The sequence below is a fragment of the Shewanella pneumatophori genome, from assembly GCF_023283895.1.
Classification (GTDB): domain Bacteria; phylum Pseudomonadota; class Gammaproteobacteria; order Enterobacterales; family Shewanellaceae; genus Shewanella; species Shewanella pneumatophori.
In genome coordinates, this window is sequence record NZ_JAKILB010000005.1 from 115,344 (window position 1) to 346,029 (window position 230,686).

Consider the following 230,686-nt stretch of genomic DNA (forward strand, 5'->3'; position numbering starts at 1 on the left):
AATAAGCCACTCTGGCGATCAATGTCTCATTTATGTGAATTGTGAGGCATTGATCGTTGCTGCGTTTTCCTTTAGATGCTTGATTGCTAATATTTTTTTAAGCTGTTGATTTTAATGTTTTATATTTCTTGTATTGCATGAGCTAAGAAGGGACATAAGCAATAGGAGGTATTTGCTCAGGTTAATGGCTTCAACTAGAATGCGCGCGCTCAAATTAACTTAATTTAATAATGTGCCTTTTTAAAAGGTGCATTTGTTAGTGAATACTTCCTGTAGGGGAACTCAATGTCTACACAACTAGCTAATCCTGCTCCACTTGGTCTAATGGGTTTCGGTATGACTACCGTGCTATTAAACATCCATAACGCAGGCTTTTTCCCAATCGATTCAATGATTTTAGCGATGGGTATTTTCTACGGCGGTCTAGCTCAAGTTATCGTTGGTATCATGTGCTTCAAGCGCGGCGATACTTTCGGTACTACAGCATTTACATCTTACGGTTTGTTCTGGTTAACCCTAGTTGGTTTACTAGTAATGCCAAAAATGGGCTTTGCGGCTAGTCCTGCAGCATTCATGGGTTGGTACCTACTATTATGGGGCATGTTCACTGCAGCACTGTTTGTAGGTTCACTACGTTACCCACGTGCTAAGCAAGTTGTATTCGCTTCACTAACTATTTTATTCTTCCTACTTGCAGCTCGTGATTTCACTGGTAGCGAGTTAATCGGCACTATCGCTGGTTACGAAGGTATTTTCTGTGGTCTAAGTGCAATTTACTTTGCAATGGCTCAAGTATTAAATGCTGAGTTTGGCCGCGTTATTTTACCAGTAGGTCCAGTTGCCGTTGCTGCATACGAGCCAGCTACAGAGAAACAAGCCGCTTAAGCTAACCACCAATTATCACTTATCTCCGATAATGCATAGTTAAAAGCGATAAAAAAAGCTGACCAATAGGTCAGCTTTTTTGTATCTGCGGTTTAGTGCTTTTTATCACTTACATAGCGATTAACGCTGTTGTAGCTTGAATAACCACTTACCGTATAAGTAAATTCCTACCGCCGAGATAGTACCAATAGCAGCAATAATGTACCAAGCCATACCAATATTGTGGCTGTTGTATAGCAGGGTCGTTAGCTCTTGAGCTGGTTCACCGGTAAAGGCGACTAATGTGGTAAAGGCCTCACCTTGTGGAATGGCACTAATTTCACTTGCACTCATGCCACGCTCAGCAAGTAGTTCTAACGAGAAGATCTCTTTAGAGGCATACATTTCATAGAGTTTAGGACCAAAGTAACCTTCTAATGTCCAGCCGATCCCTTGCGGTAGCATGACAAAGCCTAGGTACATGGCCTTTTTACCTTCAGGCGCAATATTACCCATAAACTCATTCTTCTTCGGGCTGATCATCATCTCACCGAATGAGAACATGGCAATTGCTAATACAATCATCCACGCAGCATTAGTCGCGCCAATTAATACGAATGCAAAAATACTTAATAAACAGCCGCCTAGCATAGCTGTGGTAATACGGTATTTAGCCGTTAACGCAGCCACTAAGAAACAGGTGGTCATAATCATACCTGCGTTAAGGTTAAGCATGCCCTCTGGCATTACCTTAGTACCGGTATTATCAAGACCAAGCCAGAACTGGAATATACCGTTTGAGGTGCCTTCTGGACCAAATAGTGAAGTCACAATAACGCTGGTATCTACCCATTCAGCAATGTGGATGGGTAATACGTCAAATAGAGAGTTGAATAGGAACCAGAAACCCGCAAACACCAGCATGTAGTAGATAACCACAGGCTTTTTAAGCTCATGCCATGCATCCCTCCACAGGGCTTCTTGATGTATTTCACCGGCTTTAATTTTACGGTTACGCTCCATGCGCTCTTCTTTACCGGGCTCTTTATAAGCAAGTAAGAACAGGAAGTTTAAAGAAATAATAGCCGCACATGCGTAAAACACGTTGTCCCATGAAAGCTGGCGCATATGTACCGCAACCAGCGGACCTAAGAAACCACCGATGTTGACCACTTGATAGAAAATACCCCACGCCATCGAGGTATTTTGTCTACCCGTTGATAGTACTAAGGTGCCTTGAATACCAGGCTTAAAAATTCCCGTACCACCGGCAAGCAAGATCGCACCGATTAAGAAACCGTAAAAACTTGGAAAAAATGCCATGACTAGATAGCCGGCAATTTTGATTATGGTAGATGCGAAGATGGTTTCTTTATAACCGACTCGATCTGAGACCCCGCCGGTAAAGACTGGAATAAAGGTCTGCATAAATGCCCAGATCGCGATAATAATACCGTAATCGCTGAGGCTAATACCTAGGCCTCCTTCAGAGGTTGGAGCTTTTGCATAAAGGCCTGCACTGGCTTTTACGCCGTAGTAAGCAATTCGCTCTACGAGCTCCATGCCACCGACAATCCAAAATATATAACTTAAGCTGGCAATAGAGGCCCACATACCAAGCTGTTTAACTTCCCGCAGGTCGTTATCTGCATAAGTATCTTTCGAATCACTCATAACTTTCCTTCGATTTTTGTAATTATTTATAGTTATTTTGTATGTTTTTATTGTGTTGGTTTTGAGTATGTCGAACGTGTGACTCTTTACCAAAACGCTGCAAGCTTGTAATTGCAGCAGACACTTTACCTAATTTGTTGTTAAACGCAAAAGTGTTAATTTTCACTTTAGTGAGCTTTAAGCTGCTTTTAATTCGTTTAATTGACATAAAACAGCGGAAATTCGGCAATTATTGGCTGTATTTCAAGACAATGGCAGAGGATTTGAACAGACTAACAAAAAGGAGGGCTTTCTATGTGTGGGGGAAGGTGAATCGTAACTGCCTATTCAACTTTCTAGCGTCTAATACTTATTAACCGTGGCAAACGCAAAAGAGAAGCGGGGATAGGAAAAATGGAGCAAAGCTTCAGCTAGAACGCTGGCACTAGCCGTAGCGATGAAATGACTTATGAATAGGAGCGATAATGGTGTGCGTACTTAACTGATAGTGGAATCAATGAAGTAGCGCAGCAAATAGTGGTGCGGTGAGTACCATTGCAATACCGGTAAAAATCATGGTTAGGCTAGCGATAACACCTTCTTGGCGGCCAATCTCACTAGCTTTAGCTGCGCCAGCGCCATGAGCAGAAGCCCCTAATGCAACGCCTTTGGCAATCGCGCTTTTAATGTTAGCGACTTTAAATAATGGCTCACAGATCAACATGCCAATCACACCTGTGAGTAACACCAACATTGCTGTGAGTTCAGGTATGCCACCAAATGAGCCTGTTGCTTCAATAGCAAATGGAGTCGATACCGAGCGCACCATCAAGCTGTGGGATAACTCTGGCGGCAGATTGGTTAGCTTTACCAGTAACCAAGATGAGCCCAGCCCAAGTAATAAGCCACAGATAACACCTAAACTAAGTGTTAGTGGATACTGCTTAATCAGTTCGCGCTCACGATAAATCGGGAGTGCAAATGCGATAGTCGCCGGAGCTAACATCGCTGCCAAGTAGTGGGTATAACTAAAGTAATCACTGACATCGATTTTCAGGCTTACCACAGTTATCAATATAGCCATGGGCGCTATGATAATAGGTGCTAGCCAGACTTTGCGTTGACGTTTATACAAAGCTTTACTGGCAAAGTAGCCTATCAAAGTGAGTACTAAACAAAATAAACCTACGATTGAATGGCTCATGCTGCTTGGCGCTCCTCGGTTGCTTTTGGCGCTAAATCAGTTGGTGATGTCTTGGGTAACGTCAATACTTTTTCTGCAACCGCCATAGTTTGGTCCACATGTTGAACGGTTTTAGCTGCTTGGCGTTTTAAGTGCATTTTGTGCTCAAATTTAAATAACTTATCTACAGTGAATGCGGTGCCAACAAGCACGCAGGTACTCGCTGCGAGCATGGCGCCTATTAATACTGCACCAAAATGCTCTAGCAAGGCTTGATACTTAATGACAGCTACAACAGGTGGAATGAAAAACAGCAGTAACTCCCCAATTAACCATTTTGAAGCAAGGCTTACGCTGCGTTCTGGGATCAATTTTAACGATAGTAATAACAGCAATATAGTTAAGCCGATAACACTGCCTGGAATGGGGGAGTTGATGTAAATAGCTAAGGTTTGACACAGCCAAGCAAAGCCACAAAAACCGGTAACTTGCAGGGCAACAAGTAAGCAATGTTTGATATTTTTACGATTAATCTTGGCGAAGGTAGCCATGATCATTTCCAGAACGGTAAAGGTAACGAATGCGTGTTAGTTTACGCTTGCTTATTTAATAGAAAAAATGAATATTAAGAATGCTATCTATAAATGTTGGTTATCTAAATGGATCTCAAAGCACTGCAATACTTTACCCAAGTGGTCGATGCTGGTGGTTTTGCTAAGGCGAGTCATGTGGCATGCCTGACACAACCAGCCCTGTCTAAAGCAATAAGAATGTTAGAAGAAGAGTTAGATATGGTGTTGCTTGAGCGAGGAAAACGCGGCACCCAGATAAAACTCACTGCGGCAGGGGAAGTTGTATATCAGCACGCCCAGCAATTACTCTCTGGGCGTCAGGCACTGCTGCATGAACTTGACGCGCTACGTAACTTAAGCGGCGGCAGCTTAAAATTAGGTTTAGCACCGCTGGGCAGCGCTGAACTGTTTGCTCCGGTGATTGCTAAGTTTAGGCAGTTGTATCCAAAAATCGATATGCAGCTGTTAGTGCGCGGTGGTATTGAGCAAACACTTGCACTACAGAAAAACGAGATTGAATTAGCAACAGGCATTATCGCCTTTGATGGTGAGTTTGATGGCTTAAGGATCCGCAACGATCCTATGGTGGTAGTGGTACCTAAAACTCACGAGTTAGCAAGTTTTAAAGAGCTGCAATTAACCGATTTACATGCATTAGCACAGGTGATGTTTGAGCCGGAATATGCACTCTATGAGTTGATTTTAGATGCCTGTAATAAGGCCGGCTTTGTACCTGCAGAAATCACGCGTGTGAGTCATGCTGATTTTGGTATTGCACTGGTAGCCGCTGGTACAGGTATTATGGTGTTACCGCAAATTATAGCTGAGCGCTATCGGGTCGATGCGGTAGTTAACGTGCCATTAGCTAGTCAAGATTTACGATGGGAGTTATCGCTATTTTGGCGCAAACAACAAAGCTTATCTTTTGCTGCTAAGGCGATGATAGAACTGGTGAAACAGCAGCTTGAGCAAGCATCAGCAGAGTAGCTATTGCGCTAGCCATAAAAAAGCCTAACTCTTAGTTAGGCTTGGTGTTTTCATGTGGATTAGTATGACCCTATTTAGTCACCACCCATAGCGCATGCAATAAGCCTGGAATAAAGAATAACAAGCACAGAATAATATTAATCAGCAGATCTTTACCTACACCGCTTTTTAAAAATACTGCTACTGGAGGTAATAAAATCGCGATGATTATGAGTAACAGTTTATTGGTATCCATATAGTCATGTCCTTTAGCCAGTTAGTTGATTTTTATGTCTGGTTTACTTCGTTAATGCTGTTTAAAACTTAATCTATATTTCTAGGCTTGTAAATGTTGCAGCTATTGAAATAAAAGCCAACTTAGCTCTTGTTGAGCTTAGCTGGCTTATCGTGATGAATAACCTTTAGTACAAATTTTTATCTATAGTGGCCAAGGTGACTTGCCATCAATGGCAACCGCTTGTAGATCTAGGCTTTTACAGTATTCGCCGGGCGCATAAACATAAATCTGCTTAGCGATGCTGGTAAAACCAAACGAGCTAACTTGATCTTTTGCTGCCTGAGTGGTTGCTAAGCCCCACATTTGATAAATTTGGCGATAATCCAGCTGCGCTGAATAGCTCATGGCAATCATTAGAAAATCATTGTTTGAGATAGTTTTGGCTGTCTCTAAATTAAATTGATTGAACCCAAGTTGAGCCCGCTTTTGTAGCCAGATTTCATCTGAAGCCTTAGCTCGTTCAAATTCCTGCAGTAAAATATGTAGCCGAGCAAGTAGGTGCCAGCCATTGTCCAACTTGCCATAATCTTGAGCCGCTACCATCATTTGCAGCATGGTAGCCATACCATTGGACCAACTACTAAGGTTGGCAGCTTGCATATAAGCAAATGGGTCAGCTTGATTTACACTGGCTTGTAGTACGGTAAATTCATCGTCAATATCCAACCCTTGGCATGATGGCAGCTTACCAAGTTCTGTATATGCTCGGGATTTAGTGTAATAAGAGTATGGATTAGTTGATGCGTGACCATCGTGGCCATCAAAACGTAAGCGAGCTTTTTCGAGGCCATGACCTAGTTCATGAATGTCACCATGGCCGGTTGGGCTAAATGACCAATATGCATCGTAAGGATTCCCTGAGCAGCCATAACCACAAGTTGCTTGGTCGGCATTCATATGCTTTACAGTGTCTATGGTATCAATCTGCCAGCCTTGGCTGCTGGCAAACTCAGTAACTTCGGCCACATCATCGATAAATGGGCCTTTAAAGCCAGCTAATAAATGCGGATAGTTATGTACCTGAGTCATTATCGCATCAGCCATTTTTTCTGGTGTATCCCAAAGTGGCTCATGCTCCATAGTTTGCTGCATTTTATCGAGCTTAGAGTGTACTTCAAAATGCTCGGTTGCAAGTTCAGCCCAATCATACTGCTCTGCAACCAAGTCTTGCATAAACTTGTTGTCATCCATTCCCTTGCGCCAATATGGGTGTAATCCAATTTGTTGAAAGTCGAATTGTGTGGGCAAATCGCCTTGGTCAAAGCTAATTTGCATCGGTCCGCCATAAGGGCTGGTAAACTTAATTGTTTCGCCAGCTTTAACTTCAATGTGGGTTGACTGCAGTAATTTAGGGCGGCTGTAGCCATTAGTGGCAAACTCATGGGTTGAGCCTGAACGTAAACTGTTTATAAATATCCAAGTACGCACAGGACTATTGTCATTGCGGGTTACGCTTACTGTTTGACCCGGCAACGCATAAACACCAGCAGATCGAAAGCCTTTCTTACTGCCAAGGTTAATGGTTTTATCCGCTGCTGTTATATGACTAAAATCAACCCGGCTAAAATTGCCTAAGTCTTTAGGCACTGGATTAATATCGCGATAGTTATAAACGCTATGATCAGCGTAATAAGCTTTTAAATAACTTAAGCTGTCGGTTGTGGCGACATCCATTGGGTATTGAATATCTTGGCGATAAATATCACCTAATAGAATAAGCAACTTGTAAAGTGAGTAATCAGCTTGGTTAAAAATATCCAGTTTACTGGTATCTAACGCTTTGATGCTGTTTCTAATATTACTCAATGCTGGGCGATAGTTATCGTTAAAGTTAGCATCACAGTTAGTTGCACAATTAGCGAGGTTAAAATCGGTTTGCTGGGTATCGAATAGCGATAACCACATTTGTTCACTATCAAGCGCATTGTAGTGACTAAGCATATTCGCGGCCGACTGCCAATCGGCCTTATCTTGGGAAAAATAATTGCCCGGTCCACCAACACCTTGCATGCTAAAGCCCATAGGATTAAGCACGGTTTGGGTTAGTGGTACACTGTTCCAGCTATGCAGATGCATATATAAAAGTGGTTGTTTGTCAGATTGAATTTGTGCGATAAGCGGCTTAACTTGCTCGATAGTAAAGAGCTCGGAAGATCCTGTGATCACTAACTGAGCATCAGATAAACAGCTACTTAATTCAGCCGCTTCACTACAAGTTTGCACTTGCCAGTTTGGATAGTGTTGATTTATCCAGCTGGTAATTCGGTTTACAGTATTACCACTCATTAGAAACAGTCGAACTTGCTGCTCTTGTGCTATTTCGTTTGTGTCTTGGTTTAACAGCCAAGTTAGCAGACGTTTAAAGCTCACTTCAAATTCAAGGTTATTGCCTTGCTGCATACTCGAAATGATATCAGTACCAAAAGCAGCATTGCGCTGACCAGCTTTATCATTAACAGCGGCAAAAGTGAGTCCTTTGTTGCCGGTCACTATGCTGTAGGCTTTACTCTCTGGATATGCGTGTTCAGCGCCTGATAGTTGGATCATTTGTGAGTGACGACCTTGATCATATATTATAGGATCACCTTGATAGATATTCTCAAGTAAGGTTTTGCCGTCTAAACGATATTGCTTAATATGCGATAGAGCACGTTTTACGATATGTATTGACTGCGTGGCAGCAATGCTGGCATCACCCGTGCGCATAGCTGCTGAAATTCTATCGTTTAATTGCAGGTTAATTTCAGCTGTCGCGGTTTGGTTTTGGCTATCGGTGACACTTAAGCTAAGTGTAATGCTGGCATCTTGAGTTAATTGGCTTGCATCTATTGTGACACCGCTAATACTAGCGTTTGATAAAGAGACCTCGGGGCCAGACTCTTGCTGCCACTGAAAAGCAGAGTTACCAGATGCGTAGATTGTGACCTCGGCATTTAACTGTAGGCTTTGATCATTCCAAGCTGTTATATCTTCGCTAAGTGTAACAGCAGGTGGTTGGGCTGACGGGACAAGGTTTCCGTTGTCTGTTGCTGTTGAATCATCTGATCCCCCACAACCAAATAGACCGATTAAGATACAACCCGATAAAAACCAATGCTTCATATTGTTAACACTCTGTTTAATTTGTGTCTATCTTGAGTGTTTTTACTGTTTTGATCAAATTTAATTAAAATTTATTTATATAAAACAATGGTTAAGTCGGTTTTTTGACTTTGTCATCAAATTGACTTTTTACCGAACATAGTTAAGTAGCAGTGCTCAAATAACATAGTTCGGTATCACCTTATTACAGTATGATTGAGGCTCCCAATTACAATTAACGCGAAAAGTAGCCTGCTTTGTTGATGAGTAATAAATGCTCGTTGTCGACATTAGTCATTGTCATCGAGTAAAACTTGATATAAGGGTGTGATCTCTATCAATAATCTAAGCGCTTTTCTTATCTTTGTGTATCAAATTGGAACCAAATCTCTATGCTGCTTGCCGGTATGTTTTGAAGATACAAAACCGATACTTCATTTCTCTTTGATTTTTAAAATTTCAATAGCTTACGCAGGAAACGAGAATTAGCATGTCTGTATTAATCGAGCAATTAGGGCAAGATGAACTTCGTCGCCCAAGTCAGTCTCAATCTAGCTTTATGTCACTTATCAAATCAGTTCGCTATCAGCTCAAATTTATTGTTTTTTTAACTGTAATTTCGTTTGTATTTCTTGGGTATAAGGGCATATCTGGAATGCAAGATGCTGGGGAATCGATAGGACAGCTGCATGCCCAGGGCATGCAGCTAAGTATTAATGCAGGTCAAACGTTAACTGAACTAGCCACTGCTCGCAGTGAGTTACTCTTGGCATTTCAGCATGATCCAACCAGTCAGTTTTCAGAAATGCATAACCATCCGTTGTCTTTGCACATAGGTCAGGCTCAAGCGTCAATAAGTGCCTTAAAAGATATTGTTGAAAATCAAATATTGAGTGCCGATCTAGCCGTTGATGAACGCCGTCAGGCTAATGAGCTTAAAAGCTTGTTAGATCGTGTTGTTATGGTTGGCTTTAATCCAACCATTGCAGCATTACAGCAACAGCAATATGAAGAGGCTAATCAGATTTTACTTAGCGAGATCAACCCGCTATTTAAAACGATTACTGCCGAAGCGAAAGAGTTTTTAGAGCTGCAAATCGCTGAGGGTGAACACACTTTTAAGCAGTTTAATAACAATATGCAGGTTTATATTGTGTTAGTCGCGCTGTTTTCTAGTATCAGTATGCTAGTGATTACTATTAGTTTAACGCTAATTCGACGTCGAATTGCTAAGTCGGTGGTTGAGCTGGAACTGACGGCGATTAATATTGCTAGCGGCGATTTAACTAAACGTATTGAAATTGGTGGTGATGATGAGTTTGCCCATATTGCAGATTACGTTAATCAAATTGCATCTCGCTTTCAACATGTAGTGCAGAACACTCACGAGTCTACGGCGCGATTAGCCAGTGCTGCAGAAGAAAACTCAGTGGTTTCAACTCAGACTCAGCGCAATGTGATTGAGCAGCAGCAACAGACCCAGCAAATAGCTGCAGCAATTCATCAGTTTACTTCAACCGTAAGAGAAGTTGCGCAAAGCGCTGAAGCTGCGGCAGTAACATCGGCTGAAGCGAATAGTGCTGCGCACCAAGGGCAAGCAGTTGTTAATGAGAGCATAGCTGTTATTGAAACTCTATCGATTGAGATGGACGGGGCGACAGAAGCGATGCAAGTGCTCTCTAAGTCATCTGATGAAATTGGTTCAGTTGTGGATGTTATTCAAGGTATTTCAGAGCAAACTAATTTGCTTGCACTTAATGCTGCTATTGAAGCTGCACGTGCCGGCGAGCAAGGAAGAGGTTTTGCGGTCGTCGCAGACGAGGTGCGCTCGCTGGCTAAGCGTACTCAGGATTCGACTGAAGAGATCCAAAAGATGATCCAGCGTTTACAGCAAGGAGCTCGTGATTCGATGCTAATGATGCAAAAGGGCACTGAGCAAGCAAAGTTGAGCGTGAGTAAATCACTGCAAGCGGGTGAAGCCTTACAGCAAATTATGGCGAGCATTGAACAAATTAATGCGTTGAATACTCAAATTGCGACGGCGTCAGAAGAGCAAAGCTTAGTGACCGAGGAGATTAACCGAAACATTACCAATATTAGTGATATTTCGGATCAAACCGCTGCTGGTGCTGAGCAAACTCAAGCATCGACTCATGAGCTTGCTAGCCTTGCTGAGTCAATGCAACAAGAAATTGCTTACTATCGAGTGTAGTTGGCGAACGCTATAAAATTGAGATAACAAAAAGGGCTGTCAGTGACAGCCCTTTCTTATGAGCTAACGCTCGAGGAGAGAGTTAGCTTTTCTTGCTTAGCCTTCTAGCTTTGCAAGCTCAGCTTTCTGCTCAGTAAGCTTGTCCATGTCGCGTTGGTATTCAGCTTGCTTAGCTCGTTCTTTTTCAATAACGGCAGCAGGTGCTTTAGCAACGAAACCTTGGTTAGATAGCTTGCCCTCAATACGTGCAAACTCAGCTTGTGCTTTTTCTAGTAGCTTGTCGATACGCGCCACTTCTTTAGCCACATCGATTAGGCCAGCCATTGGGATTAATAGCTCCATGTTACCCACTAACTGTGTAGTCGACATAGGTGCCGTTTCACCATCTGCTAGAATAGTCATAGACTCAAGCTTAGCTAGGGTCTTGAAGAAGGTTTGGTTAGCTTCTAGGCGAGCCTTATCTTGCTCACTCACACCACGTAATAGTGCGTTTAGTGGCTTAGATGGCGCAATGTTTAGCTCAGCACGGATATTACGTACCGCAACAATTACTTGCTTAACCCATTCCAAATCTTCCATCGCAATAGCATCAACTTTTTCTGCTTGGTACTCAGGGAACTGAGCAAGCATCAATGTATCGCCTTCAACACCAGCAAGCGGCTTAACACGCTGCCAGATAGTTTCAGTTAGGTATGGCATGATTGGGTGCATTAGACGCTGCATTTGCTCCAATACGTTAACCAAAGTATGGCGAGTACCACGAAGTTGAGCTTCAGTGCCACTTTGCATCACAGGCTTAGTTAGCTCTAAGTACCAGTCACAGAATTGGTTCCAAGTGAACTCGTAAATAGTGTTAGCTGCTAAGTCGAAGCGGTAGTTAGCCATGTGCTCGTCATAGGCTTTAACTGTTTCGTTGAACAAACCGATAATCCAGCGATCAGCAAGAGATAACTCCATTTCGCCGCCATTTTGCCCGCAGTCTAGTGCTTCACCAATTGCATCATCGCTTGCATCATCCGCTTGTACTTCAGTGTTCATTAACACGTAACGTGATGCGTTCCAGATCTTGTTACAGAAGCTACGGTAACCGTCTAGGCGCTTCATGTCCCAGTTGATGTCACGACCTGTAGATGCCATAGACGCAAGAGTAAAGCGCAGCGCGTCAGTACCATGTGCTTCAATACCGTCAGCAAACTCTTTACGAGTGCTCTTTTCAATCTTAGCGGCAAGCTGTGGCTGCATCATGTTGCCAGTGCGCTTTTCAACTAGAGACTCAAGATCGATACCGTCAATCATGTCTAATGGGTCAAGTACGTTACCCTTAGACTTAGACATCTTGTTACCGGCTTCATCACGGATAAGACCGGTAACATAAACCGTTTTAAATGGTACTTGTGGCTTGCCGTTTTCATCTTTGATGAAGTGCATGGTCATCATGATCATACGGGCAACCCAGAAGAAAATGATGTCAAAGCCAGTAACCAACACATCTGTTGGGTGGAAAGCTTTAAGCTCAGCGGTATCTTCTGGCCAGCCTAGGGTTGAGAATGTCCATAATGCAGAGCTGAACCAAGTATCTAGTACGTCAGCGTCTTGGCGTAGAGTGACTGAATCGTCAAGCTGGTGCTTCGCACGAACTTCAGCTTCATCGCGGCCAACATATACTTTACCCGCTTCGTCGTACCATGCTGGAATACGGTGACCCCACCATAGCTGACGTGAAATACACCAGTCTTGAATATCACGCATCCAAGAGTTGTACATGTTTTCGTATTGTTGTGGTACAAACTTGATATCGCCGTTTTCAACCGCTTCCATGGCAGTTTTTGCCATAGGTGCAACAGCAACATACCACTGGTCTGTTAGTAGTGGCTCGATCACAACGCCAGAGCGGTCACCGTAAGGTACCTTCAATGCGTGTGGATCGATTTTGCCAAGCAGGCCTAATGTTTCAAACTCTTCAACGATAGCAGTACGCGCTTTGAAGCGATCAAGACCTGCGTAACGCTCTGGAAGGCTATTATCTAGGTCGTTGTTAGCTGTACCGTCAGTATTTACAACTTCCGCGCTTGAACGAATTGCCGCATCAATCGTTAGAATGTTGTACATCGGCAGCGCGTGACGCTTACCAACTTCATAGTCGTTAAAGTCGTGTGCAGGAGTGATCTTTACACAACCAGTACCGAACTCCATATCCACATAATCGTCAGCAACGATTGGGATAAGACGGTTTACGATTGGTAGTAGAATAAACTTACCAATAAGAGATTGGTAACGCTCGTCTTCTGGGTGAACCGCAACCGCGCTGTCACCAAGCATAGTTTCAGGACGAGTGGTTGCCACTTCTAGGTAATCTTTACCGTCAGCAGTTAACGCGCCATCAGCAAGCGGGTAGCGGAAGTGCCACATGCTGCCTTGCTTTTCTTTGTTCTCAACTTCAAGATCTGAAATCGCAGTATGTAAGGTTGGATCCCAGTTTACTAGGCGCTTACCACGGTAAATTAGGTCATCTTCGTATAGACGTACAAACACTTCTTGTACGGCATCAGACATGCCTTCATCCATAGTGAAACGTTCACGGTCCCAATCTACAGAAGCGCCAAGACGGCGTAACTGTTTAGTGATGGTACCGCCAGACTGTTCTTTCCAGTCCCAAATACGGTCGATGAAGTTTTCACGGCCAAGATCGTGACGGCTTAAACCTTCTTCAGCAGCAACTTTACGCTCAACCAACATTTGTGTTGCGATACCAGCGTGGTCAGTACCGACCTGCCAAAGGGTGTTTTTACCCTTCATACGTTGGTAACGAGTCAAGGTGTCCATGATGGTATCTTGGAAGGCGTGACCCATGTGCAAGCTGCCCGTCACGTTTGGTGGCGGGATCATGATGCAATAGTTGCCTTGAGACTCATCGCCGTGTGGCTTGAAGTAACCTTTCTCTTCCCAGTTTTGGTAAAGAGACTGTTCTATAGACTGCGGGTTATATGTTTTTTCCATGGGGCGTGTTTATCTCAAACTAAAAATTAATTGGTTGTGCTGCTAAATCTTGGGTCGTTAAAGCTATCCCAAGGCTGCGATACTGCCGATAGCGATCACGAGCAATCGCTTTATGGCTATCGTCATTGGCAACGAAATCGATAATCTGTTCAAAGTTTACCGCAAATTGCGGTACTTGGTCTGCAAGATTAACCAGAAGATGACGTTTTTTGTTGGCGCCAAGCCTGTCAAAGCCTATTTCTACCGGAGCACCGCCTAATGGACCTTCACCTTTAAGGTTATGTGGTACAAATGATTGCGGCTCAAATTGCCAAAGTAGCTCATCAATCGCATAAGCTTGCTGTTGATCTTGGCAATGAATGTAAACCAACTCCTGAGCAGAAAAAGCTCTCTCGGCCAATTGGCAAGCAACAAGATACACTTGCTCTAGCGCTGATCTTGATTGATGAGATGCCTGTCCGGCACCTTTAGGCATCAGATAAAACAGAGCTTGCGACTGGCTAGAAGACACACTAGATGACATAGTTGTTTATTAGCTTGGCTTTTTGGCTGACGAAAGAGACGATTTTACACTAAAAGTCGCTCAGAGATCAGCCTCTAATCTTGGATTTATTTCACGCTTATTTGAGTTTGTTGTTGAGCTAATAAATAACCTGGGTCTTCCCCTCTATTTCATGCTTAGATAGCGGGTTAATTTTACTAATCGCAGCGCTGTGGTTACACTCCATGCAACTGTTGTAAATAGCCCATATTATGAATTTTTCCGACCTAAATTTAAGCGCTCAAATCCTATCAAAACTGCCGAGTAAGTTAGCTATTGCGACTGAAATCCAAAGACTTGCGATTCCAGAAATATTAGCGGGTAACGACGTGTTAGCACTAGCGCAAACTGGCAGTGGTAAAACTTATGCTTTTGGCCTGCCGTTAATAGAAGCTATTACATCAACTAAGGCCGATGGCTGTGAAGCTAAAGATCTAGTTAAAGCACTTATATTGGTACCCACTCGTGAATTAGCTTTGCAAGTGGCTGAAGCGCTTGATGTTGTGTCGTTGGACACCGAGATAATCGTACTGTGTGGCGGAATTGATAAGGCACTGCAAATCACTGTATTGCAGCAAGCAAATCAGCAGTATAAGTCGCAACTGGTTGTGGCAACGCCAGGAAGGTTACTCGACTTGTTGCGTGAGCAGCATGTATCGCTGAGTGGATTAAAGCAGCTTGTTCTTGATGAAGCAGACAGATTGTTGGAGATGGGCTTTTGGCCAGATTTGGAGCGTATTCTTGAGTTTATGCCAAGCAAGCGCCAAAGCTTGTTGTTTTCGGCAACTCTTGCGCCTGAGTTAAACGAAAAAGCGCTGCAATTACTCAATCGACCTAAAAAGGTTGTTGCGCAAGCGGTTAATAGCGTTACTGCCGATATTAATGAATCACTTTATTTAATTAATAAAGGTGATAAAGCGAAGGCATTAGCGGCGTTAATTGATAAACACCGATGGCCACAAGTGTTGGTATTTATTAATGCTAAAGACGATGCGGATAAGTTGGTAAAAAGGTTGGTTAAAGCTGGCCTTAATGCTGCTGCATTGCATGGTGATAAAGAGCATCAACAGCGGTTACAAACTCTAACCACTTTTAAATCTAATGAGCTACAGGTGCTGGTGACAACTGATCTGTTATCTCGTGGCATTCATGTTGATGCACTACCTGTAGTGATAAATTTCGACTTACCAACCAGCGCGCCAGTTTATGTGCACCGTATAGGCCGCACCGCAAGAGCGGGAGCCAATGGTTTAGCTATTTCATTAGTCTGCCATGGTGAGACTGAGTATTTAAAAGCGATTGAGTTATTTACTGAGCGCAAACTTAACCTTAAAGAGCTTGATGGTTTTGCGGTAACAGATAAACCGTCAACAGGAGCAAATAAACGTGCCCCTCGAGATAAAAAGGCTAATCGCCGTAGTCAAAATAAACGCAGTGCTAAAGATTTTGCCAGTAAAAAGCCAAGGCAGGCAAAATAGTCGATAGTTAGGCTACGTTTCATACGTAGCTGCATGCGGGTAAGTTTAGGCAAAGCAAATTAAATTAGTGTGTTTGATATAAAGAACATCAGGGGCTTTAGTTAATAATTGATAAAAAATTAATCGCTCACATTGTCTAATTTATTAGCTGGTGCGTTTTTAGCATTGCGGATATACTCCGCGCTCGCGCAAATACTGATCGATATTATACTTATATTCACGGCTAGAAACTTGGCTGCCAGTAAGCAAATATTGTCAGGTAAAGTATAGAGATAGGTGTGTTTTTTAGTTTTAGAATAGGTGCTAAATGAGCTTCTTTGATAATGCTGTAATTGTATTACTCCTGATTGGAGTCAGTTGTTTTTTTTCGATGTCGGAAATTGCGCTCGCGGCCGCCCGTAAAATTCGCTTACGCCAATTATCGACAGAAGGTGATATTCGCGCTGATAAAGTTCTGCTACTACAAGAGCAACCGGGTAACTTTTTTACTGTGGTGCAAATTGGTTTAAACGCTGTTGCTATCATGGGTGGTATTGTCGGTGAATCAGCCTTTACCCCACATATTCATGCATTTTTATCTTCTTGGTTAACAGGACCTTGGTTAGACAAAACCAGCTTTTTATTATCATTTGTGCTGGTTACAAGTTTATTCATTTTAATTGCCGACCTTATTCCAAAGCGCTTAGCGATGGCATTTCCTGAGAAAGTCGCGATGACTTTTGTGGGACCAATGATGGTCTGTATTGTGGTTTTAAAGCCGCTAGTATGGTTTTTCAACGGCTCGGCAAACTTGGTCTTTCGTGTGTTTCAAGTACAAACTGCACGTAATGATGCAGTCACCTCTGATGATATCTATGCAGTTATGGATGCCGGCGCCGAAGCGGGGGTGCTAGATAAAGGTGACCAGCTGATGATGGAAAAAGTGTTTGAGATGCAAACTATTCCTGTCACCGCCGCTATGACAGCGCGTGAAAGTTTAGCTTACTTTCTACTGCAAGATAATGAGCAAGAAATTAGACGTAAAATTGCCGAAGATCCGCATTCAAACTTTTTAGTCTGTGATGAGCAGTTAGATACAGTTGTGGGCATAGTTAACGCTAAAAAGTTACTGATTTATCTGATTAACGGTGAAAAAATTAGCCTCACTGATAAGAGTTTAGTGACTAACTGTTTTATTATTCCTGATACGCTAACCTTGTCAGAATCTATGGATTATTTTAAGAATAGTCGTGCCGATTTTGCAGTAGTCATGAATGAATACTCTTTAGTTGTGGGGGTTGTTACCGCTAAAGATCTGCAAGACGCAGTAATGGGCGCCTGGTCATTACCTGAAAGCGAAGAGCAGATCATTGCCCGTGATGAGCGCTCATGGTTGATGGATGGTGTTACCCCAATAACAGATGTAATGCGTGCGCTAGATATCGAGGAGTTTCCGCAAAATCATAATTATGAAACCATCGCCGGTTTTATGATGTTTATGCTACGGAAAATTCCTAAGTGCACAGACTCTGTGAATCATGCAGGCTTTAAGTTTGAAGTTGTTGATGTTGATAGCTACAAGGTTGACCAACTATTGGTAACTCGAATTGATGATTTAGTTGTGACTGAAATGGTTGAACCAAAAGTCTAGTTTTAAGTGAGTTTAACGTTAATAGGCTGCTAAGCACGTTAGCAGCCTATATGTATTGGTTATTTCAGTTTTCCTATTGAGCCAACAGTTTCAGCTTTACGCCTGTAACTTCGATACCTTTGCACACTGTAGAGGGGGCCTGGCATGCAAGTCACTATTGTAAGCTAAAGTGAATTTCTCAAACTCATACTCTTCTGCTGGTCGATGAAAGTAGTAGCCTTGATAATGATAGCAGCCTATCTGGTTTAATACCTCCTGCTGTGCTTTTTGTTCCACCCCTTCAGCAATAACGTCCAAATCTAAACATGTGGCTAAGTTAACGATAGTTTTCGAGATCGCTATGTCATTGTCGTCATTGAGCAGGTCTTTTATAAACGACTTATCAATTTTTAGCTGAGTTAACGGTAGTGACTTTAAATAACAAAGAGATGAGAAGCCAGTACCGAAATCATCAAGAGAAAACAAAACCCCGCAATTGGCTAAATCATTCATAATTGCGATTGTCGCATCGATATTTTCAATCAAAATACTTTCGGTTATTTCTAGTTTTAACTTTCCTGCTGATATTTGATAAGTGCTAAGTAACTGTTTTACATAGTCGGTAAAGTCTTCGTGTAATAACTGCATAGCGCTAACATTAATCGATAAGGTTAGTTGTTTAAACTCTTGCTGTTTCGACCATTGTTGCAGCTTTTTACAGCCATCAAGCAACACCTTGTTACCAACGGGAATGAGTAGGCCGGTTTCTTCTAGCTGAGGAATAAAGTCATTGGGGTAAACCAAGCCCCTTTTGGGGTGAAACCAACGTAGCAAGGTTTCCGCGCCAATGACTCCTTGCTCAGACGATACTTGAGCTTGAAAAAATATTTGAAACTCCTCGTTGAGGATGGCTTGTTCGAGGTCTTTTTCGGTTTGTTTACGTTGTACAATTTTGGCTTGCATTTCCGGGTCGTAAAAACTGATGTTATTACGGCCTGATGCTTTCACTTTATACATAGCCAGTTCTGCTTGTTTAATTAAGTCCTCAATATTGGTTGCACTTTCACCAAATAAGGTAATGCCTATGCTTGCCGACAATTTAAAACTCTTTGAGTCGATATTGAGTGGCTTTTGAATATTGTGCAGTAACTTGCGTGCGACTGATTTTGTTTGGGTGATAGCTTGAAACTTTTGTGCTGATGCATGAGGGATGAACACAATAAATTTGTCACCGCCTAGCCGACAAATAGTAAATTCAGCGTCCAAGCTTTGAGTGATTCGATTGGCGAAGCTAATCAATACTTGGTCACCGACACTATGATTGTTTATATCATTGACTTCTTTGAAGTGGTCTAAATCAATAAACAGCAGAGCGCTGTATGATTTCAAGCGGCGATTTAACACCAATGATTGGCTGATCCTATCTTTTAGCAGTTGGCGATTTGGCAGTTTAGTTAGCTGGTCAAAATGTGCCAACTCATAGATTTTTGATTCGCTTAACTTCTTTTGAGTGATATCGATGTTGGAGCCTACCATACGAATAGGCACGTTATTGCTATCGGTAATCACCTTTGCTGAAGCTTGTATGCTCCTTATCTCACCGTCGCCTCTAACTATCCTAAATTCACTATCAAAGTTCTTGCCGGTGTTTATTGATCTATGAAAGTCGCTTAGCGCTTGTTGTATGTCTTCGGGATGCACTGCTTTTTCCCAAATAGTATAAGCAGCCTGGGTCTCTTTTGGGCAAATTCCATAAATACGATACATCCATGAATCCCAAACTAATGACTGTGTTTTTAGGTCAAAATCCCAAATGCCGATTTTGGCTGCATCAGCGGCAATAGCCAAACGTTGTTGGCTGTTAAGTAATTCTTGCTTGGCTTCTAGCTCATCGTGACGCACAAGAAAGTAATTACGATTATTGATTTGAATTTTATTCGCAGAGAGTTGGAAATAATGACGGCTGCCGTGGTTGTCATAGCTATATTCGATCTGAATATCGTTAAGCTGTTGCTTTAGTGCTTGTTGCAGACTTTGTATGACGTGATCTGGTGCGACGACGTCATGTGAACTAATGTTTGGGGCTGCTGTTGTGTGCATACTGTCTTGAGCTTGGCTGGTTTTAAAATGCAGTGCTAAATAGTTTTCACCAATCCAATTGTCGATATTAAACTGATCAAAACATGCAAATTGCTCCCAGCTGCTGTTAACCAATTGGATCACTCCTGAGTCATCGATAATTGCGATTGGGCTCGGCAATAAACTGAATGCATTTGCATATTGTTCAGCGGCTTCTGTTTGGAGACATACACTATTCACAACATACTATTCCTTCAGTCTATGTGAGTAACACGGGGCTTATCGAGTGTTAGACAACAAGTATCCTTCTGATGTTGTTAGAAAAACGATTGCAGCACAAATTAAGGTTAGCTTATAAGTATCATTTACGCCGATTTTTATAGTGATTTTAACGGTGTTTTAGTTGATTAATGATTGTAAGTAAGCCGTTAGATTGACTGGAGAACGGTAGGAATAAGCTTTATAAAGCCTATGGTATGGCAATTAGAATTGGATGTTAGCTATTCGGATAAGCTTTCAGCTCAAATTAGGCGTAATAAGCGCTAAATTGGTATTTAAGCTGGATTTATTCGCTAATAGGGGCTTGCTAGCTGCTCTTTTATGACCTTGAGTTGCCAGTCGTTGTGCCACTGATTTAAGCGCTCTGCAGGCATAGGTGCTGCAATAAAGTAGCCCTGGGCTAAGTGACAATCAAGCTGCTGTAGGTGACGCCAAAGAGCTATGGTTTCAACGCCTTCAGCGACTGATTTAAGCTGTAAACGTTGACTGAGTAATAAACATGCTTCAACTATCGCGGCCGCAGTCTTGCTGCTTTCCATTGGTCTGATAAAGCTCATATCAATTTTCAATGAATCAAAAGGCAGCGTATCTAGCAGCGAGAGTGACGAGTAGCCAGTACCAAAATCATCAATCGATAGATTAAAACCGTGCATAGCTAAACGAGAAGCCGATTCGAGGGCGCGCCCTGTATTTTCTAAGGCGTCCGACTCGGTAATTTCAAAGTAAACCTTTTGGCTTAAATTTGGGTGGCTTTCTGCAATATTAAGCAGTTTATCAACAAAATGGCTATGCATTAATGTTGTGGGAGTAATATTAACTGCTACAGGTCTGCCCAAGAATGCCGGTTGCTGGCTAAGAATGTATTCAATACTGAGCAGCGCAAGCTCGGCATCTTTTTGCATTTTGCTTAATAAAGGCAGAAAGCTTGCTGGTGGCAAAACGCCAAGCACAGGATGAATAAAGCGGATCAAAGCTTCGCAACTACGCCATTCGCCATTGTCGAGATCCACAAGTGGCTGAAAATAGGGTTTAATCCAGCCTTGATCTAAAGCGTGAACCAGCTCTTTCTCAGTAAAATCTTTATTTTTAAGCGTATTATTAACAATAAATGCAGTGTTACTTTGCTGCTCTAGGTAGGCTAACTGTAGTAGCTCTTTGAGTACCGTAATTTTAACTGGCTTACTTATCGCACCTATAACTTTTAGATGATAGCTCAAACACATTTTTTGGACTGTATTCAGTACTATGTGGTTACTGGCACTAGTAATAATAATTGAGCCGTTAAACGAGAGCTCACTTAGATAGCCAAGAAAAGTAATGCCGTCCATTTCAGGCATTTTTAAGTCGCAAAGCAATACGTCAGGCTTAAAGCTGGTCATCAGATCTAATGCTGCTCTACCCGAAGAGGCGGTTTTAATTTCGCTAATCACCGGTAGCTCAATGAGTGCGAGTTGCATCAGCATCGCTTCGCGTTGAAATTCATGATCTTCAATAACCAAAATTTTCATTACAATTGCTCCACGACTTCGGTTATTTGCTTCATTGTCAGCTCAAGTTTAGTCAATAGCAGCTGGCAATGGTTTAGATCATGGGCAACTGCAGTCGCTTCTAGCTCTTTGGCTAATTGTGCTAAAGCTTTTGATTCAATCACGCCTGCAGCGCCCTTGAATCTGTGAGCAATACTTCCGATTGCATCAAAATCAGCGTTAACGACAGCCTGTTGCAGTGAGGGTAAGTCTTGCTGAGAGGTGGCAAGAAACTTATTGAGCAGACTAATACAAATCGCCATATCCCCAAAGTTGCCGACGAGAGCATCAAGATCAATGACTGGCGTTAAAGTCTCTGCAACAGGTGTTGGCGTCAGCTCACTTAGCACGCCGTCAGCTTCTACCTGTAGTGCCTCTGGAGAAACGTTTTCAGCAGTTTCATCTGCGTAAGTCGCGGGCTCATCACTTAAATGGGTTTGTAGTACTTGACTCAGTTGGTTTAAGCTAATTGGTTTAATTAAATAATCATCGAAACCTAGGTGCTGACAGCGCTCTTTTTCGCTCGACATAGCATTAGCGGTAAGCGCAACGATTGGCAAACGTGCTAGTTGCAATGATCGCTCATTTTCACGAATAGCATTGACCAGCCCATAGCCGTCAAGCTCCGGCATATGGCAATCTGTTAGCAGTAAGTTGTACTTTTGCTGGTGGTAGGCTGTTAGTGCTTGCTGACCATCAGCAAAGATATCGCCAACATAGCCGAGTTTACTTAGCTGCATTCGAATAACATCTTGGTTTATCGGATGATCTTCTGCCACTAAAATGAGTTTATTTTGCTTAATAGCTTGCTCACGACTAAGACTTTGCTGTTTTGAAGCTTGTGTTGCAGCGTACTTACTTTCGAAATACTCTGGTTTAGTGATTAAATGCAGCAAGTGTTCTGGAATTAGAGGGTTGACCGATAGTGCCCAGCCAAGTTTTGCAGGTGTTGGTGACAGCATACTTTGGGTTTTCAGAACAATAATCTGCACGCCAGCTAAGCTGTGTTTTAACCAGCTTGGGCTAATGCCTTGCTGCTCACACCACTGATTCTCAAGTATTAAAATATCGAGTTTATTGATGATAGCCCAAGAGGCAAGTGATACCTTATTGTCTAACTCAGATAGGTCAAATGTACTGCAATGCCAGTTTTTCAGATAATCAGAGAGCAGATCGTAACTACTTGCATCACTGGCAATCACGCCGCAACGTTTTTGTACACGTATCGGAACCTCTACTGCCACAAGAGGGACATTCAGATTGAATTTAAATGTACTACCTTGGCCGCGGCAGCTATTAACAGATATTTCTCCGCCCATCAATTTGACTAACTGTTGGCAAATTGAGAGCCCTAAACCTGTACCACTAAAGCGTCGTTCACTGCTTAGGTCGACCTGTTCAAACGGTAAGAACAGTTTGTCTAAGTCGCCTTCTGAAATGCCCATACCGGTATCAGTAACAGCAAAGCTAATGGTTTGCTGCGTGTCTGTTGATGACAAGAGTTCTACAGACAACCAGATCTCGCCTTCACAGGTAAATTTAGAGGCATTATTGAGTAAGTTATTAAGTACTTGCTTTAAGCGTAAGTCGTCAAGTTTTACCGAATAAGCTAAATCTGGATCTAGCCATAACTTAAATTTAAGCCCTTTGCGCTCAACGTGCGCAATATGCGGCTGCACTAACTCACAGATAAATGTACTTAATTGGCAATCTGTTGGGCTAAGGCTAAGTTTACCCGCTTCGATTTTAGAGAAGTCGAGTACATCGTTAACTATGTTAAGCAGGTTATTGCCTGAGTGGGTAAGGTTTTTATGGATCCCGTATAGTTCTTTGCTGTTTAAATGAGGAGCCATCAGCTCTAAAAGGCTTAACACCCCGCTAATTGGAGTGCGGATCTCGTGACTCATCATGGCTAAAAAGCGCGATTTTGCTTCGGCTGCTGATTCTGCTTGTTGGCGAGCTTCATTTAGTTCAGCCTGTTTTTGCTTGATTAACGATATATCGACCAGAGTATAGGTCCAGTGACGGTTTTTACTAACTAAGGTGCAGACACCGGTCACTTGGAACCAAGATGATTGGCCGTTAATATTTAATTTCAACGTGGTATAAAGTGAATCGGAAAAGCGCGATTCATTAATGTCGTTTAAGAAATCATGCTCTTCTGCATGCTCACTTAAAAACTGCATTAATAAGTGCGGGGTTTTATAAAGTTGCTCTGGGGTAATACCTAGGTATTTTTCGATATTACCGCTGACATAGCTCCAGGAAATATCATCAATGTCATCGCCATAGCGAACTAACTGCGCAACAATACCGCCAAAGTTACTGTTAACTAATCTAAGCTCTTTTTCGACACTATGTCTTTGAGCTATTTCAGCTTTTAGCTTTCTATTTGAGTAAACAAAAACCAGCAAGCTTGCACAAATGCCAGCTAACACTAACAGCATCCAACTAGGTATTTTGGTAAATGAGAACTCACTATTAATCTTTACGTCGTTCCACTTATGATTAATTGTTTCTAACTCTTCCTCGGAAATAGAAGTGCGTGCTTTATTCAGAATTGATAGTAAAATCGGCGCGCTTTTATTTACGCCAAAGCTGACTGCGCGAGTATGTTTACCAATAGGGTCATGGATCACCTTAAGTTGACCAAAGTATCTTGGGCCAATAAGGCTGTTAGCTTTAGATAAAGGTAAAATGGCAACATTAACTTTGTTGTCAAGAACTGCGTTCAACATGTGTTTAGTAGAACTAAAACCATGCACTTGGGCACTAGGAAAATGTGGTTCGATGTTGTTTAGTTTTTGGTGGCCATTAAGTACCCCCAGTGTGCTGGTTTTGCTTAAATTCAGTGTATTTGATTTTTCCGAGGCTACAGCGATCCATGGATCTCGCATATACGCAGAAGTACAGCTGATATAAGGAATATCCTGCTCTTTACAGGTGTAAGCAAGTATAAGATCAAATTCCCCCTCTACTAATTCTGATTCAATGTTATTACCTGAATAGGCCGTTGGCTCAATATTCAGGTTGAGCTTTTTTGCCATCATTTTCAAAATGTCAGCACTCATACCATCCATATCGCCATCCTCATTAGTAAAGGCAAATGGATGATTGTTTGAGGAGTAAAGCACCTTTATGTTGCGCTTGTCGCGAATGGCATTGATCTCATCATCAGTAAGGTTTAGCTCGTGTTGTTGGTAGATATATCGGCTTTGAGACTTGGTCAACCAAACTTCGTATAGCTCGTTGAATGTCTTATTGGAGATCAACTTAAGACCAATGTTTAACTCATCGATTAGTTTTTGATTTTTATATAGGCCCGCAAAATGCAAATGATCAAACGGCATATCTTGCAATAGACTGATATTAAGCTCATCTGGTGCATTTTGATGTGTGTACAGATGGTCTAAGGTAATTGCATTGCCGACATAAGCATCAACGTAGCCTTTTACCACCGCAGAATATGCGTCTTCGCTGCCGGGGTAGTTACTTAACTCTATTTGGCTGCCTGTTGCACGCAGCAATACTTCATTGATTGCAAAGCCTGCTTCGGTTGCAATATGTTGCTCTTTTAATTCAAGCAGACTATTGATATTAGGCTCATGGGTAATCACCGCATTAGGGACTAACATGATAGGGGCGCTGAAGCTTAACCATGTCACCCTTTCTGGGGTTTTAGAGGCACCCATAATGATATCGACTTCACCATGACGTAGTGCTTGATTAACTTCTGCGTAGCTAGGGTAGGTTAGCACTTCAATTTGATAGCCACTATTTTTGGCAATTTCTTGAAATATTGCTGGTAATAAACCTATGACCTTTTTGTCTTTACTTACATAGGTAAAAGGTTGCCAATCAAATGCAGGATAGCCCACTTTAATAATATGTTCTGAACCTTGGTCTTCAGTTTCTTGAGCAAAAACATTGAACGAGGCCAAAAGGAAAAAAAGTATGAGTAATGCCCGATGCATTTTGTCACCTTAAATGGAGTTACAGCTATGAAGTAAATTGGTTTGGTGCACTGAGCTGCGTGTATTGATGGTGATGAGTGCTCATCAAGATCGTTGGAATTTTGCGGCTGGTGTCGGTATCTTTTTATACTGGGTAAGAATAATAGAAGTTAGTGTAATTAGTCTAAACAGTAAAAATTGTGCGTATTGTAAAGGTTAAATTTTTACTGTCGATATTAAGCGACAAATATATTGCCAGTTAGATCGCAAATCTGAAGTTTTTTTCAGCAATCTGGATGTGTATTAGCTAGCGGCTCTATTTAAATAAGCTAAAAAAGAGTATCTGACTAAAAAAGTATTCAAGCGTAGCGTAATACAGTGAAATCCCATAAAGGCGAGCTATCAAAAAGGTACAAAAAAGGCCAAACCTATAAAGGTTTGGCCTAATATCAATGACTCAGTAGATGGCTAAAGCCTATTCACCTTGTTCAACACCTGCGCGGTTAATTAGGAACTGAGTTAGCAAAGGTACTGGACGACCAGTTGAGCCCTTGTTTGCACCGCTGTTCCAAGCTGTACCTGCCACATCTAAATGTGCCCAATTGTACTTTTTAGCGAAGCGCGAAAGGAAGCATGCTGCAGTAATTGAACCCGCAGCACGGCCGCCTAGGTTGGTCATATCTGCGAATGGGCTTTCCAAATGCTCTTGGTATTCATCCCATAAAGGCATGCGCCAAGCGCGGTCACCACTTTGCTCACCCGCATTTAATAGCTCGTGTGCAAGCGGATTGTGGCCAGAGAATAGTCCTGATGCATGTTTGCCTAGAGCAATAACACAAGCACCGGTTAAGGTCGCTGTATCTACAACTAACTCTGGGTCAAAGCGTTCTACGTAGGTTAACACGTCACACAATACTAGACGGCCTTCGGCATCAGTATTAAGCACTTCTACAGTTTGACCTGACATAGTCGTTAGGATGTCGCCCGGGCGATATGCATTACTAGATGGCATGTTTTCACAGCCAGCCAAAATACCAATAACGTTGATTGGTAGTTGCATTTCACACAAGGCTTTCATTGCGCCGATAACGCCTGCAGCACCGCCCATGTCATACTTCATTTCATCCATGGCTTCGCCAGGCTTTAGTGAAATACCACCAGAGTCGAATGTTAGGCCTTTACCAATAAGCACAATAGGCTTTTCAGTATTATCAATTGCACCCTTGTATTCCATAATGGTCATTACTGACTCATTGTGGCTACCACGGCCAACCGCAAGGTAAGAGTTCATCCCTAAGGCTTCCATTTGCTCTTCGCCAACAGTTGTTACCGTGAGGTTTTCGGTATTTTCAGCGATTTGACGAGCTTGAGAAGCAAGGTAAGCAGGATTACAGATATTTGGTGGCATATTGGCCACGTCACGACACAGATGCATGCCCGAAGATACGGCCATACCGTGCTCAATTGCACGTTCGCCAACAGTGAGTTCGCGGCGTGTTGGTACATTAAATACCAGTTTGCGTAATGGACGACGAGTTTCGCCTTTACGAGTTTTTAGCGCATCGAAGCTGTATAGGCTGTTTTGCGTAGTTTCAACCGCTTCACGAACTTTCCAGTATGTGTCGCGACCTTTAACATGTAACTCGGTAAGGAAACAAACAGCTTCCATTGAACCGGTTTCATTAAGGGTGTTGATTGTTTTAGTGATGATTTGCTTGTATTGACGTTCATCAAGTTCACGCTCTTTACCACAACCGACCAGCAATACTCGCTCGCTAAGTACATTCGGTACATGGTGTAACAACAACATTTGTCCTGGCTTTCCTTCCAAATCACCACGACGAAGTAAATTGCTGATATAGCCTTCACTGATTTTGTCTAGCTGTTCGGCGATACCAGACAAGCGTCTTGGTTCGTATACACCTACAACGATACAAGCTGAGCGTTGTTTTTCTGGACTACCGCTCTTTACGCTAAACTCCATGAGCTCTCCTAGATTCTTAAAGACAAATTTTATTATTTATTAGATAATGTCTGCTTGTGCCCAAAAAGGGCTTGAATATGGCGCACCCTATAATATTCTTTTCAGGTGTTTTCCCTGGCCATGTTATGTAATTGTTGGTTACAAAACTACTAAAAGTAGACAGTCTACATGAAAGTTGTATTGATACCAGCATAAATGAACGTTTGGAGACCGGATCCTCACTGTGATTGTATTTAGATACCTGATTCGAGAAGTTTTAAAAGCACAAATAGCAGTACTTTTAGTCCTGTTAGCTATTTTTATTAGCCAACACTTTGTGCGTGTGCTTGCTGATGCCTCTGATGGCGAATTTCCAGCCTCTCTTGTTATGACCTTGCTCGGTCTTAACATGCCATTTCTTACCGTCTTGGTTTTACCATTAAGTCTATTTTTAGGCATTTTGCTGGCCCATGGGCGTATGTATGCTGAAAATGAGATGGTTATTTTTCATGGTGTTGGTATTAGTGAATGGTATATCACTCGAGTAACTCTGTTACTTGCGATTACTAATATGCTATTTACTGGCTTCCTGTCAGTGTATGTTGCGCCTTGGGCTGAAGAACAGCAAAACCAAGTACTCGAAAGTGCAAAGTCTGAAGCGGGTCTTGCTGCATTAACTCAAGGGCGTTTCCAAACTAGCCCCAATGGTAGAGCGGTACTTTTTGTTGAGCGTATTGATCGTGATAACAAGCTTGATAAGGTATTTGTTGCCCAGTTACCCGATCCTAACGATGAAACCGGTGTTGCAAACGTAGTGGTTGCGCGCTCAGGAAAAGTAGTTGAAGACGGCACAGGTGGTCAACGCTTGCAGCTTGAAGATGGGGTGCAGTATCAAGGTAACCCGAAGCGAGTTGACTACCAAGTGGTTGAGTTTGGTGGCTACCAAATGCAGATTAAAGAGCAAGCTGTTGATGAGCGTCGCCGTAAGTTATCAGCCATGCCTATTGATGAGTTAATGAAAATTGATAGTCCTGAAGCTACAGCAGAGTTTCATTGGCGCTTGGCAATCCCGCTCGCGATTCCTTTGATGACCTTAATCGCAGTGCCTATGGCGCGAGTGAATAACCGTCAAGGTAAGTTTGCTAAAATGTTCCCTGCGATTTTGTTATACCTTGGCTACTTTGGTTTGATGGTGGCTGGGCGTAAGTCACTAGAAGATGGGGTTATTCCACAGTATTTAGGTATGTGGTGGATCCATGCCTCCGCCTTAATGATAGGGATATTGCTCTTGGGTAAAGAGCGTCCAATCGGTGCTAAGGTTTCTGGCCTGTTCAAGCGTAAAAAGGCGGCTAAAGCATGAGAATTTTAGACCTATATATTGCTCGAGTGTTGATTAGTACATCGTCTTTAGCGTTGCTAATTTTGACTGGATTATCTGGCATTATTAAGTGGGTGGATCAATTACGTGTTGTAGGCCGTGGTACCTATACTATGATGGATGCGGCTGTTTACGTGTTATTTTTGATCCCGCGCGATATTGAACTGTTCTTTCCTATGGCGGTGCTGCTTGGTGCGCTAGTGGGGATGGGCATGTTGGCATCAAATTCTGAGCTGGTAGTGATGCAGTCTTCTGGATTATCACGCTTACAGATCACCATGTCTGCGATGAAAACCGCCATTCCATTGATGATTTTGGTGATGATGCTAACCGAGTGGGTAGCACCTGTTGCCGAACTTCGTGCTAAAGAAATTAAACGAACCAATGTATCTGGTGGCAGTTTAATTGATTCTAGCCGTGGTATTTGGGCTAAAGATGGCGCGCTGTTCGTCAATATTGGCGGCGCTGCAGATATTAACAATTTGCGTGATATCACTTTATATGAGTTTGATGATACAACGAATTTAACCAGTACTGTGCATGCCGATTCAGCTGAATTTAAAGATGAATATTGGCTATTAAAAGATGTGCGTCGAACCACCCTTAAAAATGAGCAGGTGGTATTAGTTAATCTTGATGAAGATAAATGGATCTCCTCGCTTACGCCTGAAAAGCTCAGTGTAGTATCGGTAAAACCAGAGGCACTTTCGATAGAAGGGCTGCTGGATTATCTCGACTATTTAGAAAGTAATAACCAAGCCTCTGAGCGCTATGAGTTGGCATTATGGCGTAAGCTAATGCAGCCGGTTACGGTGGCGGTAATGATGCTGGTGGCACTGTCATTTGTATTTGGTCCGCTTAGAACAGTCACCATGGGCGCACGAGTGTTGCTGGGGGTTGTGGCTGGATTTAGCTTCTATATTTGTAGTGAAATATTTGGACCTCTGAGTATCGTATATGGCTTACCAGCCTTTATTAGTGCGGGGATGCCAGCATTGATATTTAGTATCGGTGCGCTGTACTTTATTCGTAAGTAGCAATGTTTAAGCAATTGCCTAAGTACTAGTCTTAAGTAATAGCAATTAAAAAAATTGAATAATAAAAAAGCCAATAAACATAAGTTTATTGGCTTTTTTATTGGAAGGCATTAGCCCAAATGAGCTAGCATACAGTTTTATAATAATTGGTATTACACAGCTTAGGTTACCCTAGGTTGATACGGTGTTACTCAATAATAGCGTTATTCAATAACAGTGTTACACGCCGCGCCAGTTACGCATTTGGTTCGCTTCTTTTGATAGTTCAACGACTTCTGAACGCGTCATCATATCTTGTAGCGCAAGCTTATTGCCGTTTATTAAAATCCATAAATTACCTATACCAAGTAACGACCAAACTAATCGTGCTGCGGCAGTAACCATACTTAGGTTTTGACCATTTGGATGTTGGACTTTAAGGCGCCATGCTCGCATCCCTAGAGTTTGACCGCCATAACTCCAAAAACTGATATAAAAAAGACCGACACACAATGCTATCCAGAATTGATAAATACCTTTATAAAGCGGCGTGTTGTTAAGCAAGTCTGATACATGCTCATAGCCTGTAGTATCAATTAATCCACTGGATGTTAAACCGATAAAAATGCCGAACCCAAGTGCGCCAGCAACCATGTATACGGCTACCGCGAGGAAAAGGTCATAAACCATCGCGCCACAGCGTTTAAAAAAGCCTGCGCGTGGAAAGTTAGCATGTTCGTTATTGGGCAAATATGAAGTCGTCATTTATATCACTTTTTATTAGGGTTATTGGATGGTGATAACTGCTACTGGCTCAAACCTTATGGCTTTTTAGGTTCATCTTTATGGTAGTAGATGTCGCTAAAGCCAAAGCGCGCAAACTCTTTGGCGCGAAAATCTTTAACAGCAGATGAGCCTTTTGATGTCATGGCGATTTGCTGTTCCATCATTAGGTATCTTGTTAAATCAACACCTTCAGCAGCGGCAACTGCTTCGTATATGTCGTGGTATTTGTCGTAAGCAAAGTTAATCTCTTTTGCTTGGTTCTTAAATTTGTAAGTAATTCTGGTTGCCATTTTTAGCGTCTCTAATGAAAGTCTGTCTATGATAGCAAATCTCGGCTACAAGGTATAAACCATATAACGTGCATCTTCAGGATAGGCTGATAGATCTTTGTTAATTTGCTTAGCGATAAAACCTTGTTTACCCCAGTATAGGTGTGCGCCCTGCACTGCGACCAATGAGATACTGGGGTAATTATTAGTGTTTGCAAAGCCTATTAATTTAGTTAAGGCTTGCTTGCCCGCTCCCTTGCCTTGAGCTTTAGTTGATAGCGCAATATCGTGCAGGTAGAGAGTATTCGCATGGTCAATTCTCGCGAGCTGCTGCTCAAGTGATGGCGGGTTATCTAGATGCCAAGGGTGAGCTAGGCAATAACCGATTATGCTGTTATCTGCTTCAATGATAAAGCAGCTCTCAGGTGAGGCGAGCCACTTACTTTGCAATACTGCAAGTGATTCAGGTTCAATTTGCGGATAGCATTCAAGTTGAATATCAAGGATATAAGACCAATCAGCTTGAGTAATAGGGCGTAAATTCATGTTGTTTGCAATCCTAATACGGCAATGTTGATATAACAGTGGCTCCGATACATGTTTATAGCCGGAGCTACTGTTATTAACTATTCTTTATAGATAATGGTTTTCAAGATGGCGCTTAAAATGGGCCGGGTTAAGTGTTTCGCCAGTTGCTTGGCGCATTAGATCATCAATCTCCAATAGGCTGCCTTTTGACCAAACATTGCTTTGTAGCCAAGCCATAACATCTGCAAGCTTACCAGCCGCTATCGCATTTTCTACACTGCCAATCTGGTTTTCCATTGCATATTTAAACTGCGCTGCGTACATAGCACCTAGTGTATAGCTTGGAAAATAACCGAGTTCACCAACAGCCCAATGTATGTCTTGCATACAACCATTTTTGTAATCACCATCAGTGTTAATACCTAATAGGCTTTGCATCTGCGTTGACCAAAAGTCAGGTAAATCGGCTACTGCTAATTCGCCAGAAACCAATGCTTTTTCAGCTTCAAAGCGCAGTAAAATGTGACAAGGGTAGGTGACCTCATCAGCGTCTACTCGGATATGACCCGGCGTTACGCGAGTGTAGATATTGGTTAACTGCTCATGGCTTAATGGGCATGCAAGTAACTGCTTTAGATGCGGTTGAATCAGCTTTAAAAAGCCTGGACCACGACCGACCTGCATTTCACAAAATAGACTTTGGCTTTCATGGAGCGCCATTGAACGAGCAAGCCCCGCTGGTTGCCCACGCCAAGCAAGCGGTAAGCCTTGTTCGTATTTGGCATGGCCAGTCTCATGGATAATACCCATTAAACCACTGGTAAAGTCTGCTTCATCATAGCGAGTGGTTAAGCGCACATCACTTGCTACGCCACCGCAAAATGGATGGCTACTGATATCGAGTCGGCCGTGGTTAAAGTCAAAACCCAATACTTGCATCACTTCACGACCTAGTAGCGCTTGATTGGCAGCACTTGCGCTTGGAATATCAAAGCGTGGTTCAGAGGCTTGCTTATGCTGAACTTGCTGGATAAGTTCTGGCAACCAGCTTTTTAATTGGCCGAAAATATTGTCGATACTAGCAGTTGTCATTCCCGGTTCAAATTTATCTAACAGGGCGTCATAAGGGCTGACTCTTAGCGCTTGAGCGCGAATAGAGGCTTCTTCCTTTACTAGTGACATTAGGTTTTCTAGGTTAGGTTTAAATCCTTGCCAGTCGTTATTCTTGCGTTGATCTCGCCACGCTTGCTCGCAGTGGTAAGCGGCTTTAGTTTTGGCTTCGACTAAGTCACCAGGTACAGCATTTGCCTGTAAGTATTGGTAGTTGATTTCGCGTAGGTTGGCATTTTGTTCAAGCGTCAATGATTCTTGTTGGGCCTGAGCAATGGTATCAGCCAACATTGGCGCAGTTTTTAGGCTGTGGATATGCTTTGCAAGCTCGGCCATTGCAGCACCTCTGGCTTCACCACCGCCTATAGGCATCATGGTCGCTTGGTCCCAATCACCTAAAGCACTAAGGTGCTCAAAGTGGCTAATGCTCTGAAAATGCTTAGTTAAGGTTTGATAGTTTGGGGCTTTATCTGCGCTCATATTGCTACTGCTTATATTGGTGTGATATCTGCTAATGCTAGCACGGCGCGGCATACACGCTAAGCCTTAACTGTGAAACTCTTATTAAGCTCGTTAAGCGTCATCGCAATTGGTCTCTATTTACACTCTTGTTATCAAAACATACTGTGTTAACATACTGTTAAGTTTGAGTCTTGCTATTGAGCGGCAAGGGACATTCAATAGGTTGCATGGGATGCAACCTGCTAAACATCATGGAGGATAAATGGTTGCATTTATGCTGAGCCAAGAAAACTTGCCTTATGCTATTTCGCTAAGTTTGGTGCTGCTATTCGGTTTGCTAGAAAGTTTGTCATTAGTAGTTGGTGCAAGTTTAGTTAGCTTATTGCAAAGTCCTGAGCAAAACGAAAGTTCGCCATTCAATCCAGAGTTAAAGCAAGCATCATATACTCAAGCTCATATTAACCCGTCTCGGCCGCTGCTTCGCTTTGCTAGTTGGCTGTGTATCCACCGTTTACCTGTGTTAATTTGGTTCTCACTTGCACTGTCTAGCTTTGCTATAGCAGGGTTTGTTGTCAACCTAGTATCCTTGGGCCTACTCATGGACCTACAACCACAATACATCAGTTTACCCGTTGCGTTATTGGCGATGATATTGTCATGTCACTTTTTTGGAAAACTCATTGCAGATCGCTTAAGCACTACAATTTCTAACGTGGTGTCGATTGAAGATCTTAATGGTTGTATTGCCAAAATAGGCTTTGCTCGAGCGCAGCAAGGCTTCCCTGGTGCTGCCATCGTGGTTGATAAGCACCGACAAGAGCATCAGGTATTTGTTGAGCCTATAACAGCTGGTACTGAGTTTTTGGAGGGCACATCTGTAGTGTTAGTAAACAGGCGCGGTAGAGTGTGGCAAGCATTGCCTATTGAAGCGGATTGCTTGGCTAAGGTCAGTTAGCACTAGATAGCAAAATGGCCTGCAATGCAGGCCATTTTTTAGATTTAGCTTATGTTAGTTTGTATCTAACATAAGCTGTCTACTTGCTGTTTTATGCTTCTAGCGGTAGCAAAATAGTCAGTGCTGGCTGTAAGTTTTTAGGCCAAATTTGGTACGCCTTGTGGTGCTTAATCAAAGAGGCTTTCTTGTTACCGGGGCTTAGCAGCAAATCATGTTGGTAAGCGATTTTAGCAAAAAGCATTTCATCTGCGCGTACAAAAACCGTGATAGGTTTAATTAACTCATCACCGACGATACGCTGGGTAAATTGATCGTCTGAGATGATTAAGCTATTACAGCCATCACTATCAAGTTTAAGCTTTTTAGTTACTTCTTGATCGGTAATAACTAGCCACTTTTGTGACTCAAGCTCAGCAATCATGTTATTTATTGAAGCGCCTAAGCCTGCTTGCTTATCGCTGATATAGCTATATTGCGCTTTGATTTTTTCAAGCAATGTCTTTAGTTCTGCCCCCGCACCCATGCTGCGGCCTTGGCGGATCCATAGAGTTAAATCGTCAGCGACGAGCTTAGAAAAAGTACGTTGCTTTAAAGCTGTTACCATCCAACTACAAAGAAAGTGGCTCTCTGCTGCTGGAGTTCTTACACTGCTGCTCTTAGCACTTGCTTCAGTTAGTGCTGCTAAACCTGCAGTGGCGAATTCTAAAACAGCTTGGTTATAGGTGATATCTGACATTGGCTCTCCGCCGTATGGAAGTGATAAAAGATGACGGCGAAGTGATTATACCTAATGTACGGCAAGTACCAAATTAACTTAGCCCGTAAACGCGTTTTTAGTCGTTTACGGGCAGTTTTTTACTGTTTAATTAAGCTTGCTGCAGTCATGATGAGCTCTGGTGCAGGGCGCACCCTAAAGTTGGGATTTACATATTGAAAATGCACTAAGCCATTGCCATCAGCGATGTATACAGCAGGTACTGGCAAGACTAAGCGCTGCTCGCCTTCTGGTGTTTGCCAAAGCTTGTTTTTTAGTTTCATTTTACTTAGGTAGCGATTGGTGACTTTTTCACTGGTAAAGTAGGCCAAACCGAATGCTTTACTGACATCAAGGTTAGCGTCAGATAATAAGGTGTAAGAGAGGTCTTGCTCTGTCATCGACTCTTTTAGTTTTGCTGGAGTATCTGGTGATATGCCGATGAGCTGAAAGCCCATTTCAATAAGCTTCGGCTCGATCGCTTTAAGTTGTCCCATTTGTGAATTGCAAAATGGGCACCAGCCACCACGGTAGAAAAAGATCACGCTAGGTTTGCCTTGGGTGATTTTGGCAATATCAATGGTGCGATCGTTAAGATCTTTTAAGCTTGCTGATGGGATCGTTTGGCCGTTCATTAATGGCATAACGCTGAGCTCATCAGTAGCAATGGGTTTCGCATTAACACTATGGCTTAACGTTACGCTACTGATAATTAAGGCCAGAGCGGCAAAGGTATTTCTTAGCATTATTATTCCTTTTTAAAGCAAAATGGGCTTGTGTTTGACAAGACCGTATAAGCCACAAATTGCTTTCATTGCATAAGGAATAATCGTCATGAACAAAAAAGGCACCAAAAGGTGCCTTTTTTGTTCATAAAATAATTCGGTGTCCGTGCAGCGATTATTTTATCTTCTTAATCTTTGCAGGTGACGCATTTTTAACTTTAACGCGGCGACCTTGCATATTCTTCTCAGCAATTACCTGTGCACCAGCATTGTCTACACGCTGCTGTTTCTTGGCAAAGCTACGGCGTTTTTGTAGCTGTTTGATCAATAGATCGCGGCTACCCACTTCATAGCCAGGAATGCTAATACGGCGCAATTGCTGGCCGATTAGTTTTTCGATGTCAGCAAGAGTGCGCTCTTCTTCACGGCTTACAAATGAGATTGCGACGCCTGACTTACCAGCACGGCCAGTACGACCAATACGGTGTACATAATCTTCAGCTAAGAAAGGTAGGTCGTAGTTAACGACGTATTCCAAGCCTTGAATATCAAGACCGCGCGCAGCCACTTCAGTCGCCACAAGTACGCGCATTTTACCTTCTTTAAACTCCCGTAGTGCACGGCGACGGCTACCTTGAGCTTTTTCACCATGAACAACGGCAGTCGGGATACCATCTAGGTTTAGCTCTTTTTCAAGCTTGTCTGCAGCATCGCGAGTAGCGGTAAACACTAGCACTTGGCGCCAGTTTTTCTTACCGATTAACTCTGACAGTAGCTCGCGCTTACGGCGTTGCTCTACAGGGTAAACCACTTGGCTAACAGTAATCGCGGTAGTGTTTTGCTTGTCTGCTGCAATCACACTTGGTTTTACCATCATCTCGTTAGCAAGTTGCTTAACTGCCGATGAGAAGGTTGCCGAGAACAATAGGTTCTGACGCTTTTTATTTACTGCTTGTAAAATCTTTTGGATATCAGCGCTAAAGCCCATATCTAACATACGGTCAGCTTCGTCTAATACCAGAAAATCTACGTTCGATAGACTTAGGTTGCAGGCAGTAAGGTGCTCTAGCAAACGGCCTGGCGTGGCGATAATAATATCTGCGCCGCGCTTTAGCTTAGTTGCCTGGCTATCCATTTTAACGCCGCCAAAAATAGTAACGACTTTCATATCTAAGTACTTAGCGTAGTCATTTACGTTGTCGGCAATTTGCGCCGCCAATTCTCGGGTCGGCGTTAAGATTAACGCGCGCGCGTTTGAGCGGCCGGTTGTGCTTGGGTTATCAAGCATCTTTTGCAAAATAGGCAGTGCAAATGCAGCTGTTTTACCTGTACCTGTTTGTGCGCTAGCAAGTACATCTTGGCCGCGACGAACGGCTGGAATCGCTTGCTGCTGAATTGGTGTCATTTTTTCATAACCACATTCAGAGATTGCACGCAAAATCTCAGGAGCAAAACTAAATGATTCAAATCTCATGATTGAGGAGTCCTATGTTCAACAATTCAATTACTAACAGGTAGGCTAGCATTTTTTAAGCCATAAAATGGCGGCCGCGGAGTATAGCAAACTTTTCTACTGACGGGTATTAGATTAAAACCTGTACTTATACAATAATTAGTACGAAGCTAAATAAAAAAGCAGCGCTTGAGCGCTGCTATGATTTACTGCCAATCGTAAAGTGGGCGCTGGTAAATTAAATCGCCGCCGTCACTTTATTCAGCCAGTCTAAATCTTCACCTTGCATAAACGGCGTTAGTTTGTCTTTAACTTGCTGATGATATTGGTTAAACCAATTAACTTCTGACTCGGTTAGATACTGTTTATCGATTAAACGAGCATCCATTGGGATAAAGGTCAATGCCTCAAACTCAAACATTTCACGTTCGATATTAGCCAGCGCTTCACATGGGCGTACGGCAATTAAGTTTTCTAGGCGAATACCAAACTCTTCAGCGCGGTAGTAGCCAGGCTCGTTAGACAACACCATGCCATCTAACAAAGGTACATTTGAGCGGCCTTTGGCGATACCTTGTGGGCCTTCATGCACGCTGAGGTAATGACCGACACCGTGGCCTGTGCCATGGTCAAAATCATAACCGTGTTGCCATAGGTATTGGCGGGCAAATGCATCGAGCTGCATACCGCTAGTGCCTTTAGGGAATTTAGCTTGGTCGATAGCAATATGGCCTTTTAATACTAAGGTGACCATTTTTCTCTGCTCGGCAGTGACATCACCAATAGCGATAGTGCGAGTAACATCGGTTGTGCCGTCTAAATACTGCGCGCCAGAATCGACAAGGTAGATGCTGTTCATCTGCATTTGTGCTGGAGTGCCATTATTGTGGTTGTAGTGACACATAGCCGCGTTGCCGCCAGTTGCAGAAATAGTATCGAAGCTAGGCTCTTGATACATTGGGTCGCTTAAACGGAAGCTTTCAAGCTTCTCGGCAAGTACAGCTTCATCGTAAAGGCGGTTTGCTGCGACTTCGCGATCTAGCCAAGCAAGGAAACGACTGACTGCCACACCATCACGAATATGACAGGCTTTCATACCGGCAAGTTCAGCTGCATTTTTCTGGGCTTTTGGCAGTGCTACCGGATCATTGCCTGCGATTAACTGTGCGCCAGCCGCTTTAGCGGTAAGTTGAAGCCATGCGTTGCAGCTCTCAGGGCTAGCAAGCACTTTTTGGCCTTCTAATTTGGCAAGCTCTGCAGCTAAATCTGCTTCACTTTTAAAACTAACGCCGGTACCAACATGGTCGTTAATATTTTCAGGCAGTTTATTGGTGTCAGTAAATAGCACCATATCGCCATTGGCATGTAATAAAGCGGTGCCAAGTACCACAGGTAAGCATGGGATATCTTTACCGCGAATATTCAGTAGCCAGCAAAATGAATCTAATGCAGAAATAATCGCAACATCAGCCCCTTGAGCTCTGACGTCTGCACCAATTGCGGTGCGTTTATCTAGGCTGCTTCTGCCCGCACTTTGTTCGCTAAACAGCATGATTGGATCTGATGTGGGTGCAGGTCTGTCACTCCAGTTCACATCAACGGGATTATGAGCAACTTGAGTGAGGTTGATTTGTGCTTTAGCTAGATCAGCTTGAGTTTGAGTAAACCAAGCTAAAGTATGTAAGCGAGCATCAAAGCCAACATTTGCATTGGCAGCCAGATTGTCAATTAACCACTGCGCTTGTGGGGTGTCATATAGGCTTAAGTATTCAAATAAGCTGCCATCAACTTGCTGACGCACTTGTACTGTGTAACGACCATCAACAAAAATAGCGGCGCTTTGCTTTAACACGATAATGTTACCAGCAGATCCTGTAAATCCACTTGCCCAAAGCATGCGTTCATTGTGCTCAGGCACATACTCACCTAGATATTCATCAGCGCGAGGAATAATAAATGCGTCTAGGTTTAATTTGGCCATTTCACTGCGAATGGCATTTAGGCGTTCTGCAATTGTATTTGACATTCAAACTCCATTATTAGCGCACAAGCTAGGATATTCACTGAGCTTAAAGCTATTTATTTTTGTACGAATTTAGGGCGGAGATTAGCATAAATGGTCACTTCATGGCAGCTACCGCAAAGGATTAACACCAGAGTTAGTTAGTTTTTAGCTGTCGGTTAATCGATTTGTTTACAGTTTTGCGCAATTTTGGCTGAGTTAATATTTAGGCAAGTATATGGTGTAAGTCTCTATTATGTTAGTATTTTGTTTGTCGTTAGGATGCGATTAGTCGTGGTGTAACCATGCTCATGGGAGTGCTAAGTGCAAACATTAACAATCGATATCAGTGGTTCAAAAGCCTTATTCGAAATAGAAACACAAGGGCGAGTAGAGCAATATAAAATAGCGATAACAGACGGATTTAATATTAACAGTTTAAATACGCAAATCGCTGAGTTAGAACAAGACTACGGCCTAGATGATTACGGGTTAGGCATAGCGGTACCGGGGCTAGTACAGGCGCAGCAGTTGGTTTCGTGTCAGTCTTTACCAGGCCTTAAAGGCTTGAGTGCCGATGATCTATTTACAAAAGCTAAACGGGTTATCATTGCTAATGACAGTGATGCCGGTTTACAAGCGTTAATGGACAATAAGCAAGACTGTGAACTACTGGTTATGTGCGATATGGGGATCGGTATGTCTATTGCCGTAAACGGCATGCCTTTTACTGGCGCATCGGGTATGGCGGGCGAGCTAGGTCATTGCCGTATGATGACTGAATCTGGTGAGTTTAGCCTTGAACAACTCGCCAGTGGCGCTGCGATAAAGCGTCGTAACTGGACTCGCAGTGAAGATATTGCTCGAGCAGGTAGTTACATAGGTCAAAGCTTAGCTTGGGTAGTTAATCTGTTTAACCCATCACATATATACTTAGCTGGTAGTTTGATGGATAACCCGCATTATTACCAAGCGTGCGTTGCTGCAATTAAAGAGATGGCGCTACCTATTCCGGTGGCAAAGGTAAAGATTAACCGTGTCGATGACCGTGAAACCATGGTGTGTCGCGGCCTTAAAGTAATGCTAAATAAGTAATTTTTGGCGTTAGCTTTATTCCATTTAAAGAGCAAGCTTCATTGAGAATATTGCTCTTTTTTAATTTCCGCGCTAGTAAAATCACAGTTTATGCTCAGGCTTCATTCTATAGTTCATTTGCTAATTTATCGCCTGTAGAATCCTCTTTTTGCTCAGCTCTTTCTCATATCTGAACGACAATTATTTGCACTTTGCCTGATTAGTTACTGACTGATTGTATATTTTATGCTAGAAAGTGTGGCATACCATGAGCCATTACAAATATGGCGCTTACTGCCACGATCTTTTCGTTGCGCAGCATGACAATATAAATAATCAAATTTGAAAGGTACAGATATGACCATAGGTGTTGGCGGTTCAACCGCAGAGCTGGAATTAGCAAAATTAACTGACATGACTCAAGGTGCAGATCCAATTAGTCGTGAAGAGTACCAAGCTCGAATCGCCAAGGCACAAGCCATTATGAGTGAGCAAGGGATTGCTGCGATTTACCTTAATGCGGGCACCAACCTTTACTATTACACTGGCACGCGCTGGTATGCTAGCGAGCGCATGGTTGGTGCAATTTTACCTGCCACAGGCGATGTTGAATATATCGCACCAGCGTTTGAGGTAGATACACTTAATGGTTACATGGTTATTGGCGGTAAAGTTAATACTTGGCAAGAAGATGAAAGTCCATTCGCGCTATTTGGCAATGTATTAGCCAATATGGGAATTGTATCGGGTGATATCGGCATCGATGAATCTGCTGCTTTCTTTATCTTTGATGGTGTGCGTCAAGCGCATCCACAATATAACTACGTTAACGCTAAGCCTGTGACCGCTGGTTGCCGCATGATTAAGTCTGCAGTAGAGCTAAGTTTATTACAACGCGCTAAAGATATGACGATGGAAGTGCATAAAGCGGTAGCGCGTATTTTGCGTGAAGGTATCACGACTAGCGAAGTTGAAGCCTTTATCAATGCTGCTCATATTAAAGTGGGCATTCCTGCTGGCTCATATTTTTGTATCGTTCTTTTTGGTGAAGACAGTGCGTACCCGCACGGGGTTAAGTCACCAAAAGCGTTAGAACTAAATGACACGGTATTGATTGATACGGGTTGTCAGTTACACGGTTATAACTCAGATATTACCCGTACCTATGTATTTGGCGAACCAAGCCCACGTCAACGTGAGTTATGGCAATTTGAGCAAGCATCGCAAATAGCAGGTTTTGAAGCGGCTCAAATTGGCGCTACGTGTGCCAGTGTTGATCGCGCAGCTCGCGATGTGCTTGAAGCTGCTGGTTTCGGCCCTGGTTATGATGTACCAGGTCTGCCGCATCGTACAGGTCATGGTGTCGGCCTTGATATCCACGAATGGCCATACTTAGTTTTGAACGATCACACGCCATTAGAAGCGGGTATGTGTTTTAGTAACGAGCCAATGCTGTGTGTACCAGGCGAGTTTGGTGTACGCCATGAAGATCATTTCTATATGACTGAAACAGGCCCTGTGTGGTTTACTAAGCCAGCGCACTCAATCGATGATCCATTTGGTTACGAAGCTTAGCTAAAGTGCGATGCCTTGTATTAAGTCACGAGGCATCAATTGCTGTGTGTACCAGGCGAGTTTGGTGTACGCCATGAAGATCATTTCTATATGACTGAAACAGGCCCTGTGTGGTTCACTAAGCCAGCGCACTCAATCGATGATCCATTTGGTTACGAAGCGTAATCAAAATGAATAGTTGTTTGCCTCGTTATTAGTAACGAGGCTGAACTAGATAAATGTTTGTTGCATACAACAAAAAAGCCCGAATGATTATTCATTTGGGCTTTTTTTTTAAAGGGGAAATAACCAATTGGTGTTAGTCGATACTGATTAACTCGACATCAAAAATTAGCGTTGAGCCGCCACCGATCTTTCCAGCACTGCGGTTGCCGTATGCAAGCTCGCTTGGAATAAAGAAACGAGTTTTCTCACCAACAACCATGAGTTGTACACCTTCAGTCCAGCCTTTAATTACCCGATTAAGCGGAAATGCAATTGGCTCGCCGCGCTCTACTGAGCTGTCAAATACAGTGCCATCAATTAGCGTGCCGTGGTAATGAACCGTTACAGTGTCGCTTGCTTTAGGATGCACAGTGCCAGTACCCGCTTCTAGCACTTGGTATTGCAGGCCTGATGCAGTGGTCATCACACCTTGTTTCTGTTTGTTCTCCGCTAAAAAAACGCGGCCAATTTCAATATTTTCTTTGGCTGCTTTTTGGTTGTTCATCGAAGTAAAGAAGTAAAAAATAACACATGCGATGACGACAACAGCTAAAATCATTTTCATTTTAAAATCACTTTATTTTGATTAGGCCGCCAATCATAACCAATCCCTCTCAAGAGGTAAATCTAGGTTAAAATGCCGGCCAGTTAGTTGTCGCTTGCACGACATAGTTGAGTATGTAGCGTTCAATAAGGTAAATCAGCCCTAAATTACCTATGATTGCGAACCACAGGACTAGTTTAAATCGTCCCTTTGCTGATTTATGCCTTAGCCATTGCTGAGCGTATAAAGCACCAGGCCAGCCACCGAGTAAACTAAAAAGCTGCAGCTTGGCTTCACTCACGCGCCAATGTTGCAGCCTTGCAGCACGCTTGTCCCACGCATAAGTTAAAAAGGTAATTACACTCATGCTGGCGAAATAAACCAGTGGCCAGAGCGGTAAAATCTGGTGTAGATAACCGATAGCGAGCAAACCAATAAATGCTGTGGCAAATAGCAATGGCGCAGGATTAGATTTAGTGTTTATTTTCTGAGACTTTTTGGCTGACATCTTGCGTGTCGCGCGGCTTTTTGCAGAACTTGTTTGCTGAAGCTTTGGGCTTGCAGCAGACTTTATCAGCCGAGCCTTATCTGCACGCAGTTTACCTTGTTTGTCGGTAGTTAATTCAAACTCAATATGACTGCCAATTTGTGGCCTATTGTTTTTACTTGTAAGCGCCGATATATGCAGAAAGATGCGCGACTTTTGACTATCACAGTGAATAAAGCCAAACCCTTTCGCATCGTCCCACGATTCTATAAGGCCTATATTCTTTGCCATAGTGTTGTTCTGCTTAACGTTAATGTGATTTTGGGAACACAGGCTATTTTGCTAGTTAGTGACGATAAAAGTGCTTAGCAAGATTCTTCTGCGCAGCACTCTTCTTGTAAAAACTGAATAAGCCCATCTAAGCAGTCAAATTGCGGAATGCAATGCAATACTCGCCCTTCACGCTCCTGCTTAACGAGGCCGGCAGACATTAGGCTTGATAAGTGATGTGACAATGTTGAATTTGGGATCTGCAAGCTCTCTTGCAAATGCCCTACAGGCAAGCCTTTACGGCCAGCCTTAACTAGGCATCTAAACAAAGTTAGGCGAGTAGGGTGGCCTAATTCCTTTAAGGCTTTTGCTGCAATTTCAGTGTTCATATGCTTACTCATAAAATGTTTCGGTATTATTCGAAATAATAGCAGGAATCCGTCAGCCGACAAGTGTTATTTGCATCAGCTGGCGTATTCTACCTCAAAGCATTTACTGTTTGCTGGGCTTTTCTGAGATCCACAGTTTAATTGTACCTTGTACCACGATAACGCCATTGGTGTCATAGGCTGTAACGGGGACGAGCATATCTCCCGGTGCCCATTGTTCGGGCTTAACCTCGGCAATGCAGGTAATATCACTTCCTGCTTTTGCGGTGTAGTCGACACTCATGCCTTTTGGGATCCAGCGTAAATGATGCGGAATAGAAGCTTCAGCCATTACACCCATAGCCATTTCAAGACCATTACAGATGGCAATAACATGAACCGTTTGAATGTGGTTGTGTACCGCTTTGCGTTTTTTTATTTGGCAAACACAGCGGTTCACATTTAATTCACTAATGATAGGTTTAACTGTACCGAAGTAAGGCGCCATTCGGCTGACCATTACAGAAAAGATTTTATTACCAAAGGGCAGGCGGCTAACACGATTATAGAGTGACATGACTTTGGTGGGCTTATTATTAGTATTGTTATGGCTCATCGCTACTTGTCCTTATGTATTTGCGTTATATGTGCTTGATCTCGGTTATGGCTTTGAGTTTATGTCGTGCTAACAACTAGATTAATGATAAATACTTCAACTGGTCGGATGAGGTTAACATTGAATTAACATTAATTGCTAGTGTCGATTAATCTGTGTACAGAAAATTAAACTGCATTTCATTTCGTTTTACGGTGAGTGGCACGTATAATTTCGGCCGTTAAAAAACATCTCAGTAAATTAAGGATTAAAGTGAATTATTTAAAGACCTACCTCAAGGGGATGGCGATGGGAGCTGCAGATGTGGTCCCAGGTGTATCTGGCGGTACTATTGCATTTATTACCGGGATTTTAGACCCACTACTTGAGAGCATTAAAAAGATTAATCCTTCTTTATTTGGGGTGATTAAAGAAAAAGGCATTAAAGCTGCCTTTATGCACATCAATGGTCCATTTTTAGTATGTGTATTTGGTGGCATCTTGACCAGTATTCTGACGCTTGCCAAGTTAATCACTTATTTGCTCGACACGCATCCAATTCCTGTTTGGTCGTTCTTTTTTGGCTTAATCGTAATATCAGTTATCCATATGCTGAAACAGGTAAAGGGTATAACCTTTGCTCGACTAGTCTTGTTTGCACTAGGCGTAATCTTTGCTTGGGGCATTACTATGCTTAACCCAATTGCGGTTGAGATGACCTATCTAAATGTATTCTTAGGTGGCTGTATTGCGATTACAGCAATGATCTTACCAGGCATTTCAGGTAGTTTTATATTGCTATTACTTGGCTTATATACCCCAGTTATTGGTGCGGTGAAAAACTTTGAGCTTGGTATTATGGCAACCTTTGCAGCTGGTGCCGCTATCGGTATTTTATGTTTTAGCCATATACTTTCTGCGCTACTGAGAAAATACCACGATGCAACGTTAGTCTTTTTAACTGGTCTAATGTTGGGCACCTTAGGCAAAATTTGGCCTTGGAAAGAAGTGCTGACTTTCCGTGAAAATTCAAAAGGTGAAATGGTGCCGCTAGATGAGCGCGTGCTGTCGCCAATGCAGTATGAGCAGATCACTGGTCAACCGTCGTTACTGCTCTATGCGGTTATTGCTATGTTTGCTGGTATTTTACTAGTGTGGGGCTTAGAGCGATTCGCTAATAAAAGTCGCTAGTAGTTAAAATACTCCTACTTAAAAACGCCAGCTATTTAGCTGGCGTTTTTTGTTTAAATTTACAGCGACAAAATAGATATTAAAGATTAAATTAAAACTTGTACAAAAAAGTGATCCTTGTACAAGTATGCGGCGTAATGAACAGTCAAATAGGGAGTATGACTATGAGCCAATTTAATCCAGAAAAAATCCAAATCGGAATAAGTGCATGTTTATTAGGTGAAAAAGTTCGCTTTGATGGCGGGCATAAAGCATCTAGTTATTGTCGTAAAGAAATTGCACCACACTTCGATTACGTGCCTGTATGTCCTGAAATGGCTATTGGTATGGGCGCACCGCGTAAATCTATTCGCTTAGAAAAAGATGGCGATATTATCTTTGTCAAAAGTGCTGATGGCTCTGTTGATGTTACCGAAAAGCTTAATGATTTTAGTGACAAAAAAGTAGAGCAACTAGACTTTTTAGGCGGCTACATTCTTTGTGCTAAATCGCCGACTTGCGGTATGGAGCGGGTAACTGAATACAAGTATGGTACCAACAATGGCTGGAAGTCTGGTATTGGGGTTTATGCGAGAAAGTTGATGGAGCGTTATCCGCTGCTTCCCGTTGAAGAAGAGGGGCGCTTACACGATTTGCCGATCCGTGAGAACTTCTTTACTCGTGTATATGCATACCACGACTGGCACATGCTAAAAGCGTCTGGTTTTACCAAGAGTAACATCTTGGATTTCCATGCTCGCTACAAATACATGCTGATGGCTCACAACCCTAAATTATATCGCGAATTAGGTCCTTTGCTAGCGGACATGAGCGGCGACTTAGAAAAGATTGCAGAAAGCTACTTTACCGGCTTTATGCAGATCTTAAAGATAAAAGCGACCCGCAAAAATCACACCAGTGCACTGCAGCACATTCAAGGGTATTTCAAAAAGCACCTATCAAGTCCGCAAAAAGCAGAACTTGCTGAATCAATCCTTAAATACAACCAAGGGTTGCAACCAATTTTGGTGCCTATGACCTTGATTAATCATTACCTGCGCGAGTTCCCAACGCCTTATATTGAGAACCAAGTGTACCTTAACCCGCATCCTCAGGAGCTCAAGCTGCGTTATGCCTATTAACAGTGATGATGGCTCGAGGTTGAAGCCATTTTGATGAAGTTGGGCTGGATAGGTTTACATATAGGAGGAGTGGCAAATGGCTGATGAAAAAACATTGACTCCAGAAGCTTGGGTTTCTATCGGTGAAGCGGCGCAGCGTACAGGCGTGAATCCGGTAACACTGCGAGCTTGGCAAAGACGCTTTGGCCTTGTCACTCCCAAACGAACGCCTAAAGGTCATCGACTATATGGCAGTAGCCATTTAGCGCAAATTGAGGAGATCCTTTATTGGTTAAATCAAGGTGTGGCGATCAGCAAGATTAAACCGTTACTGGGCAACGAGTCAGTTGATGGAGTGAAAAACAACTCTGTAGCAGATGCAAATGCAACTCAATCTGATCAACAGCAAGCAAGCGTTTGGCAACAGCATATAAGTAAACTTAATCAGTTGACGCTTGAGCTAAATGCTAAGGGCTTAAATGACAGTCTAAATCAGCTTAGTAGTTTGTATCCGTTTTCAGTGTTGAAGAGCAGCCTATATTGGCCATGGTTACGCGGATTAGAAGCTTTGTTAGTTGAACGGTTTGATGGACCCGTGATTGAGGCGTGGTTGCTTGATGAGCTCAGTGCTTTTTTTGCTAGAAAGCGCCTGACAGATAAAGTGAGTTCTATTCAAAACACGAGTAAAAGTGTTAACAAAAGCGCGAATAATTCTGTAGTGCCAAAGCCCATATTATTGGTGGCTCTTGCCCGTACAGATAAATGGTCGCCATTAATGATTTCTGCAGAGCTAAGTGCACATGGTGTTAGTCATCGATTAATTAGAGTATTCGAGATAAACCAATTACATTTTTTGGTGCAAAGACTAAAGGTGGAGCAGGTATTTATTGTGCCTCATGTGCAATCTGGTATTGCAGATATTCGTGAGTTTCAGGCATTACTGCAGCAGTTTGTAAACCAGGATAGTGCAGCAGGGGAAGTTGCAGAGATAGCGTCTGAAGCGGTAAATATCGCCTTTGCTGGCATATATGCTAAAGCCGTTAATCAGACACTTGGGCGAGAGCACTATTCAGTTTCAGAATTATTACTCAATACAAGTAAGCAGGCTTCAACTGCAGGATTCAAAGGAGATGACAATGGCTGAGTATTCGCAGCAAGTTAACAATAGCCTAATGTGGTTTCGCCAAGACTTGCGCCTTCAAGATAATCAGGCGTTAGCTGCCGCCTGTGAGCATGCACGCCGCTCATCGGTGTCTTTCAGCAAGTCTTTAAATGAGCCTTCAAATGCATCATCAGATTTGTCGCAGGTTCATTCTCAGCAGTCTGCTGGTTCAGTTAGGGCAGTCTATTTTGCTGTACCGAAACAATGGCAAGCCCATGACGTTGCGCCGATCCAATTGGATTTTATTGAAAGGCAGCTAAATGTTATCGCCAGTGAATTGGCCAAGCTTGGGATCCCGCTCGATGTTATTCATGTGGCGAGCTTTGAAGAGATCGGCGATGTATTAGCTCAGTACCTAGATTATTGGCAGATAAACAAGGTGTTCGCTAGCAGTGAGCCTGAGAGTAATGAGAGGCTGCGCGACGAAAATATTGCTGCTCAAGGGATCGAGTTAGCGCTTTTTGATCAGCATTGTTATTTAGCGCCGTTATCTGTTCGTAATCTATCAGGCGATATGTACAAGGTGTTTACTCCTTTTGCGAAAAAATGGCGTGAAATAGCCAAGCAAAACCAAGTTGAAACGTTAGCTAAACCTGCAGCTATCGCCGCGCCATTAGCGCAGCCAAGTGAGATTAACTTACGTTGTAACAAGCGCTGCAGCAATGAGTGGCAGGTTGGTGAAGAGGCTGCACATCAAAAGCTGCGTCAGTTTGCAAAGGATAAAATGCATGATTATCAAGCCTCGCGAGATTTTCCTGCGATTGAGGGCACGAGCCGGATCTCTGCCTATTTAGCTATCGGTATATTGAGTCCGGCGCAGTGCTTGCAAACACTTTTAGCATATTTTCCTGACGCACTGGTAAATGATGATAGCCCCGGGCGTTGTTGGCTAAACGAGATCATTTGGCGGGAGTTTTATCGTCATTTGCTGGTGGCTTTTCCAAGGTTATCTAAAAACGGTAACTTTAACCTTTTAGCTAATAATATTGATTGGCGCAATAACCCACAAGAGTTTCAAGCTTGGTGTGAAGGGCGTACTGGTTATCCATTGGTTGATGCGGCCATGCGACAACTTAACCAGACTGGCTGGATGCACAATCGATTACGTATGGTAACCGCCAGCTTTTTAACTAAACATTTGTTAATCGATTGGCGTTGGGGTGAGCGCTATTTCAAGCAAAAGCTTATCGATGGTGACTTAGCTGCTAACAATGGCGGTTGGCAATGGTCGGCCGGAACTGGTTGCGACGCCCAGCCTTATTTTCGAGTGTTTAATCCAATTTCGCAGTGTGAAAAATTTGATCCCACTGGTGCATTTATCCGTAAGTATTTACCAGAGCTTGATGGTGTAGATTTGAAGTTAATTCATAAACTTAAAATACCTAATCAGGCACAACTTTTCGACAATGAGTGCTATTTTTCGCCTATAGTTGATCATAAGTTTGCCCGTACTAGAGCCATCAGCCAATTGTCAGTAATGAAACGCGGCTCAGCTAATACGCACCAAGCAGTTGCTGCCCAATCCACAAGTTCTGCAAAGTTTACAAAATTGACTGATACAGAATTGGATTTAGATAAGGAGATTTTTGGATGACAGCGAATGTTGATGTGTTAACAGCTGAAATGCCAGTCTACGGCGATGCTTTAGCGGCAGAGCAAGCGTTGATTGAGCGTTTTGTTGGTTTATACCAGCAACTGAATAAAGATAATTTACATCTTTTAGGGCAAGTTTACAGTGATGATATTGAGTTTAGCGATCCATTGCATCAGGTATATGGGCTCAGCGCGCTGACAAATTACTTCGCCAATCTTTACGCGAATGTTGGCTCAATCAATTTCGATATTCACCAGGTTATCCATGCCCAAGGTGCGGCGACATTAAAATGGACTATGACCTTCACTCACGCAAAGCTTAACGGCGCACAGCCCATTAGTCTTGATGGTGTCAGCGTATTGTCGCTTGGTGACAAAATCTATCAGCATCAAGACTTTTTTGACCTTGGCAGCATGTTGTATGAACACATTCCATTAGTAGGCCGTCTAGTTAAGTTAATTAAAGCTAGGGCCTCATAATGACTACAAGTATCAAGAAAGTACTCGTCACTGGTGCGAGCTCAGGAATTGGCTTGCAACTGGCCAAGGACTACCTTGCTGAAGGTTGGCTGGTTTATGCCTGTGGTCGTAATCAGCAGGCTTTGTCGCAAATCAGCGGTGCTAAGGCTTTGGTGTTTGATATTACGGACAATGCAGCAGTAAAAGCGCAAGCTCAATCATTAATTGCTCGTGGTTTTGATGGATTCGATTTGGTGATCTTAAATGCTGGAAGCTGCGAGTACATAGACGATGCACATCAATTTGATGCTGAACTATTTGAGCGAGTTATCCGCACTAACCTCATTGCCATGGGCTATTGCTTAGGCGCCTTTATACCGCTGATCAAGTCCGGCGGTCGTTTAGGGTTAATGGGCTCAAGTGCAGTTTATTTACCATTTTCTAGAGCCGAAGCTTATGGCGCCTCGAAAGCGGGAGTGCAATATCTAGCAAGTAGTTTGGCTATCGACCTTAAGCCGCACAATATTGGTGTCAGTGTTATTTGCCCTGGTTTTGTGAAAACGCCGCTCACTGACAAAAACGATTTTGCTATGCCGATGCAGCAAACCAGCGAGCAGGCATCAGTCGCCATTCGCCACGGGTTATCAAAAGGTGTTAGAGAGATCCACTTTCCTAAACGTTTTACTTTGCTACTTAAGTTTATCTCACTACTACCTCGCAGTTTGTGGGAGCGGATAAACCAAACAACCCCAGCTGATACAGCTGCCGATTTACCAGTGCACAGCGATAACAAAGCAAGTCCACCAACTGTAGAAACTACAGATAATCATCTAAAAAATAAGCCAGAAGAAGCTAAGAAGGTGTCTCAATGAATATCGTCGAAAACAACAAACAATCTAAACGAATTGCAATTGTAGGCACAGGGATCTCAGGGCTGACTTGTGGGCATATTTTGTCGCAAAAGCACGACGTCACGGTGTTTGAAGCAAACGACTATATCGGCGGACATACTGCTACTGTAGATGTTGAAGTTGATGGTAAAGACTATGCCATTGATACCGGCTTTATTGTATTTAATGACCGAACTTATCCACGATTTGAGCAGTTACTGGCGCGGCTTAATGTTAAATCATTAGCTACAGAGATGAGCTTTAGTGTGCACAATGCCAACACGGGGCTTGAATACAATGGCAATACCGTATCTAGCTTGTTTGCACAAAAGCGTAATATTTTTAGACCCAAGTTTTGGTCATTTATCTTAGAGATTTTGCGCTTTAATAAGATGTGTAAACAAGCTTTTGCCGATGACAACTACCAGTTTCAAACCTTAGGTGAACTACTCGACCGCAAAGGTTTTAGTGACTTTTTTAGCCAGCACTACATCTTGCCTATGGGGGCTGCTATTTGGTCTTCAAGTATCGATGATATGCGCGCTTTTTCTTTACGCTTCTTTATTCAGTTTTTCCAAAACCACGGCCTGTTAAATATTGCTGATAGGCCACAGTGGTACGTGTTACAAGGTGGCTCTCGCAGCTACATTCCCGATTTAATAGCGCCTTTTAAAGATGCTATTCAATTAAATAGCCCGGTGACTGCAATCAAGCGCGAAAACGATGCTGTGCAACTGCAAGTGAATGGCGGTGAGTGGCAAGAGTTCGATGAAGTGGTACTAGCTTGCCATAGCGACCAAGCGCTTGCGATGTTGCAAGATTCATCAGCAAAAGAGCAACAGGTACTGAGTAAACTGGCTTATCAAAATAATGAAGTTGTATTACACACAGATGAGAACTTGATGCCCAAGCGCCAAGCTGCATGGGCTAGCTGGAATTATCGCTTAGATGGTGACACTAAAAAGCAAGCTTCAGTTACCTACAACATGAATATTTTGCAGCGCTTGCCTGAGGGAGCTCCAACATTTTGTGTGACATTAAATCAATCTGAGTTGATCTCATCTAGCAAAGTATTACGTACTTTTAATTATGCGCATCCGGTTTTTAATGAAGACAGTATGCTGGCTCAGTCGCAGCGCGATTTAATTTCAGGTGTAAACCATACCCATTTTGCTGGCGCTTATTGGTACAACGGCTTTCATGAAGATGGTGTGCACAGTGCTTTTGACGTTTGTGAAGCATTTGGAATGCGCTTATGAGTAGCCATTCATTAATTAATGATGAGTTTGTTAGCGGTGTTTATATCGGCAACGTAGCACACAAACGGTATCAGCCTAGCCAGCATGCTTTTAACTATTCCATGGCGATGTTAGGCATAGATTTAGATGAGTTAGAAAGGCTAGAAAGTGTAAGCCGAGTGTTTTCATCTAAGCGGGTGGCGCCGCTAAGATTCAAGCAAACGGACTACTTATCTAAGCAGACAGGTATTGACCCACTAAAGGATGACTTGAAAGCGCGGGTATTAGCTAAGGCGCAGCAGTTAGGCGCCAAAACAACTTGTAATCGCGTGGTGTTTGTCGGTCAAGTTCGCCATTTTGGGATCTATTTTAGCCCGATAAATTGTTTTTTTTGTTACCAAGACGACGATGCAAAATACCTGCTTGCTGAGGTGAGTAATACGCCATGGAATGAGCGTCATTATTACTTAATCGATCTTGAAAACACTCAGCCAACGGATAAGGCGTTTCATGTTTCACCCTTTATGGACTTGAATATGAAATATATCTGGCGAGTCATGCCTCCTGCAGACAAGGTCAGAGTGGGTATTGAAAATCGCAGCGAGAAAAAGCTGTTCGACGCTAATTTGTGTCTCGATAAACAACAAATGAGTGCTAAAAATTTGCGAGCCATGTTAATCAGTTTTCCTTTTATGACGTTAAGAATTGTCCAAGGAATTTATTGGCAAGCATTAAAGCTATTTATCAAACGCGTGCCCTTTATTGGGCACCCTGGAAAGCCAGCGGAGAAAATATAATGGAAGATATAACCACAAAACATAATCTGGCTGCTGAGCGTTTGCCTGATAGCCTAGCAAGAAAGCTGTTATTAGGTGTGCTGCCAGGGTTAACGGAAGGGCATTTATGCTTGATTGATGGCGACAAAAGCTATGAGTTTGGCCACAAAACCTCAGACTTACATGCAACGATAATGGTGCTTAATCCGCGTTTTTATCGTCAGGTTTTATTGTCTGGCTCCATTGGTGCCGGCGAAGCATTTATTCAGGCTCACTGGTCAAGCCCTGACTTAACCAAAGTGGTGCAGCTGTTTGCGAGAAACTTACCACTACTGGATAAACTGGAGCAAAAACTGTCTTGGATAACGGCGCCATTTGCCAGGCTTTCGCACTTATTCAATCGCAACACTGAGGCTGGTTCCAAGCGTAATATTTTAGCCCACTATGATTTGGGCAATAAAATGTATGAGCAGTTTTTAGATAAAGAAATGCTTTATTCAAGTGCGCTGTATCCTCATAGTGGCGCAACCCTTGATGAAGCCCAGCAACACAAACTAAAAACCATTTGTGAGCGATTAGATTTAACCCCAGGTCAAAGCCTTTTAGAGGTCGGTACGGGCTGGGGAGCATTGGCGATATACGCGGCTAAGCATTACGGAGTAAAGGTTACTACCACCACTATCTCTGATGCTCAGTATGAATACGCCAAAAAGCGGGTTGAGCAAGAAGGCTTGCAAGACTCGGTCACGCTGCTGAAAGACGATTATCGTATCTTAAGCGGAGAGTATGACCGCGTGGTATCGATTGAAATGATTGAAGCGGTGGGTCACGAATATCTGCCGGGATTCTTTAAAAAGCTGCAAAGTGTGCTTAAGCCTAATGGTCGCTTACTAATTCAAGCGATTACCATCGCAGATCAGCGCTATGACAGTTATCGCAAAGGGGCAGACTTTATTCAGCGCTACATTTTCCCTGGTGGCTGTTTACCGTCGGTGACGCGTATGACAAATGAGCTAACTAAGCATACCGATTTTGTGACATGGTCGATTGATGATATGGGGTTAGATTACGCTAAAACCCTTAAAGATTGGCACGACAATTTTGATGCCGCATTACCGCAAATTAAACGCTTAGGTTATGGCGACGACTTTATCCGTATGTGGAAGTTTTACTTAAGTTACTGTGAGGGCGGTTTTTTAGAAAGAACCACCAGTACCGTACATCTAGTCGCGGTTAGACCACAATATCGTGTAGCGGCTAATACGAGTCTTTAGTCTGTATTTATTTCGCATAGATTAAAGGGCATTTGATATGTTGATGAGCTCCACTGCTAAGCTTAAGCCACTGCACCTAAACATGATTAATCTCGTCATGTTTCAAGGCGTGTGGTGGTTATCTATCTTGTATCAAAACTCTGCCCTTTGGTTAACCGTGCCGTTGCTGCTATTGCACTTTTATTTATCAGCAAACCCTTTGCAAGATCTAAAGCTAATGCTCAAAGTCGCAGGCTTTGGTTTCGTATTTGATTGTGCTTTGACGCTTACTGGTGTGTTTCAGTTTCAGCAGTTCCCAATTTGGCTACTGTTGATCTGGTGTCACTTTGCCATTTCATTACGCTATAGCTTGATGTTCACCCAAAAGTTAAATTGGCAACTTAACGCGTTACTAGGTGGCGTATTCGGCTGTTTAAGTTATTTAGCAGGAGCGCGTCTTGAGGCGATGATTTTGCCACTAGAATTATTCTATAGCGCGCTGATCCTGTTTTCTGTTTGGCTCGTAATGTTCCCTATGTTTGTTAATGTCAGTCGGCCACAACCATAAGCTAACTGAGATAGGGATTAAATTATGCGTGTTATATCCGTTGTTGGTTGGCACTGTTTCAGTGCGGCAAAAAACATAATCTGGGCTTGGGCTATTCTGCTTATGTTTGCCAGCTCAGCTCAAGCTAAAATTGTGCAGCAGTTAATTGATGAATCGCTGCAAATCAATGCTTCTAGCACTGATACAGAAGCACAAGCTGCTCATTCTACAAAGACTGACGCTCAAGATATCTTAAGCCAGATAAATCTAACACCTTTGCATAAGAGTGATGACTTTAAAGAGGTTGGTCGCGGTGAGATGCAGTGGTGGTGGTTTTCGCTTTACCGAGCCAAATTGCTCACTCTTGACGGTAACTACAGCCAAGGCGAATTGCCGCTGGTGTTAGACATTGAATATTATCAAGAGATCCCAAGTGAGCGCCTGGTGGAAGCGACCTTAGACCAGTGGCAACATTTAGGCTTAAGTAAGCAACGCCAGCAAAAATGGCTCGCTGAAATCAAGGCGGTTTGGCCTGATGTGGTAGAAGGTGACAAGTTGACTTTGCGCGTACTTGATTCTGGAGTTAGTCAATTTTACTTCAACGATGAGCCGTTAGCCAAAGCTATGCCTAAGGGCTTTAGTGATGACTTTCTCGCGATATGGTTATCAGAGCAAACCAGCAGGCCAGAACTCAGAAAACAACTATTAGGAGAGCTCGGATGCGATTGTTAAGTAAGGTTAAGCAGTCAATAGCTGTGTTCGTGCTGCTGTTACTTGCAGCCTGCTCAAGTTCAGATATCTCTGACTACCAAGGCACCACACCCAATTTAGATTTAAAGAAATTCTTTGACGGCAAACTTACCGCTCACGGCACAGTTCAAGATTTTAGCGGCAAGGTTACGCGGCGATTTACTGTTGAGATGCTGGCTAGTTGGCAGGGGGATAAAGGCGAGATCAAAGAGTGGTTTATTTATGATGACGGCGAAAAGCAGATCCGAATCTGGAACATTACAGATCTTGGCGACGGTAAGTACTCAGGTACCGCAAATGACATTTTAGGCGAAGCCCAAGGTCAGGCTGTGGGGATGGCACTGCAATGGCAATATGAAATGTTATTGCCAGTCGATGATACTGAATATCAAGTGACTTTCGATGATTGGATATTTTTAGTGGATGAAAACACCATCATTAACCGCAGCGATATCATTAAGTTTGGCATCACTATGGCTGAAGTCACCTTAGTGATTAGCAAAGTCAAAGCGTAAGGTGCTAGCTTCAAGCAGCATATAATAAGTAACAGTGAATTAGAGGAGCGAGTTCAACTTCTAATCTTGTCTTACTTATTTAATAAGCGAGCTTAAAAGTTTACCTAAACACCGATAGAAGCGTGTAGGAACTTGATGCTCGCAGGCGTTGCTTTATTTGTCTTACTGAATGCGGTGCTAATGCTAGTTATCATATTGCAGCAAGTTCAGATGAGGATATGTTGTCACCGAGGCAAACCGCTATGACAGCGGAAACGCCCCACTACCAGTGATGAGGTAGCCAACAAGCAGCAAGAGGCAAAGCCGTTAGAGTAACAACTACAATTTTAGGCCTACGAGCTCTTAACCCTGAGTTAACTAGGCTGATTAAGAAACTTTCTTGCTGTTATCAACCTGCTTTTTGTCATAATACTCAAACGGAAATACATTTCTAATGCGCTGAGCTATGCCGTCACTGACGTTAGCTGATATATGCAAGCGCACCCCATTAAGTTTTTCAGCTCTAACAGTGCACGTTAGCTTATTTGACTTGGCGATTGCACGGCACTCTTTAGCAAATTTCTCAGGAATTTTTCCTTTGTGAGAATCTAGCCGTCCCTCTTTAAAGTGCATTTCAAATAACGTTAAGCCTTTTTTACCGCTAAAAAGAAGTTTGTAAATAATAAATACCGCAACTGCAATAAACACTATTTTAAGTAGGGTTGGGGTCATGCGCTTTCCTTTTCGATTAATCACTTCTCGACCTAAAGTTAACATACTCCTGAGCGTTGATATTTAAAAGGGGCTAGGTCACTAGATTGGAATTTTTGTGTGTTTCGCGCTAGGTTAAACACGATAGCAAAATGGATGAGCATTAATAAGTTAAGGAAAACACTATGTCGATTTCTAATGCCGAACGCTGGCTAGAGCTATGTGAAAAACAAGCACAATTGGTTGAAGGCCTGTCGAAAACATTTCCCCAACGTTGTCAGCAGCACCATTCACTTAGTAGCAGTTGGCGCGAGTTAGCCGATAAAATTGCCCGTGATAACAAAGAATTTGGCGATTAAAACTTAATTCAGCAAGGTGAATAAATCGGTGTTGTTTATCTTTGTTTATGTATAAGTGTTGGCTAATGACGCAATAAACTTGTGAGTCTAAACGCTGCGGTTAAAAGAGGGATAAGGCATACTGCATGGCTAACCTTATTCTAAATAGCAGTAGGTAAAACATGGCTCATTTTGTCGGCAAATATGAAGTTGAGTTTAAATATCGTTTGCAATCTAAAGCAGAGTTTTTAAACCGTCTCAAGCAGCTTCCAATACAAGTAAGGCTTGAAGATAACGCTGAGTATGATTGCTATTATGACCTAGCAGATCACAAGCTAAAACAACAAGGTAAAAGTGTTTGTATTCGAGAGATGCAGCCTTCAGGTATTAAGCTGTGGATTGTGAAAGGCCCCGAAGCAGACCGCTGTGAAGCTGTTGATATTAATGACACTGAACGAGCTAAAAGTATGCTGCAGAATATGGGTTATCAATTGGTGCTAGAGTTACGCAAAACCCGCAGTATTTATTTTGTCGGTGAATTTCATGTCACAGTTGATAACCTAGCTGGTATCGGTGACTTTGCCGAGCTTGCGATTATGACCGATGATGAGTCTGCACTTACGCGCTATAAAACAGAGTTACTTGAGTTGGCTCTAGAGTTAGGCTTAACGCCAGAGATGCAAGAGCATCAATCTTATCGCCAATTACAACAAGCCATGCAGGCTAATGGTCATTAGTATCATTGCCTAAGGTTTAAGTAATAGACTTTCTGCACTTGGTTTTAAGTTCTTGATTTTAAATCCTTGATTTTAAACCGTTGACTTTAAGATCGAGAACTTAGCCATTAGCTCTTAACTTGAAATCACTTCTGATAATTAGTATTGACTGGCTAGTGATATAAATAATTTTATTTATGCTGGAATCGAGCTTAGCAGTGCTTGCAACCAAAGGTAAGAGCTGTGGTCAAATGCTGAGTTATTGCGGTTAGATCAACAATGCAGATATGTGTAACAAGCACCTAGACTATACAGACCTTGTTTATATGTATGCTGCTGGCCCAAATTTAGAAATAAAACTGAGTCAGTGAACTTAGTCTAAGGAGTACTTGTGCAATTAAATGATGCCAGCTTGCTACGGCAGCAATGTTATATTAATGGCGAATGGGTTGATGCAGATAGTGGTGAAAGCATAGCAATTCAGAACCCTGCAACAGCGGCTATTATTGGCCAAGTACCGGTTATGAGCACACATGAGACTCAAGCGGCAATTATCGCAGCTGAGGCTGCTTTACCTGCTTGGCGTGCTTTAACAGCCAAAGAGCGCTCACATAAGTTAAAACGCTGGTTTGAGTTGTTAGTTGAACATCAAGATGATTTAGCACTGTTGATGACAACGGAGCAAGGAAAACCACTAAGCGAAGCCAAAGGCGAGGTGGCTTATGCTGCCTCCTTTATCGAATGGTTTAGCGAAGAAGCCAAGCGAGTCTACGGTGAGACGATTCCGGGCCACCAAGCTGATAAACGCCTTATGGTGATTAAGCAAAGTGTTGGTGTGACTGCGGCGATTACACCGTGGAACTTTCCTGCGGCAATGATTACTCGTAAAGCTGCTCCTGCGTTAGCAGCAGGATGCACTATGGTTGTGAAGCCTGCTCCGCAAACCCCGTTTACCGCATTAGCATTAGCAGAGTTAGCAGAGCGAGCGGGGATCCCCAAAGGTGTGTTTAATGTCATTACCGGTGACGCCATTGCCATAGGTAATGAACTTTGTGCTAATCCTGTGGTGAGAAAGTTGTCTTTTACTGGTTCGACGCCAGTGGGAATTAAACTTATGCAGCAATGCGCTCCTAGCCTGAAAAAGCTATCGTTAGAGCTTGGTGGCAATGCGCCTTTTATCGTGTTTAACGACGCCGATATTGATGCCGCTGTTGCAGGAGCTATGATTGCCAAATATCGAAATGCAGGGCAAACCTGTGTTTGTGCTAATCGAATTTATGTGCAAGCTGAAGTGTACGATGAGTTTGCCAAAAAGCTCGCACTCGCGGTCAGTGAGTTAACCTTGGGCGTTGGCACAGAGGCGGGTGTCACTACAGGGCCATTAATCAATGTAGATGCACTAGAAAAAGTAGAGCATCACCTAGCCGATGCGATATCAAAAGGCGCCAAAGTGATTGCTGGTGGTAAACGCTCAGATCTAGGTGGCAATTTCTTTGAGCCGACGATAATTACTCATGCCGATAAAAGCATGTTAGTTGCTAAAGAAGAAACCTTTGGACCGTTAGCACCTTTATTTAAATTTAATGATGTTGAAGAGGTAATCAAGCAAGCTAATGACACCGAGTTTGGTTTAGCTGCGTACTTCTATGGTCGAGATATTTCGCTGGTTTGGAAAGTGTCAGAAGCGTTAGAGTACGGCATGGTGGGGGTTAATACCGGCCTTATCTCAACCGAGGTCGCCCCTTTTGGCGGCATAAAGTCGTCTGGGCTTGGCCGAGAAGGCGGTAAGTCCGGTATTGAAGAATATTTAGAGATGAAATACATCTGCATGTCTGTTTAAAGCTAAATAATACCTTTTATCAGACTTTAGCAGTGGAGTGAGTCTTCACTGCTATTTTATAACTAACTTACAAATAAGCTATTTTACGACTAATACTGGGCAATAGGCTTTATTGACTATTTTCTCTGCCGTATTCGTATTTAAAAAATGATTTAGCCCAGTTCGTCCATGGCTGGCGATGACTATCATTCCGGCATTCATCTGTTTAGCGCTGGCTAATATGGTGGGCACTACCTCTCCGTGACAGATCATACTCTCTATCGGCAAGTTGGCATCTAAAGTTTCAATATACTCTTGCATTTGCTCTGCTGCCTGCTTTTCCATTCTTTCAATTAATTCATCAGGAGTTTCTGCAAACACTCGGGTGTGTTTATCACCAAATGGCTTATTAACTACATGCAGCAGCTGTACTTTTACATGATAAAACTCAGCCATTTCCACTGCATAAGTAATGGCATGAGAAGCCGTTGGTGAAAAGTCGGTCGGGCAAAGAATAGATTGATTACGCATAACATCCCCCTGTTAATACCGATTATTTAAAGCCTGTGTACCTACACGAATTTTCAAGCCTATAGAGTGAATCGCCGCTACTTTAAATATAGGTGTTAGGGCGCAGGGAGCAAGGTGCTAATGGATAATAACCAGTGGTTGTATGGCAGGGAATGAGTAAGAAAAAAGCCTGCTATGCAGACTTTTAAAGTTATTGATTTTCAGCCATTAAACTTGGGAAGGCTTTGCTTAGCACGCCTTGCAGTCGATTAAGGCTGAGCCCAAGTATAACTACGCTGCATTCAACAATCGCAATTCCCAGTAGTAATGAAAAAAGAGCGGGCGCATGTCTAATAAAATCCATAGAAGACCTCTAATCAATATGTGATACAAGCTGATACGTTCTAATAAATATCCCACACATTTTTAGATTTAATTTTGATTAAGCTCACAAAAAAATGAGCCTTAATTATTGTTAATCTTAGCTTTATTAAAAACATTACTTTAGCTCTTAGTAATGAATATGCCGGTTTATTTAAGTATTGGTGTTCAGTAACTGAATAAAAGTTGAACTCTTTTTGAGTACACCACGTAGTAATTAATTCGTTTAATAATTGTGCAAATTGTGGCAATTCAAAGAATACAGACTAGTTTCAATAAGGTGCACAAGAAGATAAGAGACTGCTTATGAACCGACTACTGCTACTAATCCTCATTACCTTTTGGTCTTTGACAACATCTGCTGATTACGAGCCTAGTTTTAAAATTGGAAAAGAAAAGGCCAAGGTATGCATGACCTGTCACGGCAAAGACGGGATCTCCAGCATAGATCCCTATCCAAATTTGCGAGGTCAAAAGATGGGGTATTTGATTTCCTCATTAAAAGACTATCAGTCTCGGCAACGAACAAGTGGTTTAGCTATTTTGATGCAGCAACAGGCGGACGCACTGAGTGAGCAAGATATAAAGGATATTTCTTACTATTACTCAGTTCTGGGCACCGACAAAGAAGAGGAGTAGGGCATGCACGCAAGCACTGAGCTCTATGATGTAAAAGTTGTCCGTTATTTTATTATTGCTGCATTGATATGGTCGATTGCAGGCATGTTCATTGGCGTTGTGCTCGCAGCGCAACTTTATTGGCCGGCTCTTAATTTTGATTCGGAATACATACAATTTGGACGACTGCGTCCGCTACACACCTCCGGAGTTATTTATGGCTTTGTGGTGAATATTTTAATGGGTACCTCGCTCTATATTGTGCAACGAACCGGACAAACCAAGCTCTTCAACCTAAGCTTGTCATGGATGGTATTTTGGGGCTGGCAATTAGTTCTGATCCTCGCGCTTATCACCTTGCCTCTAGGTTATACCACCAGTAAAGAGTATGCGGAGCTTGAGTGGCCGATAGATATTCTAATTGTGATTGTTTGGGTGCTGTATGCGGTGCTGTTCTTTGGCACCATAGCTAAGCGGAAAGTGCACCATATCTTTGTGGCCAACTGGTTCTTTGGTGCTTTTATTATTGTCATCGCGCTGATTTTTATTCTGAATAATTTAGCTCTGCCGGCATCTTTTATGAAGTCATACTCGGTGTTTGCTGGTGCGCAAGATGCGATAGTGCAGTGGTGGTGGGGCCATAATGCGGTAGGGTTTCTTCTCACTGCGGGTATTATCGGTATGAACTATTACTTTATACCTAAGCTCGCCGAACGCCCGATCTATTCCTACCGCCTCTCTATCATCCATTTTTGGGGGCTTGTCGGTTTTTACACCTGGGCCGGGACCCACCACCTTGTTTATTCTTCAGTGCCGGTTTGGGTGCAAAACATCGGTATCGTAATGTCGTTAATTTTATGGTTACCGTCTTGGGCGGGAGCGTTCAACAGTGCAATGACCTTACTGCAAAATAAAGCCAAACTGAAAACGGATTACATTATGTGGTTCTTTATGTCGGCAATTTTGTATTACTGCTTGGCGACATTTGAAGGACCCTTGTTAGCAATACGTTGGTTCAACATGATTGCGCACAATACCGAGTGGATTATTGGGCATGTGCACTCTGCTGCGCTCGGTTGGGTGGGGATGTCTGGTATTGCTGTGTTCTATTATTTCATTCCGCGGCTATGGGGCAAAAATGGACTTTGGTCGCCTAAGCTACTTAAGTGGCATTTCTGGTTAGCGCATCTCGGTATCGCACTATATGCCATTGCCTTATGGGTCGCCGGTATAGGCGAGGGCTATATGTGGCTCGCGCAGCAAGAGAATGGATCGCTCGCATATAGCTTTGTTGAAGCAATGGATTTTAAAGCCCCTTGGTTGTTTGTGCGATTCTTTGGTGGCGCTTGTTTTGTGTTAGGCCTATTGCTGATGGCATTTAACCTCTACAAAACAGTGACGGTAAACTTGGAGGTAAGTGAAGATGCTAAGTAAAGACTTTACCCAATCTTTGGTGATCCTCATTGTTGCTACTGTGCTGGTGGCAAGCTTCTCAATTGTAGTGTTAATTGTACCTAATCTTGTTCGTACTGATGAAATCCGTGAGCAGTCGTTAGCAAAGCCATTAACTGCAATTCAAGTCGCAGGTCGCGATGTGTATATCAGTGAAGGCTGCCATGTTTGTCATACCCAGATGGTGCGTAACATTGACCCTGAGGTTAAACGAGATGGCAGGGCCAACAAAGAAGCGGATGACATTTATGAGTTTCCAAATTTGTGGGGCTCAAAACGTACCGGACCAGATCTAACCAATTTAGGGCGAAAATACTCTGAGCAGTGGCAGCGCATCCACCTTATTAATCCGAGACAAGTGGTGCCAACCTCATTGATGCCAGCTTACCCTTGGTTGTTTGAACAAGTACTAACCGGTGATGACATTGAAGCTAAAATGCGCGCGTTACAGACGTTGGGCGTACCTTACAGCGATAGCGAAATTGATAAGGCGCGCTTAGCGGTTAAAGGCGTGACAAAAGGGGAGGCTTTGGTTCAATACTTACAAAGCTTAGGACAAGACACTGCCAGCGATCAGGAGCGTTAATATGACTGTTTTCTGGAATATATGGGTCATAGGATTCATTGTTATCTTTCTAGCCTTTATGGCGCTTGTCATCGTTAAGTATTGGCGTGATAACCACAGTGCCGACAAAGATAAAACTATCGATACATTTGACGGTATTGATGAAAACGATGCGCCACCACCTCGGATTCTGTTTTTATCGTATTTAGTCGCCTTTGGTATTTCAGCAATTTTCTTAGTCTTGTATCCAGGCCTAGGTAACTGGAAAGGCATGATGGGCTGGCAACAAGAAGATGATGCGCTGAGTTCACCTGTCACTGACCTAGAAATAGAGATGGCACCGCTGAATGACAAAAGCTTAATGACGCTCGCAAATAATAAAACGATTACCGCAAGTGGTGAGGCATTATTTGCAAACCATTGTGCAGCATGTCATAGCCGCAATGCGCAGGGGCAAAAGCATTTTCCCAATCTTATTGATAATGAGTGGCTTTATGGTGGCAGTGAAGCTGAAATTTTACATTCAATAGAAAAGGGGCGTCATGGCGCAATGCCAGGATGGAAAGGAATTTTATCAGATGATCAAATTACCAAAATGGCTTATTACATTGCCTCATTGCAGCGACGTAATTTAAATGCGCCACAAGTTAAGATTGACCTAGGTAAAGATATTTTTACTCAGTACTGTGCAAGTTGCCATGGTGATGGCACTGTGGCGAATACCCAAATTGGTGCACCATTGCTAAATGATGCTATTTGGCTTCATGGTGGCAGCATTGAGGAGATAAAGCACACGATTGAAGCCGGTCTCAACAATTTAATGCCAGGATTTGAAGAGCAATTATCTGAAAATGAAATCTTAGCTGTTGGAGCTTACATTACAGAGCAAAGGCTGTTATATGACGCCAAACTAGCAGCGCTAGATCCAGAATCGGTTAAGCGAGGCGAGTATCTGATTAATGCCGGTGACTGTGTTGCTTGCCATAGCTCAGAGGGGGGAGAGCGTTTTGCTGGTGGTCTGCCGTTTAAAACCCCTTTTGGTACTGTGTATTCTACCAATATAACGCCCCATGTATCTGAAGGTATTGGTAGTGATGACTACGCTGACTTTAGAGCTGCTTTGTTTGACGGCAAAGGAAAGAATGGCTACCTCTATCCCGCGATGCCTTACACCTCTTATCAATACTTAACTGAGCAAGACACTCAAGACTTATGGAGCTACTTGCAATCGATAACGGCAGTGGCACGGCAAAATGATCACAACCAGATGATTTTCCCCTCAAACATTCGTACTGGACTCTTGGGCTGGAACTTAGTGTTTATGAATACTGCGCCGCTTTCCTATGAGGCGCCAGATCATGTTGAGCTAAATGAGCAAGAGTTAAAAGAGTGGCAACGAGGCAAGTATTGGGTAATGGGGTTAGGTCATTGTAGTGAGTGCCATACGCCGCGTAATCTTGCTCAAGCCTTGATCCCAGAGAAAATATTTCAAGGCAACTTAATTGATGGCTGGAACGCGCCAGATATTAGCGCCAAAGAGCTATACCAAGACAGGTGGGATATAGAATCGCTCACAGACTTCCTGCATACAGGTCATTCGTCAAAAGGCTCAGCGTTTGCGGGCATGGCTGATGTGGTAAAAAATAGCACTAGCTTAATGACCCGAGAAGACATTCAAACAATGTCTCGCTATTTACTGGTTGGTGATAAGTACAACACCATTCCAGAAGACACTAAACAGCTAAATCCAAGCGGTTTCACTCAAGAAGCCTATGCCGACAAGCAGTTTAATGCTTACGCACTCTACGCTGAAACCTGTGGCGCCTGTCATGGTGAAGACGGTAAAGGGCGAGACCCCATTGCGCCAACACTGCTCAATAACGGCATCATTATGCACAGCGATCCGTTTAATACGATTGCAGTTACTATTCGAGGATTAGCACCGACATACTTGGATGAAGAACGTAACTTTATGCCGATGACGAGTTTTCAAAACGTATTGACGGATACTGAATTGGCTAACCTTATCAGCTTTGTTCGTTACTATTTAGGTGACAGGAAAGAGCCTGTAACTGCGGAGCAGGTAAAAGCGGTGCGCAAGCAGTTAGAAAAAGCAGGCTTTGCCGGAAACTTACATACAACACCAGATATGTACGACCATAGAGATAGTGATATCAGCGTAGATTAACTCCTAAATAGCGCTATGAAACTATGAAAAAATGCTTGTTAAATATTGCAGGCATTTTTATTTGATAGGGTTAATTGCTATTTCATACAGGGCTTAACCTATAGAGAAGCAGACAGTTAAAACTAAATGACAGACATGAAAAAGCCGCTTAAATTTCTTTAAGCGGCTTATCAAAATTGGTGGCCCCTCACGGACTTGAACCGTGGACCTGACGATTATGAGTCGTATGCTCTAACCAACTGAGCTAAGGGGCCGACTTAAGATAGTCGTCACTATCGAAAGCGGAAAGAAGTATACGAGGTTTAATTACGCTTGTCACCAGAGATTTTACTAGAAATGCGCGGATAAATGCGCAACTGGCTATCTGTTAATCAATATTTCTATATTTTGCTCGATACACTTGGTTAACTTCTATCTTTTTACCAATATTCAGGATGATGGCGTATTTATTATTAGTGCGGGTAAGTCCAAGTTGCCGCAGTGGTTCTTTTATTCAAAGCATAAAAAAAGCTGCCCTTAGGCAGCTTTTTTGAGAGTCAATCGCTAACTAGACTACTCGTCCAGGAACGACTTTAAGATCTCTGAGCGAGAAGGGTGACGCAACTTACGTAGCGCTTTAGCTTCAATCTGACGAATACGTTCACGTGTTACGTCAAACTGCTTGCCCACTTCTTCTAGCGTGTGGTCAGTATTCATGTCGATACCGAAACGCATACGCAGTACTTTAGCTTCACGAGCTGTTAGGCCAGCTAGTACTTCGTGAGTTGCGTTCTTCAAGCTTTCGCCTGTCGCTGAGTCTAGTGGTAGCTCAAGCGTCGTATCTTCAATAAAGTCACCTAAGTGCGAATCTTCATCGTCACCAATAGGTGTTTCCATTGAGATTGGCTCTTTAGCGATTTTAAGTACCTTACGGATCTTATCTTCAGGCATTAACATACGCTCTGCCAACTCTTCAGGAGAAGGTTCACGACCCATCTCTTGCAGCATTTGACGAGAGATACGGTTAAGCTTGTTGATAGTTTCAATCATGTGTACTGGAATACGGATCGTTCTTGCTTGGTCAGCAATAGAGCGAGTGATCGCCTGACGGATCCACCAAGTAGCATAAGTTGAGAACTTGTAACCACGACGGTATTCAAACTTATCTACCGCTTTCATCAGACCAATGTTACCTTCTTGAATTAGATCCAAGAATTGTAGACCACGGTTGGTGTACTTTTTCGCGATAGAGATTACTAGACGTAAGTTCGCTTCAACCATCTCTTTCTTCGCACGACGAGCTTTCGCTTCACCGATTGACATACGACGGTTGATATCTTTGATTGCACCGATCGCTAGACCAGTTTCAGTTTCAATAGCGTCTAGTTTTGCACGACAGCGCTGTACGTCAAACTCAACCATTTGTAGACCTTCTACATATGGCTTGCCTGATGCTAGTTCGTCATTGAACCATTCAATGCTGCTTTCGTTGCTTGTATATACTTTGACGAAGTTTTTCTTCGGCATTTTGGCTTGTTCAACACAAAGTTTCATGATCAAACGTTCTTGAACACGTACTTTGTCCATCATAGAGCGCATGTTTTTAACTAAGCGGTCGAACTGCTTAGGCATCAAACGGAACTCTTTGAAGATCTCGCCAATTTCAAATAATGCTACTGTTGACTCTGGGTGACCACGACCTTTTTCTGCAATAATTCTTAGTGCATTTTCGTGAGCAGCGCGAAGTATAGTGAACTTCTCTTTAGCTTCTTCAGGATCTGGACCTTTTGGACCATCCTCTTCGCCTTCGCTGTCATCGTCATCGTCATCATCGTCGTCGTCATCATCTTCGTCATCTAAATCATCATCAGATAACTCTGAACCAACGTGAGTCGCTGTTGGAGCAACATCTTCTGCATTTGGGTCAACAAATCCAGAAATAATGTCAGAAAGTCTAACTTCTTCAGCTTCGTATCGATCGTATTGCTCAAGGATCATTGCAATTGCTTGCGGGTATTCCGCAACAGATGCTTGAACCGTGTTGATGCCTTCTTCAATACGCTTAGCGATAACAATCTCGCCTTCACGGGTTAGAAGTTCAACGGTACCCATTTCACGCATATACATGCGCACTGGGTCAGTAGTACGACCTAATTCAGCTTCTACTGTTGCAAGTGCAGCAGCAGCCTCTTCTGCAGCATCATCATCGGTGCTGTCTTCAGACATCATGATTTCATCAGCATCCGGAGCCTGTTCATAGACTCGAATACCCATGTCATTGATCATCTGGATAATATCTTCAATCTGGTCAGAATCGACCATGTCTGCAGGTAAGTGATCGTTCACTTCTGCATAGGTTAAATAACCTTGCTCTTTACCTTTGGCGAGCAACAATTTTAGTTGCGACTGCGGAGTATGATCCATAGATATCATCCAAGTTGGGAAACAGTTAAAACGACGGGCAAAAAACAGCCACGCAAGTCGTCAATTATAGCCTTCGGCGCTTGTCTGTGCTAGTCCAAGTGTTTACTTTTGAGGCTGAAATATTAACTAAGCCTTGTTTTTAATCACTGAAATAAGCTTACTAAGCTGTAACCGCTCTTCTTTCGTTAGGTTCTGCTTCATACTCAGTTCTTGGTAGCGTTGCTCAAGATACTGGTTGTTTAACCAAACGAGTGTTTCTTTTAACTTTTGAAGCAAGTTTTCATCCGCCACTTGATGATCCCATTGGGTCAGTTTTTTTAGAGTGCTGAATTGGTTATCGCCTCTAAACTGTTCAAGTAGTTGTGCGCTGCTTATCACTTGTCCGCGAGTTAAATCTAATACAAGGGTCAGCAAATCAATGCCGGCCATCTGTATATGTTTTAGCGCTGGTTGCTCAGGCAGTTTTTCACCTAAGTGTGGGTGCTGTACGAGCAATGCGACGGCTAATCGCAAAGGTGTACCGCGCCCCTTTAGCGCTTTGTGCTGATTAGGTTTATCGGCCGACTTAGTCGAAAAGTTAAATTTTCGCTTAAGTTCATCAGCACCATTCATTCTTAGCTTATGAGCTAAATCGTCGAGTAGCAGGCTCTGTAATACAGTGTCCTGTACTTTTTCAATGAGTTTGATGGCATTTTTTGCCAACACACTTTTGTCTTCGTTGCCGTAAGTCTTGGCTAAGTTTTCAAATAAAAACTCAGGTAACGCCATTGCGTTATCGACTTGGCTTTCAAATTCTTGTTTGCCAATCTGTCTGATTAGGGTGTCTGGATCTTCGCCCTCGGGCAAAAACATAAACCGTACCTGATTGCCAGGTTTTAACAGTGGCAATGCAGTTTCTAATGCACGCCAAGCGGCTTCTTTACCTGCATTATCACCGTCATAGCAGCAGATGACTTCTTTTGCACTACGTAGCAATAGCTGAAATTGATCAGCAGTGGTTGAGGTACCTAATGAGGCTACTGCGTAATCAACATCAAATTGAGCAAGTGCAACAACGTCCATATAACCTTCCACAATCAACACTCGTTGTGGATCGCGGTGACGCTGTTTTAACTCATAAAGGCCATAAAGTTCATTACCCTTATGAAATATGGGCGTTTCTGGAGAATTCAAGTACTTTGGGGTACCTTCTCCTAAAACTCGACCACCAAAGCCTATTACACGTCCGCGTCTATCGCGGATTGGAAACATGAGGCGATCGCGAAACCTGTCATAGCGCTTACCGCTGTCATTTTCAATGACCATACCAGCAGTAAGTAATTTGTCTTGTGAATCTTGGTTTTGACGATATCGGCTAAGTAAACCATCCCAACCATCGGGAGCAAAACCAATGTTGAAGTGTTCTACCACTTCTTTAGAAAGACCTCGATGTGCTAAGTAATCAAGGACTTTTTGTTTGTCTGTATGTTGTCTTAATTGACTTTGAAAGAAGTTACTGGCTTCTTCCATGAGCTGGTATAAATCACGACTAAGTTCTTGGTCGCGAGGTTTACCTGTACCTTGTTCTCTTGGAACTTCTAGTCCCAGTTGTCCGGCGAGTTCTTCTATCGCATCAACAAAATCGAGTCGGTCGTACTCCATGACAAAGTCGATAACATTGCCATGTGCGCCGCAGCCAAAGCAATGGTAAAACTGCTTATCTCTGCTAACGGTAAAAGAGGGAGATTTTTCGCTATGAAAAGGACAACAGGCAGAGTGGTTTTTACCCGCCTTTTTCAGGGGCACTTTCGGGTCGATTAGATCGACTATGTCAGTGCGAGCAACTAGCTCATTAATAAAATCACGTGGTATCGCCATTAGTGTTGTTAAATGCCGCCTTTATTACGTGAGATCAAAAGTAACCTGAAATCAGAAACTTCAAGTATGTAAATCTTGAAAACAAACAAGCCGCGCAGAAGCACGGCTCATTCATGCAATAAAACTAAAGTTACTTAAGTTTTGCACGGATCATAGCGCCAATTGCCGCCATGTCAGCTCTACCCATAACTTTTGGTTTTAAAGCTCCCATTACTTTACCCATATCCGCCATGGTGGATGCGCCCATCTCAACGATGCTTGCATCAACTAGCGCAACTACTTCCTCTTCGGAAAGAGGCTGAGGCAGAAACTTTTCTAATACTAGAATCTCTTCTGCTTCTACTTGTGCTAGCTCATCACGACCTGCTGCTTCATATTGAGCAATAGAATCGCGACGCTGTTTTACCATTTTGGTTAAGACCGCTATAGCTTGGTCGTTAGTCAGAGTTTCGCGGGTATCCACTTCCACTTGCTTAACGGCGGCTAGTGCCATACGAATAGTCCCCAAACGCAGCTTTTCTTTAGCGCGCATGGCTTCCTTCATTTGGTCTTTTAGCTGATCAACTAGGCTCATAATGAGATTAGTATAAACGTACGCGACGTGCGTTTTCGCGAGAAAGCTTCTTAGCTAGACGCTTAACTGCAGCGGCTTTAGCACGCTTACGTGCAGTTGTTGGCTTCTCGTAGAATTCACGAGCGCGAACATCAGCTAAGATACCAGCTTTTTCACAAGAGCGCTTGAAACGACGTAGAGCTACGTCGAATGGTTCGTTTTCACGTACTTTAATAATTGGCATACGCCATCACCCCTTAGGTGTAGGTTGTGTGAGACAATTACTTGACTCAGATAATTTAAAAATGGTGCGAAATTCTATACCGACTTAGGTCCTCTTGTAAACCCCTTATCGCGATCAGAATGAGTCATAATTGGAGATATTATCTTCAGACTGTGTCAGCACTATGGAGTAATTAAAGCACAACAGGTAGAATTGGCGGTAATTATGTCAACTGAAGACGAGAAAAAATGCGGGTTTTAGGTATAGAAACATCCTGTGATGAAACAGGAATTGCGGTTTATGACGATGAAAAAGGACTGTTATCACACACTCTTTATAGTCAGGTTAAATTGCATGCAGACTATGGTGGAGTTGTGCCTGAATTGGCGTCTCGTGACCATGTTCGCAAAATTGTGCCTTTAATTCGTCAAGCGCTAGCTGATGCGGGCATGACTATTGATGATCTTGACGGTATTGCTTACACCAAAGGGCCAGGGCTAATTGGTGCATTATTGGTTGGTGCTTGTGTTGGCCGTGCGTTGGCTTTTTCATGGGATAAACCTGCAATCGGTGTGCACCATATGGAAGGTCATTTATTAGCGCCAATGCTAGAAGATGATGTACCTGAATTTCCGTTTTTAGCTTTGCTGGTTTCTGGCGGACACTCAATGATTGTTGGCGTTGAAGGTATCGGCCGCTATACGGTACTTGGTGAATCAGTTGATGATGCTGCCGGTGAAGCATTTGATAAAACAGCCAAATTAATGGGACTGGATTATCCTGGTGGACCAAGGCTTTCAAAACTTGCCGCTAAAGGTGTACCAAATAGTTATAAATTCCCACGCCCGATGACAGACAAGCCAGGCTTGAACATGAGCTTCTCTGGTCTTAAAACGTTTACTGCTAATACTATTGCTGCAGAGCCAAAAGATGAGCAGACCCGCGCTAATATCGCATGTGCTTTTGAAGAGGCTGTTGTTGATACATTAGCAATTAAGTGTAAACGTGCACTTAAACAAACAGGCTATAAGAATCTGGTTATTGCTGGCGGTGTGAGTGCTAACACTCGCTTACGTTCATCGTTAGCAGAAATGATGCAAAGCTTAGGTGGTAAGGTTTACTACCCGCGCGGAGAGTTTTGTACCGACAACGGTGCAATGATCGCTTATGCTGGCTTGCAACGCTTAAAGGCTGGTCAAATTGAAGACTTGGCCGTTAAGGGCCAACCAAGATGGCCGCTTGATACATTAGAGCCAGTAAATTAAGACTTGAATAAATAGCAAAAACGGCGCTCATTGAGCGCCGTTTTTATTGCCGAGATTTATGCAACTAAAAGCCGTGGTTGGCGTTGCTGACGCGAAACCAACCCGCAATGCTGTAGCGGTTAACACTTGTTGGTAGCACTTCGTGGGGGAAGCGTTCGCTTAAAAATACCACCCATTTGCCAAACTCAGGTGCGATGGTTGCTAGCTTGTTGTCATTATCATCGTAAACAACAAGTTCACCCGCGTGTTCTGGCTGCCAGTCATGATTTAAGAATAATACCGAAGTTAAAATTCGGTTTCTGGTACCTTGTAATACGTCAGAATGCTTTTGATAGAAGGCGCCAGGCTCGTAAATAGCGTAGTGACTTTCAAAATCAAATAACCCCATAAACAGCCGCCTATTCATACCTTCACGGAGTTGGGTCATAAGATCTAAATACTGTTTATCTGCAGGACGTTGCTCTGACAGCCAACGAATTTGATCGCTGCGAATACTATCGACTTGCTGCTGTTCACCACCACGACCAATTGCCGCTGGGCGAAAATCATCCCAAGTTGCGCTTTTTGAGCTTTGTAATAACTGCTCACAAACAGACGCTGGTAGGGTGTCAGACAGAACGATATAGCCGGTTTCAACCAATGCATCAGCAATGGTATCCATCACAGCTTCACTTAATTGTGGAACCATAGAAAGGTGTACTCAAAACAAGAAAACACGATAGCTTTACTGGCAGGCTCAAAGGGATTGAACGCTGTATTCGAGGTAGTGTCAGAACAGGAAGCTTATAGGGAAAAACCAGCTACCCAGTCAAAAATCGGCGCAATTATAAGGTGCATTAATTAAAAAGCAATTGAAGAAAGTAACCACAATTTGATTAACGCTTATCAGAGTGAATGCGTTAAACGTTAATCATTAATAAATACATGTGGTTATTTTGGGGGGGGCGATTGGATTGACTGAAGCCAATTACCTTTAACTCTGACGAGGTTTTTTACGAGAAACCTTAGATTCCTCGCCTTTTAGCAGGCGTTTTATATTATCTTTGTGGCGGATAACAATTAGCGTAGAGAGCATAGCCACCGGGATGGTAAACCTATCATCAAGCCACCAAGTATAAACTGGGGCAAGCAGGGCGGTACAAATTGCAGCAAATGACGAATAGCGAGTGATGAGCACTAACACTATCCAAGAGCCCATTAAGCAAAGTGCTAGGTCGTGACCAATTGGCGCCATGGCACCAAACGCAGTTGCAACGCCTTTACCGCCTTTAAAGTGAAAGAAGATTGGGAATATATGCCCAAGACAAGCAGCAATGGCAATGATACCCAGGGCGATTGGATCTACACCTAATCTGAAAGCTAGATAAGCAGGCGCAGCACCTTTTAACATATCGAAAAAAAGCACTAATGCAGCCGAACTTGCGCCGCCAATGCGCAAAACATTGGTTGCTCCCGGGTTGCCTGACCCTTGAGTTCGTGGATCTGGCAGTCCACGTAATTTACATACCAGAACAGCACTGGATATTGAGCCGGCTAAATATGCGCTCAAGATCATGACTATTGTAAGTACTGTTAGGCTCAAATTGGTTTCCTTATCCGTCTTAGGGTATTATCGCGCCACATAAAAAACTGTGCCCGTGTGTTTTGTTCAGAGCTATTGAAATAAACACGTAAAGACCAGATTAAATACTGCCGAATATACTTTGTTAGCAACCTTGCTTTAAAGCGACAGTGATTAATTAAATCTTTATGCAGCGAGACTTATCCTACTTTGCTTTGGTCTCGTTAGAAAGAGCGTTAGCGTAATATTTCAGCATTGCAGCGGATTATATCTCGTTTGTCCGTTTTAGCTTATCAGACCTCAGTGTCATGGATTAGAGTTTTGGAGATATCATGGATAAAGTACTGATTAGAGAACTAAGAATTGAAACTGTTATTGGGATTTATGAATGGGAAAAGCAGATCCATCAAAGCTTACTCATCGATCTTGATATGGCATGGGATAACCGACCAGCAGCGGCAAGTGATGATTATCAACACGCACTTTGCTATGAGACGGTTTCTAATAAATTAACGGCATTGATTACTGAAAAGCCAATTGAGCTAATTGAAACCGTGGCTGAAATGATCGCGCACTGCGTGATGACAGAGTTCAATGTACCTTGGGTTAAAGTCAAAGTAATGAAGCCTGGAGCTGTACCCACTGCGTCGGCAGTTGGGGTTGAAATCGAGCGAGGTCATGCATAAATGGCTAAGATTTTTATCAGTCTTGGTAGCAATATTGAGCCTGAACGTCATCTTAAGGCTGCATTAATCGACCTTGACTATCATTTTGACGAGCTTGAGTTGTCATCAGTGTTTGAAAGCGAAGCCGTTGGATTTGATGGTACTAACTTCCTGAATATGGTGGTTGCAGCGCAAACCGAAATGAGTATTGAGCAAGTTGTTAGCTGTTTTAAGCAAATAGAGCAAGATCATGGACGTGTTAAAGGGGCGAAGAAATTTGCGCCGCGAACTTTAGATATAGATCTATTGCTGTATGACGATGTGGTTAGCACATTGCCAATCGAGCTACCTAGAGCTGAAATTCTTTATAATGCCTTTGTATTGTGGCCATTAGCTGAAATAGCTCCTTCTTTGAATCACCCCGTTGTTCAGCAGTCGTATCAAACTCTTTGGGACAACTACGACAAACAACAGCAATCATTATGGCCAATTGAATTTAATTGGTCTGTGTAAACCCCACATTAATTTAGGATAGTTATGGATACCTTTCAGGTGATTATTTTGGCTCTAATTCAGGGCCTTACCGAGTTTTTGCCAATTTCTAGCTCTGCACACCTTATTTTACCGGCACAATTATTAGGCTGGGAAGATCAAGGCTTGTCATTTGATGTGGCTGTCAATACTGGCTCACTGATGGCGGTTGTAATGTATTTTCGCCGTGAGCTATTTTCTATGTTTACCGCATGGACTGGTAGTATTACCAGCCGTAAACAAACAGAAGAAAGTAAGCTAGCTTGGTGGATTATCTTAGCGACAATTCCAGCTGTTATTGTTGGATTTACCGCTAAAGATTTTATTGCAACTCATTTACGTAATATTGAAGTGATTGCAGCAACCACCATTATTTTTGGTTTATTACTTTGGTGGGCAGACAGAATGCAGCGCCAAGGGTTTAACGAATTTCAAGTGGGTTGGAAAAAGGCGTTAATCATAGGTATAGCACAGGCTATGGCACTGATCCCTGGTACATCTCGCTCTGGTGCAACTATCACTGCAGCCTTGATGCTAGGTTTAAGTCGTGAAGCTGCGGCACGTTTTTCTTTTTTAATGTCAGTACCTGTTAGCTTAGGTGCGGCCATTTTAGTGACTAAAGATTTACTCGAAAGTGGTCAGGTAATCGATTATCAAGCGCTGGGTTTGGGCATAGTGGTGTCGTTTATTGCCGCTTATCTTTGTATTCACTATTTCTTAAAGATTATTAGCAAAATGGGCATGACTCCATTTGTAATGTATCGCTTAGCGCTAGGTGCAGTGCTTTGTGGTGTGATCTTTCTATAAGCTTTGATTGTTTTACTAACATGTAAGTATCAGCTTTTAATTATGAGCGTTAAATGAACAGTATTTATCTTTGCCCGGTATGCCAGTCGCCATTCAAGATCCACCAAGAATCAAAAGGCCTGCATTGTGAAAACAAGCACCATTTTGATAAGAACGTAAATGGTTACTGGCTATTTAGTCAACCTAAAAAGCCTAAGGCAGATTCCCGCGCAGTAATGCGTGCAAAACGCTATGTGCTAGAGTCGGGCATTTATGTGCCACTGGCAGAACGTATGGCAAAAGTGATTGCTGAATTACCGCAAATTACTTCTGCACAGGCGCTGTCGCAGCTTGATTATGATTGTGGTGATGGTTACTTTTTGCGAACGTTAAACACGATACTTACTGATATAAAGCCCGAGTTGTCATTGGAGCAAACCGGTATATGTGAAGCTGAAAATGCGATATTTGCCGCGGCTAAAGCAGAAGCTAGCCCAACTTATATTGTCTCAACGCTAAAACGTCTACCATTTGTAAGTGAAAGCTTTGATTTAGTGACAGTGATTGATAAACAGTTAAAGGGCAAAGAGCTGACGCGAGTACTTAAACAAGGCGGAGTATTACTGCAAGTTGCCGCAGGCCCACGTCATTTATGGCAAATTCGCGAATTTATCTATCCTGATTTATCTGAAAAACCAGTCAGTGAAAACTTACCGAAAGAGCTAGATTTACAACATAGTGAGCGAATTTCATTGTCTGTAAGTGTATCGGGTGAGCAGGCTATTGCGTTACTTGAGATGACGCCTTATGCCTGGCGAGCAAACGATAAGGTTCGCAATGAGATCCAGCGAACACAGTTTGATACATTAGAAATCGACTTTGTTATTAATGTGATGACTAGAAAATAATTGGCGCACGGGTTAACCTTTGCTTACTTAACTTAATGGAAATCGACTACTGATGATGCGTACTTTGCTGTTGTTCATCTTGGCATTTTTGCCATTGGCTGCATTTGCTAATGTTTACTCTATTCCACAAAATGGCGGCAGGCTTGTTGGCGAGTTGCAAGAGCATGTGGTGCAAAAGGGCGATTATTTTCAGACGATTTCCAAGCAATATAACATTGGTATATTGGAATTAATGGCATCGAACCCAGGGGTTGATCCATTTTTACCAACACCCGGAACGCGGTTGCTGATCCCGACCCAGATGTTATTGCCTGATGTGCCGCATAAAGGTGTTGTGATAAACCTAGCTGAGCTGCGTCTATATTACTTCCCTAAAGATGGTAAAAACGTGCACGTTTTCCCTGTGGGGATCGGGCGCGTTGGTCGTGAAACACCAGAGATGGTGACAAAAATCAAATCGCGCATTCCAAATCCAAGTTGGACACCGCCTGCAAGTATTCGTAAAGAACACTTAGAGGAGCGCGGTGAAGTTTTACCACGTGTTGTACCTGCAGGCCCTGATAATCCACTTGGCAAGTTTGCGATTCAATTGTCTTATGGTGATGGTAGCTACCTAATTCACGGCACCAATAAGGATTTTGGTATCGGCATGCGTGTGAGTGCTGGTTGTATCCGCTTAAACCCTGACGATATTGAATGGTTATTTGATAAAGTTCGTTATGGCGAGCAAGTCACTATTATCAACGAGACAGTTAAAACCTCTACAGAGCCTGACGGTCGACAGTTAATAGAAGTGCATTCACCTTTATCAACTGCAAATGGTGGTGATAATACAGTGAGAGAGTTAAAACGCGGGGTTGTTGACTTTATCGGTCAAGATGAAGTGGATTACACTAAAGCTAATGATGCTTTATTGACCCAAGCGGGTATTCCAGTAAACATTCAAAGTTAATTGTTTTTTAGTATTATGACTTTGCTTGAAAGGCGTCCTTAACGGGCGCTTTTTTGTATCTGAAGGGTACTTATTTAGCTTAGCGTTGAGAAAGTGACTATTGATGTAACAGGAGCTGATTGCAGATAAATTTAAGGCTTGGTCAAGTGCAATACTTGAAACCAAGCCTTGGGAGATAGCAGTAATTAAATACGGCTAAGTCCTAAACGTAATTACTTCTTGTAAGAAGAAGCTACGTTGTCGATACGGTCGTTAGCACGCTGAGCTTCAGCTTGAGCGTCCATAGCAGCTGCTTTAGCATCGTTGATGTCTGCAGATAGCTTGCCGTGATCTGATTTTAGAGAGCTAACTTCAGCAGAAAGCTGGTCAACTTTGTTACCTAGGTTTGCAACGCTTTCTTCAAGAGCAGTAGTGTTTGCACAGCCACCTAGAAGGGCAGTCATTGCTACACCAGCAATCATAAGTACTTTTTTATTCATCGGGAATTCCCTTTATATAGGTTGGTTTAAATAAGCACAGCTGCACATTACAACTGAACTAGTTAATTATGTCACAGAGAAAAAATTTTGCTATGCCTTTTAACGCTAAGCTCTGAATAACTTAGTGAAAATTTGAGCAATTGCAAGTTAAGTGCAAATAAACCGTGAACAAGTTATGTATAATCTTAGTTCATAAATGTGAACTTATTATGTTTTTTATTCAGATTTACTGCCTTGTAAGTCTTTAATCTTCTGGACTGCGGCAATCCTTTCAATAGCCAGCTGCCCACGGATCTCTGCTCCCTTAAAGCCTTTTTCAATAATTGATTGCACTGCGATATTAGATGCTGCTGTAAAACAAGCTTTTAAATAATCAGCTTGCGGATATGGCTTTTGCTCTAAACCTGTACGACCTTTACTGTCGGCTTCGCAGGCAATTAATAGCTGTTCAAGACGTTGAGGTTTGCGCCAAAAGTCTGCTTTATCGAATATTTTTACTACGGTTTCAGCTCTTAACTCGGTCACGTTATGAATATTCTGATGTTGATCGCTGACCAGCAGCGCCAAATCACGATATTCGTTTGGAATACGATAGCGTGTGCATAAGTTTTTGATCAGTGGTAAGCCTTTTTGCCCATGACCGTGATGTTTAGGTAAGTGCTCCTTGGGGCTAAGTGCCTTGCCTAAGTCATGCACCAATGCAGCAAACCTAACGGCATTATCGTCACTTAGTTTTGCTGTTTGCTCTAGCACCATTAAGGTGTGAATCCCGGTATCTATTTCTGGGTGCCACTTTTCTGGTTGCGGAACGCCAAATAGCGCGTCAATCTCAGGAAATAAGACTTTGAGTGCGCCACATTGTTTCAAAATTTGAAAAAATACCTGTGGGCTGGCGGTCGATAGTGCTTTATCTAGTTCGACGTAAACCCTCTCTGCAGTTAAGGCTTCAAGCTCGCCACTTTGGCTCAACTTGCTCATTAGCTCCAGGGTCTCTGGTGCAATAGTAAAACCAAGCGAGTGGAAACGTGCTGCAAAACGAGCAACGCGTAATACTCGCAGTGGATCTTCGACAAAAGCGTCTGAAACGTGCCTTAAGGTACGGTTCTCTATATCGCGAATACCATTATATGGGTCGTAGAGGTTACCTTGATCATCTTGTGCAATGGCATTTACGGTTAAATCGCGGCGCAATAGATCTTGTTCAAGAGTAACATGAGGGGCGGCATCGACACTGAATCCACCATAGCCTGCTGCGGTTTTACGTTCAGTGCGTGCTAATGCGTACTCTTGGCTGGTTTTAGGGTGTAAAAATACCGGGAAATCTTTGCCTACTTGAGTAAACCCTTTGGCTAGCATTTGCTCGGGCGTTGCCCCCACAACCATATAGTCATGATCTTTTACATCAAGATTAAGTAACTTATCGCGGACAGCACCGCCAACTAGATAGATTTTCACTGGATTTCTCACTTAATAACAGTCTGCTGAGTGTAACATGGCTTAGTGTTATATTCGTGGCTAAGTCGATGCAATTAGCGCAGATAAAATGCCAATAAGAGGCAATAAATCTGGCGTAATTTGATATTATGTCGAGTTTAGCAGATTAAGTTACGGCAAATTTTGACAAGCTAAGAATAGGGCTTTAACGTGAGCCTATTATTGTCGATAGCGGCATTTAACTGGGGATAGTCGTAGGTTTTAAAGCCGCCCTGTAATGATATTCACTGGCATCTAAAAATTCCGAGCGCTTTACAGTCGGAACCCATGGTTTTAAAAGGATAAAAGCTCGCATGTATAAGGCTTTCTTTGGCTTAAATGATAATCCGTTTTCTATTGCACCGAATCCTCATTACCTATTTTTGAGTGATCGTCATAGAGAAGCATTAGCACATCTAACATATGGGCTAGGTGAAACCGGTGGTTTTGTATTGTTAACCGGAGAAGTGGGTACAGGTAAAACCACAGTATCGCGCTGCCTATTAAAGCAACTGCCAGAAAATACCGATACAGCGTTTATCTTAAATCCTTCTTTGACTGAGTCAGAGCTGTTAGCAACATTGTGTGATGAACTGGGTATTGTTTATGGTGACGATCCAAGCCTGAAACAGCTCACCGATCTTATCAGTAAATTCTTACTCGAAAATCACAGTAAAAATCGCAATACCGTATTGATTATTGATGAGGCTCAGCATTTGAGAGCTGAAGTACTTGAGCAGCTAAGATTACTGACTAACTTAGAAACCGATACCAAGAAATTACTGCAGGTGATTTTAATTGGCCAGCCAGAACTACAGCAATTACTGAAGCGCCAAGAACTTCGTCAATTAGCCCAGCGTATTACTGCCCGTTACCATTTGCTGCCACTTACTGTCGAAGAAGTCGCTCTATATGTACAACACCGCTTGCAGGTCGCAGGTCGCCACGAGCCGTTATTCCATAAAAGTGCCATTAAAGCGTTGCATAAATATAGCGGCGGCATTCCACGCTTAATTAACTTGTTATGTGAACGTGCACTGATGGCAAGTTATGCCCAATCTAAAGTGCCGATTGACAATAAAATGGTGCGATTGGCCTCGGTGGAGGTATTAGGCGAAGAGCCTAAGCAGAACAATATGTTAAAGCCGGCGGCAATTGCTGCGTCGTTAGTTGTCACCTTTGGCGTTGCTTTGTACGCGTTTATGCCTAACAACAATCCAGCGGCAAGTGCAGCGAATACAACAGAGCAAAGTCAGCCAGCTCCGCAATTAAATCAGCAGGAACAGCTATCAAAGCAAGCGTTAAGTAGTAGCCAGCGAGTGCTCAATAGCGCTATTGAGCAAAGCCGAGAAATAGCCAGCGCTTATGCCAGCATTTTAGGTTTATGGGATAAGGTGCCATATATTGGTTTATCCGCCTGTCAGTCCGCTAAGCAACAAGGTTTAGCTTGTTTTCAGCAGCAGGGTAACTGGCACTCATTAGTTCGTTTAAATTATCCGGCAGTGGTTTATCTTGCCGACGATAATAACCAAGCGTTTTACGGCACCATTGTTTCAAGGCAGGGTGAACAAGTATTATTGCAATTAAATGAGCAACAATTGTGGGTGAGCCGAGATTGGTTTAATCGCCACTTTACCGGCACCTTTGAAATACTGTGGCAGGCACCAACGAATCAACCTAAAGAGATTGGGCAATCAGCAAATCCGGCGCAAATTCAATGGCTGGAAAATAGTTTAGCGCGAGTGACCGGTACTTCGCCGAGATTGGTTAATCGTTTTGATGCTGAGCTTGAGCAGAAACTGAAAGATTTTCAACGTCAACATGGCTTAATTGCCGATGGCATTGCTGGTAGCCAAACATTAGTGCAGCTTAATTTGTATTTAAGTGATGCAGGTCCGCGCCTAGGACAAAGTAAGAGGTTGTATTAATGTCGATTTTACTCGATGCGGTGACTCGAGATAAGCAACAATCTCAAGTCAATAATCACGATGTAGTACTCAGTCCGCGCGCAGCTTATAAAGCCAAACAGCAGGGTGGTTATAACATCAAGGCGCTGATTATTTATGGTTTGTCGTTACTGTTTATGGTGTTAGCAGCTTGGTTATTAAGCCTTGCGCTTTACCCTAGCGATAAAAACACCACAAATAACAAGCAGACTCAAACGTCGATAAGCACCGCTGCTGACAGTGTGCAAAAACGTGAGCAAGCAATTAGCTCTGCGCAACCGACTGATGAAGTTCGTTTGGCAGGTAAAGTGGCATTGCCAATGGCGCAAACTCTAACGCCACAAGCGCGTAATCAAGGGAGATTGATTGAGAGTGATAACCAAGTAGCTGTCAGCTCAAATGATTCATTGAGAAATGCTTTATTGGCAGCAGAAGCCTCGGTTACCAGTGCTGTAAATACAGATACAAGCGGTAACGATAGTTCAGTGAGTAACTCAATGTCTGAGGATGGTGTAAGCGAGCCTATCATTCTTGGGGCAAACAGTAACAAGCGAGGCGATGAGTTACTTGAGTCACTTAAGTATCAAGTAGAGTATGCCGCCAATGATGTTGGCTTAGAGACCACAGAGCCTAGTGACCATAATAATTTATTGGCAGCATTTGAAGCTGCACTAAAAGAGGTTGAGCGAGAAAATGCGGTAGAAACACCAGTGACGGAAGCGAAATTGGATCCTATTCCTACAACGCCAAAGTCTGATGATATTCCTAAGTATGGTCAATTGCCTGCAGGATTACAGCTACAGGTGCCAGAGTTCAATATTAATGCCCATGTTTACTCAAGTGTGGCCGATAACCGTTGGTTAAATGTTGATGGCGCAGAGTTGCAAGAGGGAGATAGCATTCAAGGTAAACTGACTATTGTTGAGATAAGACCAAGAGATGTGGTGTTAGCGATACAAGGAACAGAGTTTAAAGTGCCGGCTATATAAGCTACTTTTGAGAGTACAAAATAAAGGCCTAACTCATGTTAGGCCTTTTAGGTTTTAGCGTTTGATAATATTAATTATATAAGTGATACGCTAGAAATAGTGTTAAACCATAACCGACTGTGTAGCAAAGGCTAAGGGCGGGCACATATTTAAGGTAACTGACAAAAGTGAGCTCTTTTACCTTACTCATAGCAATAATACCCGCAGCTGAACCAATCACTAATAAAGAACCGCCCACACCTACCGCATAAGTGAGCCCTAACCATTCAGGTGTGTTGAGTACAGGTTCAGCTTTCAACAATGCAGCCGTTAGTGGCACGTTATCTAATAACGCTGAGCCAATACCTGCAATAAAGTTAGAGATATTTGGGTCGTATTGGGCATAAACTTGAGCGAGCAAATCAAGGGTACCAATCTCTTTAAGCATGCCGACCAGTAGTAAAATCCCTAAGAAAAATAGCAAAGTGTCATATTCAACTTGGCGAATATACTCAAGGATCTGCAGCTCTTCTTTATCACTTCTCGTTGTGTGTCCCACTAAAAACATCACTGAAAGACCAGTTAAGAAGGTTAAAACTGGCGGAATACCAAATAGGATATTCAGTGCCATAGTCATGACAATAGTACTAAAGAAAATCACCGCAATTAGCACATCGACCGCACCTACTTGCTGGGTAATAGGGCTGGTACTGACTTCGCCTTCAGCCTTTAATGAAAACAATACAGCTAATAGCATGACACTGATAGCTGCTGGTACAAATAGCATTAATAGCTCAGACATGCCTACATGGCCGCCAAGAAAGATCATTAAGGTGGTGACATCTCCTGTGATTAACGCGACACCACCAGAGTTAACGGCAAAGATAATTAGCACGGCCATACGCCTGCGGATCTGTTTGTCTAATTTAAAGCTGGTGAGTAAACCAAGTGAGACTAAAGTTGCGGTAACATTGTCACAAATTGCGGAGAGCACTAAGGAAAACAGCGCAACTTGGAGCATTAGCATGCGCACGGAGACTCGCTGCGGGAAAAGCTTTTGTACTAAGATTTGGATCATGCCTTTGGCATTGAGGTAGGCTACAAATGTCATTGTCGACATTAAAAATAGCCAAAGAGTAGCAATTTCTAACAGATTTTCATTAAGTTGATGTTCAACTATTTTTTCATGACTTGGATCGCCAGCAGCCATAAATAACGTGATCCAAGAGATACAGCCAAAGAACAGGGTGGTTTTTGCTTTATTAAGGTGGGTGATCTCTTCAAACACAATACTTAATAGAGCCAGTACCGCGAGTGAAATTAAAAATGCGTACAACATAGGCTTACTCACAAAGGTAATGTTATGGCAAACCGAATCTGAACTTAGCTGCCAATTTAAGTTTATTTTAAGGTTGAACGGCGAGATCAAACCACAGTGATGCTGTGATAACAACTGTTAACCAGATCTGATTTTGTGAATAAGTGTGATTCAAGACTGTTTTGAGGTATGTTTTATGGAGTTTTAAACTGAATCGGTCAGCTTTGTTAGTTATAAATTCTATCGTGGTTAAGCTGTTGCTAATTTTATAGCACTTACTAACGAAATGAGTATAAAACGGAAAATAATTAAGGGAGAAAGATTCGTTTGCGGTTGTTTGGCGAAATTAGCTATGACGCTTTTGAGGGCAGCGGATATAAAAAAGGAACACTAATAAGTGTTCCTTTGATGTTTTAGCTATTAGGTTTTTAGGCTCTCAACCTCAACCTAATTAAGCCTTTGCAAGCTTAGCAAATACGCGGTCCGCTGCAGCAAGAGTTGCTTCAAGTTCTGCTTCGCCATGAGCCAGTGATAAGAAACCAGCTTCATAAGCACTAGGTGCAAGATAAACCCCTTCATCAAGCATCATGTGATAGAACTCAGCAAATAATGCTGTATCACACTTAGTCACTTGAGCGAAGTTAGTTACCGTCTCTTCGCTAGTGAAGAAGAAACCGAACATGCCACCAACGTAGTTGATTGCCATTGGAATGCCGTGCTTGTTAGCAGCCGCTTTAAAGCCTTCTGCAATGTACTGAGTCTTAGCTGCTAGTTGCTCGTAAACACCTTCTTCACAAAGGGCTTCCATTTGTGCAAGGCCCGCAGACATCGCAATTGGGTTACCAGATAACGTACCTGCTTGATAAACCGGACCCGTTGGTGCGATAAATTGCATTACGTCTTTACGGCCACCGAAAGCACCAACTGGCATACCACCACCGATAACTTTACCTAAGGTTGTTAGATCAGGTGTGACGCCGTAGTGACCTTGTGCACCGCTCTTAGATACGCGGAAACCTGTCATAACTTCGTCGATAATCATGAGTGCGCCGTACTGATCACAGATAGCACGTAGACCTTGTAAGAAACCATCGATTGGAGGAATACAGTTCATGTTGCCAGCAACTGGCTCGATGATGATACAAGAGATCTCTTCTGGGTATTGTTCGAAGATAGCTTTAACAGAGTCAAGGTCGTTGTAAGTTGCAGTTAGGGTGTGCTTAGCAAAATCTTCAGGAATACCTGGAGAGCTTGGTTGACCAAGAGTAAGTGCACCAGAACCTGCTTTTACTAGTAGACAGTCAGCGTGGCCGTGATAACAGCCTTCAAACTTAAGGATTTTGTCACGGTTAGTGAAACCACGAGCCAAACGAATTGCGCTCATTGTTGCTTCAGTACCAGAGCTCACCATACGAACTTGCTCCATTGAAGGAACCATTTCGATTACTTTCTCAGCCATAGTGACTTCAAGTTCAGTTGGTGCGCCAAAAGATAGACCGTTTTCAACCGCTTTTAATACCGCTTCACGGATCTTAGGATGGTTGTGGCCTAAAATCATTGGGCCCCAAGAACCTACGTAGTCGATGTATTTTTTGCCATCAGCGTCAAAAATATAAGCACCGTCTGCTTTTTCGATAAAACGAGGTGAACCGCCTACACCAGAAAATGCACGTACTGGAGAGTTAACGCCACCTGGGATGGTCTTTTTAGCTTGTTCGAATAGTTCGTCAGAACGAGTCATTTTTAATCCTTAAATTTGTAGCCGACTTAGCAATCAGCTTTTCGTGAATACCAGTTAACAGGGCGTTCGTACTGCTCAAGTTGAGCATCAACGCCTAATGTTAGTGCAAACAGCGCCATGCGGATCAGCAAGCCATTATCAGCTTGTCTAAAGATAGCTAGATTTGGGTGATCGTTTAGATCATTGTCCAATTCATTTGCTTGCTCACGAGAGTCTCGTGGCAGCGGGTGCATGATCACAGTGTTTGACTTGCAATGCTGTGTATAAATACTTTGGTTTAAACGGAACTTACCACGGTATTTGTTCGCTTCTTCTTGAGAAGGGAAGCGTTCTTCTTGAATACGCGTCAGATAGAGTATATCAGCACGGTCTAAATTTCCTTCAAGCTGATCTGTTATTGTGATCTTATGACCAGCATTTTCAATGTCACTGATCACAGAGTCAGGCATTGCTAACTCTTTTGGTGATACGAGTGTGAAGTTGACATCTTTATACATGCATAACAAGCGGGAAAGAGAGTGAACAGTGCGGCCAAACTTCAAGTCGCCAACCATAGCGATATGCATGCCGCTAATGTCACGACCACCAGCAGCCAACTCTTTTTGAATGGTGAATAGGTCTAAAAGTGCTTGAGTTGGATGTTCGTTGGCACCATCACCACCATTGATCACTGGTACGCGGCTGCCTTTGGCAAAATCACGTACAGAGAAAGAGTCAGGGTGACGCATAGCAATCACATCAGAGTAGCTAGAAAGTACACGGGCGGTATCGTATAGCGATTCACCTTTTGAAAGTGACGAAGACGCCATACCTACAGTTTCATTAACTCTGCCGCCAAGCAAACTAAAGGCGCTGGCAAAGCTGACACGGGTACGGGTGCTAGGCTCGAAAAACAGGTTGCCTAAAACAGCGCCATCTAAAACTGTGGTGCGTTTTTGTCTTAAAGCATAAGGGGTCATGCGGGTAGCAACAGAAAAAACTTTTTCAACGGCTTCCAAATCTAATTGGTTTACCGAAAGGATATGCGAACCTTGAAACTGAGTCATCAGCCTATATTTCCAATTTCTGAGGGGCGTTAATAGCAAAGCTATTGCCCGAATTTATGTAGGGTGGCTGAGGCGGCACTATAGCAGAATCTAATGGCTAGATAAATAATACAAGCACAGAACATTGGATTAAATCATGCCGATTTTAGACTTATATACGTAGGCAGAAACATTCTGTTGCCGCTAATTTTGCGAAAACCTTGCCAAAGAGTGTGTTGACGGGTAAAACTGCGCATGACTTATCATATTTTCGATGCACAACAATACATTTGGAAGGCTTAGTTTGGACCATTTTATTTGGAATATCGATCCCGTAGCGATTAGCGTTATGGGGTTAACTGTACACTGGTACGGCATCTTATTTGCGTTGGCAATTGCCTCTGGTTTTCAAGTGATGAAACGCATTTATATTAAAGAAAGTCTACCGGTTGAATCATTAGACAACCTGTTAATGTATTGCGTTGTGGGCATTATTGTTGGTGCGCGTTTAGCCCATTGCTTGTTTTATGACCCAGCTTACTATCTAAGTAACCCAATAAAAATACTCGCTATTTGGGAAGGTGGCTTAGCCAGTCACGGCGGTGGTTTAGGGGCGATTTTAGCTCTGTACTATTACCAGCGTCAGGTGAAGTTACCGTTTTTATTCCTGTTAGACAGACTAGCAATTGCCACGGCGATATTTGGCTTCTTTGTGCGCATGGCTAATTTTGTCAATTCAGAAATCCTCGGCCTACCTAGTAATGTGCCTTGGGCAATTGTGTTTGAGCGGGTAGATATGTTGCCGCGTCATCCGGCGCAGTTATATGAAGCCATTGCTTACTTGTCGATTTTTGCCTTGTTGTGGGCTATCTATAAACTGACTGATATGAAGCAAAAGCATGGCGCTATTTTTGGTTTATTCCTAGTGCTAGTGTTTAGTTCTCGCTTCTTAATTGAAATGGTGAAAGTGAAGCAAGCGGTGTACGCCGATACGTGGACATTCAGTGCAGGCCAGTTACTGAGTATTCCATTCTTAGTTGTGGGAATAGTACTGCTTATTTTGCCTTATGCGAGAAAGGCGAAAGCATAACGTTTACAAAGATCAATTAATACAAAGCCGTTAGCGTGTGCTAACGGCTTTTTTATTGGTTAGTTTTTAATTCTATATGATAACAGGGTTAGAACGGCAAGCTAAAACCTACTGTTGCCGTGCGCCCCATGCCTTTAAAATAGCGGGTATCTTTGCCTACAGTCTGCGAGTAATAAGTGTAATAGTCTTCATTTAATAGATTTTGTATTCCGATACTTAATGTGCCGCTGTATACCGGAATGGCAATTGATGCATCAACTGTGGTGTAACCATCAAAGTTTGCGTATACATTGTTATTCTCGTCTTTAAAGTCTTTATCCATATAGAAATTAGCTTGAATACGAGTCGAAATATCGTTGTCGAAATTGTGGTTCCAGAATAGGTTAATACGATTTGGAGAGATATTGGCGCCGTCGAGATCTGTATCTACACTCTGGTCACCATTGGAGTCGTATTCACCATTTTGAATGGCAAGGTTGACTCCAACATCATCATTATCACCAATATAGGCTGTAACGCTGGCTTCTATTCCTTCAATTAAGCTTTTCTCACGTTTAATTACAAATGAACCGCTACCATCTCCTTTGTCGACCATACGTGCACCATAGTCACTTGAGGAGCGGTAATAAGCTATCTTAGAGGTAAAATACTCTCCTTGATAGTCTGCGCCAAATTCAATGTTGTCAGTAACAATAGGATCGAGTGCGAGGGTATCTTCAATGCTTGGATTCGGTCCTTGGAAGTTATCGCCATCGCGCAGGACTCGTCCTACATCTGGCATACCAAAGCCTTGATTAAAGCTAGTATAAACCCGCAGTGCAGGGGTTATTTTGTAAGACGCACCAATATTAAAGAGTGTTTCATTAAAATCGGGGCTACCGCCTTCAACATATTTGTTCCCGTAACCATACATGGTTTTGTAGTCATCGACATTAAGCTTGGCATACTCATAACGCACACCACCAGAAAGGGTTAGGTTTTCAATGAGATCATAATCTAGTTGCGCAAATGGTGCGATATTGTCATAGGTGCTTTCCGGTACCCAAGATACGCCGCTCATCACCATATCTTGCTCAGTCGTGTCGCGAAACACATCTAAACCATAGGCAATACTAACGCCAGAATCAGCGATATTATTTGCCATCAGAGAGGCCTTCATGCCCCATTTTACAGACTTGTTTCGTGATTGCTCATAGTAAAGAGATTCACCGTTGGTGCCGGTTCCACATACGGTAACTTGATCACTGCCTTCCATGCTTGGGTCATAAAAGTCAGACCAACAACCGCCACCATAGACAGCTTCAAAGTTTTGATTAAAAAACTGTAAGTTAAGCTGTTGGCCAGCAACATCTTCATGGGTATAAGTTAAACTCGTTGTCGTGACTTGATTATTTGCAGCGTCCCAAGGTTGTTCTTGTTTGATGGCGCCAGTCGGGATGTCATTTTCTTTATCGCCTGTCACGGCCATATAGTCGCCATTGTTTTCCATGTTGTAATGGTTAACCATTAACTCAAGGCGTGAGTTGTCAAAGTTATGTCCAAGCTTGATGAAGAAGTCCATACTTTGGCTATCCATTGATTCGCCTTGGGTGGTATCGACACCAATCATGTCATCATTTGCATCGTAATAAACACCGTTATTACGATAGCTTACCGCGCCTATCATATCTAAGTGCTCTGATTCACCCGAGAAGCTATAGCTGGTACCAAAACTCACGCCATCAGACTCAAGGTTGTTGGGTACCGTGACATCAAAACTGACATGGTGCTCACTATCACCACTGGGCTTTTTAGTTATGTAGTTAATAATACCGCCTTGAGCACCAAGTCCGTGCATCGCATTGGCGCCGTGTATGATTTCAATACGTTCTATCATGGCTGGATCAATGGTTTGCCCTGAGCGGCCACCACTTCTAAGAGGGTTTGATTGGGGAACACCATCAATCATAATTAGCGGCGTCCTACCGCGTAAAGTCTCACCAGTATTACTCATTTTCTGGCGGCTAGGCGAAAAGCTTGGCGCCAGATTACCGATAATAGTTGAGAGGTCTTGAGTGGTTCTAAGTTGTTCATTTAACTGCTCTTGGTCGATAATCGTTACCGTGTTCGGTATCGCGCTGACCGGCTTATCCATTCGACTTGCAGTGACAGTGATGACTTCGATATCGCTGTCTTGTGCGACAACTAAGTTTGGAGTAATCGCGGCTGTGATTGATAGCGCAATAATGGAGTTCTTAAACTGCATGAAAGATCCCGTTTAAGTGGAAACACTGTTATGTTTTATGTTTCCTTCCATTGGAAATTGGTTCCTAGCGTGTTTACCCACAAATGTAAATGATAATGATTAGTGTTTTTCAGGGTAAAGCTGGGGATAAGTGATGTCCATGCTAAGTGCAAACATTGTACTGCAGATCTTTTGAAGTGTGAGATAGGTCTCTATGTATGTAACCCTCGTGTTGCAGTTAAGGTTTTATTAAGCCTTTATTATCTATTTAGTTACATTTGATGCAGTATTGCTGAGTTTTTACCCTGTAGCCCTAGTTTGCAAGTAATAAAAAGTAAGGTATTTAACTGTTTAATTAAATACCTTATGTGAATGCTGCTGTTACTTAGTCAGGTCTAGGGATTAAATGCAGCGGCGCAGCGTCACTTAAATAAGCTTCATCGACTTGATCTAGCTTGTTGTAGCTAATCATCTGCCGTATGCCATCAATATAGGCTTGGCCGCGTTCAGAGTACTTATCTAAGGTGCCAGCGAGTTCCATGCCTGTTATTGGCTTATTTTCTGCTCGCAGTTTTGCGCGTAACTCTCGAAGCTTTTTATAGGCGTTATTGGTATTAAGGTTAAGCATGTAGCCCTCAACAGAGGCGAGGGGCGTGTCAAAGCGGGCTAAGCCGTAGTTGCCCAGCTCTTTACGTTGTTGTTTGGGGATCATGCCTTTGCCGCTAAAGTCCCACTGACCGAAAAATGCGTTCCCCTCAACGGTAAAGCGCGACGTTGCCCAGCCACTTTCTTCTGCTGCTTGAGCCAGCACCAGCGATGGCGGCATGATATCCACTTCCTCTAACAAGGCTTGCCGTTGTTGCTCTGTCAGCGCTGTGTTGTCGTCTTTGGTTATTTTGTATTTAAAGGCAATTTTTTGCAAAATTGCGTCGTTTAATGGCGCTTCGGCGATAAGTTTACGCTCTAACAAAATGTTCTCGTTGGCAACCAGAATCAGCGGCGCGAGTAAGCGGAAAAACACCATTTTCTTTTGCTGTACTGGGATTTGGTTTGATGTCTTTTGCCAGCGCTCGCTAACCGATTCAAAGGTGAGACGAGGGACTTCTCGGTTACCCTCTTGCCAGCTTTTAGTATTGTAATTGAGAGAATCAAATAGCGTCATTAGCTCGTCGAGGGAGTTGACGCGAATATCTTTGGCGGCTTTGGTTGGGCGCTCGTCTGACACCTTAGTAAAGCTGTTTTGTGTGGCCTCTGAACCTGCTGGTGTAGCAAGATCTTTAGCTGCTACTTTCTCGGTATTGCTATTGCTGCTGTGTTTCGTAGTGATTTTATCTTGTTCGTTATCAGACGGTTTTTGCTCATTATAGACGACTCTATTGCCGCCGCCTTCTGGATTAAATTGTGAATTAGCGGCATATAAAATGAGCGTTAGGCTAAGCGCTGCAAGGGCAATCAGTGTCTGGGGCTTTTTAAGCATAAACCGTCCTAAAATTTAGGGTATCTTGTTTAAACTTAGCCTAATTTACACTGTTCTTCATTAACAGTTTGGTTTAACGGTATTTGGCTTTTAGTGATGTAGAAAGTAAAAAGCCTAAATGCATATCGGCATTTAGGCTTTTATGAATAGCTGAATTAACAAGTGTTTTGATAGTTTACTTGCTTAGGTCCGACGCAGTTTGCGTTGAATAATAATAAGCAACATCTTTCATTTCTGTTTCAGACAGCATTCCCGCTTGGGCTTGCATTAGCGGATCGCTACGATCACCACGCTTAAACTCAACTAGCTGCTTAAACAAATAAGCGGCTTTTTGCCCTTTGATGTCCGGGTAAGTGGTCATCATTTTTAGCATTGCATCACCATGACAGGCAATACAACGTTGGTTAGCGAGTGCTTCACCTTTGCTTGCATCTGCTTGGTAGTTTAATGTGCTGGCGTCAAGTTTAAGGCCCTTAACTGCAAGGGTGTCTTTAAAAGACGTATCAACATTAGCCATAACAACGCCGACAGATGTAGCCCAGATCAAGCTGGTTGCTAAGACTTGCTTAATAAAACGATTATGCATCTTAACCTTCCTCGCCTGGCATTGGTGGCATTTGCTCGCTATCCAAAGGCTTACGTCTAAAGATCTTCATGTCGATACCTGTCTCATTATAATAAGTTGATAGGTAATCAAGCACAGGATCCCAAGTGTCAGACAAGTCCCACAGGCCTTGGGTATCGACCATCCATTGAATCGTATCGCGCCAAACTTCGCGGTTACCTTTGTTTTGCGGAATAATCAATGAAGTATGGCAAGCATTACATTGATAGTTCACCATCTCCCAGCCCGGTGCCATAATCAGGCCTGACTCAGGATCGACAGGGTAGCTCTTGGCTGTTTCTGCAGCCATAACTGGTGAAAGGCAACTTAAGACAAGCAAGCTTGCCGTAAATAGAGTCTTTGTCATTATACGACCCTTACTGCCACTCGGTGACAGCCATTAAATAGGTAACCTTTCGGGTTCCATTGTGGTTGAACCATTGGCTGAGAGTCGCCTTTGGTATCTGTGGCACGAGCCCAAATCTCGTAGTAACCAGCTTGTGGTAACTTAAGATCGACTTTCCACTGCTGCCACGCGGTTGGGTTCACTGGTTTAGTCAGTGACGCGGTTTGCCAAGTGGTACCGTAGTCGTAACTCACTTCTACTTTGGCTACATCGCGCATACCAGCCCATGCATGACCGCTGACTGAAAGCGTCTTGCCCAACTTCATTTCGCTACCGGTTTGTGGCGAAGTGATTAACGACTTAACAATCATCTCTTCGATAATCTTAAAGTCTTTATTTGCGACTTTCTCACCTGGAGCAACTGGGAATTTTGGCACTTGGTAAGCAGGGGCTTCCATTTTCTTGCCATCGTGTACGCGGTCACGAACACCCATACCTGTTGCACATTTTTGAGAAACAGAGCCTGGACGGCCACCAAATACGATACGTAGCGGGTAACCGTGCATGTATGGAATGTCTTCGCCGTTCATGCCCCAAGCAATCATGCCGTTTTCATTCATGGCAGCATCGATTGGCACACCGCGCGAAATTGCAGCGCCTTTACCACTAATGTGCTTATCTGCACCATAGTGAGCGGTATATACCGCATCGCTTTTCACGCCACAGTCAGCTAGTACGTCTTTAATCAGTACGCCGGTCCATTCCGCGCAGAATACCGCAGTATTACTCCACTGGTTACCCTTGGCATTTGGATAGAAGTTCTCACGGCTATTACCACCACATTCAAGTACTAACTGTTGAGTGTGGGTTTTGAATTTCTTTTTCAGTTCAGCAATGGTGTAGGTTTTTGGGGTTTCGATTGATTCACCGTCAACGGTAAATTCCCAAGTATCAGGATCGATTTTGTCGAATTCTGGCATTTGACCATTCCAGCGGATAAAGGCTACATCAGCTGGGGTTTTAACTGGGGCAAGTAAATGCTCAGGTGGGAAGGCATTTAGCGGGCTTGAGTTTAATACTTTAAAGTGACTTGGTAAGTCATCAACGTTTTTCCATTTAACCGCAGATACGTCCATTGGTTCAATACCGTCTGGGCGGTTTGATGCAAAGGCCCAGTTAAGCGGCAGCATGGCTGTTACAGAGGTCGCCGCAGCGCCCTTTAAAAATTTACGTCTATCGATAGCCATTAGTCTTGCTCCTTCCCGGTATTGAAATAAACTGCCATTGCTTGCATTTGCTCTTGTGTTAGCAATTTAGCAACTTTACTCATCGTTTGGTCTTGGCGTTTATCTGCTTTAAAGTTTTTTAGTTGTCCAACCATGTACTGCACGTTTTGCCCCTTCAAATTAGGGATTGAGTCGAATTCATTGCTCCCATCAACTCCATGACATGCGATACACATGTTGAGCAGCTTTTGATAGTCCTCTGCGAATGCTTGGCTGCAAAACCCAACCATTGATGCAGATATCACGACTAGTGCTGCTATTTTATTTTTTAATACACTCATTAGGTGCCCTTATCGGGTAATGTTATTTACGTTTGGCCAGTAGCGACTTCAAAAGAACTCGCCTTATCTGTGCATAGAGCTTGATAGTGCGTTTACCAAGTCACGACCCTGCAACGTTTTTTTATCAAGGCCAACAGATGCATCTTTTCGTTTTGTCGCAAAAGAAGGCGATTGAGTTCGTAAAACTACAGAAAAGTGTGACCGTTAGCCTGTAAAAAATTCTAAAAAGTTGTGAAACAACCTAATTTTTAGAACGATTTTTTGCGAATCTAGTGTTTAACAAACTAATTATTGGTGTTGATGAATTTGTGGTGTGATTGTTGTTTGATTATTGGGCTATGGTATTGAATATGCTGGATTTAGGTTGTACTGCTATGTTTGGCTGATAATTTAGCCACCATGTTTATTTGTTGAACACCTATCTTGTTAAGCTTTTGCAGTGGTAGGCTGGTGGACTAAGTCACCTTGATTTTAATAATATGTTTAATCTTGGCGTTTTTTAAAGCAGGCACACTGAACATTAACAACCAAGGCGAGAAGTTAAATCATGCCTGAACTGATCTTCATTTCGAAAATACTCGTGTCTATTTTTATACTTGGCCTGAACGGATCTCTTTCTGCAGCGTCATCCAGTTAATCACTCCTACGATATTTTTTGGTGATTGCTGATAGATATACACCTCGCCGCGGCGCTCTTTGGCTAGCAATAGGTACACTTCGTTTAAGGTTGCTGTATCAGCTAGCCCCTGCACCGGATGCCTTGTCAGTGTGCTGTCTTCATCGCGGGTTTGTAATTGCAGTTGCAACATCTCAATTTCACCACTACCGTTACGCACCAACACTGAACGTCCCTCTGCGCGCTTAAGCACTTCTAACAGTAGCTGGTCGTTATCATTAACTATCACAAAGCGTTTATCCATTAGGTGGCGAACCCCGACCTTTTGTAGGCCAAGATTGACCGGGGCGACTTTATAGCCTAAGCCCATAATTTCTAATTGTTTGAAGAAAATCGACTTAGTTTTAAACCCTTGATGGGAAATCAAAAATGCCGGGATAACCACAAACATTGAGGGTAGGATGATCGAGGCGTTATTGGTGAGTTCAATTAACGCCACAAGAGCCGCGAGAGGCGCACTTAAGCAAACGCCCATCATCCCAGTCATGCCTATGATGGTATAAAGGCCGATATAGGGCGCAATACTTGGAAAAAATATTGCGCTGATCAAAGCCAATATTGTGCCGAGTAATGCGCCAATGCCATATAGTGGGCCGATTAATCCGCCGGGGATCCCAAGGCCTATGGCTGCAATTGTCGCAATTACTTTGCCAATTAATATGGCGAATAAAAATAAAATACTCGGATGCTGATTGATGGTTTCTGCAATGGCAAGTTCACCACTACCAATAGCTTGTGGCAACACTAAACCGACTAAGGTTGTTATCGCTCCGGCTAATAGCAGCCGGTTAAGCAAAGGCCATTTTTGGCCTATTGCAGTTACTTTAAGCAAACTAGTATTAAAGAAAGCGGCAACACAACCCAGTATTACTCCAAAAATAGCCAGTAGCGGATATTGGCTTAGGGGAATGACTTCAGCGCCAATTTGCTCAAATTCGTGCACGTCACCAAATACCATCTGACTGGTTAAGGCACCGCAAATAGCCGACAGCATAATAGGGAAGAAGTAGTGGATCTTGTATTCGCGCAGCACGACTTCAAAGACAAAGATAACCGCTGCAAGTGGAGCGTTAAAAATGGCTGCGATACCTGCGGCGATACCACTGGCACACATTACTCGCACGCTATTATCGGGCAAGCGAAATTTCTCGGCTAATACGCTGGCGCTGACTGCGCCTAAATGAATCGCTGGACCTTCTCGACCTACCGAGAAGTTGGTAGCCAGTGCAAACAAGGCTTGAAAGAATTGACCGGGAGCAGATTGCAGTGGGATTTTGCCGTAATGCAGCTTCATTCTGTGGATCACATAAGCTATACCCATACGTTTATAGCGCTGAGATCCCATTTTTGCGACACCCCAGATTAAAAATGAACCTAAAAGCGGTAATAATACTCGCCAGTCATCGATGATATCCGTAAAATTCAGCTCTTGGGTTTTGGTGAAGGTGTCGCACCAAACCAGAAGTAAACGGAAAAGAAGAATGACACCAGATGCAAATAGCGCAAACAGCAGCGCAAGCAAACACAACTGCACACTCACCTTAGATTGAGACAGTATGTCTTTAAGGTCGCTGTGAAAGTACTTTTGAAATTGCGCTCGCTTGTTAACAATTGCTTGGTGCACAGAAATTTCCAAAATTTTGTTTGTCACATTGGTGGACAATGTAAGCTTTTTTATTAAGGGACTGTTACTTAATGTCAAATTATCATCGTTGGGTCGATCGCATGCAAGTGGTTGAACGACAAATTAGACCCTCAAGTGTTTATTTATTGTTTTTAGTCCTGGTAGCGTTTGTTTTAGGTGGTTTAAGTTACGATCTTGCAAAGCAACATTATTTACCGAAAGCGGCAGTTAAGCTTGATAAATCTGAACAATATATCGCGCAATTACAGGAACAAGCGCAGACGCTAGCGGCGCGCAATATTGAGCTGGCGGTTGAGCGAGAAGCTAACGGCAACATGCAAGCTATGTTTGTTGAACAAAATGCTAAGAATAATGAATTAGCCCGAGAATTGGCCTTTTACCGCAGTGTGATGGCACCAGAAAATAGTGCTGATGGTGTGGCGATTAATGGCCTAGAACTAGCACCAAGTATTGAGCCGCGTCAGTATCGTATCAAGTTAGTACTGACTCAGTTAGAGAAGCGTAAGCGTTCACTAGCAGGGCGCGGTGAAATTACATTAGTGGGTTTACAAGACGGCAAAACCGTTAACCTTAAACTGGCAGATTTGACTGACGACTCGTTTAAATTCAAATTTAGGTATTTTCAGATCTTAGATGGCGAATTTACATTGCCAGAAGGCTTTAGCTTATCTAGAGTGAAGGCCAAAGTGATTGTTCCTGCCAGCCGTTGGACCAAGGGCTCACAAACCGAACAGGAATATAGCGCACAAGATTTACTTGTGGATGAAAAAGAGCAGGGCATATTACTTGAACAAAATGGTCAGGTATTAGATAATTCTGCACAGCAAACAGATGTAAGAGGTAGTAATGACTGAACAAGCTGAAGATGCTTTGCCAATCCGTTTTACTGATGCGGCGGCTTCAAAAGTAAAAACCTTGCTCGATGAGGAAGAAAATGACGCACTTAAGCTACGTGTATACGTAACAGGTGGCGGTTGCTCAGGTTTCCAATATGGCTTTACGTTCGATGAGAAAGTAAACGAAGGCGACTTCACGGTAGAGAAGCAAGGTGTTCAGTTGGTCGTTGACCCAATGAGCTTACAATACCTTGTTGGCGGCGAAGTAGATTATACGTCTGGCCTTGAAGGTTCGCGTTTCTTCGTTAAGAACCCTAATGCAACAACAACTTGTGGTTGTGGTGCAAGTTTCTCTGTTTAATTGATATTGATTAAGCACTAAAAAAGCCGTCTTATGACGGCTTTTTTGTGCAATAAACTCAGGTATCGATGTTTAACGCATGATATTAAGGTTTATTGCGCGGCTAAAGTAGCGGCTCACCTTAGGGGTAAAGGCTATCCAAACTTGTACAAATGATATGATGATAAGTACGCCAAATACAAACCAATCAGGTAGTTGCATACTAAAGCTACCAATGGCATAGCTAGATGGCTCAGAAGGCACCATGTTATCTGGATCTTGCAGCACTATGGGCAAGGCACTCGCGATGGCTAATTGCAGAGAGGTATAAACTCTTAGCATTAGCAAGCCAGCTTTTTGTTTACCGATAATTGCTAGCACCATAAACAGAGTTAAGATACAAAATAGCACGCCTTGTTTAGCCATTAAGCCACTAATAGAAATCACCACTAAAAAGATGAGCAGGGCGATAAGACGCTTGGGCATGTTGATTTTTTCAGTTGGGGCTTCTGCGGTGCTATTAGAGGTTTGAGTATCGTGGGAGCTATTGCTAGTTGCAGACTTTTCGGGGATGACAGGCTTTTCACTATCCACTTTTTTATTCTCTTTTTAGTTTTATTAGCAGATAAAAAGACCAAGATGGCAAGCGAATATGGCCTGCCATCAAAGGGTCTTGATAATTAGTGGCGCTTTTTAGGAGCTAAACGTTCTTCTAGCTCATAAGGTGGGATCACTACACCTAGATCATCTTGTACTGGGAATACTGCAACGAATAAATCATCATCTTGCATGCCTGGAACCCAACGCTCTAACCATTCATCAACAGGAATCGCTAAAGTTTGGCAATCAGCCCAGTCGTCCACAGCCCATGAAGCAGCAGCTTCTTCAGTTGGCCACATAGGAATACAATCTTCCTCTTCTGTGGTCAACATAACACAACCGTCTAAATCCTGTAATGACCACAATGTTTTGTGTTCTTTCACTTGTTCAACTAGGTAGTCGTAACGAGCTTCTGGCGTCATTTCAGTAACTTGCTTAAGTGTTTTGCTTTTGTTGCTCATGGTTTACATCTCTTAATAGTAAATGAGGCGAGCCTAGAAATAATCAAAGCGCGCCGATTGAGACGGATAATAACATCTAGGTGACTATTGAAAAAGAAAACAGAGCTTAATTAAGCTCTGTTATTTTGCTTGTGACCTATTCTTTAGCATCAAAGATTTTGTAAATACCGCCGGCGATAATGGCGCCGATTATGGGAGCAACCCAAAATAGCCATAGTTGCGAGGTAGCCCAATCTCCAACAAAAAGAGCGGGGCCTGTGCTACGGGCTGGATTGACCGAAGTATTAGTCACTGGAATACTGATCAAGTGAATTAGGGTTAAGCCAAGGCCAATAGCAATTGGCGCAAAACCTTTAGGTGCCCGTGAATCGGTTGCACCAAGAATGATGATTAAGAAAAACATCGTCATTACGATTTCACAAATTAGCGCCGCAGTTAAACTGTAGCCTCCTGGCGAGTGATCACCATAGCCGTTTGATGCAAACCCAGCAGATAAACTAAAGCCATCTTGCCCTGATGCGATAAGGTATAGAATGCCTGCACCGGCGATGCCTCCGGTAACTTGAGCAATAATATAAGGCAGTAATTCTGACGCTGGGAAGCGACCACCGGCCCACAAACCGATAGAAACCGCAGGGTTGAGATGACAACCCGAAATATGGCCAATAGCGAAGGCCATAGTCAGTACCGTTAAGCCAAATGCGAAAGCAACACCGAGCAAGCCGATGCCGACTTCTGGAAATGCTGCAGCTAAGACGGCACTACCACAACCACCTAATACTAGCCAAAGTGTGCCGATAAACTCGGCAGTCATTTTTTGCGTCATATTCATATAACAGTTCCTTGTGCTTTAAATTAGCGGCTTAGTTATTGTTGCGCGCTAACATTAAAATAAGACATTGTTACTTCTTTTGTAGCTAGATAAGTCGTTAGCTAAATATACTCTAAACTCAATGGATTGCTAAATAAGTAGCCGTTTAAGTTAATCTTTATCTGCACAGTTAGTAAAGTGAACTTTTAGTTTACTGGCTTGATAGTTACTCGGATTAGAACGAAGAAGTCTGCTTATAGCCCTCGTCTTGTACCATTTGAATCAAGGTTGCCGCGATTTCGGTATTGTCTTTATGCCCTCTAAAGTACAGTGCACCTTTGCCGTAGGCGTAAACGGGTACGTCGATTGCGTCATGACCTCCGGTTGTCCATCCAGTATAGGTCAATTTATCAATAGCTTGCTTTAGGTCGTCGGTGATGTGTTGCTCTGCTTTATGCTGAGTGAGACGTGAATTTAATTTCCAACGCAAACTATCGAGTTTTTTATCTTCGATATCGATACTGATATGTGGACGTAAAAAAGTGCTAAATGTATTTAAATCATTTAGTACATCAGGTGTGTTAATAATCAGTTTGGAAATGGTACGAGGTAAGCTGTGTACCTGATGCAGTAATTGGCCTTGCCATTGATATGTGCCATCTCTGCCAAGGGTTAGGCCGCCTGTTGAATGGTCGGCGGTTGCAACTAATAGCGTATCTGGATTGGCATCGACATAACGCTTGGCGAGTTCAAGTGTTTTGCTAAAGTCGTGCATTTCAGTCATAGCGCAGGTGATATCGTTACTGTGGCCGCACCAATCAATTTGACTTGCTTCAACCATTACAATAAACGGCGCATCTTGTTTGCTTAATAAATCTAGCGCTTTAGCTGTCATCGTCGTCAGCCTTAAAGGATCATCGCTTTCTATGGCTGAAGCTAGGCCTTTAGGGGCGAATAATCCAAGAGCGGGCAAGTTATCAATACTGTTCAACTCGCTGAGTTTACTGACATATTGGTAACCTAAGTCTTGAAAATCTTGAGTTAAGTTCTTATCTTCTCGAACAAAATACTGCGTACCTCCACCTAACATAAGATCCGCGACTGGACGTTGCTGGATAAGGTTAGTTAAATAACTATCTGCTATTTGGTCGTAGTTACGACGGCTTTCATTGTGAGCTAGAAAACTTGCCGGTGTCGCGTGATTGATTTGTGAGGTCACGACAATAGCGGTGTTTTTGCCTTGAGCTTTAGCTATTTCAAATATGGTTGGAAAAGAGCCGTGCTGGTGATCAACTGCAATCGCGCCATTATAAGTTTTATAGCTGGTGGCAAGTGCGGTTGCCGCAGCAGCGGAATCGGTGACATAAGTGTCATCATCAGGGTAAGTGCTCGACATACCTACAAGCAGTTGATCGAAAATGGTTTTCTCAACTCTGTTAGTTTGAGGGTTATCACTGTAATAGCGGTATGCTGTTGTGTAGGCTGGCCCCATACCATCACCAATTAAATAGATGATATTTTTAGGCAGATACTCAGCAGCGATTACGGGAGAGAATGGGTCTGTATCTGTTTGGGTATGCACTTGTGAGTCGATGAGCGAATTAACGTCTTGGTTTTGCGCGATGGCAATATTTGCTAACAAGCCTGAAATAAGGCCGCATGATAATAGTGCCGAACAAACCGTCTTTATTGGAAAAGAATTTGCCGAGTTTGTCATAGGTGTAGACTCCTATTTCTATGTAATTGTTTTTAGACATTGCAATCACCACTGTTTCTCGATCACTTTTATATGTAGCAGTGGCTCCGCTCTAGATAAGGTGTTGTAAATTGATGAGGCAGTGGCAACTTGGATTAAGTCGCCACTGCTTTTAGCGTGATCGCTTGGATCTGTTCACGATTAATGAAACGTCACTTGAGCTTCATTTAGACCTGGTTGGCCAAAGGCACTATCGCTTTTACCCAATGTTGGCTGTTTAAGGTGTTGCTCAAGCCAGCTTTCTTGCTCCCAGAGCATATGCATAATTGACTCTTTAGCCTTGTAGCTGTGGCTTTCATAGGGGAATGTCACTAGCCGAGCTTGGCCACCTAAGCCACGTATTGCTTTAAACAATCTAGCCGATTGCATTGGGTAGGTTCCTGAGTTCGAGTCCATTTCGCCGTGCATAAGCAGTAAAGGCTCATCGATTTTATCAGCATGAGTAAATGGTGATATTTGCTGGTACAGACTTGGGGCCTCCCAGTAATTGCGTTTTTCATGCTGGAATCCAAAAGGAGTCAGTGAGCGGTTATAGGCGCCACTACGGGCAATACCTGCAGCAAAAAGGTCGGAATGCGCAAGTAGATTTGCGACCATAAATGCACCGTATGAGTGGCCGCCGATAGCAACTCGCTTCCTGTCGGCTACGCCCATATCGACTAAGGTATCGATGGCGGCACTGGCGTTGGCAACGAGTTGATCTCTAAAGCTATCATTCGGCTTTTCGTTGCCCTCACCAATAATTGGCATCGCGACTTTATCAAAAATAGCGTAGCCGTTAGCCACAAATGGAACTGGGCCCTTAGTACTAATATTTTGATATTGGTTGGCTGAATAGTTTACTTGGCTAGCAACCTCTGCATTTTTGTATTCTCGTGGGTAAGCCCACATAAGAACAGGTAAGCGGCCATCACTTTTCTTATAACCAGCAGGCAAATATAAGATCCCAGATAAAGGCTGGCCATCTTTACGAGTGTAGTTAACCAACTGCCTTGTCATCCCCTTGTAGGCATTGAGATTTTGTTTGTTCTCATACAAGTCACGCTCTTGGCCTGATTCGATATTAACCATGACTAATCGAGGCGGGGTATCAGCGGTCTGTCTGCTAATAATTGCGGTTAATGGCTTAAGGTTAACTATGTACTTAATGCTTTCGAGCTGCTTATTCGATGATGACCATAAAGTCTGACTCTCGTTAACCAAAGCGGTATTTTTACTAATAGGCAAGGCTTTTAGAAAAGGCTTGAATCCTTGCGGTGATGCGCCTAAGCCATAGTGTAAAAATGCATTGTTATGTTGCTTTACGACACGCCCGAGTTGCTGGCCATTGACCTTGGCTGGTTGCCTATATAGACGGCCGGGATCTTTATAGCTGTCGCGGATTGCTTTTTGATACCAAAGTGAGAGTTGCTGGTTACTCTTTTCAGTTGTATCTAATAAGCTAACACGCATCTGCTTTTTATCAGATTGGCGTTCGGTTATCACAGCAGTATTCTGCTCTGCCCATTGAATGCTTCTTATCCGCCAAGGCGTTTTTGTCAGCGGCGTTGGCTGTTGATTAAAAGGGGCATTAAGTTGTAATAGCTGATCTCTGTAGGCAACTTTTAGGCGGCTATCACCTTTATCTAGTGCTTGTACAAACGCTATAGTGCTAGGTTTATCTGCGCGCCAGTGGATCATTCGCGGACCTTTTCTTACCGAGTCACTCCCTGGGGCGCGATACTCACTACTCTCAAGGTTGGCGAGGTTTTTTAGCTTAGTTCCATCGCTACTAAATAACTCAACGGTTTGAGCAAAATCATAGTATTTAACCATGTAAGAAAATGGCGGCTTTACGCGTTTGACTAATAAGTATTTATCATCTGGCGATAAACTGTAGCTGATATTAATGGCTGGTTGGCCAATAGCGCTAACATTACCATCTAAATTAATGAAGCTCAGTTGGCTGGTGGTAAGGGCGGAAAACTCAGCCTCATCTTGCGAGTTTTTTAATAAATCTTGATAGGTGCGACGCGGCGCTTTTTTACCTGAGGTTTGGCTGATATTGGGGCTAAAGGTTAATTGAGTATTTGGTTCGATATTTGTTGTTAGCGCGAGGTTGGTAAATATACCTTGGCTATCATTACTCCAGATATATTTAAGCCCTAATGTGGCGTTTAATCGGCTTGGGTTGAGCTTGGTTGTTTGATTCTTTTCGATATCATAAATATAAAGGTCAGCGCTATTTTTATTTAAGCCTACATAGCTTAAGTAGCGGCTATTGGGTGAAAAGTTAACATTTGCAACCTGCATTCCCGTGCGTAGAGGTACATTAATGGTTGCCGTAGTAGCGTCATGCAAATTAACTAACTCTATGGCTAAATAGGTATATTTAATTCGGCTTGGGGTGAGAGAGTCTGTCGATACTCTAAGGCCGGCTAACTTACGTTCGTTGCTTGCTAAGTTCTCAATCGTCAAGTGGCTTCTGGGAGTTAGTACTGCGAGCCATTGTTTATCTTGTGATAAGCGAGTGCTAACATTTTTTGTTTGCTCAACGACATTTTGCAGTGGTTGGCTAGGTAATTGATAGGTGCTGCTTATTGCATTGCTAGTTAATAACTGGCTGCAAATAGCTATCAGGGCAAACTTTAAGAGCGAGCTTCGAGACATTCTTATCTCCTGACATAGAGCTAACTGTAAAAAAAGCGCCCAGAGATGGGCGCTAAGCTTCTGGTGGTGATTGGAGGTTTACACCAGATTAGAACTTTTGTGAGTAGCCAACAAAGAAACTACGACCAGTATTTGAATAGCTACTGTTGTCATCTTCGTAGAAAGGCCAGTCATTATGCTTGTCGTTACGAACGTCATATAAAGGTGGCATTTCATCGGTTAGGTTTTTAACACCTGCGGTGAATTTACCATCCCAGGGTGCATAATATGCCAAGGTAATGTTGACTACTTGATATGCATCTAATGTGTCGGTGTAATCATCTTCTTCATACTCGTCACCATCACTATCTATGAGAGTAAAGGTATCCGTTCCTTTTGCTTCTCCGGTGTAGAAGTAAGCAACGGTTGCACGGAAATCTTGATAGCTCCAGCTTAAGCTGGCGTTACCTTTCCATTTAGGGAAGTAATCGGTTTCAGTCTGCTCTTCAATTTTGCTATCAACACGCTCTTGGTACTCTTTCTTGATTAAGTATGAGGCGGCAACTTTAAACTTAAAATCACCTACAGCAGTTTCTGGGAACTGGTAGTTAAAGCTAGTATCGATACCTTCAGATGCTTCATAAGCGCTGTTAATAGGGCCTTTACGCATACAGGCAATATTTTCAATGCCATCATCATCAAGTTCAGTTAAATAGCCGACAATGTCCATTTCATCGCAGTTATTGTAGTTACCAGTTTGCTTGTACTTAGCTTCATCATCTAACATTTCGTCAGTAGAAATCGTTTTAACTGCACCTTCAAGTTCGATGTTCCACCAGTCAACTGAGATATCTGCATTATCAGTAATGTTTGCCACAAGACCTAAGTTCCAGAACTCACCTTTTTCTTCTTCAAGGTTTATGTTGCCAGAGCTTATACTGCTGTAATTATCTTCATACACTTCATCAGGGATGGTTGGATGTGGATATGAAGTTGAACCGTATGCTCGAGTCAGGCCTGCATATAAGCGGTGCATATCAGGGGCTCTAAAGCTCTTTCCCCAGTTAGCTCTTATCATGACTTCTTCAATAGGGCGGTATGAAAGACCTACTTGTGGTGTAGTTGCGCCATCAACATTTGAATCATCTAAATACTGGTCGTAACGCAGTGCCGCAGATAAATCTAATGATTTAACGCCAGTCATATTAGCTAGAATAGGCACTTGGATTTCACCAGCAACGGCCACGCGGTCGCGATCCCCCTTACCGCCGGTGCCACCCATACCGATTAAACCACCGCTCATGGTAACCTCGTCTAAGGTGTCTTCATAGCTTTCACGCGCCCATTCCGCAGTAGTCGCGAAACCAGCAGTGCCTGCTGGCAGTTCCATTAAATCACCGGTGAATACTGCTTGGAATTGATGCATGCTCGAATCTGAGTTCTTGGTTGAATCAGCGATCAGCATATTAGCTTGTTCTGCTGTCATTTGGCGATTTGGATACCATTTAGAAGGATCGGCATCGTTTGGATCAAAGGTGACAATATCAAGTAGGGCATCAGCTTTAACCATGTGATGGTTTTGCTTCTCATACTTGTTGTAGCTGCTTGACCAAGATAGATCTAATTCATAATCACCTATAGTGCCATCTGCGCCAAATGAGATAGCCGCTTTAGTATTTTGGGTATCATAAGTACGTGGTCCTGGATACTCCTCCATTCTACGAGCCAGGTAGAAGCGGTTGTCATCTTCAAATTCATATTTGTCGTAACTTAGTGCGCCGGTAGCTTCATCTTGGTAAATACTCCTACCAAAACCTTTTTCATCTTTATACTTAGTCGACTCTTTGTAAGAAGCGTTGATCATACCGTAGATCTGCCAGTCATCATTCAAATCATAGGTTGAGTTTAGTACTAGGTTTACCCGATCGTAAGCCGACTTGAGGCCGCGGTCAGCGTACTTATCGTAGTAACAACCGTATTTGTAATCTGGTCGATATATGCCTTTATCTCCAAATAGTTCGCTACATTGTTGCTCATCTAAGTTGACGTATTTCTCGTCGTGATAAACCTTGCTGTAATCGGTAATTCTTGAAGACCAACTTGAAGGCGAAGCATCACCATAAGGGCCCGCGCCCCAGGTAAGTTCTCCATCTTCATTTTCATAGTAAGCAGGGCTATACAGATCATCACGTTGGTAAGTTTGGATCGATTCAACTTTTTTGTATTCAAGCATTAATAAAGTTTGGCTTCGGTCGGTATTAAAACCTTGTAGGTAAGACAGGTCTAGCTGCTCACCACCGCCTTGAGTTGGGTCGGTATACTTAGCAGCGACTTTAGCACCTTCATACCGCTGCTTTAGAATTATATTAACTACACCACCAACCGCATCTGAACCGTAAATGGCTGAGGCGCCACCAGTAAGAATTTCAATACGGTCAACAGCAGCTGTTGGAATATCTGATACATCGACAAAGTTTGAAGTGCCGCCTGCTGCACTAGGGAATGAGGCTTGACGACGGCCGTTAATTAAAACCAAGGTGCGGTTAGCGCCCATACCACGTAGGTTTACTGAGCTAGCACTATCAGTGAAACCATCGCTCTCACCATTAAGTGAGCCACCGGTATTAGCAACTGATGACTGCAGTACTTCTGAAATTGAATTAAGGCCACTATTGGCAATATCATCGGCGGTGATAACGGTAACTGGAGCAACACCTTCAAAGTCGGCGCGCTTAATGCGTGATCCGGTAACTTCGATTTTTTCGATTTCTTCTTTGGCATGTGATTTGTCTGCTGCTTCTGCCGCAAACAAAGTTGTGGGGGTCAGCGCCGCCATGCTGATGGCTAAGCTTATCGCTGAAAGGTTCATGTTAGGTTTCATTTGATTACTGTCCTTTTTTATAATTTTGTTAACGCCTAATCTTGTTTGCGCACGACATCTTCAGATTTAAGCGGATCATTCCAGGGGCAGAAACTGTCGATTTTCCAAATACAATGCAGCTGGTTGTCAACTGAGGTTAGTTGTAAGTAATTTGTTATTTGCGGGCAATGTGCGCAGGGTCGTTTATATGTTGTTTATTTGTCTATTTAATATCTATTGTTTTAATTATCATCTTGTTAGTGTATGTTTTTAGTTGTTGGTATAGCCTTTATCTATGTTGAATAGATGTAATTTCTAGGTAGGCGTTGCAGTGAAGAGTGGAGTTTCAATGGTAGAAATTAGGAAAGAGGCGGTGTTTCGCTTAGGGCTCTGTGAAGTCAATCCAAGTGATAATAGCTTGAACTTTTATCAAGTTGACGATGAAAATCATGCCGCCGAAAAGGTTTCTATTCAGCCCAAATTCATTGAGGTTCTCAGTTACCTTGCGCGGCAGTATCCAAATGTGGTGACTCGCGAAGAGTTGATAGAAAACATTTGGGAGGGCAATAGCTATGTAGGCAGCAAGGCGCTCACAAATGCAATATGGCACCTACGTAAACAACTTAATAGAGGAAATGATAGCGAGCAGGCTGTCGAGACAGTGCGGAAAATGGGTTACCGTTTGCTGATAGAGCCGCAATTCAATCAAGCAGATTTAGTTGATGATCTTGATCTGTTTCAACAGGCGGAACTTAAAATTTCAAGCTTAACTGCACTTAACCGCAAGCTGCAATTAGGTGGGGTAATCGCGTTACTTGCAGTGGTCGCTGCGTGGGGTTATCACTTATATCAAGACAGTATTCGTTACGTGCCAACACTTAAACAGAATTTGACTACAGCTGCTGGCTCTGAGCTTTATCCTGCTGTATCACCAGATGGTCGCTGGTTAGTTTATGGCAGCCGTGGTAGTAATCGTTATTCAAGCCTTTATCTTAAAGATCTACAAAACCCTAGCGAAACACCAAAGCGGTTAACTTCGACAAAAACCTCAGAGATAAGAGCAGTTTGGAGCCCAGATGGCGGCGCATTGTATTATGGCTCCGAGCATCGTAGTGAAGGCCGCTGCTATTTAACTAAGCTAAGTTTAGACAGTAACGAAGCCAGTAAATTGGCCGAATGCTATAACTATAGCTCTGCTATCGATATCTCCCCTGATAGCAGTCGCTTAGTGTATATCTGGGACGGTTCTGAGGGCGCTGGATCAGGTCTTTATGAGTTATCACTCGAGCAAGAAAACCCCACGCCTAAACGCCTTTCTTGCGTTGAGGGTTGTAGTTATCGCGATAGAGATGTTGCTTTCAGTCCTGATGGTGAGTGGCTCGCTATCGCACGGCGGTTCGGTAATATTTCTGAAGATATCTTCATTGTGCATGTGGATACTGGTGAAGAGCGACGTTTAACCTCAGGTCTTGAGGATATAAGAGGTCTTAGTTGGCACCAAGATAGTGAGCGGCTGATATTTAGCACCGAAAACTCAGGCGTACGTAACGGCTATATTGTTGGTATCGATGATGTTCAAATTATGCCATTAGAGGTCGAGGGTATGAGTTATCCGCGCTCTATCCCTAATAGCGATGAGTTGGTTTATTCAAATTATATGCGTGATTACAGTGTCGCGTCATTTGCGCTTGAGCAGTCTATTCCCACTGCGACCTTTCCGCTATTACAAGTTGAGTACAGTTATCGCAACCCTGATTACTCTGAACAGACTCAGCGAATAGTTTATGTGTCTAATGAAACGGGTTTTAACGAGATTTGGAGTAGTGATATAGAAGGTGAGCAGCGCCGCCAGCATACAGATTTGAAGCGCCGCGTGGCTTATCCTAGCTGGTCTCATGACGGTACCAAAGTCGCTTTTCTCGCTCCAGATGATAAAAACGAAGGCAATAAGATTCATGTACTGGATATGAAAACCGCCAATATAAGTATTCTGGCAACGCCTTATTTAGACCATAACCGACCAAGCTGGGGCTGGAACGATGAAATGGTGTTAGCTCGCAGCCAAGACGGTATAACCGAGTTTTACCTTGATAACCGTTTACCCAAAGTGATTAGTCCAATTAATATGCGCTTAGGGAAGATGATTAGCCAAGATAAGTTAGTGTTTACTCAGCTTGGAAAAGGTGGCTTGTGGGTATTGTCGTTATCTCAACCTGAACAGGTGAAAGAGCTGATAAGTGATAGTCATTTTGGTGAAGGCTATAATTGGGCGACTAATGATAAGGGCGTGTATTTCAGGCAAAACCGCCAAGGTTATCAGCTGGTTAATTTTTGGCGTTTTAACACAGGATTGATTACGCCTATTTTAAAACTTCCTTCAGGCAGTATTCCGCGCTCTGGTGCAATGACTTATATCGCTAATCGTAATAGTTTGCTGATGACTTTATCGCAAAACTATAAACGTGATGTGATAAAGCTCCAGCACAAGCTGCTGTATTAGAATGCTTGTGCTGGAGCTTCTGTACTCGGTCTTCTGTTTTAGTGCTGATGCAGCATAAGCTGCTTTAGTTAGCTGGATAGAATGAGCCAAGCACCGCTTCTCTAGATGCTCCGGTCACTGCTGGTAGGTTGCCAGGCAAACCTAAGTGATGGCGCATTGCAAGCCAAGCAAATGCAATGCCCTCAACCCATTGTGGATCCATGCCAAGCTCAGAAGTGGTCACCACTTTATAATTTGGCAGTAGCTTGCGTAGCCTATGCATTAATTCTTTGTTGTATGCACCACCGCCACAAACATACATCTCGCCATTGTCTGATAGCTTAAGTGCATCATTGGCAATACTGTAGCAAGTCAAATCCAATAAGGTGGACTGAATATCTGCTTCATTGAGATAACCGTATTCTGACAATTGCTGCTCAGCCCAAGCTTGGTTAAATAGCTCTCGGCCAGTGCTTTTAGGTGCTGCTAGGGCAAAGTACGGGTGCGATAATAAATGTTGTAGCATTTTTTGATCTGTTGTGCCGGATTTTGCCCATTCACCATCTTTATCAAACGCTTGCCCGAGTTGATGCTGGATCCATGCATCACTTAAGCCGTTACCCGGCCCTGTATCAAAACCGGTTACAGCTTCGCTATTACCCGGTAGATAAGTGATATTGGCTATTCCGCCAATATTTAAGATGATCCGTTGATGGTTGGGGTTGGCAAAAACATGTTGATGAAACGCAGGTACCAAAGGTGCGCCTTGGCCGCCAAGGGCAACATCTTTGCGTCTAAAGTCGGCAATTACGTTGATCCCGGTTTCTACCGCTATGGTATTAGGGTCACCAATTTGCAGAGTAAAGCCCATCTCAAGGTTTGGCATATGACGCACTGTTTGGCCGTGGCTGCCAATCGCGATGACCTGAGATTTATCGACATTAGCCTTTGCAAGCAATGTATTGGTGGCTTTGCCAAATAAAATGCCCATGCTTCTATCTAAATGACCTAGGCGATTAATTTCATCGTTACCCGGTAGACAAAGCTTTTGTAGGCTTGCAAGTAATGCTTTAGGTAATGCTTCTGTATGGGATGCAACAAGTGTCGGTGTATCACCGTTAAAGCTGACTAATACGGCATCAACACCATCCATGCTGGTGCCAGACATCAAGCCAACGTAATAACTGTTTTGCATAGTATCAGACCTATTAAGTGAGTCTTGTCATGGATAAAAGATGAGTAAGATTAGCTAAGAGCTTGCAGCGCTAATGCGCTGCAATTTGTACCTGCTTGTGGTGTGCTAATTCAGCCATCATTGTCTTACTGAGCTGAGCAAACTGGGCTTTTTCTTTCTTCGCAATTGGATCAGACTTTGGCAGTTTTATGGTGCGTGGGTTTCTGTGAACACCATTTACAATGAATTCATAGTGTAAATGCGGTCCGGTTACACGGCCTGTTGAGCCTAACGTACCAATAATTTGCCCCTGTTTAACTGACTGACCGGTTTTGACGTTACGTTTAGTTAGGTGCAAATATTTGGTTGTATAGGTGTCGTTGTGCTTAATAAACACATAGTTACCGTTATATTGGTTATAGCTTGATTTAATGACTCGGCCATTACCAGCGGCTTTAATTGGCGTACCAACAGCTGCCACATAGTCTACACCTCTATGGGCTCTAACTTGGCCTGTAACAGGGTGTAAACGACGTGGGTTGAAGCTTGAGCTGACATATTTAAAGTCGACTGGCGAGCGTAAAAAGGCTTTACGCATGCTGCGGCCATCTTCTGAATAATAAGTGCCGTCTTTGTAGCGTACAGCAGTATAACGGTCGCCTTGGTTAATAAACTCAGCTGCGAGAATATTACCGTTTTTTAGAAACTCACCATCGGCAAACTCTTCTTCAAAGATCATTGAAAATTGATCGCCTTTACGCAAATCTAAGGCAAAATCGACATCCCAGCCAAAAATGGTGGCCAGCTGCATGATTTGATTCGGCGTAAGCCCGGCATTTACACCAGCATTCCAAAAGTTATTTTCAATGGTAGCGCTGGCAAATTTTGAACGTGCCTCAACGGTTTTCTTAACGATTGACTCTTTATAGCCATCAGCGCCGTTATCAACAATAAGCGTGGTGATTTTATCGAGGTGATACCTTAGCTGGACGAGTTTGCCCTGTTCATTTTTGGCGATAACTAAGTTATCCCCTGGCATGATTTTAAGTAGGTTCTTCTTCGCTTTAGGTAGCTGAGTGACGTCATAAACATCTTTTGCTGTTAATCCAGCGCGCTCAAATAGTGCAGCTAACGTATCGCCGCTTTTTACCTGAAAACGTTTTTCGTTAAGCTTGGGCGCTGGTGGCTGAGCTTCAACTTTTTCTTCTGTGGCGGTAACACTCTCTTTAGCTGCGCTTGGCACGAGTGGCTGCTTGCGATTACGCTCTGCGGGTGTTGATTCACTTAATGTTGCTGATGGGGGAGTCGGCTCTCTAAAAGCTAATGGCACACTGTAACGTGTATTAACGTCATATTCGCCATTTGATGAAGGGGTTTGTTTTGATGCCTGCACATCTTCTGATGGCATAAAGATAATAATTAACGTGACAAAAACTAAACCGCATAAGAGCATTTGATGTAATTTTGGCAGTAATTTAAATAAAGTTATAACCTTTCCCATTGACCTTGATACCAAATTAACTCTTTCTTAGTGATCCCTTTAGTGTACACACTTTCATTTGTGCTTGCTAACAAGTAACATGAGTGCCCATATTTTTTTGATTAGGCTCCCAGGAGTAAGCGCCAATATGGCTGATTTAGAGCAAGCATTAGCAGAAATAAAACGTGGCACCGACGAGATATTACTCGAGGCGGACTTGCTGGAGAAGTTGAAAGAAGGTCGCCCGTTAAAAATTAAACTCGGCGCTGACCCAACCGCTCCTGATATTCACCTTGGTCATACTGTGATTTTGAACAAGATGCGTACCTTCCAAGAGCTAGGTCATGAAGTGATCTTCTTGATTGGTGACTTCACTGGTATGGTCGGTGACCCAAGTGGTAAAAACAGCACGCGTCCACCATTGACTCGTGAACAGGTTTTAGCAAACGCTGAAACTTATAAAGAGCAAGTGTTTAAAATTTTAGACCCAGCTAAAACGCGTATCGAGTTTAACTCTACTTGGTTAGAGCCATTAGGCGCTGCTGGTATGATCCGTCTTGCATCACAGCAAACGGTTGCGCGTATGATGGAACGTGACGACTTTAAAAAGCGTTATGGTTCAGGTCAGGCAATTGCTATCCATGAATTTATGTACCCATTACTGCAAGGTTATGACTCAGTAGCACTGGAGTCTGATGTTGAGTTAGGTGGTACAGATCAGAAGTTCAACCTATTAATGGGCCGTGAATTACAAAAGTCTGCAGGCCAAAAGCCGCAAACAGTAATCATGATGCCATTGCTTGAAGGCTTAGATGGCGTTAAGAAGATGTCTAAGTCTGCACACAACTATATTGGTGTGAGCGAGCCTGCTGGCGAAATGTTCGGTAAAATCATGTCTATCTCGGACGTGTTGATGTGGCGTTACTTTGAGCTACTATCTTTCCGTCCATTGAGCGAAATTGAGCAGTTTAAAGCTGACGTTGAAGCGGGTGCTAACCCACGTGATGTTAAAATTGCACTAGCAAAAGAGATCATCGCACGTTTCCACGATGAAGCTGCTGCAGAAGCTGCGCATCAAGAGTTTATTAGTCGCTTCCAAAAAGGCAATATCCCTGACGATATCCAAGAGTTAGAGATTGCTGCTGGCGAAGGTATTGCGATTGCAAACTTGCTAAAAGAAGCAGGACTTGTGAGCTCGACATCTGATGCAATGCGTATGATTAAGCAAGGCGCGGCTAAGATTGATGGCGATAAGATTGAAGACACTCGTCTACAATTGACTGCGGGTACTTCGGCAGTATTCCAAGTGGGTAAGCGTAAGTTCGCAAAAATCACTTTGGTTTAATTTACCTAGAAGCTAGCAATAACCTGCTAGCTTTGCCATTGACTACAACATGCTTGTTAGTGGCTAATTGAACAACGGTCAGTACTAAAATGCTGGCCGTTTTTGCATTTCCAAGTCAACCTAGCCCCATCTAACTTCCAGTTATTTTGTTGCTTTTGCAGCGAAAGTATTAATAGCATCTTTGGATGTTCTGCATCAGCAGCACTTACATTATAAGTCAGCACCTTACCTTGAAATTGTTTTATTTTGGCGACTTTAAAGTTAGCGCCAGCATAATGGGCTGAAATCGTTTCTGGTTGTTTGCTCCAGCCTCTGTGCTGCAGCTGCGCTTGTTTCAGTTGTTGATTAAAGGTATTGATGGGCTGATCAGCAAAAGACACCACGATAGGCTGCTCAATTGCAAATACTGAGTTACAAACTAGTGGGGATAACAGCAAAATGGTGCGGATAACATTGAGCACTCTCATAACAACCTACAGCTTACAAAGTTCCTACTACTTTGACAGATGAATACTAAAAAGTTTCCTGCGCTGAGGTTGAAATGTGATCTATTGCTAATTGCTATTCACGTTTTACGACATGGATTGGCTATTGTACTGCTAGCTGATCGGCCATGGTTTGGTAGTCCATCAAGTCTTGATGTTCTTTGATACGCTCATGGGTCATATCTAACTTAAGTGTTGTCACACCCGGGATCGCGATATCAATAATGCGTCCAGGCTTGCCAAACAGTTCACCTGGACCTTTGTAACGATAATTTCCGATTAGCACGACTAGAGAGCCTGAGTTAAACATGTGCTCAATATTAAAGTTGTATTCCAGCACACCGCGGTGAGCACGCTTTAAAAACTGTAGGATATGGCGTTTGCCAATGTATTTACGTCCAGCTGTTCTATCGTTAAAAATACTTTCACGATTATAAAAGTGGCTCAAGCCTGAGTAATCTTGATGAGTGAGCGCTTGAATATATTTTATCGCAAGTTGCTGCTCTTTTGGCATATCGCCAATGTTAGCAAAAGCCGGAAAGCTGAAAAGCAAAAACAGTAAACTAAAAAGTCCTAATCTCATTATCGCGGTGTCTTTAAATCAAAAGCTGGTAGGGAAAGGTGCCAACGAATTGCAGCTAATCTAATCACGAGAGCGGTAGTCATTGCAAATAATAAGGCAAACATATCGGCAGCGCCCCAATAGAGGCTAATGGTGTAGGATATTCCACCGACAATGGATGCGGTTGCATAGATCTCGGTTCGAAGCACCATAGGTACTTGCTGGCAAAGCAGATCTCGAATAATACCACCACCAACGCCGGTAATTAATCCCATCACTACCGCAGTCATACCATCTAAACCGACGCTTAAAGCTTTTTCTGCACCAATAACGGTAAAAAGTGCCAAACCTAAGGCATCGGCAACAGGCAGAATATAACGTGGTACACGCTTAGGTTTACGCACAAAAATAAAGGTGACTATAACGGTGGCCAAAATTACCGTTATATAGTTGGGATCTTGGATCCAAAAAACCGGTGTTGTACCGAGCAACGCATCGCGAATACTGCCGCCGCCAATTGCGGTAACTGAAGCCAGTACCAATACGCCAAATGGATCCATTTTATGACGACCAGCGGCAAGCGCCCCCGAAAGAGCGAATACGGCGGTACCACATAAGTCAAAAAAATAGATCCAGTCGATCATTTATCCATCTCTTCAAGATGGATGTTTAGTGCATCAACTGAAATACGAATTTCGATAACAGAAAGCAGTAGTGAATAAAGTAGTAGCAGTAAGCTACAACCAAAAATAAACGAACCAGTTTTATTAAAACCAATATAGATAAAAATCATACATAGCACACATAAAGCAAAGCTTAATACGCCAGATTCTTGCATGCGCCGAATGATACTGATGCGTTGGCGAAGATTTTTTAATTGGTCAGTATGGATTGGTTTGCCGTCAGCGCTGAGATTGCGAATGAGCGCTGCTAACGAAAAGAAACGGTTGGTATAGGCTAATAGCAACAATGAAATTGCTGGGAAGAGTAACGCAGGTGTTGTTAGCGAAACATGAATATTATCGAACAAAGGAATCAGCCTTAAAACGAGATAACATAGTGTGTAAGGAATGATACCAATGCCAACAATTTATACAAGATGGTGACATTCTACTGAGCAAATAAGCGCCGAGAATTAAGCAAACTTAACTAATATTCACAATAATGATAAGCAAAACTTTGGATTAACCGATATTGCTCACAGTACGGGTCCACTTTTAACCAGGGTAGTTTTTAACTTGGCTCTAGTTTAAAGCGATTGGTTTAAAGGAATTAGCTTTAAATGGAATTAGACATGAAGCGAATAGGCGTAGCGCTACTCGTTTTGAACGTTAGCCTTGCAGAATGCGCAGCGCAGCCCAAATTCCTGGTAAAACGATAATTGCGAGCGCCCATAAGCTAAAAGCAATTGAATTAAGCTTTACTGCACTTTTAACATCATCTTCGTTAGGGTGACGACCGTAGCAAACCTTAGGCATATCGACTCTAACATTGTTAAATTTAACCGGTCCACCCAGTTCAATGTTAAGCGCACAAGCTACCACTGCAGATGTTTGGTACTCATTCATCGGCACACCGTTAACCTTGGGGTTAAATAAGGTAGCCAAGCTTTGCGGACCACCTTGAATGGCTAGGCTGAGTGTCCACAGTTTTGCAGGAATAAAGTGAATCAGGGTACTTAAGGCGTAAACCGGCATGCCAAAGTAACGGTACTGCGGATTATAGATTGGCCAGCAAAACTCAAGTTGTTTTAGCATCCTCGCCACAATGAGCAAAGGCACACCGCCAACGGTGTAAAACAAAATTGCAGAAACAGTGCCGTAAATTGAGGTAGTTGATAGTCGTTCAATAGTCGCTTTACATAAGCCAACGTTTGAGAGCGATTGGGTACTGCGATTAAGCCAAGGCTCTAATAAACTGCGAGCGCGCACTTTGTTATCACGTTTAATTGATATAACCACTTCATTGGCAATATAGCGAAAGTGATCATCTTGCAGGCAAAGGTAAATCGTGACAGCTTCAAAAAACCACGGAAACTCTGCAAGTTCGATAAAAAAGCTAATCACAGCCCAAAAAGGAACAATTAACAGCAACATAGCCAATGTGCCAGCAATTAACTGCTGTGAATTAGCGCGGCCAGTGTGATTGACTTTTAAGCTGAGGTTTTTGGCCACTTGAGATAGCCACTCAAGTGGTTGCAGACTGCGTGGCAATGGCGCAATACGTGCCAGTAAAATAGACACTAAAAGCACTAAGGCTCCAGTGTAAAGCTGACTATCTTGAGAGAAGATTTTAGTAAACTCTGGAACCATATTGCCGCGCTATCCTTGTACTATCTACTTTTTAACGACTAAAGCAGTATTGCTTAAAGCTGTTCAAGTAGAGCGATAACCATCAATGCTGAGTGGTGACCCGCTTTAACAATGTACTCGTCGAAATCAACTGGTGAGTCGTTGTTAGCATTGTCAGACAGTGAACGGATAACCACAAACGGTACGTTAAACTGGTGACATACTTGTGCAATAGCAGCCCCTTCCATTTCACATGCTGCCATAGTTGGGAAGTTTTCAAGCATGGTCTTAGTGCGTACAGGATCGCAAATAAAGCTATCGCCAGTACAGATAAGGCCTTCAATGGTTTTTACTTCACCAAGGCTCGCTACAGCTTTTTGTGCTGCAGCAACTAATTTGGCATCAGGAATAAACGCTGCTGGCTGCTGCGCCATTTGGCCAATTTCATAACCAAAAGCTGTCACGTCAACATCGTGGTGGCGTACTTCAGATGAAATAACGATATCGCCAATAGCTAGGTCGTTAACAAACCCGCCTGCAGAGCCTGTGTTAATGATGGCATCTGGAGCATACTTTTCGATAAGCAGTGTCGTTGCGATACTTGCAGTAACTTTACCGATACCAGAGCGAGTAACAATAACGTCTTTACCTGCTAATTGACCAGCAACAAACTCGATACCAGCGATGGTAGTAGAGCTTGGGTTTGTCATTGACGCAACTAAATGCGCAACTTCTGGCTCCATAGCGCCAATAATACCGATTTTCATGAAATGACCTTTTTAACAACCTAAATGAATATGGGCGCTAATATACCACGGCGTTTAGCGTTAGTGAAAAAGGCTTATAGATAAGATGAGAAGTTGGGCATTTGTATCCTATTCTAAAGAAATTAAACACGGTGAATATTAAGGGCGTTATACCAATGCCGTTTATTGAGCGAACGCAAAAAACTGTTACTCGGTCCATACTGCAAGTTTACCGATAAGGCTTAGCTTTTTGTAACGAGTTTGCTTGGGGAGCTGTTATTCTCAACACTTAGTCTTTTCGATACATAGCTTTTAATAAAGAGTCATCAATGCAAAATCAAATCAAACAGAAAATTGGTAGTATTGCTTTAGTTGTTGAAAATTATGACGATGCAATCGCTTTTTATACTCAAAAATTACGCTTTGAACTAATTGAAGATACCGATTTAGGTGATGGTAAGCGTTGGGTACTGATCTCTCCACCTAATGGCAATGGCACAAACTTACTGTTGGCGCAGGCAAGTAGTGCAGAACAAACACTTGCTGTAGGCAATCAAACCGGTGGCAGGGTGTTTTTATTTTTACACACCAATGACTTTTGGCGCGACTATGAGGATATGCAGTTGCGAGGTGTTGAGTTTGCTGAAAAGCCAAGAGTAGAGGAGTACGGTACAGTTGCAGTCTTTAGCGATCTCTATGGTACTAAATGGGATTTACTGCAGTTAAACTAATGCTAAATTAAGGATGATTTTAATAAGGAAAGATATGCAGATTAAATTGGGTGAGCTTGAGCATCCACAGGTATTGTCATTACTTGCTGAGCACCATCAAGACATGGCACAACATTCACCACCAGAAAGCGTACATGCACTAGATGTCTCTGGTCTTGCGGCCGAGGGCGTCACTTTTTGGAGCTTGTGGATTGAAGAACTGCATCAAGAAAATGCGCAAGCTATGCAACTTGCTGGGTGTGGAGCATTAAAGCAGCTCGATTTGACTCATGGTGAAATAAAATCGATGCGCACCGCTAGCCTCTATTTGCGTCAAGGCGTGGCACAAGCATTGTTAGCTCATATTATTGCCGAGGCGAAGCAACGCGGTTACACAAAGCTAAGTTTAGAAACTGGCTCGATGGCTGCATTTTTACCTGCTAAAAAACTATATCAGCGATTTGGTTTTAAGGAGTGTGCTCCTTTTGCTGATTATCAACTTGATCCTTACAGTGCCTTTATGACGTTAGATTTATTCTAGTTTATTAGGAGTTATCAATCACTTATTGATAACTGCTAAGCCGGTATTTTGATCGTCAGCCTTTGCGCTAATTTCCTGCCTACTTCAAGCCTCCTCTTCTTTACATACGTAAATTTTTACTTTGCTGTTTGAGCAAAATTATTACCCGTGATAACTTGATTGAGAATTATTCTCATTTAGGTTTTGTTCGTATTGATATGAGCTTTTGAATAGGCATTGTTAATAGCATTGAGCTGTCGCGATTACGCTAGTCGTTATCTTGGCTCAATTAAACATATTGCTCCTTATGATTTAACTGGCGCTATTACCATGTCTTTTAACTCGCACTCTTAATTTAATTTGGTGATGAAATGGAAAACTGGCAACAACTTATGACTTCAGGTAATCAACACTTTAAAGAAGCATCTTGGATGGATGCTCAATATTGTTATCAGCAAGCTGTCGCTATGATTGAAAACCAATGGTCGCATCAAGTAAGTGATAGAGAGTTGTTATTTGCTTGGGTAGCGGGGATGCACAATTTGGCACATTTAAATGAGTGTCAGGATAAAACAGAAGTTGCACTGTATTATTTAAAAAATGCTCACCAAGAGGTGCAAAGCCTATCGAATAATGAGTCAGTAGCAGATGAGGTGCGAAGTTGTGCGTTTCAAAGTTTGAGTTTGACCATCCCGCCATTACTAGAGTTTGCCAAACGTCATCCTATTTGTGATGACTGCATTTCAGCGCTTGAACAAACTGCGGAGCAAATAGGTATGAAACAAACACCGCTGCACTAGCGCTTGGCTTAAAACAGCTCGATTGATGGTTAGAAGATTTAGTGTAGTCAAAGCCTCTATGTAGAGCGGCTTTGATAAAGGATTATTTTCTATTAAAGGAATAGGTATGTTTAAACAATTAATGTTAACCGCGGGTGCGAGTGCTGCGTATGTCAATTCAACAGTCGCTATGGCTCATCCTGGACATGACCACAGTGCAGAGTCGGCAAATTTAATCCATATACTCTGGGCTGCGCCTATTGTTATTGCGGCAGTTTTGGTTGTTAAGCTACTCAAAGCCAAGCAAGCTAAAACTCAGTTGGATAGCAGCAAAGTCAATGAAACTCAATCGACATTCAATCAGCACTAGGAGTCATTATGTTAGCTAAAATCCTCAGTCAAATTGACCGTCGAGCACCATTTGCAACAGTGGCTGCTCATTGTGATATTCCATGTAAGATTTACGATCCGATTACCGCACAGCTTGCGGTGTTGACTATGATACGAATGGTGGACTTACTGGAAGAACTGCCAGCTTTTGAAAGCATGAGTAGTAATCAGCAAGCGCAGTTTATTCGGCTTATTGCTGAAAAAGAGCAGCATGGCCATAAAGTAAAAGACGAGATACGAGTCATTTGGGGCGACTATATAAAGCAACCGCAACTTGATAGCTATCCAGAGCTACATGAATTGGTGCATAGCATCATGTTATTGGCCTCAAAAGCGAAACAGCATATTGATAGGACTATAACGATAGAGCTGTTAGAGAAAGTGAATCGTTTTGCTGAGATTTTTTGGCTTAGCAAAGGAATAGCGGTTTATGTAGCAACTAGCCCTTATCCACCAACTGAAAAGTTGGTTTACCCAAAGCTTGAGTCATAAAGGCTTTATATGTTTGGGATCAGTTTTAATAAAGTCACAGGGGACAGTATGTTCCCTCGACTTAAAAACGGGAATTTTGTACTGCTTACTGAGCATTTTGACAGGCAAAGTCTAAAGGCTGGTGACATGTTGAAGTTATTACATCCACGCTATGGTTACATGGTAAAAACTTTAGTTGGCATTGACCATGGTGGCTGGTTTTGGTTTAAGGGGGAAAATAAGAAAAGTGTGTCGATTAATGATATTGGTCCAATCGCTCCGCAACAGATTAAGAGTAAAGTGATTTTTGTATGTTAATGGCTCGATAAAAATACAGCTCGATAAAATACAGTAAGGTAAAATGATTGGGTAAAAAAAAGCGCCTCTTTCGAAGCGCAATTCACAAGCAACTTTTTACAACCGCTTTATCAGTCTTCTAAGTAATTTAGAATACCCATTGCAGCGTCACGCCCTTCTGCAATCGCGGTTACAACTAAGTCTGAACCTCGTACCATATCACCACCTGCAAACACTTTTGGGTTAGTGGTTTGGAATGGATTATCGGCAACCTTTGGTGCGTTAACTAAACCCCAATCATTGAGTTCGATATTGTAGTCACTGAGCCATTTAGCTGGGCTAGGTTGAAAACCAAATGCAATAATAATGGCGTCAGCATCTAATACTTGCTCGCTACCCGCAATAGGTTGGGGACGGCGACGACCACTTTCGTCAGCTTCGCCTAGCTGAGTTTCGATGCACTCGATACCAACAACTTTGCCGTCTTGGGTTTTAATCTCACTTGGCTGGCGATTAAATAGAAATTCAACGCCTTCTTCACGAGCATTTTGTACTTCACGGCGTGAACCCGGCATGTTTTCTTCATCACGTCGATAAACACAGCTTACTTGAGTTGCGCCTTGACGCACTGCTGTGCGAACGCAATCCATTGCTGTGTCGCCACCGCCAAGCACCACAACGCGCTTACCTTCAAGACTCAGGTATGGATTTTCACTACACTGAGTACCCATAACATTATGAGTATTGCCGATCAGATAAGGCAGAGCTTGATGAACGCCAGTTGCATCTTCACCTGGCAGGTTAGCCTTCATTGCAGTGTAAGTACCCATCCCTAAGAACACGGCATCATACTGTTCAATCAAATCTTTAAAGTCGATATCTTTACCAACGGTGACGCCTAACTTAAATTCAATGCCCATGCCTTCAAGCACGTTACGGCGAATTTGCATCACTTCTTTGTCGAGTTTGAATGACGGAATACCGTAAGTAAGAAGTCCACCTATCTGTACGTTTTTATCAAACACCACAGCATTGACACCGTTACGAGCTAAAATGTCAGCACAGCCGAGACCAGCAGGGCCAGCACCTACGATAGCAACTCGCTCTTTACGCGGCGTGACCTTTGACATATCAGGGCGCCAGCCTTGAGAGATAGCTGTATCGGTAATGTACTTTTCAACATTACCAATGGTGACAGCGCCGAACTCTTCGTTAAGTGTGCAGGCACCTTCACACAATCTGTCTTGTGGACAAACACGGCCGCAGATCTCGGGCAGAGTATTGGTTTCATGCACCAAATCAGCCGCTTCCATAATACGGCCTTGCTTGGCTAATTGAAGCCAATTTGGAATATAGTTGTGCAGTGGACATTTCCACTCACAATATGGATTACCGCAGTCTAAGCAGCGGTCAGCTTGTTCTTTTACCTGTGGCTGGGCAAAAGGCTGGTAAATCTCAATAAACTGAGTTGCACGTTGTTTTGCTGCATGCTTAGTTGGGTCTTTGCGGCCAACTTCTATAAACTGAAAATCATTGCTCATCTTTAATTACCCCGCTCTGACTGCTAGTGCAGGTTCTGATTGTTCTAATTTTAATAGGTCGCTAAGCTCAACATTTTTAGGCTTAACCAGTACAAAGCAATCTATCCAGTTTTCAAAATCGCTTAAGATCATCTTGCCGTGTTCGCTGTTGGTTTCCTTTACGTGTTGCTCTATGAGTCCGCGTAAATGCTGTTGCTGAATAGGCGACTGTACTTTATGAGTGTCAACCATTTCAGTATTGACTCGACGGTTAAAGCGGCTGTATTGATCAAATACATAGGCAAAGCCGCCTGTCATCCCGGCGCCGAAGTTAACTCCGGTTTTACCCAGTACCACGACTATGCCGCCAGTCATATATTCACAACCGTTATCACCTAAGCCTTCAACGACCGCGATTGCGCCAGAGTTACGTACTGCAAAACGCTCACCGGCTTGCCCGGAAGCGAATAGCTTGCCGCCAGAGGCACCATATAAACAGGTATTACCTAAAATGGTTGAGCGCTCTGACTTAAATGGACTACCTAGCTGCGGGTAAACACAGATCTTACCGCCTGACATGCCTTTACCTACGTAGTCGTTGGCATCACCGCATAACATAAGCTCAAGACCGGGAGAGTTCCAAACACCAAAGCTCTGACCTGCACTGCCGTTAAACTTCAGGGTGATTGGCGCTTTAGCACCGTCTCGACCAACATGGGTTGCAATAAAGCCTGATAAGCTTGCTCCAACAGAGCGGTCAGTATTGTTGATGCTGAACATTTCACAAATAGGTACACCAGCAAGTACTGCTTCTTGGCAATCAGCAACCAGACGTTGGTTTAATTGGCCAAGATCTGATGGCGGATTGGTTTCACGCCAAGTGACTGCAGAGGTTGTAGGTACTGTTGGGCGATATAGAATCGGTGCTAAATCCAATGCTTGCTGCTTAGCAGTCTCACCTTCAATAGCCGCTAACCAATCGCTTCGACCTACTAGTTGCTCGAATTCGGTAACACCTAGGTCGGCCATATATTCGCGGATCTCTTGAGCGACAAACTCAAAGTAAGTCATTACACGTTCTGGCAGACCATGATAATGCTCGTTACGCAGTTTCTGGTTTTGGGTTGCAACACCTGTTGCACAGTTATTTAGGTGGCAAATACGTAAGTACTTACAGCCAAGCGCAATCATTGGTACTGTGCCAAAGCCAAAGCTTTCTGCACCCAGTAATGCCGCTTTAATGACGTCTTTACCAGTTTTTAGGCCGCCATCAACTTGCAAACGGATTTTATGACGTAGTCCATTTTCAACCAGCGATTGATGTACTTCAGCAAGGCCGAGTTCCCATGGGCTACCTGCGTACTTAACTGAAGTGATAGGGCTTGCACCAGTACCACCGTCATAACCAGATATGGTGATCATATCGGCATAGGCTTTAGCCACACCTGTGGCAATCGTGCCAACACCTGGTTCTGATACGAGCTTAACTGAAACCAACGCTTTAGGATTAATCTGTTTTAAATCAAAGATAAGCTGAGCTAAATCCTCAATTGAGTAGATATCATGATGCGGCGGTGGTGAAATAAGGGTGACACCAGGGCGAGCATTACGTAGTGCTGCAATTTCAACACTGACTTTATCCCCTGGTAGCTGACCGCCTTCACCTGGTTTTGCCCCTTGGGCTACTTTAATCTGCAGTACTTCGGCATTAACTAAGTAATGTGCGGTTACACCAAAGCGACCTGATGCGATTTGTTTAATCGCAGAGTTGCCTTCGCTATTAAAGCGGCGTGGATCTTCTCCACCTTCACCAGAATTTGAGCGGCCACCTAAGCGGTTCATCGCAACGGCTAGAGCTTCATGTGCTTCAGGGCTCAGTGCGCCAATACTCATTGCTGCGCTGTCAAAGCGAGGATACAAGGTCTTTGCCGTTTCCACTTTGCTTAGGTCAACAGGAGCGAGCTCGCCTTTAACTTCAATTAAGTCACGAAGCGTTGCCACAGGGCGATTATCCACAAGCTCAGTAAAGCGTTTATAACTTGGGTAATCTTGGTCACGTAAACTGGCTTGTAGCGTATTAACTACATCAGGGTTAAAGCAGTGGTATTCACCGCCTTCAACATACTTTAATAGCCCACCTTGTGATAATGGCTGGTGTGCTCTAAAGGCATGTTTATGTAGTAACTGCTGATCTTGCTCAATAAGGTCAAAAGTTGCACCTTGGATACGGCTAATAACACCGTTAAAGCATAACTCGACCACTTCATCGGCTAACCCTACAGCTTCAAATTGTTGACTACAACGGTAAGAGGCAACGGTACTAATGCCCATTTTAGACATGATCTTACGCAGACCTTTGTCGATACCTTGGCGGAAGTTAAGCATTAAATCACGAGTGTTGCTTACGCCATTGCGCTCTGCAAGATCTGAAATGCATTCATAAACCAAGTAAGGGTAAATGGCGGTCGCACCAAACCCTAATAGCACCGCAAAATGGTGTGGATCACGAGCTGAAGCCGTTTCGACAATAATGTTAGTGTCGCAGCGTAGGCTATTGTTCACAAGCACTTGCTGAACAGCACCTACAGCCATTGCCGCTGGAATAACCTGCTTAGACTTTGCTGTTGCACGGTCTGATAACACAAGCAATGTTGTACCTGAGCGCGCTAGACGTTCTGCTTCATCGCAAATACGTTTAACTGCAGCCTCTAAGCCTTCGTTTAGGTCATAGTTTAAATCAACAGTATTAGCGCGATAGTAAGTGCTATCGAGAGCCATTAGTTGGTTAAAGTCGCTAAATAGTAACACTGGCGAGTTAAACATTACTCGGTAGGCATGACCGGTAGTTTCATTAAATAAGTTTTGCTCACGACCTGCACAGGTAGTAAGTGACATTACGTGTTTTTCACGTAATGGGTCGATAGGCGGGTTAGTTACCTGAGCAAACTTTTGACGGAAGTAGTCGTAGATTGTGCGCGACTTTTTCGATAATACTGCCATTGGCGTATCATCGCCCATAGAACCTGTAGCTTCCTCGCCTTTTTGCGCGAGTACCCAAATAACTTGCTCAAGCTCTTCGCGGGAATAGCCAAAGTGTTTTTGATATTGCAGCAGCTGTGCACTATCAAATTCCCGCTTGCCTTGCTCAGTTGGGCCAAACTCTTCAGCTGGTGTTAGTACTTTACTGTGCTTTGCCATCCACTGCTTATAAGGGTGGCGACGTTTTAAGTCATTATCAATCTCAAATGATGAATATAACTGACCATTTAGCGTATCAAGCACTAAAAGCTCACCGGGACCTACACGACCTTTTTCAATGACTTCATCGGCAGCGTAATCCCAAATACCAACCTCTGAAGCCAAGGTTAAGATGCGGTCTTTAGTGATGATATAACGTGATGGGCGCAGACCATTACGGTCAACGGCGCAGGCAGCGTGGCGACCATTGGTCATTACAATACCGGCAGGGCCATCCCACGGCTCCATATGCATGGAGTTAAAATCGTAAAATGCTTTTAGCTCAGGGTCCATTTCTGGATTACTTTGCCATGCTGGTGGAATAAGCAAACGCATAGCTCTATAGAGATCCATGCCGCCAGCGAGTAACATTTCTAACATGTTATCTAGCGATGATGAATCTGAGCCTGTCTCATTCACAAAAGGCGCTGCTTGTTGTAAGTCTGGCAGCAACGGGGCGTGAAATTTATAGGCACGGGCTCTTGCCCATTGACGGTTACAAGTAATGGTGTTGATTTCACCGTTATGGGCTAAATATCTAAACGGTTGCGCCAGCGGCCACTTAGGTGATGTATTAGTTGAGAAGCGCTGGTGGAATAAGCAGATGGCGCTTTGCAAACGGATATCGGCCAAATCACTGTAAAATGCAGGCAGATCTGCTGGCATCATTAAGCCTTTATAAACGATGACCTGACCAGAGAGACTCGCCACATAAAAATCTTTGTCGTGAGTCAGTTGCTGCTCAACGCGGCGTCTTGCCATATATAAGCGGCGCTCAAGATCTTTTTCACGCCAACCAATAGGGGCGTTAATGAGTACTTGAACAATTTGCGGCTGACTTGCCTTACCGATTTCCCCGAGTACATCATTATTAACTGGGACATCACGCCAACCTGCAACACTCAAGGTTTCTTTTTGCAGTTCTTGTTCTAGTAGTTGTTTTGTTTGGGCTGCTAAGATGGCGTCTTGGCTAAGAAAAAGCATTCCCACTGCAAAACGACGACTTAAATGCCAGTCATTTTCTTCAGCGATTGCTTTAAAGAAATTAATCGGTAACTGCATTAACAGTCCGCAGCCATCACCAGTGCGCCCATCTGCTGCTATTCCGCCACGATGTTTCATTCGGTCTAGGCCGTGAATCGCGGTACGTACAATACGGTGGCTAGGCTCACCGTCCATCTGGGCTATTAAGCCAAACCCACAATTGTCCCGCTCGAAACTTGGATGATATAAGCTCATTACTACACTCCCTAACCTCAACTGATACAACTCGGGAGATAAAGCAAAAAATCTCTATAGATATGCACCCGAATCAATCAAATTAACCCTAAGCTGATTAAAGGTCAAACCAAATTATTGCATAAAAAATAACTAAAAAGTGGCGTTTCATACACTTGCAAACACCTCTTTACCTTAACGTAAACTGTAAATTGTTGTGTATAACCTTATGAATAAAAAGAATTTTAAAAATTACATTTAATTCGGTTTGTGAGTTTGTAACAAAAATGTTGATTATACCGGTTTTGCGTAAAGTGATTTTTATTGCATATACAGTGAAATGATAATCACTTTTTATTGTGACTAGTTATGCATAAGTAGATCTTAATGTAGATATGATGCAAGCAGATGACAGTAAAATCTTGGTCCTGATATAGCGAGTCTTTGCGGTTATTTGAGCTAGCGCTAATTAATGTATTGAGGAACTGGTTAAAATAGCGCAAATTTTTAAGCTGGGTAGATAGAAGAGTTGGGACTGGATAGTTACGTTAATACCTTTGGTAGTGTATGCAAGCAAAAATACGGTGAACGGATCCGTAAGTTGACCATTGATGCTAAGTTCACTTGCCCGAACCGTGATGGCACATTAGGTAAGGGCGGTTGCACATATTGCAATGTTGCCTCATTCAGCCATGAGCATAGAACTGAACTGTCTATCCAAGAGCAACTCGCTCAAGGTCGCGAACGTTTATCATCTAAATCATCTAAATATATTGCTTACTTTCAAGCTTATACCAGTACTTATGATGAGTACTTAGTGCTGAAGCAAAAGTACGATGAGGCTATCCAAGATAGTGACATAGTTGGTCTTTGTGTTGGTACTCGCCCTGACTGCGTGCCTGATGAAGTGCTTGAGTTATTAGTCGGTTATCAAAACGATGGCGTAGATGTGTGGCTTGAACTGGGATTACAGTCAGCAAATGATAATACCCTTAAAAAGATCAACCGAGGCCATACGTTTGCTGCGTATGAAGATACGGTAAAACGTGCTCGCCGCTTAGGGATTAAAGTATGTACTCACTTAATTCTAGGTTTGCCTGGTGAAGAACATGCCGATTACCTTGAAACCTTAAATAAGGTACTAGCGGTTGGGGTTGATGGGCTCAAAGTACATCCTTTACACATCGTTGACGGTAGCACTATGGCTAAAGCTTGGCGCAATGGCAAAATGACCTTGTTGGAGCTTGATGCCTATGCTTATAGTGTTGGTGAAATCATTCGTTATACTCCGAAAGAAATTATTTTTCATAGAGTTACCGCTTATGCTAAAAAGCCAATGCTTTTAGGACCAGACTGGTGTGCTTATCGCTGGAACGGCCTAGTGGCGATCGTTGATGATCTTAAAGAAAAAGGTGGTCAGGGCGAGTATTTGAAAAATACCCCTTGATTTGATAGGGGTAATAGTTTGAATAGTAAGATAATATCGCAAATGAAGCTTTATATAGGCAACCTTGGTTGCGCTAAAGTTGTTAAATGGTTAAATTTACGCGAATTTTAACCTCATGTGACACTAGTTGTTGCACCTAAGAATTTAGCGGGTATTATGTGGTAAAATCATCTTTTGTATACACTCGGCAATATTTTGAGAGGTGCCTAAATGGCAACAGCTGAATTAGAATCAATTTTGGATCTTAATACACTGGAGCAATACTGCAGTGCAATTGGTGCTGGCACGCTACTTAAAAGCGTTGTCTTATTTGAACAGTTAATGCCTGAATATATTGGCAACTTAGTTAGTGCTCATGAAGCAAATGACAAAGATACTCTTTGTAGTGAAGCGCACAAGTTCAAAGGTGCAGCAGGTTCAGTTGGTTTAAAACGCATTCAGCAGTTTGCTCAATTATTGCAACACGGCGAAGAAGCTGCTTGGGAACAAGAGCACGGCGTGTGGTTGAACGAAATTGTTGAATACGGTTCAAAAGACCTACAACAGTTGAAAGAATACCTAGAGTCTAAAGCTTAATATAAGCCGACTTTAGAAATAGCGCAGTTTGGACTTATCCGCTGCGCTATTTTTTTATCTGCTGTTCCCTGAAAATGCGGATAGAAACTAATAGTAATCAATATAAACATGCAATTTTGATTCAGTTCACAAACTATCAGTGGTAAATCGCAGTTATGTTAGTGATCTATGATAGAGTTAGATTGAACGATTAGATAAATTCTGTCATTGGTAATCTATTTTATGAAACATCTACCTAGTCTAAAAAATCTGTTTTATCTGGTGAATTTACACCAAGAGCAGAACTTCAACAGAGCGGCCAAGATCTGTCATGTTAGCCAGTCAACTTTATCAAGCGGCATTCAAAACCTTGAAGAGCAGTTAGGACATCAGTTAATAGAGCGCGATCATAAGTCGTTCATCTTCACCGCGATTGGCGAAGAAGTGGTTATGCGCTCGCGCAAACTGCTAACGGATGTTGATGACTTGGTTGAGTTAGTAAAACATCAGGGAGAGCCGATGACGGGTGAGATCCGTTTAGGTTGTATTCCAACGATTGCACCGTTTTTATTGAGTAATGTGGTGCAGCATTGTAAACAGGTATACCCTGATTTAACTTTGTTCTTAAAAGAGGACACCACTGACCGTTTAATCGATGCGTTAGGTAAGGGAGAGCTAGATCTATTACTGCTAGCGCTTCCGGTTGATACCAGTGGCTTTCATAGCATGAAAGTGGGTATTGACCCATTTAAGATGGTAGTTCATAAAGATCTGACTGATGAGATCCATGAGCCTATTGATTATCAAGATTTGCCTGATGAAAGTATCTTTTTGCTACAGGCTGAGCACTGCATTACCGGTCATGCAATCACGGCATGTCAGCTAGGCGAAAGTGAAAAGATTAACCCATTTGCAGCGACCAGCTTGCATACACTAGTACAAATGGTTAATTGCAAATTGGGTACAACCTTTTTGCCGCAAATGGCAATTGATGCAGGCATTTTGAATAACACCGATTTAACTACAATGGCACCACCAGGCGATACACCTTATCGTGATATTGGTTTGGTTTGGCGTCAAACTTCTAGCCGTATTCTAACTTTTAGAACCTTAGGCTTAGAGATCCAGAAGTTGCTTGATCAAGAAGATGAGCGTTAAGCGTTAAAATGCAGTAAAGCCGATAACGGTTATCGGCTACTGTGAACCTTTTGGCGATACGCCAAATACTTCAATTGAATGCTGTTTACCCTTTAACTTAATCGGGCCTAAGCTATTTAGTTGATATTGCGAATCACTATACTCAAGACGTGACTGTAATGAGCCTGAAATCAACATACGTTGACCGAGCGGATTGCACTGATCTTGCAATCTAGCCAATGTGTTTAGCACATCACTAAAGAAACTAATCTCTTGCTTTTGCACACCAACTACAGCCGCTACCACTTGGCCGCAATGAGCCGCAGCTTTAAATTTAGGTACAAAGCCGTACTGCTCTTCAAAATACTGTCTTTGCCAACTTAGCTGCTGGCTAAACTCGTGGTAGATATTAAAGCAACGATCTTCTTTAATACCGTCTTTTAGCGGCCAATGGATAAGCACTGCATCACCCATATAGCGGTAAATTTCCGCTTCGTTATTGGTCACTGTATCTGCCAGTAAGCTAAAGCTATCCTGGATCAGGCGGCTAAAACGGTAATCACCTAAGGATTCAGCATGGGTCGTAGAGGCAACCATATCTAAATATAGGAATAAGCGTTGCTCGTATCTTGGCTTGTGATATTTACCTAACCCTATGTTAAGTAACACTCTTGGGCCAACAAGTAACGCCATCTGCTCGATGAATGCTAGCCCGACACGCACGACAACTAAGTAAACAATCAATGCTTGGAACGAAGGACTGTAAAGAATGTGTGCAGTCAGCATTTGGCGCAAGGTGGTCATATGGTTTTCAATAGCCCACATATTGAGGTATTGAGTAATATAGGCCAGCGTGGTTGCGCCAAGTAATAGGAATAGACCTTTAAAAACAACGGAGAAAACATAAGGTAAACGATTGATTGCGCTAAAGTCTGCAATCAAGTTCGACATCCAATGTAGGCTACCGAAAATTATTCCCATATAAATTGAAAGCGTCGCTAAATCAGCGGAACCAATGGCCCACTGTGGAAGTTCCGGAGTTTGCGCGTATCGAAAGAATACGAAAGCCGCCATGGCCGAAGTCCAAGCGAATATAGCAAAGGTTAATTTCTTCGCCTGTATACGTGCTTTCACTATTAAAGGGGTATCCAAATGCTACTTGTTTTTAGGAGGCGCTAGTTTATAGAAAATCCCCCTACTTTTACCAGTAGTATTTGTGATCTAAGTCAAATGAGTGTGACTTTTGGTACAAAAATAACTCAAAGTAGCTGAGAAAGTATTCTTTGGGTAAATTGTGTCTTCAAATAGAAGCCTCTTGGGTTAGTTTGAGTCAGTTGACCATCTTTGCCAATACTGTCGGTGAGCACCTGACTATTGGCTGCTTTTGGCCTAAGTTGTAAAACTTCGCCATGACGAGCTGTGACTTTGTTAACTTGTCCCATAGAGATAAATTCCATTATCTCCTCCCAGTCTTGTTGCAGTAGGTAACTTTCTTCTGCTGACGGACGCCATAAGATCGGTGAACCTATTTGGCGATGGGCTAGCGGTATATCTCTGTCGCCTTGCACCGGGATCCACAATACTTGTTGTAACTTATGGCAAACTACGCTGTTTTGCCAAGTAAGGCCTTGGATATCTGTTAGTGGAGCAACTGTTACATAAGTGGTTTCAAGTACTTTACCTGTACGACTAACTGGGATTGTTTTTAGCTCTACACCTAAGTGAACAAAATCTTGCTCTGGTTTTGAACCAGCAAGTGCCCCAAGTTCAAGCTCAATTAATTGCCCCACCCAACCTTTATGTCGTTTAAGGTCTTTGGGCATCTCAATTTCGTGATAATTGGCTAATTGGCCTAAAGTTAAGCCTGCCATCGATTCTGCGCGTTGCATTAATTCGTCAATGCTAGCAGGGGAGTTAAGTGCTTTTTTCATATGCTTAATTTTACCCATATAAACACTGATATCAAATGTGTTTAAAAAATGAACTTGTAATTGATGCCTTGGTGATAACTTCTATTATAGTGGCTAAGTTTATGAATTAAGGAGTGATCTTTTTGTTTGCTTTTGAATCAGTAGCAACTATTTGTTAGTTACACCTGTGCTTTCCCTATTTTTCCAACATAGTTATCCACAGATTTATTGGATAAGTCTAAGTAACAGGCCTGCTACTGCAATAAATGTGATCTGTCAATGCAATTAGAGGCGGATTATTTGCTTTTTTTCACTGCTAAATAGTTGCAGTTGTGAATAACCCCTTTTGGTAATTAGCCAAAGTATGGCTTTTAAATTTGCTGATTAAAAAACGAGCTCTTAAGTTGTGCTGTTAAAGTTGGTTTTCTTTGTGCAGTTACAAGCTTTTGTAATGTATAGGTTTAATGTGGTTATTGGCACTAAGGTAAATTTAATAAACCAATACTAAAACGCTAAGTTATTAGACTTTAATTGAGTTTCCAACAGAGATATCCACAGTTTTTGTGGATATCATTGCAAGTTGTCTTGATGTGCTGTTGATAAGGTTGAGCTTAATGGCTTAATTAGCTGATTTTATCCAAAGCCTACCGTGTAACAGATATTTGCCGCCAGACACGCTTTGTGAAACAATCAAAAGATTAATAGTTAATAGTTCGGAGTCCATGTGATTGATAGTGACGGCTTTCGTGCAAATGTGGGCATCATTATCTGTAATCGCTTTGGGCAGGTTATGTGGGCAAGACGATTTGGCCAACATTCCTGGCAATTTCCTCAGGGTGGCGTTGACGATGGAGAGTCAGCAGAAGAAGCCATGTATCGTGAGTTATACGAAGAAGTAGGATTAAAGCCAGAACATGTGCAAATTCTAACATCGACGCGATCATGGTTACGCTATAGGCTACCTAAGCGGTTAATCAGACAAGATAGTAAACCCGTGTGTATCGGGCAAAAACAAAAATGGTTTTTGCTACAATTGAAAAGTCCCGAAAATGCCATAGACCTTAATGCAAGTGGTCATCCTGAATTTGATGATTGGCGTTGGGTGAGTTATTGGTATCCAGTAAGACAGGTTGTTTCTTTTAAAAGAGATGTTTACCGTAAAGTCATGAAAGAGTTCGCATCGACAACTTTACCTTTGCAAGTTAAAGAGTCGAATACAAAAAGACGAGGTATGCGTAGAAACTAAGTAGAGAGGTTTGCGTTAGTGCTTAAAACACTGAGAGATATCACCCAGGCAGTTGCTCAGGCGCGTGATCTTAACTCCGCTCTAGCGCTGCTTGTTACGCAAACCAAACAAGCTATGGCAACTGAGTGTTGCTCTATCTATATAATAGAAGAGCAACAACTTATCCTTTCAGCTACTGATGGCTTGGCGTTGTCAGCAGTTAATTCAACCAGTTTACCTATTACGCAAGGTTTAGTAGGCCTTGTCGCTCAGCGTGAAGAAGCGATTAACCTTGCTGATGCACCGTCTCACCCTAGATTTAAACTTCTGCCTGAAGTCGCTGAAGAAGCTTATAACGCATTTTTAGCTGTCCCTATTGTTTACCAAAAAACCGTAATTGGTGTGTTAGTGGTGCAGCAAGTGCAGGCTCGCCAGTTTAGTGAGGGGGAAGAAGCCTTTTTAATGACGCTAGCTGCGCAACTTGCAGTGGCGATTAAAGGTTTAACCCATAAAGCACGTTTAATTGGTGGTATACAGCAGCGTTATTATTTAGGTAAGCAAGCCTCAAAAGGTATCGCAATTGCCAAGGCCTTAGTGCTAGGTGGTCAGTTATCCTTTGACTTACTTGAATTAAAGGCTAAATCGATAAGTGATGAGGAGCAGCGATTACAAGATGCTATGAGTCGCTGTAAAGATACACTTATTAGTGTGTCGCAGCGTTTTGATCGGGAAAAAGATGAAGAAGCGGCATCAATATTTAAAGCGTTGTTACTATTACTCGATAAAGCCAGCTTAGGCGGCGAGTATATAAAAGAAGTTCGTGCGGGCTGGTGTGCTGAAACGGCTGTTTGTCGGGTGTCTAAGCAGTACATTGAACATTTTAGTGCAATGACTGACCTGTACTTAAAAGAGCGTGCTAGCGATATTCGCGATCTTGGTCAACGTGTACTTAGGCAACTAATTGAACCTAATAAAATATTTCTTGAGCCAGAAACCCCTGTCATTCTTATTGCAAAAGAAGCCAATACCACGTTATTGGCTGAATTCCCAAGACAAAAGCTCGCTGGCATAGTTACCGAGTTTGGAGGGGTAAACTCCCATGCAGCTATTCTTGCTCGAGCCATGGGTGTACCAGCCATAATTGGTGTAGATGGTATTCTTAGCGCCAATATTGAAAACTCGCAGATCATTATTAATGCTAATCGCGGCCAAGTGATTATCGAGCCCTCAGCGTTAGTCTTGTCTGAATATCAAAGTCTATTGGCGGCGCAAGAGGAGCAACAAAGGCAATATGCCGCCGAGCTTGCACTGCAAACCATTACTTTAGATCAAAAACGTATCTATCTTTATATCAATAGCGGCTTATTAAGTAGTGTTGATTCTGAGACTGGCAGCGACTCTGATGGTATTGGCCTTTATCGCACTGAGATCCTGTTTATGCTTAAACAGTGTTTCCCCGGTGAAGTAGAGCAGTTAGAAATATATCGTAAAGTTTTAAAAGCTGCGGGTAATAAGCCCGTGGTGATGCGTACCCTCGATGTGGGCGGTGATAAGCCGCTAGATTACTTCCCAATTGTTGAAGATAACCCTTTTCTCGGTTGGCGTGGAATTAGACTGTCTTTAGATCATCCTGAGCTATTCTTGATCCAATTAAGAGCCATGCTGCAGGCTGCTATTGATACGGAGCAGCTACATATTTTGTTGCCTATGGTAAGTAATCTAGAAGAAATCGATTTATCGTTGATTTATCTAGAGCAAGCCTGTCAGGAGTTAACCTCTGAGCTGGACAAAATTGTGACCATGCCAAAAGTTGGCATTATGCTCGAGGTACCAGTCTTATTGTATCAACTTGATGAAGTGGCGCAGCGGGTTGATTTTGTGTCTGTGGGCTCAAACGATTTAACTCAGTATCTTTTAGCGGTAGATCGCAATAATCCGAGTGTTAGTTCGCTATTCGATAGTTTGCATCCCGGGGTATTAAGAGCCTTAAAATTTGCAGTAGAACGCTGCAGCGAACATCAGTTACCGATTAGTGTTTGTGGTGAGCTGGCGGGTGAGCCGATTGGAGCAATCTTGTTAATTGCGATGGGATACGACCAGCTTAGTATGAACCAAGCAAGCCTTGCGCGGGTTAACTATCTATTAAGGCGCGTATCACAAAAAGAGTTACAACAACTGCTTCAGCAAGTACTTAAGCTAAGTAGTGGTGAAGAGGTGCGCTCATTTGTTACTGATTATTGTGAGCAAAAAGGCTTGCTGAGCGTAATTAGCTAATGCTTACATACAAGTTAATGCTTCAAACCTTCACTAACTCGATATTGGTGTGAATAGCTAATTTTAGTGCCATATCTTCTAGTCTCATATTTTGTTTAGCAATTAACTTCCCCTGTTATCTAGCGCAGGAGTCCTTTAAACTAAGCCGATAATAAAGATTATAAGGTAGTGCTTGTGGAAAGCTGGCTATATATATTGTGTATCTGCTTGATATTAGGCGCTGCTATCGGTTTTATGGCGGGATTATTAGGAATTGGTGGAGGCTTAATCGCCGTTCCTGCACTGCTGCATATTTTACCTCAGGTTGGTGTGTCTGCCGAAAAAATTCCCCATGTCGCAATTGCAACCTCACTCGCAGCAATTATATTAACTTCACTATCTTCCGCTAGAGCCCATCATAAAAGGGCAAATATCCCTTGGCCTTTATTTAAGTCCATGTTGCCAGGCTTTGTGCTTGGCGCGCTATGCTCTGGTTATATTTCTGAAATGATTGCCGCTAAATCTCTGCAGCAAATCTTCGCGGTTTTTGTTATTTTAATGGCCGCGCAAATGGCCTTTCCGTTTAAGGCTCAATCTAACCGAGACATGCCTTCTGCTGCCCATTTATTTATTGCAGCCACTGTTATTGCGGTTATTGCCGCATTAATGGGAATTGGCGGTGGCGTGCTGTTGGTACCATTTTTAACTTGGTGTGGCTTGCAAATGCGTTTTGCGGTGGGCTTTTCTGCCGCCACGGGTCTGTTAATCGCACTGTTTGGAAGTATTGGTTATACCCTTGCCGGCTGGGATGCCGCTGGGCTGCCAGATTGGACTTTAGGTTATATATATTTGCCAGCGTTAGTCGGTATTGTATCAACATCAATGTTGATGGCACCTATAGGAGCTAAGGCCGCGACGACATTACCAACAGCTAAGCTTAAAAAAATCTTCGCACTATTTCTTACGCTTGTAGGCTTGAAGCTGGTATTTGCATAATGTTTTGCCAACTTTGATTGGTAGAGCGCAATCATTTTTTACTGGGCGCGGCTCAGTGACACTTTTTATAGGTAGATAATCATGAAACAGTATTTAGATCTTTGTCAGAGAATTATTGATGAAGGAACTTGGGTTGAAAATAGCCGCACAGGTAAGCGTTGTCTTACCGTTATCAATGCTGATCTGGTTTATCATGTCGATAAAAATCAATTCCCACTAATTACTACTCGCAAGAGTTTTTATAAAGCCGCCATTGCTGAGTTGCTAGGTTACATTCGCGGCTATGACAACGCTGCTGATTTTAGAAAGATCGGTTGTAATACTTGGAATGCTAACGCCAACGATAATGAAGCTTGGCTGAACAATCCACACCGTAAAGGTGAAGATGACATGGGTCGTGTCTATGGTGTTCAGGGACGTGCATGGAGCAAACCAGATGGCGGCTGCATTGACCAGCTGCGCAAAATTGTTGATGACTTATCGAAAGGTATTGATGATCGTGGTGAGATTTTAAGTTTCTATAACCCTGGTGAGTTTCATATGGGCTGTTTGCGACCATGTATGCATACCCACAACTTCTCATTAGTTGGTGATACTTTGCACCTAACCAGCTTCCAACGTTCTTGTGATGTGCCTTTGGGGCTTAACTTTAATCAGGTTCAGGTATTTACTTTGCTGGCATTAATGGCGCAGATCACAGGTTTGAAAGCGGGCACTGCTTTTCACAAAATTGTTAATGCACATATTTATGAAGATCAGCTGGAGTTGATGCAAAACGTTCAGTTAACTAGAGAACCTTTTGCTTCACCAAAATTAGTCATTAATCCAAATATTAAGTCTCTTGAAGACCTAGAAACGTGGGTCACGATGGATGACTTTGATGTGGTGGGTTATGAGCACCATGAGGCGATTAGTTATCCATTTTCGGTGTAGTTTTCCAAGCTGAACCTTCTGATAAACTCGCTTAACGGCGAGTTTTTCACTTTAACAAATCATCAACGCTATCTAGAGTGATTTGTCATGCCGTGGTTATTCCATACAAACCTTTCTGCTGAAAATTAGTCTATATCTTAGTGGTTTAAGCTTGAGTTAAGCCTGATTTAAGTCTTTGTTAGCTGTAATTTTGAGCAATTGCTCGATATTTTCGAGTCGTCAAAAGATTGTTTTATGAATTGATATTTTGTGTGAAAAGCAGGCGAATAATATAGACCACCGTTTTACTTCCCAAAAAAGTGTGATCTCCAACACTTTATTGCTATTGTGGATTTATAAAGCGTGATTATTCTACTGATGTTTGATATTTATTCATACTAGGACTAAATTCAATACTTCGGTTATTCCGAGGTTTATAGCTGACGCAAACGATTATTCAGGTTAATTGTATTCAGCTACACTCGAAGTATTGAGATTTTATGGAGTGTATTAATGGAACGGGCAATTAGAAACTTTCTAAGCCAAGAATCGGCAGGTGGCATCTTATTGATGATCTCTGTCGTGATCGCAATGATTTTTGCAAACTCACCTTTATCGGGTATGTACCAAGGATTTCTAGAAACAGAAATGCAAGTACGTGTCGGTAGCTTAGATATTGATAAAACCTTAATCCATTGGATTAACGACGGCTTGATGGCAATCTTCTTTATGCTCATTGGCCTAGAAGTTAAGCGTGAATTGTTAGAAGGTGCATTATCGAGCCGTGCTCAGGCATCTTTACCAACATTTGCTGCAATTGGCGGTATGGTTTTCCCTGCTGCGGTTTATTTGGCATTTAACTATTCAGACCCAATTACCCAAGTTGGCTGGGCTATTCCAGCTGCTACCGATATTGCGTTTGCACTGGGTATTATGGCGTTGTTGGGTAGCCGAGTACCGGTTGCACTAAAAGTGTTCTTGTTAGCGCTAGCAATTATTGATGATCTTGGTGTTGTTGTGATTATCGCACTTTTCTACAGTACCGATCTTTCAACGATTAGTTTGATTGTTGCGGCCGTTGCAATTTTAGGTTTGATAGGCCTGAACTTAAAAGGAGTGACCGCGTTAGGACCATACGGTGTAGTGGGTCTTATCTTGTGGATAGCAGTACTTAAGTCTGGTGTGCATGCAACGCTAGCAGGTGTGATTATCGCATTCTGTATTCCACTTAGGGCAAAAGATGGTTCATCACCATCTGAGAGCTTAGAGCATAGCTTACACCCATGGAGTACATTTATTATTTTGCCTATCTTTGCTTTTGCAAACGCAGGTGTTGATTTAAGTGGCATGAGTCTGAGTTCACTATTGTCACCAGTACCTATGGGTATTGCACTTGGGCTACTACTAGGTAAGCCACTCGGTATTATGCTGTTTAGCTTCATCGCAGTGAAACTAAAGCTAGCTGTATTGCCTGATGGCATGGGCTGGAGACATATCACCCCAGTCGCAGTGATGTGTGGTATCGGTTTTACTATGTCAATGTTCATCTCGTCACTTGCCTTTACTGGTGAAAGTCAGATGTATGGCGACTACGCAAGATTAGGGATTTTATTAGGCTCACTAGCATCGGCAACCATAGGTTATTTCTGGTTATCTAAGGTGCTACCTGAGAAAGGAGAGAAAGCATGAGAATAGGATTATTAGCATTAGTTGTTGGTCTAGGCTTTACCTCTATGGCCTCCGCAAAGCAAATTGAACTCTGTAATCAAGACATCAACAGTATCGAATGCCAAAACTATCTCGAAGGCGTTGTTGATGGTGCGCTAATGTATAAAGGTGCAGCTGTTGGTCAACGATTAGAAAGCGATGGCTATGAGTCTCGCGCTCTTAAGTATCGCGGCGGTAAGCGTTTTCAAGAAGCCAACAGAACTTTTTGCCAAGATAATTTACCCAACAGAGGTGCATTAGTCGCTGGGTTGGCAGAAGCTTTTTCTGCGAACGAAATCAAAACTACAGATGACTTAACTACTGCAATGTCGGGTTTATTAGACTGTCAGCGTCTTAAGTAAGATTAAGTAGATTAATGAGGCAACTATTTAAGTTGCCTCTTTTTTTGTTTATAAAACAGTAGTGTTTACTATGGCTAACCTTAACTATAACCATCTTTATTACTTTTGGATGATCCAAAAGAAAGGCACTGTTGCTAAAGCAGCTGAAGCTCTATGTTTGACTCCGCAAACGGTAACCGGGCAGATCCGTGTACTCGAATCGAGTTTAAAAGGCAGTTTATTTAAGCGTGTGGGTCGTTCGCTTGAGCCTACGGAGCTTGGGGAATTAGTGTTTCGCTACGCCGATAAAATGTTCAGTTTGAGCTATGAAATGCTCGATTTACTTAACTATCAAAAAGATGAAAATATCTTATTTGAGGTTGGGATTGCAGCAGCCTTATCAAAAGCATTAACCAGCCGAGTGTTACTCACTGTAGTGCCTAGTGATGGCTCAATGCACCTTGCCTGTTACGAGTCGACTCACGAAGACTTAATGACTCGCTTACGTGAACATAAACTCGATATGATTTTGTCTGATTGTGCTGGTGAGAGTCTTAAGTATCCGGAGATTTTGTCAAAACAGTTAGGCGAATCGGGAATTGCGTTCTTCTCGGCAGAAACTTATTCAAAGCCATTTCCACAATGCTTAGAGCAGGGCAAGTTATTGATCCCCGGCAGACGTAGTTCTTTAGGGCAGCAATTAGCTCGCTGGTTTGATGAAAAAGCGTTGAATGTGAGTATTCTGGGTGAGTTTGATGATGCAGCGATGATGAAGTCTTTTGGTTTCTTCAAACAAGGTATTTTTGTTGCGCCATCAATCTATAAGCAAGATATTTTGGCTCACGGTATGATGTTGTTAGGAGAAACCTCTGAGGTGAAAGAGGTTTATCATGTGATGTTTGCTGAAAGAATGATTCAGCATCCGGCAGTAAAACGCCTATTAGAGACTGACTTTAGCGAGCTTTTTGCCGGGAATGATTTAACGGTGCAGCAGTTGTAAGCTTAAACTTCGGGTTAAGTTTTGCTAATTTTAAGCGCTGAGCTTATCAATATCGACATAAAGACTGAGCAACTGATACACTAAGCCGACTATAATAAAGTATAAATTTGGAGCGTTCACAGTGTCCCAATCAACAGTGTCTGAATCAAGCCAAGAACCGATGAAGTTACCAAGAGTTAAGTGGGCGTGCCGCAGAGGTATGCTTGAGTTAGACGTATTGTTCCAACCTTTTGTTGAAGAGCAATATGAGTCGATGTCGATAAAAGATAAAGCGACATTTGTAAGCTTACTTGAGTGCGAAGATCCTGAGTTATTTGCTTGGTTTATGGGGCATGAAGTTTGTGAAAATCCTGACTTTGCTGAAATGATTATCCGAGTTCGTGGACGTCCAGCAGCATAGTTTCGACGTTAAATCCTCCCATGGTCAGCGATTATCGCTGGCCATCATTAGTGCGATATGTTTAAGCTCATTTATTGTTTGGCCCTACCTAGAAAACTCTGTTTACCTTGCGATTAAATACCTACTTATTTGCGTTTGTGTGTGCTTTTTTATTTGGCAATTTCACCGCCTAAAAAGTTGGCACTGCAGGTTTGTGATCTGTAGTGACGGAACCGGTAAGCTTGAGTCGCAGCGTAATTTTGTTGTAATTAATAAGCCATTTATAACGCCATTTGCGGTTATGTTTGATATTCAGTTGCAGAATGAAACTAAGAGATTGGTGATTTGGGCAGATATGTTAGACGACACAAATTATCGTAATTTATGTCGTCTATTACAGCTAAGTGTTCAAGCGCGAAGCTGACTACTAGAAAGATTAATCTGGCTGCAAGATAGTTGGCTTTGGCGATTCATCTTTATGCGGGTGATCAATATTGTAGTGCAGGCCGCGACTTTCTTTACGCTCCATTGCACAACGTATGATGAGTTCTGCGACTTGTACTAAGTTACGTAACTCAAGTAAGTTATTACTCACTCTAAAGTTACTGTAATACTCTTGGATCTCTTGCTGTAGCATAGCGCAGCGGCGCAGTGCACGTTCAAGACGCTTGTCAGAGCGAACAATACCTACATAATCCCACATAAAGAGACGCAGTTCATGCCAGTTATGGGCAATGACTACTTCCTCATCTGAGTTCGACACTTGGCTTTCATCCCAAGCAGGTAATGTGCCTGGCATTGGAATTTTATTCAGCTGACTTTCAATATCTTCAGCCGCTGCGCGAGCGAACACCAAGCATTCAAGCAATGAGTTGCTGGCTAAGCGATTTGCGCCATGTAAACCTGTATAGGCAACTTCACCAATAGCATATAAGCCATTAAGATCAGTTTGGCCGTGTAAGTCTGTCATCACGCCGCCACAGGTATAGTGAGCCGCAGGCACCACAGGAATTGGGTCAGTAGTGATATCAATACCTAGCTCTAAACAACGCTTATGAATAGTAGGGAAGTGCTTAATAATAAATTCAGCAGGCTTATGAGTAATATCTAAATAGACACAGTCAGAGCCTAGGCGCTTCATTTCATAATCGATGGCGCGAGCGACGATATCGCGCGGCGCAAGTTCAGCACGCTCATCAAACTCAGGCATAAAGCGCGTGCCATCAGGGCGACGTAAATAGGCGCCTTCACCTCTAAGTGCTTCTGTGAGCAAGAAGTTACGTGCATCAGCATGGTACAAGCAAGTTGGGTGGAATTGGTTAAATTCCATATTGGCCACCCGACAACCTGAACGCCACGCCATCGCAATACCATCGCCAGAGGCAATATCAGGGTTCGATGTATACTGGTAAACCTTAGAGCTACCGCCAGTGGCTAATGCAACAAAACGGGCTTTAACGGTTTCAACATGCTCAGCGTCGCGGTTCCAAATATAAGCCCCTTGAACGCGGTTACCAGGTCTGTTTAATTTACGAGTGGTAATTAAATCAATAGCGTTATACCGCTCAAGCACGGTAATGTTAGGATGATTTCTCGCTCGGTCTTGCAACGTTACTTGCACTTCTTTGCCTGTTGCATCAGCAGCATGCAAAATACGGCGGTGACTATGTCCCCCTTCACGGGTTAAGTGATAAGGTGCTTCAGCCGTGCTACCTGCGGGAATTTCTTCTTTATCAAAAGCAACGCCACAGGTGATAAGCCATTGCATTGCGGCTTTAGCATTTTCTGCGGTAAATTTAACCACAGGCTCATCACACAGCCCTGCGCCAGCAACTAAGGTATCGGCAACATGAGACTCAATAGTGTCTTCTTCATCAAAGACAGAGGCAATTCCGCCTTGGGCATAATAGGTAGAGCCCTCGCTAAGAGGCCCTTTTGAAAGCAGAATAACTTTTGATTTTTCAGCAAGATGCAAAGCTAAAGTGAGACCGGCAGCACCACTGCCGATAACCAAAACATCAGATTGGTGTTCAACTACTTGTTTCATCAGGTATCATAGAGTTATCAGGGAGTCCGACTATGTTAAACCATGACGCTGATTATGGATACTTTCATAGGTCGCATATAAATAAATCAAAGCCTAGGTAAAAGAATTTACGATCTTTGCAAATTTTTTAGAACTTTTTTGAAACTCGCTAGTCTACATAAGTGAATATGATTCGAGCGGCTGAGAAATCAGTATTAGATTTAGGAGTAGTCGGCTCGGATGAGTGGACAAATAAGTGATCAACAGTTAGTTGAGCGCGTACAGCGTGGAGACAAAAACGCTTTTAACCTTTTGGTACAAAAATATCAAAACAAGGTCGCCAGTCTGATATCTCGTTACGTACGGAATCAGGCAGACGTTGCAGATGTTGCTCAGGAAGCATTTATTAAGGCTTACCGAGCGCTACCAAACTTTAGAGGTGAAAGTGCGTTTTATACTTGGTTGTACCGAATAGCAGTCAATACTGCAAAGAACCACCTGGTTGCTCAGGGCCGCCGTGCCCCAGCCAATGATGTCGATGCTGAAGAAGCTGAATATTATGATGGCAGTGACGCGCTAAAGGAGTTTGCCTCCCCAGAGCGTTTGGTACTGTCTGATGAAATTCAAAAGGTTGTTTTTGACACCTTAGACACATTGCCAGAAGAATTGAAGATGGCTATCTCGCTTCGCGAACTCGATGGTATGAGTTACGAAGAGATTGCTAATGTCATGGATTGCCCTGTGGGAACGGTTAGATCACGCATCTTCCGTGCTCGAGAAGCAATCGATAAAAAGCTTAAGCCGTTGCTAGAACGCTAGCATCTTAAATAAAGATAGGTGAATAATGGATAAGTTAGGTCAGGAATGGGTATCTGCTGCCGTCGATGGTGAAATTGATGAGCACACGTTAGCTGAATTAGCGGCTGACGCAGATTCACATGAGCAGTGGCGTGATTATCATATGATTGGTGATGCCATGCGCGGTGAGTTACCAAAGACAATGTCTTTGGATCTTAGTGCCAGCATTATGGCTGCGATTGAAGACGAACCTGCAATTGTAGCGCCTCAGCCAGCGGCGGAGGTGAGTCAACCAGTTCGCAAATCAAGTGGTAAAATTATTCCACTGTTTAAGCAATTCGGCCAATACGCAATTGCTGCATCAGTTGCTTTAGTTGCTGTAGTCGGTGTGCAAAACTACAATCAAGAAACCTTGGTTGAAAGTTCACCTTTACCAGTACTAAATACTCGACCATTAATCGGTAGCGCTTCACCTGTTAGTCTGCAAACTGGCGCAGTACAGCAAAACCAAAGCTATACAAATGATCAAGTTGCTGACCAACGTCGCCGTATAAATGCTTATATTCAAGATCATATGTTGCAACAAAGATTGAATAATGGAGTGAATATCGACGACAATAGCGAGGCCGATACTACACCTGTTGCTCAATAATGAGGAGTTAGCTTGCGTCTAATCCTGTTGGCTATTTTAGCCATGAGTTTTCCCGCGATGGCGCGGGAAGACATGCCCGCCAAAGCTTGGCTAGAAAATATGAGCCAAGCCCTGCGAGAACAAGAATTTAAAATTTCCCTGATCCAGCTGCAATCTGATCATATTCGCCCATTGGTTTATATCCACGGTAAAGTGAATGATCAAGAAGTTGCATTTTTAGAGCACCTAAACGGTCCGCCTAAAAATGCAGTAAGAGTTGGTAATACAGTGACTTTTATCGAGCATGATCAACCCGCTTATAGCGTTCACTCTAGCCGCATCCAAGGAGTTATCCCTGCGGCACTAGCTGATGATGTGTCTAAGCTAGAAGAGGGCTATCAGTTTGTACTTGGTGGCCGCAGTCGTATTGCTGGTCGTCCAGGACAACTTGTTCGCATTATTCCAACTGACACCAATCGTTATGGTTACCAAGTGTGGTTGGATATGGACACGTACTTACCATTACGATTCGATATGATCAGTGTTGATAAGCAGTTACTTGAGCAACTGTTGGTTGTTGAACTGTTAGTGCTTGATGAAGTCCCTGCAATTTTAAAAGAAGCCTATAAGCAAGAATGGCCGGCGGTAATGTCACAGTCAGACCGAGATAGTGGTGAAGATTGGCAATTTAGCTGGTTGCCTGCAGGCTTTAAAGTACTCATTAAAGATCAGCATAGGCTGATAGGCAGTAAAGAAGCGGTCGAGTATATTGCTATTAGTGATGGCTTAGCTAATATTTCTGTTTATGTTGCAAAGGCTGGGGAAGCGCCACTTCCTGAAGAGCTAGTGATCAGAAATGGCTTATCTTTAGCGACAGAACGCGTTGGGAATGCCGAGGTGGTTGCTGTTGGTAAAGTGCCAGCAGAAACACTAAGTCGCATCGCCAAGAGCATCATGTTGCAATAATAGGGTTTTATCATGATGGAAGAAGTCGCTAGAGTTGTCGCTAATGGCAACTCTGGTTGGGTTGTGGTTGAAGTCGAAATGAAAAGTGCCTGTAATCACTGCGAAACTAGTGAGTCTTGTGGCACTTCTGCTGTATCAAAAGCGTTTTCGCCAAAGGTGCAGCGTTTTTCAATTCAAAGTGAGCAACAGTATGCTAAGGGTGAGCGTCTAAAATTAGGTTTACCCGAAAGCGTTATCTTAAAGGCGGCAACCTTGGTGTATATCTTGCCGTTATTTGGTTTTTTTATCGGTGCCTTTCTCGGTAATTTAATTGCCAAGTTAGCAGAAGTTCACCCTGATTTATTTGCTATATCAGCAGGCGTACTTGGTGGCTTTTTGTTTTGGGCCATCGGGAAAAAAGCGGCGAAAAAATTAGAAGAACATGCTCAACCTATCATTATTAAATCCTTAGGGAAGCCAATCGAAATCGCCCATTAACGATAATGGCGACCTTATCGTGATTATTTCCCTGCTATTCACATTATAAAAATTGGTATTAAAGCTGCAATCGGGTACAATTCTGCACTTTAAAATTTTTATCAACTTCGAGTTAAGTCATCCCAGCATAATGAAGCATATTAGAAACTTTTCAATTATTGCCCATATTGACCACGGCAAATCAACACTATCAGATCGCCTTATTCAAGAATGCGGTGGCTTAACCGATCGTGAAATGGCAGCGCAAGTTCTTGACTCAATGGATATTGAGCGTGAGCGCGGTATTACGATTAAAGCCCAAAGCGTAACATTGGATTATCTAGCGAATGATGGTGAAACTTATCAGTTAAACTTCATTGATACTCCAGGCCATGTTGATTTCTCATACGAAGTATCACGTTCGCTAGCAGCTTGTGAAGGTGCATTGTTGGTTGTTGATGCGGGTCAAGGCGTAGAAGCGCAAACACTTGCTAACTGTTATACAGCACTAGAAATGGATATGGACGTAGTTCCTGTTCTAAACAAGATCGATTTACCACAGGCTGACCCTGATCGTGTGGCTGAAGAGATTGAAGACATCGTAGGTATCGAAGCAACTGACGCTGTGCGCTGTTCTGCTAAAACTGGTATCGGTATTAAAGATGTACTAGAAGTAATTGTTGATCAAATTCCACCACCAGAAGGCGATACAGAAGGCCCACTACAGGCGCTAATCATCGATTCTTGGTTCGACAGCTACTTAGGCGTTGTATCTTTAGTACGTATTAAAAATGGTGTACTGAAAAAAGGCGACAAGTTTAAGGTTATGTCTACAGGACAAACCCATAACGCTGACCGCGTAGGTATTTTTACACCTAAGCAAACCGATACCGCAGAGCTAAAAACCGGTGAGGTAGGCTTTGTTATTGCGGGTATTAAAGAGATCCACGGCGCGCCAGTTGGTGATACTTTAACTCACGCTAAGCACGGTGCACTAGAGCCGTTACCAGGCTTTAAGCGCGTTAAACCACAGGTTTATGCGGGTGTATTCCCAATTTCTACCGATGATTACGAAAACTTCCGTGATGCACTAAACAAGCTAAGCTTGAATGATGCTTCATTGTTTTTCGAGCCAGAAACATCGTCTGCACTAGGTTTTGGTTTCCGTATTGGTTTCTTGGGTCTGCTACACATGGAGATCATTCAAGAGCGTCTAGAGCGTGAATATAATCTTGAGCTGATCACTACAGCACCAACCGTAGTTTATGAAATTGTTCAGACTAATGGTGACATTATCTATGTAGATAACCCATCAGATCTGCCAGCGGTGAACAACATTGCGGAGATGCGCGAGCCTATCGTTGAAACCAATATTCTGGTTCCAAAAGAATATTTAGGTAACGTGATCACCTTATGTATCGAAAAACGTGGTGTGCAAACTAATTTGGTTTACCATGGTAACCAAGTTGCATTGACCTACGAACTGCCTATGGCTGAAGTCGTTATGGACTTCTTTGACCGTCTAAAGTCAACCAGTCGTGGTTATGCATCACTAGAATATAACTTTATCCGTTTTGAGCCAGCTGACATGGTGCGTTTGGATATCTTGATTAACGGCGACAGAGTCGACGCGTTAGCTATGATTATCCATAAAGGTTTGATCCGTACTAAAGGTCTAGCGCTAGTGAATAAGATGAAAGAGCTTATTCCACGCCAGATGTTTGATATTGCGGTACAAGCAGCCGTTGGTAGCCAGATTATTGCGCGTTCATCAATTAAAGCTATGCGTAAAGACGTAACTGCTAAGTGTTATGGTGGTGACGTTTCGCGTAAGAAGAAACTATTGAACAAGCAGAAAGAAGGTAAGAAACGCATGAAGCAAGTTGGTAACGTGGAAGTGCCACAAGAAGCCTTCTTAGCGGTACTAAAGCTTAACGATTAAGCAAGTCGATTAAGAATTGTTAATAAATCGCTAGACTAAGCGCCGCAGTTTGCGGCGCTTTCATTACAGGCGTATAACCTTAAAGACAATGGCATTTTCGCCATGCTACAGACAATGTTTGGCAGGAGTTAATTAATAATGGCAGCCCATTTTTCTCTAATTTTGGTATTGGTGACCTTAGGCAGCGGTTTAGTTTGGTTGGTTGATGCATTAGTTTTTGCACCGAACCGCCGCGAGAAGTTGGCAAGTGCGCAGGCAGCTCACACGGATTTGAGTGATGAGGCTGCAGAAGAAATTATGCGCGAGTCTGCAATTGTTGAAACATCGAAGTCTATCTTCCCTGTTATTGCGTTCGTACTTATTTTGCGTTCTTTCATTTACGAACCATTTCAAATTCCATCAGGTTCAATGAAACCAACGTTGTTAGTTGGCGACTTTATATTGGTTGAGAAATTCAGCTACGGTATTAAAGATCCTGTGTGGCGCTCAACATTACTTGAAACAGGTAAGCCTGAGCGTGGTGATGTTGCCGTCTTTAAATACCCAATGAATCCGCAAATCGATTACATTAAGCGTATTGTAGGCTTGCCGGGTGACCGCGTGATCTATCGTAATAAAGAGCTTTATATTCAACCGGCTTGTGCGGAAGGTCAAAGCCCTTGCCCAGAGCTTAAAATCGTTGATCGAGTAGAAGTTAATCGCGGCGAGTTTTCACAAAGCGGTATGCCACTTATTCGTTATAAAGAGCAGTTAGGTGACATCACCCATGATACTTTGGTGAATCCTGCAATTCCTGACCGTATAAACCATTTCTTCCGCCAAGAAAATGTACCGTTAACTGAGTTTATCGTACCTGAAGGCCAGTACTTTGCTATGGGCGATAACCGTGACAACAGCACTGACAGCCGTTTCTGGGGCTTTGTGCCTGAAGAGAATTTAGTGGGTAAAGCTGTGGCTATTTGGATCAGTTTTGAATTCGATAGAAGGCCATCAGACTTTTTACCGACTTGGATCCCAACAGGGGTTCGTTTTAACCGTGTAGGCGGAATTGTGTAATTATGGAACCAATTAAAAACATTCCACGTTTGTGCCGTACTTTAGGGTACGAGTTCAGCGAAAAAGGATTTTTAGATCAAGCGTTAACTCACCGTAGTGCTTCGAATAAGCATAATGAAAGGTTGGAGTTTTTAGGAGACTCTATTCTTTCTATCGTGATTTCTGATGCCTTATACCATCAGTTTCCGGCGGCAACTGAAGGCGATTTAAGTCGTATGAGAGCGACCTTAGTGTGCGGCAAAATGCTCGCTGAAATCGCTGTTGAGTTTAAATTAGGTGATTACCTAAAGCTTGGTCCTGGTGAGTTGAAAAGTGGTGGCTTTAGACGTGAGTCGATTTTAGCCGACGCTGTTGAGGCGATTATTGGTGCGATATACCTAGATTCTGATATCGAAAAGTGCCGTTCTTTAGTGCTTAGTTGGTATGAGTCACGTTTGAAAGTGATTGAGCCTATCAACCAAAAAGACCCTAAAACTTTACTGCAAGAATATTTGCAGAAGTTTAGAAAACCACTGCCAGTTTATAAAGTGGTCCATACTGAAGGTGATGCTCATGAGCAAACTTTCACTGTTGAATGTATTGTAGAAGACTTGAGCCAGGCCGTAATTGGAGTAGCCAGTTCTCGCAGAAAAGCGGAACAGAGTGCTGCTGCTCAAGTATTGGAGTTAATTAAGAAATGAGTGACAACAAAGATTTACCTGAAAGCCACGAGCCAAGTTTAGACGAGCTATTGGCGAACATGAACAACCCATCGTCAGCAGTTAAGTACGCAGTTACTTATTGCGGTATGGTGGCGATTGTGGGTCGTCCAAATGTGGGTAAATCAACACTACTGAATAAGCTTTTAGGGCAAAAGATCAGTATTACTTCGAAGAAACCGCAAACTACGCGTCACCGTATTATGGGTATTCATACCGATGGTCCGCGTCAGGTGGTATTTATTGATACACCAGGTTTGCACATCGAAGAAAAACGCGCCATTAACCGTTTAATGAACCGTGCAGCAGCAAGCTCGCTAGCTGAAGTTAGCCTAGTAGTGTTTGTTGTTGACGGCATGAATTGGACGCCAGATGACGAAATGGTACTGCGTAAACTGCAAAGCCGTGACGATGGCCGTAAGACGATTCTAGCCATTAATAAAGTCGATAATATTAAAGATAAAGAAGCGCTTTTCCCGCATCTTGAAGAGTTATCGAAGAAGTTCCCGTTTGATGAAATCCTGCCGATTTCAGCAACCCAAGGTACTAACGTTCAGCGTATCTTAGATATGTCAGTTGCCTCAGTGCCAGAGTCGCCACATTACTTCCCTGAAGACTATGTGACCGACCGTTCGCAAAAGTTTATGGCATCTGAAATCGTGCGTGAAAAGCTAATGCGCTTTTTGGGTGACGAATTGCCATACGATTGTACGGTTGAGATCGAACAGTTTAAGATGATGGAAAACGGCGTATACCAGATCAACGCATTGGTACTTGTTGAGCGTGAAACTCAAAAGCGTATGGTTATTGGTAACAAAGGTGAACGGATCAAGAAGATCAGCTCTGCAGCTCGTGTTGATATGGAAGTTTTGTTTGATAACAAGGTTTTCTTAGAAATGTGGGTTAAAGTCAAATCTGGTTGGGCAGATGACGAACGTGCATTACGCAGCTTAGGTTACGGTGACGAATAGTCGCTGTTAACTTAGCGGTGAATGATGCCTCTTTTTAGTGATAAGAAGGGGCATTTTTATTACTGAATTGGAATAATCAATATGGAGCGTGGCTACGTTCTTCATAGTAGGCATTTTCGTGATGGTAGCGTTATCGTTAACTTGCTGGTCGATGGTAAGGGGCGTGTTGATGCTGTTGCTCGCTTGGGCGGCGCAAAAAATTCCATTCGCAGTATCATTCAGCCGTTCCAACCCATAATATTCCAGCTGCATGGCAAGACAGACCTAAAAAATCTTAAACAGGTTGAAGCCGCAAGCCCTCCAGTTCCGTTAACTGGAGATTGTTTGTATTCAGGCCTTTATCTTAATGAGCTGCTTATTCGTTGTTTGAGTGTGCAACATAGTGCTGAGGATCTATTTTTTGATTATCACCGCACTTTGATAGCTATGGCGACAGAGTTTGAGCAAAGCCAATTGAGATACTTTGAACATGCATTGCTTAAAGAACTGGGGACTATGCCGTCGCTGGACTTTGACCCAAGCGATGCGCCTATTACAGCAAGTGGTTTTTACCGTTTAGAGCCAGATCATGGTTTTACGCCTGTTATAGCTACCGCTTACAACCAGCATCGATTTTTTACTGGAGAGATGCTTGTAGCCTTAAATGAACGCACTTTGACAGCTGCACATTTTGCGGAAGCTAAAAAATTAATGCGTCAACTATTGGCCCCCATCCTAGGTGATAAACCGCTATATTCACGAACCTTGTTTGCAAAAAAGCCTCAAGCATAGCTAGGTTAAGCTGCAATTAATTAGTGATTGTTTGGCCAGCGATACTGGCTAAACAGCAACCCTATCAGTACAATGGCGTTTTTATTTCTGCTTATTTTTTAAGGAACAAACATGGGCCGGATCTTATTGGGCGTTAACATCGATCATATTGCGACTTTACGTCAGGCACGCGGTACAAATTATCCCGATCCAGTTCATGCGGCAGCTGTTGCAGAGCACGCTGGTGCAGAAGGTATCACTATTCATTTACGCGAAGATCGTCGTCATATTATCGATCGTGATGTTTATACCTTAGCGAAAACCTTAAAAACGCGCATGAATTTAGAAATTGCCGTTACCGAAGAGATGCTTGATATAGCCTGCGAAGTTAAGCCAGCTTACGTTTGCTTAGTGCCAGAAAAGCGTGAAGAGTTAACCACTGAAGGTGGCCTTGATGTTGCGGGTCAGCAAGAGAAGATTGCTGCCGCTGTTGCGCGTTTAAGTAAAGAAGGCATTAAAGTGTCTTTGTTTATTGACGCAGATAGCACGCAAATTGATGCTGCGGTAGCGGTTGGAGCGCCAGTTATTGAAATTCATACCGGTTGCTATGCAGATGCAGAAACGGATTGCGAGCAAGCTGCAGAGCTAAAGCGCATTAGCGACATGGCAACCTATGCCCATGCAAAGGGCCTAGTGGTAAATGCGGGCCATGGTTTGCATTATCATAACGTAAAAGCCATTGCTGCAATTCCAGAGCTTTATGAGCTAAATATTGGCCACGCCATTATCGCTCGCGCGGCAATTGATGGTTTAGATACTGCTGTGCGTGATATGAAGCAGTTGATGCTAGAAGGTCGCCGCGGCGAGTAAACAACAATAGCTTTGATGTGATTAAGCCGAAACATTTGTTTCGGCTTTTATTTGCCCCTAAATTGAGATGAGTTAGAGAACGATTATGATTGTAGGTTTAGGCACTGACATTGTAGAAATTGCTCGAATTGAGGAGCGCATTCCGGCTGCAGGTGATGAAGCATTATTGAGTTGCCGTCTAGCCAAGCGTGTACTAACTGAAGCTGAGTTCGAGTTTTTTATCTGTTCAACGCAACCGGGTCGTTACTTGGCTAAACGCTTTGCCGCTAAAGAGGCTGCGGCTAAAGCATTAGGAACCGGCATTGGCCGTGGTGTGTCTTTTCAGCATATTGAAATCAGTAATAATGAGCTAGGTGCACCTTTAGTTCAGTTTACTGCTGGCGCACAATTAAGGCTTGAAGAGCTTGGCGGTAGCCGGGCGCATATCTCAATTGCTGATGAAAAGCACTACGCTACCGCCACGGTAATTTTGGAATCTTAAGTTGACCATTTGGTGAGTTGTACTTTTAGCCCTTAAATTGTAGTCGCTTACAGCGCATGACTTGCTCGCCATCACAAACTAGTTCACCAGTAAATTCAAAACCAAGCTGTTGATAAAGGCTAATAGCACTAAGGTTATTGGGGTACACACTTAGGTATATTTGCTGGCAATTAAAATGTTCAAATAAATCACTCAGCAGTAATTTGGCAAAACCTTTACCTAAGCCTAGCCCTTGAAAACGTTTATCAATTAAAAAACGGTCAAACCACACTCTAGTTTGCTGGCTGGCTTCAGCTCGCTTTGTTTGCTCTAAATGTGTTGATGGCGTTAATTGCTCGCAATCGTCAAATTGGCCATACATGGCAAAACCTGCCATATCTTCACCATAATAAAGTGCTACAGGCTTGTATCGTGTATCCTCTTTAGCTTCTTGCAAGCAATCGGCTATTGGTTCGATAAACCCTATTTGCGCTGTGTTGAGCTCTAAATTGAGTAACGCAGGTAAATTTGCTGGGGTGATCTCTTGAATGCTTAATGTTGGGCGAGTCATAAGGTGCTATTGAGTGTGTATTTATGCTGATTTTAACACTGATTGTATTGAAAGCTCTTTTGCTATTTTCAGGCTTTGGTCATTTGTGCGCACTTTAAGCGTTTAAATCTTAAAGTGCGCTAAAGAGTGTGTTTACTCGTCGTCAAATTGCTCTAAAAACATTTTTGATGGCATAAAAAATAAGCAGCCTGTTTTAGCTTCAACAAAGTCGAGAAGGCGATCGTAATGGCCATTATCGTCTGCATTGATCATTTGGCTCAAAGAGGTTTCAATAATTGAGGGGGTGGCGGCAAAGCCGACAAACATAGTGCCGTGCTCCATTGCATTACCGTAAGGGCGATTTTGCCTAAGCATTTTTATCTCTTCGCCATCAATTTCAACCTTGCTCTTAGCATTGTGCGCCCATGCGGGCTTTTCTGCATCACTTAGCTCAACGTTGTCCATCTTAGTTCGACCAACGACTTGCTCTTGATATTCAGTTGTCTGTTTGTCCCAAAGGCCTTGGCGGTCAATATAGCGCTGTACATGTAAATAACTACCGCCCCGATGTTGTTCGATGTCGTCCTTAACCAAGACAGCCTCGACTCTTTCATCACCATCAGGATTTTCAGTACCATCGACAAAATCAATCATGTCGCGGTTATCGAGGTACTTATACCCTTGTATGTCTTCAATTAAACAAGCAATGGCGCTAAAGCTATTGCGAATGTATTTCGCTGCTTGGAAGTTCAAATCAATTCGTTCTGATTTGATCATCACGAAGATATCGCCGCCGGTTGACGGGAAGTGACGTTCGCCATTTCGCATTTCCGGGAATATATGCAGCTCAGCAGGCATAGGATGCTCGGGAAACAATTGTGGCCACGCATTTGCTGAAAAACCGATAGAGACATTGAGATCTGCGCTGAGATCTTTGTGATTAATAGACTTTTCTATTCCAGCAATGGCAGCAATAGCGTCGCCAATGACCTCTGGCAGCTGCGCTGTCGGGATCAAGGAAAAAGTAAGGTACTCTACATGAGAGCTTGGATTAGATAATACGCCTGGTTGAGCAAGTGAGCAAAGCGTTGTCATTAAAATTTCCCCATCAGAAAGGTTAGCTGTCGACGTTCCGTCATCCAAATCAAACTTTTGTTGTCAAAGAGTCAAACAGAACTTATTGGAGTCCTTAAAAACTATACGCCTTTAATTATAGATGTGAAATTAACTAGCGTTAATCATTGCCTTGCAACTGCTAGCGAAAAGATATTTGGCTGAGATTTTATTGAATACAGTGACTTGGGTTGCGAAACTATCAACAAAGTCACTACAGGCTGCAAGGTAGTTTGAGAACCCCGTTAACTCTGTGTATTGTGCCGCTTATTAAGTTGATATTTAACACTGTGTTTATTTTTTACGCTTGCTAGCAGGCTCGTTTAGCCAGATAGAGTAATGATTATGTTTGTTCCTAGATTAAACCGAGTTGAGTCCACATTTATCCTGTTAATCAATGCGTGGCTGCTATCGGCATGCGGCAATGGACAGGTTCCGATTAGTGAGGATGACCTTAATCAAACCGAGTGTGATGCACAATATCAAAGTGATTGTCCAGAGACTTATCGTGGCAAGTTGTTTACTGGTATTGCGACCAATTATGCTTATGGTAAAGCATTTTATAGAGCGACTCAGTATCAAGACGGGCTAGAACACGGCTATAGCTTCTCGACGCTAAACAATCAACTCAATGAAACGGCTTGGTATAAGGCGGGTAAGTTAGATGGAAAACAGATTAGTTACCATCCTTCAAGCACTGGAAAGCCACAATGGGTGAGGCTTTACCAAGCTGGCGTAAAAACCGAGCATTGGCTTTATGATGAGCAGGGCGTAATCCTCAGCTATAAGCGATTTGAAGGCGACAAAGAAGTCGAGAGCATTAGTTATGAAAAAGGCCGAGAATGGCGCCTGTATTATTTTGTTGATGGTGAAAAGCGCCAACGTCACAAGGACTATTATGCAGATGGCCTGCTTGAGAGCGAGAGTGAATTTATTTATGCCGATTATAAAAAGCTTAATGAGAAAACTTACTATCGTAATGGTCGCTTAAAAACTAAATTTAACTTCGACAGGGTGACCAATACCGGCATATTAGAAACCTACGGTTCAAATGGCAAAAGACGCTCAGAGCAACATTACGGCTATAATCCGCTCAATACCCTCCATGGGATGCAGTTAACTTTTTGTGATGAAAATGGTCAGGTTGCTTCTCGCGAACATTACAATATGGGCGTGGAAGATGGCGAGTTTGCTAAATATCACTGTAATGGCCAGTTAATATCAAAGCGTACCTATGTAAACGGCGTGGTGACAGACAAGCAGATTAAAATCTATGATGAGAATGGTTTTGCTGTGGTGATAAAAAAGCTTGATGGCAAAGGTAACATCATCCAAGAAAGCTACTTTGATGATGACTTATCTAAATGGGTGACTTATTCAACAACAGATTAGTCACTAGTGGATAATCCCTTTGCGAAGCGGGCGCTGATTCAGCATAAGTTACTTTATTGAGGAGTAATCTAGCCTAAAAAGCTATTTTGAACTTTTACTCTATTAAAATGTGACGAGATCCATTAGGTTAGTATTTAGTTAAAATTGGTCGCTTCAAAAGAAAGCTAAGAGCAGATTGTTGCGTAACGAGAGTGATTTATCGATGCAGCGCCAAATAAATCGTCATGTTAGATATAAGCGCTAACTTGCTATCTAGCTAGGCATAGCTTAATGGAGAAGAGCAGATGAAATCCGCCGAAGAACAGTTATCAACCTATAAAAGTGTGCACTTGAATCCTAAAAATATTCGCACTCATTTTGTGGGAGTGCCATTAATTATTTGGTCACTATTTTTATTGTTGAATATCATTCCACTCAATTTTGCCGTCGCTAACGACCCTGTGATCACCTTTAATCTTGCAACGATTTTTACTGTTGGTGTGCTTATTTACTATTTTTTACTGCATGCCAGACTCGCACTTGGCTTAACGTTATTTATCATTCCAGTGCTTTATACATCGAGCCTAGTCGCGCAGACGCCCAATGCACTATGGATTGCAGTGGCAGTATTTTTTGTTGGTTGGGTGATTCAATTTATTGGTCATCACTACGAGAAGGCAAAGCCCGCTTTTGTCGATGACTTGAATCAATTGTTAATTGGCCCTTTCTTTTTAATGGCGGAAGTCTACTTTATGCTAGGCATGGAAAAGCAGCTATTAGCTGATATCACGCCTTTGGCTCGCGATAAGCGCAGAGCGTTAGAGGCAGCAAGAAAGGCTGCTTAAGTGATTTTAGCAGAGGTAACTAAAAAGGCGCGAAAGCGCCTTTTTATTCTGAGTAGAGTATGGCTTGGTTAATCTGCAGTCTTAGGTGCAAGGTAATGCTGCGGCATAACTCTTACGGTTTTAATCATATTGTCTGCGACATCTATCACCTCGAGCGGGTAGCCGTATAAGCGCATTGAAGTATTAGGTTCTGGGATGTCTTCAAGATATTCGAGCACTAAACCATTGATGGTTTTAGGCCCATCAATCGGAAAGTGCCACGCCATCTCTTTATTGAGGTCGCGAATGTTGATACTTGCTTCAATTAGGAAACTGCCGTCTTGCTGCGGGGTAATGTCTTCACTTGGCGTAGTCACCATCGAAGTGGTGAAATCGCCTACAATTTCTTCCAAAATATCTTCAAGGGTCACTAAGCCCTGAATATCACCATACTCATCAACCACTAAGCCAATGCGTTCTTTGTTGTGCTGAAAATTAGCTAGCTGCACGTTGAGTGGGGTCGCTTCAGGAATAAAGTACAACTCTTTTACTGCTCGAAGTAATGAAGATTTACTAAATTGCCCTTTAGATTGTAGGCGCAATGCATCTCTTAAATGCACAAAACCAACCGCATCATCAATCGTGTCTCTATATAACAACACCCTTGTGTGGGGGCTTTGAATGACCTGCTTATTAATGCTTTTAAAGTCATCGTTAACGTTAATGGCGTACAGTTCATTACGCGGGATCATGATGTCATCAACGGTGACTTTCTCAAGATCCATAATCGATAGCAGCATCTCTTGGTGACGCTGTGGGATCAATGCGCCAGCTTCGTTAACTACCGTGCGCAGCTCCTCTTGGCTGAGAGCATCATCGGTTTTAACTGAATGAATACCTAATAAATGTAGGAAACCAGAGGTGATGAAATTGACGATTTTAACTAATGGGGACAGGGCAACTAACAACACGCGTAGAATAATACTAGATGGAAAGGCGATACGTTCGGGGTGCAGTGCAGCGACAGTTTTTGGAGTCACTTCGGCAAACACTAACACAACCAAAGTTAATACACCGGTCGAGATGGCGACCCCCACGTCACCAAATAAACGTATACCAATAATGGTTGCGATTGCAGAAGCTAAAATATTGACTAAGTTATTGCCGATTAAGATAAGTCCAATTAAGCGGTCAGGACGTTCTAACATTTTTATCGCACGAGTAGCGCCAGTGTGGCCGCTGTTAGCTAAGTGACGGAGGCGATAGCGGTTGAGCGACATCATGGCGGTTTCTGAGCCTGAGAAGTAGGCTGAGAGTAAAATTAAGACGAACAGAATAGATAAAAGTACGCCAGTGGATATATCGTCCAAGAGTTGGAACTCCGCTGTTGTTTAAAGAAAGGGCGAATAATAAAGCTGAGTGAAGCCTGTAAAAATAATTAATTACAGAACTTTCTAAAGAGTGTCAAGTTTGACCCACCAATCAAAGGTGGGTCAATTGACTAAGATTGAACTTATTGCAGGATAATCTCTTTAACGATACGTGCGCCAAAGTAGGCTAGTGACAATAGCACACCACCGGTTAAAGTGTAGGCTACAGCGGTTCTAATGCGGCAACCAACCCAGTATTGCTGGGCCAGCATCGCGATATAAACGCACCAAGCCATAATAGAAAGAATCGCTTTATGACCTTTACCTTCTTCAAACATATCGTCTAAGAAAATAAAGCCAGTTGCTAAAGATAAACTCAACAAAATAACCCCAACAATCACCAAGTGATAAAGCTGCTTTTCAACAGTCATTAATGGTGGCATTGCCGATGTCATTACAATTTTCTTGTTTTTCAGGCGGTTTTGAATAATCGCTAACTGAATTGCATAAAGTGCGGCAATCATCAAGGCGCTATAAGCCATCAGTGAAAGCACTACGTGCACTAATACATCTGGATGAATTTCAAAATGAATGATGTATTCAGGTGGCACTAGCCAAAGCAGTGCAACAGAAATTACCGAGCAAGCATAAACGACAGGTAACACCACTATGACTTTGAGTCTGAATAGCAAAATGGTGAAACTGAAAGTAATGATCCAGTTAACCATAGAAATAACGTTGGTTAGACTGAAGTTTTGTCCATCACTTGTCATAATCGTTTGTGATAGCGCCGCAGCATGCAAAACTACGCCGATGGCAGCAATGCCGGCAACGAGTTTTCTATTGGGTCCGTCAACATGAAACAGGCGACTTGCGACGAGAACCAAAGCAATACTATAAAATAACATGGCTGTAGCTGAAAAAATGACCATTGAGTATTAACCTATTGTGTTATGAACCTGATGCTTTAACGAAAGCCGACTAACCGAGTTGCATACTAACGTGATTTAAACGGGAGTTAAATCGCTGAATGAGCTAACGTATCGCGTTGTCTCTTTTCATTAAAGTCATTTCGATTTTAATCATTGCGCTCTCATGTAACCTTATTGGTAGAATAACATGAGCTATGGCCTTTTGGGCAGTGACCTTGATTGCAAAAATGGGTCGATTCTTTGTTCTAGAACCTATTTTTGGTAAATATTTTATAATTGGGTGTAGCTGTTATAAAAGTAACTTGCGTCATTCTGTAGCATAATATCTGGGCATCGCTATAATACAGCCCCATCAATAGCAAATTTAAACGGTAAAGAACTGGATAATGTTTGAGAACTTAACTGACAGATTGTCACGGACTCTGAAAAATATCAGTGGCCGTGGTCGCTTAACGGAAGAAAACGTTAAGGAAACCTTACGCGAAGTCCGCATGGCACTTCTTGAGGCCGATGTTGCCTTGCCTGTGGTTCGTGAATTCGTAAATAGCGTTAAAGAACGCGCTGTTGGGCAAGAGGTTTCAAAGAGTCTAAGTCCAGGCCAAGCCTTTATTAAGATCGTTCAAAGCGAACTTGAAAACGCCATGGGCGAAGCAAATGAAGCTTTAGACCTATCGGCGCAGCCTCCAGCTGTAATCATGATGGCCGGTTTGCAAGGTGCGGGTAAAACAACCAGCGTTGCAAAGCTGTCTAAGTTCTTACGTGAGCGTGAGAAAAAATCAGTCCTTGTGGTGTCTGCTGACGTATACCGTCCTGCGGCAATTAAGCAGCTAGAAACTTTAGCGGCTGAAGTTGATGTGCAATTCTTCCCATCGGATGTTAGCCAAAAGCCGATAGACATTGCTAATGCGGCTATCGCGCACGCAAAGCTTAAGTTCATTGATGTTGTTATTGTCGATACTGCAGGTCGTTTGCACGTTGACGAAGCCATGATGGACGAAATTAAAGAGCTTCATGCAGCGGTTAAGCCAGTTGAGACACTGTTTGTGGTTGATGCCATGACAGGTCAAGATGCGGCAAACACAGCTAAAGCCTTTAATGAAGCGCTACCACTGACCGGTGTGGTTTTAACTAAGGTTGACGGTGATGCACGTGGCGGTGCGGCGTTATCTATTCGCCATATTACTGGCAAGCCGATTAAATTCTTAGGTGTTGGTGAAAAAACTGACGCATTAGAAGCCTTCCATCCAGATCGTGTTGCTTCGCGTATTCTAGGTATGGGCGACGTGCTTTCTCTTATTGAAGAGGTTGAGCGCGGCGTTGACCAAGAAAAGGCAATGAAGCTAGCTGCTAAAGTAAAGCAGGGCGGAAGTTTTGACTTAGAAGATTTCCGTGAGCAGTTGCAGCAGATGAAGAACATGGGCGGCATGATGAACATGATTGAAAAGTTACCAGGTGTAGGGCAACTGCCACCTGAAGCTTTAGCTCAAGTTCAAGACGGTAAAATGACAGGGCAGATGGAAGCGATTATTAATTCTATGACGCCAGGTGAGCGCCAGCGCCCAGATATCATCAAAGGTTCGCGTAAGCGCAGAATCGCGATGGGCAGCGGCACACAAATTCAAGATGTGAACCGCTTACTTAAGCAGTTCACACAAATGCAGAAAATGATGAAGAAAATGTCGTCAAAAGGCGGCATGAAAAAGATGATGCGTGGCATGAGCGGTATGTTACCACCAGGCATGAAAATGCCGGGCCGCTAAGCATTAATTATATTCTGCAAAGCTAAATTTACAGACTAGAGTAAAACTTGCTCTGGTCTGTTTATCGTTTTAGGCGTAAAAAACGCCGATTACGGTTGCATTCGTCGGTCAGTCAGGTAAAATCTGCCGGCTTTCTATCTGGGGCTCTCCGCGAACACGGAGTTTCAGTTTTTATTTTTGCTTGATAAAAAGCAAATCATTAGAGGATACCAAACGCATGGTTACCATTCGTTTAGCTCGTGGCGGCGCAAAAAAGCGTCCATTTTATAACATCGTTGTAGCTGACAGCCGTAACGCCCGTGACGGTCGTTTCATCGAGCGCGTTGGCTTTTTTAACCCAGTAGCACGTGGCCAAGAAGAAGCTCTACGCTTAGATCTTGACCGTGTTGAGCATTGGGTTGCTAACGGTGCTGCTACTACTGATCGTGTAGCAAAATTGATCAAAGACGCTCGTAAAGCTGCTGCTTAATAGCGTTAGGGTATAGATTGATGAGTAGTAAACAAGAACCCGTCATCCTTGGCAAAATTGGTTCAAGTTATGGCATTAAAGGTTGGTTGAAGATCACTACCTATACCGACTCTGTTGAAGGTATTTTTGACTATTCACCTTGGCTTATTAAAGAACAAGGCGAATGGCGCGAGGTTAAGGTCGTTCAGTGGCGTTTCCAAGGTAAAGCAGTAGTTGCTTGTCTTGAAGGCGTATCAACACGGGATGAAGCACAAGCACTGACTAATTGTGAGATTGCTGTGTTAGCGGAACAGATGGAAGAACTACCAGAAGATGAATTCTACTGGCGAGATCTTATCGGCTGTGAAGTAACCAATACCAAAGGCTACAACATGGGTACAGTTCAAGAGATCGTGGAAACAGGATCAAATGACGTACTTTTAGTTAAAGCTAACGCGAAAGATGGCTTTGGCAAAGCGGAACGTATGATTCCCTTTGTTACTGACCAGTTCATCCAAAAGGTGGACTTGGCAGCAAAACAGATTTTAGTGGATTGGGATCCGGACTTTTAAGTCGAGGTAGAACATATGTGGTTAGGGGTAGTAACCCTGTTTCCCGAGATGTTTCGTGCCGTAACAGACTTTGGCGTAACGGGTCGTGCAGTTAGTAAAGGGTTACTAGAGTTGCAAACGTGGAATCCTCGTGATTTCACCCATGATAAACATAAAACAGTGGATGATCGCCCTTACGGTGGTGGCCCTGGAATGTTGATGATGGTGCAGCCTCTACGTGATGCCATCCATGCAGCAAAAGCTGCAGCTGGAAAAGATGCCAAGGTGATTTATCTTTCTCCTCAGGGCCGTAAGCTGACACAGCAAGGTGTTGAAGAGTTAGCAAAGTCATCCAGTTTGGTTTTAGTGTGTGGTCGATACGAAGGTGTTGATGAACGCATTATTCAAACTGAAGTGGACGAAGAGTGGTCGATTGGAGATTACGTGCTTTCGGGCGGTGAACTTCCAGCGATGACCCTGATAGATTCAGTTTCAAGATTGGTTCCTGGCGTGCTAGGAAAACAAGCTTCTGCAGAGCAAGATTCTTTCTCTGACGGATTACTGGATTGTCCCCACTATACGCGTCCCGAAAGTTTGGATGGACTGGATGTTCCAGCCGTATTACTAAGTGGCAACCACGAACATATTAGACGCTGGCGTCTACAGCAAAGCCTAGGTAGGACTTTGTTGAGACGACCAGAATTACTTGAAAATCTAGCTCTGACTGGCGAACAAGAGAAGCTTTTAGCCGAATTTGTTGACACCATCAAACAAGATGATTAGTCGAAGCGCAGTTATTACTAGTATGGAGTTTATTTAATGAATAACATCATCAAAATGCTCAACGAAGAGCAAATGAAAACCGACGTACCACAATTTGGTGCCGGTGATACAGTAGTTGTTAAAGTACGTGTTGTAGAAGGCGGTAAAGAGCGTCTACAGGCGTTTGAAGGCGTTGTAATCGCTAAGCGTAACCGCGGCGTTCACTCTGCATTCACAGTACGTAAAATCTCTAATGGTGAAGGTGTTGAGCGTGCGTTCCAGACTCACAGCCCAATCATCTCTAGCATCGAAGTTAAGCGTCGCGGCCGTGTTCGTCGTGCTAAGCTTTACTACCTACGTGATCGTTCAGGCAAGTCTGCACGTATCCGTGAGAAGCTTGCTACTAAGTAATTTAGTACCAGCTAAAAAAAAGATGCAGTGTTCGCACGAGAAACCGCCTATATGGCGGTTTTTTGTTGGCTAAATTTTAGTAAGCTTTTTTCTGTCCTCTACTTCGTTTTCCTACCGTTAAATTTTTCATTATTTAAAATCAGTGCTTGATCTCAACTGCTTGTATAGGCATAGTGTCTTCAAGGTGTAATGGTGTACCGTTACAATATTACTTGTAGCTATAAATAGTTTGAGCTGCATAAATACAAATTGAGACGTTATTCAGTGACATAAAGACTGGCAACGCAATAAGCGACATAGACAGGTGATAAACATGCAACAAGATACAATCAACAATGTTCATATTAGTTCAGAGCAAGTGCTAGTCACTCCTGAAGAACTAAAGCGCGATCTACCTCTGTCTAAGCATGCTTATCAATATGTACTTAATGCCCGTAAAACCGTTGCTGATATTGTGCATAAGCGCGACAACCGTGTGTTGGTTATTTCAGGTCCTTGCTCCATCCACGATATTGATGCGGCAAAGGAGTACGCGCTTAAGCTGAAAAAGCTGCATGATGAATTAGGTGATGAGTTCTTTGTACTAATGCGGGTTTACTTTGAAAAGCCACGCACAACTGTTGGCTGGAAGGGCATGATTAATGACCCTGATATGGACGAATCCTTTGATGTCGATAAAGGTCTTAGAAAAGCACGCGAGTTGATGATTTGGCTTGCTGAGCTTGAGCTGCCGGTGGCCACTGAAGCACTAGACCCAATTAGCCCACAGTACATGTCAGAGCTTATCACTTGGTCTGCGATTGGCGCGCGTACTACTGAGTCACAAACTCACCGAGAGATGGCATCGGGTCTTTCAATGCCTGTAGGCTTTAAAAATGGCACTGACGGCAAGCTAGGTGTTGCCATTAACGCGCTAGAATCAGCTGCCAGTGGTCATCGTTTTATGGGGATTAACCAACAAGGGCAGGTGGCATTATTGCAAACAGCGGGCAACCCTGACGGTCATGTGATTTTGCGTGGCGGTAAAACCCCAAATTATGACGCCGCGAGTGTGGCAGAGTGTGAGCAGCAGCTGCATGCTGCTAATTTAAGTGCTCGCTTAATTGTTGATTGTAGCCATGGTAATTCATCAAAAGATCACAACAAGCAAAAACCAGTGTGTGAAGACGTATTTAACCAAATCGCCTTAGGTAATAAATCCATTATAGGGGTGATGCTCGAAAGCCACTTAAACGCGGGTAAACAAAGCAGCGATCTGCCACTTGATCAATTAGCTTATGGTGTATCAGTTACCGACGCCTGTATTGACTGGCAGACAACTGAAACGTTACTTCGCCAAGGTGCAAGTGATTTAGCTGCGGTATTACCGACAAGATTTGATATGCTCAAAGTAGCAAATGGTTGATGGAAGAAAGATTGATGAATGAGAAAACAACTGCAGAGCTAGAAAATCTACGAGGTTTAATTGATGGCGTTGATCAGCAACTGCTGCATTTATTAAGAAAGAGACTCGACTTAGTTGCTCAAGTTGGCGCGGTAAAACATGGCGCAGGTTTGCCTATTTATGCGCCGCAGCGTGAAGCTAACATGCTTGCTAAGCGCCGGGCTGAAGCTAAAGAAATGAATATAGCGCCGCAATTGATTGAAGATATTCTGCGCCGACTGATGCGTGAATCTTACCTCAATGAAAAAGATGTTGGCTTTAAACAAGTTAAAGCAGATCTTGGCCATGTGGTGATCGTGGGCGGTGAAGGTAAGCTTGGTGGCTTATTCTCGCAGATGCTGACTCTGTCAGGTTACCAGGTAAAAAGCTTGGATAAAGATGATTGGGTCAATAGCGAAAGCATTTTTGATGGTGCGGGCTTAGTGATCGTGACAGTGCCAATCAATATTACCTGTGAGTTGATTGCCGACAAACTCACTAATCTACCTAAAGACTGTATTCTTGCAGATCTCACATCGATCAAAGGCGCGCCGGTAGAGGCAATGCTTGCCGCGCACTCTGGTCCGGTGCTGGGTTTGCACCCAATGTTTGGTCCAGATGTGGGCAGTTTAGCTAAGCAGGTGGTGGTAGTGTGTCATGGTCGCGATGCTGATGCTTATCAATGGCTGATTGAACAGATTGAAATTTGGGGCGCACGCATTGTTGAAGCTGAGCCGAGTAAGCATGATAAAGCCATGCAACTTGTACAAGCGATGCGACACTTTTCCTCATTTGTTTATGGTTTAAATCTTTATAAAGAAGAAGCCGATATCGAGTCATTATTGCAATTTAGCTCGCCAATTTACCGCTTAGAGTTAGCAATGGTCGGCCGACTATTCGCCCAGAGCCCAGAGCTATATGCCGATATTATTTTCGCTCAAGAAGAGAGTTTAGTAGCGATTAGTGATTACTTAGATAATTACTCACAGGCATTATCTATTTTAAAGTCGGGTAATCGCGATGCGTTTGTAGAGCAGTTTGCTGAAGTGTCTCGTTGGTTTGGCGACTTTGCGCCGCAGTTCCAACGCGAAAGCAGAGCCATGTTGCAATCAGTTAATGATATGAAAACTGGTTAATAGTAGCTGCTTACATCAATGCTGTTGTTGGCTCCCATTTCTAGCATGAATTAATCCCCTTTATAAAGGCACCTACTAGGTGCCTTTTTCATATTTGGTTGTTGAAATTCAGCTACTGTTGATAATGCTTATCAGTACTCTACTAAAAGTGCTTGAGGCAGTATTTTTAATCCTTATTTGCTTTATCGCTTTGTTGGTACGCCATTAACTATTGATAAAAAACATTTTTATCTGGTTTCACGTTAACATTCTTAGCCTTTATTAGTGAAATCTAAAAGTGATCTCTTTCATAGTTTCAAGCTTTGATCTGAGAAAGTCCTTTTGCAAATTCCCAAGAAGCGTAGACTAATCTTAAAACATGTAAATAATATGCATGATTAAAATATAGGAGTTAGTGTCGTGTTTTGTATTCAATGTGAGCAAACAATTAGAACACCTGCGGGTAACGGCTGTAGTTACTCTCAAGGTATGTGCGGTAAGTCTTCTGATACTTCAGACTTACAAGATCTTCTTATTTATATCTTACAGGGCGTGTCTTCATATGCTGCTTTAGCTCGTGAAGTGGGAATTATCGATCATGAGATTGATACCTTTGTACCCAAAGCATTCTTTGCGACACTGACTAACGTCAATTTTGATGACGAGCGCATCATTGCTTACACCACTCAAGCAGAAACGTTCCGTAACCGTTTAAAAGCGGCTTATGAAGCTAAGTGCAGTGAACTTAGTATTCAAGCTAAACCAATGAATGCGCCAATGCAGTTGGTACTCGGTGCGACTAAGCCTGAAATGCTATCTCAAGCGCTACAAGCTGTGCCTAATCGTGGTAAAGATGAGGTCCATGAAGATATCATGGGTTTACGTTTACTTTGCTTATACGGCCTTAAAGGCGCAGCAGCCTATATGGAACACGCTCGTGTACTAGAACAAACTAGTGATGAGGTTGCTGGCGAGTTTCATCAAATCATGGCTTTCCTTGGTGAAGACTCTGTCGATGCCGATAAGCTATTTAATACTGCAATGCAGATTGGTCAGCTTAACTACCGGGTAATGGCCATGCTTGATGAAGGTGAAACTCATGCATTTGGTCACCCAGAACCTACTCAAGCCAATACCAAGTCAGTTAAAGGTAAGGCGATTTTAGTGTCGGGTCACGACATGAAAGATTTAGAACTTATTCTTGAACAAACTGAAGGTAAGGGAATCAATGTCTATACCCATGGTGAGATGTTGCCAGCACTGGCTTACCCAGAACTTAAAAAGTATCCACATTTAGTGGGTAACTACGGCAGCGCTTGGCAAAACCAGCAGAAAGAATTTGCCACATTCCCTGGCGCAGTTGTTATGACATCAAACTGTATCATCGACCCAAATGTGGGTGACTACTCAGACCGTATCTTTACTCGCAGCATTGTTGGCTGGCCTGGTGTGACTCATATCATTGGTGACGATTTCAGTGAGGTTATTGCTAAAGCTGAGTCTTTAGAAGGCTTTATCTATGACGAGATCCCCCATCTAATCACCATAGGTTTTGCTCGTAATGCGCTAATGGCTGCGGCACCTACCGTTATTGAGAATGTTAAGAGTGGTGCAATCAAGCATTTCTTCTTGGTAGGCGGTTGTGATGGCGATAAGCAAGAGCGTAGTTATTTCACTGATATCGCAACTCAAGCGCCAGCTGACTCAGTTATTCTGACTTTAGGGTGTGGTAAGTACAAATTCAACAAGCTTGAGTTTGGTGATATTAACGGTATTCCACGTCTATTGGATATTGGTCAGTGTAACGATGCTTACTCGGCTATTCAGCTTGCGATTGCGCTTTCTGAAGCGTTCGAGTGTGATATCAATGAACTGCCACTTACGTTAGTGCTGTCTTGGTTTGAGCAAAAAGCGATTGTAGTGTTGCTAACACTATTATCACTGGGCGTTAAAAACATCATGACTGGCCCAACGGCGCCAGCATTCTTAACGCCTAATCTAGCCAAGGTGTTAGAAGAGAAGTTTGGTCTTCGCAACACGACAACAGTTGAAGCTGATTTAAACCGCGTACTTAACGTCGCGTAGCATTAACTGACTCAGGTGAAAGTTACTCAAGAATGGTCACCAACGCGTGGCCATTTTTTAGCTCTAAAATTTACTCGCTTTAGGTGGGAAAGGTAGGTATCGCGTGAATGTTGCAGTCAATAACCAAGTGTCACAACTTGCACCATTTTCAGCTCAGCAGTGGCAATCCGGTGAGCATCAATTAGTGTGCGTTGAAAAGTGGAGTGAAACTCACGATGTTACGAGTTTTCGTTTTCAAGGCACACAACCAGTTAAGTTTCATTTTAAACCTGGGCAATTTTTAACTCTATTACTTGAAATTAATGGCGATAAAATAGCGCGTAGCTACACCATTAGCTCATCGCCTTCGCGCCCCTATTCGATTGTATTAACAGTGAAGCGAATTGCCGGCGGCAAGGTTTCAAATTATCTCGCAGAAAGCCTTGAAGTGGGGCATATTGTGCGCGCCCTTGGTCCAGACGGCTCGTTTAACTTAGTTGATATTTCTGCTCAAAAGTATCTATTTTTAAGCGCTGGCTGCGGAATTACGCCTATGTACTCAATGTCACGCTGGTTAGCAGATACTGAAATTGGCGCTGACATTAGTTTTTTGCACAGCGCAAAGTCCAATAAAGATCTGATTTTTGAATCAGCTATTGCCCAAATGGCTGAGCGCAGTAGCGAGTTTAAACTTAACTATATTTTAGAAGAGCTTGGTATATTCGCTAATGTTGGAGTAAGCGCTAAGTTTACCGACAAACAAGCCGGGCGCTTGAACACTGAAAACCTTGCACGTCTAGTACCTGACTTTAAAAGCCGCACTGTATTTGTATGTGGACCAGAGCCTTATATGAATGCTGTTAAGGCCTTACTTGAATCATTAGACTTTGATATGAGTAAGTTTCACCAAGAAAGCTTTGGCAGCTTTAAAGGTGATAGTGCTGAGCTCGATGCAGCTAAAGAGCAAATAAAAAGTAACACCGCAGATACGAGTGGCTTTATGTTGAGTATTGCCGACAGGACCCGAGCCTTATCGGCTGAGCAAACACTGCTTGATGGGATAGAAGCTGAAGGTTTGCCCATCATTGCCGCTTGTCGCTCAGGTGTGTGTGGCGCTTGCAAGTGTAAAGTCGTTACGGGCGAGGTAGAGTCATCAAGCCAAATGACATTAACAACTGATCAAATTGCTGCCGGTTACGTATTGGCTTGTTCAACTAAGTTAAAGTCAGATGTAACTCTCGAGCTGTAGCTAACAACTAGCGTTATCCGAGTTGATTTAAAGAAACCTTTAATAAATCAGCTTGTAAAGTTGCGTAACTTAGATTGAGAACGTAAGGTTAAAGACAGGCCTTGAAGGATTTGCGCCTGTCTTTAATCGTCTTAGATAATGTGTCTCTATGGAGTGGCGTATGGCATCGACATTACATTCTCAACCGCTAGCATTAGAAGATAAAAGCCTAGCCCATTTACTGTATGGCATGATGGCTTGTTTCCCGCTTTTTCTTGTCCCCGCAGGGCTTAGCCTACTTATCAATATTTACCAGCCTCAATCCCAGTGGCTGTCTTTATCAAATACGTCATTAAAGTCTGAATCAGCACTGCAACCAAATAGCCTGATTGCATCACATTTACGTTGGCAGCGCTGGTCGCTCATTGGCATGTTTGCAGTGATGTTTGTTGGCTATCTAATTAATACACAATGGCTTAGTACAACTTTGTATGTGGCTGCAGCTGTGTGGTTTAGCGGCCGAGTATTCAAAGGCTGGCTTAGCCTGATAGACGGTCGAACTATTTAACCTTTCCTTAGCTGTTTTATTTGACTGAGAGCTGCCTGTGACAAGCTACGAAATCCTTTGCCTTTTATCTGCCCTTTCTTTAGTGATCTCGTTAATTTCTTCACGGTTACATCGTTGGCAGCAAACCATCACCATTACCGCATTAGCCCTAGGCTTGAGCTTAGTTATTTTAATTGCCGGTAAAATCTTTGGTGTGGAGCTCTACTCGACTTTAGTGACAGATCTTGAACAGCTTGATTTTAAAGCCTTACTGCTTAATGGCATGTTAGGTTTCTTATTATTTGCTGGCGCGCTGCAGATAAAATTGAATGTGCTTAAACAGCAGCGATGGGAGATCTTTGTGTTGGCTTTTGTAGGCACCTTGATCTCGACCTTGATTATTGGTGGTTTGTTATATCTATTGTCAGGCTTATTAGAACTGCAGCTTGATTTTAGTTATTGCCTGCTGTTTGGCGCGTTGATTTCACCGACTGATCCCATTGCAGTTCTCGCGATAATTAAACAGCTTGGCGCACCGGAAGATATCGCTATTCAGGTTGAAGGCGAGTCTTTATTTAATGATGGTATTGGTCTGGTGATTTTTGTTGCCATTTCACAAGTTGCATTTTCAACAGAGCCGTTAACTATAGCTGGGGTTAGCGGTCTGTTTGTTCGTGAAGCATTAGGTGGGCTGCTTTATGGCGGCATTTTAGCTGCAATTTTGCATGGTATGCTGCATTTTTCTGAAGAGCGAACTCAGTACTTATTGATGACACTACTTGTGCCAAGTGCAGGCTACGTTGGCGCAGATATGTTAGGCGTTTCTGGCCCATTAGCTATGGTGACATCGGGAATTATTATCGGTAATGTCAGTGTGCCTAAGCTGCTAAAAGAACATGAATGGCAGCACCTAGATAGCTTTTGGTTGTTAATTGAGTCTTTCTTTAATTCATTACTATTCTTATTACTTGGTTTGTTGCTACTGCTGATTCATTTTGACGCCGAATTATGGTGGTTTATGTTGCTGGCTGTGCCAATAGTCCTTATTGGGCGAACAGTCAGTATTTACCTGCCCTATATTGGGTTTAGACGTTTTAGGCACTATAACTCTTACGCTGAAAAGATATTAGTCTGGGGCGGATTACGTGGCGGCCTAGCGCTTGCAATGGCAATGAGTCTGCCAACTGGAGTAGTGATAATTAGCGGGAGTAATATTGATTTACGTGAGCTGCTAATGGTGATGACGTACGCTGTGGTGGTGTTTTCGATATTGGTTCAAGGCACCACAATCCCAAATCTAATAGATAAAAGTAACGCTGAGCATGAAGCCCAGCGTAAATCTTAAGACTAGTTGCTTTTTGTCAGTTTAATTAGTGATACAAGTTGCTCAGAACCGTTTTGACGAGTTCATCAGATTGCCCTTGACTACCTGATTCGATAGCACTTAGGTTCATCATTACTCCATCACCTTTAAGCTGTTTAATCGCTTTGGCAAAGGTTGGCAATTGTTCAGCATCAATGGCGTAACTAGGATTTACCACCACCGGTAAGTGGCTTAAGGCTTTTAGCTCAACTAAGGCGGCTAAGTCTAAAGATGGCTTACCTGAGTTATTTAAAGTGGTTACACCTGACTCACACAAAGCCAGTTGCTGATTGCCCTGACTTAGTACTTCTTCTGCAGCATTAAGTAAATCATCAACACTTGCCATAGCATTACGCTCTAGAATGACCGGGATAAGTAACGAGCCCAGTTGGGTCAGTATGGCTTGGTTATACATTAAGTTACCTGACAGCATGACCATGTCGGCAAATTGAGTCGCAATGGTTAAGTCTGTTTCATGCTCAATGGCTAAAATGCACACTAAGTCAAACTGGGCGAGGGCATTTTTAAAGTTGTCAATTGAACTAATCAGATCGCTTTGTTGACTGAGCCCTTGAATTACCACAGCCTGAAAACCTGACTCTTTAAGCGCTTTCGCCATCTGCTCAAACTGCGGCAGATCGATGGGTAGCTGAACCTGAGCTAGCGCGCCAATATGACCATTTCCAAGGCTGAGTTGCCCACATAGTACTTGGCTTGGCTGTGCTTTATATTGCTTACTAACACGCTGCTCTTTTGTTTGAGTTGTAGCCTGCACGGTAGTGGCTTTTGAGGTATTTGGCTCAATCATTAATTGACTACTGCTTAATTGAGTCGGTTTAACCGTCTCACATGGGTAGCAACCTAATACTTTAATGAAGCGGGTGGTTTTTTCTAGCTCTTTTAGCGCGGCTTGCATTGGTTCACTGGCAAGGTTCGCATCGATATCAAGGTAGAACATCTCTTCCCATGGCGTGCCTGGAATAGGGCGAGATTCAAGTTTACTCATGTTTAGATTGCGTGCTTTTAGTACCAACAAAGCTTCAACCAGTGCGCCGGGTTTTTGCCCCGTAGCCATAATAAGGGTGCATTTTGCTGGTAGTTGTGAAGGCACTTCAACAGCTTTTCTCGCTACTACGATGAAACGGCTTTGGTTAATCTTTTGATTGGCAAGCCCTGAATCAACGGCTTCCAGTTGATAAAGTGCACCGCCCTCAGCGCTACCAATTGCAGCTACGCTATTGTCATTGGCGTTACAGACCTTTTCCATTGCCTCGGCGCTACTAGAGCAATACTCTAATTTAAACTCGCCGTGCTGGCTTAAATAACGACTACATTGGCTAATTGGCTGCGGGTGAGCATATACGGTTTTGATATCGTTAATGGTACTGCCGCTATTGGCGAGTAAACAGTGACCCACCTCAATGGTGGTTTCACCAACAATGGCTAGGCTGGTATGTTGTAACACGTCATAGACTTCATTGATTGAGCCAGAAGAGGTGTTTTCTATAGGTAAAAAGCCATAATCGGCATGGCCTGATTCAACGGCGCTCACGATTTCATCAAAGCTTTGGCAGCCTAAATCTTGCATTTCTACTTGGCGTCTATCGCAGTAACGGCTGGCTGCTAGATAAGAGTATGAGCCTCTGGCACCTAAATAGGCGATGCAATATTGCTGCTTTTGGGTTTCAGGATTGGCGCGCCCATGTAAGTAAGCTTGCTGGTTAAGTACTGAGTCTTCAATGATGCTTTGATAAAGTGAGATCACATAGTGAGCATCGAGCCCTTGTTCGCGACCTTGTTTAACTAACCTCGACAGTAACTCTTTTTCGCGAGTAGTATCGCGAATAGGCCGAACATCGACTTCTTTACTACGAGCGACATCTAGGCTTAACTCTCTTCTTCTTGCGAGTAGCGCCAGTAATTCATTGTCGAGGCTAGTGATCTGCTCTCGAGTGTGATTCAACGGTTGTGGTTTACTCATCTTGGCCTCTGCATCTTTCATTGCGCGCTAGTCTTAGTCGGGTGTGATTAAATTAGAACTTACCTTTGCTGACATAAAAAAGCCTCCCATGTGGGAGGCTTTGGAATTTTCACTTTCGTTTTTACACCGAAATTCCGCCTCCGTGGGTGAGGGGCATAAAAAAGAAAATAAAAAATACAGTATGGATTTTGTTCATGGGATTAAAACTAAAGGTGAGGGCGTTGAGTGTCAATCAAAACTTGGGCTAATTGAGTTTTTTGCATTAAAAAGCGCACCCGAGGGTGCGCTTTGTGTGTAAATTTAACAATAACATCAAGCTGCGTATTCCTCCTCTAAGTTATCATCGAAGTCGTCATCAATTGCTTCATCTTCTATTTTAAGTGTTGCGTGACGTTGACTTTCAGGTTTATGAGTCAGGCGATTTAGCTGTTTCTCCAGCTTTTGTCCCATTGCATTAATTGCTGCGTAAAGGTCGTCGTGTTTCGCCTGGGCAAATAACTTGGCACTCGGGATGCCGACAGAAGCTTCAATTTTAAAACCTTGCTTCTCCTGTTCAAGAATAATGTGTGGATTAATTAGCTGCACATCGTGTCTGGCTAATTTATCAAGTCTGGCTTCAATGCGTTCGCGGATAGATTCAGTAACTTCAAAATGCTTGCTAGTAATCTTTATCATATGTCGAACCTTTTGTTGTTTCCTTGAATTCAGACTACCAATCTCAGTTAGGAAAGTCGTGATCTAAATCACGTTTTATTAGCAATTTTTAACTGTTCGCTCTTTATTTGATCACTTAGACAAATATAGACAATAATCGCCCAAATTTCCTTGAAAACCACTAAAAACCCAGTCATATTGGGTTAGATAAGTCCCGCCTAATTTGCCCATTTCGACAAAAAAATCTGTATAAATAACTCGATAGCCCAAAACTGATTCCCGCTTTATAATGTCGGCCTAAGACCAATAATTATTCAAGAGTGGCTATATATGGAACAAAATCTAGTCAAAGTAAAAGTCTGGGATCTACCAACACGGGTGTTTCATTGGGGCATGCTGTGCTTGCTTGGTGGGCTATGGTGGACCGCCGATGCTGGTGAAATGGAATGGCATCAGATCTTAGCCTATGGATTGATGGTACTTGTGGGTGTGAGACTTATTTGGGGCGTTATGGGCAGTGAGACTGCACGCTTTAGCCACTTTGTTCGTTCACCTAAAACTGTTATTTCCTATTTGGGGGAAACTCGCCGAGAAGGGATTTCCGCTTCTATTGGGCACAACCCTGTTGGCGGTTATATGGTGATTACACTTATTACCTTAGTGTGCATCCAATTAATCTCAGGTTTATTTGCAACCGATGAGATTTTTACTGAAGGCCCGCTTTATTCTCTTGTTAGCTCTGACACTGCAAGCTGGTTGACATGGTTACATAAGAAGAACTTTGATTTGATTTTAGTGTTAGCGGCAGTGCATGTACTCGCTGTTGTGGTGCACATGGTTAAAGGTGACAAAATTTTAGGTGCAATGTTTAGTGGCTATAAAAAGCTGCCAGCATCTAAACTTGGCGAACACACTGGTGAACTTACTTTTGTATCGATATTAAAAGCGGCGATTTTGGCTGTGGTTATTGGTGGCTTAGTGGTGAACTACCTTATGCTGCCAGTGATCAATATGCTGTAATAGAAGTTTTGTAGCAACGCTATTGCTAACCAATTACAGAATAAAAAAGCCTGTTTAGAAACAGGCTTTTTTGCATTAAGCAGATTAAGAACTAATCTTTCTTATATACGTCGTGGCAACCTTTACAGCTTTTACCTGTATTACCGAATGCTTTTTTAAGTTCTCTTTTATCGCCTTTAGCGGCAACTTGTGCAAGCACTGCTGCGTTTTCTTGGAAGGTTTTCATTTTGGCATCAAAGTCAGCTTTGTCGCTCCAAATTTTTGCTAGCGCTTCAGTGTCACCTTTGTCTGAGCCAGCAACAAAACCTTCTAGTGGCAGCTTAGATAGCGCCGCTACGTTTTCAGCACGCATTGCAAATACTTCTGCGTTAAACTCTTTCTTACCTTTTAGCATGGCACCCATATCCCCGAAGTTATAGGCAATCATGCTGAATGCTGATTGGCGGTACTCAATAGCATCATCCGCTTCTTTGAAGTTATTAGCATAAACACTGGTTGCAAACGTTGCTGTTGCTGCAAGTGCGATAAGACTCATCTTAGCTGATTTTTTCATGGTTATTTCTCACGTTTTTATTGTGTTATGTGATCCGTTCTGCGGCCATTGTATATAGTTTTAGCCTATCTGCACCAATCGTTTTTCATAATAGTTACTCTTAGTTACAAATGAGTGATATTTAGCAAAAGCTAATAATTTATCAAAAGTGTATTGGTACGTTATTCTTGCTACAATCATTTTGTAATGACGCACTAGTACGTGATTATTCGTCAATAGGAGAGAAGATGCGCGCAGAGTGGGATTCAGTGTTAGAGAAGGTGTTAATGCAACCGGATCAACAAAGCTTGATCGTGTTATTTGAGCTACTGCTTACCGAGGAGGAGCGTAGCGCTGTTGCTGGCAGGTTGAAGGTATTTCAAATGCTATTACAAGGTGAAATGAGCCAGCGCCAGATTGCGCAGGAGTTTGAAATTAGTATTGCAACTATTACTCGCTGCTCTAATTATTTAAAGCATATGCCAGAGAGTCAAAGAGCCGAAATTAAGCAATTAATTATGGCTTAAAAAGTTTGCTTTGAAAGGCGCTTGATGACTTCTGCTAAGAAGCTATCTCTACTTTTACAATTTTATGCTTACGGTACTGACTACGTCTAAGCGCTAAATAGGCTGCATAGCTCACTAGTACTAAACTAATAACTGGGCTATGAGTGGATTCTAGCTTTAAAACTAGCAGTGCGCCGAGTAAATACAGTGTTGGCATATGCTCGTAGATAAAGCGCGGTATAATGCCCTTTTTACGACGACTTTTAAGATCTGTGCGGCGATTATCTGAGCGTAGAGAGTAGATTTTACTGCCAGCTAAGAAAAGGACAATTCCAGCACTTTGGGCTATAGCAGAATCAAGTAAGCTGATTGCTAGACCACCAAGTAGCAAATAGCCATAGGGTAATGCTTCATATATAGGTTTTGATAACATTTGCAGTTCCTTTGCAAAAAGTGTCTAAAACAAATCTTGTCGTATACTGATTGGTATTTTTGGCTCATATAGCAAGCTAGTGTAGAGCATAAGAAAGCCCGTTTCATTGCGAGCAATGAAACGGGCTTAAATTCATTCTAAAGCACTAGTAACAAAGTGAACTGTTATTAAGTGCTATAGCTATAGACTTAGTGTCTGCAACCGCAGCCGCCGTTACCGTCACAGCCTTCTTTAGCTTCTTTAGTCTCGTCTTCGCTGCAGCATCCGCCTTCGTGCTTATGCTCACCACCACAGCAACCACCTTCATGGCCGTGATCGTGTCCGCCACCACAACATCCGCCTTCATGACCGTGGTCATGGCCGCCACATCCGCCGCCGTGTGCGTGAATATGACCATGTGCGATCTCTTCTTCAGTTGCTGCACGTACTTCAAGTACTTCAACGTTGAATACTAAAGATTGACCCGCTAATGGGTGGTTACCGTCAACAACGACAACGTCATCTTTAACTTCAGTTACTTGAACTGGACGCTGGCCCATCTCTGTTTCAGCGATAAAACGCATGCCAGGAACGATGTCTTCAATGTCGCCAAACGCAGATAGAGGGACTTCTTGGCGAAGACCATCATGGTAAGCGCCGTAGCCTTGCTCTGCATCTACAGTCACATCAAGGGTGTCACCTTGTACTTTACCTTCTAGAGCAGCTTCTAAACCTGGGATCATGTTTTCTGCACCATGCAGATAGATCATTGGCTCGCCTTCAAAAGAACTTTCTACAAGCTGACCTTTTGCATCTGATAATCGGTAATGGATGCTAACAGCACATTTTTCGGTGATTTTCATATTCGCTCCAATCGGAAATTTGCGCGCATTCTAGCCTGCTTTAACGCTATTGGCGATAGGATGAGTGCACTTATGCTACCTAAGCCACATCTTTATCGGTTGTAATTATGCTTTAGTTGTACAAGTTTTATTCGTTATAGAACTTATCTTTATATTTTGTGCATTTTTATTTGGATAAAGGTTTCTTAACAGTTTGTTAATTAGCCTTGTGGCAAATTGTTGAGAATATGCTGTTGGAAGGTTTTATCGCTTAATATTATGCTTTAGCTATTGATACTACTTTGCTAATGTTTTTTCGACACTTAAGCTGCTGTTTTATATTATTTTTAATTTTAATTTGGTTTTAGTTTACGTTAACGTAAATCAATAATCATTGATATAATCAGTCAGCAAATGCTTATAAACAAGAGTTTATGACACTTTTGCTACCTTTTGATCTAATAGCCTCAATAATAACAATTTAGTTAAATTTAGGGGTTGACAGCGTCTCCGTAAAAGGCAATTCTGTTAGTACACAAATTAATCCAATTGGATAATATCTAATTTTATGTTTAGCCACGTTTTAATGAACACCACCATTATTACAACCACCACGATTACCAACGTGGGGGCGGGCTAAGCACAACCTGATATAAGTAAAATATCAAGCCCGCTCCCCCAAAAGGAGCGGGCTTTTTTGTTTCTTGAGTGGGCGCGGTAAAAGGAGTTTACAATGAAAGTTATGAAGTTTGGCGGTACATCTCTTGCCAATTGGCAGCGTTTTCAAGTCGCTGCAGAAATTGTACATCAGTCTGCGAATTCAGAGCCGACTGCAGTTGTTTTGTCTGCGCCTGCTACAGTTACAAATGGTTTGATTGAAATGGTATCTGCTGCTGTAAACGGTGCCGATTACGCCGCTGTATTGGCAAAAATAGAGCTGGTTTTTAATAATTTATATGGCGCGGCAGCGAGCAGTTTAACTGCTGAACAAAATCAATTATTAGCTAATAAGCTACAACTGCAGCTTAGTGATTGGCAAAGTAAACTCGAAGGGGTGAGCTTGCTTGGCGAGTGCCCTGAAAGCGTTGAGGCACATATTCTGGTTGGTGGTGAAAAACTGTCGTCAGCCCTCATGGTTGAAGTGATTAAATCGCTTAACCATAGCGCCGATATTTTAGTCCCAGAGTATCTGCTGGTGGGTTATGGCCCTCGCCTTGAGTCGGCTGTAGATATTGAAGCGAGTAAACTTAGATTTAACTCATTAGATTTATCAGCGGTAGATGTTTGGGTTATGCCTGGCTTTACTGCAGGTGATGTTAACGGCAACGTAGTGACTTTAGGCCGTAACGGCTCAGATTACTCTGCTGCAGTGCTATCAGCCTGTTTAGATGCTAGCAGCTGTGAGATCTGGACTGATGTTGATGGTGTCTATAACACAGATCCTCGTGTTGTCGCTGATGCGAAGTTGTTATCGCAACTTAGCTATCAAGAGGCGATGGAAGTCTCTTATTTCGGTGCTAAGGTACTACATCCTAAAACTGTCGCACCAATTGCTCAGTACCATATTCCTTGCTATATCCGTAATACCTTTAACCCAGAAGCCGTTGGTACTCTTGTATCTGATCAGCCCGATGAAACAGGCCTAAGTGTTAAGGCTATTTCTAATCTTGACGATCAAACAATGTTTGATGTGTCCGGCCCAGGAATGAAAGGCATGGTGGGTATGGCAAGCCGTACTCTTGGCGCCATTTCACGCTCAGGTGTATCGGTTTCTTTAATTACCCAAAGTTCATCTGAATACAGCATCAGCTTTTGTGTATCGACTGAAGACGCGGTGCGCGCAAAATATGCGCTAGAGCAAGAGTTTGAGCTTGAGCTTAAGAGTGAGATCCTTGAACCCATTGAAACCCGTCATAACTTAGCGATTGTGTCGTTAATTGGTGATGGCATGCGCACTCATAAAGGTGTTGCAGCCAAGTTTTTCCAAGCGCTTGCTCAAGCAACTGTCAACATTGTGGCAATTGCACAGGGCTCGTCAGAACGCTCTATCTCTGCTGTTGTTGAGCAGCGTAAGACTAAGCATGCAATTGCTGCATGTCACCAGTCATTTTTCGATGTTCAGCACTATTTAGATGTGTTTTTAGTTGGCAGCGGTAACGTTGGTGCTGGCTTGCTGGAGCAGATTAAACAGCAGCGCGATATGCTAAAAGAGCAGCACATTAGCATCCGCGTTTGTGGTGTAGTTAACTCAAGAAAAATGCTGCTTGATGCACAGGGAATTGATTTAGCTAACTGGCAAGGCTTGCTAGCAGATTGTGAGCAAGAAGCTGATCTTGATGCCATGTTAGTATGGGCTAAAGAGCAGCAATTGCTAAACCCGGTATTAGTTGATTGCACTTCCAGTGAATTTGTCTCAAATAAGTACTTAGATGTGATGAACGCCGGGCTACACGTTGTTACGCCAAATAAAAAGGCCAACACTCGTGATATGGCTTACTACCAAGATTTAAGAAAAACGGCTCTTAAGCAACGTCGTCAGTTCTTGTATGAAACAACAGTAGGCGCGGGTTTACCTGTTATCGATAACTTGAAGAAACTGCTTTTTGCTGGTGATAAATTACTGCGCTTTAACGGTATTTTATCAGGTAGCCTTTCTTATATCTTCGGTATGTTAGATGAAGGCATGACGCTATCTGAAGCGACATCAATCGCAAGAGAAAAGTGTTTTACTGAGCCAGATCCTCGAGACGATTTAAGTGGTATGGACGTTGCGCGTAAAGTATTGATTCTTGCTCGTGAAGTGGGCATGGAGTTAGAGCTTAGTGATATCCATGTAGAGCCTGTATTACCTGAGTCATTTGATGCATCCGGTGATGTTGATGACTTTATGGCAAATTTACCAAAGCTTGATGCTGAGATTGCTCAGCGTGTTGAAGCCGCTAAAGCTATAGGTAAAGTACTGCGTTATGTTGGTCAAATTGATGAGCAAGGCTGTAAGGTTAAAATTGCCGAAGTTGATGCAACCGATCCACTTTACAGTGTTAAAGGTGGCGAAAACGCACTCGCTTTCTATAGCCGCTATTATCAGCCTATTCCATTTGTATTACGTGGCTACGGAGCTGGTACTGACGTGACTGCTGCTGGTGCGTTTGCTGATATTCTGAGAACGCTTAACTGGACGCGTGAGGTGGGTGTATGAGCGTAACAATTTATGCCCCAGCATCAATGGGCAATGTCGGTGTTGGCTTTGATTTACTAGGCGCAGCACTAGCGCCAATTGATGGCAGTTTACTGGGCGATAGAGTCACAGTGGCTGCGGCTAATAACGGCATTTCGTTAACGCTAGCGGGGCATTGGGCTGATAAGCTGCCACAAAACCCGCAAGAGAATATTGTGTATCAATGTGCAGAGTTCTTCTTAGCGCATTTAAATAAAGAAGCTGGCTTAGCGTTAACACTTGAGAAAAACTTACCAGTAGGAAGCGGACTTGGCTCAAGCGCTAGCTCGGTTGTAGCTGCATTAATGGCGCTAAATGAATATTTTGACAAGCCTTTTAACCAGCAAGAGTTGCTGCGATTAATGGGCGAATTTGAGGGCAAGATCAGCGGCTCAGTGCATTACGACAATGTGGCACCTTGTTACTTAGGCGGCATGCAATTAATGCTAGATACGCCTAAGTCTGTTTGTGAAGCGATCCCTGATTTTAAGCAATGGTATTGGGTTGTGGCATATCCAGGCATTTCGTTATCAACGGCCAGAATGCGCCAGCTGATGCCAGAGCAGTTTGATAAGCAAACAACCATTGATTTTGGCCGCTACTTGAGCGCGTTTGTGCACGCTTCTTATAAGCAAGACGCAGAATTAGCGATTTCGGTATTAAAGGACGTACTTGCTGAGCCCTACCGCGCAGCAGAGATCCCTAACTTCTTATCGGCAAAAGATGCATTACAACAACTCGGCATGCTAACGACCGGGATCTCTGGCAGTGGCCCAACGTTATTTAGCGTCACCGATGATCTTGCTGTAGCTAATCAAGCACAGCAATGGCTAAACAGTCATTATGTAGAGCAAGGTAAAGGATTCTCTCATATCTGCCGTATTGATACCGATGGCTCTCGTATCCTTGGTTAACCGCGCTCAAGTTAGATAGAAAAGATTAAAAATAGAATTAAGGGAAGTCGTCATGCAGTTATATAACCTAAAACATCCATCACAGGTCGTTAGCTTTACTGAAGCGGTAAAACTTGGCTTAGGTAAAGACAGAGGTTTGTTTTTTCCAAAGCAGATCCCACAGCTACAGGATATTGATAGCTTACTTGCACTGCCATTTGTAGAAAGAAGCAAAAAAGTGATCGGTGCATGGTTAGCCTCAGAGCTTGGCCAAGATACCGTAGACAGATTAGTAGAGCGTGCATTTAACTTTGAACTGCCATTGGTTAAAGCCGATGAAAACTTGTATAGCTTAGAGTTATTTCACGGGCCGACATTAGCGTTTAAAGACTTTGGCGCACGCTTTATGGCCCAATGTTTAAATGAGTTAGCTAAGTCAGAAAAGATTAATATTTTGACTGCTACTTCCGGCGATACGGGTGCTGCAGTTGCTGATGCGTTTTATGGTTTAGACAATATTAATGTTGTTGTGCTTTATCCAAAAGGCAAGATTAGTGTTCTGCAGGAAAAGATGTTCACTACCTTGGGCGACAATATTCATACTGTGGCGGTGGAATCTGACTTTGATGCGTGCCAAACATTAGTGAAGCAGTCTTTTGAAGATTTAGATATTCGTGATGGTTTGCATTTAAACTCGGCAAACTCAATTAATATCAGCCGACTTCTTGCACAAATCTGTTATTACTTTGAAGCTGTTGCCCAGTTTAAGCAGCAAAATGATAGTGATCCTGTGATAGCGGTACCAAGTGGTAACTTTGGTAACCTGACGGCGGGCCTTTTCGCTAAAGCTATGGGCTTACCGGTTAAGCGTTTTGTTGCTGCAACCAATAGTAATGATACTGTTCCGCGCTATTTAGGTAATGGCGAGTGGCAGCCTGAGCCGACTGTTGCGACTATGTCTAACGCAATGGATGTTGCTGAGCCAAGTAACTGGCCTAGAGTCGAGGCAATTGTTACGGCTATGAACTGGTCACTTGATGAGATTATCGGTTTAGGTGTATCAGAGAGCGACACTAGCGACTCGGTAAAAGCATTAAATGGTGCTGGTTACCTATCTGAGCCACATGCAGCGATTGCTGCTCTAGCACTTAAGCAAACTATGGCAGCTGATGAAAAAGGCATCTTCTTAGCCACAGCGCATCCTGCTAAGTTTAATGAAGTGGTGGAAGATATTTTACAAATCGAGTTACCTTTACCAGAAGCATTAGCTCGAGTGGTGCCTAAAGCGATTTTGTCGGCCGAGCTGGCAGATGATTTTGAACAGTTGAAAACGCATCTATTTAAGATCTTAGCGGCATAAAATCGACAATGTTACTAAAAAAGGAAGCTGTTAATGCTTCCTTTTTTTTGTTGTGCATTTGTGGCTATTCATTTAAATATACAAGTGACTTCTAATTTTGGTTGCAAGCTATTGATGCTTGGTTATGTTTATTAACATGAGTAACTGAATGTGAGCGGCCAGGCTTTTCTTGTGTGATCTATATCACTAATTTGGGTTGGTATTTTTTATATCGTGCGCGACTCTTTTTAAATTGGAGTCGTGACTGTGTTTCGTTTTATTGTGGGTGTTTTATGTGTCAGTCTATTAGCGGGCTGCGCAACTGAAGATGTTGAGCTATATCACCGAATAAACGAAGCTTACGACTTTGAAGTAACACATTGTGATAGCTTTGCTATGGTTACTGGGTTTGGTCGTGGCGATAATGCACTCGCTGATGCAAGACTAAGCGCTATTAAGCAAGGTGAGGAGCTTAAAGGCACTCATATTGTTTGGTTACAATCAGACCTTGGCGAGCCAACTAAAGTAGTTGCGGTTGTCTACAAGTGTTTAATGTAGTGCTTTTAAGGCCAAGATACTTCCTATCAAGTAGATGTATCAGCGCCATATAAAATGGCGCTAAATGCTAGCTTTTAGTATCGTTGCCATTTATTGCTTAGCTAAAAAGCGTAACCAATTTATCTCTTCTTGCCAGATCTCTGGCTGCACCGTTTCTAAAATCAGTGGGATCCCTTGCATCACTTCTAGCTTCATTAAGCTAGCAAACGCTTGTTGACCGATTTCGCCTTGCCCGAGGGATTGATGCCTATCAACACGGCTATTTAATGGCGTTTTACTATCATTTAAATGCATAGCCTTTAGGTATTGGTTACCAACGACTTTATCAAACAAATCGAAAGTTTGATTACAGGTTTCATTGGTTCTTATATCGTAGCCAGCGGCAAAAAGGTGACAAGTATCGATACAGATTCCTACTCGAGACTTATCTTCAACACCATCAATGATTTGCGCTAATTGCTCAAAACTATGGCCCAGATTGGATCCTTGGCCGGCAGTATTTTCAATTACGGCTGTCACACCTGAGCTGCAATCTAGTGCTAAGTTTATTGATTCACTGATCCGCGCAAGACACTCGTCAATTGGGATTTTTCGTAAGTGACTGCCAGGGTGAAAGTTCAATAAGCTCAAGCCTATTTGTTCACAACGCTTTATTTCATCAATAAAAGCTAATCGTGATTTGTTTAATAGTTCGTTATCTGGATGACCTAAATTTATCAGGTAGCTGTCGTGAGGCAAAATAGCCTCCATTGGAATACTTGCTTCATCGCAGCGCTGTCTAAATAGTTCGATTTGCTCGGTTTCAAGCTCTTTTGCTTGCCAGCGGCGTTGATTTTTAGTGAATAGAGCAAATGCATTTGCGCCAATTGCGGCGGCGTTGAGAGGGGCGTTGGCTATGCCTCCTGAGGCACTGACATGAGCACCGATAAAATGGGTTTGTTGCACTTATTCTGTTCCTGCTATTTTTTGATAGTCATGCATTATGACATGTGGCTGGAGTGAATTAGCAATTTATCCTTGTTAATTATTTAGCTGTTTATATTGCCGTAGTAAGTGGTTGTTTACTAATTTAAATCAGTTTGATCTGTATCATTAATTTCGCTTTTAGTTGTCTGCTATGTTGGGTGTTTCTTGTACGCTTTACTAATATAAAAGATAGTGGGTGAGAATGAAGGTGGAGAAAACTATGCTAGCAAGACTCATGCACGACCATAGGCATATCGCGAAACTGCTTACGGTTTTATCTGCAAAATATACTAAGCTCGCTGCTGGAGAGCCGATTAGTTACAACGTAATACGTGACATTGTTGAATATATGCAAAGCTATGCTGAACATAGTCATCACCCTTTAGAAGATATTATTTCAGAGTTGTATGGCAGTAAATTCCAATCGAACTCTACAGGTGAAACATTGTTGGCAGAGCATGAAGCACTAAGTGATGCATCAACATCATTGATGACGACCCTAAACCTTATTTTAAGTGACATTGTTGTATCTAAAGAACAGCTTGTGCTGGACCTTCAAAGCTATGTTCAGTTACAGCGTAACCACATGGAGTTTGAAGAATTGTCAGTTTTTCCTAAATGGAAGGAGGCTTTTACTGACAGTGACTGGCAGACAGTAACTGCTATGTGTAATGAGCGCTTAATTGATGATCCGTTATTTAATGAGAATGGCGCAGTGTTATTTGAAGAGCTTAGGGATTATTTAGCTGCAACGGAATAGTATTTAGTGGATTTAAATCACTATCAGGGATGCACAAAGGGATTAATTCTGGGAAATGGCTGCAAAACGAAAAAGAGCGCCAATGCGCTCTTTTTTATGGGTTATGTAAAGATTACATAAGGAGGCTGTCTAACTCACCATCAAAACCGTTGTCCATTTCTTGAAGTTCTTTTAGCAAGCGGTGCTTTTCTTTTAGTACTTCAATTTCACGCCATTTCCGCTTTTTGTTGGAGCTTCTCGAGCGGCTTGGTTTTTCAACAATACTATCTAGCGCACTACCATAATCAAGTCGATTCATGGCAACCTCCTCTTGTTTATTTTGTTTTCAAATAAATAGCATGATTTTTGTTCATGGTGCAACTAAAATGTTTCAGAAATGTTAAATCAAGATGAAGTTTTAATGTTTTGGTTTAACTGCAGGGGAGTGAAATATGGTTATAACTTATAACAAGACTGGAATGCTTAACTGTAGAAAACAAAAAAGCCAGTCAAAACTGGCTTTTTTAAGATAACTCATAAGGCGAGATTTAAGCTTAAATCTTTCCCTGTCTAAACAGGTTAATTAAACTGTTACTTGATGAGTCTAGTTCGTCAGCATTTTTATCGGCAGTGAGACGGTCTAGAACATCGTTGCCTAACTGCTTACCTAGTTCAACTCCCCATTGATCGAAAGAGTTTATCTGCCAAATAGCGCCCTGAACAAAGGTTCTGTGCTCATAAAGCGCGATAAGTGAACCTAATGTCGAAGGAGTTAACTTATCCATTAAAATGGTATTGCTTGGCTTATTACCCGGCATGACTTTGTGCTTGGCAATTAGCTGTTTTTGTTCATCACTCAGCTGGCTGCTCTCTAGTTCAGCCAATGCTTCTTCAAAGGTTCTACCTTGCATTAAAGCTTGAGTTTGGCCAAAACAGTTTGAAGCAAGCTGTACATGATGCTCTCCAACAGGATTATGGCTATTTAAAGGCATAATAAAGTCTGCAGGGATCAGTGCTGTACCTTGATGTAATAGCTGGTGGTACGCGTGTTGACCATTTGTACCTTCACCGCCCCAGATAATGGGTCCAGTGCTGTAATCAACATCAGTGCCATTTAGCGTGACAGATTTACCATTACTTTCCATATCAAGTTGTTGGAAGTAGGCTGGTAAACCTCTTAAGTAATGATCGTAAGTCAGAACCACATGAGACTGAGCATTAAAGAAGTTGCCATACCAAAGAGAGAGTAACCCCATAATAACCGGCATATTGTTCTCTAACGGGGTATTGGCAAAGTGCTCATCCATTGCATGAGCTCCGGCTAATAACTCTCGGAAATTATCCATGCCGATTAGCAGAGCAATGGGTAAACCAATAGCTGACCAAAGCGAGTAACGGCCACCAACCCAATCCCACATCGGGAATATATTGTTGGCATCGATTCCAAACTCAGTGGCTTTTTCAACATTTGAGCTAACAGCTACAAAGTGTTTAGCAACGTCTGCTTGAGTTGCACCTTGCTTTAAAAACCAGTCTTTAGCGGTAAGCGTGTTGGTTAACGTCTCTTGAGTGCCAAAAGATTTAGACGACATCACAAATAAAGTGGTTTGTGGATCGAGATTTTTTAGCTTCTCAGTAATTGATGTACCATCAACGTTAGCAACAAAATGACAATTTAGTTTACCAGTCCAGTATGGACGTAGTGCTTGCGATACGATCTTCGGCCCTAAGAAAGAACCGCCAATACCGATACTAACAACATCTGTGATGGTTTTGCCTGTATAGCCAAGCCAATCGCCTGATGTTACTGAATTTACGAACTCACCCATTTTAGCCAATGTTTGCTGTACTTCAGCGACAATATTATTGCCGTCAAGATTTATTACTTGATCAGCAGGAGCACGCAGAGCGGTATGAAGAACAGCCCTTTGCTCGGTATTGTTGATGATATCGCCGGCAAACATCGCTTTTATTTTTGATTCAAGTTGGCTTTCTTTAGCTAGCTTGAACAATAGAGACAATGTCTCGTTAGAAGCGCGGTTTTTAGAGTAATCGAGCAACAATCCACACGCTTGGGCTGACATATTGTCAAAGCGGTGTGGTTCAGTGCTAAATAGCTCACGCATATGCGGCAATGCTTTACTGTGCTGCGCTAATGCTTGCCATGTGGCTTGTTGAGTGAGTTCAGTCATTTTGTGGTCCTATTCCTTTAAGACGAAAGTTTGTCTTTTAGCATCACTTCAAGCTTACCTTGGTCGATAGCGAAGTTACGGATGCCTTCAGCAAGCTTTTCTACAGCCATTGCATCTTCATTAAATTCCCAACGGAACTGAGCTTCAGTCATATCAGCTTCTGGAGCAACGATTTCAGTGGCCGGTAGTAACTTTTGTACAATAGGAGTTGTGCTATTTTGCAGTTCTTCTAAAAGTGCTGGGCCAATCGTTAGACGGTCACAACCTGCTAGCTCAATGATTTCGCCGGTATTACGGAAGCTTGCGCCCATAACAACGGTATTGAAGCCATGACGCTTGTAGTAGTTGTAGATGCTAGTTACTGAAACAACGCCTGGGTCTTCGCTAGCTGAATATTCAAGACCTGTGTCTTTTTTATACCAGTCAAGGATACGGCCTACAAAAGGAGAGATCAGGTATACGCCAGCTTCTGCACATGCACGAGCTTGTGCAAAGCTAAATAGCAAGGTTAAGTTACAGTTGATACCTTCTTGCTCAAGCTGTTTAGCAGCGCAAATACCTTCCCAAGTAGAAGCAAGTTTAATTAGAATGCGAGACTTATCAATACCAGCTTCTTGGTATAATTTTATTAGCTTATGTGCTTTAGCAATTGAGCCTTCTTTATCGAAAGATAGGCGTGCATCAACCTCGGTAGAAATACGGCCAGGAACAATCTTTAAGATCTCTAAACCGATATTAACTGCAAGCTTGTCCCCAGCATCTTCAATTTGCTGTGCAAGATCATCACTTTGGCTTTTAGCCCAGCTGATGGCGTTTTCGATTAGGCCACTGTACTCAGGAATTTCAGATGCTTTTAAAATAAGAGACGGATTGGTGGTTGCGTCTTCTGGCTGGTAACGTTTTATGGCTTCAATATCGCCAGTGTCGGCAACGATGGTAGTGAAAGGTTTGAGTTGTTCTAATGTGTTGGCCATGGGTCTTACATCCTTACTCTTTGAACAGCATAGAATTGGACAATTAATTTAGTAGCTATTAAAAGCCATTTTAATCAACATTCCAACCATATATGAAAAAAAATTACACAAAAGTTGCTGAAAATCATTTAAACGCACTTTTTTTGTAATCTAACTACAAGATTTTGCTAAGAATTGGTGTTCGGTAAAAGTTTAATTCAGAAGTATAGCGTTTTTATGAAAGTTCAAAACTAAAAAAGCTCACGATTGTGACAACCGTGAGCCTTGTTCAGAATGCTAATTAGCTTATTTTAGAACAGCAGCCTTCTCTGTTCCGGTAACATGTGCTTCTATACGTCGGTTAACGCGATTAGCTTCTGCTGAGCTACCTTCGATTAACGGTTGAGTAATACCAAAACCTTTAGAAGTCACTTTTGCCGGAGCAACGCCATACTGATTAATTAAAATATCAGCTACAGCTGCAGCGCGGCGCTCAGATAACTTCATATTGTAAGCTGGGCTACCAGTGTTAGAGGCGTGACCTGAAATCAATACTTTTGCATCAGGGTGTTGATTGATAAAGTCTGCTAACACCTTAATGTCGCCAAGCGATGAGGGTTCTACTTTTGCTGAGTTATTTTTGAAGTTAGCTTCTAGGTCAAAGGTGTATTCAGTTTCTTCGTAAATAGTACAGCCATAGTTGTCAACTTGGTGGGTAGACGGCGTATTTGGACATTGGTCCATATCGTCATTTACGCCATCATTGTCTGAGTCTGTAACAATTAATGGTGCGACAACAGGGGCTGGTTTTGCTTTGCTACCAAAGCGATAGCTGAGCTCTAGACCCCAATAGTTGCTTTCCATTTCAAGCGTTTTCCACTTGTCTTCATCAAGGTTTTCATAGCGGCGGTATTTCGCTTGGATCTTCAGGTTATCAGTAATGTTATAACCAATACCTGCGCCAACGTACGGTGCAACACCATTGTCACTATAGTATTCAGCACCCCACTGCTTGTTATTAGAAATAATGTAGTTAAAAGCACCTGCTTCGGCTGACAAACTCCAGTCACCAGCAAAAGGCCAGAATGCCACTAGACCAAGGTTCATACCCTTAGCCCCTACATCGTTTAGCTTGTTTGAGTAGTCGACCCATTGAGCTCGACCAAGATCTCGATAGCCTAGCTCTACGCCGAAATAGTCGTTGAATAGATAACCTGCAAATACGTCCCATGCATAAGGATCATCTTCACCACAGGTCTTCATGGTTTTTTGGTCACAATTAGGTTGGTAGTTGTTGATGCCGACACCGCCACCTACATACCAGGGGCTCATGCCGTCAGCTGCGCTAGCAGCAAAAGGTAACATCGAAGTAAGCAGAACTGCTTTGAGTGTATTGTTCATCATTCAAAATCCTTATGTTTTATTTATAAAACTCCTCCGTCTGTTAGAATTTATTCTAAACAGAGCCAGCACTTATCACGGAGTTCCTTTATATTTTAGCTGGCTGACACTATTATCTGTTGCAAATGTAATATTTTCCACTTTAATTGCAAAATATTATGTAGCCTTAAAGTTGCAAATTGTCGCTTTTGCAAGTTTCTATCTTTGATTTAACTCAATCAAACATCTAATTCGGTTCAATTTTAAGTCGCTAAAAGTCAATTTTGGTTATAGATATATTATTTTTCAATATCTGCAGGCTAGCCTTGAAAGGTTATAAAACGATAGAAATTTCAAATTTGTCCATCATTTGTAATTTATTTACTTAAATCTGCGGCATATTTGAATGAAAACTGGCTGTTTATGTAGTCGAATATCATTATATTGCATGTATATGCAGTGTTAATTTGGTTAATATGCTTGACGGCTTATAAAGATTGATGTGATGTGGTTGTCAGGTAAATGAGAAACTGTGATCTATATCGCTCGGGATTAAAGAGATGCTATGCTATTTTGCTGCGCGGAATGCAGCAGGCGTGATGTAACTTTTTCACGTTTAAGATAATCTGAAAATAAAATCTGCTGTTATTTAAATACTTTATGAAGGACAAACACAGGATAAACCTAATCCAGTGTTCGACCCGCTAGATTATGTTTGTCATGGGGATTGAAATTATATGATAGAAACGACGGTTAATTTTCTCAATGCGTTGCTTTGGGGAAAGCTTTTAGTTTACGGACTGGTTGGTGCCGGCCTGTACTTTACAATTCGACTGGCATTCATTCAGATCACGCATTTTAAGCATTCTGGTGAGATCATGCTTAAGAGTCGACAAGGTGAGAGCAAAGGTGGTCTTTCATCTTTCCAAGTATTTTGTACCAGTATGGCGGCTCGCGTTGGTGCGGGTAATATGGCTGGTGTTGCTGTTGCGATTGGTGCGGCAGGACCAGGCGCAGTGTTTTGGATGTGGTTGATTGCTGTGCTTGGTATGGCAACCGCGATGGTTGAGTCTACTTTAGCGCAGGTCTATAAAGTCCGTGATGAAGATGGTCAGTATCGTGGTGGTCCTTCATATTACATGGAAAAAGGTCTTGGCCAGCGTTGGATGGGGATTTTATTCTCAGTATTCCTAATTATTGCTTTTGGCCTTGTATTCAATGCCGTACAAGCAAATACAATTACCGGTGCAATGACGCAAGTGTTTGGCTTTGACCCAATGTATGTGGGTATTGCTATTGTGGTGGTTAGCGCATTTGTGATTATGGGCGGCTTGCGTAAAGTTGCGAAAGTTTCTGAAATTGTTGTGCCTGTGATGGCCATTGCTTATATCTTGATTGCGTTTGTTGTTGTTGCAATGAACCTTGAAAAGCTTCCAGATGTATTCATGTTGGTTATTAGAAGTGCATTCGGTCTACAAGAAGTGGTTGCTGGTGGTGTGGCATACACTATCGCTCAAGCTATGCAAGCCGGTATTGCTCGTGGCTTGTTCTCAAACGAAGCGGGTATGGGTAGTGCTGCAAACGTTGCAGCAAGTGCATCACCAAATCCAAATCACCCTGCATCACAAGGATTTGTGCAAATGATGGGTGTTTTTGTTGATACTATTGTTATTTGTACTGCCACTGCAGCAATTATTTTACTTGCAGGCGATATGGGCACAAGTAGTGATGGTATTAAGCTAACGATTGATGCTTTAAGTGAGCATGTAGGTACTTGGGGCGGTGGATTTATCGCACTGGCTATTTTACTGTTTTGTTTTACCTCTATTATTGCAAACTACTCGTACGCAGAAACAAACGTTATTTTCCTATCGGGTAACAGTAAAAAAGCACTACCAATATTCAGAGTTTGTGTATTGGGCATGGTAATGTTTGGTGCAGTAGCCAAAATTGGCCTTGTATGGAACCTTGCCGATGTGTCTATGGGTCTTATGGCGACGGTAAACATTATCGCACTGCTGTTACTGTCGGGCTTAGCTATTCGCGTTATTAACGACTACCGTCAGCAGCTTAAAAGTGGTAAAACGCCGACTTTCGATGCCAGTAAGTTCCCTGAGTTAGCTAACTTAGAAGGCGATATCTGGACGAGTAAGACTGTGGCAGAAGAGATCCGCGCACAAGAAGTCGCTCACGATACTCGCTCTTAATCTGTAACAGTTATTAGCACAATCTAAAAAACCACGCTTTTAAAGCGTGGTTTTTTTGTTTTTGATCAGTATGATTGTCATAGCTTAACAATATCTATTTAAAGGACTTAGCGATGCTGATTCTTGTTTCCCCTGCTAAAACACTAGATTTTGATAATCCAGCTGGCACTGATAGTTATTCAATGCCAACGCTGTTAGATCAAAGTGAACAACTTATTGAAGTATGCCGTCAGTTAACGCCGACAGATATTGCGACCCTAATGAAAGTGAGCGATAAAATTGCTGGCTTAAACGTAGCGAGATTTAGCTCTTGGGATAAAGAGTTCACCCCTGAAAATGCTAAACAGGCAGTATTTGCTTTTCGAGGTGATGTATATACCGGACTTGATGCAGATACTCTGTCAGAAGCAAGCTTACAAAAAGCGCAAACACAGTTACGAATTTTGTCTGGGCTTTATGGCTTATTAAAGCCTTTAGACTTGATGCAGGCCTATCGTTTAGAGATGGGAACCCGTTTGGCTAATGATAGAGGCACTAACCTGTATCAGTTTTGGGGTGATATCATCACAGATGAATTGAACCAAACGATTAAAGAGCAGGGCGATGAGTTTATTATTAACTTAGCCTCTAATGAATATTTCAAGGCGGTTAAGCCTAAAAAGCTAAGCGCAAACTTAATCACTCCGGTATTTAAAGACTGCAAGAATGGCCAATATAAAGTGATTAGCTTTTTTGCCAAGAAAGCTCGTGGCATGATGGTGCGCTATATTCTTGATAACGATGTTACTTCACTTGAGGCACTAACCCAGTTTGATACAGCGGGTTATTATTATAGCGAAAAAGACTCGACAGTTAACGAACCTGTGTTTTTACGTGAAGAGCAGTAGATCACTGATTTAGCAACTGCACTCGTAATATAGATCTCATTCAAGTAGTCATTTTGATTACTAGCGTGTTTACAAAAAAGCAGCCAGATGGCTGCTTTTCTATTGCTGAAATCTATTTAGTTGCGATAGGTCTAAGCTCAATTGTTGATTGTGCCATTAGATAGGCAAATTGCGCATAGGCGGCGACGTTTTGTTGCAGCGCTGCCGGCTCAATCTTATCTAACGTGTCGTTTGGTGTATGGTGGTAGTCAAAGTAATCACTGCCATCTTGGCGTAACGAGGCAACAGGCACACCCATTGATGGCAACATTGACACATCAGGGCCGCCAGATGCTGTGTTGTTTCCAATAACAACACCATTTGCGGTCATCGGTTGGCTTAGCTTACTAAGCGCGGCGTAGCCTTGCTCACTGGCTCTAAAGTCTATTTGATAAATACGTCCTGCGCCAAAATCAGATTCGGCTGCAATATAATGCTTTTCAAGTTCTGCTTGATGGGTTTTGGCGTAGGTTTTACCGCCGATTAATCCTACTTCCTCGGCTGCATATAGCACGACTCTGACAGTTCTTGCCGGTTTTACGGCTAAGTCTTGAATAAGTTTGCCTGCGGCAGTAACAATTGCTACACCTGCGCCATCATCAATGGCGCCAGTACCTTCGTCCCAAGAGTCTAAATGGGCGCCTATTAATACTATTTCATCAGGCTTTGTAGAGCCGGTAACCTCGGCAATAACATTATAAGATGTAGCAACGCCTTGGTTTTCAGCTGAAAGTTGCAGCTTAATTTTGATATCTTTGCTGCGCTTAAGCATGGCATTAATTAAATCTGCATCAGGATTAGACATCGCCGCTGCAGGGATTTTGTTGACGCCATCTTTGTAGCGCATCATGCCAGTGTGAGCCATTCGGTCATGATCTGTACCGATTGAACGAATGATAATCGCTAATGCGCCTTTTTCAGCTGCAGCGATGGCTCCTTTAGCGCGGCCACCGACGCTTTTTCCATAACCCTTACCAGTTTTATGGCGTTCAGTTACATGGTCAATAAACACGATTTTACCGGAAACATCATCACTGCTTGATTGTTGTAACGCACTGAGGCTATCAAATCGAATAATCTTGGCTTCAATACCCTCTTTAGGTGTTGCAATACTGCCACCTAAAGCGGTGATCACCAGAGGTTGAGGGAAAGGAGCTGTGATAGATGCTTTTGTTTGGCCGCGATGCCAAACAGGAACCTGAACGGCTTCTTTGTAAACTTTATCAAACCCAAGGCTTTTTAGTTTCAGTTCTGCCCATTTTACGGCGACTAAATCTTGCTGGCTACCTGCTAATCTCGGACCAACTTCAACAGTTAATGATTCAACGAGCTCATAGGCGAGATCAGAATTAAGTGCTTCTTTTTGTAATTTTTGACTTACAACTTGTTCTGTAGAGTCCGAGCCGACTGTTTGGCAACCAATTAAGCTAAGATAAATCAGGCCAAAAAGTACATTGAGATAGCTGTTTTTCATAAGTTTCCTTTGTTTTTATTACGTATATCTCACTTTTAAAAACAATCTAGCAAAAAGTGTGCTTTATGTCCCGACTATATCTGTAAGGCAACGCTATATTAGGGCGGTCGGTTTGTTTTAGGAGAAATGGCTCGTAATGAATATAGAACTAATGCAACAACGAGCAGACCATGCCGTTGTATTGTTAAAAGCGTTGGCAAACGAACGTCGTCTGTTTATCTTGTGTTACCTTCTTAATGAGGGTGAGATGTGCGTTGGTGAAATGAACAAAAAGTTGGGTCTAAGCCAGTCGGCTTTGTCACAACATTTGGCTTGGTTACGTAAAGATAATTTAGTTGAAACTCGCAAAGAAGCTCAAACGGTTTATTACTCGTTAAAGAGTGAAGAAGTTGCAGAGATCATCAAGTTACTGAACAACATCTATTGCGATAGCCTAAAAACGGTCGCTTAGTAATTTGTTTAAAGTAAAAGTCGGTTATTAGTCCGTTTTTGTATAAACGGTTATAGCTGGCTTTTATTGGTTATGTAAGTTCAATGTTGATAGGTATTAGTAGGTGACCGGCTAAGTTAGCTTGATTAGATAGGTGTTACTTAAAGTGCAATATTACGGTCTAAGATCATGATGTTGCTCATTGTATAATCTGAAAGTTGAGGTAATTTAAAAGGTGAGTGCTTTTAAGTCGTTAAGCAAGTTATAGCGTGGAGCATGATGCTTGTATCCGTTATGAGTAACGCAACAATTTGCTATCAATAAAGGCTAAAGAGGACTAACAACTACACCGTGATACTTTTTGACATATAAAAGGCTGCTCAGTTAAATCTAGTTTAGCTGTTGCGATTGATGTACGGGTTGTAATTAGAATTAATTAATAACTGCAACTTTTGCGTTAAGCGAGACTGTTTAGTCAAAGGTTTAGTGAGTGCTCAGCTGAGTTTATATAATAGATATCGAATAGAGAGGCTTGCCTCTCTATTTTTTTGCCTAAATTTTGTGGGTTTTCTGTCTGCGGATTTGTTGTCGAGCAACTTATACTAATCAGTATAAACATTTAGTCCCTCAGCGAGAGTTTAGCGGTTTTGAGGCAAGGTCATTAAGTGCTCCTCGGTAACTGCTCCTGCGTTACTCTACCTCCTATATCCATATAGTCGTGCTTTAATGACATTCGCTGTATCTGACCTCCAAGGATGGAGGAAATGTCTTATGCATGTCTGGAGCATGCAAGACTATGCAGCTGGCAACGAATGAAGAGCATAGTTGAACGAGGTTCAAGTTCCCTCTTTGTTTATTAAGAGGCACAGGATCAGAATCGCTAGAACTCGCCAGTCTGGAACGTTTTTGGCTGCCTACTGCTGATTTAAGGGGAAGTTGCTGAATTTTAGATATAAAAAAACCGGCCAAGGCCGGTTTTTATCTTTGCTTTAAGCTAAAAATTAAGCAGCGATTGCTTTGATTTTAGCGTTTAAGCGTGACTTATAACGAGCAGCCTTATTCTTGTGAATAAGACCTTTAGTCGCCATACGGTCAACAATTGGTTGTGCTACAGCGAAAGCAGCAGTAGCTGACGCGTGGTCACCTGCATTGATTGCAGCGATTACTTTTTTAACGTAAGTACGTAGCATTGAGCTACGGCTAGCGTTGTGCTGGCGACGCTTTTCAGATTGAAGCGCGCGCTTCTTTGCAGACTTGCTATTAGCCAAGGTGCAACTCCTAAAACTGGGTTTGGTATTTTTAAGGTCGAGGAATATGCCCTATTTTTGTCACTTTGTCAATGACAATGATTGAATCAATTCGATTAACTCAAAATAATCCAACCAGCTTGGCTATCTTCAACCTAACTCGTGTAATATGTGGCGCAATTCTAGCAGGTATTGCTAAGAGACAATAGGGCTAATACCGATTTTTACATGATATTGCCAAAGTAATTTAGCTCTGTAATTAGAGCAGGGGGCGTTTTGAGCAAGAAGTTAGTGAAGTCTGGCATGATCGTGAGTGCCATGACGTTGATTTCCCGAGTTTTAGGACTCGTTCGCGATGTAGTGATCGCAAACTTGATGGGCGCAGGCAGTAGTGCCGATGTATTCTTCTTTGCCAATAAAATTCCCAACTTTTTAAGGCGCCTCTTTGCTGAGGGAGCTTTTGCTCAAGCATTTGTGCCTGTTTTGACCGAATATCAGGAGAAAAACACTCGGGCTGAAGTCAATGAGCTAATTGGCAAGGTGGCTGGTACGTTAGGTATTTTAGTCTCTATCGTAACCTTAATTGGTGTTATTGCATCTCCGGTGTTAACCGCGCTTTTTGGTGGTGGTTGGTTCCTAGCTTGGTTAAATGATGAGCCAAATGGCGAAAAATTTGAACTCGCCTCATTAATGTTGAAGATAACCTTCCCTTATCTCTGGTTTATCACTTTTACTGCCCTAGCTGGTTCTATTCTCAATACTCGTGGCCGTTTTGCTGTATCAGCCTTTACACCTGTGTTCTTAAATATTGCCATTATTAGTGCAGCGATATTCTTATCACCCAATATGCAGCAACCTGAAATTGGCCTTGCTTGCGGTGTGTTTTTAGGTGGTTTGGTTCAATTCTTGTTCCAAATTCCTTTCCTTATACAAGAAAAGGCGCTAGTTAAACCAAGTTGGGGCTGGAACCACCCTGGGGTTACTAAAATTAGAACCTTGATGATCCCGGCGTTGTTTGGTGTATCGGTATCTCAAATTAACTTGTTACTTGATACCTTTATTGCCAGCTTTTTAATGACAGGCTCTATCAGCTGGCTGTATTACTCAGATAGATTGCTGGAATTTCCGTTAGGGCTATTTGGTATCGCAATTGCTACTGTGATTTTGCCAGCACTTTCCAAGCGTCATGTTAATGCTGAGAGTCATGAGTTTTCCAAGACTATGGATTGGGGAGTTAAAGCAATTGTATTGTTGGGACTTCCCGCAATGTGTGGCTTGATTATTCTAGCTAAGCCGATGTTAATGGTGCTATTTATGCGAGGTGCATTTAGCTATGAGGATGTTGAGATGGCATCTTATAGCTTAATGGCTTACGGCAGCGGTTTACTTAGCTTTATGCTGATTAAAATTTTGGCGCCAGGTTACTATTCAAGACAAGACACTAAAACACCAGTACGCTACGGTATAATCGCTATGGTTAGCAATATGGTATTTAACCTAATCTTTGCTATTCCGTTTGGCTATGTTGGTTTGGCTATTGCGACATCAATGTCGGCGCTGCTGAATGCATTTTTATTGTACCGAGGTTTACATAAAGCAAACGTGTATCGATTCAATAAAAGCACCTTATGGTTCTTTGCTAAGGCTACTGTTGCAGCTGTGGTTATGGTGTTGGTCATTTTCCAATTTGATCCGACTAGCGCACAGTGGTTAGATTTATCTTTTATAGAGCGTAGCTACACATTGGCAAAATTGATTGTATTTGCAGCAATCTCGTATTTTATTTGCTTAGTTTTGCTAGGAATTCGCCCTTGGAAGATGAAAGCTGCAGTTTGAGTGCTGATTATGGACGCTAGCTGGTATATAATCCGCCCATTTACTCTCATGTGTCGTGTAAGATAATGGAATTAATTCGCGGTATTCATAACATATTGCCGAAGCATCATGGTTGCGTATTAACAATAGGCAACTTTGATGGGGTTCACCGTGGTCATGCGGAAGTGATTAATCGCTTAGTAGCAAAGGCTGAACATTTAGGTTTACCTGCGGCAGTGATGACATTTGAACCACAACCACAAGAGTTATTTCAAGGTGAAGATGCACCAGCGCGCTTGAGCTTATTGCGCGATAAAATCGTTCTGCTTGACGAGCTAAAAGTAGACCGCTTGTTATGTGTTAACTTTAATAAGAAGTTTGCTAGCTATAGCGCCGAAGATTTTATTGAGCAATTATTGGTTAAGGCATTGGGTGTAAAGTATTTAGTTGTTGGTGATGATTTCTGCTTTGGTAAACAACGCCAAGGCAATTTTAATATGCTGCGTAAGGCCGGTGAAAAACACGGATTTGCAGTCGTCAGCACACAAAGCTTTATTTTGGGCGATAAGCGCGTAAGCTCTACAGAAATAAGGCAGCAGCTTGCAAAAGGTAACCTAGAGCAAGCAAGGCGTTTGTTAGGACATCCATTTACATTAAGTGGACGTGTAGCTCATGGCCAAAAAATAGGGCGAACAATAGGTTTCCCTACAGCTAATATTGCGTTAAAACGTAAAGTAACACCGGTAAGAGGTGTGTTTGCGGTAAAGCTATATTGGGACAACAGCGATATATACGAAGGCGTTGCTAATGTTGGTTTTAGACCAACGGTAAATGGTCAGGTATGTCAGTTAGAAGTCCATTTGTTTGATTTTGATGGTGATCTATATGGGAAAGCTGTTGAAGTTGAGTTAGTGGCAAAGATCAGAGACGAGCAGCCATTCGGATCGTTAGATGCGCTGAAAAAACAAATTTTAGATGATGCCAACAGAGCGAAAGCCCTACTTGGTAGCGATGCAGGCTAATAGCTTAGCGAACAAAACGGTAAAGGATCAATGAGCGACTATAAATCTACTTTGAATTTGCCGGAAACAGAGTTTCCGATGCGTGGTAATTTGGCTAATCGTGAGCCAGAGATGTTAAAATCTTGGACCGAAAACGGACTGTATCAACAGATCCGTGAAAGCCGTAAAGATGCTAAACCGTTTATTTTGCATGATGGTCCTCCATATGCAAACGGTGACATTCATATTGGCCACTCAGTAAACAAAATTCTTAAAGATATTATTATTAAGTCAAAGACCATGTCTGGCTTTGATGCGCCATATATTCCTGGTTGGGATTGTCACGGTCTGCCTATCGAATTAAAAGTCGAGCAAAAAGTGGGTAAGCCTGGTCACAAGGTTACTGCAGCAGAATTCCGTCAAAAGTGTCGTGAATATGCAGCTAAGCAAGTTGACGGTCAGCGCGATGACTTTATCCGTTTAGGTGTGTTTGCTGATTGGCAAAACCCGTACCTAACGATGGATTACAGCACTGAAGCTAACATCGTACGTTCACTGTCTAAAGTAATCGACAGCGGCCACCTGCATAAAGGTGTTAAGCCTGTGCATTGGTGTACTGATTGTGGTTCAGCATTAGCAGAAGCAGAAGTTGAATACGAAGACAAAATGTCTCCTGCTATCGATGTTGCTTTCTCTGTTGTTGATAAATCAGCTTTACTAGCTAAGTTTGGTCTAAGTGAATACGCTCATAACATCTCAATGGTTATTTGGACTACAACACCATGGACATTGCCTGCTAACCGCGCGCTAGCAGTGGGTGCAAATGTTGAGTACACACTCGTTGAGATGGTTAAAGAAGGCCAAGCGCAAGCATTAGTGCTAGCAACGGATCTATATGAGTCATGCGTTGAGCGTTTTGGCGCAGAATCTCATACTGTACTAGGTACAGCTGCGGGTAGCGATTTAGAGTTACTACGCTTTAACCACCCATTCTACAGCTTTGATGTGCCAGTTATTTTAGGCGATCACGTGACAGTTGATTCAGGTACTGGTGTGGTCCATACCGCTCCTGGTCACGGTCAAGACGATTTCGTGGTTGGTCAAAAGTACGGCTTAGAAGTCGCTAATCCAGTAGGTGATAACGGCGTTTATAAAGCGGATACAGAAATCTTCGCTGGTTTGCATGTATTTAAAGCGAACAAGAACGTTGTTGAGCTATTAGAAGAAAAAGGTGCGCTACTTAATCACGTACAGATTAAGCACAGCTACCCACATTGCTGGCGCCACAAAACACCAATTATCTTCCGTGCAACGCCACAGTGGTTCATTTCTATGGATCAAAAAGGTTTGCGCCAGCAAGCTCTTGGTGAAATTGAGCAAACTCAGTGGATCCCTGATTGGGGACAAAGCCGTATCGAGAAGATGGTTGAAAACCGCCCAGACTGGTGTATTTCCCGTCAACGTACGTGGGGCGTGCCTATCACTTTGTTTGTACACCGCGAAACAGAAGAGTTACACCCAGATAGCGTGTCTTTGATGGAGCGCGTTGCAGCTCGTATCGAACAAGAAGGAATTCAAGCTTGGTGGGATCTAGACGCATCTGAATTATTAGGTGATGAAGCTGACCAGTATCGCAAAGTAACCGACACACTAGACGTTTGGTATGACTCAGGTTCTACGTTCTCATCAGTGGTTGCATCACGTCCTGAATTTAACGGTCATCCAATTGATCTATACCTTGAAGGTAGCGATCAACACCGTGGTTGGTTTATGTCGTCGCTAATGATTTCAACTGCGATGAACGGTAAAGCACCTTACAAGCAAGTATTGACCCACGGTTTCACCGTTGATGGTCAAGGCCGTAAGATGTCTAAGTCTGTGGGTAACGTGATTGCTCCGCAGCATGTAACCAATAAATTAGGCGCAGATATTCTACGTTTATGGGTGGCAGCAACAGACTACAGCGGCGAGATGACAGTTTCTGATCAAATCCTAAACCGCAGCGCTGACGCGTACCGCCGTATTCGTAACACTGCTCGATTCTTATTGGCTAACATCAATGGCTTTAACCCTGCAACGGATATGGTAGCGGTTGAAGAAATGGTTGCCTTAGATCGTTGGGTTGTTCGCCGTGCAGCAGCATTGCAACAAGAGCTATTAGAAGCGTACGACCAGTACAACTTCCATTTAGTGACGCAAAAGCTAATGCAGTTCTGTTCAGTTGAGCTAGGTAGTTTCTACTTAGATATCATTAAAGACCGTCAGTACACAGCAAAAGAAGATAGCAACGCACGTCGTAGCTGTCAGTCAGCACTGTACCTTATCTCTGAAGCTATGGTGCGCTGGATTGCGCCAATCCTAAGCTTTACAGCAGATGAGATCTGGAAGCTACTTCCTGGTGAGCGCGGTGAATATGTATTTACTGAAACTTGGTATGAAGGCCTTAAGTCTGTGACACTTGAGTCAGACTTAAGCGATGAGTACTGGGAGCAATTACTTGCGGTTCGTGCTGAAGTGAACAAAGTGATTGAAAACGCACGTCGTGAAAAGCAAGTGGGTGGCTCACTTGAAGCTGAAGTAACCTTGTACGCTGATGAAGCGCTGCAAGCTGCGCTTGAAAATCTAGGCGATGAGCTACGTTTTGTATTGTTGACATCAAAGACTGAAGTGGTTGCCTTAGCGCAAGCGCCAGCTGATGCAATTGAGACTGAACTTGCTTCATTAAAGCTTGGGCTTAAAAAGTCAGAAGCTGAAAAGTGTGAGCGTTGCTGGCACCATAGAGAAGATGTTGGCAGCGTTGCTGAGCATCCAACACTATGTACACGCTGTGTAACCAATATTGAAGGCGATGGCGAAACCCGTCAGTTTGCTTAATCAAGCATTAGCAACGGCTCTTTTATAGGGCCGTTGTTTTTTTATCAGTTAATTTTTTATTGTTTATCAAAATCTTAAATTATACGAGTTGATGCTATCTATGGAAAAGGAACATTTAATGCCAACTAACTGGAAAGACAGTGGTCTGCGTTGGTATTGGGTAGTTGTATTGGTATTTCTTGCCGATCAGATATCTAAGCAATGGGTATTATCAAACTTTGAGTTATACGAATCGATTCAGTTATTACCTGTTTTTAACTTTACCTATGTGCGTAACTACGGTGCAGCATTTAGCTTTTTAAGTGATGCAGGTGGTTGGCAACGCTGGTTGTTTACCTTTGTAGCTGTAGGTTTTAGTGTGCTACTTTCGGTTTGGCTGCGCCAGCAACCTAGTAAGATGTGGCGATTGAACCTAGCCTATACTTTAGTTATCGGCGGTGCACTAGGTAACCTTATTGACCGTTTACAACATGGCTATGTTGTCGACTTTTTACATTTCTATTGGAATACCAGCCATTTTCCAGCCTTTAATATTGCTGATTCAGCGATTTGTGTAGGCGCAGCGCTTATCATTTTAGACTCATTTATTACGAGTAAAGATGATAAAAAAGCAAATGGTGTAAAGGAGTAACTTACGTGTCAGAAATGCATTCAATTTTATGTCATATGAACATAGTACTCGAAGATGGCTCGACAGCTGAAAGTACGCGTTCAAGCGGAAAGCCTGCGCGCTTTAATGTTGGCGATGAAAGTTTAAGCCCTGCATTTGAGGCAGAGATTATTAATCTTAAAGAAGGTGATAAGCACAGCTTTACATTGCAAGCTGCCGATACCTTTGGCGAGTCTAATCCAGATGCTGTGCATCATATGGATAAAAGTCGTTTTCCTGCAGATATGCAACTTGAGCCGGGGGTTATTGTGAGTTTTGCAGGCCCTGGCGGCAGTGAAATTCCGGGGATGGTGAGAGATGTTGTTGGTGACTCAGTGACTATTGATTTGAATCATCCTTTGGCAGGACAAGTGCTCACTTTTGAACTTGAAGTAGTACAGGTACTTTAATTATGAATATCCTTCTGGCAAATCCACGTGGTTTTTGTGCTGGTGTAGACCGTGCGATTAGCATTGTTGAGCGTGCATTAGAGCTGTTTTCACCACCGATTTATGTACGACACGAAGTGGTACATAACCGTTATGTAGTGCAAAACCTAAAAGATCGTGGTGCTGTATTTGTTGAAGAGCTGGATCAAGTGCCTGACGATAGCATTGTTATCTTTAGTGCTCATGGTGTTTCTCAAGCTGTGCGACGTGAAGCTAAAAGTCGTGGTTTAAAAGTTTTTGATGCGACTTGTCCATTGGTCACTAAAGTTCATCTGCAGGTGACGCGTGCAAGCCGCAAGGGTATTGAGTGCATCTTAATTGGTCATGCTGGACACCCTGAGGTGGAAGGTACTATGGGCCAATATGACAACCCAGAAGGCGGCGTTCACTTAGTTGAGTCGCCTGAAGATGTTGCCAAATTAGTGGTTAAAGATCCTGACAATTTATGTTTTGTTACTCAGACAACATTGTCGATGGATGACACTGCAGATGTTATCGCATCTCTACAAAAGAAGTACCCTTCAATTGAGGGGCCACGTAAAGATGATATCTGTTATGCGACGCAAAATCGTCAAGATGCTGTACGTAATGTGTCAGAGCAAGTAGAGCTGTTTATTGTTGTCGGCTCTAAAAACAGCTCAAACTCTAACAGACTGCGTGAATTAGCGGAAAAGAAAGGTACCCAAGCCTTCTTAGTTGATAATGCTGATGATGTTGATGCAGATTGGTTTAACGGCGTGCGACGAGTGGCTGTAACCGCAGGAGCGTCGGCTCCAGAGGTACTCGTTAAGCAAGTGGTTGATGCTATCGCTAATATGGCGCCAAGTGTAGTGACAGAGGTTGAAGGTCGTTTAGAGGATACAGTGTTTGCTGTTCCTGCTGAGTTGAGATAAATCTGCTGAGCTAGCTTAACCTAGATTATGCAACATAAAATAGAGGCCTTAGGCCTCTTTTTTTTCGCTTTAAATTCAGCTGTTTTCATTCAGAGGGTAAAAATTTACCTTACTAGAATTTGCTAATATTAGACTGTTTTGCTCTTAGCATGTATGCTAAAGGTGGATTATAAGTAGCAGATTTGAAACGACAAAGTAATGTCTTGGTGTCAATTAAGTGGCGCGCTATTGGGGGCGATATGATAGTGAATGAAAAAGGCTTTTCCTTAATTGAGGTATTAGTTGCTTTAGTCATTCTGGTTATCGGACTCGTTGGGGTTTTTAATCTTCACTTAGTGTCTAAACGCGGCAGTTTCGAATCATTTCAACAGACACAAGCCTCTTATTTTGCACAAGACATTATTAATAGGATGAAGCTTAATCGCAGTCAGTTAACGGCTTATAGTGGCACATATAGTGGCACGCTAACTCAACCTGCTACTGCTTGTGATGTAGCTATCGGTGCAAACGTCATATGTACGGTTAATCAAACTCTGTTGTGGGACCTTTATAAGTGGGAGCAACAGATGCTTGGAAGTGCTGAGGTCAATAATCATTCGACAAATGTTGGCGGCCTAGATAAACCCACCGCTTGTATCCTTGCTCAAGCAAGTGGAGATGTAACAGTCGTGATTACTTGGCGGGGGATCCGCAAAGTATCAGATGGTGCAATTAATCATAGTGACGCTTTAGTTCGTGGCTGCGGTACTGCAGGTGACAGACGCCGCGCCTATAGCGTTAATACTGTGATTATTTAAGGTATTAAGAATGGATCTAGGTCGCGTAAGTCAAAAAGGTTTGTCGCTCGTCGAATTAATGGTCGCCATGGTTGTGGGGCTGTTTCTTACCGCTGGAATATTCTCGATGTTTGTTATGTCTGCTACCAATGTAACGACAACGAGCCAGTTTAATCAATTACAAGAGAACGGCAGAATCGCACTATGGCTTATCGAGCGCGATGTTAGTCAGCTAGGGTTTATGGGCGATCTAACAGGTATTGGTTTAGAGGTCGGTACTAACCTTGATATTAATGCCGCAGCCGTTGCCGCTGGTAACGATTGTATTGGTGATGGTGTTAACAACAGTTCTTTTCCTGCTCCAGTCCCTGCTCATTTTCGTCGATTATGGGGTTATGAAAGTGGCGTATCAGCCAACTCCCTTTCTTGTTTAACCAGTGTTCGTTCAGCTACCGATGTATTACAAATTAAAAGATTAGCCGGGCCAGAAGTCGCAACACCTAATGACTCCAATAGATATTACCTTGCGACTAACTCTCAACAGGGAGTTTTATTTAGTGGTGATCAAACCGCGCCGGTTATTACCAATGGTCGTTATTGGGAGTATTTACACCATGTTTATTACATTGAAGATGAAGCCGGTACACCTGTGTTGAAGCGCCGTGTACTTCGCAATGGCGGCATGAAAACCTCCGCCAGTTATGAGCAGTTGGTTGAAGGTGTTGAGAATATGCGTGTCTTATATGGTTTTGATAGTAATGGTGACAACAGCGCAGATAGCTATATGCCAGTGCAAAACGTAACAGATTTAATGTGGGATAACAGTTTAGCTCAGCGAGTGGTTTCACTAAGGATATTTATGTTGATCCGCTCATTAGAAGCTGACAGCAGCTATATTAACAACAATAGCTATACACTTGGTGACAAAACGATTGTAGCACCGGGCGATAATTTTAGGCGCAAAGTTGTATCAACTACTTTGGTACTAGAAAACCCAATTATTAGTGCTAATTAGAGGCTAGTTATGAATAAGCAAAAAGGAATGGTGCTGTTTCTGTCATTAATTGTATTGATTATTATGACGGTAATAGGTGTTGCATTGGCGGTTAATTCTAATCAATCAATGAAGATGGCCGGAGCAGGCTCTGAAAGAATTGAAGCTATGACGGCTGCGCATGGTGCTCAAGATCGTGCTATTTCGCTTAATGAAGGTGCGACTTTAATTAACTTAACCAATACCTTAGTGACTAATGATGCAGCACTTGGTGTAACAAATACATTAGAGCCAGTTGCTAGTGGCTGTCAACGTAAAGAGAAAGCCCACGGCGCGAGTATTGGCTGTAATCGTATTGATATTTCGAGTACGGCAGTTTTTGGGCGAAATGATCTAGGGCAGCTAACGGTTGTCGTTGGCATAGAACAAGAATTTACAACAGGGAGTTAGTCATGCCGTGGATTAAACGACTTCTGTGTGCTTCTGCAGCATGTACAGTAATGCTATCAGGAATGAGTTTTAGCGATGATACAGAGCTTTATGTTTTTGAATCGACGGCTCGCTCCGGTTCTCGTCCACAGGTTTTAATCATTTTTGATAACTCTGGGAGTATGAGTACTAACGAGAGTACAGACTCTTTTTATCCTAGAGGCGATGAAAACTTAGGCGGTTCAACTAAATTATTTTATAGCAAAGGCGCGGGCGTTCCTGATTTAACCAGTCCGAACTTTATACAAAACAAGATTAACGGTTGTAAGCGCTCAAAAACCTACCTAAAAGACTATGGCTTTTTTACTGGGTTTATACGTGAGTATAGTTTTGTGGGTGAAAACGGTACGTGGTCAGAGTTGCCTGACTCTCTTGCCACAACGGTAACCCATACTGATTGCTTTGAAGATTTTGAAGACTCAAGCAGTGTTAATTATAAAAATGCTAAAGATATTCCTGAGGGGCTTCCGGTTGATAGCTTAGGTTCTTCAGCCTCACCTGAACCTTATACATTGGTGTCATCGAGTTCGAGCTCAACAGATAAAGACGCTGCATTAAACAAGGCTTTGTTAACTAACTTCGGCATAGGAAAGTCTGTCACGTTTTATACTGAAAAGTATGTAACTTGGTATCACAGCACTAAGTCACAAAAAAATATTTCTAGGCTCGATATTGCTCAACGAGTTATGGAAGATACCGTGGTTACCACCCCTAGTGTAGATTTCGGTCTAGCAGTATTTAACTACAATAATGGCAGCAGTGATGATGGTGGCCGCATAATTTCAGGAATAAAGCGCCTAAACACGGTTGAGAAAAAGTCATTAATTACAACTATTGGTAATTTAAATGCCGAAACATGGACGCCACTGTGTGAAACCTTGTATGAAGCTTATCGATATTTTGGTGGTGAAGCGCCTTATTTTGCTCTAGAGGCAGGCAGTGCATCTCCCGCAAGAGATACAAGTATAGAAAAAAACGGTAAATATAGTTCTCCATTTTTAGGTAGCCAATGCTCTGATAGGGCGTATGTCGTTTATATTACTGATGGGGCTCCTACTCGTGATAGCGCGGCTAACGGTATTATTGATGATTTAGATGGATATGATGCTAATAACATAGTTGATGGTAGCTATTTACCAGCTCTTGCTAGCATCATGAATAATAAAGACATTAACACATCAGTAGATGGTGAGCAGTTTGTAACCACATTTACTATTGGCTTTAGTGATGGCGCTGCAAGTGCCGAGCCTATCTTAAAGAAAGCCGCAGAGTTGGGCGGCGGCAAATACTTTGCCGCAAGTGATGCCTCGGCGTTACAAGCTGCGCTTTCACAGGTTTTTTCACAGATCTTAGAGACCAACGCGAGTTTTACCTCGCCTTCAATTGCAAGTAATAACTTTGACCGTACACAAACATTCGATTCAGCCTATTACGCCATGTTCTTGCCTAATAAAGGTGCGCGTTGGATGGGCAATATTAAGAAGTTTAAAGTAACGGGCAGTGGCGATATTGTCGATAAAAACGGTGCGTTAGCGATTGACGATGATGGCAACCTGAAGTCTTCAGCTTGTTCATATTGGACTCCAGATGCAGTGTGTGTAGCTACGTCAAATGGTGGTGACGGTAACGATGTACGCACTGGCGGCGCAGCGCATACTATAAGAGCAACCAATCCTAGAACCTTGTACGGTAATTTCGGTACTAACGGTGCTTTGACAAGCTTCAGTAAAGCCAATGCTCAGCAGGTGGCTGGTAGTGAAAGTTTGTTGGCAGACTTTATGGGGGTTGACTCAAGTCAATTAACTGAAATGTTTAGCTGGGCTGCTGGAACTGACACTGACGATGATAATAATGACTCGAGTACAACCGATACTCGCGAGGATATATTTGGTGATCCCCTCCACTCAAAACCATTAGCGATTAACTTTGGTAGCCAAGGCTCTCCTGATATTAGAGTGTTAGTAGGAACCAACCATGGTTTTTTACATATGCTTAAAGACACAGGAGATAGTGTTGCAGAGTCTTGGGCGTTTATGCCTTACGAACTGCTTTCTAACATTGCTGAATTACGCGCTAATATTCCAACCGGTGTACATTCTGTCTATGGTCTAGATTCGTCACCAGTTGCTTATGTTGAACAAAATGCGAGTGGTGGTGTGAATAAAGCTTGGTTATTTGTTGGTATGCGCCGTGGTGGTAAATCTTATTATGCACTGGATATTACTAATCCCGATTCGCCTAGTTTTATGTGGAAAATAGACCCTGATTCAACAGGCATGGGGGAGCTAGGCCAAACGTGGGCGGAACCCGTTGTGACAAAGATCCCCGGCTGGCCGCTAGGCAATACTAATCCAGCGAATGCGAAGCCCGTGATTATATTTGGCGCTGGATACTCGCCATCAACAAAAGACTCTGCAGCGGTTGGGAGTAATGATACACAAGGTCGAGGTGTGTTTATTGTTGATGCTGAAACTGGCGCGCTAGTGCATGCTTTTGGACCCACAAGCAGCGCTAATACAACACTGTTGCCTGGTATTGTTGACAGTGTGCCGAATGCCGTCGCTGTGCTGGACTCTGATGGCGACTCGCTAAGTGATAGAATTTATGCTTCTGATACAGGGGGCAATGTATGGCGTATGGATTTACCTTCAGGTTCGCCATCTGATACGACAAGCCCTTGGACAGCATACAAGTTTGCTGATTTAGGCGGCAATAGCTTGATAAATGATCGACGCTTCTTTGCGGAGCCTGTAGTAGCGCAAACGGTATTCACCAACATCGCTGAGGTCAGTGTTACTGTTGACGGTAATACAACGACTACGACCACCTATCAAAATGTCCCCTATGATGCAGTAACACTCGGTACAGGACATAGACCACACCCGAGTGATCTGAGCCGTTCAGATATGTTTTATGTGCTGCAAGATCGCAATGTGATTAGCCGCTCTTTTGGTGTTGCAGGCTACCCAGCTCCAAGTGCGTTAGTGCTGAGTGATTTATATAACGTGACCAGTGCGCCACCTTCATCTGAGGCTGAGAATATTAGCTTTGGCGGTAAACGGGGCTGGTATTACAGTTTTGCTGATACTGGAGAAAAGAGCTTATCGGCATCATCAATTATTGAAGGGCGGGTTTACTTTACATCTTATGTCCCGGGAGATAATTCCGCCTCTAATCAATGTTTAATATCTGGTGTCGGAAGACTTTATGGTTTTGACTTACATAAAGGTACTCGTTCATATACTCACGAGTATATAGAAATGGGGGAAAGAGTCCCTGATACGCCACAACTTGTTATCCCGCCTAATGGTAATGATGATTCTTATATGTACCTTATAGGTATAGGTAAGGCCGGGGACGATATGATTAAGGTAGATGACCCCAATAATACTGCAGATACTTGTTTGCCGGGCGATGACAAATGCGTTGGCGGTGGGCCTGGAGTTAACCGAATTTATTATTATATCAATGAGTAGTTTATGAATAAAAAAGGCTTTAGTTTGATTGAGCTTATGATTGCCGTTGCTATCATGGGAATATTAGCCAGCGTGGCATATCCCTCATATGTTCAATATGTTGCGAAAGGTGCAAGAGCTGACGGTTTAGCTGGCTTGATGAAAGTTGCGAACCTACAAGAACAATATTATTTAGATAATCGTCAATATGCTACTGATATGACAAAGCTGGGGCTTGCTGCAGACCCGTTTGTAGTTGAAAACGGCTTTTATAGTATTGACTCTACAGGTACAAGCGGTTTCGTTGCTATTGCTACGGCATTAGGCGCCCAAGCAAGTCGAGATAGTGGCTGCACTGCAATACAAATTACAGAGACGGGGGCTAAAACCCCATTGGAGTGTTGGGAATGATGCGATACATACCAGTAATGCTCATGCTTGTAACGACAGCAGCATTTGCCGAAAGCATAGAAAAGCAAGAGTATAAGTGCCATGTGATAACCAGTGTTGGCGAACAAGTGACACTTTATCGCTGGCCTGTGGAAAAAATGAATTATTACATGCAAAGGCTGCCAATGAAAAAAGTACCTAAATCCGGTCCTGGTAGGCGTCCTTTGATAAAAGAGGTTGTTGAGTGTGTTGAAAGTGAAGCACCGTTTAGTACTGCTGTCGCACAAAAGTTAGATGCCAATTTAGCTCGATAGGTTAAGCATGTCTTTAGGTGAGTGAGCTTTATTTGTTGGCCACAGTTAATCTAACTTGTAACGAGAGCTTTGGTTTAGCTTGATAACTTGAATCTGTAATTCTAAATCATTAGCTAATTAACTATTTGAGTTTATCAGATGTTTTAAAGTGACTCTTATTAGGGCGGTTATGCCGAGTCAAAAGTCGAATTAACTACAAGTTACTGTACCCGTAGCAAACTTGCTTTTTCCCGATACGCTAAGTTGTAGCGCCATTGATTCATCGCTTGATTGGCTGCTAGGGCAATAGCTAAATATCCCAGAGTTAAAATTGCCAGAAATAAAACCATCACTGCCAATCGTTATCGTGTTTTGATCATAGTCGATGTAGTCATTGCTATTAAAGGCTGCAACATCAAGTAGCACTTGGTCTGTACCATCTATGGTGTTTAGCGTGCCATTATCAACAAAAACACTAAAACCTCCGATCCAATTACTTCCGCAGGTATTTGAGCTCAAGGGACATATTGTGATGCGAGTACCGTAACTAAGTGCATGGTTGCGGGCTAGCTGTATAGCTTGTTGAATACTACGAATATTACTTTCTGCGCGATAGCCGTCATACATAGAGGTGAGAGAGGGGACACCAACGGTTAATAAAATAGCTGCAACTGCAATAGTCACCATGAGTTCAACTAGAGTAAATCCAGATTGTTTACTTTGCATTATAAAATGTCCCTAGTTGGCTGTATTTACCGATGTCTATAAATAGAAATTTCTGCAGTTAATACTAGCAAAGTCAGGCTGTCGGTTAAACTCTCTCTGTGATACTAATCATATCTTGTCTTACCTTTAGTGCTGACTAGACGAGTGTGCTATGGGCATTGGACCGGTTTATTGGAGAATCGAATACGACCTGATTGATTAATTATTACGGCACGGGAATATTCACTGTCTTGGGTGTCAGGACAATAGCGTAGAGTGCCATTAGTACCTGAAGCTAATCCTTCAGGCTGAAATCGAATAGCAGTTCTATTATAGCCAATATAATCATTAGGGTTAAAAGGCCCTAAGGTATAAATAATTTGGTCAACGCCATCTAATCTATTGGTAACCCCAGAGTCTGTAAATACGGTGATATTGTTTTGCCAGTTGGCAGAACAACTTTGTGCTTCCATAGGGCAAACTGTCACTCTTAATCCATATGCAACAGCATGATTTCTTGCAAGCTGTACCGATTGCTGAATTTTACGAATATTAGAATCAGAACGATTATGTGCATAAAGCGAAGTCAGTGATGGCGTTGAAACAGCAATTAATATCGTGGTAACTGCTAACGTTATCATCAGCTCAACTAGGGTAAAACCTGTTAACTTAACTAGCATAAGCACTCCTCCATGAGTGAAAAAAAGTATTTACATCCTGTAAATACATCGACATTTGCATTTAGAAACTGCTCTGAAAATACTAAGTGTAGCTTTAGTTTAATTAAGAGAGAGGTTTGATTGATAGTTTGCTAGGTAAATTGAATAGCTATTCAATAGTTGTGCAATCAAAGAACACTTTAGACTTCAGAGTTTTGTTACTGCATGGTAAGCTACTGCGCAATCAAATTGCGTCTTTCAGCAGGTTCTTAGGGAGTTTTACATGAAAAAAGTCGAAGCCATTATTAAACCATTTAAGTTAGATGATGTGCGCGAATCACTTGCTGATATTGGTATCACAGGCATGACAGTGTCAGAAGTTAAAGGCTTTGGTCGTCAGAAAGGGCATACTGAGCTTTATCGCGGCGCTGAATATATGGTCGACTTTTTACCTAAGGTAAAGATTGAGCTAGTTATCCAAGATGAGCTGCTAGAACAAGCTTTAGAAGTCATCGTTGATACAGCTCGTACAGGTAAAATTGGTGATGGCAAAATCTTTGTCACTGACGTTGAGCGTGTTATTCGTATCCGTACTGGTGAAGAAAACGAAGAAGCGGTTTAACCGTAATAACCTTTTCGCATTATCTCGCTAAATAGGTAATGCGAAAAAGCTCGGTTTTGTTTGGTCTTGGTATTCTAGGTTTGTGGTTGAGCTGTGGAGTCTCTTATCACAGGTTCAGGCAAGAATACCTTACCTGATTGCGCAGCTTTTTCTTTGCGCTTTGCTATTAATAGTTCGGTAGCAATATGAGCAATTTCTTCATTCGGCTGATGCACAGTCGTTAGCTTAGGCCAAGTTTGACGAGAAAACGGACTATCCTCAAAACCTACTATGGATATTTCAGCCGGAATATCAACGCCTTCAAGTCTGGCGGCAAATAGCGCTCCCGCTGCAATTTCATCGTTACAGGCTACAATTGCACTTGGTCTAATCTTTTGTTTAAGTAGATCTTTAGCACCTTGTACTCCAGACTCAAATGAGTATTTTCCGTCGATAATAAAATCTTCGTTGATAGCCAACTCATTGTCTAATAAAGCCTGTTTAAAGCCCGCTAAGCGTTCTTTTGTTGATTCGTGCTCATGATCACCGCTTAAAAATGCGATGTTTTTATGACCAAGATCTATAAGGTGTTGTGTTATTGAAATGGCGCCTGATCTATCATTTACCAATACGGCTAAACCATTACCAGTTTCAACTTTCTCGCCAGCAATAATTCTGACATAACTTGCATCTATTTTATCTAATGCAGCCAAAATCACTGGGTCTTCAGATAATGGCGGGGTCAGTACTAACCCCGATAAACGGTTATGTTTAACTAATGTCGTCAGCTCTTCGCATATATTGTCAGCTCTTGAGTTGCATGGGTGAATAAGTAATTCATAACCAAGATCTTTACAGGCTGACAAAATACCATTTTGCATATCGATGATGTAGTAGGCATTGGGGTTATCATAAATAAAGCCAATGACATAAGATTTTGTTCCGGCTAAATTCCTAGCCGCAAGATTAGGCTGATAGTTTAATTCTTTAATTGCAGAGTTAACTTTATCTATCGTTACTTGCTTTACAGAGGGTTCATTATTGGTAACTCGAGATACCGTTTTAATCGATACGCCAGCATATTTTGCGACATCATTGATGGTGACTTTCATGTTGTTGGACTCTGTTTAGTTAGTCATTTTTACTGCAATTTGTTGCAACTTAACGTTAACAACTGGCGTTTGTAGTAAGGCTATTTATCGGTATATTTACCAATATAGTGCGAAGTTTTAAGTCATTTAGCAATGAGAATTGCTCAACTTTTTAAGTTTCAACCCGCATTAGAAAAAAAAACCTTCTAGTCGTTACATTTTTTCACACACGTTAACCTACTGTATTTAATTAATAATTAATAATTAACCTGCATACTTCTGTTGCTCGGGCTGGGTGAAATGGATTTGTTGGTTATTTTGTTGTGGCGCGACTGTTAATAATTGTGTAATGTTTGCACTAGACATGACAGCGTTGTCATTCCGGTTCGGGAATGGTTATGGATATAAAAAAAGATAATAAGTTATGGAAGGGAAAACGAGATGCGACCATCAAACTTTAAGAAAAGTGTACTAGCTACAAATATCGCGCTAATGCTTGGAACTGCAGTCTCTATGTCTGCAGTAGCTGCAGAAGCGGACTCTGCACCAGCTGCAGATGAAAATATAGAGAAGATTGAAGTACGCGGTCTACGTGCTTCAATGAAAGCTTCAATCAATTCAAAGCGATTTTCAAACGCTGTTGTTGATGCTGTAAACGCCGAAGATATTGGTAAGTTTCCAGATAACAACGTGGCTGAAGCCCTAGGGCGTGTCCCTGGTGTTACTGTTTCTAAGCAGTTTGGTGAAGGCTCTGCGGTTTCTATTCGTGGTGCTTCAAACGCACTGACAATGACTACTCTTAATGGTCAGAATGTAGCTTCTACAGGTTGGTATTCGCAGCAAGCTATTGACCGTACATTTAACTATTCAATGCTACCACCAGAACTCATTGCTGGTATGGAAGTTTATAAGTCTTCTCAAGCAGATTTGCTTGAAGGTGGTATCGGCGGAACTGTAGTTGTTAATACACGTAAGCCGCTAGATATGGATTCTTTCACTGTATTTGGCTCAGTTAAAGGAACATACTCTACCGCTTCAGAAGAAACAGATCCTAGCCTTTCTGGTCTTGTAAGTTGGAAAAACGAAGACGAAACATTTGGTGCGTTAGTTGCTCTAGCTAAATCTGATTATTCTTTAGTTCGACGTGGTAATGAAGCGCTTCCTGTATGGGGCGGGCGTATTGCACCGACTCACTTTGAGCAAAACCGTGACCGTACCGCTGCCGATGTAACTCTACAATATGCACCAACTGAAGAGCTAGAGTTTGGTCTGCATTACATGAATTTAGATTTAGCGGCAGATAGTGTAAACACTCAGGTTTGGATCCCACAAGATACTGGCAATTGTGAAACCAATGCTCAAGGTGCACCAATTAAGTGTACTACTGATCAAGCGTGGGTTGATGCTAATGGAGCTGGCGGTAATGCTTACTGGGAGACGCGCCCTCGTAAAGCAACTATGAAAACTGAACTAGTATCTTTTGATTTCGCTTATCAAGGCGACAGCTACAAGTTAGAAGCTGAAGTTGGTGCATCAAAAGCAACTGGTGGTACAGGTATTGAAACTAACCTAGCTTATATTTCTGGTGTAGGCGGAGCAGTAGGTACAATTGATGCAACTGGCGATCAAGTTGACTTCGATATGGCGCCTAATGACTACCAGCTACCATCGAAAGGTGAGTACATGAGCTGGGAAGGTTTACAGCCAAACGTTGTGCAGCAGCCACGTGAAGATAAAGAGCAGTATGTACAAGCAGATCTAACATTCGATGTTGATTTTGGTGCTATTAGCTCAATTAAAACTGGTGCTCGTTGGTCTAAACATACCGTTGAACAAGACCAGCTTCGTGCAACTTTAAGTGCTTATGATGGTGCGGCAGATAGCCTTATTTACAATGGTTCTGATTTCCAGGACGGCACCTTAACAGCAGGCATGGATGGTTTTGTCATCCCAAGACCTGATGCTGGTGCAATTTATGCTTATACAAATGAAAATGTTGGTGAATGGGTTCAAGATCGCAGTGGTTACGGTGAGCTAGAAGAAACCAACATTGCTGCTTACTTAATGGCTAACTTTGAAGGTGATGGCTTCCGCGGTAACGTAGGTTTCCGTTACGTAAACACTGACGTTGAAGCTAGTTCTTATGCAACTGGTGATAGTGGTAATGTTGAGCTAATCCCAATCAACGCAGCATTTACAAATAATATCAATACTGAAGAAGGTAGCTACAACGAAGTATTACCAAGCGTCAACATCGCTTTTGATGTTGCTAGCGATGTAATCGTACGTGTTTCTGCTGCACAAGTAATGAGTCGTCCTAACTACAACGATATGTTCAATAACCGAGCTATCAGTGGTTACAACGATAACTCAACAGGTAACGAAGCGGTAACTATTGGTAACCCTAATCTTAGTCCGTTTAAAGCTTTCCAATCTGACTTAGGTTTTGAGTGGTATTACAACGATGCAAGCTTGCTTGCGATGACTTACTTCTTAAAAGAAGTGAATACATTTACTACCTTTACTTCAGTTCCTGATCAGCAAATTGGTCTTGTAGACCCAGGTTCAGGAGTTGATTCATGGGATATCGAAACTTATGTTGATGGCCAAGGTGGCCGTATCGAAGGTATCGAATTCCAGCTACAACATGACATGGGTAATGGTTTTGGTGGTGTCGTAAACTATACTTTTGCTGAAGCGACTGCAGATGCAAGCAACTATGTTGATGGTAATGATGTTTTCTCTGATTCATCTAAGCACACTGCTAACGTAGTAGGTTATTACGAGAATGATTCTTTCACTGCTCGTGCAGCTTACACATGGCGCAGTGAGTACATGATCCGTGAGACTGGATTCTACGGTGCTCGTGAAGTTCAACCATATGGCACACTTGACTTAGGTCTAACATATGATTTCTTAGACCACTTCACTTTGACCGCTGACGTATCTAACCTTCTTGAGGAAGATCAGCTACATGTTGGTCGTGATCAAGGCGCAGTACCTGTAAACCTTCGTACATCAGATGGTTACCCAGCGTATTCATACCAGGGTGAAGCTCGTTACTCAGTAGGTCTTCAATTCCGCTACTAATTATCATCTGATATAGATGGTATGATGAAGCCCGGTTTATCCGGGCTTTTTATTGCTTGCAATTTAAATTGATTTCTAAGGTTGATTATGAAAATTAATAAAATAGCGATTGTTGGTGGTGGCACTGCAGGCTGGTTAGTAGCTAATCATTTAGGAAAAGCATTAAAAGGGGACAAATCTGCATCGATAACACTTATTGAGTCTTTAGATATTCCGACAATAGGGGTTGGCGAAGGAACTGTTCCAATGATGAGGGACACATTGCAGCACTTTGGGATCTCTGAAGCTGAGTTTATCTCTAGATGTGATGCAACATTCAAGCAATCAATTAAATTTGAAAATTGGCTAGACAAAGATAGGCACGGTGATAACAATTTCTATCATCATTTGTTTGATTACCCTTTTCCAATGGGAGAGGACTTAACAAATTATTGGTTAAATAAAGTTGCTACATCTCCATATAGTCAAACGGTAAGCTTCCAAGAAGCTGTGTGCGAAAACAACCTTGCTCCCAAGCATATAACAGACCCTGAATATGCAGGCCAAACCACCTATGCTTATCATCTCGATGCTAAAAAGTTCGCTAAATTACTCGCTGAAAACGCAACTCAAAATTTTGATGTTTCCCATGTTATCTGCAACGTAACTGATGTTCAGTTAAATAAAGCTGGAGGAATAAGATCATTAATTACGGACAACTTTGGTGAGTTAGAATTTGACTTTTATATAGACTGTAGTGGCTTTAGTTCATATTTATTGGGTAATAAGTTGGGGGTGAAGTTCATTGACCAATCTAGTAAATTACTCATAGATAGGGCTATTACGGTTCAAGTTCCCACTAATGGTCAAGAAAGTTTAAAACCTTATACAAGAGCTGTGGCCCATAAGGCAGGTTGGATTTGGGATATTCCATTGCCTCATCGCAGAGGTGTAGGTTTTGTTTATGCCTCTAGTTATATGTCGTATGAAGAAGCACTGCAGAAGTTAAGTCACTATGTAGGGCCAGATATTGAATCATTAACGACACGCGAAATCCCAATGCAAGTTGGTTATAGAGAAAGATTTTGGCAAGACAACTGTGTTGCTATTGGCTTATCTCAAGGTTTTGTAGAGCCGTTAGAGGCAACTGCAATACTTGTGACAGACTTTTGTGCCCAGCACCTTGCAGAGCGCTTCCCAAGAGACAGAGAGGTTCTTGCTGATCTCGCTAAACGATTCAATGACAATGTAAGTTATGCTTGGAGCAAAGTAATTGATTTTGTTCAGCTACACTATTATCTATCAGACAGAGTCGATTCTGCATTCTGGCAAGATGTTAAAAATGAACAAATGCTTTCAGAAGACTTAAGAAATAAGCTATTACGCTGGAAGTATTTTTCTCCCAAATCAACGGATTTCACTTCTAAGTATGAAGTGTTTGATATTGAAAATTATCTCTATGTTTTGTACGGAATGAAATTTTTAACTAGGCCTCAACAGCTTAACTCAGTTGAGGAAGATAGAATGGCAGAGATAGAGGCTAAGGTTAAACAGCATGCTGAGTATTTATCTGCAGAGCTGACCGAGCAACGTGAGCTCATAGACAAAATAAAGCAATATGGCTTAACTGCAATTTAATTAGGTAAAGTAAAGGGCCATCAATTGATGGCCCTTTTGCTTAGCGGTATTTTTGTATCAATTGTCTATTTGAATCCAACTTTACCTTGGCATTCTCACCTAAAGCTTGAATCGAGTTAAAAGCTGCATCGACAATATTGTCAGGAATAGGACTTTTTTCTATATATTCAGGAATATATTTCATTCCATAAATAATATATTGCCAGCTTGCGATATTGAATAAATCATATTTATTCGGAAAGTCGCCATCACTTGCGCCATATAATTTCCAAGCTTTAAGTTTTTCAATCAAAGACTGAGGAATCGTTTTTTCATCAGTGTGTTCTTGCCAAAACTTGGTATCTTTTCTTTGACTTAAGCAGTAATGCAATTTCACAAAATCGATGATGTTGTCCCAACGAGAGATGAAGATTTCATTGTACTGTTTTTGCCTTTCATCCATTGCCGCACGGGTTGATGGGAATCGAGCTGCGAGTGACTTTGCACCAGCTTCGACCATCGCAATTGCGGTTGCTTCTAAAGGTTCAACAAAACCGCTAGAAAAGCCGATTGCACAACAGTTTTTAGTCCAGGATTGGGCTCGGTACCCGACATTAAACTTTATATGTCTTAGTTCTAGTGTTTCAGAATCAGCGATACCATGGTACTGCTTGAGTATAGCTTCTGCGCGATCTTTAGTTGAGTGCTTTGAGGAATATACATAGCCGGTTCCACGTCGGGTCTGTAAGGCTATATCCCAAATCCAGCCAGATTCTTGTGCTGTCGATACTGTATGAGTTGTAATATCAGACTCCTCTGTAGCGTGTGGGACTTGCAAAACCACTGCAGAGTCAACAGTAAGATAATCCGCTTTAGATACAAATGGCACGTTAAGGCTTTGGCCAAGTAACAGGGATGAGAAGCCGGTGCAATCCACAAAAAAGTCCGCAGCATAGCTTGTACCACTTTTAGAGACTACTGACTCTATATAGCCCTCATCATCTAACTTTACTTGCTCTATATCGGCATACAAGTGCTGAACGCCCAATTTTTCCATAGCATGCTTTTTCAAAAGTTTACCTAGTTCAGCAGCGTCAAGGTGGTAGGCGTACTTAGCCATCCAAGCATACTCTGGCGTGTCAGCTGATTTTGGAGCTAAGTTTTCGTCACAAAGTTTTGCTTGTACTGAAACACTGTGGGCAAAGTCTAATTGGTTTTGTCCTTTTTGTTCTTTTGCAACCCAGTACGATGAAAGGTCTATTCCTTTAGGCATCGCAGGCGGGTCGAAAGGATGGTAGTAGCTATGCTCTTGTTCAGAGGGATTATATAGCCAGTTTTTAAACATAGCGCCCTGTTTAAAACTAGCTTGGCAGTGGTTGAGGAACTCCTTTTCGGAAATTCCAATATCATTAAGGGTACTCAGAATTGTTGGGAAAGTACCTTCTCCGACGCCAATAGTAGGTATATTTTCAGATTCTATGAGGGTGACGACAATATCTCTTCCTGTCCGCTTAAAACTACTGGCTAAAACTGCTGCTGACAACCAGCCAGAAGTACCACCACCGATAATATGAACTGTTTTTACTTGTTCCATAAATTCGCTTACTCCACTTTTTACCTGTACAGGAAGATGAAAGCTACGACGCTAAATAAAAAAATGACGCGACAGTCAACCTACCATCATCAAGATCGTTAACTTGATTTATCGGGTTACTTAGATCGGCACTATGTAATAAGTTGCCTTTATAAATTGCAATACGATTAAATTTGACTGGGATCTGTGCGACGCGCTCAAATAATGGCGTATCGCCATCAATATAGCTCTGATGGCTATTAGGCTGTGCCGCTACCTGCTCAATCATTTGTTTAACTTGTTGTTCTTTTGTCAGAGCAACGAGATCTAATGGTTTGAAATTATATAGACTAGTTCCTCCATGTTCTTCTGAACAAAAGTAATGCACAACAGCATATTCATCGTTATTTAAGCAGTCGATATGCGGCATTTTTTGATATAGATTAAGCTCATCTGGTGCTAGCGTGGTTAAAGAAAGTTCACTGCGAAAAACATCTAGCGTAGTTACATCGCCTTTCAAAGTGCCATTGATGATTAACCTTTCAATCAAAGAGCTTAGGAACCTTAAATATGGCTGTGGCATCTTGTCTCGAATGCCCGGATAGAATGTGTTATCAGCCCCTACATTATTAAAATAGGCTGTTTCTTTGGCATATAGCGGGACATCCGCTGGTGAGGAGAGCGCATTGTCAACAATCGTGACTTGGCATGAATTACATTCAGGCGACAATACGGAAACTAAAAAGTTTTCGTTTAACTTAAACATGAAAGCCTCCTAACATCACAACCAGTATTTTTTATTTAAAAAGGTGCTTGGAATTGACATATAAGCACCTTTTTGACCGATAGAATTAGCTCGCAGTTAACTCTAATGAACGTTGTTTCGTGATGAGCCTTGCAATTTGATGTAATGAGGTTAAATGGGCGTAGATTAGAGGAAGCAGTCCCTTATTTTTAATAGCGATAAAGTCTTCGTCTTTAAGCTCGTTGAGTGCTTTTTCATCGACGATATAAATACCATTAATATTTACATCTTCGCTGTTCTTGCTGAGCTTAACTGTTAATTGTTTTGGGGTTAGAAGCTTTAGTTCAGCTAGGTATTTTGTGATAGCTGAAGTTTGCTGAGTAAAACCTGCTAGATCTAATAATGCATTTGAACGTTGTTTTAGGTACTCGCTTTGCTCACCTGCATCATCAAATAGTCGATTGCCTTTAGTTGTATTGAGCAGTTCACTATCTTCATCAACAAATACCATTAACTCTTCACTTTCTTCAGATGTTTTCATAAGCGACAATGGTGCTTTACTAAAAGCTAGTGGTGTTACTGAGCTGGTCCAAGTTTCAGTTTGGCAATAAAGATTTTCGTCTGTTTTTATTCCCATCATTGCAATAGGTGTAAATTGGCCACTTTCGGAGTTTTTTACGAAAACGATAGGGAACTCATTAGCAAGAGTTGCAAACTCTTGTGCAACTACCGGTATAAGGCTCTGATTTTTAAAACGGCTATAATCTTTAGATTCTTTTACTAAGCTGTTTAAGTGCGCAGTTGAGTTCAGTGGAACGATATTTGCCATGTTGATTTACCTCTAATTATTATTTGTTTATTGAGTTTGACCTAAGTTTGAGCTTCTTTATCCCAGCTAAAAAATTACTTATCACTCCATTGCTAATATCGCAACACCAGACAGAATGATCCAAGCTGCGAAAAATAACTTTAATGTTTTTATTGGTAAAAATAGTGCAAGCTTTTTAGCCATAAGCGCTCCTATTACCGCCCCTGGTGCAGCTACGGCTACAACGCTAAAATAGGTATCGCTGTTGGTGCTAAAGTGCAGCCCAGCAGTGCTCCATACTGTTGCGGCTGTTACTATTACGCCCGTTGCTACTGCTAACGTTGCTTCAACTCTTTTTAAAAGTAAATAGATAACAATGAGCTCCCCCACGCCAACGGACAACCAAGCGGTGATCATGCCGCCAAAATAAGTGATTGCCCCAAGAATTACCAAGTCAGCTTTTTTGATGCTAAAAGTTGGTTGTGAGCTATTACGCCTATTTGACTGGTTGAAGTGGTTAAAAAGAAGGGCGCAGCCAAGAGCTATAGAAAATAGGCTAAAAGATTGTTCTAGATTGTTGATAGAAGAAATGTTTAGTGCTTCTACCGTCCATAATCCAGCGATAGAAAGCGGTGTTAGTATTGCTAATAGAAGTGGGAGCTGTTGCCACTTCTGCTTTTGAGTTTGCATGTAATAGTGCAGCCAACTAATTGCACCAGTGGTCATGCCAAAACATTGTATTGCAAAAGATGTAGCCAAGCTTTGTTCGTTGCTAAAGCCTAAGCTATTAAATGCAGGGATAAATATTACACCGCCACCGGCCCCGGTAGAGTTAGCAAAAATGGCACCTAATATGCCCAAGCCGCAGTAGTGTAGGTATTGAGTTACTAACTCTATACCATCGGTTTTGCTATAAACAAATACAAACCAAAATGCTATCAACATCATAGCAATGGATATATAAGTAATTGAATGCTCTTGCCGTTCTAGCCGCACTTGAATGTTAACCTCTAGCGTTATTTGAACCTTGCTATTTTGCTAAATGACTTTGTTGAATTGACTTGATGTTATCAATTGTTGACAGCGTTGTCATGATATTGTTTCGAACGCCAGCTTTATGCTTTATAACCTTAGTTCAGCAGCGATTAAGTTCGCCCAGTTAAATAAAGAAATAAAAGTGTCAAAAAAATGTAGATATATTGTTCAAGTTTGTGTATGTTCATAAATGACAGCGTTGTCATCTGCTTGTGTGACAGGTTGTTTGTAAGGTCTACATAAAGAGGATGAGGTCTCCTACTTTATGTTTTTAAACAAACGAATATGTTTGTTACTCCTATATAGTCTCTCCCCAGAAACTATTGTGGGCCGAGTGTTTAATAGCACTCGGCCATTTTTTTCAAAAGACCATAATAATTATAAGCTTAAAGATATTTTTACCTGCTATAGCATCTGAGCGTTAACGTCTATTTTCAGGTTTTAAGTGGAGTACTAAAAGATGATTAAAACACGTTTTTTCATAGTACTGATGCTGTTTCCAGTCCTTATCTCAAGTCATGCCGTTGGCGCAAAGACGGTAAACACAACCATTCCTGATAGCTGGCAATTACAGCTTATGAATGCTGCATTAAATAGAGTTGATAGTGAGTATCAGGTCACCAAAATCACTACTGAAATGAACCAAAAACGCAAAGTTGAAGAGTCGCTAGCGGGTAATATTGATGTATTTTGGAGCATGACCTCGTTACCACTTGAAGAGCAGCTTTTACCAATCCGTATTCCAATATTTAAAGGCTTGCTCGGTAATCGATTACTTATTATCCGCAAAGAGTCGCAACAACAATTTAACAACGTTACTAACCACCAAGATTTTGCCGAATTCACTGCAGGGCAAAATCATTATTGGCCAGATGCCGATATTATTAAATCCGCCAATTTCCCTATTGTCACCAGTTATAAGTATAAAAACTTATACCCTATGTTAGAGGGGGGGCGGTTTGATTACTTGGCCTTAGGCGCTCAAGAAATTTGGCAGGAGTTAGACAAGCACCCAGACCCAGGCCTTAAAGTAGATGAGCGCGTACTTCTGCAATATCGTTCTCCAGCTTATTTCTTTGTCTCACCGTCGCAGCCTCAATTAGCTAAAGATTTATTGCAAGGGCTTGAGGCAATGGTGACAGATGGCAGTTTTGATGAGCAATATAATCAGTACTTTAAAATTGAAGAGCTTTATGCAAAAGCTAATTTTAATCAGCGAGCTATTATTCGAATCGACACGCCTGGTTTGCATAAGCTAACCCCGGTTAATCGCCCTGAATTATGGCTGGATTTGTTTGATATTAAGGGTGTGAATTAAATGAAATCTATATCATTGAAAGTTCAGATTGGTTTAGCAAGCGCACTATTTATTGTTATTAGTATCTTATTCACAGGTGCCTATTGGCTGGAAAAATCTAGGTTGCAGCAGGAGTTTGTAGATTATCAAGCTAACTCATTGGCTAGCCTTGAAGTGACCTTGGCGCAACCTGTATTCAATTATGATTTTGAACAAATAGACGCAGTTTTATCAGCATTACTAAAATCACCGCAGATCTATGCTATTTCACTGCAAGACCATCGCGGTCAAGATATAGGTTCAGTGAGGCAAAGTGCTGTAGTTAGCATTGATAATTTGAGCCAGCATACGCTTAACTTTGCTAATAACGGTAAATCTACCGGCAAGATGGATATTACATTTTCAGCCTTATATATGCAGTCTGCGTTGAGCGATTTATTAATGACTTATATGTTAATGGCTGCCTTGATTCTATTGCTTAGTCTTGGCGCGATATACGTCATATTAAAGGTATTGGTAACAACCCCTTTGGCGCATATTGTTCATGCTATGGATGAAATAGCCTGTGGTGATGGCGATTTAAGTCATAAGTTACCTGTAGAAAGCCAAGATGAAGTGGGCCGGCTTGCCGCATCATTTAATCAATTTGTCAGTCAGATCCACCAAAGTATTTCCAAAGTTAATGAGACATCGGCACAGATCCTTAGCGATGCAGAAGCGCTTGGAGCGTTATCTAGCGTTAATCATCAGCGTGTTCAGTCACAGTTAGTCGATGCTGAAGCGGCGGTTACCGCCATGACACAGTTAAATAGTCGCGCTAATGATGTTGCTGCTTACGCAGGGGCAACAGCAGATGCTGCCACCGATGCCGATAGAAAGGTTGAGCATAGTTATAGTGAGTTTGACTCAGGACTAGCATTAAGTGAGAGTCTTGCCCAAGAGCTCACATTATCGGCGCAATCAGTTGAGCAGTTGCAATTAGAAACCCAAAAGATTGATGAAGTTGTTGTAGTGATCAATGCGATTGCCGAGCAAACTAATTTACTTGCTTTAAATGCGGCTATTGAGGCAGCAAGGGCTGGAGAGCAAGGCCGAGGTTTTGCTGTTGTTGCTGATGAGGTTAGAACCCTAGCAAGCCGGACTCAACAAGCAACAGGTGAGATCCAAAAGATGATCCAGATGGTGCAGCTCAGTGTCAAAAACACAGTTCAAACCATGCATTCAAGTAAAAATATGTCAGATAAGGCTGTATTGCATTCAAACGAAATAAAGTGCTTACTGACAAAAGTGTCGGAAATAGTATCGAATATTAGCAATATGAACCTTGATGTTTCTGCTGCAGCTAAAGAGCAGACTGAAGTTACATCAAGTATATCCGTTAGCTTAAATGACTTAGTCGCCTCGTCTGGGGCGGCTTCAACGGATAGCGAAAGATTAGCTCAATCTAGCGATCGACTATTTCTACAGGGGGAGAAATTACGAGAGCTAGTTAAATCGTTCCGCTTATAAATAAGAATATAGAATAAGGAAAGTCATGAAGATTAAATTGGTCGTTGCAGCAGTTGCAATTGCAATGTCGGCAAGTGCATGCTCAAAGAAGGAAGTTGATGAGCAGAGCGCCCCTGCGAGCGTTAGTATTGAAGCCACTGACTCTGGGACTGGAATAACTCAAGCGTTGCTTAATAAAATGGGTGAAACACTGGATATTCGCTATAGCGTTATCTCTAATGTTCCCGATGATAACTGTGACAAAGACGCAAGTGACGGCCGCTGTTTCCTCGCTGAAATTGATCTGACTTCAGCTATCGATATCGACAGTAAAGACTGGTCTATCTATTATTCGCAAATGCGACCTATCCAAAGCATTGTTGGCGATGAGTTTACTATCACTCGAGTGCAAGGTGATCTACACAAAATAACTCCTGCTGCGGGTTTTAAAGGTCTTAAAAAAGGCCAAACAACTAAAATCCAATTTCGTGGTGAGCTTTGGCAATTGTCCGAAATCGACGGCATGCCAAACTATTACATTGTTGCTGACGGGTTAGAACCGGTCATTATTCGTAGTACCCAATTAAGCGTTGACCCTGAAACTGGAATGGAAGTGCGCCCGTATGTTACCGCATTTACTGACAGTGAAACCCAATATAAGCGTCGCGAGACAGATAAACTTAACTGGGCAACAAGCAGCGTACTGTATCAAAATAATCTCGATACACCGGTCAATGCTGCCTTAGCTACCCATAGTATTTTACCCACGCCAACCAAGCTAACAGTTAAAGCTGATAAGCCAGCAGTTTCATTGAAACCAGGGTTAAACTTGCTGTTCAATGATGTAGAACCATCGGTCGTTGAAGCTGCTTTACAAAGACTTGCACGTATTGGTGTAGCCCAAAGCGAGCAAGGTATTCAGACCGAGTTATTACCGTTAACCTCCAGTACTGCAGCAGGCCAGTATCATTTGGATATTTCGGCAGACAAGATCCAAATCTTTGCTGCAGATAACGCTGGTTTCTCTTACGGTTTAGCCTCAATCGCGGCGCTAGTTGATGCTAACAAACTGACCGTAAGTCCTGTTACAGTAAGTGACTCTCCTCGCTATGACTTTCGTGGCATGCATGTTGACGTATCACGTAACTTCCACAGTAAGCAGTTAATTCTTGATCTGTTAGATCAAATGGCAGCCTATAAGCTAAATAAATTACACCTTCATATGGCTGATGACGAAGGTTGGCGTTTAGAAATTGATGGTCTACCAGAGCTAACCGAGGTGGGCAGCAAGCGTTGTCACGACCTAAATGAAGATACTTGTTTGTTGCCACAACTTGGTAGTGGGCCATTTAGTGACGCTAAAGTGAATGGTTACTACAGCAAAGCAGATTATATCGAGATCCTTAAATACGCGAACGCCAGACAAATACAGGTTATCCCATCGATGGATATGCCTGGACATTCGCGGGCCGCGATTAAGTCGATGGAGGCAAGGTACCGTAAATTAGTCGCCCAAGGTGATCAGCAAGCGGCAGAGCAATTTTTGCTATCTGACAGCCAAGACGAAACTGTTTACTCGTCAATCCAATATTACAACGATAACACCTTAAATGTGTGTATGGAGTCTACCTTTACCTTTATTGATAAGGTGATTGATGAAATAGCAGCTATGCACAAAGCGGCAGGTGTGCCGCTTGATTTATACCATATTGGTGCAGATGAAACCGCAGGAGCTTGGATTGAGTCTCCGCTGTGTAAGGCTTTTGTCGCAAATAATGACAAGGGAGTCACTAGCATGGACGAGCTAGGGGCATACTTTATCGAAAGAACCGCTAAGCTATTGGCTAACAAAGGTATAGAAGCTGCGGGCTGGAGTGACGGTATGAGCCATACTCGTCCGGAGAATATGCCAAGTAAAGCGCAGTCTAATATCTGGGATGTTGTTGCCCATGGTGGACACAAGCGAGCGCATCAACAAGCAAATTTAGGCTGGCATGCGGTACTAAGTCAGCCAGAAGTCTTGTATTTTGACTTCCCATATGAGGCCGACCCTAAGGAACACGGCTATTATTGGGCAAGCCGTAATACCAATTCGCAAAAGATCCACAGCTTTATGCCGGGTAACTTGCCGGCAAATGCAGAGCAGTGGACCGATATTGAGAACCTCCCTTTTGAGGCTGACGATACCGTTCAAAAAGATGAATCCGGTAAAGTCGCTAGCAGCCCATTAAAACAGGCTATCGGTTTTGCAGGGATCCAAGGTCAGCTTTGGAGCGAAACTGTCCGCAGTGATGATGTTGCTGAATACATGATGTTCCCAAGGGTGCTTATGCTAGCTGAACGAGCTTGGCATAAGCCAGAATGGGAAGTGGCTTATCAGTATCAAGGCGCAGTTTACAATCAACAAAGTGGTTTCTTTACAGAAGAGATGCGTCAGGCGCAGGCTGAAGACTGGTATCAAGTTGCCAACACTGTTGGTGCTAAAGAATTACTTAAGTTAGATAAAGCCGATATTGCTTATCGTGTACCCACTCCAGGCGCTGTAATAAAAGACGGTAAGCTGTTTGCTAATGTGATTTTCCCTGGGCTTGATATTGAATATCGCGCTGCTGGAGGCGATTGGTTGGCATATAAAGAGGGCGTTGAAGTTATTGCTCCAGTTGAAGTGCGAGTGATTGCAGCCGACGGTAAGCGTAAAGGACGCACTCTCGTTGTTAAATAACAAATGTCTAACAGGTGTTTATGTTATGCATGTAAGTAATAACTAAGCTTGAACGCGGCAGCATCTTTGGTGTTGCTGCGTTTTTTACGTTTTGTTTGCCAAGTTTAAAAAACAAATGACAACGCTGTCATTATTGTTGTAACATGGAATTAACTTAGTGGCTTTTATATAAAGTCTACACCCATTCTGCAGTTGAAGAATGAGAACGATAAAGAGGTCTGTCATGGGCATGAGCCAGACGAAAGAAGAGTCCCTTTATATAGGGATCGACGGCGGCGGTAGCAAGTGCCGTGCAACTATTTACACTAGTGACTATCGTATATTAGGCACTGGAGTCGCGGGGCGCGCGAATCCACTTCATGGCCTAGCTCAAACGTTTCAATCAATTGAAGAGTCAACTCAGCTTGCATTAGCTGATGCAGGCTTAGCGGCAAGTGATAGCAAACGCTTAATCGCAGGTTTAGGTTTAGCGGGTGTTAATGTGCCGAGGTTGTATCAAGATATAGCCAATTGGCAACATCCATTTGCGAGCATGTATTTAACTACCGATCTGCACACTGCATGTATTGGCGCCCATCAGGGCGAAGAGGGGGCTGTAATCATTACTGGTACAGGCTCTTGTGGTTATGCTCGAGTTGCAGAACAAGAGCTATTTCTAGGTGGCCACGGATTTGCACTAGGTGATAAGGGTAGTGGAGCATGGTTAGGCCTTAAAGCTGGCGAGTGCGCTTTATTAGATCTAGATGGCTTTGGTGAGAAAACACAGCTTAGCCAACGCTTGTTTGATTATTTCGGCGTTAATAACGCATTAGGCATAGTTGAGAATCTGGCTGGCCAGTCATCAAGTACTTACGCCAAATTAGCGAGAGTGGTATTTGAAAGCGCTTCAGAAAAAGATAGTGTTGCTTTAGATATTGTCACTGAAGGCGCAGGTTATATTAGTGAGCTAGCTCGAAAACTATTTGCGATTAACCCACCACGTTTTTCAATGATTGGCGGCTTAGCTGAGCCATTGTCACCTTGGCTTGATGAAGATGTGTTGGCTAAAACGTCTCCTATTTTACAGCCACCTGAGTGGGGCGCAGCCTTCTTTGCAAAGCAGCAGCACGCAAAAGCCTAACTAAATTAACTCTATGTATTGTGGCTTAATGTTATCGCCGCAACATATTTTAGTAAGTGAGAATAAGATGAAACAGACGCTAATTGCAGATCGCGTGTTCGATGGACAAAGCTTCCATACTGACTTGCCAATCACGTTTGAAGACGGCCATATCGTGGCATTTGATACCGCACAAGGTGCGAACGAGTCACGGGTAAATGGCTTGATTACGCCAGGTTTCATTGACGTTCAAGTTAATGGCGGCGGTGGAGTGTTATTTAATGCGTCACCAAGTGTGCAAGGCATTGCAGCAATTGGTCAGGCACATGCAAAGTTTGGTACTACTGCTTTTTTACCAACATTAATTACTGACGATGTAAGTGTAATGCATCAAGCTGCTGATGCTGTTGCTGCAGCACTTGAAGCGAAAACAGCTGCTGTGGTTGGCGTGCATTTTGAAGGGCCGCATTTAAGTGTGCCTAAAAAAGGCGTTCACCCACAGCCTTTCATTCGCCGTATTTCAGATGCAGAGTTAGATATATTCAGTCGCCAAGATTTAGGGATAAAAGTGGTTACTCTTGCCCCTGAAAATGTTTCCACTGATGTTATTAAGGCATTAGTCGATGCTGGTGTAAAAGTCTGTTTAGGTCATTCAAACGCTGATTATGACACTGTAAAAGCCGCGCTTGCGGCTGGTGCCAATGGCTTTACTCATCTATTTAATGCTATGTCACCATTGGATTCAAGAAATCCGGGTATGGTTGGAGCGGCGCTTGAAAGTGAACAAGCTTGGTGTGGTTTAATTGTAGATGGTCACCACGTTCATCCAGCTTCAGCGCGCGTAGCGATTAATGCAAAACCTAAAGGCAAAGTCATGTTAGTAACAGATGCTATGCCGCCGGTAGGGCTTGATGATGAAGTTAGCTTTGAGCTTTTCGGTACCCGAGTACTAAGAGTGGGCGATAGACTTAACGCTGTAACAGGTGAGCTTGCGGGCTGCGTGCTTGATATGGCTGGCGCTGTTGCTAACAGCATTAATATGCTTGGGTTAACTCCTGATGAAGCAATTCGCATGGCGTCGCTTTATCCTGCACAGTATCTTGGCTTAAGCGATAAAATGGGCGCTTTAACAATAGGTGGCCGCGCAGATCTCGTGCTTGTTGATGAGAACTATAAAGTAGGGCGCACTTACATTGGTGGTGAGCAAGTCTTTAAAAGTGAGTGATTGATTACTTGTGAGTCAAAAACAAGTGTTAGCACTCGTGAACAAGAGCTAGGAAGACCAATATAAGCCTCTGTAGTGACAGCTAAAGAGGCTTTGCTTTATCTTGATAAAGCCAAACTAAAAATAATATAAAAGGCTGTTTAGATGACAACAATAACTAATAATTCGTCAGCTGACTCTACAACAAACTCTGCAAATGTTGCTGAACAAGCTAATAGCAAACCGGTAAAAAAACTCAGATTGAAATCACTTGATGCACTTCGTGGTTTTGATATGTTCTGGATCTTAGGCGGCGAGGCTTTATTTGCTGCTTTACTTATCTTGACTGGCTGGGCAGGCTTTAAATGGTTTGATGCTCAAATGCATCATAGTGCTTGGCATGGCTTCACCTTCTACGATTTAATCTTTCCATTATTTATTTTCCTTTCAGGTGTAGCCCTAGGCTTATCGCCAAAGCGATTAGACAAGTTACCTTTACCTCAGCGTAAGCCTTTATATCAGCATGCGATTAAGCGACTGTTTTTGTTGCTGCTGTTCGGAGTGATATACAACCATGGGTGGGGAACCGGGGCTCCTTTTGCGTTGGGTGACATTCGGTATGCCAGTGTTTTAGGGCGGATAGCTTTTGCCTGGTTCTTCTGTGCTTTATTGGTTTGGCATACTAGTTTACGTACTCAAATTATTACCGCTATCGCTATTTTAATTGGTTATGCACTGCTGCAAGCTTTTCCTTTTATCACCTTAGATGATAGCGGTGCGTTTAGCGCAACGGGTTCTATTAACGCAGCGATTGATACATTGTTATTACCTGGCATTACATATCAAGGAGCGGCGGTCGATCCTGAGGGAATTCTGTCGACGATACCTGCTGTTGTAAATGGCTTATTCGGCGTGTTTGTTGGCCACTTTATTGTGAAGCCTCATGTAAAAGGTGAGTGGTTCAAGGTTGCTTTATTATCAGCAGCTGGCCTAGCTCTAGTCGCTATCGGCTGGTTAGTCTCGCCTCTTATTCCTGTTAATAAAACTCTGTGGACCAGCAGTTTTACTTTAGTTACTGCGGGATGGAGTATTTTGCTGTTAGCACTATTTTATGCCGTTATTGATGTGCTTAAAGTGCAAAAATGGGCGTTCTTCTTCACTGTTATTGGTTGTAATTCTATCGTGATTTATATTGCCAGCAGCATAGTTAACTGGAAGTACACCGCACAAAGTGTATTTGGCGGCGTAATCAACAGCTTTCCAGAAAATGCGCAAACGCTAATGAGTGTAATTGCATTGTTGTTGGTGCAGTGGTTAGTACTGTATTGGATGTATAAGCGTGGTGTATTCGTAAAGGTTTAATGCATTTTTGTTAGGTAAACTGAAAAGATAAGGCTTTAGATGTGCATTCGAAATGTAGAGCCTTTGCGCATGATTTTACCAAGAATAGGGCGTTTTACTCACTAGATTGAGTGCCAAAAAAGATTAAGTCTATCGATTAAGATAGAAGTAGAAGGCATCAATAAAACAAAATGACAGCGTTGTCTTTTTATTCTCAATGTTTTAACATCGATGAAACAATGGTCTGGTAAAGGGATAAATCAGGCGATAGTGAGCAACAAGGATTGGCACTGATACTTAGTGCAATAGCGAAATAATAAGCAGGCAGCAGCCTGTAATGCGAAGTAACAGTTAATGAAGGATGGGATAGCAGTTTAATCTGGTATCATCAAATTAATTACTATAAGAAGCAGGTTAAATACATGACAGCAACGACTCAGGCTCAAGCTAGCCCAAAGAGCAGTTTACTGCCTATGACCATTATAGGTGTGCTCTTTTTTATCTTCGGATTTGTGACTTGGCTTAATGGATCACTTATTCCATTTCTAAAAATTATTTGTGAGCTTAATGAATTCCAGGCGTTGTTTGTGACGTTTGCTTTTTATATTGCTTACACCGTGATGGCATTACCCATGTCATCCATTCTAAAAAAGACCGGCTACAAAAATGGTATGGCAATCGGCCTCGCTATTATGGTGGTAGGTTCGTTGCTGTTTATTCCTGCAGCACAAAGCGCTAACTATATTTTGTTCTTAGGTGCTTTGTTTGTGCTTGGTACAGGTTTAACCATTTTACAAACAGCGTCTAATCCGTATGTAGTTCATATCGGCCCGAAAGAAAGTGCTGCAATGCGCATTAGTATTATGGGACTAATTAATAAAGGCGCTGGCGTAATCGTACCTATATTATTTACTGCGCTAGTGTTATCTGGTTTTGAAAACTTTACCGCTGAACATCTTGCAGCGCTTTCTGAAGCAGAGCGTCAAGCACAGATCAGTGAATTGTCATCACGCCTTGTAATGCCTTACGTATATATGGCGATTGCACTTGCATTCTTGATTGGTTTAGTTAAGTTTTCTTCACTACCGGAATTAGAATTTGAAGGCGAAGAAGAGCACCAAGAAAAGGGCAGCATCACTCATTTCCCACAGGTGGTATTAGGCGCAATTGCATTATTCGCTTATGTAGGTGTTGAAGTTATCGCGGGTGATACCATTGGTCTATATGGTGAAACCTTAGGTGTGAATAACTTCGCTTCACTAACGTCATATACCATGGTGTTTATGGTTATCGGTTATATCATTGGTGTTACTTGTATCCCTAAGTTTATTAGCCAAGAAAAAGCACTGTTAGGTTCTGCTCTTGCTGGTATTTTATGTGTTGCTGGTGCGGCTCTAGGCTCTAGTGAAAGCACCATGATTGCAGATGTGTTATGGGGCTGGAGCGGCATTCCTGTGATCCCTGATACTGTAACTTTTGTTGCCTTAATGGGTTTAGCACATGCACTTGTATGGCCAGCGATTTGGCCACTAGCACTAGAAGGTCTAGGTAAATACACTGCCCAAGGCTCGGCATTATTAATTATGGGTATTTCTGGTGGTGCTATCCTACCACTAGTATTCGGTAAGGTTGCTCACTTTGCTGACAATACTCAGGTTGCTTACTGGGTTGGCTTACCATGTTACTTATTCATTTTATTCTATGCCCTAAAAGGCCATAAGATGCGTAGCTGGAAGTAATTTATAAAAAGAACTGAAAAGGAGCCAATAGGCTCCTTTTTTTATGGGTATAAAAAGATTCATTTATCATCTATAAGTTATTTACGGTTTGAAAGCCGCTATAAAGCAGCTCTCTTAATCTTAATAGGATTGATGATTTAAACTAAATAGTCTCTGGTAGACAGCTATTGAGGCGCTTCTCTAGGTATTGATATGAGTAGTAGTCACACAAGTGAATCTGATGGGGAGAATCGGTATAAAGCATAAGGAGCTTATAGAAGTTTCATCTATGCAAAAATATGGTTGAGTTTCGTGAATTTTAGATACAAAAAAGCCACTCTATTGAGTGGCTTTTTTGTTTTTATGGTGCCGGCACCAAGAGTCGAACTCGGGACCTACTGATTACAAGTCAGTTGCTCTACCAACTGAGCTATGCCGGCTTATTTGCTTAACAAGTTACTAAGTAAATAGTGGAACTCATTAATAAATGTTGGTGCCCGAACCCGGAATCGAACCAGGGACACGAGGATTTTCAATCCTCTGCTCTACCGACTGAGCTATTCGGGCAACTAAGTATTACTTAAGTAAACCTTAGATTTGCTACTTCAAACTAGTTGGCTTAAAAGCCTGTCTCGTTTGGAGTGCGCGTATAATATAGCGATGTTTTATAGCGCGCAAGTGCTTTTTAGAATGTTTTGCTAAGTTTTCTCAAATTGACCGCTTAATCGACGCATGATTGAGCATTGCGAATGAAATCTATACTAAGTTGGTTGTTGTTGATGCCATTGTTAAGTGGCTTTTATGAAAGCTAATATTTGCCAATCAGTGAGGTGAGTAAAGTATAACCAGTAAAGTGAGGACTTATCTGCTTTTTTACTCACTTATGGTTCCGCTGTTACTGATTGATTTTCATTTATTACCGAATAAAGTAGCTTTGCGATAATTTAGGCCCTAGGCAAAATTATAATTTTTTTGAGACTTGGCACACCGCAGTAGCTAGTGGGTAGGTAAGAAGCTATAAATTGATTCAGTTAATCGAAATTTAGATACAAAAAAGCCACTCTATTGAGTGGCTTTTTTGTTTTTATGGTGCCGGCACCAAGAGTCGAACTCGGGACCTACTGATTACAAGTCAGTTGCTCTACCAACTGAGCTATGCCGGCTTATTTGCTTAACAAGTTACTAAGTAAATAGTGGAACTCATTAATAAA

At 42.6% G+C, this 230,686-nt stretch carries 203 protein-coding genes, 4 tRNA genes, 1 pseudogene and 1 other annotated feature; of the genes and pseudogenes, 118 read left to right on the forward strand and 90 right to left on the reverse strand.

Features of this window, described 5'->3' with window-relative positions; translation table 11 throughout:
• Positions 1-285: 285 nt before the first annotated feature.
• Entirely contained in the window at positions 286-885 is a 600-nt protein-coding gene (locus L2740_RS09360) for an acetate uptake transporter (protein WP_248949850.1), read from the forward strand.
• A 120-nt stretch (positions 886-1,005) separates the two neighbouring features.
• On the opposite strand, the gene L2740_RS09365 is transcribed toward L2740_RS09360, so the two are convergent.
• The 3 genes from L2740_RS09365 to L2740_RS09375 form a co-directional block, all read right to left on the reverse strand.
• A complete protein-coding gene (locus tag L2740_RS09365) occupies positions 1,006-2,538 on the reverse strand; it encodes an MFS transporter (RefSeq protein WP_248949853.1) in 1,533 nt (510 codons plus the stop codon).
• A gap of 493 nt (positions 2,539-3,031) precedes the next feature.
• Complete coding sequence (locus L2740_RS09370; protein ID WP_248949856.1) at positions 3,032-3,721, reverse strand: LrgB family protein; 690 nt, start codon at positions 3,719-3,721, stop codon at positions 3,032-3,034.
• Positions 3,718-4,251, reverse strand: a complete 534-nt coding sequence (locus tag L2740_RS09375; RefSeq protein WP_248949857.1) for a CidA/LrgA family protein — start codon at positions 4,249-4,251, stop codon at positions 3,718-3,720. Before L2740_RS09375 ends, L2740_RS09370 begins: the two co-directional genes overlap by 4 nt.
• Before the next feature lie 108 nt (positions 4,252-4,359).
• Between L2740_RS09375 and L2740_RS09380 the strand changes: the two genes are divergently transcribed.
• Positions 4,360-5,259: a LysR substrate-binding domain-containing protein gene (locus L2740_RS09380; RefSeq protein WP_248949858.1), complete on the forward strand. Its 900-nt coding sequence runs from the start codon at positions 4,360-4,362 to the stop codon at positions 5,257-5,259.
• A 70-nt stretch (positions 5,260-5,329) separates the two neighbouring features.
• Here L2740_RS09380 and L2740_RS09385 read toward each other — a convergent pair whose 3' ends face one another.
• Positions 5,330-5,494 (reverse strand): YqaE/Pmp3 family membrane protein, encoded by a 165-nt coding sequence (locus L2740_RS09385; RefSeq protein WP_012144718.1) that lies wholly within the window; start codon positions 5,492-5,494, stop codon positions 5,330-5,332.
• A 183-nt stretch (positions 5,495-5,677) separates the two neighbouring features.
• Positions 5,678-8,638, reverse strand: a complete 2,961-nt coding sequence (locus L2740_RS09390) for an ImpA family metalloprotease (protein WP_248949859.1) — start codon at positions 8,636-8,638, stop codon at positions 5,678-5,680.
• Between the two features lie 469 nt (positions 8,639-9,107).
• Here L2740_RS09390 and L2740_RS09395 point away from each other — a divergent pair, with 469 nt between their 5' ends.
• The gene (locus L2740_RS09395; protein WP_248949861.1) at positions 9,108-10,829 is read left to right on the forward strand and encodes a methyl-accepting chemotaxis protein; all 1,722 of its coding nucleotides are present in this window, start codon (positions 9,108-9,110) and stop codon (positions 10,827-10,829) included.
• Positions 10,830-10,925: 96 nt separating this feature from the next.
• Here the strand turns inward: L2740_RS09395 and L2740_RS09400 are convergent, their stop codons facing one another.
• Together L2740_RS09400 and L2740_RS09405 are read right to left on the reverse strand one after the other, a co-directional pair.
• Positions 10,926-13,826, reverse strand: a complete 2,901-nt coding sequence (locus tag L2740_RS09400) for a valine--tRNA ligase (RefSeq protein WP_248949863.1) — start codon at positions 13,824-13,826, stop codon at positions 10,926-10,928.
• Between the two features lie 19 nt (positions 13,827-13,845).
• Positions 13,846-14,349, reverse strand: coding sequence for a DNA polymerase III subunit chi (locus L2740_RS09405; RefSeq protein ID WP_275974137.1), 504 nt, complete (start codon positions 14,347-14,349; stop codon positions 13,846-13,848).
• A 230-nt stretch (positions 14,350-14,579) separates the two neighbouring features.
• Between L2740_RS09405 and L2740_RS09410 the strand changes: the two genes are divergently transcribed.
• Together L2740_RS09410 and paeA are read left to right on the forward strand one after the other, a co-directional pair.
• Positions 14,580-15,845 carry a DEAD/DEAH box helicase gene (locus L2740_RS09410; protein ID WP_248949866.1) on the forward strand — a complete coding sequence of 422 codons (1,266 nt, stop codon included), beginning with the start codon at positions 14,580-14,582 and terminating at the stop codon, positions 15,843-15,845.
• A gap of 307 nt (positions 15,846-16,152) precedes the next feature.
• The gene (paeA, locus tag L2740_RS09415) at positions 16,153-17,475 is read left to right on the forward strand and encodes a polyamine export protein PaeA (protein WP_248949868.1); all 1,323 of its coding nucleotides are present in this window, start codon (positions 16,153-16,155) and stop codon (positions 17,473-17,475) included.
• Between the two features lie 96 nt (positions 17,476-17,571).
• On the opposite strand, the gene L2740_RS09420 is transcribed toward paeA, so the two are convergent.
• From L2740_RS09420 to pepA, 4 genes are all read right to left on the reverse strand, one after another.
• A complete protein-coding gene (locus L2740_RS09420) occupies positions 17,572-19,773 on the reverse strand; it encodes a putative bifunctional diguanylate cyclase/phosphodiesterase (protein WP_248949870.1) in 2,202 nt (733 codons plus the stop codon).
• 332 nt (positions 19,774-20,105) lie between these two features.
• On the reverse strand, positions 20,106-21,320 hold the full coding sequence (locus L2740_RS09425; protein WP_248949871.1) for an EAL domain-containing response regulator: 1,215 nt from the start codon (positions 21,318-21,320) through the stop codon (positions 20,106-20,108).
• Positions 21,320-25,312 carry a transporter substrate-binding domain-containing protein gene (locus tag L2740_RS09430; protein WP_248949872.1) on the reverse strand — a complete coding sequence of 1,331 codons (3,993 nt, stop codon included), beginning with the start codon at positions 25,310-25,312 and terminating at the stop codon, positions 21,320-21,322. The genes L2740_RS09425 and L2740_RS09430 overlap by 1 nt, the downstream gene beginning before the upstream one ends.
• A 454-nt stretch (positions 25,313-25,766) precedes the next feature.
• Positions 25,767-27,275, reverse strand: coding sequence for a leucyl aminopeptidase (gene pepA / locus L2740_RS09435; protein WP_248469042.1), 1,509 nt, complete (start codon positions 27,273-27,275; stop codon positions 25,767-25,769).
• Positions 27,276-27,498: 223 nt separating this feature from the next.
• Between pepA and lptF the strand changes: the two genes are divergently transcribed.
• The gene (lptF, locus tag L2740_RS09440) at positions 27,499-28,614 is read left to right on the forward strand and encodes an LPS export ABC transporter permease LptF (RefSeq protein WP_248469041.1); all 1,116 of its coding nucleotides are present in this window, start codon (positions 27,499-27,501) and stop codon (positions 28,612-28,614) included.
• Positions 28,611-29,669, forward strand: a complete 1,059-nt coding sequence (gene lptG, locus L2740_RS09445) for an LPS export ABC transporter permease LptG (RefSeq protein ID WP_248469040.1) — start codon at positions 28,611-28,613, stop codon at positions 29,667-29,669. The genes lptF and lptG overlap by 4 nt, the downstream gene beginning before the upstream one ends.
• A gap of 219 nt (positions 29,670-29,888) precedes the next feature.
• Here the strand turns inward: lptG and L2740_RS09450 are convergent, their stop codons facing one another.
• The 4 genes from L2740_RS09450 to L2740_RS09465 all read right to left on the reverse strand — a co-directional run bounded on the left by L2740_RS09450 (position 29,889) and on the right by L2740_RS09465 (position 32,821).
• Positions 29,889-30,398, reverse strand: a complete 510-nt coding sequence (locus L2740_RS09450) for an RDD family protein (protein WP_248950143.1) — start codon at positions 30,396-30,398, stop codon at positions 29,889-29,891.
• Between the two features lie 71 nt (positions 30,399-30,469).
• Positions 30,470-30,724 (reverse strand): DUF2960 domain-containing protein, encoded by a 255-nt coding sequence (locus tag L2740_RS09455; RefSeq protein ID WP_248949874.1) that lies wholly within the window; start codon positions 30,722-30,724, stop codon positions 30,470-30,472.
• A gap of 45 nt (positions 30,725-30,769) precedes the next feature.
• Positions 30,770-31,249: a GNAT family N-acetyltransferase gene (locus L2740_RS09460; protein ID WP_248949877.1), complete on the reverse strand. Its 480-nt coding sequence runs from the start codon at positions 31,247-31,249 to the stop codon at positions 30,770-30,772.
• 87 nt (positions 31,250-31,336) lie between these two features.
• Positions 31,337-32,821, reverse strand: coding sequence for a carboxypeptidase M32 (locus L2740_RS09465; RefSeq protein WP_248949879.1), 1,485 nt, complete (start codon positions 32,819-32,821; stop codon positions 31,337-31,339).
• 244 nt (positions 32,822-33,065) lie between these two features.
• Between L2740_RS09465 and L2740_RS09470 the strand changes: the two genes are divergently transcribed.
• Positions 33,066-33,758: an OB-fold-containig protein gene (locus tag L2740_RS09470; RefSeq protein WP_248949880.1), complete on the forward strand. Its 693-nt coding sequence runs from the start codon at positions 33,066-33,068 to the stop codon at positions 33,756-33,758.
• Positions 33,759-33,849: 91 nt separating this feature from the next.
• On the opposite strand, the gene L2740_RS09475 is transcribed toward L2740_RS09470, so the two are convergent.
• The 4 genes from L2740_RS09475 to L2740_RS09490 form a co-directional block, all read right to left on the reverse strand.
• Positions 33,850-34,494, reverse strand: coding sequence for a DUF2913 family protein (locus tag L2740_RS09475; protein ID WP_248949881.1), 645 nt, complete (start codon positions 34,492-34,494; stop codon positions 33,850-33,852).
• A gap of 119 nt (positions 34,495-34,613) precedes the next feature.
• On the reverse strand, positions 34,614-35,258 hold the full coding sequence (locus tag L2740_RS09480; RefSeq protein ID WP_248949882.1) for a peroxiredoxin-like family protein: 645 nt from the start codon (positions 35,256-35,258) through the stop codon (positions 34,614-34,616).
• 154 nt (positions 35,259-35,412) lie between these two features.
• Positions 35,413-36,711 carry a DEAD/DEAH box helicase gene (locus L2740_RS09485; protein ID WP_248469034.1) on the reverse strand — a complete coding sequence of 433 codons (1,299 nt, stop codon included), beginning with the start codon at positions 36,709-36,711 and terminating at the stop codon, positions 35,413-35,415.
• A gap of 217 nt (positions 36,712-36,928) precedes the next feature.
• Complete coding sequence (locus L2740_RS09490; RefSeq protein ID WP_248949884.1) at positions 36,929-38,716, reverse strand: aminopeptidase P family protein; 1,788 nt, start codon at positions 38,714-38,716, stop codon at positions 36,929-36,931.
• A gap of 300 nt (positions 38,717-39,016) precedes the next feature.
• On the opposite strand from L2740_RS09490, the gene L2740_RS09495 reads away from it, so the two are divergent.
• The 3 genes and pseudogenes from L2740_RS09495 to L2740_RS21460 all read left to right on the forward strand — a co-directional run.
• Positions 39,017-39,787, forward strand: a complete 771-nt coding sequence (locus L2740_RS09495; protein WP_248949885.1) for an ROK family protein — start codon at positions 39,017-39,019, stop codon at positions 39,785-39,787.
• Between the two features lie 336 nt (positions 39,788-40,123).
• Positions 40,124-41,341 carry a M24 family metallopeptidase gene (locus L2740_RS09500; protein WP_248949887.1) on the forward strand — a complete coding sequence of 406 codons (1,218 nt, stop codon included), beginning with the start codon at positions 40,124-40,126 and terminating at the stop codon, positions 41,339-41,341.
• A gap of 39 nt (positions 41,342-41,380) precedes the next feature.
• Positions 41,381-41,506: pseudogene (locus tag L2740_RS21460) on the forward strand (aminopeptidase P family protein); the annotation flags it as partial.
• Between the two features lie 133 nt (positions 41,507-41,639).
• Here L2740_RS21460 and L2740_RS09505 read toward each other — a convergent pair.
• From L2740_RS09505 to L2740_RS09520, 4 genes are all read right to left on the reverse strand, one after another.
• Entirely contained in the window at positions 41,640-42,110 is a 471-nt protein-coding gene (locus L2740_RS09505) for a BamJ family beta-barrel-assembly machinery protein (RefSeq protein ID WP_248949888.1), read from the reverse strand.
• A gap of 67 nt (positions 42,111-42,177) precedes the next feature.
• Entirely contained in the window at positions 42,178-42,867 is a 690-nt protein-coding gene (locus tag L2740_RS09510; RefSeq protein ID WP_248949890.1) for a DUF1294 domain-containing protein, read from the reverse strand.
• A 74-nt stretch (positions 42,868-42,941) separates the two neighbouring features.
• Positions 42,942-43,235 (reverse strand): ArsR/SmtB family transcription factor, encoded by a 294-nt coding sequence (locus L2740_RS09515; protein WP_248949892.1) that lies wholly within the window; start codon positions 43,233-43,235, stop codon positions 42,942-42,944.
• Between the two features lie 103 nt (positions 43,236-43,338).
• Complete coding sequence (locus L2740_RS09520; RefSeq protein WP_248949894.1) at positions 43,339-43,830, reverse strand: hotdog fold domain-containing protein; 492 nt, start codon at positions 43,828-43,830, stop codon at positions 43,339-43,341.
• 252 nt (positions 43,831-44,082) lie between these two features.
• Between L2740_RS09520 and L2740_RS09525 the strand changes: the two genes are divergently transcribed.
• The 12 genes from L2740_RS09525 (at position 44,083) to L2740_RS09580 (ending at position 55,283) form a co-directional block, all read left to right on the forward strand.
• Positions 44,083-45,000 carry a polyprenyl-phosphate transporter gene (locus tag L2740_RS09525; protein WP_248949895.1) on the forward strand — a complete coding sequence of 306 codons (918 nt, stop codon included), beginning with the start codon at positions 44,083-44,085 and terminating at the stop codon, positions 44,998-45,000.
• A gap of 164 nt (positions 45,001-45,164) precedes the next feature.
• The gene (locus L2740_RS09530; RefSeq protein WP_248949896.1) at positions 45,165-46,121 is read left to right on the forward strand and encodes a YbgA family protein; all 957 of its coding nucleotides are present in this window, start codon (positions 45,165-45,167) and stop codon (positions 46,119-46,121) included.
• Between the two features lie 76 nt (positions 46,122-46,197).
• Positions 46,198-47,244, forward strand: coding sequence for a MerR family transcriptional regulator (locus L2740_RS09535; protein WP_248949897.1), 1,047 nt, complete (start codon positions 46,198-46,200; stop codon positions 47,242-47,244).
• A complete protein-coding gene (gene phrB, locus L2740_RS09540; protein WP_248949898.1) occupies positions 47,237-48,856 on the forward strand; it encodes a deoxyribodipyrimidine photo-lyase in 1,620 nt (539 codons plus the stop codon). Before L2740_RS09535 ends, phrB begins: the two co-directional genes overlap by 8 nt.
• Positions 48,853-49,335: a nuclear transport factor 2 family protein gene (locus L2740_RS09545; RefSeq protein ID WP_248949899.1), complete on the forward strand. Its 483-nt coding sequence runs from the start codon at positions 48,853-48,855 to the stop codon at positions 49,333-49,335. Before phrB ends, L2740_RS09545 begins: the two co-directional genes overlap by 4 nt.
• On the forward strand, positions 49,335-50,186 hold the full coding sequence (locus tag L2740_RS09550; RefSeq protein WP_248949901.1) for an SDR family NAD(P)-dependent oxidoreductase: 852 nt from the start codon (positions 49,335-49,337) through the stop codon (positions 50,184-50,186). The genes L2740_RS09545 and L2740_RS09550 overlap by 1 nt, the downstream gene beginning before the upstream one ends.
• Complete coding sequence (locus tag L2740_RS09555) at positions 50,183-51,463, forward strand: NAD(P)/FAD-dependent oxidoreductase (protein WP_248949903.1); 1,281 nt, start codon at positions 50,183-50,185, stop codon at positions 51,461-51,463. The genes L2740_RS09550 and L2740_RS09555 overlap by 4 nt, the downstream gene beginning before the upstream one ends.
• On the forward strand, positions 51,460-52,239 hold the full coding sequence (locus tag L2740_RS09560; RefSeq protein WP_248949906.1) for a DUF1365 domain-containing protein: 780 nt from the start codon (positions 51,460-51,462) through the stop codon (positions 52,237-52,239). Before L2740_RS09555 ends, L2740_RS09560 begins: the two co-directional genes overlap by 4 nt.
• Positions 52,239-53,492: an SAM-dependent methyltransferase gene (locus L2740_RS09565; RefSeq protein WP_248949908.1), complete on the forward strand. Its 1,254-nt coding sequence runs from the start codon at positions 52,239-52,241 to the stop codon at positions 53,490-53,492. Before L2740_RS09560 ends, L2740_RS09565 begins: the two co-directional genes overlap by 1 nt.
• Positions 53,493-53,529: 37 nt before the next feature.
• Positions 53,530-54,039 carry a DUF2878 domain-containing protein gene (locus tag L2740_RS09570; RefSeq protein WP_248949911.1) on the forward strand — a complete coding sequence of 170 codons (510 nt, stop codon included), beginning with the start codon at positions 53,530-53,532 and terminating at the stop codon, positions 54,037-54,039.
• Between the two features lie 24 nt (positions 54,040-54,063).
• Positions 54,064-54,750 (forward strand): chalcone isomerase family protein, encoded by a 687-nt coding sequence (locus tag L2740_RS09575; RefSeq protein WP_248949913.1) that lies wholly within the window; start codon positions 54,064-54,066, stop codon positions 54,748-54,750.
• Complete coding sequence (locus L2740_RS09580) at positions 54,738-55,283, forward strand: DUF3833 domain-containing protein (protein ID WP_248949915.1); 546 nt, start codon at positions 54,738-54,740, stop codon at positions 55,281-55,283. Before L2740_RS09575 ends, L2740_RS09580 begins: the two co-directional genes overlap by 13 nt.
• Before the next feature lie 366 nt (positions 55,284-55,649).
• On the opposite strand, the gene L2740_RS09585 is transcribed toward L2740_RS09580, so the two are convergent.
• Positions 55,650-55,994 (reverse strand): DUF3634 family protein, encoded by a 345-nt coding sequence (locus L2740_RS09585; RefSeq protein WP_248469014.1) that lies wholly within the window; start codon positions 55,992-55,994, stop codon positions 55,650-55,652.
• Positions 55,995-56,158: 164 nt separating this feature from the next.
• Between L2740_RS09585 and L2740_RS09590 the strand changes: the two genes are divergently transcribed.
• The 3 genes from L2740_RS09590 to gabD all read left to right on the forward strand — a co-directional run bounded on the left by L2740_RS09590 (position 56,159) and on the right by gabD (position 58,867).
• Positions 56,159-56,332: a hypothetical protein gene (locus tag L2740_RS09590; RefSeq protein WP_248949917.1), complete on the forward strand. Its 174-nt coding sequence runs from the start codon at positions 56,159-56,161 to the stop codon at positions 56,330-56,332.
• Positions 56,333-56,493: 161 nt separating this feature from the next.
• Complete coding sequence (cyaB, locus tag L2740_RS09595) at positions 56,494-57,048, forward strand: class IV adenylate cyclase (protein WP_248949918.1); 555 nt, start codon at positions 56,494-56,496, stop codon at positions 57,046-57,048.
• Positions 57,049-57,418: 370 nt separating this feature from the next.
• Positions 57,419-58,867 (forward strand): NADP-dependent succinate-semialdehyde dehydrogenase, encoded by a 1,449-nt coding sequence (gene gabD / locus L2740_RS09600; RefSeq protein ID WP_248949919.1) that lies wholly within the window; start codon positions 57,419-57,421, stop codon positions 58,865-58,867.
• Positions 58,868-58,945: 78 nt separating this feature from the next.
• Here the strand turns inward: gabD and L2740_RS09605 are convergent, their stop codons facing one another.
• Both L2740_RS09605 and L2740_RS09610 read right to left on the reverse strand, forming a co-directional pair.
• The gene (locus tag L2740_RS09605; RefSeq protein WP_248949921.1) at positions 58,946-59,377 is read right to left on the reverse strand and encodes a universal stress protein; all 432 of its coding nucleotides are present in this window, start codon (positions 59,375-59,377) and stop codon (positions 58,946-58,948) included.
• A gap of 190 nt (positions 59,378-59,567) precedes the next feature.
• Positions 59,568-59,720 (reverse strand): hypothetical protein, encoded by a 153-nt coding sequence (locus tag L2740_RS09610; RefSeq protein WP_248949922.1) that lies wholly within the window; start codon positions 59,718-59,720, stop codon positions 59,568-59,570.
• A gap of 323 nt (positions 59,721-60,043) precedes the next feature.
• On the opposite strand from L2740_RS09610, the gene L2740_RS09615 reads away from it, so the two are divergent.
• The 4 genes from L2740_RS09615 to L2740_RS09630 are packed head-to-tail and all read left to right on the forward strand — an operon-like array spanning position 60,044 to position 64,560.
• A complete protein-coding gene (locus tag L2740_RS09615; protein WP_248949923.1) occupies positions 60,044-60,376 on the forward strand; it encodes a c-type cytochrome in 333 nt (110 codons plus the stop codon).
• A 3-nt stretch (positions 60,377-60,379) separates the two neighbouring features.
• Entirely contained in the window at positions 60,380-61,789 is a 1,410-nt protein-coding gene (gene ccoN / locus L2740_RS09620; RefSeq protein WP_248949925.1) for a cytochrome-c oxidase, cbb3-type subunit I, read from the forward strand.
• Positions 61,779-62,393 (forward strand): cbb3-type cytochrome c oxidase subunit II, encoded by a 615-nt coding sequence (locus L2740_RS09625; RefSeq protein ID WP_248949928.1) that lies wholly within the window; start codon positions 61,779-61,781, stop codon positions 62,391-62,393. The genes ccoN and L2740_RS09625 overlap by 11 nt, the downstream gene beginning before the upstream one ends.
• Before the next feature lies 1 nt (position 62,394).
• Positions 62,395-64,560, forward strand: a complete 2,166-nt coding sequence (locus tag L2740_RS09630; RefSeq protein ID WP_248949930.1) for a c-type cytochrome — start codon at positions 62,395-62,397, stop codon at positions 64,558-64,560.
• Between the two features lie 177 nt (positions 64,561-64,737).
• Here L2740_RS09630 and L2740_RS09635 read toward each other — a convergent pair.
• From L2740_RS09635 to rpsU, 5 genes are all read right to left on the reverse strand, one after another.
• A tRNA-Ile gene (locus L2740_RS09635) sits at positions 64,738-64,814 on the reverse strand.
• 298 nt (positions 64,815-65,112) lie between these two features.
• Complete coding sequence (gene rpoD / locus L2740_RS09640; RefSeq protein WP_248949932.1) at positions 65,113-66,963, reverse strand: RNA polymerase sigma factor RpoD; 1,851 nt, start codon at positions 66,961-66,963, stop codon at positions 65,113-65,115.
• A gap of 126 nt (positions 66,964-67,089) precedes the next feature.
• Positions 67,090-68,820, reverse strand: coding sequence for a DNA primase (dnaG, locus tag L2740_RS09645; protein ID WP_248949933.1), 1,731 nt, complete (start codon positions 68,818-68,820; stop codon positions 67,090-67,092).
• 130 nt (positions 68,821-68,950) lie between these two features.
• Complete coding sequence (locus tag L2740_RS09650) at positions 68,951-69,394, reverse strand: GatB/YqeY domain-containing protein (RefSeq protein WP_248468983.1); 444 nt, start codon at positions 69,392-69,394, stop codon at positions 68,951-68,953.
• Between the two features lie 7 nt (positions 69,395-69,401).
• Positions 69,402-69,617 (reverse strand): 30S ribosomal protein S21, encoded by a 216-nt coding sequence (gene rpsU, locus L2740_RS09655; RefSeq protein ID WP_006080725.1) that lies wholly within the window; start codon positions 69,615-69,617, stop codon positions 69,402-69,404.
• A gap of 227 nt (positions 69,618-69,844) precedes the next feature.
• Here rpsU and tsaD point away from each other — a divergent pair, with 227 nt between their 5' ends.
• Positions 69,845-70,861, forward strand: a complete 1,017-nt coding sequence (tsaD, locus tag L2740_RS09660) for a tRNA (adenosine(37)-N6)-threonylcarbamoyltransferase complex transferase subunit TsaD (protein WP_248949934.1) — start codon at positions 69,845-69,847, stop codon at positions 70,859-70,861.
• A gap of 64 nt (positions 70,862-70,925) precedes the next feature.
• On the opposite strand, the gene L2740_RS09665 is transcribed toward tsaD, so the two are convergent.
• Complete coding sequence (locus L2740_RS09665; RefSeq protein WP_248949935.1) at positions 70,926-71,549, reverse strand: 2OG-Fe(II) oxygenase; 624 nt, start codon at positions 71,547-71,549, stop codon at positions 70,926-70,928.
• 285 nt (positions 71,550-71,834) lie between these two features.
• Positions 71,835-72,443 carry a glycerol-3-phosphate 1-O-acyltransferase PlsY gene (plsY, locus tag L2740_RS09670; RefSeq protein WP_275974146.1) on the reverse strand — a complete coding sequence of 203 codons (609 nt, stop codon included), beginning with the start codon at positions 72,441-72,443 and terminating at the stop codon, positions 71,835-71,837.
• A gap of 311 nt (positions 72,444-72,754) precedes the next feature.
• Here plsY and folB point away from each other — a divergent pair, with 311 nt between their 5' ends.
• From folB to L2740_RS09695, 5 genes are read left to right on the forward strand one after another with little or no spacing between them, the layout of a single operon-like run.
• Complete coding sequence (gene folB / locus L2740_RS09675) at positions 72,755-73,108, forward strand: dihydroneopterin aldolase (protein ID WP_248468980.1); 354 nt, start codon at positions 72,755-72,757, stop codon at positions 73,106-73,108.
• Positions 73,109-73,600, forward strand: coding sequence for a 2-amino-4-hydroxy-6-hydroxymethyldihydropteridine diphosphokinase (gene folK, locus L2740_RS09680; protein WP_248949936.1), 492 nt, complete (start codon positions 73,109-73,111; stop codon positions 73,598-73,600).
• A gap of 24 nt (positions 73,601-73,624) precedes the next feature.
• Positions 73,625-74,425: an undecaprenyl-diphosphate phosphatase gene (locus L2740_RS09685; RefSeq protein WP_248949937.1), complete on the forward strand. Its 801-nt coding sequence runs from the start codon at positions 73,625-73,627 to the stop codon at positions 74,423-74,425.
• 53 nt (positions 74,426-74,478) lie between these two features.
• A complete protein-coding gene (locus L2740_RS09690; protein WP_248949938.1) occupies positions 74,479-75,312 on the forward strand; it encodes a putative RNA methyltransferase in 834 nt (277 codons plus the stop codon).
• Between the two features lie 52 nt (positions 75,313-75,364).
• Entirely contained in the window at positions 75,365-76,264 is a 900-nt protein-coding gene (locus L2740_RS09695; RefSeq protein ID WP_248949939.1) for a L,D-transpeptidase family protein, read from the forward strand.
• Positions 76,265-76,476: 212 nt separating this feature from the next.
• On the opposite strand, the gene L2740_RS09700 is transcribed toward L2740_RS09695, so the two are convergent.
• Both L2740_RS09700 and L2740_RS09705 read right to left on the reverse strand, forming a co-directional pair.
• A complete protein-coding gene (locus L2740_RS09700) occupies positions 76,477-76,743 on the reverse strand; it encodes an Lpp/OprI family alanine-zipper lipoprotein (protein WP_220782781.1) in 267 nt (88 codons plus the stop codon).
• Between the two features lie 216 nt (positions 76,744-76,959).
• Positions 76,960-78,198, reverse strand: coding sequence for a multifunctional CCA addition/repair protein (locus L2740_RS09705; RefSeq protein WP_248949941.1), 1,239 nt, complete (start codon positions 78,196-78,198; stop codon positions 76,960-76,962).
• Positions 78,199-78,530: 332 nt separating this feature from the next.
• Here L2740_RS09705 and L2740_RS09710 point away from each other — a divergent pair, with 332 nt between their 5' ends.
• The gene (locus tag L2740_RS09710) at positions 78,531-80,144 is read left to right on the forward strand and encodes an ExeA family protein (protein ID WP_248949942.1); all 1,614 of its coding nucleotides are present in this window, start codon (positions 78,531-78,533) and stop codon (positions 80,142-80,144) included.
• Entirely contained in the window at positions 80,144-81,151 is a 1,008-nt protein-coding gene (locus L2740_RS09715; protein WP_248949944.1) for a general secretion pathway protein GspB, read from the forward strand. Before L2740_RS09710 ends, L2740_RS09715 begins: the two co-directional genes overlap by 1 nt.
• Positions 81,152-81,221: 70 nt before the next feature.
• Here the strand turns inward: L2740_RS09715 and nhaD are convergent, their stop codons facing one another.
• The 3 genes from nhaD to L2740_RS09730 form a co-directional block, all read right to left on the reverse strand.
• The gene (nhaD, locus tag L2740_RS09720) at positions 81,222-82,469 is read right to left on the reverse strand and encodes a sodium:proton antiporter NhaD (protein ID WP_248949945.1); all 1,248 of its coding nucleotides are present in this window, start codon (positions 82,467-82,469) and stop codon (positions 81,222-81,224) included.
• 430 nt (positions 82,470-82,899) lie between these two features.
• Positions 82,900-84,189, reverse strand: coding sequence for a glutamate-1-semialdehyde 2,1-aminomutase (gene hemL / locus L2740_RS09725; RefSeq protein ID WP_028765970.1), 1,290 nt, complete (start codon positions 84,187-84,189; stop codon positions 82,900-82,902).
• A gap of 26 nt (positions 84,190-84,215) precedes the next feature.
• Positions 84,216-85,235, reverse strand: coding sequence for an aspartate carbamoyltransferase (locus L2740_RS09730; protein WP_028765971.1), 1,020 nt, complete (start codon positions 85,233-85,235; stop codon positions 84,216-84,218).
• A 253-nt stretch (positions 85,236-85,488) separates the two neighbouring features.
• Between L2740_RS09730 and lgt the strand changes: the two genes are divergently transcribed.
• Positions 85,489-86,304, forward strand: a complete 816-nt coding sequence (gene lgt / locus L2740_RS09735) for a prolipoprotein diacylglyceryl transferase (RefSeq protein ID WP_420833522.1) — start codon at positions 85,489-85,491, stop codon at positions 86,302-86,304.
• A gap of 88 nt (positions 86,305-86,392) precedes the next feature.
• On the opposite strand, the gene L2740_RS09740 is transcribed toward lgt, so the two are convergent.
• The 7 genes from L2740_RS09740 to L2740_RS09770 all read right to left on the reverse strand — a co-directional run bounded on the left by L2740_RS09740 (position 86,393) and on the right by L2740_RS09770 (position 94,822).
• Positions 86,393-88,549, reverse strand: coding sequence for a TonB-dependent receptor (locus L2740_RS09740; protein ID WP_248949948.1), 2,157 nt, complete (start codon positions 88,547-88,549; stop codon positions 86,393-86,395).
• A gap of 364 nt (positions 88,550-88,913) precedes the next feature.
• The gene (locus L2740_RS09745; protein ID WP_248949949.1) at positions 88,914-90,005 is read right to left on the reverse strand and encodes a glucosaminidase domain-containing protein; all 1,092 of its coding nucleotides are present in this window, start codon (positions 90,003-90,005) and stop codon (positions 88,914-88,916) included.
• A gap of 175 nt (positions 90,006-90,180) precedes the next feature.
• Positions 90,181-90,591 carry a c-type cytochrome gene (locus tag L2740_RS09750; RefSeq protein WP_248949950.1) on the reverse strand — a complete coding sequence of 137 codons (411 nt, stop codon included), beginning with the start codon at positions 90,589-90,591 and terminating at the stop codon, positions 90,181-90,183.
• A gap of 1 nt (position 90,592) precedes the next feature.
• Positions 90,593-90,976, reverse strand: a complete 384-nt coding sequence (locus L2740_RS09755) for a cytochrome C (RefSeq protein WP_248949951.1) — start codon at positions 90,974-90,976, stop codon at positions 90,593-90,595.
• Positions 90,976-92,202 (reverse strand): sulfite oxidase, encoded by a 1,227-nt coding sequence (locus tag L2740_RS09760; RefSeq protein ID WP_248949952.1) that lies wholly within the window; start codon positions 92,200-92,202, stop codon positions 90,976-90,978. Before L2740_RS09760 ends, L2740_RS09755 begins: the two co-directional genes overlap by 1 nt.
• Complete coding sequence (locus tag L2740_RS09765; RefSeq protein WP_248949953.1) at positions 92,202-92,522, reverse strand: c-type cytochrome; 321 nt, start codon at positions 92,520-92,522, stop codon at positions 92,202-92,204. The genes L2740_RS09760 and L2740_RS09765 overlap by 1 nt, the downstream gene beginning before the upstream one ends.
• Positions 92,523-93,112: 590 nt before the next feature.
• Entirely contained in the window at positions 93,113-94,822 is a 1,710-nt protein-coding gene (locus L2740_RS09770) for a chloride channel protein (RefSeq protein ID WP_420833523.1), read from the reverse strand.
• A 71-nt stretch (positions 94,823-94,893) separates the two neighbouring features.
• Between L2740_RS09770 and L2740_RS09775 the strand changes: the two genes are divergently transcribed.
• Together L2740_RS09775 and erpA are read left to right on the forward strand one after the other, a co-directional pair.
• Complete coding sequence (locus L2740_RS09775; RefSeq protein ID WP_248949956.1) at positions 94,894-95,697, forward strand: DUF6776 family protein; 804 nt, start codon at positions 94,894-94,896, stop codon at positions 95,695-95,697.
• Entirely contained in the window at positions 95,690-96,040 is a 351-nt protein-coding gene (gene erpA / locus L2740_RS09780; protein WP_202288449.1) for an iron-sulfur cluster insertion protein ErpA, read from the forward strand. The genes L2740_RS09775 and erpA overlap by 8 nt, the downstream gene beginning before the upstream one ends.
• 72 nt (positions 96,041-96,112) lie before the next feature.
• On the opposite strand, the gene L2740_RS09785 is transcribed toward erpA, so the two are convergent.
• The 6 genes from L2740_RS09785 to L2740_RS09810 all read right to left on the reverse strand — a co-directional run bounded on the left by L2740_RS09785 (position 96,113) and on the right by L2740_RS09810 (position 105,156).
• The gene (locus L2740_RS09785; RefSeq protein WP_248949957.1) at positions 96,113-96,613 is read right to left on the reverse strand and encodes a hypothetical protein; all 501 of its coding nucleotides are present in this window, start codon (positions 96,611-96,613) and stop codon (positions 96,113-96,115) included.
• An 86-nt stretch (positions 96,614-96,699) separates the two neighbouring features.
• Positions 96,700-97,080, reverse strand: a complete 381-nt coding sequence (locus tag L2740_RS09790; protein ID WP_248468962.1) for a DUF2750 domain-containing protein — start codon at positions 97,078-97,080, stop codon at positions 96,700-96,702.
• A 136-nt stretch (positions 97,081-97,216) separates the two neighbouring features.
• On the reverse strand, positions 97,217-97,912 hold the full coding sequence (gene aqpZ / locus L2740_RS09795) for an aquaporin Z (RefSeq protein ID WP_248949959.1): 696 nt from the start codon (positions 97,910-97,912) through the stop codon (positions 97,217-97,219).
• Between the two features lie 214 nt (positions 97,913-98,126).
• A complete protein-coding gene (locus L2740_RS09800) occupies positions 98,127-99,608 on the reverse strand; it encodes an alkaline phosphatase (protein ID WP_248949960.1) in 1,482 nt (493 codons plus the stop codon).
• Between the two features lie 180 nt (positions 99,609-99,788).
• Complete coding sequence (locus tag L2740_RS09805) at positions 99,789-102,296, reverse strand: alpha/beta hydrolase family protein (protein ID WP_248949961.1); 2,508 nt, start codon at positions 102,294-102,296, stop codon at positions 99,789-99,791.
• An 88-nt stretch (positions 102,297-102,384) separates the two neighbouring features.
• Complete coding sequence (locus L2740_RS09810; RefSeq protein WP_248949962.1) at positions 102,385-105,156, reverse strand: TonB-dependent receptor plug domain-containing protein; 2,772 nt, start codon at positions 105,154-105,156, stop codon at positions 102,385-102,387.
• Between the two features lie 328 nt (positions 105,157-105,484).
• On the opposite strand from L2740_RS09810, the gene L2740_RS09815 reads away from it, so the two are divergent.
• Positions 105,485-107,635 carry a winged helix-turn-helix domain-containing protein gene (locus L2740_RS09815; protein WP_248949963.1) on the forward strand — a complete coding sequence of 717 codons (2,151 nt, stop codon included), beginning with the start codon at positions 105,485-105,487 and terminating at the stop codon, positions 107,633-107,635.
• A 64-nt stretch (positions 107,636-107,699) separates the two neighbouring features.
• On the opposite strand, the gene L2740_RS09820 is transcribed toward L2740_RS09815, so the two are convergent.
• The gene (locus tag L2740_RS09820) at positions 107,700-108,809 is read right to left on the reverse strand and encodes an anhydro-N-acetylmuramic acid kinase (protein WP_248949964.1); all 1,110 of its coding nucleotides are present in this window, start codon (positions 108,807-108,809) and stop codon (positions 107,700-107,702) included.
• 70 nt (positions 108,810-108,879) lie between these two features.
• Positions 108,880-110,289, reverse strand: coding sequence for a peptidoglycan DD-metalloendopeptidase family protein (locus L2740_RS09825; protein ID WP_248949965.1), 1,410 nt, complete (start codon positions 110,287-110,289; stop codon positions 108,880-108,882).
• A gap of 127 nt (positions 110,290-110,416) precedes the next feature.
• On the opposite strand from L2740_RS09825, the gene tyrS reads away from it, so the two are divergent.
• Positions 110,417-111,613, forward strand: a complete 1,197-nt coding sequence (gene tyrS / locus L2740_RS09830) for a tyrosine--tRNA ligase (RefSeq protein ID WP_248949966.1) — start codon at positions 110,417-110,419, stop codon at positions 111,611-111,613.
• Between the two features lie 56 nt (positions 111,614-111,669).
• Here tyrS and L2740_RS09835 read toward each other — a convergent pair whose 3' ends face one another.
• From L2740_RS09835 to L2740_RS09860, 6 genes are all read right to left on the reverse strand, one after another.
• Positions 111,670-112,080: a hypothetical protein gene (locus L2740_RS09835; protein WP_248949968.1), complete on the reverse strand. Its 411-nt coding sequence runs from the start codon at positions 112,078-112,080 to the stop codon at positions 111,670-111,672.
• A gap of 121 nt (positions 112,081-112,201) precedes the next feature.
• On the reverse strand, positions 112,202-112,681 hold the full coding sequence (locus L2740_RS09840; protein ID WP_248949970.1) for an ester cyclase: 480 nt from the start codon (positions 112,679-112,681) through the stop codon (positions 112,202-112,204).
• On the reverse strand, positions 112,681-113,304 hold the full coding sequence (locus L2740_RS09845; protein ID WP_248949971.1) for a trimeric intracellular cation channel family protein: 624 nt from the start codon (positions 113,302-113,304) through the stop codon (positions 112,681-112,683). The genes L2740_RS09840 and L2740_RS09845 overlap by 1 nt, the downstream gene beginning before the upstream one ends.
• A complete protein-coding gene (locus tag L2740_RS09850) occupies positions 113,301-113,678 on the reverse strand; it encodes a DUF2721 domain-containing protein (protein WP_248469139.1) in 378 nt (125 codons plus the stop codon). The genes L2740_RS09845 and L2740_RS09850 overlap by 4 nt, the downstream gene beginning before the upstream one ends.
• 313 nt (positions 113,679-113,991) lie before the next feature.
• On the reverse strand, positions 113,992-114,972 hold the full coding sequence (locus L2740_RS09855) for a cobalamin biosynthesis protein CobD/CbiB (RefSeq protein ID WP_248949973.1): 981 nt from the start codon (positions 114,970-114,972) through the stop codon (positions 113,992-113,994).
• Positions 114,973-115,025: 53 nt separating this feature from the next.
• Positions 115,026-115,718, reverse strand: a complete 693-nt coding sequence (locus tag L2740_RS09860) for a 5'-methylthioadenosine/adenosylhomocysteine nucleosidase (protein ID WP_248949975.1) — start codon at positions 115,716-115,718, stop codon at positions 115,026-115,028.
• Positions 115,719-116,026: 308 nt separating this feature from the next.
• Here L2740_RS09860 and L2740_RS09865 point away from each other — a divergent pair, with 308 nt between their 5' ends.
• The 6 genes from L2740_RS09865 (at position 116,027) to sodX (ending at position 118,885) form a co-directional block, all read left to right on the forward strand.
• Positions 116,027-116,428 (forward strand): VOC family protein, encoded by a 402-nt coding sequence (locus tag L2740_RS09865; protein WP_248949976.1) that lies wholly within the window; start codon positions 116,027-116,029, stop codon positions 116,426-116,428.
• 34 nt (positions 116,429-116,462) lie between these two features.
• Positions 116,463-116,948, forward strand: coding sequence for a GNAT family N-acetyltransferase (locus tag L2740_RS09870; RefSeq protein WP_248949978.1), 486 nt, complete (start codon positions 116,463-116,465; stop codon positions 116,946-116,948).
• Between the two features lie 350 nt (positions 116,949-117,298).
• Complete coding sequence (locus tag L2740_RS09875; RefSeq protein ID WP_248949980.1) at positions 117,299-117,727, forward strand: DUF2753 family protein; 429 nt, start codon at positions 117,299-117,301, stop codon at positions 117,725-117,727.
• 106 nt (positions 117,728-117,833) lie between these two features.
• Complete coding sequence (locus L2740_RS09880; RefSeq protein ID WP_248949982.1) at positions 117,834-118,076, forward strand: hypothetical protein; 243 nt, start codon at positions 117,834-117,836, stop codon at positions 118,074-118,076.
• Positions 118,077-118,084: 8 nt separating this feature from the next.
• Positions 118,085-118,588, forward strand: a complete 504-nt coding sequence (sodN, locus tag L2740_RS09885) for a superoxide dismutase, Ni (RefSeq protein WP_248949983.1) — start codon at positions 118,085-118,087, stop codon at positions 118,586-118,588.
• A 9-nt stretch (positions 118,589-118,597) separates the two neighbouring features.
• A complete protein-coding gene (sodX, locus tag L2740_RS09890; protein ID WP_275974148.1) occupies positions 118,598-118,885 on the forward strand; it encodes a nickel-type superoxide dismutase maturation protease in 288 nt (95 codons plus the stop codon).
• Positions 118,886-118,995: 110 nt separating this feature from the next.
• Here sodX and L2740_RS09895 read toward each other — a convergent pair whose 3' ends face one another.
• Positions 118,996-120,405 (reverse strand): FAD-dependent oxidoreductase, encoded by a 1,410-nt coding sequence (locus L2740_RS09895; RefSeq protein WP_248949987.1) that lies wholly within the window; start codon positions 120,403-120,405, stop codon positions 118,996-118,998.
• 6 nt (positions 120,406-120,411) lie between these two features.
• On the reverse strand, positions 120,412-124,860 hold the full coding sequence (gene gltB / locus L2740_RS09900; protein ID WP_248949988.1) for a glutamate synthase large subunit: 4,449 nt from the start codon (positions 124,858-124,860) through the stop codon (positions 120,412-120,414).
• Positions 124,861-125,368: 508 nt separating this feature from the next.
• On the opposite strand from gltB, the gene mnmL reads away from it, so the two are divergent.
• The 3 genes from mnmL (at position 125,369) to oxyR (ending at position 127,999) form a co-directional block, all read left to right on the forward strand.
• The gene (gene mnmL / locus L2740_RS09905; protein WP_248949989.1) at positions 125,369-126,286 is read left to right on the forward strand and encodes a tRNA modification radical SAM protein MnmL/YtqA; all 918 of its coding nucleotides are present in this window, start codon (positions 125,369-125,371) and stop codon (positions 126,284-126,286) included.
• Between the two features lie 210 nt (positions 126,287-126,496).
• Positions 126,497-126,862 (forward strand): Hpt domain-containing protein, encoded by a 366-nt coding sequence (locus L2740_RS09910; RefSeq protein ID WP_248468940.1) that lies wholly within the window; start codon positions 126,497-126,499, stop codon positions 126,860-126,862.
• Between the two features lie 222 nt (positions 126,863-127,084).
• Positions 127,085-127,999, forward strand: coding sequence for a hydrogen peroxide-inducible genes activator (gene oxyR, locus L2740_RS09915; protein ID WP_248468939.1), 915 nt, complete (start codon positions 127,085-127,087; stop codon positions 127,997-127,999).
• Between the two features lie 36 nt (positions 128,000-128,035).
• On the opposite strand, the gene L2740_RS09920 is transcribed toward oxyR, so the two are convergent.
• Together L2740_RS09920 and mutH are read right to left on the reverse strand one after the other, a co-directional pair.
• Positions 128,036-129,112: an adenylate/guanylate cyclase domain-containing protein gene (locus tag L2740_RS09920; RefSeq protein ID WP_248468938.1), complete on the reverse strand. Its 1,077-nt coding sequence runs from the start codon at positions 129,110-129,112 to the stop codon at positions 128,036-128,038.
• A gap of 125 nt (positions 129,113-129,237) precedes the next feature.
• Positions 129,238-129,909, reverse strand: a complete 672-nt coding sequence (mutH, locus tag L2740_RS09925; RefSeq protein ID WP_248949990.1) for a DNA mismatch repair endonuclease MutH — start codon at positions 129,907-129,909, stop codon at positions 129,238-129,240.
• A 703-nt stretch (positions 129,910-130,612) separates the two neighbouring features.
• Between mutH and rppH the strand changes: the two genes are divergently transcribed.
• The 9 genes from rppH (at position 130,613) to L2740_RS09970 (ending at position 139,125) form a co-directional block, all read left to right on the forward strand.
• The gene (gene rppH / locus L2740_RS09930; protein WP_248468936.1) at positions 130,613-131,134 is read left to right on the forward strand and encodes an RNA pyrophosphohydrolase; all 522 of its coding nucleotides are present in this window, start codon (positions 130,613-130,615) and stop codon (positions 131,132-131,134) included.
• Between the two features lie 18 nt (positions 131,135-131,152).
• On the forward strand, positions 131,153-133,387 hold the full coding sequence (gene ptsP, locus L2740_RS09935; RefSeq protein WP_248949992.1) for a phosphoenolpyruvate--protein phosphotransferase: 2,235 nt from the start codon (positions 131,153-131,155) through the stop codon (positions 133,385-133,387).
• Between the two features lie 174 nt (positions 133,388-133,561).
• The gene (locus L2740_RS09940; RefSeq protein ID WP_248949994.1) at positions 133,562-134,362 is read left to right on the forward strand and encodes a sulfite exporter TauE/SafE family protein; all 801 of its coding nucleotides are present in this window, start codon (positions 133,562-133,564) and stop codon (positions 134,360-134,362) included.
• An 81-nt stretch (positions 134,363-134,443) separates the two neighbouring features.
• The gene (locus L2740_RS09945) at positions 134,444-135,295 is read left to right on the forward strand and encodes a thymidylate synthase (protein ID WP_248949995.1); all 852 of its coding nucleotides are present in this window, start codon (positions 134,444-134,446) and stop codon (positions 135,293-135,295) included.
• Between the two features lie 492 nt (positions 135,296-135,787).
• Entirely contained in the window at positions 135,788-136,963 is a 1,176-nt protein-coding gene (gene nhaA / locus L2740_RS09950; RefSeq protein WP_248949996.1) for a Na+/H+ antiporter NhaA, read from the forward strand.
• A complete protein-coding gene (locus tag L2740_RS09955; RefSeq protein ID WP_248949998.1) occupies positions 136,960-137,343 on the forward strand; it encodes a hypothetical protein in 384 nt (127 codons plus the stop codon). The genes nhaA and L2740_RS09955 overlap by 4 nt, the downstream gene beginning before the upstream one ends.
• A 70-nt stretch (positions 137,344-137,413) precedes the next feature.
• Complete coding sequence (gene nhaR, locus L2740_RS09960) at positions 137,414-138,322, forward strand: transcriptional activator NhaR (protein WP_248949999.1); 909 nt, start codon at positions 137,414-137,416, stop codon at positions 138,320-138,322.
• Between the two features lie 160 nt (positions 138,323-138,482).
• Positions 138,483-138,722 carry an FAD assembly factor SdhE gene (locus tag L2740_RS09965; RefSeq protein ID WP_248469137.1) on the forward strand — a complete coding sequence of 80 codons (240 nt, stop codon included), beginning with the start codon at positions 138,483-138,485 and terminating at the stop codon, positions 138,720-138,722.
• Positions 138,703-139,125 (forward strand): protein YgfX, encoded by a 423-nt coding sequence (locus tag L2740_RS09970; RefSeq protein ID WP_248950000.1) that lies wholly within the window; start codon positions 138,703-138,705, stop codon positions 139,123-139,125. Before L2740_RS09965 ends, L2740_RS09970 begins: the two co-directional genes overlap by 20 nt.
• Positions 139,126-139,137: 12 nt before the next feature.
• Here the strand turns inward: L2740_RS09970 and nadB are convergent, their stop codons facing one another.
• Positions 139,138-140,748: an L-aspartate oxidase gene (gene nadB, locus L2740_RS09975; RefSeq protein ID WP_248950001.1), complete on the reverse strand. Its 1,611-nt coding sequence runs from the start codon at positions 140,746-140,748 to the stop codon at positions 139,138-139,140.
• Between the two features lie 219 nt (positions 140,749-140,967).
• On the opposite strand from nadB, the gene rpoE reads away from it, so the two are divergent.
• The 11 genes from rpoE (at position 140,968) to acpS (ending at position 150,346) form a co-directional block, all read left to right on the forward strand.
• Positions 140,968-141,546, forward strand: coding sequence for an RNA polymerase sigma factor RpoE (gene rpoE, locus L2740_RS09980; RefSeq protein WP_248468913.1), 579 nt, complete (start codon positions 140,968-140,970; stop codon positions 141,544-141,546).
• 25 nt (positions 141,547-141,571) lie between these two features.
• Positions 141,572-142,177: a sigma-E factor negative regulatory protein gene (locus L2740_RS09985; protein ID WP_248950002.1), complete on the forward strand. Its 606-nt coding sequence runs from the start codon at positions 141,572-141,574 to the stop codon at positions 142,175-142,177.
• Between the two features lie 12 nt (positions 142,178-142,189).
• Complete coding sequence (locus tag L2740_RS09990; RefSeq protein WP_248950003.1) at positions 142,190-143,122, forward strand: MucB/RseB C-terminal domain-containing protein; 933 nt, start codon at positions 142,190-142,192, stop codon at positions 143,120-143,122.
• A gap of 12 nt (positions 143,123-143,134) precedes the next feature.
• Positions 143,135-143,599 (forward strand): SoxR reducing system RseC family protein, encoded by a 465-nt coding sequence (locus L2740_RS09995; RefSeq protein ID WP_248950004.1) that lies wholly within the window; start codon positions 143,135-143,137, stop codon positions 143,597-143,599.
• A 130-nt stretch (positions 143,600-143,729) separates the two neighbouring features.
• On the forward strand, positions 143,730-145,520 hold the full coding sequence (lepA, locus tag L2740_RS10000) for a translation elongation factor 4 (protein WP_248468909.1): 1,791 nt from the start codon (positions 143,730-143,732) through the stop codon (positions 145,518-145,520).
• A 138-nt stretch (positions 145,521-145,658) separates the two neighbouring features.
• Entirely contained in the window at positions 145,659-146,576 is a 918-nt protein-coding gene (lepB, locus tag L2740_RS10005) for a signal peptidase I (protein ID WP_248950006.1), read from the forward strand.
• A gap of 2 nt (positions 146,577-146,578) precedes the next feature.
• Positions 146,579-147,256: a ribonuclease III gene (gene rnc, locus L2740_RS10010; protein ID WP_248950007.1), complete on the forward strand. Its 678-nt coding sequence runs from the start codon at positions 146,579-146,581 to the stop codon at positions 147,254-147,256.
• Entirely contained in the window at positions 147,253-148,245 is a 993-nt protein-coding gene (era, locus tag L2740_RS10015; protein ID WP_248468906.1) for a GTPase Era, read from the forward strand. The genes rnc and era overlap by 4 nt, the downstream gene beginning before the upstream one ends.
• Positions 148,246-148,326: 81 nt before the next feature.
• Entirely contained in the window at positions 148,327-149,016 is a 690-nt protein-coding gene (gene recO / locus L2740_RS10020) for a DNA repair protein RecO (protein ID WP_248950008.1), read from the forward strand.
• A gap of 111 nt (positions 149,017-149,127) precedes the next feature.
• Entirely contained in the window at positions 149,128-149,865 is a 738-nt protein-coding gene (gene pdxJ, locus L2740_RS10025) for a pyridoxine 5'-phosphate synthase (RefSeq protein WP_248950010.1), read from the forward strand.
• 85 nt (positions 149,866-149,950) lie between these two features.
• Positions 149,951-150,346, forward strand: coding sequence for a holo-ACP synthase (acpS, locus tag L2740_RS10030; protein ID WP_248950012.1), 396 nt, complete (start codon positions 149,951-149,953; stop codon positions 150,344-150,346).
• A 25-nt stretch (positions 150,347-150,371) separates the two neighbouring features.
• Here acpS and L2740_RS10035 read toward each other — a convergent pair whose 3' ends face one another.
• Together L2740_RS10035 and L2740_RS10040 are read right to left on the reverse strand one after the other, a co-directional pair.
• Positions 150,372-150,896, reverse strand: a complete 525-nt coding sequence (locus L2740_RS10035) for a GNAT family N-acetyltransferase (protein WP_248950013.1) — start codon at positions 150,894-150,896, stop codon at positions 150,372-150,374.
• A gap of 132 nt (positions 150,897-151,028) precedes the next feature.
• On the reverse strand, positions 151,029-151,970 hold the full coding sequence (locus L2740_RS10040) for a Dyp-type peroxidase (RefSeq protein ID WP_248950014.1): 942 nt from the start codon (positions 151,968-151,970) through the stop codon (positions 151,029-151,031).
• A gap of 363 nt (positions 151,971-152,333) precedes the next feature.
• Between L2740_RS10040 and L2740_RS10045 the strand changes: the two genes are divergently transcribed.
• On the forward strand, positions 152,334-153,380 hold the full coding sequence (locus L2740_RS10045) for a toxin-antitoxin system YwqK family antitoxin (protein WP_248950015.1): 1,047 nt from the start codon (positions 152,334-152,336) through the stop codon (positions 153,378-153,380).
• 284 nt (positions 153,381-153,664) lie between these two features.
• Complete coding sequence (locus L2740_RS10050; protein WP_248950016.1) at positions 153,665-154,204, forward strand: Mpo1 family 2-hydroxy fatty acid dioxygenase; 540 nt, start codon at positions 153,665-153,667, stop codon at positions 154,202-154,204.
• Between the two features lie 68 nt (positions 154,205-154,272).
• Here the strand turns inward: L2740_RS10050 and L2740_RS10055 are convergent, their stop codons facing one another.
• Entirely contained in the window at positions 154,273-155,553 is a 1,281-nt protein-coding gene (locus L2740_RS10055) for an HlyC/CorC family transporter (protein ID WP_248950017.1), read from the reverse strand.
• Between the two features lie 143 nt (positions 155,554-155,696).
• A complete protein-coding gene (locus tag L2740_RS10060; RefSeq protein ID WP_248468897.1) occupies positions 155,697-156,485 on the reverse strand; it encodes a cytochrome C assembly family protein in 789 nt (262 codons plus the stop codon).
• 386 nt (positions 156,486-156,871) lie between these two features.
• Here L2740_RS10060 and ffh point away from each other — a divergent pair, with 386 nt between their 5' ends.
• The 11 genes from ffh (at position 156,872) to L2740_RS10115 (ending at position 168,139) form a co-directional block, all read left to right on the forward strand.
• On the forward strand, positions 156,872-158,245 hold the full coding sequence (gene ffh / locus L2740_RS10065) for a signal recognition particle protein (protein WP_248950019.1): 1,374 nt from the start codon (positions 156,872-156,874) through the stop codon (positions 158,243-158,245).
• Between the two features lie 217 nt (positions 158,246-158,462).
• Entirely contained in the window at positions 158,463-158,714 is a 252-nt protein-coding gene (rpsP, locus tag L2740_RS10070; protein ID WP_012154307.1) for a 30S ribosomal protein S16, read from the forward strand.
• Between the two features lie 20 nt (positions 158,715-158,734).
• Positions 158,735-159,265, forward strand: coding sequence for a ribosome maturation factor RimM (gene rimM, locus L2740_RS10075; RefSeq protein ID WP_248950020.1), 531 nt, complete (start codon positions 158,735-158,737; stop codon positions 159,263-159,265).
• A 15-nt stretch (positions 159,266-159,280) separates the two neighbouring features.
• On the forward strand, positions 159,281-160,027 hold the full coding sequence (trmD, locus tag L2740_RS10080) for a tRNA (guanosine(37)-N1)-methyltransferase TrmD (RefSeq protein ID WP_248950022.1): 747 nt from the start codon (positions 159,281-159,283) through the stop codon (positions 160,025-160,027).
• Positions 160,028-160,063: 36 nt separating this feature from the next.
• The gene (rplS, locus tag L2740_RS10085; protein WP_012276214.1) at positions 160,064-160,417 is read left to right on the forward strand and encodes a 50S ribosomal protein L19; all 354 of its coding nucleotides are present in this window, start codon (positions 160,064-160,066) and stop codon (positions 160,415-160,417) included.
• Positions 160,418-160,730: 313 nt separating this feature from the next.
• Positions 160,731-161,822, forward strand: coding sequence for a 3-deoxy-7-phosphoheptulonate synthase (locus tag L2740_RS10090; RefSeq protein WP_248950023.1), 1,092 nt, complete (start codon positions 160,731-160,733; stop codon positions 161,820-161,822).
• A 14-nt stretch (positions 161,823-161,836) separates the two neighbouring features.
• Complete coding sequence (gene tyrA, locus L2740_RS10095; RefSeq protein ID WP_248950024.1) at positions 161,837-162,976, forward strand: bifunctional chorismate mutase/prephenate dehydrogenase; 1,140 nt, start codon at positions 161,837-161,839, stop codon at positions 162,974-162,976.
• A 399-nt stretch (positions 162,977-163,375) separates the two neighbouring features.
• A complete protein-coding gene (gene hcp, locus L2740_RS10100) occupies positions 163,376-165,040 on the forward strand; it encodes a hydroxylamine reductase (RefSeq protein WP_248950025.1) in 1,665 nt (554 codons plus the stop codon).
• A gap of 103 nt (positions 165,041-165,143) precedes the next feature.
• Entirely contained in the window at positions 165,144-166,268 is a 1,125-nt protein-coding gene (locus tag L2740_RS10105; protein WP_248950026.1) for an FAD-binding oxidoreductase, read from the forward strand.
• Positions 166,269-166,428: 160 nt separating this feature from the next.
• Positions 166,429-166,815, forward strand: a complete 387-nt coding sequence (locus L2740_RS10110) for a hypothetical protein (protein ID WP_248950027.1) — start codon at positions 166,429-166,431, stop codon at positions 166,813-166,815.
• Between the two features lie 37 nt (positions 166,816-166,852).
• The gene (locus tag L2740_RS10115; protein WP_248950029.1) at positions 166,853-168,139 is read left to right on the forward strand and encodes a cation:proton antiporter; all 1,287 of its coding nucleotides are present in this window, start codon (positions 166,853-166,855) and stop codon (positions 168,137-168,139) included.
• 25 nt (positions 168,140-168,164) lie between these two features.
• Here the strand turns inward: L2740_RS10115 and L2740_RS10120 are convergent, their stop codons facing one another.
• Positions 168,165-170,138 carry a chorismate mutase gene (locus L2740_RS10120; protein WP_248950030.1) on the reverse strand — a complete coding sequence of 658 codons (1,974 nt, stop codon included), beginning with the start codon at positions 170,136-170,138 and terminating at the stop codon, positions 168,165-168,167.
• Between the two features lie 43 nt (positions 170,139-170,181).
• On the opposite strand from L2740_RS10120, the gene L2740_RS10125 reads away from it, so the two are divergent.
• Positions 170,182-170,436: a hypothetical protein gene (locus L2740_RS10125; protein WP_248950032.1), complete on the forward strand. Its 255-nt coding sequence runs from the start codon at positions 170,182-170,184 to the stop codon at positions 170,434-170,436.
• Positions 170,211-170,329 (reverse strand) — a sequence feature (Phe leader region). (Overlaps the previous gene by 119 nt.)
• A gap of 14 nt (positions 170,437-170,450) precedes the next feature.
• Here L2740_RS10125 and hpf read toward each other — a convergent pair.
• Complete coding sequence (hpf, locus tag L2740_RS10130; protein WP_248950033.1) at positions 170,451-170,813, reverse strand: ribosome hibernation-promoting factor, HPF/YfiA family; 363 nt, start codon at positions 170,811-170,813, stop codon at positions 170,451-170,453.
• A gap of 309 nt (positions 170,814-171,122) precedes the next feature.
• On the opposite strand from hpf, the gene L2740_RS10135 reads away from it, so the two are divergent.
• A complete protein-coding gene (locus L2740_RS10135) occupies positions 171,123-171,812 on the forward strand; it encodes a cytochrome b/b6 domain-containing protein (protein WP_248950034.1) in 690 nt (229 codons plus the stop codon).
• Positions 171,813-171,903: 91 nt separating this feature from the next.
• Here L2740_RS10135 and L2740_RS10140 read toward each other — a convergent pair whose 3' ends face one another.
• On the reverse strand, positions 171,904-172,347 hold the full coding sequence (locus L2740_RS10140; protein ID WP_420833524.1) for a c-type cytochrome: 444 nt from the start codon (positions 172,345-172,347) through the stop codon (positions 171,904-171,906).
• Between the two features lie 245 nt (positions 172,348-172,592).
• Here L2740_RS10140 and trpR point away from each other — a divergent pair, with 245 nt between their 5' ends.
• On the forward strand, positions 172,593-172,871 hold the full coding sequence (trpR, locus tag L2740_RS10145; RefSeq protein WP_248950036.1) for a trp operon repressor: 279 nt from the start codon (positions 172,593-172,595) through the stop codon (positions 172,869-172,871).
• Positions 172,872-172,905: 34 nt separating this feature from the next.
• Here trpR and L2740_RS10150 read toward each other — a convergent pair whose 3' ends face one another.
• Complete coding sequence (locus L2740_RS10150; RefSeq protein WP_248950037.1) at positions 172,906-173,283, reverse strand: hypothetical protein; 378 nt, start codon at positions 173,281-173,283, stop codon at positions 172,906-172,908.
• Between the two features lie 188 nt (positions 173,284-173,471).
• On the reverse strand, positions 173,472-174,125 hold the full coding sequence (gene slyD, locus L2740_RS10155; RefSeq protein ID WP_248950038.1) for a peptidylprolyl isomerase: 654 nt from the start codon (positions 174,123-174,125) through the stop codon (positions 173,472-173,474).
• Between the two features lie 712 nt (positions 174,126-174,837).
• Between slyD and thrA the strand changes: the two genes are divergently transcribed.
• The 4 genes from thrA (at position 174,838) to L2740_RS10175 (ending at position 180,111) form a co-directional block, all read left to right on the forward strand.
• Positions 174,838-177,303 carry a bifunctional aspartate kinase/homoserine dehydrogenase I gene (thrA, locus tag L2740_RS10160; RefSeq protein ID WP_248950039.1) on the forward strand — a complete coding sequence of 822 codons (2,466 nt, stop codon included), beginning with the start codon at positions 174,838-174,840 and terminating at the stop codon, positions 177,301-177,303.
• Positions 177,300-178,235: a homoserine kinase gene (gene thrB, locus L2740_RS10165; RefSeq protein ID WP_248950040.1), complete on the forward strand. Its 936-nt coding sequence runs from the start codon at positions 177,300-177,302 to the stop codon at positions 178,233-178,235. Before thrA ends, thrB begins: the two co-directional genes overlap by 4 nt.
• A gap of 52 nt (positions 178,236-178,287) precedes the next feature.
• Complete coding sequence (thrC, locus tag L2740_RS10170) at positions 178,288-179,574, forward strand: threonine synthase (RefSeq protein WP_248950042.1); 1,287 nt, start codon at positions 178,288-178,290, stop codon at positions 179,572-179,574.
• A gap of 246 nt (positions 179,575-179,820) precedes the next feature.
• A complete protein-coding gene (locus L2740_RS10175; protein WP_248950043.1) occupies positions 179,821-180,111 on the forward strand; it encodes a hypothetical protein in 291 nt (96 codons plus the stop codon).
• A gap of 90 nt (positions 180,112-180,201) precedes the next feature.
• On the opposite strand, the gene nfo is transcribed toward L2740_RS10175, so the two are convergent.
• Positions 180,202-181,056, reverse strand: coding sequence for a deoxyribonuclease IV (nfo, locus tag L2740_RS10180; protein ID WP_248950044.1), 855 nt, complete (start codon positions 181,054-181,056; stop codon positions 180,202-180,204).
• Between the two features lie 241 nt (positions 181,057-181,297).
• On the opposite strand from nfo, the gene L2740_RS10185 reads away from it, so the two are divergent.
• Positions 181,298-181,837, forward strand: coding sequence for a hemerythrin domain-containing protein (locus L2740_RS10185; RefSeq protein ID WP_248950045.1), 540 nt, complete (start codon positions 181,298-181,300; stop codon positions 181,835-181,837).
• Between the two features lie 112 nt (positions 181,838-181,949).
• On the opposite strand, the gene L2740_RS10190 is transcribed toward L2740_RS10185, so the two are convergent.
• The 4 genes from L2740_RS10190 to L2740_RS10205 form a co-directional block, all read right to left on the reverse strand.
• Positions 181,950-182,135 carry a DUF3545 family protein gene (locus L2740_RS10190; RefSeq protein WP_220781052.1) on the reverse strand — a complete coding sequence of 62 codons (186 nt, stop codon included), beginning with the start codon at positions 182,133-182,135 and terminating at the stop codon, positions 181,950-181,952.
• A 235-nt stretch (positions 182,136-182,370) separates the two neighbouring features.
• Positions 182,371-184,008: a glucose-6-phosphate isomerase gene (pgi, locus tag L2740_RS10195; RefSeq protein ID WP_248950047.1), complete on the reverse strand. Its 1,638-nt coding sequence runs from the start codon at positions 184,006-184,008 to the stop codon at positions 182,371-182,373.
• A 17-nt stretch (positions 184,009-184,025) separates the two neighbouring features.
• A complete protein-coding gene (gene tal, locus L2740_RS10200; RefSeq protein ID WP_248950049.1) occupies positions 184,026-184,982 on the reverse strand; it encodes a transaldolase in 957 nt (318 codons plus the stop codon).
• A gap of 285 nt (positions 184,983-185,267) precedes the next feature.
• The gene (locus L2740_RS10205) at positions 185,268-186,365 is read right to left on the reverse strand and encodes an OmpA family protein (RefSeq protein WP_248950051.1); all 1,098 of its coding nucleotides are present in this window, start codon (positions 186,363-186,365) and stop codon (positions 185,268-185,270) included.
• A 713-nt stretch (positions 186,366-187,078) separates the two neighbouring features.
• On the opposite strand from L2740_RS10205, the gene L2740_RS10210 reads away from it, so the two are divergent.
• Both L2740_RS10210 and yaaA read left to right on the forward strand, forming a co-directional pair.
• Positions 187,079-188,548 carry an alanine/glycine:cation symporter family protein gene (locus L2740_RS10210; protein WP_248468870.1) on the forward strand — a complete coding sequence of 490 codons (1,470 nt, stop codon included), beginning with the start codon at positions 187,079-187,081 and terminating at the stop codon, positions 188,546-188,548.
• A 113-nt stretch (positions 188,549-188,661) separates the two neighbouring features.
• On the forward strand, positions 188,662-189,435 hold the full coding sequence (gene yaaA / locus L2740_RS10215; RefSeq protein ID WP_248950052.1) for a peroxide stress protein YaaA: 774 nt from the start codon (positions 188,662-188,664) through the stop codon (positions 189,433-189,435).
• A 112-nt stretch (positions 189,436-189,547) separates the two neighbouring features.
• On the opposite strand, the gene L2740_RS10220 is transcribed toward yaaA, so the two are convergent.
• Entirely contained in the window at positions 189,548-190,948 is a 1,401-nt protein-coding gene (locus L2740_RS10220) for a M20/M25/M40 family metallo-hydrolase (RefSeq protein ID WP_248950053.1), read from the reverse strand.
• Between the two features lie 136 nt (positions 190,949-191,084).
• Here L2740_RS10220 and L2740_RS10225 point away from each other — a divergent pair, with 136 nt between their 5' ends.
• On the forward strand, positions 191,085-191,399 hold the full coding sequence (locus L2740_RS10225; protein WP_028767516.1) for an ArsR/SmtB family transcription factor: 315 nt from the start codon (positions 191,085-191,087) through the stop codon (positions 191,397-191,399).
• 980 nt (positions 191,400-192,379) lie between these two features.
• Here L2740_RS10225 and rpsT read toward each other — a convergent pair.
• On the reverse strand, positions 192,380-192,646 hold the full coding sequence (gene rpsT / locus L2740_RS10230; RefSeq protein ID WP_248950055.1) for a 30S ribosomal protein S20: 267 nt from the start codon (positions 192,644-192,646) through the stop codon (positions 192,380-192,382).
• 255 nt (positions 192,647-192,901) lie between these two features.
• Here rpsT and murJ point away from each other — a divergent pair, with 255 nt between their 5' ends.
• The 12 genes from murJ to L2740_RS10290 all read left to right on the forward strand — a co-directional run bounded on the left by murJ (position 192,902) and on the right by L2740_RS10290 (position 206,724).
• A complete protein-coding gene (gene murJ / locus L2740_RS10235) occupies positions 192,902-194,461 on the forward strand; it encodes a murein biosynthesis integral membrane protein MurJ (RefSeq protein ID WP_248950056.1) in 1,560 nt (519 codons plus the stop codon).
• 65 nt (positions 194,462-194,526) lie between these two features.
• On the forward strand, positions 194,527-195,462 hold the full coding sequence (gene ribF, locus L2740_RS10240) for a bifunctional riboflavin kinase/FAD synthetase (RefSeq protein WP_248950057.1): 936 nt from the start codon (positions 194,527-194,529) through the stop codon (positions 195,460-195,462).
• Between the two features lie 30 nt (positions 195,463-195,492).
• Positions 195,493-198,315: an isoleucine--tRNA ligase gene (gene ileS, locus L2740_RS10245; RefSeq protein WP_248950058.1), complete on the forward strand. Its 2,823-nt coding sequence runs from the start codon at positions 195,493-195,495 to the stop codon at positions 198,313-198,315.
• 118 nt (positions 198,316-198,433) lie between these two features.
• On the forward strand, positions 198,434-198,946 hold the full coding sequence (gene lspA / locus L2740_RS10250; RefSeq protein ID WP_248950059.1) for a signal peptidase II: 513 nt from the start codon (positions 198,434-198,436) through the stop codon (positions 198,944-198,946).
• 14 nt (positions 198,947-198,960) lie between these two features.
• A complete protein-coding gene (fkpB, locus tag L2740_RS10255) occupies positions 198,961-199,374 on the forward strand; it encodes an FKBP-type peptidyl-prolyl cis-trans isomerase (RefSeq protein ID WP_275974171.1) in 414 nt (137 codons plus the stop codon).
• Between the two features lie 2 nt (positions 199,375-199,376).
• Positions 199,377-200,306 carry a 4-hydroxy-3-methylbut-2-enyl diphosphate reductase gene (gene ispH / locus L2740_RS10260; RefSeq protein ID WP_248950061.1) on the forward strand — a complete coding sequence of 310 codons (930 nt, stop codon included), beginning with the start codon at positions 199,377-199,379 and terminating at the stop codon, positions 200,304-200,306.
• 239 nt (positions 200,307-200,545) lie between these two features.
• Positions 200,546-201,103, forward strand: coding sequence for a type IV pilus modification protein PilV (gene pilV / locus L2740_RS10265; protein WP_248950062.1), 558 nt, complete (start codon positions 200,546-200,548; stop codon positions 201,101-201,103).
• Between the two features lie 10 nt (positions 201,104-201,113).
• Complete coding sequence (locus tag L2740_RS10270) at positions 201,114-202,097, forward strand: PilW family protein (protein WP_248950063.1); 984 nt, start codon at positions 201,114-201,116, stop codon at positions 202,095-202,097.
• A gap of 9 nt (positions 202,098-202,106) precedes the next feature.
• The gene (locus L2740_RS10275; RefSeq protein ID WP_248950064.1) at positions 202,107-202,526 is read left to right on the forward strand and encodes a pilus assembly PilX family protein; all 420 of its coding nucleotides are present in this window, start codon (positions 202,107-202,109) and stop codon (positions 202,524-202,526) included.
• Positions 202,527-202,528: 2 nt separating this feature from the next.
• Positions 202,529-206,041: a pilus assembly protein gene (locus L2740_RS10280; protein WP_248950066.1), complete on the forward strand. Its 3,513-nt coding sequence runs from the start codon at positions 202,529-202,531 to the stop codon at positions 206,039-206,041.
• Positions 206,042-206,044: 3 nt separating this feature from the next.
• A complete protein-coding gene (locus L2740_RS10285) occupies positions 206,045-206,431 on the forward strand; it encodes a type IV pilin protein (RefSeq protein ID WP_248950068.1) in 387 nt (128 codons plus the stop codon).
• Positions 206,428-206,724 (forward strand): TapY2 family type IVa secretion system protein, encoded by a 297-nt coding sequence (locus L2740_RS10290; RefSeq protein ID WP_248950070.1) that lies wholly within the window; start codon positions 206,428-206,430, stop codon positions 206,722-206,724. The genes L2740_RS10285 and L2740_RS10290 overlap by 4 nt, the downstream gene beginning before the upstream one ends.
• A gap of 189 nt (positions 206,725-206,913) precedes the next feature.
• Here the strand turns inward: L2740_RS10290 and L2740_RS10295 are convergent, their stop codons facing one another.
• Both L2740_RS10295 and L2740_RS10300 read right to left on the reverse strand, forming a co-directional pair.
• Entirely contained in the window at positions 206,914-207,429 is a 516-nt protein-coding gene (locus L2740_RS10295) for a GspH/FimT family pseudopilin (protein ID WP_248950072.1), read from the reverse strand.
• A 149-nt stretch (positions 207,430-207,578) separates the two neighbouring features.
• Positions 207,579-208,088 (reverse strand): GspH/FimT family pseudopilin, encoded by a 510-nt coding sequence (locus L2740_RS10300; RefSeq protein WP_248950075.1) that lies wholly within the window; start codon positions 208,086-208,088, stop codon positions 207,579-207,581.
• A gap of 262 nt (positions 208,089-208,350) precedes the next feature.
• On the opposite strand from L2740_RS10300, the gene L2740_RS10305 reads away from it, so the two are divergent.
• The gene (locus L2740_RS10305) at positions 208,351-208,689 is read left to right on the forward strand and encodes a P-II family nitrogen regulator (protein WP_248468854.1); all 339 of its coding nucleotides are present in this window, start codon (positions 208,351-208,353) and stop codon (positions 208,687-208,689) included.
• A 74-nt stretch (positions 208,690-208,763) separates the two neighbouring features.
• Here the strand turns inward: L2740_RS10305 and L2740_RS10310 are convergent, their stop codons facing one another.
• Positions 208,764-209,780 carry a LacI family DNA-binding transcriptional regulator gene (locus tag L2740_RS10310; RefSeq protein WP_248950076.1) on the reverse strand — a complete coding sequence of 339 codons (1,017 nt, stop codon included), beginning with the start codon at positions 209,778-209,780 and terminating at the stop codon, positions 208,764-208,766.
• Positions 209,781-210,200: 420 nt separating this feature from the next.
• Here L2740_RS10310 and L2740_RS10315 point away from each other — a divergent pair, with 420 nt between their 5' ends.
• Entirely contained in the window at positions 210,201-212,849 is a 2,649-nt protein-coding gene (locus L2740_RS10315) for a TonB-dependent receptor (RefSeq protein ID WP_248950078.1), read from the forward strand.
• 87 nt (positions 212,850-212,936) lie between these two features.
• Positions 212,937-214,466 carry a tryptophan halogenase family protein gene (locus L2740_RS10320; protein WP_248950079.1) on the forward strand — a complete coding sequence of 510 codons (1,530 nt, stop codon included), beginning with the start codon at positions 212,937-212,939 and terminating at the stop codon, positions 214,464-214,466.
• A gap of 40 nt (positions 214,467-214,506) precedes the next feature.
• On the opposite strand, the gene L2740_RS10325 is transcribed toward L2740_RS10320, so the two are convergent.
• From L2740_RS10325 to L2740_RS10340, 4 genes are all read right to left on the reverse strand, one after another.
• Positions 214,507-216,039, reverse strand: coding sequence for a tryptophan halogenase family protein (locus tag L2740_RS10325; protein WP_248950080.1), 1,533 nt, complete (start codon positions 216,037-216,039; stop codon positions 214,507-214,509).
• Between the two features lie 43 nt (positions 216,040-216,082).
• A complete protein-coding gene (locus tag L2740_RS10330; protein ID WP_248950082.1) occupies positions 216,083-216,784 on the reverse strand; it encodes a DUF6445 family protein in 702 nt (233 codons plus the stop codon).
• Positions 216,785-216,869: 85 nt separating this feature from the next.
• The gene (locus tag L2740_RS10335) at positions 216,870-217,592 is read right to left on the reverse strand and encodes a SapC family protein (protein ID WP_248950085.1); all 723 of its coding nucleotides are present in this window, start codon (positions 217,590-217,592) and stop codon (positions 216,870-216,872) included.
• An 81-nt stretch (positions 217,593-217,673) separates the two neighbouring features.
• Entirely contained in the window at positions 217,674-218,567 is an 894-nt protein-coding gene (locus L2740_RS10340; RefSeq protein ID WP_248950086.1) for a sulfite exporter TauE/SafE family protein, read from the reverse strand.
• Positions 218,568-219,096: 529 nt separating this feature from the next.
• On the opposite strand from L2740_RS10340, the gene L2740_RS10345 reads away from it, so the two are divergent.
• The 7 genes from L2740_RS10345 to L2740_RS10375 all read left to right on the forward strand — a co-directional run bounded on the left by L2740_RS10345 (position 219,097) and on the right by L2740_RS10375 (position 229,496).
• On the forward strand, positions 219,097-219,924 hold the full coding sequence (locus tag L2740_RS10345) for a pilus assembly protein PilM (RefSeq protein WP_420833525.1): 828 nt from the start codon (positions 219,097-219,099) through the stop codon (positions 219,922-219,924).
• A complete protein-coding gene (locus L2740_RS10350; RefSeq protein WP_248950089.1) occupies positions 219,925-221,412 on the forward strand; it encodes a methyl-accepting chemotaxis protein in 1,488 nt (495 codons plus the stop codon).
• Positions 221,413-221,437: 25 nt separating this feature from the next.
• Positions 221,438-224,113: a family 20 glycosylhydrolase gene (locus L2740_RS10355; RefSeq protein WP_248950090.1), complete on the forward strand. Its 2,676-nt coding sequence runs from the start codon at positions 221,438-221,440 to the stop codon at positions 224,111-224,113.
• A 223-nt stretch (positions 224,114-224,336) separates the two neighbouring features.
• On the forward strand, positions 224,337-225,233 hold the full coding sequence (gene nagK, locus L2740_RS10360) for an N-acetylglucosamine kinase (RefSeq protein ID WP_248950091.1): 897 nt from the start codon (positions 224,337-224,339) through the stop codon (positions 225,231-225,233).
• A gap of 67 nt (positions 225,234-225,300) precedes the next feature.
• Positions 225,301-226,437: an N-acetylglucosamine-6-phosphate deacetylase gene (gene nagA, locus L2740_RS10365; RefSeq protein ID WP_248950092.1), complete on the forward strand. Its 1,137-nt coding sequence runs from the start codon at positions 225,301-225,303 to the stop codon at positions 226,435-226,437.
• A 144-nt stretch (positions 226,438-226,581) separates the two neighbouring features.
• A complete protein-coding gene (gene nagX / locus L2740_RS10370) occupies positions 226,582-227,778 on the forward strand; it encodes a transmembrane glucosamine N-acetyltransferase NagX (protein WP_248950093.1) in 1,197 nt (398 codons plus the stop codon).
• Positions 227,779-228,179: 401 nt separating this feature from the next.
• Positions 228,180-229,496, forward strand: a complete 1,317-nt coding sequence (locus L2740_RS10375) for a sugar MFS transporter (protein ID WP_248950094.1) — start codon at positions 228,180-228,182, stop codon at positions 229,494-229,496.
• Positions 229,497-229,839: 343 nt separating this feature from the next.
• Here the strand turns inward: L2740_RS10375 and L2740_RS10380 are convergent.
• The 3 genes from L2740_RS10380 to L2740_RS10390 all read right to left on the reverse strand — a co-directional run bounded on the left by L2740_RS10380 (position 229,840) and on the right by L2740_RS10390 (position 230,638).
• A tRNA-Thr gene (locus tag L2740_RS10380) sits at positions 229,840-229,915 on the reverse strand.
• A gap of 51 nt (positions 229,916-229,966) precedes the next feature.
• Positions 229,967-230,042 (reverse strand) — tRNA-Phe (locus L2740_RS10385).
• A gap of 520 nt (positions 230,043-230,562) precedes the next feature.
• Positions 230,563-230,638 (reverse strand) — tRNA-Thr (locus L2740_RS10390).
• Between the last annotated feature and the right edge of the window lie 48 nt (positions 230,639-230,686).

Coding starts and splice junctions, on each gene's coding strand:
- L2740_RS09810 (WP_248949962.1), bottom strand. CDS start 105,156: ATGAAACCTAACATGAACCTTTCAGCGATAAGCTTAGCCATCAGCATG.
- L2740_RS09565 (WP_248949908.1), top strand. CDS start 52,239: ATGGAAGATATAACCACAAAACATAATCTGGCTGCTGAGCGTTTGCCT.
- L2740_RS10135 (WP_248950034.1), top strand. CDS start 171,123: ATGGAACAAAATCTAGTCAAAGTAAAAGTCTGGGATCTACCAACACGG.
- L2740_RS10310 (WP_248950076.1), bottom strand. CDS start 209,780: ATGAAAGTCACCATCAATGATGTCGCAAAATATGCTGGCGTATCGATT.
- nhaA (WP_248949996.1), top strand. CDS start 135,788: ATGGAACGGGCAATTAGAAACTTTCTAAGCCAAGAATCGGCAGGTGGC.
- L2740_RS09820 (WP_248949964.1), bottom strand. CDS start 108,809: ATGCAAAACAGTTATTACGTTGGCTTGATGTCTGGCACCAGCATGGAT.
- pdxJ (WP_248950010.1), top strand. CDS start 149,128: ATGGGCCGGATCTTATTGGGCGTTAACATCGATCATATTGCGACTTTA.
- rpoD (WP_248949932.1), bottom strand. CDS start 66,963: ATGGATCATACTCCGCAGTCGCAACTAAAATTGTTGCTCGCCAAAGGT.
- paeA (WP_248949868.1), top strand. CDS start 16,153: ATGAGCTTCTTTGATAATGCTGTAATTGTATTACTCCTGATTGGAGTC.
- acpS (WP_248950012.1), top strand. CDS start 149,951: ATGATTGTAGGTTTAGGCACTGACATTGTAGAAATTGCTCGAATTGAG.
- cyaB (WP_248949918.1), top strand. CDS start 56,494: ATGGCTCATTTTGTCGGCAAATATGAAGTTGAGTTTAAATATCGTTTG.
- lspA (WP_248950059.1), top strand. CDS start 198,434: ATGCCAACTAACTGGAAAGACAGTGGTCTGCGTTGGTATTGGGTAGTT.
- nhaD (WP_248949945.1), bottom strand. CDS start 82,469: ATGTTGTACGCATTTTTAATTTCACTCGCGGTACTGGCTCTATTAAGT.
- ffh (WP_248950019.1), top strand. CDS start 156,872: ATGTTTGAGAACTTAACTGACAGATTGTCACGGACTCTGAAAAATATC.
- L2740_RS09505 (WP_248949888.1), bottom strand. CDS start 42,110: ATGAAAATGATTTTAGCTGTTGTCGTCATCGCATGTGTTATTTTTTAC.
- L2740_RS10280 (WP_248950066.1), top strand. CDS start 202,529: ATGCCGTGGATTAAACGACTTCTGTGTGCTTCTGCAGCATGTACAGTA.
- L2740_RS10335 (WP_248950085.1), bottom strand. CDS start 217,592: ATGGCAAATATCGTTCCACTGAACTCAACTGCGCACTTAAACAGCTTA.
- rnc (WP_248950007.1), top strand. CDS start 146,579: ATGGAACCAATTAAAAACATTCCACGTTTGTGCCGTACTTTAGGGTAC.
- L2740_RS10190 (WP_220781052.1), bottom strand. CDS start 182,135: ATGAATCGACTTGATTATGGTAGTGCGCTAGATAGTATTGTTGAAAAA.
- L2740_RS10205 (WP_248950051.1), bottom strand. CDS start 186,365: ATGATGAACAATACACTCAAAGCAGTTCTGCTTACTTCGATGTTACCT.
- pgi (WP_248950047.1), bottom strand. CDS start 184,008: ATGACTGAACTCACTCAACAAGCCACATGGCAAGCATTAGCGCAGCAC.
- L2740_RS09790 (WP_248468962.1), bottom strand. CDS start 97,080: ATGAGCAACAAAAGCAAAACACTTAAGCAAGTTACTGAAATGACGCCA.
- rimM (WP_248950020.1), top strand. CDS start 158,735: ATGAGTAGTAAACAAGAACCCGTCATCCTTGGCAAAATTGGTTCAAGT.
- L2740_RS09895 (WP_248949987.1), bottom strand. CDS start 120,405: ATGAGCAATGATTTTCAGTTTATAGAAGTTGGCCGCAAAGACCCAACT.
- L2740_RS09715 (WP_248949944.1), top strand. CDS start 80,144: ATGTCGATTTTACTCGATGCGGTGACTCGAGATAAGCAACAATCTCAA.
- L2740_RS10140 (WP_420833524.1), bottom strand. CDS start 172,347: ATGAGTCTTATCGCACTTGCAGCAACAGCAACGTTTGCAACCAGTGTT.
- L2740_RS09555 (WP_248949903.1), top strand. CDS start 50,183: ATGAATATCGTCGAAAACAACAAACAATCTAAACGAATTGCAATTGTA.
- L2740_RS09570 (WP_248949911.1), top strand. CDS start 53,530: ATGTTGATGAGCTCCACTGCTAAGCTTAAGCCACTGCACCTAAACATG.
- L2740_RS09750 (WP_248949950.1), bottom strand. CDS start 90,591: ATGCATAATCGTTTTATTAAGCAAGTCTTAGCAACCAGCTTGATCTGG.
- L2740_RS09400 (WP_248949863.1), bottom strand. CDS start 13,826: ATGGAAAAAACATATAACCCGCAGTCTATAGAACAGTCTCTTTACCAA.
- L2740_RS09590 (WP_248949917.1), top strand. CDS start 56,159: ATGTCGATTTCTAATGCCGAACGCTGGCTAGAGCTATGTGAAAAACAA.
- L2740_RS10290 (WP_248950070.1), top strand. CDS start 206,428: ATGATGCGATACATACCAGTAATGCTCATGCTTGTAACGACAGCAGCA.
- L2740_RS09535 (WP_248949897.1), top strand. CDS start 46,198: ATGGCTGATGAAAAAACATTGACTCCAGAAGCTTGGGTTTCTATCGGT.
- L2740_RS09585 (WP_248469014.1), bottom strand. CDS start 55,994: ATGACCCCAACCCTACTTAAAATAGTGTTTATTGCAGTTGCGGTATTT.
- L2740_RS09480 (WP_248949882.1), bottom strand. CDS start 35,258: ATGCTAAGAAATACCTTTGCCGCTCTGGCCTTAATTATCAGTAGCGTA.
- L2740_RS09755 (WP_248949951.1), bottom strand. CDS start 90,976: ATGACAAAGACTCTATTTACGGCAAGCTTGCTTGTCTTAAGTTGCCTT.
- L2740_RS10220 (WP_248950053.1), bottom strand. CDS start 190,948: ATGAAAAACAGCTATCTCAATGTACTTTTTGGCCTGATTTATCTTAGC.
- L2740_RS09800 (WP_248949960.1), bottom strand. CDS start 99,608: ATGACAAACTCGGCAAATTCTTTTCCAATAAAGACGGTTTGTTCGGCA.
- L2740_RS09370 (WP_248949856.1), bottom strand. CDS start 3,721: ATGAGCCATTCAATCGTAGGTTTATTTTGTTTAGTACTCACTTTGATA.
- sodX (WP_275974148.1), top strand. CDS start 118,598: ATGTTTGGGATCAGTTTTAATAAAGTCACAGGGGACAGTATGTTCCCT.
- L2740_RS10090 (WP_248950023.1), top strand. CDS start 160,731: ATGCAACAAGATACAATCAACAATGTTCATATTAGTTCAGAGCAAGTG.
- L2740_RS09515 (WP_248949892.1), bottom strand. CDS start 43,235: ATGAACACTGAAATTGCAGCAAAAGCCTTAAAGGAATTAGGCCACCCT.
- phrB (WP_248949898.1), top strand. CDS start 47,237: ATGGCTGAGTATTCGCAGCAAGTTAACAATAGCCTAATGTGGTTTCGC.
- tsaD (WP_248949934.1), top strand. CDS start 69,845: ATGCGGGTTTTAGGTATAGAAACATCCTGTGATGAAACAGGAATTGCG.
- L2740_RS09805 (WP_248949961.1), bottom strand. CDS start 102,296: ATGTCTCGAAGCTCGCTCTTAAAGTTTGCCCTGATAGCTATTTGCAGC.
- L2740_RS09550 (WP_248949901.1), top strand. CDS start 49,335: ATGACTACAAGTATCAAGAAAGTACTCGTCACTGGTGCGAGCTCAGGA.
- L2740_RS09710 (WP_248949942.1), top strand. CDS start 78,531: ATGTATAAGGCTTTCTTTGGCTTAAATGATAATCCGTTTTCTATTGCA.
- thrA (WP_248950039.1), top strand. CDS start 174,838: ATGAAAGTTATGAAGTTTGGCGGTACATCTCTTGCCAATTGGCAGCGT.
- L2740_RS09860 (WP_248949975.1), bottom strand. CDS start 115,718: ATGAAAATCGGTATTATTGGCGCTATGGAGCCAGAAGTTGCGCATTTA.
- tyrS (WP_248949966.1), top strand. CDS start 110,417: ATGGCTGATTTAGAGCAAGCATTAGCAGAAATAAAACGTGGCACCGAC.
- hemL (WP_028765970.1), bottom strand. CDS start 84,189: ATGACTCGTTCTGACGAACTATTCGAACAAGCTAAAAAGACCATCCCA.
- gltB (WP_248949988.1), bottom strand. CDS start 124,860: ATGAGCTTATATCATCCAAGTTTCGAGCGGGACAATTGTGGGTTTGGC.
- L2740_RS09775 (WP_248949956.1), top strand. CDS start 94,894: ATGTCAAATTATCATCGTTGGGTCGATCGCATGCAAGTGGTTGAACGA.
- L2740_RS09405 (WP_275974137.1), bottom strand. CDS start 14,349: ATGTCATCTAGTGTGTCTTCTAGCCAGTCGCAAGCTCTGTTTTATCTG.
- L2740_RS10345 (WP_420833525.1), top strand. CDS start 219,097: ATGCTGTTTCCAGTCCTTATCTCAAGTCATGCCGTTGGCGCAAAGACG.
- L2740_RS10035 (WP_248950013.1), bottom strand. CDS start 150,896: ATGACTCGCCCAACATTAAGCATTCAAGAGATCACCCCAGCAAATTTA.
- L2740_RS09375 (WP_248949857.1), bottom strand. CDS start 4,251: ATGGCTACCTTCGCCAAGATTAATCGTAAAAATATCAAACATTGCTTA.
- ileS (WP_248950058.1), top strand. CDS start 195,493: ATGAGCGACTATAAATCTACTTTGAATTTGCCGGAAACAGAGTTTCCG.
- mutH (WP_248949990.1), bottom strand. CDS start 129,909: ATGAAAAAAGCACTTAACTCCCCTGCTAGCATTGACGAATTAATGCAA.
- ribF (WP_248950057.1), top strand. CDS start 194,527: ATGGAATTAATTCGCGGTATTCATAACATATTGCCGAAGCATCATGGT.
- L2740_RS09520 (WP_248949894.1), bottom strand. CDS start 43,830: ATGAGCCATAACAATACTAATAATAAGCCCACCAAAGTCATGTCACTC.
- L2740_RS09985 (WP_248950002.1), top strand. CDS start 141,572: ATGGATAAGTTAGGTCAGGAATGGGTATCTGCTGCCGTCGATGGTGAA.
- L2740_RS09560 (WP_248949906.1), top strand. CDS start 51,460: ATGAGTAGCCATTCATTAATTAATGATGAGTTTGTTAGCGGTGTTTAT.
- rplS (WP_012276214.1), top strand. CDS start 160,064: ATGAATAACATCATCAAAATGCTCAACGAAGAGCAAATGAAAACCGAC.
- L2740_RS09870 (WP_248949978.1), top strand. CDS start 116,463: ATGCAGATTAAATTGGGTGAGCTTGAGCATCCACAGGTATTGTCATTA.
- L2740_RS09485 (WP_248469034.1), bottom strand. CDS start 36,711: ATGAGATTTGAATCATTTAGTTTTGCTCCTGAGATTTTGCGTGCAATC.
- L2740_RS09500 (WP_248949887.1), top strand. CDS start 40,124: ATGACCATAGGTGTTGGCGGTTCAACCGCAGAGCTGGAATTAGCAAAA.
- recO (WP_248950008.1), top strand. CDS start 148,327: ATGGAGCGTGGCTACGTTCTTCATAGTAGGCATTTTCGTGATGGTAGC.
- L2740_RS09465 (WP_248949879.1), bottom strand. CDS start 32,821: ATGAGCGCAGATAAAGCCCCAAACTATCAAACCTTAACTAAGCATTTT.
- rpsU (WP_006080725.1), bottom strand. CDS start 69,617: ATGCCAATTATTAAAGTACGTGAAAACGAACCATTCGACGTAGCTCTA.
- L2740_RS09490 (WP_248949884.1), bottom strand. CDS start 38,716: ATGTCAAATACAATTGCAGAACGCCTAAATGCCATTCGCAGTGAAATG.
- era (WP_248468906.1), top strand. CDS start 147,253: ATGAGTGACAACAAAGATTTACCTGAAAGCCACGAGCCAAGTTTAGAC.
- L2740_RS09360 (WP_248949850.1), top strand. CDS start 286: ATGTCTACACAACTAGCTAATCCTGCTCCACTTGGTCTAATGGGTTTC.
- L2740_RS10325 (WP_248950080.1), bottom strand. CDS start 216,039: ATGGAACAAGTAAAAACAGTTCATATTATCGGTGGTGGTACTTCTGGC.
- L2740_RS09760 (WP_248949952.1), bottom strand. CDS start 92,202: ATGGCTATCGATAGACGTAAATTTTTAAAGGGCGCTGCGGCGACCTCT.
- thrC (WP_248950042.1), top strand. CDS start 178,288: ATGCAGTTATATAACCTAAAACATCCATCACAGGTCGTTAGCTTTACT.
- L2740_RS10225 (WP_028767516.1), top strand. CDS start 191,085: ATGAATATAGAACTAATGCAACAACGAGCAGACCATGCCGTTGTATTG.
- L2740_RS09545 (WP_248949899.1), top strand. CDS start 48,853: ATGACAGCGAATGTTGATGTGTTAACAGCTGAAATGCCAGTCTACGGC.
- tal (WP_248950049.1), bottom strand. CDS start 184,982: ATGGCCAACACATTAGAACAACTCAAACCTTTCACTACCATCGTTGCC.
- lptG (WP_248469040.1), top strand. CDS start 28,611: ATGAGAATTTTAGACCTATATATTGCTCGAGTGTTGATTAGTACATCG.
- nagX (WP_248950093.1), top strand. CDS start 226,582: ATGACAACAATAACTAATAATTCGTCAGCTGACTCTACAACAAACTCT.
- L2740_RS09910 (WP_248468940.1), top strand. CDS start 126,497: ATGGCAACAGCTGAATTAGAATCAATTTTGGATCTTAATACACTGGAG.
- L2740_RS10185 (WP_248950045.1), top strand. CDS start 181,298: ATGCTAGCAAGACTCATGCACGACCATAGGCATATCGCGAAACTGCTT.
- L2740_RS09455 (WP_248949874.1), bottom strand. CDS start 30,724: ATGGCAACCAGAATTACTTACAAATTTAAGAACCAAGCAAAAGAGATT.
- L2740_RS10285 (WP_248950068.1), top strand. CDS start 206,045: ATGAATAAAAAAGGCTTTAGTTTGATTGAGCTTATGATTGCCGTTGCT.
- L2740_RS09530 (WP_248949896.1), top strand. CDS start 45,165: ATGAGCCAATTTAATCCAGAAAAAATCCAAATCGGAATAAGTGCATGT.
- L2740_RS09845 (WP_248949971.1), bottom strand. CDS start 113,304: ATGATCGACTGGATCTATTTTTTTGACTTATGTGGTACCGCCGTATTC.
- hpf (WP_248950033.1), bottom strand. CDS start 170,813: ATGATAAAGATTACTAGCAAGCATTTTGAAGTTACTGAATCTATCCGC.
- L2740_RS09875 (WP_248949980.1), top strand. CDS start 117,299: ATGGAAAACTGGCAACAACTTATGACTTCAGGTAATCAACACTTTAAA.
- L2740_RS10270 (WP_248950063.1), top strand. CDS start 201,114: ATGGATCTAGGTCGCGTAAGTCAAAAAGGTTTGTCGCTCGTCGAATTA.
- thrB (WP_248950040.1), top strand. CDS start 177,300: ATGAGCGTAACAATTTATGCCCCAGCATCAATGGGCAATGTCGGTGTT.
- ispH (WP_248950061.1), top strand. CDS start 199,377: ATGAATATCCTTCTGGCAAATCCACGTGGTTTTTGTGCTGGTGTAGAC.
- L2740_RS09825 (WP_248949965.1), bottom strand. CDS start 110,289: ATGGGAAAGGTTATAACTTTATTTAAATTACTGCCAAAATTACATCAA.
- L2740_RS09700 (WP_220782781.1), bottom strand. CDS start 76,743: ATGAATAAAAAAGTACTTATGATTGCTGGTGTAGCAATGACTGCCCTT.
- L2740_RS10315 (WP_248950078.1), top strand. CDS start 210,201: ATGCGACCATCAAACTTTAAGAAAAGTGTACTAGCTACAAATATCGCG.
- L2740_RS10060 (WP_248468897.1), bottom strand. CDS start 156,485: ATGGTCATTTTTTCAGCTACAGCCATGTTATTTTATAGTATTGCTTTG.
- nadB (WP_248950001.1), bottom strand. CDS start 140,748: ATGAAACAAGTAGTTGAACACCAATCTGATGTTTTGGTTATCGGCAGT.
- L2740_RS09510 (WP_248949890.1), bottom strand. CDS start 42,867: ATGGCAAAGAATATAGGCCTTATAGAATCGTGGGACGATGCGAAAGGG.
- L2740_RS09730 (WP_028765971.1), bottom strand. CDS start 85,235: ATGACTCAGTTTCAAGGTTCGCATATCCTTTCGGTAAACCAATTAGAT.
- L2740_RS09745 (WP_248949949.1), bottom strand. CDS start 90,005: ATGCTTAAAAAGCCCCAGACACTGATTGCCCTTGCAGCGCTTAGCCTA.
- L2740_RS10375 (WP_248950094.1), top strand. CDS start 228,180: ATGACAGCAACGACTCAGGCTCAAGCTAGCCCAAAGAGCAGTTTACTG.
- L2740_RS09685 (WP_248949937.1), top strand. CDS start 73,625: ATGGATACCTTTCAGGTGATTATTTTGGCTCTAATTCAGGGCCTTACC.
- L2740_RS09665 (WP_248949935.1), bottom strand. CDS start 71,549: ATGGTTCCACAATTAAGTGAAGCTGTGATGGATACCATTGCTGATGCA.
- L2740_RS09740 (WP_248949948.1), bottom strand. CDS start 88,549: ATGCAGTTTAAGAACTCCATTATTGCGCTATCAATCACAGCCGCGATT.
- L2740_RS09765 (WP_248949953.1), bottom strand. CDS start 92,522: ATGAGTGTATTAAAAAATAAAATAGCAGCACTAGTCGTGATATCTGCA.
- L2740_RS10120 (WP_248950030.1), bottom strand. CDS start 170,138: ATGAGTAAACCACAACCGTTGAATCACACTCGAGAGCAGATCACTAGC.
- rpoE (WP_248468913.1), top strand. CDS start 140,968: ATGAGTGGACAAATAAGTGATCAACAGTTAGTTGAGCGCGTACAGCGT.
- nhaR (WP_248949999.1), top strand. CDS start 137,414: ATGGCTAACCTTAACTATAACCATCTTTATTACTTTTGGATGATCCAA.
- L2740_RS10295 (WP_248950072.1), bottom strand. CDS start 207,429: ATGCAAAGTAAACAATCTGGATTTACTCTAGTTGAACTCATGGTGACT.
- L2740_RS09575 (WP_248949913.1), top strand. CDS start 54,064: ATGCGTGTTATATCCGTTGTTGGTTGGCACTGTTTCAGTGCGGCAAAA.
- L2740_RS09430 (WP_248949872.1), bottom strand. CDS start 25,312: ATGCATCGGGCATTACTCATACTTTTTTTCCTTTTGGCCTCGTTCAAT.
- L2740_RS09945 (WP_248949995.1), top strand. CDS start 134,444: ATGAAACAGTATTTAGATCTTTGTCAGAGAATTATTGATGAAGGAACT.
- L2740_RS10210 (WP_248468870.1), top strand. CDS start 187,079: ATGATAGAAACGACGGTTAATTTTCTCAATGCGTTGCTTTGGGGAAAG.
- fkpB (WP_275974171.1), top strand. CDS start 198,961: ATGCATTCAATTTTATGTCATATGAACATAGTACTCGAAGATGGCTCG.
- pilV (WP_248950062.1), top strand. CDS start 200,546: ATGATAGTGAATGAAAAAGGCTTTTCCTTAATTGAGGTATTAGTTGCT.
- L2740_RS09965 (WP_248469137.1), top strand. CDS start 138,483: ATGAAGTTACCAAGAGTTAAGTGGGCGTGCCGCAGAGGTATGCTTGAG.
- L2740_RS10150 (WP_248950037.1), bottom strand. CDS start 173,283: ATGTTATCAAAACCTATATATGAAGCATTACCCTATGGCTATTTGCTA.
- L2740_RS10350 (WP_248950089.1), top strand. CDS start 219,925: ATGAAATCTATATCATTGAAAGTTCAGATTGGTTTAGCAAGCGCACTA.
- trpR (WP_248950036.1), top strand. CDS start 172,593: ATGCGCGCAGAGTGGGATTCAGTGTTAGAGAAGGTGTTAATGCAACCG.
- L2740_RS09625 (WP_248949928.1), top strand. CDS start 61,779: ATGCTAAGTAAAGACTTTACCCAATCTTTGGTGATCCTCATTGTTGCT.
- L2740_RS09605 (WP_248949921.1), bottom strand. CDS start 59,377: ATGCGTAATCAATCTATTCTTTGCCCGACCGACTTTTCACCAACGGCT.
- L2740_RS09865 (WP_248949976.1), top strand. CDS start 116,027: ATGCAAAATCAAATCAAACAGAAAATTGGTAGTATTGCTTTAGTTGTT.
- nagA (WP_248950092.1), top strand. CDS start 225,301: ATGAAACAGACGCTAATTGCAGATCGCGTGTTCGATGGACAAAGCTTC.
- erpA (WP_202288449.1), top strand. CDS start 95,690: ATGACTGAACAAGCTGAAGATGCTTTGCCAATCCGTTTTACTGATGCG.
- L2740_RS09385 (WP_012144718.1), bottom strand. CDS start 5,494: ATGGATACCAATAAACTGTTACTCATAATCATCGCGATTTTATTACCT.
- folK (WP_248949936.1), top strand. CDS start 73,109: ATGGCTAAGATTTTTATCAGTCTTGGTAGCAATATTGAGCCTGAACGT.
- L2740_RS10305 (WP_248468854.1), top strand. CDS start 208,351: ATGAAAAAAGTCGAAGCCATTATTAAACCATTTAAGTTAGATGATGTG.
- rpsP (WP_012154307.1), top strand. CDS start 158,463: ATGGTTACCATTCGTTTAGCTCGTGGCGGCGCAAAAAAGCGTCCATTT.
- L2740_RS09650 (WP_248468983.1), bottom strand. CDS start 69,394: ATGAGCCTAGTTGATCAGCTAAAAGACCAAATGAAGGAAGCCATGCGC.
- L2740_RS09380 (WP_248949858.1), top strand. CDS start 4,360: ATGGATCTCAAAGCACTGCAATACTTTACCCAAGTGGTCGATGCTGGT.
- L2740_RS10040 (WP_248950014.1), bottom strand. CDS start 151,970: ATGACAACGCTTTGCTCACTTGCTCAACCAGGCGTATTATCTAATCCA.
- L2740_RS09475 (WP_248949881.1), bottom strand. CDS start 34,494: ATGTCAGATATCACCTATAACCAAGCTGTTTTAGAATTCGCCACTGCA.
- L2740_RS10300 (WP_248950075.1), bottom strand. CDS start 208,088: ATGCTAGTTAAGTTAACAGGTTTTACCCTAGTTGAGCTGATGATAACG.
- L2740_RS09630 (WP_248949930.1), top strand. CDS start 62,395: ATGACTGTTTTCTGGAATATATGGGTCATAGGATTCATTGTTATCTTT.
- L2740_RS09995 (WP_248950004.1), top strand. CDS start 143,135: ATGATGGAAGAAGTCGCTAGAGTTGTCGCTAATGGCAACTCTGGTTGG.
- L2740_RS10355 (WP_248950090.1), top strand. CDS start 221,438: ATGAAGATTAAATTGGTCGTTGCAGCAGTTGCAATTGCAATGTCGGCA.
- L2740_RS09390 (WP_248949859.1), bottom strand. CDS start 8,638: ATGAAGCATTGGTTTTTATCGGGTTGTATCTTAATCGGTCTATTTGGT.
- dnaG (WP_248949933.1), bottom strand. CDS start 68,820: ATGGCGATACCACGTGATTTTATTAATGAGCTAGTTGCTCGCACTGAC.
- L2740_RS10320 (WP_248950079.1), top strand. CDS start 212,937: ATGAAAATTAATAAAATAGCGATTGTTGGTGGTGGCACTGCAGGCTGG.
- L2740_RS09425 (WP_248949871.1), bottom strand. CDS start 21,320: ATGAAAATTTTGGTTATTGAAGATCATGAATTTCAACGCGAAGCGATG.
- L2740_RS09840 (WP_248949970.1), bottom strand. CDS start 112,681: ATGAGATTAGGACTTTTTAGTTTACTGTTTTTGCTTTTCAGCTTTCCG.
- oxyR (WP_248468939.1), top strand. CDS start 127,085: ATGAAACATCTACCTAGTCTAAAAAATCTGTTTTATCTGGTGAATTTA.
- trmD (WP_248950022.1), top strand. CDS start 159,281: ATGTGGTTAGGGGTAGTAACCCTGTTTCCCGAGATGTTTCGTGCCGTA.
- L2740_RS09460 (WP_248949877.1), bottom strand. CDS start 31,249: ATGAATTTACGCCCTATTACTCAAGCTGATTGGTCTTATATCCTTGAT.
- L2740_RS09615 (WP_248949923.1), top strand. CDS start 60,044: ATGAACCGACTACTGCTACTAATCCTCATTACCTTTTGGTCTTTGACA.
- L2740_RS09610 (WP_248949922.1), bottom strand. CDS start 59,720: ATGGATTTTATTAGACATGCGCCCGCTCTTTTTTCATTACTACTGGGA.
- L2740_RS10050 (WP_248950016.1), top strand. CDS start 153,665: ATGAAATCCGCCGAAGAACAGTTATCAACCTATAAAAGTGTGCACTTG.
- L2740_RS09690 (WP_248949938.1), top strand. CDS start 74,479: ATGAACAGTATTTATCTTTGCCCGGTATGCCAGTCGCCATTCAAGATC.
- L2740_RS09580 (WP_248949915.1), top strand. CDS start 54,738: ATGCGATTGTTAAGTAAGGTTAAGCAGTCAATAGCTGTGTTCGTGCTG.
- L2740_RS09395 (WP_248949861.1), top strand. CDS start 9,108: ATGTCTGTATTAATCGAGCAATTAGGGCAAGATGAACTTCGTCGCCCA.
- folB (WP_248468980.1), top strand. CDS start 72,755: ATGGATAAAGTACTGATTAGAGAACTAAGAATTGAAACTGTTATTGGG.
- tyrA (WP_248950024.1), top strand. CDS start 161,837: ATGAATGAGAAAACAACTGCAGAGCTAGAAAATCTACGAGGTTTAATT.
- yaaA (WP_248950052.1), top strand. CDS start 188,662: ATGCTGATTCTTGTTTCCCCTGCTAAAACACTAGATTTTGATAATCCA.
- lgt (WP_420833522.1), top strand. CDS start 85,489: ATGCACAACAATACATTTGGAAGGCTTAGTTTGGACCATTTTATTTGG.
- L2740_RS10045 (WP_248950015.1), top strand. CDS start 152,334: ATGTTTGTTCCTAGATTAAACCGAGTTGAGTCCACATTTATCCTGTTA.
- L2740_RS09855 (WP_248949973.1), bottom strand. CDS start 114,972: ATGGTTCCAGAGTTTACTAAAATCTTCTCTCAAGATAGTCAGCTTTAC.
- L2740_RS10110 (WP_248950027.1), top strand. CDS start 166,429: ATGGCATCGACATTACATTCTCAACCGCTAGCATTAGAAGATAAAAGC.
- aqpZ (WP_248949959.1), bottom strand. CDS start 97,912: ATGAATATGACGCAAAAAATGACTGCCGAGTTTATCGGCACACTTTGG.
- lepB (WP_248950006.1), top strand. CDS start 145,659: ATGGCAGCCCATTTTTCTCTAATTTTGGTATTGGTGACCTTAGGCAGC.
- L2740_RS10275 (WP_248950064.1), top strand. CDS start 202,107: ATGAATAAGCAAAAAGGAATGGTGCTGTTTCTGTCATTAATTGTATTG.
- L2740_RS09835 (WP_248949968.1), bottom strand. CDS start 112,080: ATGAGAGTGCTCAATGTTATCCGCACCATTTTGCTGTTATCCCCACTA.
- L2740_RS09695 (WP_248949939.1), top strand. CDS start 75,365: ATGATGCGTACTTTGCTGTTGTTCATCTTGGCATTTTTGCCATTGGCT.
- L2740_RS10330 (WP_248950082.1), bottom strand. CDS start 216,784: ATGTTTAAGTTAAACGAAAACTTTTTAGTTTCCGTATTGTCGCCTGAA.
- nagK (WP_248950091.1), top strand. CDS start 224,337: ATGGGCATGAGCCAGACGAAAGAAGAGTCCCTTTATATAGGGATCGAC.
- L2740_RS09955 (WP_248949998.1), top strand. CDS start 136,960: ATGAGAATAGGATTATTAGCATTAGTTGTTGGTCTAGGCTTTACCTCT.
- lepA (WP_248468909.1), top strand. CDS start 143,730: ATGAAGCATATTAGAAACTTTTCAATTATTGCCCATATTGACCACGGC.
- sodN (WP_248949983.1), top strand. CDS start 118,085: ATGTTAGCTAAAATCCTCAGTCAAATTGACCGTCGAGCACCATTTGCA.
- slyD (WP_248950038.1), bottom strand. CDS start 174,125: ATGAAAATCACCGAAAAATGTGCTGTTAGCATCCATTACCGATTATCA.
- L2740_RS09410 (WP_248949866.1), top strand. CDS start 14,580: ATGAATTTTTCCGACCTAAATTTAAGCGCTCAAATCCTATCAAAACTG.
- L2740_RS09815 (WP_248949963.1), top strand. CDS start 105,485: ATGGTAGAAATTAGGAAAGAGGCGGTGTTTCGCTTAGGGCTCTGTGAA.
- pepA (WP_248469042.1), bottom strand. CDS start 27,275: ATGGAGTTTAGCGTAAAGAGCGGTAGTCCAGAAAAACAACGCTCAGCT.
- ccoN (WP_248949925.1), top strand. CDS start 60,380: ATGCACGCAAGCACTGAGCTCTATGATGTAAAAGTTGTCCGTTATTTT.
- L2740_RS09880 (WP_248949982.1), top strand. CDS start 117,834: ATGTTTAAACAATTAATGTTAACCGCGGGTGCGAGTGCTGCGTATGTC.
- L2740_RS09365 (WP_248949853.1), bottom strand. CDS start 2,538: ATGAGTGATTCGAAAGATACTTATGCAGATAACGACCTGCGGGAAGTT.
- L2740_RS09470 (WP_248949880.1), top strand. CDS start 33,066: ATGGTTGCATTTATGCTGAGCCAAGAAAACTTGCCTTATGCTATTTCG.